Annotated in this window: 190 protein-coding genes, 11 tRNA genes, 1 other RNA gene, 3 pseudogenes and 1 riboswitch (1 of these 206 running past the window's edge); of the genes and pseudogenes, 116 read left to right on the forward strand and 89 right to left on the reverse strand. The window is 73.0% G+C overall.

Annotated elements, in window-relative coordinates; genetic code table 11:
• Positions 1-6 precede the first annotated feature (6 nt).
• On the forward strand, positions 7-171 hold the full coding sequence (locus tag ACIP4O_RS26495; protein WP_401578494.1) for a hypothetical protein: 165 nt from the start codon (positions 7-9) through the stop codon (positions 169-171).
• A gap of 85 nt (positions 172-256) precedes the next feature.
• Complete coding sequence (locus ACIP4O_RS26500; protein ID WP_401578182.1) at positions 257-1,624, forward strand: MFS transporter; 1,368 nt, start codon at positions 257-259, stop codon at positions 1,622-1,624.
• Positions 1,625-1,701: 77 nt separating this feature from the next.
• On the opposite strand, the gene ACIP4O_RS26505 is transcribed toward ACIP4O_RS26500, so the two are convergent.
• A complete protein-coding gene (locus ACIP4O_RS26505) occupies positions 1,702-2,304 on the reverse strand; it encodes a DUF2087 domain-containing protein (RefSeq protein WP_401578184.1) in 603 nt (200 codons plus the stop codon).
• Between the two features lie 220 nt (positions 2,305-2,524).
• Between ACIP4O_RS26505 and ACIP4O_RS26510 the strand changes: the two genes are divergently transcribed.
• Positions 2,525-3,523 carry a fatty acid desaturase family protein gene (locus ACIP4O_RS26510; protein WP_401578186.1) on the forward strand — a complete coding sequence of 333 codons (999 nt, stop codon included), beginning with the start codon at positions 2,525-2,527 and terminating at the stop codon, positions 3,521-3,523.
• Between the two features lie 49 nt (positions 3,524-3,572).
• Positions 3,573-11,222 (forward strand): amino acid adenylation domain-containing protein, encoded by a 7,650-nt coding sequence (locus tag ACIP4O_RS26515; RefSeq protein ID WP_401578188.1) that lies wholly within the window; start codon positions 3,573-3,575, stop codon positions 11,220-11,222.
• 185 nt (positions 11,223-11,407) lie between these two features.
• Here ACIP4O_RS26515 and ACIP4O_RS26520 read toward each other — a convergent pair whose 3' ends face one another.
• The gene (locus tag ACIP4O_RS26520; RefSeq protein WP_401578190.1) at positions 11,408-12,412 is read right to left on the reverse strand and encodes a LuxR family transcriptional regulator; all 1,005 of its coding nucleotides are present in this window, start codon (positions 12,410-12,412) and stop codon (positions 11,408-11,410) included.
• Between the two features lie 142 nt (positions 12,413-12,554).
• Between ACIP4O_RS26520 and ACIP4O_RS26525 the strand changes: the two genes are divergently transcribed.
• Both ACIP4O_RS26525 and ACIP4O_RS26530 read left to right on the forward strand, forming a co-directional pair.
• Positions 12,555-12,854: a hypothetical protein gene (locus ACIP4O_RS26525; protein WP_401578192.1), complete on the forward strand. Its 300-nt coding sequence runs from the start codon at positions 12,555-12,557 to the stop codon at positions 12,852-12,854.
• Positions 12,855-12,901: 47 nt separating this feature from the next.
• On the forward strand, positions 12,902-14,284 hold the full coding sequence (locus ACIP4O_RS26530) for a helix-turn-helix domain-containing protein (protein WP_401578194.1): 1,383 nt from the start codon (positions 12,902-12,904) through the stop codon (positions 14,282-14,284).
• Positions 14,285-14,458: 174 nt separating this feature from the next.
• Here ACIP4O_RS26530 and ACIP4O_RS26535 read toward each other — a convergent pair whose 3' ends face one another.
• Entirely contained in the window at positions 14,459-15,148 is a 690-nt protein-coding gene (locus ACIP4O_RS26535; protein ID WP_361332708.1) for a DUF5324 family protein, read from the reverse strand.
• 255 nt (positions 15,149-15,403) lie between these two features.
• Between ACIP4O_RS26535 and ACIP4O_RS26540 the strand changes: the two genes are divergently transcribed.
• Positions 15,404-15,931, forward strand: a complete 528-nt coding sequence (locus ACIP4O_RS26540) for a peptidylprolyl isomerase (RefSeq protein WP_401578196.1) — start codon at positions 15,404-15,406, stop codon at positions 15,929-15,931.
• A 224-nt stretch (positions 15,932-16,155) separates the two neighbouring features.
• Complete coding sequence (locus ACIP4O_RS26545) at positions 16,156-17,190, forward strand: rhomboid family intramembrane serine protease (protein ID WP_401578198.1); 1,035 nt, start codon at positions 16,156-16,158, stop codon at positions 17,188-17,190.
• A 423-nt stretch (positions 17,191-17,613) separates the two neighbouring features.
• Here the strand turns inward: ACIP4O_RS26545 and crgA are convergent, their stop codons facing one another.
• Positions 17,614-17,874: a cell division protein CrgA gene (gene crgA, locus ACIP4O_RS26550; RefSeq protein WP_030996046.1), complete on the reverse strand. Its 261-nt coding sequence runs from the start codon at positions 17,872-17,874 to the stop codon at positions 17,614-17,616.
• A 159-nt stretch (positions 17,875-18,033) separates the two neighbouring features.
• On the opposite strand from crgA, the gene ACIP4O_RS26555 reads away from it, so the two are divergent.
• The 5 genes from ACIP4O_RS26555 to ACIP4O_RS26575 all read left to right on the forward strand — a co-directional run bounded on the left by ACIP4O_RS26555 (position 18,034) and on the right by ACIP4O_RS26575 (position 21,786).
• Complete coding sequence (locus ACIP4O_RS26555) at positions 18,034-18,816, forward strand: DUF881 domain-containing protein (protein WP_401578200.1); 783 nt, start codon at positions 18,034-18,036, stop codon at positions 18,814-18,816.
• Between the two features lie 280 nt (positions 18,817-19,096).
• Entirely contained in the window at positions 19,097-19,273 is a 177-nt protein-coding gene (locus ACIP4O_RS26560; RefSeq protein ID WP_361332699.1) for a hypothetical protein, read from the forward strand.
• On the forward strand, positions 19,270-19,935 hold the full coding sequence (locus tag ACIP4O_RS26565; RefSeq protein WP_401578202.1) for an aminodeoxychorismate/anthranilate synthase component II: 666 nt from the start codon (positions 19,270-19,272) through the stop codon (positions 19,933-19,935). Before ACIP4O_RS26560 ends, ACIP4O_RS26565 begins: the two co-directional genes overlap by 4 nt.
• Positions 19,932-20,999, forward strand: a complete 1,068-nt coding sequence (locus ACIP4O_RS26570; RefSeq protein ID WP_401578204.1) for a class E sortase — start codon at positions 19,932-19,934, stop codon at positions 20,997-20,999. Before ACIP4O_RS26565 ends, ACIP4O_RS26570 begins: the two co-directional genes overlap by 4 nt.
• Positions 21,000-21,033: 34 nt before the next feature.
• The gene (locus ACIP4O_RS26575; RefSeq protein WP_401578205.1) at positions 21,034-21,786 is read left to right on the forward strand and encodes a class E sortase; all 753 of its coding nucleotides are present in this window, start codon (positions 21,034-21,036) and stop codon (positions 21,784-21,786) included.
• Between the two features lie 121 nt (positions 21,787-21,907).
• On the opposite strand, the gene pknB is transcribed toward ACIP4O_RS26575, so the two are convergent.
• The 6 genes from pknB to ACIP4O_RS26605 all read right to left on the reverse strand — a co-directional run bounded on the left by pknB (position 21,908) and on the right by ACIP4O_RS26605 (position 30,086).
• The gene (pknB, locus tag ACIP4O_RS26580) at positions 21,908-23,860 is read right to left on the reverse strand and encodes a Stk1 family PASTA domain-containing Ser/Thr kinase (RefSeq protein WP_401578207.1); all 1,953 of its coding nucleotides are present in this window, start codon (positions 23,858-23,860) and stop codon (positions 21,908-21,910) included.
• A gap of 236 nt (positions 23,861-24,096) precedes the next feature.
• Positions 24,097-25,548: a peptidoglycan D,D-transpeptidase FtsI family protein gene (locus ACIP4O_RS26585; RefSeq protein WP_401578209.1), complete on the reverse strand. Its 1,452-nt coding sequence runs from the start codon at positions 25,546-25,548 to the stop codon at positions 24,097-24,099.
• Positions 25,545-26,972 carry an FtsW/RodA/SpoVE family cell cycle protein gene (locus ACIP4O_RS26590; RefSeq protein ID WP_401578211.1) on the reverse strand — a complete coding sequence of 476 codons (1,428 nt, stop codon included), beginning with the start codon at positions 26,970-26,972 and terminating at the stop codon, positions 25,545-25,547. The genes ACIP4O_RS26585 and ACIP4O_RS26590 overlap by 4 nt, the downstream gene beginning before the upstream one ends.
• 25 nt (positions 26,973-26,997) lie before the next feature.
• Complete coding sequence (locus ACIP4O_RS26595) at positions 26,998-28,542, reverse strand: PP2C family protein-serine/threonine phosphatase (protein ID WP_401578213.1); 1,545 nt, start codon at positions 28,540-28,542, stop codon at positions 26,998-27,000.
• 160 nt (positions 28,543-28,702) lie between these two features.
• The gene (locus ACIP4O_RS26600) at positions 28,703-29,224 is read right to left on the reverse strand and encodes an FHA domain-containing protein (protein WP_361332684.1); all 522 of its coding nucleotides are present in this window, start codon (positions 29,222-29,224) and stop codon (positions 28,703-28,705) included.
• Positions 29,225-29,234: 10 nt separating this feature from the next.
• Positions 29,235-30,086 carry an FhaA domain-containing protein gene (locus ACIP4O_RS26605; RefSeq protein ID WP_401578215.1) on the reverse strand — a complete coding sequence of 284 codons (852 nt, stop codon included), beginning with the start codon at positions 30,084-30,086 and terminating at the stop codon, positions 29,235-29,237.
• A 647-nt stretch (positions 30,087-30,733) separates the two neighbouring features.
• On the opposite strand from ACIP4O_RS26605, the gene ACIP4O_RS26610 reads away from it, so the two are divergent.
• Positions 30,734-30,817, forward strand: a tRNA-Leu gene (locus tag ACIP4O_RS26610).
• A gap of 187 nt (positions 30,818-31,004) precedes the next feature.
• Here ACIP4O_RS26610 and ACIP4O_RS26615 read toward each other — a convergent pair.
• A complete protein-coding gene (locus ACIP4O_RS26615; protein WP_401578217.1) occupies positions 31,005-31,652 on the reverse strand; it encodes an FMN-dependent NADH-azoreductase in 648 nt (215 codons plus the stop codon).
• A 163-nt stretch (positions 31,653-31,815) separates the two neighbouring features.
• On the opposite strand from ACIP4O_RS26615, the gene ACIP4O_RS26620 reads away from it, so the two are divergent.
• From ACIP4O_RS26620 to ACIP4O_RS26650, 7 genes and pseudogenes are all read left to right on the forward strand, one after another.
• Positions 31,816-32,226, forward strand: a complete 411-nt coding sequence (locus tag ACIP4O_RS26620; RefSeq protein WP_401578219.1) for a winged helix-turn-helix transcriptional regulator — start codon at positions 31,816-31,818, stop codon at positions 32,224-32,226.
• Between the two features lie 188 nt (positions 32,227-32,414).
• Positions 32,415-33,950 (forward strand): DUF2252 domain-containing protein, encoded by a 1,536-nt coding sequence (locus tag ACIP4O_RS26625; protein ID WP_401578221.1) that lies wholly within the window; start codon positions 32,415-32,417, stop codon positions 33,948-33,950.
• A gap of 690 nt (positions 33,951-34,640) precedes the next feature.
• Positions 34,641-35,549: pseudogene (locus ACIP4O_RS26630) on the forward strand (hypothetical protein); the annotation flags it as partial.
• Between the two features lie 238 nt (positions 35,550-35,787).
• Complete coding sequence (locus ACIP4O_RS26635; RefSeq protein ID WP_007824431.1) at positions 35,788-36,132, forward strand: rhodanese-like domain-containing protein; 345 nt, start codon at positions 35,788-35,790, stop codon at positions 36,130-36,132.
• A 22-nt stretch (positions 36,133-36,154) separates the two neighbouring features.
• On the forward strand, positions 36,155-37,033 hold the full coding sequence (locus ACIP4O_RS26640; protein ID WP_401578223.1) for a DUF5819 family protein: 879 nt from the start codon (positions 36,155-36,157) through the stop codon (positions 37,031-37,033).
• Positions 37,030-38,391 carry an HTTM domain-containing protein gene (locus ACIP4O_RS26645; RefSeq protein WP_401578225.1) on the forward strand — a complete coding sequence of 454 codons (1,362 nt, stop codon included), beginning with the start codon at positions 37,030-37,032 and terminating at the stop codon, positions 38,389-38,391. Before ACIP4O_RS26640 ends, ACIP4O_RS26645 begins: the two co-directional genes overlap by 4 nt.
• Before the next feature lies 1 nt (position 38,392).
• Entirely contained in the window at positions 38,393-39,193 is an 801-nt protein-coding gene (locus ACIP4O_RS26650) for a TrmH family RNA methyltransferase (protein WP_401578496.1), read from the forward strand.
• An 82-nt stretch (positions 39,194-39,275) separates the two neighbouring features.
• Here the strand turns inward: ACIP4O_RS26650 and ACIP4O_RS26655 are convergent, their stop codons facing one another.
• On the reverse strand, positions 39,276-39,893 hold the full coding sequence (locus ACIP4O_RS26655) for a TetR/AcrR family transcriptional regulator (RefSeq protein WP_401578227.1): 618 nt from the start codon (positions 39,891-39,893) through the stop codon (positions 39,276-39,278).
• Positions 39,894-40,024: 131 nt separating this feature from the next.
• Positions 40,025-40,645 carry an Lrp/AsnC family transcriptional regulator gene (locus ACIP4O_RS26660; RefSeq protein WP_401578497.1) on the reverse strand — a complete coding sequence of 207 codons (621 nt, stop codon included), beginning with the start codon at positions 40,643-40,645 and terminating at the stop codon, positions 40,025-40,027.
• A gap of 664 nt (positions 40,646-41,309) precedes the next feature.
• Between ACIP4O_RS26660 and pdhA (ACIP4O_RS26665) the strand changes: the two genes are divergently transcribed.
• The 9 genes from pdhA (ACIP4O_RS26665) to ACIP4O_RS26705 all read left to right on the forward strand — a co-directional run bounded on the left by pdhA (ACIP4O_RS26665) (position 41,310) and on the right by ACIP4O_RS26705 (position 53,773).
• Complete coding sequence (gene pdhA, locus ACIP4O_RS26665; protein ID WP_401578229.1) at positions 41,310-42,572, forward strand: pyruvate dehydrogenase (acetyl-transferring) E1 component subunit alpha; 1,263 nt, start codon at positions 41,310-41,312, stop codon at positions 42,570-42,572.
• Positions 42,569-43,603, forward strand: a complete 1,035-nt coding sequence (locus tag ACIP4O_RS26670) for an alpha-ketoacid dehydrogenase subunit beta (RefSeq protein WP_401578231.1) — start codon at positions 42,569-42,571, stop codon at positions 43,601-43,603. Before pdhA (ACIP4O_RS26665) ends, ACIP4O_RS26670 begins: the two co-directional genes overlap by 4 nt.
• On the forward strand, positions 43,603-45,030 hold the full coding sequence (locus ACIP4O_RS26675) for a dihydrolipoamide acetyltransferase family protein (RefSeq protein WP_401578233.1): 1,428 nt from the start codon (positions 43,603-43,605) through the stop codon (positions 45,028-45,030). The genes ACIP4O_RS26670 and ACIP4O_RS26675 overlap by 1 nt, the downstream gene beginning before the upstream one ends.
• A 344-nt stretch (positions 45,031-45,374) precedes the next feature.
• Positions 45,375-46,232, forward strand: a complete 858-nt coding sequence (locus ACIP4O_RS26680; RefSeq protein WP_401578235.1) for a DUF6457 domain-containing protein — start codon at positions 45,375-45,377, stop codon at positions 46,230-46,232.
• Complete coding sequence (locus ACIP4O_RS26685) at positions 46,229-47,989, forward strand: molybdopterin molybdotransferase MoeA (protein WP_401578237.1); 1,761 nt, start codon at positions 46,229-46,231, stop codon at positions 47,987-47,989. The genes ACIP4O_RS26680 and ACIP4O_RS26685 overlap by 4 nt, the downstream gene beginning before the upstream one ends.
• A gap of 102 nt (positions 47,990-48,091) precedes the next feature.
• Positions 48,092-49,204: a potassium channel family protein gene (locus ACIP4O_RS26690; RefSeq protein ID WP_401578239.1), complete on the forward strand. Its 1,113-nt coding sequence runs from the start codon at positions 48,092-48,094 to the stop codon at positions 49,202-49,204.
• A 599-nt stretch (positions 49,205-49,803) separates the two neighbouring features.
• Positions 49,804-50,784 carry an NAD(P)H-quinone oxidoreductase gene (locus ACIP4O_RS26695; RefSeq protein ID WP_401578241.1) on the forward strand — a complete coding sequence of 327 codons (981 nt, stop codon included), beginning with the start codon at positions 49,804-49,806 and terminating at the stop codon, positions 50,782-50,784.
• A 1,975-nt stretch (positions 50,785-52,759) separates the two neighbouring features.
• Complete coding sequence (locus tag ACIP4O_RS26700; RefSeq protein WP_401578243.1) at positions 52,760-52,915, forward strand: hypothetical protein; 156 nt, start codon at positions 52,760-52,762, stop codon at positions 52,913-52,915.
• A gap of 321 nt (positions 52,916-53,236) precedes the next feature.
• On the forward strand, positions 53,237-53,773 hold the full coding sequence (locus tag ACIP4O_RS26705) for a bacterial proteasome activator family protein (RefSeq protein WP_401578245.1): 537 nt from the start codon (positions 53,237-53,239) through the stop codon (positions 53,771-53,773).
• A gap of 241 nt (positions 53,774-54,014) precedes the next feature.
• On the opposite strand, the gene ACIP4O_RS26710 is transcribed toward ACIP4O_RS26705, so the two are convergent.
• Positions 54,015-55,838, reverse strand: a complete 1,824-nt coding sequence (locus ACIP4O_RS26710) for a protein kinase (protein ID WP_401578247.1) — start codon at positions 55,836-55,838, stop codon at positions 54,015-54,017.
• Positions 55,839-56,210: 372 nt separating this feature from the next.
• Between ACIP4O_RS26710 and ACIP4O_RS26715 the strand changes: the two genes are divergently transcribed.
• The 4 genes from ACIP4O_RS26715 (at position 56,211) to ACIP4O_RS26730 (ending at position 62,201) form a co-directional block, all read left to right on the forward strand.
• Entirely contained in the window at positions 56,211-57,845 is a 1,635-nt protein-coding gene (locus tag ACIP4O_RS26715) for a protein kinase (protein WP_401578249.1), read from the forward strand.
• 526 nt (positions 57,846-58,371) lie between these two features.
• Positions 58,372-59,715 (forward strand): pyruvate dehydrogenase (acetyl-transferring) E1 component subunit alpha, encoded by a 1,344-nt coding sequence (gene pdhA / locus ACIP4O_RS26720; RefSeq protein WP_401578251.1) that lies wholly within the window; start codon positions 58,372-58,374, stop codon positions 59,713-59,715.
• A gap of 2 nt (positions 59,716-59,717) precedes the next feature.
• On the forward strand, positions 59,718-60,698 hold the full coding sequence (locus ACIP4O_RS26725; RefSeq protein ID WP_401578253.1) for an alpha-ketoacid dehydrogenase subunit beta: 981 nt from the start codon (positions 59,718-59,720) through the stop codon (positions 60,696-60,698).
• 18 nt (positions 60,699-60,716) lie between these two features.
• Positions 60,717-62,201 (forward strand): dihydrolipoamide acetyltransferase family protein, encoded by a 1,485-nt coding sequence (locus tag ACIP4O_RS26730; RefSeq protein WP_401578255.1) that lies wholly within the window; start codon positions 60,717-60,719, stop codon positions 62,199-62,201.
• Positions 62,202-62,354: 153 nt separating this feature from the next.
• On the opposite strand, the gene ACIP4O_RS26735 is transcribed toward ACIP4O_RS26730, so the two are convergent.
• On the reverse strand, positions 62,355-63,281 hold the full coding sequence (locus ACIP4O_RS26735; RefSeq protein WP_361332625.1) for a serine hydrolase: 927 nt from the start codon (positions 63,279-63,281) through the stop codon (positions 62,355-62,357).
• 244 nt (positions 63,282-63,525) lie between these two features.
• On the opposite strand from ACIP4O_RS26735, the pseudogene ACIP4O_RS26740 reads away from it, so the two are divergent.
• Positions 63,526-64,370 (forward strand): annotated as a pseudogene (locus tag ACIP4O_RS26740) (sulfite exporter TauE/SafE family protein).
• Positions 64,371-64,556: 186 nt separating this feature from the next.
• Here the strand turns inward: ACIP4O_RS26740 and ACIP4O_RS26745 are convergent.
• The 3 genes from ACIP4O_RS26745 to ACIP4O_RS26755 form a co-directional block, all read right to left on the reverse strand.
• Entirely contained in the window at positions 64,557-65,513 is a 957-nt protein-coding gene (locus ACIP4O_RS26745; RefSeq protein WP_401578257.1) for a pirin family protein, read from the reverse strand.
• Between the two features lie 256 nt (positions 65,514-65,769).
• Positions 65,770-66,960, reverse strand: coding sequence for a cytochrome P450 (locus ACIP4O_RS26750; protein ID WP_401578259.1), 1,191 nt, complete (start codon positions 66,958-66,960; stop codon positions 65,770-65,772).
• A 130-nt stretch (positions 66,961-67,090) separates the two neighbouring features.
• A complete protein-coding gene (locus tag ACIP4O_RS26755; RefSeq protein ID WP_401578261.1) occupies positions 67,091-67,792 on the reverse strand; it encodes a formylmethionine deformylase in 702 nt (233 codons plus the stop codon).
• 278 nt (positions 67,793-68,070) lie between these two features.
• On the opposite strand from ACIP4O_RS26755, the gene ACIP4O_RS26760 reads away from it, so the two are divergent.
• The 3 genes from ACIP4O_RS26760 to ACIP4O_RS26770 all read left to right on the forward strand — a co-directional run bounded on the left by ACIP4O_RS26760 (position 68,071) and on the right by ACIP4O_RS26770 (position 69,404).
• A complete protein-coding gene (locus tag ACIP4O_RS26760; RefSeq protein ID WP_401578263.1) occupies positions 68,071-68,898 on the forward strand; it encodes a helix-turn-helix transcriptional regulator in 828 nt (275 codons plus the stop codon).
• 3 nt (positions 68,899-68,901) lie between these two features.
• Positions 68,902-69,093, forward strand: a complete 192-nt coding sequence (locus ACIP4O_RS26765; protein ID WP_401578265.1) for a DUF397 domain-containing protein — start codon at positions 68,902-68,904, stop codon at positions 69,091-69,093.
• A gap of 107 nt (positions 69,094-69,200) precedes the next feature.
• On the forward strand, positions 69,201-69,404 hold the full coding sequence (locus ACIP4O_RS26770) for a DUF397 domain-containing protein (protein ID WP_401578267.1): 204 nt from the start codon (positions 69,201-69,203) through the stop codon (positions 69,402-69,404).
• Between the two features lie 178 nt (positions 69,405-69,582).
• Here ACIP4O_RS26770 and ACIP4O_RS26775 read toward each other — a convergent pair whose 3' ends face one another.
• Complete coding sequence (locus tag ACIP4O_RS26775) at positions 69,583-69,930, reverse strand: hypothetical protein (protein WP_401578269.1); 348 nt, start codon at positions 69,928-69,930, stop codon at positions 69,583-69,585.
• Positions 69,931-70,179: 249 nt separating this feature from the next.
• Here ACIP4O_RS26775 and ACIP4O_RS26780 point away from each other — a divergent pair, with 249 nt between their 5' ends.
• Complete coding sequence (locus ACIP4O_RS26780; protein WP_401578270.1) at positions 70,180-70,755, forward strand: GIY-YIG nuclease family protein; 576 nt, start codon at positions 70,180-70,182, stop codon at positions 70,753-70,755.
• An 18-nt stretch (positions 70,756-70,773) separates the two neighbouring features.
• Here the strand turns inward: ACIP4O_RS26780 and tgmC are convergent, their stop codons facing one another.
• Genes tgmC through tgmA form a run of 3 tightly spaced genes read right to left on the reverse strand, consistent with a single transcriptional unit; the run spans position 70,774 to position 73,147 of the window.
• Positions 70,774-71,916, reverse strand: coding sequence for an ATP-grasp peptide maturase system methyltransferase (gene tgmC, locus ACIP4O_RS26785; protein ID WP_401578272.1), 1,143 nt, complete (start codon positions 71,914-71,916; stop codon positions 70,774-70,776).
• Positions 71,913-72,875, reverse strand: a complete 963-nt coding sequence (gene tgmB, locus ACIP4O_RS26790; RefSeq protein ID WP_401578274.1) for an ATP-grasp ribosomal peptide maturase — start codon at positions 72,873-72,875, stop codon at positions 71,913-71,915. Before tgmB ends, tgmC begins: the two co-directional genes overlap by 4 nt.
• Complete coding sequence (tgmA, locus tag ACIP4O_RS26795; protein WP_401578276.1) at positions 72,875-73,147, reverse strand: putative ATP-grasp-modified RiPP; 273 nt, start codon at positions 73,145-73,147, stop codon at positions 72,875-72,877. The genes tgmB and tgmA overlap by 1 nt, the downstream gene beginning before the upstream one ends.
• A 122-nt stretch (positions 73,148-73,269) precedes the next feature.
• On the opposite strand from tgmA, the gene ACIP4O_RS26800 reads away from it, so the two are divergent.
• A complete protein-coding gene (locus ACIP4O_RS26800) occupies positions 73,270-74,484 on the forward strand; it encodes a helix-turn-helix transcriptional regulator (RefSeq protein WP_401578278.1) in 1,215 nt (404 codons plus the stop codon).
• 38 nt (positions 74,485-74,522) lie between these two features.
• Here ACIP4O_RS26800 and ACIP4O_RS26805 read toward each other — a convergent pair whose 3' ends face one another.
• Together ACIP4O_RS26805 and ACIP4O_RS26810 are read right to left on the reverse strand one after the other, a co-directional pair.
• On the reverse strand, positions 74,523-75,035 hold the full coding sequence (locus tag ACIP4O_RS26805) for a hypothetical protein (RefSeq protein WP_401578280.1): 513 nt from the start codon (positions 75,033-75,035) through the stop codon (positions 74,523-74,525).
• Entirely contained in the window at positions 75,025-75,636 is a 612-nt protein-coding gene (locus ACIP4O_RS26810) for a hypothetical protein (RefSeq protein ID WP_401578282.1), read from the reverse strand. The genes ACIP4O_RS26805 and ACIP4O_RS26810 overlap by 11 nt, the downstream gene beginning before the upstream one ends.
• Before the next feature lie 160 nt (positions 75,637-75,796).
• On the opposite strand from ACIP4O_RS26810, the gene ACIP4O_RS26815 reads away from it, so the two are divergent.
• Positions 75,797-76,171: a VOC family protein gene (locus ACIP4O_RS26815; protein WP_401578284.1), complete on the forward strand. Its 375-nt coding sequence runs from the start codon at positions 75,797-75,799 to the stop codon at positions 76,169-76,171.
• Between the two features lie 105 nt (positions 76,172-76,276).
• Here ACIP4O_RS26815 and ACIP4O_RS26820 read toward each other — a convergent pair whose 3' ends face one another.
• Positions 76,277-76,768, reverse strand: a complete 492-nt coding sequence (locus ACIP4O_RS26820; RefSeq protein WP_361332581.1) for an SseB family protein — start codon at positions 76,766-76,768, stop codon at positions 76,277-76,279.
• A 242-nt stretch (positions 76,769-77,010) separates the two neighbouring features.
• Here ACIP4O_RS26820 and ACIP4O_RS26825 point away from each other — a divergent pair, with 242 nt between their 5' ends.
• The 3 genes from ACIP4O_RS26825 to ACIP4O_RS26835 all read left to right on the forward strand — a co-directional run bounded on the left by ACIP4O_RS26825 (position 77,011) and on the right by ACIP4O_RS26835 (position 81,052).
• Positions 77,011-78,837 carry an acyl-CoA dehydrogenase gene (locus ACIP4O_RS26825; protein ID WP_401578286.1) on the forward strand — a complete coding sequence of 609 codons (1,827 nt, stop codon included), beginning with the start codon at positions 77,011-77,013 and terminating at the stop codon, positions 78,835-78,837.
• A gap of 498 nt (positions 78,838-79,335) precedes the next feature.
• Positions 79,336-80,643 carry a M18 family aminopeptidase gene (locus ACIP4O_RS26830; protein WP_401578288.1) on the forward strand — a complete coding sequence of 436 codons (1,308 nt, stop codon included), beginning with the start codon at positions 79,336-79,338 and terminating at the stop codon, positions 80,641-80,643.
• A 154-nt stretch (positions 80,644-80,797) separates the two neighbouring features.
• A complete protein-coding gene (locus tag ACIP4O_RS26835; RefSeq protein WP_164291843.1) occupies positions 80,798-81,052 on the forward strand; it encodes a DUF6458 family protein in 255 nt (84 codons plus the stop codon).
• Between the two features lie 222 nt (positions 81,053-81,274).
• On the opposite strand, the gene ACIP4O_RS26840 is transcribed toward ACIP4O_RS26835, so the two are convergent.
• Positions 81,275-83,110, reverse strand: coding sequence for an NHL domain-containing thioredoxin family protein (locus ACIP4O_RS26840; RefSeq protein ID WP_401578290.1), 1,836 nt, complete (start codon positions 83,108-83,110; stop codon positions 81,275-81,277).
• 174 nt (positions 83,111-83,284) lie between these two features.
• On the opposite strand from ACIP4O_RS26840, the gene ACIP4O_RS26845 reads away from it, so the two are divergent.
• Positions 83,285-83,773, forward strand: a complete 489-nt coding sequence (locus ACIP4O_RS26845) for an LURP-one-related family protein (protein WP_361332570.1) — start codon at positions 83,285-83,287, stop codon at positions 83,771-83,773.
• A gap of 6 nt (positions 83,774-83,779) precedes the next feature.
• Here the strand turns inward: ACIP4O_RS26845 and ACIP4O_RS26850 are convergent, their stop codons facing one another.
• Entirely contained in the window at positions 83,780-84,166 is a 387-nt protein-coding gene (locus tag ACIP4O_RS26850) for a VOC family protein (protein ID WP_401578292.1), read from the reverse strand.
• A gap of 403 nt (positions 84,167-84,569) precedes the next feature.
• Between ACIP4O_RS26850 and ACIP4O_RS26855 the strand changes: the two genes are divergently transcribed.
• Positions 84,570-85,394 carry a maleylpyruvate isomerase family mycothiol-dependent enzyme gene (locus ACIP4O_RS26855; protein ID WP_361332566.1) on the forward strand — a complete coding sequence of 275 codons (825 nt, stop codon included), beginning with the start codon at positions 84,570-84,572 and terminating at the stop codon, positions 85,392-85,394.
• Between the two features lie 72 nt (positions 85,395-85,466).
• On the opposite strand, the gene ACIP4O_RS26860 is transcribed toward ACIP4O_RS26855, so the two are convergent.
• Both ACIP4O_RS26860 and ACIP4O_RS26865 read right to left on the reverse strand, forming a co-directional pair.
• Positions 85,467-86,831 carry a nitrate/nitrite transporter gene (locus tag ACIP4O_RS26860; protein WP_401578294.1) on the reverse strand — a complete coding sequence of 455 codons (1,365 nt, stop codon included), beginning with the start codon at positions 86,829-86,831 and terminating at the stop codon, positions 85,467-85,469.
• Positions 86,828-87,523 (reverse strand): GntR family transcriptional regulator, encoded by a 696-nt coding sequence (locus ACIP4O_RS26865; RefSeq protein ID WP_361332560.1) that lies wholly within the window; start codon positions 87,521-87,523, stop codon positions 86,828-86,830. Before ACIP4O_RS26865 ends, ACIP4O_RS26860 begins: the two co-directional genes overlap by 4 nt.
• A gap of 143 nt (positions 87,524-87,666) precedes the next feature.
• Here ACIP4O_RS26865 and ACIP4O_RS26870 point away from each other — a divergent pair, with 143 nt between their 5' ends.
• Positions 87,667-87,867, forward strand: coding sequence for a CsbD family protein (locus ACIP4O_RS26870; protein WP_401578297.1), 201 nt, complete (start codon positions 87,667-87,669; stop codon positions 87,865-87,867).
• 415 nt (positions 87,868-88,282) lie between these two features.
• Here ACIP4O_RS26870 and ACIP4O_RS26875 read toward each other — a convergent pair whose 3' ends face one another.
• On the reverse strand, positions 88,283-89,014 hold the full coding sequence (locus tag ACIP4O_RS26875; protein ID WP_401578299.1) for an SDR family NAD(P)-dependent oxidoreductase: 732 nt from the start codon (positions 89,012-89,014) through the stop codon (positions 88,283-88,285).
• A 242-nt stretch (positions 89,015-89,256) separates the two neighbouring features.
• Between ACIP4O_RS26875 and ACIP4O_RS26880 the strand changes: the two genes are divergently transcribed.
• On the forward strand, positions 89,257-90,363 hold the full coding sequence (locus ACIP4O_RS26880) for an AI-2E family transporter (RefSeq protein WP_401578301.1): 1,107 nt from the start codon (positions 89,257-89,259) through the stop codon (positions 90,361-90,363).
• Positions 90,364-90,458: 95 nt separating this feature from the next.
• Here ACIP4O_RS26880 and ACIP4O_RS26885 read toward each other — a convergent pair whose 3' ends face one another.
• On the reverse strand, positions 90,459-92,744 hold the full coding sequence (locus tag ACIP4O_RS26885; protein ID WP_401578303.1) for a SpoIIE family protein phosphatase: 2,286 nt from the start codon (positions 92,742-92,744) through the stop codon (positions 90,459-90,461).
• Between the two features lie 146 nt (positions 92,745-92,890).
• Here ACIP4O_RS26885 and aspS point away from each other — a divergent pair, with 146 nt between their 5' ends.
• The 3 genes from aspS (at position 92,891) to ACIP4O_RS26900 (ending at position 95,549) form a co-directional block, all read left to right on the forward strand.
• Entirely contained in the window at positions 92,891-94,654 is a 1,764-nt protein-coding gene (aspS, locus tag ACIP4O_RS26890) for an aspartate--tRNA ligase (protein ID WP_401578305.1), read from the forward strand.
• Positions 94,655-94,929: 275 nt separating this feature from the next.
• Complete coding sequence (locus ACIP4O_RS26895) at positions 94,930-95,157, forward strand: FitA-like ribbon-helix-helix domain-containing protein (protein WP_401578307.1); 228 nt, start codon at positions 94,930-94,932, stop codon at positions 95,155-95,157.
• Positions 95,154-95,549 carry a type II toxin-antitoxin system VapC family toxin gene (locus ACIP4O_RS26900; RefSeq protein WP_401578309.1) on the forward strand — a complete coding sequence of 132 codons (396 nt, stop codon included), beginning with the start codon at positions 95,154-95,156 and terminating at the stop codon, positions 95,547-95,549. The genes ACIP4O_RS26895 and ACIP4O_RS26900 overlap by 4 nt, the downstream gene beginning before the upstream one ends.
• A gap of 68 nt (positions 95,550-95,617) precedes the next feature.
• Here the strand turns inward: ACIP4O_RS26900 and metG are convergent, their stop codons facing one another.
• Both metG and ACIP4O_RS26910 read right to left on the reverse strand, forming a co-directional pair.
• A complete protein-coding gene (gene metG / locus ACIP4O_RS26905) occupies positions 95,618-97,336 on the reverse strand; it encodes a methionine--tRNA ligase (protein ID WP_401578311.1) in 1,719 nt (572 codons plus the stop codon).
• Positions 97,337-97,575: 239 nt separating this feature from the next.
• Positions 97,576-99,078: a VWA domain-containing protein gene (locus tag ACIP4O_RS26910; RefSeq protein WP_401578313.1), complete on the reverse strand. Its 1,503-nt coding sequence runs from the start codon at positions 99,076-99,078 to the stop codon at positions 97,576-97,578.
• A gap of 265 nt (positions 99,079-99,343) precedes the next feature.
• Between ACIP4O_RS26910 and ACIP4O_RS26915 the strand changes: the two genes are divergently transcribed.
• Positions 99,344-101,710, forward strand: coding sequence for an LPXTG cell wall anchor domain-containing protein (locus ACIP4O_RS26915; protein WP_401578315.1), 2,367 nt, complete (start codon positions 99,344-99,346; stop codon positions 101,708-101,710).
• Between the two features lie 114 nt (positions 101,711-101,824).
• Here the strand turns inward: ACIP4O_RS26915 and ACIP4O_RS26920 are convergent, their stop codons facing one another.
• Entirely contained in the window at positions 101,825-102,658 is an 834-nt protein-coding gene (locus tag ACIP4O_RS26920; protein WP_401578317.1) for an alpha/beta fold hydrolase, read from the reverse strand.
• A 93-nt stretch (positions 102,659-102,751) separates the two neighbouring features.
• Here ACIP4O_RS26920 and ACIP4O_RS26925 point away from each other — a divergent pair, with 93 nt between their 5' ends.
• Both ACIP4O_RS26925 and ACIP4O_RS26930 read left to right on the forward strand, forming a co-directional pair.
• Positions 102,752-104,062 carry a PLP-dependent aminotransferase family protein gene (locus tag ACIP4O_RS26925; protein ID WP_401578319.1) on the forward strand — a complete coding sequence of 437 codons (1,311 nt, stop codon included), beginning with the start codon at positions 102,752-102,754 and terminating at the stop codon, positions 104,060-104,062.
• A gap of 95 nt (positions 104,063-104,157) precedes the next feature.
• Positions 104,158-105,165 carry a zinc-binding alcohol dehydrogenase family protein gene (locus ACIP4O_RS26930; protein WP_401578499.1) on the forward strand — a complete coding sequence of 336 codons (1,008 nt, stop codon included), beginning with the start codon at positions 104,158-104,160 and terminating at the stop codon, positions 105,163-105,165.
• A gap of 80 nt (positions 105,166-105,245) precedes the next feature.
• On the opposite strand, the gene ACIP4O_RS26935 is transcribed toward ACIP4O_RS26930, so the two are convergent.
• Positions 105,246-105,857 (reverse strand): TetR/AcrR family transcriptional regulator, encoded by a 612-nt coding sequence (locus tag ACIP4O_RS26935; RefSeq protein ID WP_401578321.1) that lies wholly within the window; start codon positions 105,855-105,857, stop codon positions 105,246-105,248.
• Positions 105,858-106,088: 231 nt separating this feature from the next.
• Here ACIP4O_RS26935 and ACIP4O_RS26940 point away from each other — a divergent pair, with 231 nt between their 5' ends.
• Positions 106,089-107,234 (forward strand): FAD-dependent oxidoreductase, encoded by a 1,146-nt coding sequence (locus tag ACIP4O_RS26940; RefSeq protein ID WP_401578323.1) that lies wholly within the window; start codon positions 106,089-106,091, stop codon positions 107,232-107,234.
• Positions 107,235-107,285: 51 nt separating this feature from the next.
• On the opposite strand, the gene ACIP4O_RS26945 is transcribed toward ACIP4O_RS26940, so the two are convergent.
• Entirely contained in the window at positions 107,286-108,059 is a 774-nt protein-coding gene (locus ACIP4O_RS26945; RefSeq protein WP_401578325.1) for a glycosyltransferase family 2 protein, read from the reverse strand.
• A 165-nt stretch (positions 108,060-108,224) separates the two neighbouring features.
• Between ACIP4O_RS26945 and ACIP4O_RS26950 the strand changes: the two genes are divergently transcribed.
• Complete coding sequence (locus tag ACIP4O_RS26950) at positions 108,225-109,358, forward strand: MerR family transcriptional regulator (protein ID WP_401578327.1); 1,134 nt, start codon at positions 108,225-108,227, stop codon at positions 109,356-109,358.
• Between the two features lie 209 nt (positions 109,359-109,567).
• Here the strand turns inward: ACIP4O_RS26950 and ACIP4O_RS26955 are convergent, their stop codons facing one another.
• Positions 109,568-110,209: a hypothetical protein gene (locus ACIP4O_RS26955; RefSeq protein ID WP_164291366.1), complete on the reverse strand. Its 642-nt coding sequence runs from the start codon at positions 110,207-110,209 to the stop codon at positions 109,568-109,570.
• A gap of 159 nt (positions 110,210-110,368) precedes the next feature.
• Here ACIP4O_RS26955 and ACIP4O_RS26960 point away from each other — a divergent pair, with 159 nt between their 5' ends.
• The 3 genes from ACIP4O_RS26960 to ACIP4O_RS26970 all read left to right on the forward strand — a co-directional run bounded on the left by ACIP4O_RS26960 (position 110,369) and on the right by ACIP4O_RS26970 (position 111,810).
• Complete coding sequence (locus tag ACIP4O_RS26960; protein WP_401578329.1) at positions 110,369-111,328, forward strand: helix-turn-helix transcriptional regulator; 960 nt, start codon at positions 110,369-110,371, stop codon at positions 111,326-111,328.
• Positions 111,291-111,413, forward strand: a complete 123-nt coding sequence (locus ACIP4O_RS26965; protein WP_361329686.1) for a DUF397 domain-containing protein — start codon at positions 111,291-111,293, stop codon at positions 111,411-111,413. Before ACIP4O_RS26960 ends, ACIP4O_RS26965 begins: the two co-directional genes overlap by 38 nt.
• Positions 111,414-111,498: 85 nt before the next feature.
• On the forward strand, positions 111,499-111,810 hold the full coding sequence (locus ACIP4O_RS26970; protein ID WP_401578331.1) for a DUF397 domain-containing protein: 312 nt from the start codon (positions 111,499-111,501) through the stop codon (positions 111,808-111,810).
• 75 nt (positions 111,811-111,885) lie between these two features.
• Here the strand turns inward: ACIP4O_RS26970 and ACIP4O_RS26975 are convergent, their stop codons facing one another.
• The 6 genes from ACIP4O_RS26975 to ACIP4O_RS27000 form a co-directional block, all read right to left on the reverse strand.
• A complete protein-coding gene (locus ACIP4O_RS26975; protein ID WP_401578333.1) occupies positions 111,886-112,419 on the reverse strand; it encodes a hypothetical protein in 534 nt (177 codons plus the stop codon).
• A gap of 29 nt (positions 112,420-112,448) precedes the next feature.
• Positions 112,449-113,120 (reverse strand): hypothetical protein, encoded by a 672-nt coding sequence (locus ACIP4O_RS26980; protein ID WP_401578335.1) that lies wholly within the window; start codon positions 113,118-113,120, stop codon positions 112,449-112,451.
• Positions 113,117-113,557, reverse strand: coding sequence for a hypothetical protein (locus ACIP4O_RS26985; protein WP_401578337.1), 441 nt, complete (start codon positions 113,555-113,557; stop codon positions 113,117-113,119). The genes ACIP4O_RS26980 and ACIP4O_RS26985 overlap by 4 nt, the downstream gene beginning before the upstream one ends.
• A gap of 49 nt (positions 113,558-113,606) precedes the next feature.
• Positions 113,607-116,072, reverse strand: a complete 2,466-nt coding sequence (locus ACIP4O_RS26990; protein WP_401578339.1) for a glycoside hydrolase domain-containing protein — start codon at positions 116,070-116,072, stop codon at positions 113,607-113,609.
• A 419-nt stretch (positions 116,073-116,491) separates the two neighbouring features.
• A complete protein-coding gene (locus ACIP4O_RS26995; protein ID WP_401578341.1) occupies positions 116,492-117,382 on the reverse strand; it encodes an alpha/beta hydrolase in 891 nt (296 codons plus the stop codon).
• Positions 117,383-117,506: 124 nt separating this feature from the next.
• Positions 117,507-118,220 (reverse strand): GntR family transcriptional regulator, encoded by a 714-nt coding sequence (locus tag ACIP4O_RS27000; RefSeq protein WP_401578343.1) that lies wholly within the window; start codon positions 118,218-118,220, stop codon positions 117,507-117,509.
• A gap of 45 nt (positions 118,221-118,265) precedes the next feature.
• Here ACIP4O_RS27000 and ACIP4O_RS27005 point away from each other — a divergent pair, with 45 nt between their 5' ends.
• Both ACIP4O_RS27005 and ACIP4O_RS27010 read left to right on the forward strand, forming a co-directional pair.
• Positions 118,266-118,415, forward strand: a complete 150-nt coding sequence (locus tag ACIP4O_RS27005; protein WP_401578345.1) for a hypothetical protein — start codon at positions 118,266-118,268, stop codon at positions 118,413-118,415.
• A gap of 34 nt (positions 118,416-118,449) precedes the next feature.
• On the forward strand, positions 118,450-119,325 hold the full coding sequence (locus ACIP4O_RS27010) for a hypothetical protein (RefSeq protein ID WP_401578346.1): 876 nt from the start codon (positions 118,450-118,452) through the stop codon (positions 119,323-119,325).
• Positions 119,326-119,397: 72 nt separating this feature from the next.
• Here the strand turns inward: ACIP4O_RS27010 and ACIP4O_RS27015 are convergent, their stop codons facing one another.
• The gene (locus tag ACIP4O_RS27015) at positions 119,398-120,315 is read right to left on the reverse strand and encodes a class I SAM-dependent methyltransferase (RefSeq protein ID WP_401578348.1); all 918 of its coding nucleotides are present in this window, start codon (positions 120,313-120,315) and stop codon (positions 119,398-119,400) included.
• A gap of 75 nt (positions 120,316-120,390) precedes the next feature.
• Between ACIP4O_RS27015 and ACIP4O_RS27020 the strand changes: the two genes are divergently transcribed.
• Positions 120,391-120,969, forward strand: a complete 579-nt coding sequence (locus ACIP4O_RS27020; RefSeq protein WP_401578350.1) for a TetR/AcrR family transcriptional regulator — start codon at positions 120,391-120,393, stop codon at positions 120,967-120,969.
• A 160-nt stretch (positions 120,970-121,129) separates the two neighbouring features.
• Here the strand turns inward: ACIP4O_RS27020 and ACIP4O_RS27025 are convergent, their stop codons facing one another.
• Positions 121,130-122,266 carry an SPFH domain-containing protein gene (locus tag ACIP4O_RS27025; protein ID WP_401578352.1) on the reverse strand — a complete coding sequence of 379 codons (1,137 nt, stop codon included), beginning with the start codon at positions 122,264-122,266 and terminating at the stop codon, positions 121,130-121,132.
• A gap of 27 nt (positions 122,267-122,293) precedes the next feature.
• Positions 122,294-122,536 (reverse strand): hypothetical protein, encoded by a 243-nt coding sequence (locus tag ACIP4O_RS27030; RefSeq protein ID WP_401578354.1) that lies wholly within the window; start codon positions 122,534-122,536, stop codon positions 122,294-122,296.
• Positions 122,537-122,789: 253 nt separating this feature from the next.
• On the opposite strand from ACIP4O_RS27030, the gene ACIP4O_RS27035 reads away from it, so the two are divergent.
• The 3 genes from ACIP4O_RS27035 to ACIP4O_RS27045 all read left to right on the forward strand — a co-directional run bounded on the left by ACIP4O_RS27035 (position 122,790) and on the right by ACIP4O_RS27045 (position 125,078).
• The gene (locus ACIP4O_RS27035; RefSeq protein WP_401578356.1) at positions 122,790-123,557 is read left to right on the forward strand and encodes an NPP1 family protein; all 768 of its coding nucleotides are present in this window, start codon (positions 122,790-122,792) and stop codon (positions 123,555-123,557) included.
• 175 nt (positions 123,558-123,732) lie between these two features.
• Positions 123,733-124,752, forward strand: a complete 1,020-nt coding sequence (locus ACIP4O_RS27040) for an NAD(P)/FAD-dependent oxidoreductase (protein WP_401578502.1) — start codon at positions 123,733-123,735, stop codon at positions 124,750-124,752.
• A 53-nt stretch (positions 124,753-124,805) separates the two neighbouring features.
• Complete coding sequence (locus tag ACIP4O_RS27045) at positions 124,806-125,078, forward strand: hypothetical protein (RefSeq protein ID WP_401578358.1); 273 nt, start codon at positions 124,806-124,808, stop codon at positions 125,076-125,078.
• Between the two features lie 39 nt (positions 125,079-125,117).
• Here the strand turns inward: ACIP4O_RS27045 and ACIP4O_RS27050 are convergent, their stop codons facing one another.
• Positions 125,118-125,717: a GNAT family N-acetyltransferase gene (locus ACIP4O_RS27050; RefSeq protein WP_401578360.1), complete on the reverse strand. Its 600-nt coding sequence runs from the start codon at positions 125,715-125,717 to the stop codon at positions 125,118-125,120.
• A gap of 43 nt (positions 125,718-125,760) precedes the next feature.
• Positions 125,761-126,192: a hypothetical protein gene (locus ACIP4O_RS27055; RefSeq protein WP_401578362.1), complete on the reverse strand. Its 432-nt coding sequence runs from the start codon at positions 126,190-126,192 to the stop codon at positions 125,761-125,763.
• Positions 126,193-126,369: 177 nt separating this feature from the next.
• On the opposite strand from ACIP4O_RS27055, the gene ACIP4O_RS27060 reads away from it, so the two are divergent.
• Positions 126,370-127,329 carry a GlxA family transcriptional regulator gene (locus tag ACIP4O_RS27060; protein ID WP_401578364.1) on the forward strand — a complete coding sequence of 320 codons (960 nt, stop codon included), beginning with the start codon at positions 126,370-126,372 and terminating at the stop codon, positions 127,327-127,329.
• A gap of 113 nt (positions 127,330-127,442) precedes the next feature.
• Here the strand turns inward: ACIP4O_RS27060 and ACIP4O_RS27065 are convergent, their stop codons facing one another.
• Positions 127,443-127,736: a chaplin gene (locus ACIP4O_RS27065; RefSeq protein WP_361329355.1), complete on the reverse strand. Its 294-nt coding sequence runs from the start codon at positions 127,734-127,736 to the stop codon at positions 127,443-127,445.
• Positions 127,737-127,925: 189 nt separating this feature from the next.
• Here ACIP4O_RS27065 and ACIP4O_RS27070 point away from each other — a divergent pair, with 189 nt between their 5' ends.
• Positions 127,926-128,699: a hypothetical protein gene (locus ACIP4O_RS27070; RefSeq protein ID WP_401578367.1), complete on the forward strand. Its 774-nt coding sequence runs from the start codon at positions 127,926-127,928 to the stop codon at positions 128,697-128,699.
• Positions 128,700-128,714: 15 nt separating this feature from the next.
• Here ACIP4O_RS27070 and ACIP4O_RS27075 read toward each other — a convergent pair whose 3' ends face one another.
• Positions 128,715-129,599, reverse strand: coding sequence for a hypothetical protein (locus ACIP4O_RS27075; protein WP_361329360.1), 885 nt, complete (start codon positions 129,597-129,599; stop codon positions 128,715-128,717).
• A gap of 331 nt (positions 129,600-129,930) precedes the next feature.
• On the opposite strand from ACIP4O_RS27075, the gene ACIP4O_RS27080 reads away from it, so the two are divergent.
• Positions 129,931-130,638 carry a hypothetical protein gene (locus ACIP4O_RS27080; protein ID WP_401578369.1) on the forward strand — a complete coding sequence of 236 codons (708 nt, stop codon included), beginning with the start codon at positions 129,931-129,933 and terminating at the stop codon, positions 130,636-130,638.
• Between the two features lie 816 nt (positions 130,639-131,454).
• Here ACIP4O_RS27080 and ACIP4O_RS27085 read toward each other — a convergent pair.
• Both ACIP4O_RS27085 and ACIP4O_RS27090 read right to left on the reverse strand, forming a co-directional pair.
• Entirely contained in the window at positions 131,455-132,180 is a 726-nt protein-coding gene (locus ACIP4O_RS27085; RefSeq protein ID WP_401578371.1) for an SDR family oxidoreductase, read from the reverse strand.
• A gap of 150 nt (positions 132,181-132,330) precedes the next feature.
• Positions 132,331-132,888 (reverse strand): hypothetical protein, encoded by a 558-nt coding sequence (locus tag ACIP4O_RS27090; RefSeq protein ID WP_401578373.1) that lies wholly within the window; start codon positions 132,886-132,888, stop codon positions 132,331-132,333.
• Between the two features lie 163 nt (positions 132,889-133,051).
• On the opposite strand from ACIP4O_RS27090, the gene ACIP4O_RS27095 reads away from it, so the two are divergent.
• The 9 genes from ACIP4O_RS27095 (at position 133,052) to ACIP4O_RS27135 (ending at position 141,151) form a co-directional block, all read left to right on the forward strand.
• Positions 133,052-134,383: a PP2C family protein-serine/threonine phosphatase gene (locus ACIP4O_RS27095; RefSeq protein ID WP_401578375.1), complete on the forward strand. Its 1,332-nt coding sequence runs from the start codon at positions 133,052-133,054 to the stop codon at positions 134,381-134,383.
• A gap of 55 nt (positions 134,384-134,438) precedes the next feature.
• A complete protein-coding gene (locus ACIP4O_RS27100) occupies positions 134,439-135,482 on the forward strand; it encodes an NAD(P)-dependent alcohol dehydrogenase (protein WP_401578504.1) in 1,044 nt (347 codons plus the stop codon).
• A 223-nt stretch (positions 135,483-135,705) separates the two neighbouring features.
• Positions 135,706-135,885 (forward strand): hypothetical protein, encoded by a 180-nt coding sequence (locus ACIP4O_RS27105; protein WP_401578377.1) that lies wholly within the window; start codon positions 135,706-135,708, stop codon positions 135,883-135,885.
• Positions 135,882-137,243 carry a hemolysin family protein gene (locus tag ACIP4O_RS27110; protein ID WP_401578378.1) on the forward strand — a complete coding sequence of 454 codons (1,362 nt, stop codon included), beginning with the start codon at positions 135,882-135,884 and terminating at the stop codon, positions 137,241-137,243. The genes ACIP4O_RS27105 and ACIP4O_RS27110 overlap by 4 nt, the downstream gene beginning before the upstream one ends.
• On the forward strand, positions 137,240-137,386 hold the full coding sequence (locus ACIP4O_RS27115) for a hypothetical protein (protein WP_401578380.1): 147 nt from the start codon (positions 137,240-137,242) through the stop codon (positions 137,384-137,386). The genes ACIP4O_RS27110 and ACIP4O_RS27115 overlap by 4 nt, the downstream gene beginning before the upstream one ends.
• The gene (locus ACIP4O_RS27120; protein ID WP_361329378.1) at positions 137,383-138,402 is read left to right on the forward strand and encodes a hemolysin family protein; all 1,020 of its coding nucleotides are present in this window, start codon (positions 137,383-137,385) and stop codon (positions 138,400-138,402) included. The genes ACIP4O_RS27115 and ACIP4O_RS27120 overlap by 4 nt, the downstream gene beginning before the upstream one ends.
• 297 nt (positions 138,403-138,699) lie before the next feature.
• Complete coding sequence (locus ACIP4O_RS27125; RefSeq protein ID WP_401578382.1) at positions 138,700-139,953, forward strand: acyltransferase family protein; 1,254 nt, start codon at positions 138,700-138,702, stop codon at positions 139,951-139,953.
• A 58-nt stretch (positions 139,954-140,011) separates the two neighbouring features.
• Positions 140,012-140,449 carry a nitroreductase family deazaflavin-dependent oxidoreductase gene (locus tag ACIP4O_RS27130; protein ID WP_401578384.1) on the forward strand — a complete coding sequence of 146 codons (438 nt, stop codon included), beginning with the start codon at positions 140,012-140,014 and terminating at the stop codon, positions 140,447-140,449.
• Positions 140,450-140,578: 129 nt separating this feature from the next.
• Complete coding sequence (locus ACIP4O_RS27135; RefSeq protein ID WP_401578386.1) at positions 140,579-141,151, forward strand: Uma2 family endonuclease; 573 nt, start codon at positions 140,579-140,581, stop codon at positions 141,149-141,151.
• Positions 141,152-141,164: 13 nt separating this feature from the next.
• Here the strand turns inward: ACIP4O_RS27135 and ACIP4O_RS27140 are convergent, their stop codons facing one another.
• The 3 genes from ACIP4O_RS27140 to ACIP4O_RS27150 all read right to left on the reverse strand — a co-directional run bounded on the left by ACIP4O_RS27140 (position 141,165) and on the right by ACIP4O_RS27150 (position 143,205).
• Positions 141,165-141,722 (reverse strand): Uma2 family endonuclease, encoded by a 558-nt coding sequence (locus tag ACIP4O_RS27140; protein WP_401578388.1) that lies wholly within the window; start codon positions 141,720-141,722, stop codon positions 141,165-141,167.
• 100 nt (positions 141,723-141,822) lie between these two features.
• Positions 141,823-142,125: a hypothetical protein gene (locus tag ACIP4O_RS27145; protein WP_401578390.1), complete on the reverse strand. Its 303-nt coding sequence runs from the start codon at positions 142,123-142,125 to the stop codon at positions 141,823-141,825.
• Positions 142,126-142,245: 120 nt separating this feature from the next.
• Positions 142,246-143,205, reverse strand: a complete 960-nt coding sequence (locus ACIP4O_RS27150) for an EamA family transporter (RefSeq protein ID WP_401578392.1) — start codon at positions 143,203-143,205, stop codon at positions 142,246-142,248.
• Positions 143,206-143,231: 26 nt separating this feature from the next.
• On the opposite strand from ACIP4O_RS27150, the gene ACIP4O_RS27155 reads away from it, so the two are divergent.
• Positions 143,232-143,756 carry a CGNR zinc finger domain-containing protein gene (locus tag ACIP4O_RS27155; protein ID WP_401578394.1) on the forward strand — a complete coding sequence of 175 codons (525 nt, stop codon included), beginning with the start codon at positions 143,232-143,234 and terminating at the stop codon, positions 143,754-143,756.
• Between the two features lie 42 nt (positions 143,757-143,798).
• Here the strand turns inward: ACIP4O_RS27155 and ACIP4O_RS27160 are convergent, their stop codons facing one another.
• On the reverse strand, positions 143,799-144,755 hold the full coding sequence (locus ACIP4O_RS27160) for a zinc-binding alcohol dehydrogenase family protein (RefSeq protein WP_401578396.1): 957 nt from the start codon (positions 144,753-144,755) through the stop codon (positions 143,799-143,801).
• Positions 144,756-144,788: 33 nt separating this feature from the next.
• On the opposite strand from ACIP4O_RS27160, the gene ACIP4O_RS27165 reads away from it, so the two are divergent.
• Complete coding sequence (locus ACIP4O_RS27165; protein WP_401578398.1) at positions 144,789-145,064, forward strand: MarR family winged helix-turn-helix transcriptional regulator; 276 nt, start codon at positions 144,789-144,791, stop codon at positions 145,062-145,064.
• Between the two features lie 15 nt (positions 145,065-145,079).
• Here the strand turns inward: ACIP4O_RS27165 and ACIP4O_RS27170 are convergent, their stop codons facing one another.
• Complete coding sequence (locus ACIP4O_RS27170; protein WP_401578400.1) at positions 145,080-145,676, reverse strand: RNA polymerase sigma factor; 597 nt, start codon at positions 145,674-145,676, stop codon at positions 145,080-145,082.
• Positions 145,677-145,783: 107 nt separating this feature from the next.
• On the opposite strand from ACIP4O_RS27170, the gene ACIP4O_RS27175 reads away from it, so the two are divergent.
• The 4 genes from ACIP4O_RS27175 to ACIP4O_RS27190 all read left to right on the forward strand — a co-directional run bounded on the left by ACIP4O_RS27175 (position 145,784) and on the right by ACIP4O_RS27190 (position 150,721).
• Positions 145,784-147,424 (forward strand): serine/threonine-protein kinase, encoded by a 1,641-nt coding sequence (locus ACIP4O_RS27175; RefSeq protein ID WP_401578402.1) that lies wholly within the window; start codon positions 145,784-145,786, stop codon positions 147,422-147,424.
• 82 nt (positions 147,425-147,506) lie between these two features.
• Positions 147,507-148,268: a DUF4232 domain-containing protein gene (locus ACIP4O_RS27180; RefSeq protein WP_401578404.1), complete on the forward strand. Its 762-nt coding sequence runs from the start codon at positions 147,507-147,509 to the stop codon at positions 148,266-148,268.
• A gap of 197 nt (positions 148,269-148,465) precedes the next feature.
• Positions 148,466-150,502 (forward strand): SpoIIE family protein phosphatase, encoded by a 2,037-nt coding sequence (locus ACIP4O_RS27185; RefSeq protein ID WP_401578406.1) that lies wholly within the window; start codon positions 148,466-148,468, stop codon positions 150,500-150,502.
• 15 nt (positions 150,503-150,517) lie between these two features.
• Positions 150,518-150,721 carry a hypothetical protein gene (locus ACIP4O_RS27190; RefSeq protein ID WP_401578408.1) on the forward strand — a complete coding sequence of 68 codons (204 nt, stop codon included), beginning with the start codon at positions 150,518-150,520 and terminating at the stop codon, positions 150,719-150,721.
• Between the two features lie 95 nt (positions 150,722-150,816).
• Here ACIP4O_RS27190 and ACIP4O_RS27195 read toward each other — a convergent pair.
• Positions 150,817-150,904: transfer RNA gene (locus tag ACIP4O_RS27195), tRNA-Ser, on the reverse strand.
• Between the two features lie 73 nt (positions 150,905-150,977).
• Between ACIP4O_RS27195 and ffs the strand changes: the two genes are divergently transcribed.
• From ffs to ACIP4O_RS27225, 6 genes are all read left to right on the forward strand, one after another.
• Positions 150,978-151,076: signal recognition particle sRNA small type (gene ffs / locus ACIP4O_RS27200), an RNA gene on the forward strand.
• A gap of 41 nt (positions 151,077-151,117) precedes the next feature.
• Positions 151,118-153,277, forward strand: coding sequence for a DNA polymerase III subunit gamma and tau (locus ACIP4O_RS27205; RefSeq protein WP_401578409.1), 2,160 nt, complete (start codon positions 151,118-151,120; stop codon positions 153,275-153,277).
• Between the two features lie 100 nt (positions 153,278-153,377).
• A complete protein-coding gene (purD, locus tag ACIP4O_RS27210) occupies positions 153,378-154,643 on the forward strand; it encodes a phosphoribosylamine--glycine ligase (protein WP_401578411.1) in 1,266 nt (421 codons plus the stop codon).
• Between the two features lie 446 nt (positions 154,644-155,089).
• Complete coding sequence (locus ACIP4O_RS27215; RefSeq protein WP_401578413.1) at positions 155,090-156,838, forward strand: hypothetical protein; 1,749 nt, start codon at positions 155,090-155,092, stop codon at positions 156,836-156,838.
• Positions 156,839-157,097: 259 nt separating this feature from the next.
• On the forward strand, positions 157,098-158,588 hold the full coding sequence (locus ACIP4O_RS27220; RefSeq protein ID WP_361329530.1) for a N,N-dimethylformamidase beta subunit family domain-containing protein: 1,491 nt from the start codon (positions 157,098-157,100) through the stop codon (positions 158,586-158,588).
• A gap of 117 nt (positions 158,589-158,705) precedes the next feature.
• Complete coding sequence (locus ACIP4O_RS27225) at positions 158,706-159,605, forward strand: phosphoribosylaminoimidazolesuccinocarboxamide synthase (protein ID WP_401578415.1); 900 nt, start codon at positions 158,706-158,708, stop codon at positions 159,603-159,605.
• 126 nt (positions 159,606-159,731) lie between these two features.
• Here the strand turns inward: ACIP4O_RS27225 and ACIP4O_RS27230 are convergent.
• From ACIP4O_RS27230 to ACIP4O_RS27265, 8 genes are all read right to left on the reverse strand, one after another.
• Positions 159,732-159,804 (reverse strand) — tRNA-Gly (locus ACIP4O_RS27230).
• Positions 159,805-159,849: 45 nt separating this feature from the next.
• A complete protein-coding gene (locus tag ACIP4O_RS27235; protein WP_361329536.1) occupies positions 159,850-160,494 on the reverse strand; it encodes a response regulator transcription factor in 645 nt (214 codons plus the stop codon).
• Positions 160,491-162,011: a sensor histidine kinase gene (locus ACIP4O_RS27240; RefSeq protein WP_401578417.1), complete on the reverse strand. Its 1,521-nt coding sequence runs from the start codon at positions 162,009-162,011 to the stop codon at positions 160,491-160,493. Before ACIP4O_RS27240 ends, ACIP4O_RS27235 begins: the two co-directional genes overlap by 4 nt.
• 154 nt (positions 162,012-162,165) lie before the next feature.
• A complete protein-coding gene (locus ACIP4O_RS27245; protein ID WP_401578419.1) occupies positions 162,166-162,975 on the reverse strand; it encodes an ABC transporter permease in 810 nt (269 codons plus the stop codon).
• Positions 162,972-164,030, reverse strand: coding sequence for an ABC transporter ATP-binding protein (locus ACIP4O_RS27250; RefSeq protein WP_401578421.1), 1,059 nt, complete (start codon positions 164,028-164,030; stop codon positions 162,972-162,974). Before ACIP4O_RS27250 ends, ACIP4O_RS27245 begins: the two co-directional genes overlap by 4 nt.
• Before the next feature lie 168 nt (positions 164,031-164,198).
• Positions 164,199-164,271: transfer RNA gene (locus tag ACIP4O_RS27255), tRNA-Gly, on the reverse strand.
• A 65-nt stretch (positions 164,272-164,336) separates the two neighbouring features.
• Positions 164,337-164,408: transfer RNA gene (locus ACIP4O_RS27260), tRNA-Gly, on the reverse strand.
• 188 nt (positions 164,409-164,596) lie between these two features.
• Positions 164,597-164,914: an Lsr2 family protein gene (locus tag ACIP4O_RS27265; RefSeq protein ID WP_007824243.1), complete on the reverse strand. Its 318-nt coding sequence runs from the start codon at positions 164,912-164,914 to the stop codon at positions 164,597-164,599.
• A gap of 453 nt (positions 164,915-165,367) precedes the next feature.
• Here ACIP4O_RS27265 and purS point away from each other — a divergent pair, with 453 nt between their 5' ends.
• Genes purS through purL form a run of 3 tightly spaced genes read left to right on the forward strand, consistent with a single transcriptional unit; the run spans position 165,368 to position 168,560 of the window.
• Positions 165,368-165,613 carry a phosphoribosylformylglycinamidine synthase subunit PurS gene (gene purS / locus ACIP4O_RS27270; protein WP_164284237.1) on the forward strand — a complete coding sequence of 82 codons (246 nt, stop codon included), beginning with the start codon at positions 165,368-165,370 and terminating at the stop codon, positions 165,611-165,613.
• Positions 165,610-166,290 carry a phosphoribosylformylglycinamidine synthase subunit PurQ gene (gene purQ, locus ACIP4O_RS27275; protein WP_009067540.1) on the forward strand — a complete coding sequence of 227 codons (681 nt, stop codon included), beginning with the start codon at positions 165,610-165,612 and terminating at the stop codon, positions 166,288-166,290. Before purS ends, purQ begins: the two co-directional genes overlap by 4 nt.
• The gene (gene purL, locus ACIP4O_RS27280) at positions 166,287-168,560 is read left to right on the forward strand and encodes a phosphoribosylformylglycinamidine synthase subunit PurL (RefSeq protein ID WP_401578424.1); all 2,274 of its coding nucleotides are present in this window, start codon (positions 166,287-166,289) and stop codon (positions 168,558-168,560) included. Before purQ ends, purL begins: the two co-directional genes overlap by 4 nt.
• A 104-nt stretch (positions 168,561-168,664) precedes the next feature.
• On the opposite strand, the gene ACIP4O_RS27285 is transcribed toward purL, so the two are convergent.
• Positions 168,665-170,275 carry an MFS transporter gene (locus tag ACIP4O_RS27285; protein ID WP_401578426.1) on the reverse strand — a complete coding sequence of 537 codons (1,611 nt, stop codon included), beginning with the start codon at positions 170,273-170,275 and terminating at the stop codon, positions 168,665-168,667.
• A gap of 159 nt (positions 170,276-170,434) precedes the next feature.
• Between ACIP4O_RS27285 and ACIP4O_RS27290 the strand changes: the two genes are divergently transcribed.
• From ACIP4O_RS27290 to ACIP4O_RS27305, 4 genes are all read left to right on the forward strand, one after another.
• Positions 170,435-171,106 carry a TetR/AcrR family transcriptional regulator gene (locus ACIP4O_RS27290; RefSeq protein WP_401578428.1) on the forward strand — a complete coding sequence of 224 codons (672 nt, stop codon included), beginning with the start codon at positions 170,435-170,437 and terminating at the stop codon, positions 171,104-171,106.
• A 41-nt stretch (positions 171,107-171,147) separates the two neighbouring features.
• Positions 171,148-171,813 carry an SAM-dependent methyltransferase gene (locus ACIP4O_RS27295; RefSeq protein ID WP_401578429.1) on the forward strand — a complete coding sequence of 222 codons (666 nt, stop codon included), beginning with the start codon at positions 171,148-171,150 and terminating at the stop codon, positions 171,811-171,813.
• Positions 171,814-171,900: 87 nt separating this feature from the next.
• Complete coding sequence (locus tag ACIP4O_RS27300) at positions 171,901-172,953, forward strand: methyltransferase (RefSeq protein WP_401578431.1); 1,053 nt, start codon at positions 171,901-171,903, stop codon at positions 172,951-172,953.
• A 264-nt stretch (positions 172,954-173,217) separates the two neighbouring features.
• Positions 173,218-174,021: a sterol carrier family protein gene (locus tag ACIP4O_RS27305; protein WP_401578432.1), complete on the forward strand. Its 804-nt coding sequence runs from the start codon at positions 173,218-173,220 to the stop codon at positions 174,019-174,021.
• A gap of 270 nt (positions 174,022-174,291) precedes the next feature.
• Here ACIP4O_RS27305 and ACIP4O_RS27310 read toward each other — a convergent pair whose 3' ends face one another.
• Entirely contained in the window at positions 174,292-174,597 is a 306-nt protein-coding gene (locus tag ACIP4O_RS27310; RefSeq protein ID WP_401578434.1) for a BTAD domain-containing putative transcriptional regulator, read from the reverse strand.
• Between the two features lie 19 nt (positions 174,598-174,616).
• On the opposite strand from ACIP4O_RS27310, the pseudogene ACIP4O_RS27315 reads away from it, so the two are divergent.
• The 3 genes and pseudogenes from ACIP4O_RS27315 to purM all read left to right on the forward strand — a co-directional run.
• Positions 174,617-175,219 (forward strand): annotated as a pseudogene (locus ACIP4O_RS27315) (alpha/beta fold hydrolase); the annotation flags it as partial.
• Between the two features lie 257 nt (positions 175,220-175,476).
• Entirely contained in the window at positions 175,477-177,006 is a 1,530-nt protein-coding gene (gene purF, locus ACIP4O_RS27320) for an amidophosphoribosyltransferase (protein WP_401578436.1), read from the forward strand.
• Between the two features lie 190 nt (positions 177,007-177,196).
• A complete protein-coding gene (gene purM, locus ACIP4O_RS27325; protein ID WP_361329581.1) occupies positions 177,197-178,276 on the forward strand; it encodes a phosphoribosylformylglycinamidine cyclo-ligase in 1,080 nt (359 codons plus the stop codon).
• Positions 178,277-178,495: 219 nt separating this feature from the next.
• Here purM and ACIP4O_RS27330 read toward each other — a convergent pair whose 3' ends face one another.
• Together ACIP4O_RS27330 and ACIP4O_RS27335 are read right to left on the reverse strand one after the other, a co-directional pair.
• Positions 178,496-178,753 (reverse strand): DUF3073 domain-containing protein, encoded by a 258-nt coding sequence (locus tag ACIP4O_RS27330; RefSeq protein ID WP_007824221.1) that lies wholly within the window; start codon positions 178,751-178,753, stop codon positions 178,496-178,498.
• 317 nt (positions 178,754-179,070) lie between these two features.
• Entirely contained in the window at positions 179,071-180,198 is a 1,128-nt protein-coding gene (locus ACIP4O_RS27335; protein WP_401578439.1) for a Leu/Phe/Val dehydrogenase, read from the reverse strand.
• A 233-nt stretch (positions 180,199-180,431) separates the two neighbouring features.
• On the opposite strand from ACIP4O_RS27335, the gene ACIP4O_RS27340 reads away from it, so the two are divergent.
• Positions 180,432-181,262, forward strand: coding sequence for a hypothetical protein (locus ACIP4O_RS27340; protein WP_401578441.1), 831 nt, complete (start codon positions 180,432-180,434; stop codon positions 181,260-181,262).
• Between the two features lie 596 nt (positions 181,263-181,858).
• On the forward strand, positions 181,859-182,065 hold the full coding sequence (gene bldC / locus ACIP4O_RS27345) for a developmental transcriptional regulator BldC (protein ID WP_007824215.1): 207 nt from the start codon (positions 181,859-181,861) through the stop codon (positions 182,063-182,065).
• A gap of 824 nt (positions 182,066-182,889) precedes the next feature.
• On the opposite strand, the gene ACIP4O_RS27350 is transcribed toward bldC, so the two are convergent.
• The 7 genes from ACIP4O_RS27350 to ACIP4O_RS27380 form a co-directional block, all read right to left on the reverse strand.
• Positions 182,890-182,964, reverse strand: a tRNA-Asp gene (locus tag ACIP4O_RS27350).
• Between the two features lie 100 nt (positions 182,965-183,064).
• Positions 183,065-187,063: an ATP-dependent RNA helicase HrpA gene (hrpA, locus tag ACIP4O_RS27355; RefSeq protein WP_401578443.1), complete on the reverse strand. Its 3,999-nt coding sequence runs from the start codon at positions 187,061-187,063 to the stop codon at positions 183,065-183,067.
• Between the two features lie 127 nt (positions 187,064-187,190).
• Positions 187,191-187,264: transfer RNA gene (locus tag ACIP4O_RS27360), tRNA-Phe, on the reverse strand.
• 18 nt (positions 187,265-187,282) lie between these two features.
• Positions 187,283-187,357, reverse strand: a tRNA-Asp gene (locus ACIP4O_RS27365).
• 27 nt (positions 187,358-187,384) lie between these two features.
• Positions 187,385-187,457: transfer RNA gene (locus tag ACIP4O_RS27370), tRNA-Glu, on the reverse strand.
• A gap of 144 nt (positions 187,458-187,601) precedes the next feature.
• Complete coding sequence (locus tag ACIP4O_RS27375; RefSeq protein ID WP_401578445.1) at positions 187,602-189,209, reverse strand: metallophosphoesterase; 1,608 nt, start codon at positions 189,207-189,209, stop codon at positions 187,602-187,604.
• Positions 189,210-189,539: 330 nt separating this feature from the next.
• Complete coding sequence (locus tag ACIP4O_RS27380) at positions 189,540-189,890, reverse strand: metallopeptidase family protein (RefSeq protein ID WP_361329596.1); 351 nt, start codon at positions 189,888-189,890, stop codon at positions 189,540-189,542.
• A 98-nt stretch (positions 189,891-189,988) separates the two neighbouring features.
• Here ACIP4O_RS27380 and ACIP4O_RS27385 point away from each other — a divergent pair, with 98 nt between their 5' ends.
• The 5 genes from ACIP4O_RS27385 to ACIP4O_RS27405 all read left to right on the forward strand — a co-directional run bounded on the left by ACIP4O_RS27385 (position 189,989) and on the right by ACIP4O_RS27405 (position 196,119).
• Positions 189,989-190,633 (forward strand): hypothetical protein, encoded by a 645-nt coding sequence (locus ACIP4O_RS27385; RefSeq protein WP_401578447.1) that lies wholly within the window; start codon positions 189,989-189,991, stop codon positions 190,631-190,633.
• A gap of 333 nt (positions 190,634-190,966) precedes the next feature.
• Entirely contained in the window at positions 190,967-193,198 is a 2,232-nt protein-coding gene (locus tag ACIP4O_RS27390) for a DEAD/DEAH box helicase (protein ID WP_401578449.1), read from the forward strand.
• A gap of 107 nt (positions 193,199-193,305) precedes the next feature.
• Positions 193,306-194,835 carry an amino acid permease gene (locus tag ACIP4O_RS27395; protein ID WP_401578451.1) on the forward strand — a complete coding sequence of 510 codons (1,530 nt, stop codon included), beginning with the start codon at positions 193,306-193,308 and terminating at the stop codon, positions 194,833-194,835.
• Between the two features lie 107 nt (positions 194,836-194,942).
• Positions 194,943-195,015, forward strand: a tRNA-Lys gene (locus tag ACIP4O_RS27400).
• 321 nt (positions 195,016-195,336) lie between these two features.
• A complete protein-coding gene (locus ACIP4O_RS27405; protein WP_401578453.1) occupies positions 195,337-196,119 on the forward strand; it encodes a glycoside hydrolase in 783 nt (260 codons plus the stop codon).
• A 108-nt stretch (positions 196,120-196,227) separates the two neighbouring features.
• Here ACIP4O_RS27405 and ACIP4O_RS27410 read toward each other — a convergent pair whose 3' ends face one another.
• The 8 genes from ACIP4O_RS27410 to ACIP4O_RS27445 form a co-directional block, all read right to left on the reverse strand.
• Complete coding sequence (locus tag ACIP4O_RS27410) at positions 196,228-196,593, reverse strand: hypothetical protein (RefSeq protein WP_401578455.1); 366 nt, start codon at positions 196,591-196,593, stop codon at positions 196,228-196,230.
• Between the two features lie 62 nt (positions 196,594-196,655).
• Complete coding sequence (locus tag ACIP4O_RS27415; protein WP_401578457.1) at positions 196,656-197,516, reverse strand: class I SAM-dependent methyltransferase; 861 nt, start codon at positions 197,514-197,516, stop codon at positions 196,656-196,658.
• 170 nt (positions 197,517-197,686) lie between these two features.
• Complete coding sequence (locus ACIP4O_RS27420) at positions 197,687-198,280, reverse strand: helix-turn-helix domain-containing protein (protein WP_401578459.1); 594 nt, start codon at positions 198,278-198,280, stop codon at positions 197,687-197,689.
• A 150-nt stretch (positions 198,281-198,430) separates the two neighbouring features.
• Entirely contained in the window at positions 198,431-198,718 is a 288-nt protein-coding gene (locus tag ACIP4O_RS27425; protein WP_361329698.1) for a metal-sensitive transcriptional regulator, read from the reverse strand.
• A gap of 111 nt (positions 198,719-198,829) precedes the next feature.
• Positions 198,830-199,585: a sulfite exporter TauE/SafE family protein gene (locus ACIP4O_RS27430; RefSeq protein WP_401578461.1), complete on the reverse strand. Its 756-nt coding sequence runs from the start codon at positions 199,583-199,585 to the stop codon at positions 198,830-198,832.
• A 10-nt stretch (positions 199,586-199,595) separates the two neighbouring features.
• Positions 199,596-199,937, reverse strand: a complete 342-nt coding sequence (locus ACIP4O_RS27435) for a rhodanese-like domain-containing protein (RefSeq protein ID WP_401578462.1) — start codon at positions 199,935-199,937, stop codon at positions 199,596-199,598.
• 107 nt (positions 199,938-200,044) lie between these two features.
• Entirely contained in the window at positions 200,045-201,412 is a 1,368-nt protein-coding gene (locus tag ACIP4O_RS27440; protein ID WP_401578464.1) for a rhodanese-like domain-containing protein, read from the reverse strand.
• A gap of 270 nt (positions 201,413-201,682) precedes the next feature.
• Positions 201,683-202,333: a TetR/AcrR family transcriptional regulator gene (locus ACIP4O_RS27445; protein WP_401578466.1), complete on the reverse strand. Its 651-nt coding sequence runs from the start codon at positions 202,331-202,333 to the stop codon at positions 201,683-201,685.
• 187 nt (positions 202,334-202,520) lie between these two features.
• Between ACIP4O_RS27445 and ACIP4O_RS27450 the strand changes: the two genes are divergently transcribed.
• From ACIP4O_RS27450 to ACIP4O_RS27485, 8 genes are all read left to right on the forward strand, one after another.
• Positions 202,521-203,252: an SDR family oxidoreductase gene (locus tag ACIP4O_RS27450; protein ID WP_401578468.1), complete on the forward strand. Its 732-nt coding sequence runs from the start codon at positions 202,521-202,523 to the stop codon at positions 203,250-203,252.
• Between the two features lie 962 nt (positions 203,253-204,214).
• Entirely contained in the window at positions 204,215-204,613 is a 399-nt protein-coding gene (locus ACIP4O_RS27455) for a molybdopterin-binding protein (RefSeq protein ID WP_164282745.1), read from the forward strand.
• 76 nt (positions 204,614-204,689) lie between these two features.
• On the forward strand, positions 204,690-205,526 hold the full coding sequence (gene modA, locus ACIP4O_RS27460; protein WP_401578470.1) for a molybdate ABC transporter substrate-binding protein: 837 nt from the start codon (positions 204,690-204,692) through the stop codon (positions 205,524-205,526).
• Between the two features lie 296 nt (positions 205,527-205,822).
• The gene (locus tag ACIP4O_RS27465; protein WP_401578472.1) at positions 205,823-208,198 is read left to right on the forward strand and encodes an ABC transporter permease; all 2,376 of its coding nucleotides are present in this window, start codon (positions 205,823-205,825) and stop codon (positions 208,196-208,198) included.
• A gap of 51 nt (positions 208,199-208,249) precedes the next feature.
• A tRNA-Met gene (locus ACIP4O_RS27470) sits at positions 208,250-208,323 on the forward strand.
• Positions 208,324-208,956: 633 nt separating this feature from the next.
• Positions 208,957-210,159 carry a PP2C family protein-serine/threonine phosphatase gene (locus tag ACIP4O_RS27475; RefSeq protein ID WP_401578506.1) on the forward strand — a complete coding sequence of 401 codons (1,203 nt, stop codon included), beginning with the start codon at positions 208,957-208,959 and terminating at the stop codon, positions 210,157-210,159.
• A gap of 185 nt (positions 210,160-210,344) precedes the next feature.
• A riboswitch (cyclic di-AMP (ydaO/yuaA leader) is annotated at positions 210,345-210,483 on the forward strand.
• Positions 210,484-210,495: 12 nt separating this feature from the next.
• Entirely contained in the window at positions 210,496-211,845 is a 1,350-nt protein-coding gene (locus ACIP4O_RS27480) for a M23 family metallopeptidase (protein WP_401578474.1), read from the forward strand.
• 111 nt (positions 211,846-211,956) lie between these two features.
• Entirely contained in the window at positions 211,957-212,901 is a 945-nt protein-coding gene (locus ACIP4O_RS27485; RefSeq protein WP_401578476.1) for an aldo/keto reductase, read from the forward strand.
• A gap of 37 nt (positions 212,902-212,938) precedes the next feature.
• On the opposite strand, the gene ACIP4O_RS27490 is transcribed toward ACIP4O_RS27485, so the two are convergent.
• From ACIP4O_RS27490 to ACIP4O_RS27500, 3 genes are all read right to left on the reverse strand, one after another.
• A complete protein-coding gene (locus tag ACIP4O_RS27490; protein WP_401578508.1) occupies positions 212,939-214,333 on the reverse strand; it encodes a PrsW family intramembrane metalloprotease in 1,395 nt (464 codons plus the stop codon).
• 258 nt (positions 214,334-214,591) lie between these two features.
• Positions 214,592-215,503 carry a tRNA (guanosine(46)-N7)-methyltransferase TrmB gene (gene trmB, locus ACIP4O_RS27495; RefSeq protein ID WP_401578478.1) on the reverse strand — a complete coding sequence of 304 codons (912 nt, stop codon included), beginning with the start codon at positions 215,501-215,503 and terminating at the stop codon, positions 214,592-214,594.
• 333 nt (positions 215,504-215,836) lie between these two features.
• A complete protein-coding gene (locus ACIP4O_RS27500) occupies positions 215,837-217,267 on the reverse strand; it encodes a sporulation protein (protein ID WP_401578480.1) in 1,431 nt (476 codons plus the stop codon).
• Positions 217,268-220,291: 3,024 nt separating this feature from the next.
• Here ACIP4O_RS27500 and ACIP4O_RS27505 point away from each other — a divergent pair.
• Both ACIP4O_RS27505 and ACIP4O_RS27510 read left to right on the forward strand, forming a co-directional pair.
• Positions 220,292-222,607 (forward strand): asparagine synthase-related protein, encoded by a 2,316-nt coding sequence (locus ACIP4O_RS27505; protein WP_401578483.1) that lies wholly within the window; start codon positions 220,292-220,294, stop codon positions 222,605-222,607.
• A 1,149-nt stretch (positions 222,608-223,756) separates the two neighbouring features.
• A complete protein-coding gene (locus ACIP4O_RS27510; protein ID WP_401578484.1) occupies positions 223,757-227,290 on the forward strand; it encodes a BTAD domain-containing putative transcriptional regulator in 3,534 nt (1,177 codons plus the stop codon).
• A 70-nt stretch (positions 227,291-227,360) separates the two neighbouring features.
• On the opposite strand, the gene ACIP4O_RS27515 is transcribed toward ACIP4O_RS27510, so the two are convergent.
• A protein-coding gene (locus ACIP4O_RS27515) for a sigma-70 family RNA polymerase sigma factor (RefSeq protein WP_401578486.1) crosses the window boundary here: on the reverse strand, positions 227,361-229,187 show its 3' portion. The gene runs 165 nt beyond the window's last position; 1,827 of the gene's 1,992 nt are visible here — the last part of the coding sequence; its start codon lies beyond the right edge, outside the window; the stop codon is at positions 227,361-227,363.

The raw sequence follows: 229,187 nt of genomic DNA on the forward strand, positions 1-229,187 counted from the left end.
AGCCGGATACGGGGCACCTTCGGCGCCGAACTCCCGCTGCGTGCCGTGTTCGAGGCCCCGACCATCGCCGCGCTGGCCACCCGGCTCGACACCGCCGCCGTGGCACCCGCCGCTGCGGCACGGCCCCGGCTGGTGCCGCGCGCCACCAGGCCGGCCCAGCGCACCGGCTGACACCGCTTCGCGGGGGGCGGCTCGCCACCCCGCCCCCCGCCCCACTCCCCCCATCGTCCGTACGAGGCCCCGAAGGGACCCCACCGTGACCGACACCCGCACCTCCCCACCGCCGGAAGCCGACCCGTCGACACCCGAGGCGACGGGCCCCGGGGCCGAGCTGTCCGCATCGAGTAGCCGGGCGCCGGGGCCGGCATCCCGCTCGCTGTGGCGGCACCGCGACTTCGTACTGCTGTGGAGCAGCCAGACCATCAGCGAGATGGGCACCAGGATCTCCGCGATCTCGGTACCGCTGCTCGCCGCGAGCACACTGCACGCGACCACCTTCCAGGTCTCCCTGATCACGGCGCTGACCTGGCTGCCGTACCTCTTCTTCGCCCTGCCGGCCGGTGTGATCGTGGACCGGGTGCGCAAGCGGCGTCTGATGATCTGGTGCGACCTGGTGCGCTTCGGGCTGATGGCCTCGGTGCCGGTGGCCGCGTTCGGGTGGGAGCTGACACTCGCCCACGTCTATGTGGCGGTATCGCTCTGCGGGGTACTGACGGTGTTCTTCAACGTCGCCTACCGCACGCAGTTGCCCCTGCTGGTCTCGCAGGAGCAACTGGTCGAGGGGAACGGCAAGCTGGAGACCAGCGAGTCGGTGGCCGAGCTGATCGGCCCGGCGGGGGGCGGCCTGCTGGTGGGCCTGCTCGGCGCGGTGCGGACCATCATGGCGGACGCGCTGTCGTTCGTCCTGAGCGCCCTCATGCTGTGCCTGATCCGTGGGGACCGCTCGGTGGACGGCGAGGTGGACGAGGACGAGCGGGTGCCCTTCCGGGCGGCGCTGCGCGACGGCCTCGGCTTCGTCCTCGGCCATCCCCTCCTGCGCCGGCTGCTGGCCACCTCCAGTACATCGAACTTCTTCGTGATGGGCATGACCGGCATCGAGATCCTCTACCTCGTCGATGAGCTGGAGGCGTCGCCGTTCGTCGTCGGACTGGTCTTCACCGTCGGCACCATCGGTGGCCTGGTGACCGGTCTGCTCGCCCCGCGGCTCACGGAGCGGATCGGCACCGCGCGGGTCATCTGGGTCGCGATGGCCGCTCCGGGGCCGCTGTACCTGCTGATCCCGCTGGCCACGCCGGGCTGGGGGGTCGTCCTCTACGCGATCGGGCTGACTGCCTTCTCCGCCAACACCGTGCTCTACAACGCGGCCGAGGCGTCCTACCGGCAGCGGATCACACCGCCGGAACTGATGGGCCGTGCCAACGCCTCGGTCCTGTGGGTGTGCTTCGGCGTGATCCCCCTGGGCGCGGTCTTCGGCGGTGCGCTCGCCACGTGGGCGGGGCTGCGGGTCGCGTTGCTCGTCTGCGTCCTCGGTATGTGGTCCGCGAGCCTGTTCGTGGTCTTCTCACCGCTGCGGCGGATGCGGGACTTCGCGGAGGAGCCCGGCGAGCTGGTCGCGGCGGGGTGAGGGCGGGTGGTATCGCGCGAAGGCGGTGGCCCGGCACCAGGTGCCGGGCCACCGCCGCGGGCCTCCGCCGGGACCCGTCACCCCCCGGCTTCGGGCCGGTAGTGCTTCTCGCCGTAGACGAGCTCCTCCTTGGCGAGTTCGCGCAGCCAGTACCGTCCCCGGTCGTCCCGGCCGAGCAGGCAGTAGTCCACGAGGTAGCGACGCACGGTGACATGGTCGGTCGGCGCCCCCTGGCACCACTGGCGCAACAGGGCGTTGACCTCCTTCTCGGTGTAGGTGCGATCCGCTTCGAAGGAGCCACGGACCAAGTGCTGGAGCACGATCCGGCGGCGGTCGAACTGGGCCGGCACCCCGGTGAGCCGCCCGCCGCGGACGAACGTACGCAGCAGGGACTCGATGCGCTGGTCCTCGTATCCGTGCCGTTCCGCCCCCTCGTCGGCGGGGCGCGCGCGGCGGACGATCTCGCGGAAGAGTTCGGGCCGCGTGCCGAGACCGCCGTCGGCGCTCTCCTCGACGATCCCCGCGCTGATGAGTCTGCGCACCGCCACGGCGGTCTCCTTGGCGGAGGTCCCGGCCGTGCGTGACACCGCGGGCAGTGTGCGGGCGCCCAGCGCGATCGCGGAGAACACCCGCAGCCGGACCGGCTCGGCGAACAGACCGACAACTGTCTCCGGTGTCATGGGCACGTCCTTTTTCCTCGGGTATTTTCTTTGCGCATGATAATGCTGCAATCATTCTTCCCGCCTTGTCGCTGTGGTGTCAACGGGGTATCGGCAGGCATGATGTGAGGTGTTATCGCGGCAGAACTCCGGCATATTCAGGCAGCTTTATCGAAGGCTGTTCATAAGGCTGCTGGGCGCCGACATGCTTCCTCTCGAAACAGTCTGAGAGGAGACCGTCATGCCGACGGTGGAAAAGGTCGTCCAGACGACCGGAAAGAGCGATCCCGGGCTTCCGGTGAAGCCCAGGAGAAAGAACGAGGCACGCTCCGTACGGGCCGAGTACCGGCATATCCGCAAGGAGGTCGACGGGCGGGTCTTCGCCGCCAAACTCGCCCTGCTGTGCGCGCTGGTGCTCGGCGCGGGCGCGCTCGTGTGGCACGGGGCGCTGTGGAGCCGGGTCCTGGGCGGCCTGGTGCTCGGCGTGATGTTCGCGCACGCGCTGGAGCTCCAGCACGAGGCCCTGCACGGCATCGGCTTCGCCGGCCGTCGCAAGAACGTGGTCGCGGGTGTACTGCTCGGGCTACCGATGCTCACGTCCTTCGCGGGCTACCAGGCCTCCCACATGCGGCACCACCGCGACCTGGGCACCCCGGAGAACGAGGAGTTCTTCGACTACGGCGATCAGTACGGTGACCAGGACCGCGGTCGGCTGCGGACAGCGTGTCTGTGGCTCTACAGGTTCTCGATGATCGCGCACTACGGCCAGTTCTTCGTCACCGCGGGGCGCCTGCTCACCGGTCGGCCGCTGCCGAAGGAGCGCCGTGCCACGGTCCGCAGGATGCGCCGTGACCACGTCCTCATGGTCCTCGCGATCGCCGCCGCGGTCATCGGCTCGGTCCTCACCGGGAGCACCTTCATGGTGTGGGCGTGGCTGCTGCCGCTGCTCGTCGTCGCCGGTCCCGTGCACGCCGCGATCGAGCTGCCGGAGCACTTCCGCACCGAGACCGAGACCACCGACCCGTTCCGCAATACACGGTCGATTCTCTCGAACCGGTTCATGGCGTGGCTGACCAACGGCAACAATTTCCATGTCGAGCACCACTTGATGCCGACCCTGCCCATTTCCCAGCTCGGGGAATTGCACGAGGCCATGAGCGGACGGCACGTCTACTACAACCGCACCTACGCCGAGTTCTTCCGCGGCCTGCGACAGCGGTCGCGGCGGAAGACGGCCTGACACTCCCCGGCCGAAACCCTTGCCCCTCATCACCCCAGGAGGAGAGACAGTGATCCCGTTGTCGTTCGCGCAGCAGCGGTTGTGGTTCATGAACCGGCTGGAGGGACCGAGCCCGACGTACAACGTCCCTTTGTTGCTCGATCTTTCGGGTCGGGTGGAGGCGGATGCGCTGGCGTTGGCGTGGCGCGACGTGGTGGGGCGGCACGAGAGTTTGCGGACAGTGTTCCGTGAGGCGGACGGTGTGGCGGGTCAGGTGGTGCTGGGGGCTGATGACCCTTTGGCGGCTCTGGCCGTCGTCTCCTGCGGTTCTGTCGATGAGCTGGAGGAGGGGGTGCGGTCGGAGCAGTCGCATCCTTTCGATCTTGGGTCGGAGTTGCCGGTGCGGGCGCGGTTGTTCCGGGTGGTTGGGGGTCGGCATGTGCTGGCCTTGGTGATGCATCACATCGTGTCGGATGGCTGGTCGCACGGTCCGTTGTTGCGGGATCTGTCGGAGGCGTACCGGGCGAGGCTGGCCGGACAGTCGCCGGGGTGGGGGCCGTTGCCGGTGCAGTACGCGGATTACGCGTTGTGGCAGCGGGAGCTGCTCGGTGACGAGGGCGATCCCGGTTCCCTCGTACGCCGCGAACTCCAGCACTGGAAGGAGACCCTGCACGGAGCCCCCGAGGAACTGAACCTCCCCACGGACCGGGCCCGGCCGACCGAGGCGAGCAACCGCGGCGCGCACGCGGAGTTCATCGTGCCGGCCGGAGCCCACGCGGGCCTGTTGGACCTCGCGCACCGGCGGGGGGCGACGCTCTTCATGGCGTTGCAGGCGGGCGTCGCGGGGCTCCTCTCGCGGCTCGGCGCGGGTACGGACATCCCGCTGGGGACGGTCGTCGCGGGGCGTACGGAGGAGGAGCTCGACGAACTCGTCGGTTTCTTCGTCAACACCCTCGTGCTGCGTACCGACGTCTCCGGCGACCCCACCTTCGGCGAACTCGTCGAGCGGGTCCGCGAGAGCGACCTCACCGCGTACGCGCACCAGGACCTGCCCTTCGAGAAGCTGGTCGAAGAGCTGAACCCCGCCCGCTCCCTCTCCCGCCACCCCCTCTTCCAGGTGGACCTCGTCCTCCAGAACAACACCGCGGCCGAGTTCACCGCCCCCGGGCTGAGCGCCCGGGTCGAACTGGGCACTACCGGCACCGCGAAGATGGACCTGTCCTTCGCCTTCGAGGAGCGGTACGACGCCCAAGGCGTCCCGGCGGGGATTGCCGGCACCGTCGAGTACGCGACGGACCTGTTCGACGCGGGCACCGTCGTCACCCTCACCGAGCGCCTGGCGCGGCTGCTCACCTCCGTCGCCGCCGACCCGGACCTCCCGCTGCACCGGATCGGCATCCTCTCCCCCGCCGAGGACGTCCAGCTGCGCGAGGGCTGGATGGCGAAGGATGTGCCGCTCCCCGAGCGCACCGTGGGCGCCTTCCTGGAGGACCGGGTCGCCAGTACCCCCGAGGCCACCGCCCTCGTCACCCGCGAGGACACCCTCACGTACGCAGCGCTGAACACGCGCGTGAACCGGCTGGCCCATCACCTGGTCTCCCTCGGCGTGGGCCCGGGCACCGTGGTCGCCGCCGCGCTGCCCCGTACCACCGCGGCGGTGGTCACCTGGCTGGCCATCGCCAAGTCCGGCGGCACCTACGCGCCCATCGACCTGGAGTACCCGGTCGAGCGCATCGGCTACATCCTGCGCGACGCGGCCCCTGCCGTACTGGTCACCACCGAGGCGGCCGCCGCGGAACTGACCGCCGCGCTCGGACCGCTGCCACCGCTCGTCACCGACCAGCTCTGCGCGCACGCCCCGGAACACAACCTCGGCGACGCCGACCGGACAGCGCCCCTGCGGCTCGACCACGGCGCCTACGTCATCTACACCTCCGGCTCCACCGGCCGTCCCAAGGGCGTGACGGTCCCGCACCGGGCACTCACCAACCTGTGGACGGATCACGTCGCGACGTCCTTCCCCATCCCCCGCGCCCCGGCGGAGCGACTGCGGGTCGCCCTGTCGGCCTCCCTGTCGTTCGACACCTCGTGGGAGGGGGTGCTCGCGCTGGTCGCGGGCCACGAACTGCACCTGATCGACGAGCACACCCGCCGCGACTCCGCCGCGCTCATCCGCTACGTCACCCGGCACCGCGTCACCATGCTGGACGTGACACCGAGCTTCGCGCAGGAACTCGTCGCGCAGGGCATCCTCGACGCCGAGTCCGCGCCCAGAGTGCTGCTGCTGGGCGGAGAAGCGGTCGGCGAGGTGCTGTGGACGCAACTGAGGGACGCCCCGCACACGGTCAGCTACAACTACTACGGGCCCAGCGAGTACTGCGTCGAGGCCGCGGGCTGCGCGCTCGACGAGTACCCGTCTCCCAGCGTCGGCCGCCCCATGCCCAACACCCGCATCCACGTGCTCGACGCGCACCTGAACCCGGTGCCGCCCGGCGTCGTCGGGGAGATGTATCTCTCCGGCGCCAACCTCGCCAAGGGGTACATCGGCCGCGCCGCGCTCACCGCCGAGCGTTTCGTCGCCAACCCCTTCGGGCGGCCCGGCGAGCGGATGTACCGCTCCGGGGACTTGGCACGGTGGACGGCGGACGGCTACCTGGACTTCCTCGGCCGCGCTGACGGGCAGGTCAAGATCCGAGGCTTCCGTATCGAGCTGGGCGAGGTCGAGTCCGCCGTCGCCGGCTGTCCGGGCGTCACTCAGTCCGCCGTGGTCGTCCGCGAGGACACGCCGGGTGACAAGCGCCTTGTGGCCTACGTGGTGCCCGCGCCCGGCGGCGGGGCCGACCCCGGAGCGCTGCGCAGAAGGACCGCGCGGACCCTGCCGGAATACATGATCCCCTCAGCTTTCGTCGCCCTCACGGAACTGCCCCGCACCCAGAACGGCAAGCTGGACACCCGGGCCCTCCCGGCCCCCGACTACGCGGAGCTGGCCGCGGGACGGGCCCCGCGCTCGCCCCGCGAGGAGATCGTGGCCCAGGCGTTCGCACACGTGCTGGGGCTGGAGACGGTCTCCCTCGACGCCAACTTCTTCGAGCTGGGCGGGCACTCACTTCTCGCCACCCGGCTGGCCGCCCGCCTTCGGGCCACCCTGAGCGTCGAGATCGGGCTGAAGCAGCTCTTCGACACGCCCACCGTCGCCGGACTCGCCGAATCCCTCGGCCTGGCCGCCACCGACCGGCCCCGCCTCACCGCGGCCGCCGCCGGGGAACGCCCCACGCTGATCCCGTTGTCGTTCGCGCAGCAGCGGTTGTGGTTCATGAACCGGCTGGAGGGACCGAGCCCGACGTACAACGTCCCTTTGTTGCTCGATCTTTCGGGTCGGGTGGAGGCGGATGCGCTGGCGTTGGCGTGGTGCGACGTGGTGGGGCGGCACGAGAGTTTGCGGACAGTGTTCCGTGAGGCGGACGGTGTGGCGGGTCAGGTGGTGCTGGGGGCTGATGACCCTTTGGCGGCTCTGGCCGTCGTCTCCTGCGGTTCTGTCGATGAGCTGGAGGAGGGGGTGCGGTCGGAGCAGTCGCATCCTTTCGATCTTGGGTCGGAGTTGCCGGTGCGGGCGCGGTTGTTCCGGGTGGTTGGGGGTCGGCATGTGCTGGCCTTGGTGATGCATCACATCGTGTCGGATGGCTGGTCGCACGGTCCGTTGTTGCGGGATCTGTCGGAGGCGTACCGGGCGAGGCTGGCCGGACGGTCGCCGGGGTGGGGGCCGTTGCCGGTGCAGTACGCGGATTACGCGTTGTGGCAGCGGGAGCTGCTCGGTGACGAGGGGGATCCCGGTTCCCTCGTACGCCGCGAACTCCAGCACTGGAAGGAGACCCTGCACGGAGCCCCCGAGGAGATCGAACTGCCCACCGACCGTCCGCGGCCCGCCGTCGCGGGCTACACGGGCGGCCAGGTGCGGATCGAACTGCCCGCCGACGTGTCCGCCGGGCTGCGCCGCATCGCCCGGCAGACGGGGGCGACGCTCTTCATGGTCTTGCAGGCGGGCGTCGCGGGGCTCCTCTCGCGGCTCGGCGCGGGTACGGACATCCCGCTGGGGACGGTCGTCGCGGGGCGTACGGAGGAGGAGCTCGACGAACTCGTCGGTTTCTTCGTCAACACCCTCGTGCTGCGTACCGACGTCTCCGGCGACCCCACCTTCGGCGAACTCGTCGAGCGGGTCCGCGAGAGCGACCTCACCGCGTACGCGCACCAGGACCTGCCCTTCGAGAAGCTGGTCGAAGAGCTGAACCCCGCCCGCTCCCTCTCCCGCCACCCCCTCTTCCAGGTCTCGGTCGAACTGCACAACGCCACCGGCACGAAGACCGCGGCCGACGACGTCCTCAGCCCCCGCCCGGTCGCGCTCGACGTCGCCAAACTCGACCTGACGTGGGACTTCGTGGAGGAGGGCGAGGCCGTGAGCGGGGAACTGGGCTACGCCGACGACCTCTTCGACCGGGAGACCGCCGAACGGCTCGTCACCTGGCTCCGTCGCCTGCTGACCGCCGCGGTCACCGCGCCCGAGATGCCCGTGGCGGCGCTGCCCCTGGTGAGCGCGCGGGAGCGGCAACTGCTCCTGGAGGAGCGGCACCGAACTCAGCACGCCGACCTGGAGCGTGGTGTGGTGAGGCGGATACGCGATCACGCGCTCGCCACGCCCGAGGCGGTGGCGGTCACCGGCGGCGCCGAGGGACCGGTCACCTACCGGGAACTGACCGGCCGGGCGAGCGCCCTCTCGCGCGCGCTCGTGGACGAGGGCTGTGACGGGGACCGCGGCTTCGTCGCCGTACTCGCCGACCGCGGGGCCGGTGTCATCACCGCCCTCCTCGCCGCACTCGGGGCGGGCGCCACGTACCTCCCGCTCGACACCGAGGCCCCGCTCGCGCGCAACGCCGCCCGGCTGGCCGACACAGGGGCCCGTCACCTCGTGGTCGACGCCGCCCACGCCGAGGTCGGGCGACGACTGGCCGCGGGGGCCGCCCACCCGGTCGAGGTGGTGCCGCTCGGCGACGTGGTCGCCGACCCGCCGGAGGACCTGGCGCCGATCGCCCACGGCCCCGACGACCGGGCGTACGTCATCTTCACCTCGGGCTCCACGGGCCGCCCCAAGGGGGCGATGGTCCAGCACCGCGGTCTCGTCAACAACCTCCTCGGTGAGGCGGAGGCCATGGGGATCAGCGATCACACCGACACGGTCGTCTCCAGCGCTCCGCTGACCTTCGACATCTCGGTGTGGCAGATGCTCACGGCGCTGATCTTCGGCGGGCGCGTCCACACGGTCGAAACGGCGACCGCGCGCGACCCGCGCGCGCTGTTCGCAGCCGCCACCGCCGCCGGAGCGACCGTGCTCCAGGTGGTGCCCAGTCTGCTGCGGGCCGCGCTTGAGGAGTGGGACGCGGTGGGCGGCGCCCCGAGCGGACTGCCCCTGCGGGCACTTGCGGTCACCGGCGAGGCGCTGCCGCCCGACCTGTGCCGCGGCTGGCTGCGCCGGTACCCGCGCATCCCTCTGGTGAACTGCTACGGGCCGACGGAGTGCTCCGACGACGTCACCCAGGCGGTGATCGGCGCCGACGCCGTCCCCGAGGGTGCGCGCGCCCCGATCGGCGTCGCCACGCGCGGCATCCGGCTGTACGTGCTCGACGACCGGCTCCAGCTCGCGCCGCTCGGCGTCACCGGCGAGCTGTACATCGGCGGGGTCGGGGTCGGCCTCGGGTACCTCGCCGACGCGCCGCGTACGGCGAGCGCCTTCGTCCCCGACCCGTACGCGGTGGAGCCGGGCGCCCGGATGTACCGCACTGGCGACCTCGTGCGCTACCGGCGCGACGGCCAGCTCGAATTCCTCAGCCGGCGGGACCACCAGGTGAAGATCCGGGGCCAGCGGATCGAGCCGGGCGAGGTCGAGAGCGTACTGCTGAAGCTGGACGGGGTACGGGACGCCGCCGTACTCGCCCTGCCCGGCCCGGACGGGCAGCTCCGGCTCGTCGGCTACTACGTCGGCGAGCCCTCCCCGCGCAGGGTGCGGGACGGGCTCGCCGCGCAGGTCTCGGAGGCGATGGTGCCGGGAGTGCTGGTGCCGATGGACGCCTTTCCGCTGACCGCCAACGGCAAGCTCGACCGCGCGGCCCTGCCGGAGCCGGAACCGGCCGCCCCGCGGCCCGGCAGGGCCCCGCGCACCCCGCGCGAGGCGGCGGTGTGCGAGGTATTCGCGGAAGTGCTGGGAGTGGCCGGGATCGGCGCGGACGACAGCTTCTTCGAACGGGGAGGTCACTCGCTGCTGGCGCTGCGGCTGATGCGGCGGCTCAACGAGAGGCTCGGCACCGCTCTGCCGCTCGGTTCCCTGTTCGAGCGTCCGTCCCCCGCGGGCCTCGCCGCGCTGCTGGACGAGGGACCGCCCCCGGCGCCGCACGACGCGGGTGCGGAGCTGGCCATGCGGCTCCGGCAGGACGCCGTCCTCGACCCGGCGATCGACCCGGCGGGCAGTGCGCCCTTCGCGTACGACAGCGCGCACGATCCGCGCGCGGTGCTCCTCACGGGCGCCACCGGGTTCCTCGGCTCCTTTCTGCTGCGGGAACTGCTCCGGCGCACATCGGCCACCGTGTACTGCCTGATCAGGGCGGCCGACGACGGGGCGGCGGCGGAGCGGCTGCGGCGGATGCCGGCCGGCGCCGGGCCGGGGGAGGAAGCGTTGCGGCACCGGATCGTGCCGCTCGCCGGCGACCTGGGCGCACCGATGCTCGGCCTCGGAGCCGAGCGGTACCACGCGCTGGCCCGGGTCATCGACGCCGTGCACCACAACGGGGCGAGGGTCAACCTCGCGGAGTCGTACGAGGCACTGCGCGCGGCCAATGTCGGCGGCGTCCAGGAGATCCTTCGCTTCGCGGCGCTGCACCGGGTGAAAGCCGTGCACTACGTCTCCACGATCAGCACGGTCGTCGCCCCCGAGGGGACGCCCGAGGTGCTGCCCGAGGACTGGATCAGCGACCCGGCCCTGCTGGGTTCCAGCGGGTACGTGGCGAGCAAATGGGTGGCCGAACGGCTGGTGCTCGCGGCCCAGGAACGGGGCATCCCGGTCTCGGTGCACCGCCCATCGCGCATCGGCGGGGACACGGCGACCGGCGCGGTACGCGCCGACGACGCGTTCTGGCTGTACACGCGGGCCTGCGCCGAACTCGGTGCCCGGCCCGCACGCGGGGAGACCGGGCTGTGGGAGAGCATCGTGCCGGTCGACTTCGCGGCCCGGGCGATCGTGCAGCTCGCCCTGACCACCCCGCCGGACGGCACGGTCTACAGTCTGACCGCGGCGGAGCCCGTGTCGCTGGACGAGGTACTGGATCACACCGAGCGGGCGGGATACCCGATGGTGGAGCTGCCGTACGCGCAGTGGCGGCACCGGCTCACCGAGGCGGCCATGGCGGTGCCGGACGGGGCGCTCTCCGCGCTGCCCGCGGCCGCCGTACTCGCGGGCGGAGAGGACAGCACGCGCGGGCGCGAGCCGGTGCGCTTCGACCGGCGGAACCTGCTGCGCGGCCTCGCCGCGACCGGCATGAGCTGCCCCTCGACCAGCGCGGAACTGCTCGACCGGCAGCTCGCGTACTTCGTGCGCGAGGGCCTTCTCCCGCCGTCGGGAGCGTCTCGGAGCCCCTTGGCGACCCTGTCGTCCGCACGGCTGACGCCGTCCGCACGCTGACGCGAGTCGGGGAGGCGGGGTCCCGGGCACGGTCACCGCCCGGGACGCCCGAGTCTGCCCGTGTGGACGGATCAGCGCCGGTCCGCCCGCGCGCCGAGAACGGCCGTAGCGAGACGGAACGGGCCCGGGGCCCGGCCCCCACGAAAGGCCGGGCCCGACCCGAGTACTGTTCCGCTGGACACGGCCTAAGCGCCCGGCTCCGCCGGGGGGTTGGTCTCGCCGACGCCCTGGTCCAGCTGCTCCTTCGCGAGCAGGTAGCCGAGCTGGAGCCGGGTCCCCGCGCCCAGTCCGGCGCGGATGCGCGCCAGATGGGAGTGGTAGCTGCGCTCGCTGATGCCGATGCGCCGGGCGATTGCCGAGTCGGGCAGTCCTTGCACCAGCAGCCGCTTGATCATCTGATGAATCTTCGGCATGACCTCGGTGGAGGCTTTCGCGGCGGTGGCGGGTGCGAACGGCAGCGCGCGCTGCCAGTTCCGGTCGAAGACATCCGCGAGGAACCGTACGAGTGCCTTGTCATGGACGACGACCGCCGCCGTGCGATCGGGGCCGGAGGGCAGAATGGCCACGCAACGGTCGATGACGAACAGCCGCTCGAAGAACTCCTCCAGGGTCCTGACCTCGCCGCCGGACTCGGTCACCGCCGCCACGTATTTCTTCGTCGGCTCGCTGAAGCGCGCCGAGTGCAGATAGAGCGTCTGCATCCTTACGCCGCGGCGCAGTTGCTCCACTGCCAGCGGCAGCGCATCCTTCAGTACAGCGGCCGACCGCCCGCCACCGGGCTGGGCGGTGAGGATCTCCTCGCTGGCCTCACGACTAACCCATTGCACGAATTCACGGATCTGCGCCAGCCCGTGGATGTACTCCAGCGGATCCGGGGCACGCTGCTTCCGTGCGGTGAACATCTCCACCAGGGGCGCCAGTTCGTGCTCGACCTCGGTCGCCCTCAGCTCCAGCTGCCAGGCTTTCGCCCGCCAGCCGGAGGTGAGCCGGACCTCCACCAGCCGCGGATCGACCGGGTACAGATTCCTGGAGGCACCCGAGGCTTTCAGGAGCCCTGCCCCGACCAGCTCCGCTACCCCGGTCTCCTCCTCGGCATCCGGAGGAAGCTCGCCGTCCCGCAGCGCTCTCTCATAGACAGCCTGGGCCTCGTCGGACAGTCCCAGGATTGTTTTGTCCGATTGATCTCCCATACGCCCCCCTCGGGTTACTGCAGTACAAGAACATGATCCGCTCGGTCAATGGCGAACCCCCTCGCACACTCCATAGCCTCCTTGTCAACGGAAGTCGGCAGGTTTCAGGTAATCGGGATACGTGGGAAAAACAGGGGGAAGAATGCTTAACACCGACATCACCGCACTCCAGGTCCGGGTCCACACCTGCCGCCCTCGCGGCACGGTCCTCCGTCGTGCCGGCGCCTGGGTCCTGTCCCTCGCGGCAGCCGTCACCACTGTGCTCGCGGTGTCCGCTCGTGCCGCCGCCCCGGCAGACCTCGGCTGGGACGCGCCGGCCGCTCGTGCCGCCGCCCCGGCAGACCTCGGCTGGGACGCGCCGGCCGCTCGTGCCGCCGCCCCGGCAGACCTCGGCTGGGACGCGCCGCCGCCCCTGGCGCCGACTCCGTTTACCGCCGCATAACTGTAATACCGGAGCCAGTCTGCCTGGTGAGGAAGGGGGATGAGGAGATGCAGTTCACAGCTGAGTCCGCAGGAGGTGCGCGGGCGCCGCGAGCGACGGCCCCGGCCACGACGAACGGCCCCTTCGCGGAGGCGTTGCAAGCCGCCCGTAAACGGGCTGGCCTGACACAGGAGCAGCTCGCCGGTCTCTCCCTGGTGAGCGTGCGCGCGATCCGCGACCTCGAAATCGGACGCGTGCTGCGGCCTCGCAGGGAGACGGTCCGGCTGCTGGCGGATGCCCTGGCCCTCAGCGGCTCCCCGCGCGCGCTCCTGGAGTCGGCCGCCGGCCGCCCCGCCGGGGGAAGCGCCGTGTCCCAGATGCACCAGGAAGGTGTGGCCAGGCCGCCTGTTCCGATGGGCCCGCTCTTGGGGCGGAAGCCCGAACTGGCCATGATCAACCAAGCGTTGCTCTCGCACCACGAACGGCTGATGTGCCTGGTGGGACTCGCTGGAGTGGGCAAGACGAGGCTCGCTCTCGGGGTCGCCCACGGCTACCGCGGCGAGGGACCGCATCAGGTGCTATGGATCTCCGCGCAGGGCGAGGGGCGTGTCCCGGGCTCCCCAGGGCACGCCACCCCCCGCGAGCTGTTGACGAACTGGGCGCTGGAGCGGCTGACCACCGGCCCCATCGACGAGTTCGCGGAGCTGATCGGGCAGCGTCGCACCCTTCTCGTCCTCGACGACTACGGCCCTTCCGCTGCCGACCACGCCGCCTTGCTGCACCTGTTGGGCAGGTGTCCGGGGCTCCAGGTGCTGATTACGACGCGGACGCCGTTGCCCTTCATCGGCGCCCGCACCGTGCCGCTGGCTCCGCTCGGGATATCCGCTGCGACGGAGATGCTGCTCTCGCACCTGCGCTTCAGCAGGCCCATGCTGGCGCACACCCCCGACACCATCGAGTCGGCCACACTCATCGCCCGCGCCCTTGACGGCCATCCGCTGGCTCTGGAACTGGCGGCGGCCTGGCTCCCGCTGTACTCGCCGGAGCGGATGGCACGGACGGCGGGCAGTGCGCCGCTCGACCTCGTTCAGCCGCTCCTGCCCGGCGAAGCGGAGGCGCCGGGCGCCTCAGCCGATCTGGGCAGGCTGCTCGGCTCCGCCGTCGCCGAGCTACGCCCCGCCTCGGCCCGCGTCCTGCGGGCCCTCGCCCAACACGACGGCCCGGTGCCGACGGACCAGCTGGCGCGCGGCTTCGAAGGGCCGGTCGCCGAGATCCCGCGCCTCCTGCACATGCTGCTGCTGCGTGGCCTGATCCGGGAGGAGCCCCCGACTCCGCGGGGCGCGGCGGTGTCCGCGCTCAACCTGGTGCGGCACACTGTGCGGGCTGCCTCGGCCGTCCCCGCCCCCTCCGGGCTGCCGAGGGGACCTCTCCTCACGGCAGCGGCGCGGTGAGGTGGGCGACGGCGGGGCTGGGGGTGCCCGGTCCGCTGACAGGAGAACGGCAGGGGCGCGCGATCCGCCGGGCGGCTCTTCCCGATGTTTCACGTGGAACATCGCCCGGGGTGCGCAAAGCCCCCGGGCGGGAGTGGTCTCCGTCCGGGGGCGTACGCGTGCGGGAGGTGGGGGTCAGCCCTTCTTCGGCTCGGCGCTCGACGGGGACTCGGCGTCGAGGGAGCCGTCCACCGCGCTGAGGTGGCTGCCGCTCTCCGGGACCTCGGTGGGGGCCGGGGGCTCGACGAGCCAGTCCGGGTTCGCCTGCTTGTCCCACCACTTCCAGGCGGCGTAGGCACCGCCCGCGAGCAGGGTGACGACGGCGATGCCCTTGAAGAAGCCACCGCCGCGGCGGCGCTGGTTCTTCTTGGCGAGCTTCCGCACGTCCTTCGGCGAGACCTGGCCGCGCAGTGCGGCGAGTGCCGCGGCGCTGCGCGCGCTCGCCTCCTCCGCGACCGGGGCCGCGGCGGCGCGGGCCTGCTCGATGCGCGGGCGGGAGTAGTCGGCGGCCTGGTGGGCCGCCTTACGGGTGTGCTTGGCGGCCTTGCGGGCCTGCACCGCTGCCTGCTGCGCCGCTTCGTCGAAGCGCGGCGGGATGTGGGTACGGGCCTGCTCCAGGCGCGGGGCCAGGTAGGCGTCGTACTGGACCTTGGCCTGGTCGGCGGCCTGGGCGACCTTCGGCGCGAGCCGGGCGCGGGCCTCACCGGCGTAGAGCGTCGCGCGCTCACGGGCGGTGTCGGCGTAGGGAGCAACCGCTTCCGCGGCGTGCAGCACGCTCTCCCTCGCCGAGCCCGTCGCGGCGCGCACGCTGTCGATGCGTGTCACGGGTTCCTCCTCCTCGGTGGCGTACGGTATTTCACCTTTCCACCCCAGGCGCGATCATGCCCGCTGGATCGCCGTACGGGGGGCCAAGTGGCGGGCCATCCGGGTCAGCCGGGGTCCGGGACGGCTCGGCGGCGGGGCCGGGACGGGACCGGACGGCCGCGCTCGTTGTCGTACGGAGGTTCGAGGGGGCGTGGCCTCCGGCCCCGTCCGTGCGAGGATCGGGGCGAGAGCTTCAAGGACAACGGAAGGCACATCGTGGCTGAGCAGCTTTACGCCACCCTCAAGACCACCTTCGGCGACATCCAGGTCCGGCTGCTGCCGAACCACGCCCCGAAGACGGTCGCGAACTTCGTCGAGCTGGCCAAGGGCGAGCGCGAGTGGGTCAACCCGGCGACCGGCGAGAAGACCAACGCGCCGCTCTACGACGGCACGATCTTCCACCGCGTGATCGAGAACTTCATGATCCAGGGCGGCGACCCGCTCGGCAACGGCACCGGTGGCCCCGGCTACGAGTTCGCCGACGAGTTCCACCCCGACCTGCGCTTCGACCGCGAGTACCTGCTCGCCATGGCGAACGCGGGCCCGGGCACCAACGGCTCGCAGTTCTTCATCACCGTGAGCAAGCCGGACTGGCTGAACAACAAGCACACGATCTTCGGCGCGGTCGAGGACGAGGCGAGCCAGCGGGTCGTCGACGCGATCGCCACGACCGACACCAACCCGCGCACCGACCGTCCGCTCAAGGACGCCGTCATCGAGCACGTGGTGATCGAGAGCCGCTGAGGCCGCTCTCGCGCGTCTCGGCGCGCGGGGATTCCGCGGGCCCGAGGGTTTCGGACAGGGTTTACGGAGCCGCCGGGTCCCCAAGCGGAGCTTTCCGGCTCCCCAAGCGGGAACCAAGCGCGGCGGGAACAAAACGCCCCGTCCATCCGTCAAGGGGGACGGGGCGTGCCCACGTCCTGACCCCGCCGAGCGGCGGTGGCGCACTCGGCTCAGGGAGGAGCCCCATGGACCCGAAGGACCAGCCCGGCGGCGCCGGTGGTCCGGGCGCGGAGCCGACGGGACCGGGCGGACCCCGGGCCGAGGGACCGGGCGGACCCGGGGCGAGCGCCCCGGCGTGTTACCGCCACCCGGGCCGTGAGACGGGCATCCGCTGCACCCGCTGCAAGCGACCCATCTGCACGGACTGCATGGTCAGTGCCTCCGTGGGCTTCCAGTGCCCCGACTGCGTGCGGCAGGGCGGCGGCCCGGTGCCGGCCCCCGCGGGGGCGCCCGGTGGGGCGAGCACCGCGGCGCGGGTGCCCCGGCCGTGGCAGCGGGGTGGCGGCGGGGCCGGCGTACCGCGCGGGGACGCCCGGCCGCGCACGCTCGCGGGCGGGGTGGTGCAGGGCGATCCCCGGCTGGTCACCAAGATCCTGATCGCGCTCAACCTCGCGGTGTTCGTGCTGGTGAAGGCCGCGCCCGATTCGGTGCGGCTGCTCAACGACCTCGTCATGGTCGGCCGTTTCCCGACCTACCCCGAGCCCATCGGGGTCGCCGAGGGCGAGTGGTACCGACTGCTCACCGCCACCTTCCTGCACGAGGAGGTGTGGCACATCGGGCTCAACATGCTGAGCCTGTGGATGCTCGGTGGCCCGATCGAGGCGCTGCTCGGCCGGGCTCGCTTCCTCACCCTCTACCTGCTGGCGGGAGTGGGCGGCAGCGTCGCCTCGTTCCTCTTCGCCAGTCCGCTGGCCGCCTCGCTCGGTGCCTCCGGCGCGATCTTCGGTCTCTTCGGCGCGACCGGCATCCTCGTGCTGCGTGTCCGCGCCGACTTCCGGCCGTTCCTCGCGTTGCTCGTGATCAACCTGATCATCACCTTCGGCTGGAGCAACATCGCCTGGCAGGCGCACATCGGCGGCCTCGTCGTCGGCACGCTCGTCACCGCCGGTCTCGTCTACGCGCCGCGCGGCCACCGCGCGCTCGTGCAGTGGGGGACGTGCGCCCTCGTCCTCGCCGGGCTCGTCGTCTGCGTCCTCGCCCGGACCGCGGCCCTCACCTGACACCCCCGGCCGTCCCCGCCTGGCCCCTCACCTGAGCGGCCCCCCGCTCCCCGCTTATGCACAGGTGTTCGAATGTTCGGGCGGAGTTGTCCACAGCTCGTACACGGGAGGCGGCGCGGGGTGTGGATTCGGTGCGGAGTTCACCGGGTGGCTGCTGCCGTACATACCGTGACCTGCGGTTTCGGGAGGGGTGCTCCGCATGGACCGGCATTCGAACGTGCGCGCTAGGGGGGGCTGGCGGTGCCCTCGGCAGTCATACCGGCGTCAACTCTCCGAGAGTTATCCACAGATCGTCTGAACTTTTCCCCAGTGTGGATAGCGCTGTGGATAACTCAGGGCAGGGCTTGTGTGCCGACGGGTCCGCGGGCATGCCGAAGGCCGGAGTCCCGTTGGATCAGGACCCCGGCCGCTGCGGCCCGCGCGCTACTTCCAGCGGGTCGATACGCCGAAGCCCGCGGCGATGAAGCCGAAGCCGACGAGGATGTTCCAGTTGTCGAGCGAGTCGATCGGCAGACTGCCGTCCGTCACATAGAAGACGACGATCCAGGCGAGCCCGAGGGCGAACATCGCCAGCATCAGCGGGGCGACCCAGCTTCCGTTGCTGAGCTTGACCGTCGTGGCCTGCTGCTTCGCGGCCGGCGGCGGCGTGTAGTCGGCCTTCTTGCGGATACGGGACTTCGGCACGAGGGGGCTCTCCTGTCGATGCGCTGTTCGGTGCGGAGCCGTGCGAGGCCGGCCGCAGGGAACGGGGCGGGCGCTCTTCGGGCGCTCGGGCGGACCCCGGGGCCCTCCGGGCGTCCGTTAGCGTAGTGCTTCCACGGCGCCGAAGGAGATCAGGGTACGTTGAGCAATTCTGCCGACTCCCCCCCGAAGCGATCCAGCCCCGGAGGCCACGGGTTCCGCTTCCGCCCCGCGAGAATCCTCACGCTCGCGGTCTTCGCCCTCGCCGGGCTGATCTTCTTCACGAGTTTCCACACCGCGCGCGGCACCAACATCCGTACCGACGCCTCGCTCCTCAAGCTCTCCGACCTCATCAAGGAGCGCAGCGACAAGAACGGCGACGCCGAGCGCGAGAACACCGCGCTGCGCCGTCGCGTCGAGTCGCTCGCCGCCCGCGACGACGGACGCAGCGAGGCCGAGGACGAGCGGCTGACCAGGATCGAGGACAGCGCGGGCACCCGTCCCGTACGCGGCAAGACCGTGTCCGTCACGCTCCAGGACGCGCCGCCGGACGCCGGTCCCAAGCTGCCGGGCTACCCGGAGCCGCAGCCCAATGACCTCGTCATCCACCAGCAGGACCTCCAGGCGGTCGTCAACGCGCTGTGGCAGGGCGGGGCGCGCGGCATCGAGGTCATGGGGCAGCGGCTCATCTCCACGAGCGCGGTGCGCTGCGTGGGCAACACCCTGATCCTCCAAGGCCGCGTCTACTCGCCGCCCTACAAGATCACCGCCGTCGGTGACCCCGACAAGCTGCGCACGGCCCTCTCGGAGTCCTCCGCGATCCAGAACTACATGCTCTACGTCAACGCCTACGGGCTCGGCTGGAAGGCCGAGGACGAAGGCACCAAGACCCTCCCCGGCTACACGGGCACCGTGGACCTGCACTACGCGGAGCCGGTGGACTGAGAGCCCGCGTGAGAAAGCCCTCGTGATGCGCCGTGAGGCCCCGCGAGACCCCCGTCAGGCCGCGCGAGACCCCCGTCAGGCCGCGCGAGGTCCCGCAGGGTAAAGAACAACCTCGCGCCGCACCAAGGCTTTCCGCAGCACGCCCACGCGGCGGGCCCGCCTCCCCTTAGGCTGGGGCCGCACCCCCGCGCCTTCGGGAAGGCCCGGGGGGACGGCCAGGAACGGCCGGGCGACAACAGCGACAAGAGCGACACGGACGACGGCAGGGGCGGCGCGGCACATGTACGGGTGGATCTGGCGGCACCTGCCGGGCAACGCGTGGACCAAGGCGCTCCTCTCGCTCGTCCTCGCCCTCGCCGTGGTCTTCCTCCTCTTCCAGTACGTCTTCCCGTGGGCGGAGCCGCTGCTCCCCTTCAACGACGTCACCGTCGACCAGGGAATGCGAGCAGTGCGATGACCACCGAGGCCCCCGCCCGTACCGCGAGCCGGGTGCTCGTCGTCGACAACTACGACAGCTTCGTCTTCAACATCGTCCAGTACCTCCACCAGCTCGGCGCCGTGTGCGAGGTGCTGCGCAACGACGAGGTGAGCACCGCCGACGCCGATCCCGCGCGCTACGACGGCGTCCTGCTCTCCCCGGGCCCCGGCACCCCCGAGGAGGCCGGGGTGTGCGTCGAGATGGTGCGGCACTGCGGTGCCACCCGGCTGCCGGTCTTCGGGGTCTGCCTCGGGATGCAGTCGATGGTCGTCGCGTACGGGGGCGTCGTGGGCCGGGCCCCCGAGCTGCTCCACGGACGGACCTCCGAGGTGCTCCACGAGGGCGGCGGCGTCTTCTCCGGGCTCCCCTCGCCCTTCACCGCGACGCGGTACCACTCGCTCGCCGCCGAGCCCGCCGAGCTGCCCGCCGTCCTGGAGGTCACCGCGCGCACCCGCGACGGGATCATCATGGGCGTACGCCACCGTGAACACGCGGTCGAAGGCGTGCAGTTCCACCCCGAGTCGGTGCTCACCGAGCACGGGCACCTCATGCTCGCCAACTGGCTCACCGCCTGCGGCGACCCGGGCGCGGTCGGCCGCTCGGCCGGACTCGCGCCGGTGGTGGGCAGGGCCTCGGCGTGACCGCGCTGCGGCCCGAGCACGAGACGGGACGCGAGCCGGAGGCGCCGTTAACGGACACGCCGGTCATGGGCACGCCGGTACTGCCGCAGACGCCCGTACCGTCGGAGGCGCTCGTACCGCCGGAGGCGGCGGTACGGGACGAGGCGACGATGGCGCTGCGGCTGCCCGGGGACCTCGCCGAGGCCCGTACGGCGATCCCCGCGCCCGCGCGGGCCCTGGGCGAGGGCCGTGCCGCGCGCCGCCGTGCCGCCGCGAAGGGCGGCCGTGGCCGCCGCCGGGCCGCGGGACACCGCCGCGCCGCCGCGAGTGCCACCCCCGACGCGAGCGCCGCCGCCTCGCCGGACGGGCGCCCGCTGAGCCGTGTCGAGGCGCGCAGGGCGGAGCGGGCGCGCAGGCCGAGCGCCGGGACCCGGGCGAGCGCGGCGCTCGGCGAGGGCTTCATCACGCTGGGCCTCGTGATGCTCCTCTTCGTCGCGTACCAGCTGTGGTGGACGAACGTGCGCGCGCACCACGAGGCGAACGGGGCCGCGCACCGGCTCCAGGACGACTGGGCCGACGGCAAGCGCAGCCCCGGCGTCTTCCAGCCCGGCGAGGGCTTCGCGATCCTCACGATCCCCAAGCTCGACGTCGTCGTGCCGATCGCCGAGGGCGTCAGCAAGGCGAAGGTCCTCGACAAGGGGATGGTCGGCCACTACGGGCAGGGCGCGCTCAAGACCGCGATGCCGGCCGCGAAGAGCGGCAACTTCGCGCTCGCGGGGCACCGCAACACGCACGGAGAGCCCTTCCGGTACCTCAATCGGCTCAAACCCGGTGACCCGATCGTCGTAGAAACTCGCGATACGTATTTCGTGTACAAGATGACGAGCGTCCTGCCGCAGACCTCGCCCGCGAACACCGCCGTCCTGCGCCCCGTACCGGCCGGATCGGGCTTCACGGGGCCGGGCCGCTACCTCACCCTGACGACCTGCACCCCCGAATTCACCAGTACGTACCGGATGATCGTCTGGGGCAAGATGGTCGAGGAACGACCGCGCGGCGAAGGCAAGCCCGACGCGCTGCTGTGAGCGGGCGCGCGGGCCGAGGAACGGGGCGTACACAGTGTCGGCAACCAGAAACGAGGCAGCGCCGGCGGACGGCGCGGACACGGGGCCGTCCGCGCCCGCCGGGCGACCGCGCCGGAGCAGGGCCGCCGGGTTCGTCGGCTTCCTCGGCGAGCTGCTGATCACCGCCGGGCTCGTCCTCGCCCTCTTCGTCGTCTACTCGCTGTGGTGGACGAACGTCGTCGCCGACCACGAGGCGGACCGGCAGGGCGACCGCGTGCGCGACCACTGGGCACAGCAGCCGAAGCAGGGGCCCGGGGCGCTCGACACGAAGAGCGGCATCGGCTTCCTGCACGTACCGGCGATGAAGAACGGCGAGGTGCTGGTCAAGAAGGGCACCTCGACGGACATCCTCAACGACGGAGTCGCCGGTTACTACACCGACCCGGTCAAGTCCGCGCTGCCGCAGGACGAGAAGGGGAACTTCACGCTCGCCGCGCACCGCGACGGGCACGGCGCGAAGTTCCACAACATCGACAAGCTCAAGAAGGGCGACTCGATCGTCTTCGAGTCGAAGACCCGCTGGTACGTCTACCGCGTCTTCGCGATCCTCCCGCAGACCTCGAAGTACGACGTCGAGGTGCTCGACCAGGTGCCGAGGAAGGCGGGCGTGAAGAAGCCCGGCAGGTACATCACGCTCACGACGTGCACGCCGGTCTACACGTCGAACTACCGCTACATCGTGTGGGGAAAACTGGAGCGGGTCGATCCTGTCGACGCGAAGCGGACGCCGCCGGTGGAGCTGCGGTAGCGAACGGACGAGGACGTCTGCGCGTACGAGGAAGGGGCGCCCCCGCGATGGGGGCGCCCCTTCCTCGTACGCCTGCGAGCCGTAGTACGCCCGCGAGCCGTACCGCCTGCCGGCTACCGGCTCACGGCATCGTGAAGACCGTCACCGGCGTGTTCTTGTCGACCTCCGAGCCCGGTCCCGGGTTGGAGTTGATGACCTTGGAGCCCGGGTCGCTGGGCAGGCCCGGCTGGACGTTCACCTGGAGGCCGAGGCCGCCGAGGATGCCCTGGACCTCCTGGAGGGTCTTGCCGCCGATGTCGTCCGGGATCTTGACCTTCTCGGGCTCGGCCGGCTTCTTGGCCTGCGAGAGGGTCACCACGGAGCCCGGGTCGGCCTGCGTGTTCGGCTGGAGGCTCTGCTCGAAGACGGTGCCCTCGGGGACGGTGTCGTTCTCCTTCTCGACACAGTTCGCCTTGAGACCGCTCTCCTCCAGCTGGGCCGTCGCGTCGTCGCAGCTCTGGTTGACGACACTCGGGACCGTGACCGTCTTCTTCGCGCGGGCGACGGTGAGCGTGATCGTCTTGCCGATCTGGAGGTCGGTGTCACCGTTCGGGCTCTGCTCGATGACCACGCCCTCCTTCTGCTCCGACTCCTTCGTCTCCTGCTTCACCTCGAAACCGAGCTTCTGGAGCTTGGCCTGCGCCGTCTCGTAGGTGAGCCCGGTGACGTCGGGGACGGTCTCCTTGGGGGCGCCCGTGGAGATGGTGAGCGTGATCGTGGAGCCCTTGTCGACCTCCGTGCCCGCGACCGGGTCCTGCTTGCAGACCTTCTTCGCGGGCTGGTCCTTGCAGGGCTCGCTGACCCGCTTCAGGTCGAAGTCGCCGCTGTTCTGGGCCATGAGCTTCGCCTCGGCGAAGGTCTTGCCGACGTAGCTCGGCGCGGCGACCTTGTCGTTCCCCTTGTCGTCGCCCCCGATGAACTTGCTGCCGATGAGGATCGCGCCGACGAGGACGAGGACACCGGCGACGACGAGGAGGATCGTCGAGGTGTGGTTCTTCTTCGGCGGGGCCTGCCGGCGCCGTCCGCGCGGCTCCTCGCCGTAGCCGTAGCCGCCGTCGTCCGGGTTGACCGGGGGCAGCATCGAGGTGGGCCCCGCGCCGTTCTGCGCGTTGAACGCCTGCGTCGGCTGGTCGCCGCCGTAGCCGTAGCCGCCGCCCGCGCCCGCCATGCCCATCGCGGCGCTCGCGGCGACGGGGCGGCCTTCGAGGAGCGCCTCGATGTCGGCGCGCATGTCGTCGGCGGACTGGTAGCGGTAGTTGGGGTCCTTCACGAGCGCCTTGAGCACGATCGCGTCCATGTCGGGCGTGATCTCGGGGTCGAAGACGCTCGGCGGCTGCGGCTCCTCCCTCACGTGCTGGTAGGCGACCGCGACGGGCGAGTCCCCGATGAACGGGGGCCGTACGGTGAGCAGTTCGTAGAGCAGACAGCCCGTCGAGTACAGGTCGGAGCGCGCGTCGACCGTCTCGCCCTGGGCCTGCTCGGGGGAGAGGTACTGCGCGGTGCCGATGACGGCGGCGGTCTGCGTCATCGTCATACCGGAGTCGCCCATCGCGCGGGCGATGCCGAAGTCCATGACCTTGACCTGTCCGGTGCGCGTCAGCATGACGTTCGCGGGCTTGATGTCGCGGTGCACGATCCCGGCGCGGTGCGAGTACTCCAGCGCCTGGAGGATGCCGATGGTCATCTCCATCGAGCGCTCGGGCAGCAGCTTGCGCCCGGAGTGCAGCAGCTCGCGCAGCGTCGAGCCGTCCACGTACTCCATGACGATGTACGGGATCGAGACGCCGTCGACGTAGTCCTCGCCGGTGTCGTAGACCGCGACGATCGCCGGGTGGTTGAGCGAGGCGGCGGACTGGGCCTCACGCCGGAACCGGGCCTGGAACGAGGGATCACGGGCGAGATCGACGCGCAGGGTCTTGACCGCTACGGTGCGGCCGAGACGGGTGTCGTGGGCGAGGTACACCTCGGCCATGCCACCGCGGCCGAGCACGTGGCCCAGCTCGTACCGGCCGCCGAGGCGACGCGGCTCTTCCATAACTGATCCAGCCCTCTCCGTCGATCCCGACCGCACCCGTGTGTGGTCCGGCGGTGTGCTGTCCGGCTTACCGTACCCGTCCCGTACCACGCCTCCCGGCCCGGACCGGGAAGCTGATACCGGACCGGTACCGCCACGTGCGCGGATGCGGCCGGCCCGTGACCGGCTTCACCCGTGAGGGGCGATTTCGGTCACTGCCTCCACGGCGGGGTCCCTGCCCCCGGGGCACGCGGGGGTCACTTCTTGATGACCGCCTCCATGACCGACTTCGCGATCGGCGCGGCGAGGCCGCCGCCGGAGATGTCGTCGTGGTTGGCGGAGCCGTCCTCGACCACGACGGCGACGGCGACCGGGGACCCCTGGTCGGTCTTGGCGTAGCTGACGAACCAGGCGTAGGGCAGCTCGCTGTTGGCGACACCGTGCTGCGCCGTACCCGTCTTGCCGCCCACGGTGACGCCGGGGATCTTCGCGTTGGTTCCCGTGCCCTCGTTGACGACGGTCTCCATCATCGACTGGAGCTTCTGCGCGTTCTCCGCCGACAGCGGGCGGCTCATCTCCTTCGGCTCGGTCTTCTCGATCGTGTCGAGGCTCGGCGACTGGAGCTCGCTCACCATGTACGGCTTCATGAGCTTGCCGTCATTGGCGACCGCCGAGGCGACCATGGCCATCTGGAGCGGGGTCGCCGCCGTGTTGAACTGGCCGATGGAGGACTGCGCGACGCCGTCGGGCGTCATGTCCTTGGAGAAGTTCGAGGCGGCGGAGCGCACCGGGACGTCGTGCTTGGCGTTGAAGCCGAACTTCTCGGCCTCCTCCAGCATCGCGTCCTGGCCGAGGTCGGCGCCGATCTTGCCGAAGACGGTGTTGCACGAGTACTTGAGCGCGTTGCGCAGCGTCGCGTCCTTGCAGGGGATGCTCCCCTCGTTGGGCAGCGGCGTGTTCGTGCCGGGCATGATCCACGGCAGCGGCGTGTCCGTCTTCTGGTCCGGCTGGTACTTGCCGCTCTCCAGCGCCGCCGCCGCCGTCACCACCTTGAAGGTCGAGCCCGGCGGGTACGTCTCGCGCAGCGCGCGGTTCATGAGCGGCTTGTCCTTGTCCTTCTCCAGCTTCGAGAAGGTCTCGCCGTCCTTGGTGGAGATCCCGGCGAAGGACGAGGGATCGTACGAGGGCGTCGAGGCCAGCGCCAGGATCGCGCCCGTCGAGGGGTCGATCGCGGCGACCGCGCCCTTCTTGGAGCCGAGCCCGTCGAACGCGGCCTTCTGCGCGGCGGTGTTGATCGTCGTGACGACGTTGCCGCCCTGCTTCTTCTTGCCGGTGATCATGTCGAGCGTGCGGCGGAAGAAGAGCCGGTCGTCGTTGCCGGTGAGGATGTCGTCGTTGAGGCTCTCCAGCTGCGTGGCCCCGATGAGCTGCGAGGAGTAGCCGGTCACCGGCGCCCACATGGGGCCGTTCTTCCAGGTCCGCTTGTACTTGTAGCTGATCCCGTTGGTGTTCTTCGAGCCGGTCACCGGCTTGCCGTCGGCGATGATGTCGCCGCGCGGTTGGGCGTAGCGCTCGATGGTGACGCGGGGATTGGCCTCGTCGCTCTGGAGGCTGTCGGCCTTGACGTACTGGATCCAGTTGTCGCGCAGCAGCAGGGCCAGGACGAGCAGCCCGCAGAAGATCGCGATACGGCGGAGCGGCTTGTTCACGGGCGGACCACCTGCGTCATCTCGGCATCGGAGTTGGGAGCGGGCGCTGGGGCCGGTCTGCGGGCGGTGTCGCTGATGCGGAGCAGGATGGCGAAGAGCGCCCAGTTGGCGATGATCGAGGAACCGCCCGAGGCGAGGAAGGGCATCGTCATACCCGTGAGCGGGATGAGGCCCATGACGCCGCCCGCGACGACGAAGACCTGGATCGCGAAGGCGCCGGAGAGTCCCGCGGCGAGGAGCTTGCCGAAGGGGTCGCGGGCGGCGAGCGCGGTGCGCATGCCTCGTTCGACGACCAGCGCGTAGATGATCAGGAGGGCCATGATGCCGGTGAGCCCGAGTTCCTCGCCGAAGGTCGCGAGGATGAAGTCGGAGTTCGCCGCGAAGCCGATGAGGTCGGAATTGCCCTGACCGAGGCCGGTGCCGAGGGTGCCGCCCGAGCCGAAGGACCACAGCGCCTGCATGGACTGCTCGGTGTGGCCGAGGACACCCTTCTGACTGAGCCGGAACTCGTTCATCGGGTCGAGCCACGCCTGGACGCGCTGGTGCACGTGCGGTTCGAAGGAGGCGACGCCGACCGCGCCGACCGCCGACATCAGCAGACCGAAGATGATCCAGCTCGTGCGCTCGGTCGCCACGTACAGCATGACGACGAACATCCCGAAGAAGAGCAGCGAGGTACCGAGGTCGGTCTCGAAGATCAGGATGAGGATCGACACGACCCATACGACGATGATCGGGCCGAGGTCGCGCCCGCGCGGCAGGTAGACGCCGAGGACGCGGCGGCTCGCGAGGGCGAGCGCGTCCCGCTTCACCATGAGGTAGCCGGAGAAGAAGACCGCGATGACGATCTTGCCGAACTCGGCGGGCTGGATCGAGAAACTGCCGACGTGGATCCAGATCTTCGCGCCGAACGTCGAGGGCGCCCCGAGCCCCGGCACGAGCGGCAGGAGCAGCAGGACGAGCGCGCCGACCATCGAGATGTACGTGTACCGCTGAAGGATGCGGTGGTCCTTGAGGACCAGGAGCACCCCGGCGAAGAGCGCGATGCCGATCGCCGAGTACATGAGCTGCTTGGGCGCGGCGGGTGCGAAGGTCCTCGCCTGCTGGAGCCGCTCGGACTGGTCCAGCCGCCAGATGATCACGAGCCCCAGCCCGTTGAGGAGCGTCGCGAGCGGCAGGAGCAGCGGATCGGCGTACGGGGCGAAGCGGCGCACCGCGAGGTGGGCGACGCCCGCGAGGAGGCCGAGGCCGATCCCGTAGCCGAGCAGGCCCGCGGGGAGGGAGCCGTCGATCGCGAGCCCGACGTTCGCGTAGGCGAAGACGGGGATGACGACGGCGAAGACGAGAAGGGCGAGTTCGGTGTTGCGGCGGCTGGGCGCGCCGATGGAACCGATGGTCGAGGTCTGTGTCGTACTGCTGCTCATGGTGTGATCCGGCCCCCTGTGGCGCTTACTGCTTTCCGCACAGCGGGACCAGCTTCTGCTCTTCCTCCGAGAGGCTGGGGCCGGGCGACGGGCTTGCTGCGGTCGTGGTGGCGTGCCAGGCGACGGGGTTCGCGGTGCTCGTGCCACCGGGCGTGGCGCCCGGGGTGGCGCCCTGCGGGGTGCCCGCGCTGCCCTGCTGCTCCTTCTCCCGCTGCTCCTTCGCGCGCTTGTCCCTGGCCTCCTTCTCGGCCTGGGCCTTCGCGGCGGCCTTGCGGCGCTCGGCGTCCTTCTTGCACGCCCCGGCCTGGGTGTCCAGCTCGTCGATCTTCTTCTGGGCCTCGGCGCGCGAGGACTCCGTGATCGTGCTCTCGACCTGCTTCTGCTGGTAGGGCGGCAGGTACTTGAGTTCGATCTCGGGGTGGGAGCGGTCGACCTTCGAGAGGTCGATCCAGGCCAGGTCCTGGCTGATGCCCTGGTAGAGGGCGACGTGGTCGTCCTCGACGCCCACGTAGTACTGGTTCTGGGTCCAGCGGTAGCCGCCGTAGAGGCCGCCGCCGATCACGGCGAGCGCGACGACGGTCCACAGGCTCCGCTTGAGCCAGCGCCTGCCGCCGCGCGGTTTGCCGTACTCGCCTTCGTCATCCCAGTCCTCGGGGGCGTACGAGGGCGCGGCGCCGGAGCCCGCGGAGCCGTAGCCGCCGGGGCCCTGGGCCTGGCGGCCGAGGCCCGAGGCGCGACCGGCCGGGGTCTGCATCGCGCCGTCGTCGTGGGACTGGTGCTGGTTCTCCGCCACGGCGCCGACGACGACGGGGGTGTCGTTGAGGGCGACGGACATGGTGTCGGCGTGGTCGACGTCGAGGACGTCGGCGACGATGACCGTCACGTTGTCGGGGCCGCCGCCGCGCAGCGCGAGCTGGATCAGGTCCTGGACCGTCTCCTGCGGGCCCTGGTAGCTGGCGAGCGTCTCCTCCATCGTCTGGTGGCTGACGACGCCGGAGAGACCGTCGGAGCAGAGCAGGTAGCGGTCGCCGGGCCGTACCTCGCGGATCGAGAGGTCGGGTTCGACCTGGTCGGCGCTGCCGAGGTTGCGCATGAGCAGCGAGCGCTGCGGGTGCGTCGTGGCCTCTTCCTCGGTGATCCGGCCCTCGTCGACGAGGCGCGCGACCCAGGTGTGGTCCTGGGTGATCTGGGTGAGGACGCCGTCGCGCAGCAGGTACGCGCGCGAGTCCCCGACGTGGACGAGGCCGAGGCGCTGACCGGTCCACAGCAGCGCGGTGAGCGTCGTGCCCATGCCGTCGAGCTGGGGGTCCTCCTCGACCATGAGGCGCAGCCGCTCGTTGGCGCGCTGCACGGCGACGCCGAGCGAGGTGAGGATGTCGGAGCCGGGGATCTCGTCGTCGAGATCGACGAGCGAGGAGATCACCTCGGAGCTGGCCACCTCGCCCGCCGCCGCGCCGCCCATGCCGTCGGCGATGGCGAGCAGCCGGGGACCGGCGTAGCCGGAGTCCTCGTTGCCCTGACGGATCATGCCCTTGTGCGAGCCGGCGGCGAAACGCAGGGAAAGACTCATGCGTACCTCGCCTCTCGGCTGGTCCGGGGACAACCGGTCCTGTCGAGCCACACTGCCCACCCTCCGGTCGGGAGCACGGTCGGTTCCGCGTCGGGGACCGCCGCGGCGGACGCCTTCGTGACCGCCGGGGTTCGCTCGCTCCGCTCGCTCATCTGTCGTACTACTTCCGCAGCTCGATCACGGTCTTGCCGATGCGGATCGGCGCGCCCAGCGGGACGGGGACCGGCGTGGTGAGCCGGTTGCGGTCCAGGTAGGTGCCGTTGGTGGAACCGAGGTCCTCGACGATCCACTGCCCGTCGCGATCGGGGTAGATCCTGGCATGGCGGCTGGAGGCGTAGTCGTCGTCGAGGACGATCGTGGAGTCGTGCGCGCGGCCGAGCGTGATGGTCTGCCCCTGGAGGGCGACCGTCGTGCCCGTGAGACTGCCCTCGCTGATGATCAGCTTGGTGGGCGCGCCCCTGCGCTGCCTGCCGCCCTGCTGCTGGCGCTGCGGCGGGGGGCTGCTCGCGGCGCGTGCCCGGCCCCCGTCGCCACCCCCGCGCTGGGCCCGGCGCTGCGAACCGCGCTGGGTGACGCGCGTACCGAACAGGTCGCTGCGGATGACCTGGACGGCCACGATGACGAACAGCCACAGAACAGCCAGGAAACCCAGCCGCATGACCGTCAGGGTCAGCTCTGACATTGCCCCCGCTTCACCCTTCGGCTTGCCGGAAAATAATGGTCGTGTTGCCCACGACGATCCGTGAGCCGTCGCGGAGCGTAGCGCGGGTGGTGTGCTGCCCGTCCACCACGATGCCGTTGGTGGACCCGAGATCCTGGATCGTCGAGGGCGTTCCGGTCCGGATCTCGCAGTGCCGGCGCGAGACGCCGGGGTCGTCGATCCGCACATCGGCTTCGGTGCTGCGGCCGAGCACCAGCGTCGAGCGGGTGATCTGGTGGCGGTTGTTGTTGATCTCCACCCAGCGTCTGGTCCGGTCCTGCCCGCCGAAGCCGCCGCCGGGCACGGGCGCGGGGCGCACGGGCTGGGCGTGGGGCTGGCCGGGGGGCGGGCCCTGGGGCATCGGCGGCGCGCTCGCGGGGCGGGGCGGGTAGCCGTAGCCGGGCGGTGCGGCCTGGGGCGGCTGCGGGTGCGACTGCTGGTACGGCTGCTGCGGGGCCTCGGCGCTGGTGCTGGAGGCGAGCGTGCGGCTGCGGACGCGGTAGAGGCCGGTGTCGAGGTCCTCGGCGCGCTCCAGATGGACCTTGATGGTGCCCATGAAGGTGTACCGCTGCTGCTGCGCGTAGTCGCGCACCATGCCCGCCAGCTCGTCGCCGAGCTGTCCGGAGTACGGGCTGAGGCGCTCGAAGTCGGGGGCGCTCAGCTCGACGATGAAGTCGTTGGGCACGACGGTCCGGTCACGGTTCCAGATCGTCGCGTTGTTGTCGCACTCGCGCTGAAGCGCTCCGGCGATCTCGACGGGCTGCACCTCGGACTTGAAGACCTTCGCGAAGGTGCCGTTGACCAGACCTTCGAGGCGCTGCTCGAACCGTTTCATGACTCCCATGAGGGCACCTCCCAAGCCGTGCTCGTCGCTGTACTACGTCTGTACCGCGTCTTGTACTTCGTCCGTGCTGCTGCGGTTCTGTCGCTGTCCTGCTCCGGGTCCGCCCCGGTCCTGCTACTGGTACTGCTTACTGATCGTATCCACGCGCGGGGAAAACGGGTGGTTCCCCCTGTCGCCCCCGGTCACGAGTGTCGCCCCTCACAAGACGTACCCGCCGACAGCGCCGCGAGTGCGCCGAATCCGGTACAGATACGCGGCGTTGGACCGTGGGCCGCTTCCGTCCCCGCCCTCTCGAACAGGGATCGTAAAGCCGCTCACCGCCCAGTGTCCCCCACCTCGGCCACGAGCTGCGCGGGGGCGGGGTCGGGGGGCGGGAGCGAAGGGGGCGGGTGGGGGCGCTTCGGGTGGGGGCGGGGGGCCGCGTACGGGGGGCGGGGGCGCGTACGAGGGCGGGGCGGCTCCTTGTCGCGTTGGTGCGGCGGGGGCGGGGGCGCCGCGTACGGGGGCGGGCTTCGTGGGCGGGTGGCGGGGTGTTTCGGCGGCGGTCGGCGGGGTGGTGGGGGTCACCGGAAGCGAGATGAATCCGACCCGGTCAGCGTGCTAATCTTCTGATGTCGCCAGGGCAACACGGCGGCAACACCCAATTTGCGCGGGTGGCGGAATAGGCAGACGCGCTGGATTCAGGTTCCAGTGCCCGAAAGGGCGTGGGGGTTCAACTCCCCCCTCGCGCACACAGTAAGAGGCGGCACCGTGAAAACGGTGCCGCCTCTTTTCGTACGGCCGCTGTGAGTTCAGCCACTGCTGACGCCGCTGAGCCGGTGGGTGCGGGGTCCGGGACGGGCCCCGGACCCCGCGCCGCCGGAGCGTGAGCTCTCACACAGCCAGCTCTCCCACGCCCAGCTTTCACACAGCCAGCTTTCACACAGCCAGTCGCGCGGCCAGCGCCTTCGCCTTGACGTCCGCTTCCTCGAAGGCCTTCTCCCGGCTCGCCCGCGCCAGCGGCCGCAGCTCCGCCAGCTCCTCCTTCACCGGTGCCAGCGTCAGCTCGGGCACGATGAAGTCGACCTCGGCACCCAGCATCCCGGTGAGCACCTTCTCGACGTAGTTCGTCACGAACTCGAAGCTCTCGCGCGGCGTCCCGGGCGCGTACGAACCGCCACGGCTCGCGATCACGGTGAACGGCAGCCCCTTGACGGTGCCCTCGGCGCCACCGGTGCGCCCGACCACGATGACCTGGTCCAGCCACGCCTTGAGCGTCGAGGGGATCGAGAAGTTGTACATGGGCGCGGCGAGCAGCACCGCGTCGGCGGCCTCCAGCTCGGCGACCAGCTCCTCGCGCGCCGCGACGGCCGCGCGCTGCTCCTCGGTGTGCCGCTCGGCGGGCACGAGGCCGGCGGAGAGGGCGTCCCAGTCGAGGTGCGGCACGGGGTGGGCGGCGAGGTCGCGGTGGACGACGGTGCCGCCCGGGTGCGCCTCCAGCCAGTTCTTGACGAAGGCCGCGCCGACCTCGCGCGAGGAGGACTGCTGAGGGGCGAGGGCCGAGTCGATGTGCAGCAGGGTTGCCATGGGGACTCCAGGTGTGAGGTGCGTCGTACTCCGGGCGGTACGGCGAGGCATGCCGGGGGCATGCCGGGGGCATGCCGATGCGTGAACTTTTCTCTGGAACTAGTAATAACACAGGTGCTTACTTTTCCGCAGTAGTCAGCTGGCGGGCGGTACCCTGGGAGGCATGGCGGAGAAGGCGGCGGAGAGCGACGCGGCGTGCACCGAGGTCGGCAGAGGGATGACCCTCGTCTTCAACCTGCTGGGCAAACGCTGGACCGGGCTGATCGTCGCCGTGCTGATCCCGGGTCCCGCGCACTTCGCCGATCTGCGCCGGGCCGTTCCCGGCATCAGCGAGCGGATGCTCTCCGACCGCCTCACCGAACTCGCGGGCGCGCGCCTCGTCGTACGCGAGGTGGACGAGGGCCCACCGCTGCGCGTCAGCTACCGCCTCACCGAGGCCGGCGAAGCGCTCGGCCCCTCGCTCGCCTCGCTCGGCGACTGGGCGGAGCACTACCTGGAGGACGTGGGCTCCCCCTGCACGGCGGCCCGCGCGGCGGCCCGCCGGGCGACGGGGGACGCGGACGCGGGGTGCTGAGGCACGGGGCCTGCCGCCGCTGAGGCGCGTGGGCCGGCGACGGCGGCGGTGGAATCCGCGTCGTAGGGTGCCTGCCACGCGTACGTCGTAGGGTGCCTGCCACACGTACAGCGCCCGGAACCCGTACCCCGTGGGAACGGGAACCCCGTGGGAACGGGAGGGCGCGCGGACGAGGGGGCGGTCGGCGCATGACGGAGACGGTGGCGACGGACACGGCGGCGGAGAACCGCGCGGGAGGGGCGCCCCGAACGGGGGTGGGCGCCGCGATTCGTACGGCGGTGGGCGCCGCGTCCCGTACGGAGGCGGGCGCCGCGACGAGTACCGAGGGCCCGGCGGTGATACCTGTCGCAGCGGGCGCCGAGGCGGGGCCGGGGCGGATACCCGAGGTGGCCGGTTTCGCGCGGCGCAGTGGCGCCGGGGGTGGGAAGGCGTACGGGAAGTCGCTGCGCGAGCGGGTGCCGCGCGCCGCGCACGCGGAGTTCGTGCGCGATCCGGCGCGGCCCGATCCGGTCGATGTCGTGGCGGAGTCGAACCGGGGGCGGTTGCCCGCGCTCACGCCGCTGCGGGCGGAGCGGATGGCCGCGAGCCCCTTCGCCTTCCTGCGGGGAGCGGCCGGGCTGATGGCGTACGACCTCGCGCGCACGCCCGTCACCGGCGTGGGTGCCCAGCTGTGCGGCGACGCGCACGCGGCGAACTTCGGGCTCTACGGGGACGCGCGCGGCGAACTCGTCATCGACCTGAACGACTTCGACGAGACCGCGTACGGGCCCTGGGAATGGGACGTGAAGCGGCTCGCGACCTCGCTCGTGCTCGCGGGGCGCGAGGCGGGGGCGAGCGAGGAGGTGTGCGCGGACGCGGCGCGCGACGCGGCCGGCGCGTACCGGCACACGATGCGGTTGCTCGCGAAGCTACCGGCGCTCGACGCCTGGCACGCCGTCGCCGACGAAAGCCTGGTCTCGCACGCCGACGCGAAGGACCTCGCGGGCACGCTCGCGCGCGTCGCGGCGAAGGCGCGGCGCAATACGAGCGCGCGCTTCGCGGCGCGTTCGACCGAGGCGACGCCGGACGGCGGGCGGCGCTTCGTGGACGCGCCGCCCGTGCTGCGCCGCGTCGGGGACGCGGAGGCGCCGGCCGTCGTGCGGGCGCTCGGCGACTGGCTCGGGACGATCGCCGAGGACCGGCTGCCGCTCCTCGCGCGTTACGCGGTGCACGATGTCGCCTTCCGCGTCGTCGGCACGGGCAGCGTCGGCACACGCTCGTACGTGGCGCTGCTCCTCGACCACCGGGGCGAGGCGCTCGTCCTCCAGGTGAAGGAGGCGCGCCCCTCGGTGCTCCTGCCGCACCTCGGGACGGCCGGTTTCCCCGCGCCGGAACCCGTGACGCACGAGGGGCGGCGCGTGGTGCTCGGGCAGCGGCGGATGCAGGTCGTCAGCGATCACTTGCTGGGCTGGACGACGATCGGGGAACGTCCGTACCAGGTGCGGCAGTTCAGGAACCGGAAGGGCAGTGTCGATCCGGTGTCACTGGCTCCGGCGGAGCTGGACGACTACGCGCGGATGACGGGAGCGCTGCTGGCGCGGGCCCATGCGCACACGGCTGACCCCCGGGTGATCGCTGGATATTGCGGAAAGGGCGGGGAGTTCGAGGAGGCGGTGGGGGGATTCGCCCGCGCGTACGCGGATGTGACGGAGGGGGATCACGCGCGGTTTGTGGCGGGGCGGTGAGGTGGAGGGGGGAGTGCTAGCGCGCGCTGGGTGCGGGGCGGGGCGCGATGGGGGCTGGGGTGTGGGGGGTGTGGGGCGGGGCCCGATGGGGGCTGGGGTGTGGTGGGTTGGGTGCGGGGCGTCGTGGTGGGTTGGGCGGGGCGCTGTGCTCGCACGCAGGGAGGCTGCTGTGCTGGCCTGCGGGCGGGCCGCTGTGCTGGCCCGGAGGCAGGTCTCCGCTGGCCTGTGGGCAACCCGTCGGCGCCCCACGCCCCCGCCGCGGACAGCCGCACGCCCCCGCTGCGGACAGCCGCACGCCCCCGCTGCGGACAGCCGCACGCCCCCGCTGCGGACAGCCGCACGCCCCCGCTGCGGACAGCCGCACGCCCCCGCCGCGGACAGCCGCACGTCCCCGCCGCGGACAGCCGCACGCCCCCGCCGCGGACAGCCCCACGCCCCCGCCGCGGACAGCCCCACGCCCCCGCCGCGGACAGCCCCCACCCACCCGGGGGGCTCCCCTGAGACCATTCTTTCAGCCCCCACCACCCCCACCCCACCCCTCCGCCCCCATCTGTGGACAACTTCGGCGAACCCGTGAAACCTCTCACCCGTGAGGCTGAACGCGGCTGGAAAATCAGCGGAGTTATTCACAGATTTCGGCCCGGAAACCCAAACCCTCATATCATCCGCCGCGTGACCTAGGCTGGCCTGGTGACGACCCCGGAAGACGAGTCCCCGCAGCCCGCCCCGCCGACGCCGCAGGGCGGCGCCTCCCCCGCCCCGGACCCCGCCTCACCCTCCGCACCGGCTGCCGGATCGCCCGACGGGACATCCCCCGCCGGAGAAGCACCCGCCGACGGAACCCCCCGCCCCGAGGCGCGCCTGGAGCGGGCCGTCCGCGCCGCCGAACAGGCGCTCATCGAGTACGAGATCGCCGTCGAGACCTTCCGTATCGAGGTCGAGAACTTCTCCCGTCTCCACCACCAGCGCCTCGGCCCCGTCTACGCCCGTCTCGACGAACTGGACGCGCTCATCGCCGAGGCCCGCGCGGCACGCACCGGCAGTGACGAGGACCGGCTCACCGCCGCGCGGCTGCGTGCGGAGGCCATGCCGATGCCCGCCGTCGAGGAGCTGTTCCACGGCTGGATGGGCGCGGAGGGCCTGTGGCCCGAGGCCGCCGCGATGCTCACCGAGCAGCCCGTGCGCCCCCCGGAGCGCGTCCGGCCGAGCGAGGAGGCCCGCGCGCTCTACCGCGAACTCGTCCGCAAGGCCCACCCCGACCTCGTACAGGACGAGAAGGAACGCGCGCGGCGGGACGAGTTCATCAGCCGCGTCACCACGGCGTACGGGCGCGGCGACGAGGCCGCGCTGCGCGCGCTCGCCACCGAGTGGGAGTCGGGCCCGGCGCCCCAGCCGGTTTTCCCGAGCCGCAGCGAGGAGCTGTACGCGCGCCTGGAGTGGCTGGCGCAGCGCAAGGACATGATCGCGGCGGTGGCGCACGAGCTGGAGGAGAGCGCGATCGGCTCGATGCTCCGCCTCGCGCCCGACGACCCGGACCGCCTCATCGAGGAGGTCGCCGAGCAACTCCTCGCCCAGGTCGCCGAGAAGGAGCACGAACTGCTCCGCTGGACCTCGGGAGAGGCACCGGGCGCCGGCGGTACGGGGGAGGGCGCGGCGGACACGGGTACGAGCACGACGACGGACGCCGGTATGAGTACGGGTACGGCTACGGGCACGGAGCAGGCCGGGCCCGCCCCGAACCCCGCGAACCCCGCGGACGTCGCCGACGCGGCGGACGCGGGCAGCTCGGGGGACGACCCCGCGTCCGGCGGCGGCCGGGTCGGGTAGCGTCTCAGCCATGCATTTCGGATCTCTGCCCAGTGTCGGTGTCGGCGAGCTGAAGGCCGACGACTTCCTCCTCGACGTCCGTGAGGACGACGAATGGCAGGCGGGTCACATCGAGGGCGCCCTGCACATCCCGATGAGCGACTTCGTCGCGCGCTACGGCGAAGTCACCGAGGCCGCCCCGCAGGACGGCACGGTCAACGTCATCTGCCGCTCCGGCGGCCGTTCGGCCCAGGTCACGATGTACCTCGCCCAGCAAGGCATCGACGCCGTCAACGTCGAGGGCGGCATGCAGGCGTGGGAAGCCGCGGGCAAGCCCGTCGTCGACGACAAGGGCGCCGCCGGCTTCGTCATGTGAGCGGGCGGTGGGGCGGGAAGGGATGAGTGCGGACGACGGCACGGCGGACGACGCCCTAGGCGACGACGGCGCGGCGGCCGATGGCGCACCGGCCGCGGACGCACAGGACTCCCGCGATACGGACCGGGCGCGCGCCCCCGCGCCGTACGCCGCCTCCACGCCGGGCACTCCCCCCGCGCCGTACACCGCCTCCACGCCGGGCACTCCCCCCGCGCCGGGCACCGCCCCCGCCCCGAGCGCCGTACCGCAGACGGCCCCCGCCGCGGACCCCGCCCCCTCCGCCGGGCTCGCCGCGCTCTCCCTCCCCTTCCGCCTCCTCGGCGCGCTCGCGCTCGCCGTCGTGCTCGTCCTCACCGGGCTGCATCTCTCGTTCCTCTTCCTCCACGTCGCCCCGGCGAACACGGTCGGCACACAGCGGGCGAAGGCCGTGAACGCCTGGATCTACCCGGAGTTCGAACAGAACTGGAAGCTGTTCGCGCCCAACCCGATCCAGCAGAACACCGCCGTGCAGGCGCGCGCGAGCGGCCTGCGGGCGGACGGCACCAGCTTCGTGACCGGCTGGTACGACCTGTCCGCGCGCGACGGCGCCGCGCTGCACGGTGCGCTGCTGCCGAGCCACACCCGGCAGAACGTCCTGCGCCGCGCCTGGGACCTCTACGCCTCCTCGCACGACAACGACGGGACCCCCCTCGGCAACCGGGGCGAACTGTCGGCCGCGTACCTCACCCGCCTCGCGACCCAGCGCCTGGAACGCGCGGGCGCGGGCGGCCCCGGCGCCGAGCTGACCCGGATACGGGTACGGGCCCGGATCACCCCCGTACCGCCCCCGCCCTGGAGCGGCGAGAAGCTCGGCACCCGCCCCGCCTACCGCACCCTCGACTGGTCGGAGGCCCACCGATGACCCGGCCCACGCCGGAGGGCACACCGAAGACCGAGCCCACCCGGCCGGAGGGCACACCGGAGACCCAGCCCACCCCGCGGGCGACACCGAGGCCCGCCGCCGTCCCCCGGCCCCGCGCCCCCGCCACCGACGCGGGACGACGCCCGTCCCGCTTCGCCGCCGCCCGCGCGGCACTCGGCACCGCCGTCGCGCGGGTCACCGGCTCGACGCTCGGCGCCCGGCAACTGGCCGCCGTACGCATCGGGGCCGCCGGGACGTGGGGCGTCTACCTGCTGCGGGAGTGGCCGCACCGCGCGGAGCTGTACGGGCCCGGCAGCGCGTGGGGCTGGGACCTCGCGCGGCGGCTCGTCTCCGGCAACGGGGCCTTCACCGCCCTGCTGTGGTCACGGAGCGAGGCGTGGTTCACCTGCGTGTACGTGCTCGCCCTGCTCGTCTCCTTTCTGCTCGTGCTCGGCTGGCGCACGCGGACGATGTCCGTGCTCTTCGCGCTGACCGTGCTCTCGCTCCAGAACCGTTCGGTCTTCGTCGGCGACGGCGGTGACAACCTCCTCCACCTGCTCGCCCTCTATCTGTGCCTGACCCGTTGCGGGCAGGCGTGGTCGCTCGACGCCCGCCGCCGCGCCCTCGGCCGCCCCGACCGCGCGGGCCCCTGGCTGTGGGGCCTGCTCGGTGCCGGGCTGCTCGCCGCCTGGCTGAGCGACCGCCTCACCCCCGGCTGGACGCTCGCCCTCACGGTCACCTGGGCGGCCCTCGGCACCTGGTGGTTCCTCGAACGCCACCCGCTCGGCGAGACTCGCGCGCTCGCCGACGTCCTCGGCAACCTCCTGCACCACGCCGGGCTGCTGATCATCATGGCGGAGACCTGCCTCGTCTACGCCACCGCCGGTTGGTACAAGATCCAGGGGAGCCGCTGGCAGGACGGCACCGCTGTCTACTACCCCCTCGAACTCGACTCCTTCTCGCCCTGGCCGGCGCTCTCCCACGCCCTCGCCGCCCACGGCACCCTGATCGCCCTCCTGACCTACGGAACGGTCTTCGCGCAGGTCGCGTTCCCGTTCTCGCTCCTGAATCGCCGGGCCAAGAATGTTCTGATCATCGTGCTGGCCGCCGAGCACCTCGGGATCGCCTTCCTCCTCGGGCTCCCCTTCTTCTCCCTCGCGATGCTCGCCGCCGACGCGGTCTTCCTGCCGACCGGCTTCCTGCGCGCGGTGGAGCGCGGGGCACGCCGGGCGAGGCGCGGGGCGCGCCGGGTGACACGTCGCGGAGGCCGCCGCCGGGCCCGTACGGCCACGAGACGCACGGCCGATCGCGAGGCTCCCGTACGGCCGGAAACGGGGAGTGTCAGTGCCGCCCCGTAGGGTGCACGGCATGCGTGAGTACGAGGCGGCCGACGAGGCCGCGAGGGAGGCCGCCGCCCGGGAGGCGGCCGGGCGCTGGCACGCGCTCACGGCCGGTCTGGAAGGGATCGCCGTCGTGCTCCTCGACGGCTTCCACGCGCTGAAGCACGCCCTGCGCTTCGGCGCGGACGTGCCGCTCGCGATCGCCGAGGACCGTGCGGCGGCGCTCGCCCTCGCCGAGGAGCTGGCCCCCGACCTCGTGCCACGCCTCGCCGAACTGCTCGTCCCCGTCCCCGCGGCCCTCTACCGCTCGCTCGTGCCACGTCCGCACCCCACCGGCGTCGCCGCGCTCGCGGGGCGACCACCCGTGCCCGCGTTCGCCGGGCCCCGTACGAGCCCGCTCCTGGTCCTCGACGAGCCCCGCAACCTCGGCAACGCGGGCGCGGTGATCCGGCTCGCGGCCGGTTTCGGCGCGAGCGGCGTCGTGACGACGGGCGACCTCGATCCCTGGCACCCCGCCGTGGTCCGCGCGGGGGCCGGACTCCACTTCGCGACGCCTGTCGCGCGCCGTACGGTGCCCGAGCTGCCACCGGGGCCGCTGTGGGCCTTCGACGCGGAGGGCGAGGACCTGCGCGGCCTGCGGGTCCCCGACGACGCGCTGCTCGCCTTCGGCTCCGAGCGGCACGGGCTGACGGCGGCGGTACGGGAGCGAGCCGACCGCCTCGTCGCGCTTCCCATGCGCCCGCAGGTCTCCAGCTACAACCTCGCGACGAGCGTGGGCATGACCCTCTACCACTGGTCACTCGGCGCGGGACGACCATGAAGCGGGGCCCGGCCGAGGCGGAACCGGGGCTGAGCGGCTCGGGCCGAACGGCTCCGGGCTGAGCGGCTCCAGAGCCCCGGTCTCAGCGGGGCCGCAGACCGTCGAAGGCCAGGTGGAGTACGGCGTCCGCGAGGTCCTGCGCGCGCTCCCGTTCCTGCTCGCGGGCGTCCGCGTCCCCGCCGTTCGCCGGGCGGTACCACTCGACGATGGAGTTGATCATGCCGTAGAGGAGGCGCGTCGCGAGCCGCGGGCTGAGGTCCGCGCGCAGTCCGCCCTCCGCGACGGCGGCCTGCACGAGGTCGGCGAGGCGGTGGTCGAAGTCGCGGCGGCGTTCCATCGCCCAGCGCTCCGCGTCCGTGTTGCCGCGCACCCGCAGGAGCAGCGTCACGTACGGAAGCTCGGCGACCAGGAGCGCGACCGTGCCCCGGACGACGTACTCCAGGCGCTCCGTCGCCGTGCCCGAGCGCGCGCCCTCCTCGTCGAGCACCCCGAAGAGGCCGTCGAGGGCGCGGCTCACGGCCCTGCGCAGCAGCTCCTCCTTGCTGGAGACGTGGTGGTAGATCGAGGATTTCGAGATCCCGGCGGCCCGCGCCAGGTGCTCCATCGAGGTGCCGTCGTACCCGCGGTCGTTGAAGACGCCCACGGCGACGGAGAGGAGGGATTCCGGCGTGTAGGCATCGCGCTTGACCGCAGCCGTCATGATCAGGACCACCGTTCAGGGGAGGGCTCAGCGGCTCTCCTTCGTGCCGACCGATCGTTCGGTCACTCTAACGCCGCCGCGCCGCGTTGCCCAGGCCGGAAGTCCCCGCCGGACGCCCCCGCCGGGAGCGGTCAGCGGGCCGGGTGGTCCGCCGGGTGCTCCGGCGCCGCCGAGGATTCGGGACCCTGGCCCACTTCTTCCTCCTCGAAGACCAGCAGCGTACGGGTACTGAGGATCTCGGGGATCGCCTGGAGACGGGTGAGGACGAGCTCGCGCAGGGCCCGGTTGTCCGGCGAGTGCACGAGGACCAGGACGTCGAAGTCGCCCGAGACGAGCGCGATGTGCGAGACCCCCGGCAGCGCGCGCAGCTGGCGGTGCACGGTGCGCCAGGAGTTCTGCACGATGCGCAGCGTCAAGTAGGCGGAAGCGCCCTGGCCCGCGCGTTCGTGGTGGACGCGGGCGCCGAAGCCGAGGATCACGCCGTCCTCGACGAGGCGGTTGATGCGCGCGTACGCGTTCGCGCGCGAGACGTGCACCTGCTCGGCGACCGAGCGGATCGAGGCGCGCCCGTCCGCCTGGAGGATGCGCAGGATGTCGTGGTCCACCGCGTCGAGCGGACGCGGCTCGCGGGGGCGCGCGGCAGGCGGGGGAGCGGAGCCGCGCTCGGCCGTACCGGCCGCGGCCGCCGTACCGGATGCGCCCGCCGCGCCCGCCGCGCCGCCCGCGGCTGTGCGGGACGCCGAGGGACGCAGCCGGGGCGGTGGGACCTCGCGCGGGCGCGCCTCGGCCTGCGGTGCCGCCTCGTGGCGCGGGCGGGCGTGCCCGGCCGCGCGGCCCTGCTCGCCGGGCCTGCTGTCGTCGGTTCGTTCCCGTCGTGTCATGTCCCGCCCCGTGCCCTGTCGTCCTGCCGCTGTCGTCGCTGCCGTGCCCACGTGCCACCGCGTACGGCGCCGGGCCGGCTCGTGGCCGTGGCGCCCCGGGTACGCGTCGGCCCGCACGCGTACCGCTGTGCCGTGGGCCGTTCCGCTGTGCGGGACCCGTACCGCCGCGCGCGAACCGGCCACCGCGCCCGTGCCGCGGGCTCCGCCCCGGCGCTCAGGGCCGCCCGGCTCGTACGTGGTTCTCGCTTACTTGTTCCTACCCTCCCGCACTCGCCTGTCGATCCGTGCCCCCCGCGCTGCCGTGGGACGGGTGGGAGTGGCGCGGCCATTCGTTCAGGCGGGGCCGGTGGCGAACGGCGCGTCATGGACGCCTGGTCATCATCAGACGCCGTATGGCGCAGATTGTCCACAGGCCCGGGTCGCCTGTGGCCAAAATGCGCTGATCCTCGCACCATCAGGAGGTGAAGCGGGTCACAGGCCGACCCGCCCCGCCCTGCTTTCCCACGAGTGGTGTTCTCACAAGGAGGTGCCGGACATGACGGTCGTCGAGCGTCAGGGGCAGAGAGACGCGCCCCACCCCGCCCCGCCCCCGCACTGGCGGCCCCGCACCGACCCGGCCCCCCTGCTTCCCGATGCCGAGCCCTACCGGCTCCTCGGCGTGGCCGCCGCGCCCGCCAAGCCCGGGGTCCGGCGCTCCAAGGCGGCACCGAAGAAGTCCCCGGCCGCCGCGGCCGACCCCGCGCTGCTGCGCCGCCTGTACGCCGAGCTGGTGCGCGGCCGCCGCTACAACGCGCAGGCCACGGCCCTCACCCGGCAGGGGCGGCTCGCCGTCTACCCCTCGACCACGGGGCAGGAGGCCGCCGAGATCGCTGCGGCGCTCGTGCTCCAGGACCAGGACTGGCTCTTCCCGAGCTACCGCGACACCCTCGCGGTCGTCGCGCGCGGCGTCGACCCGCTGGAGACCCTGACGCTCCTGCGTGGCGACAAGCACACCGGCTACGACCCGCACGCGACCCGCGTCGCGCCCCTGTCCACGCCGCTCGCCACGCACCTGCCGCACGCGGTGGGCCTCGCGCACGCCGCCCGGCTGCGCGGCGACGACGTCGTGGCGCTCGCGATGTGCGGCGACGGTGGCACGAGCGAGGGCGACTTCCACGAGGCGCTCAACTTCGCCGCCGTCTGGCAGGCGCCCGTCGTCTTCCTCGTGCAGAACAACGGCTACGCGATCTCCGTGCCCCTCGACAAGCAGACCGCCGCGCCCTCGCTCGCCCACAAGGCCGTGGGTTACGGAATGCCGGGCCGGCTCGTCGACGGCAACGACGTGCTCGCCCTCCACGAGGTGCTCGGCGAGGCCGTGCGGCGGGCTCGTACGGGGGGCGGGCCCACGCTCGTCGAGGCCGTCACGTACCGCCTCGACGCGCACACCAACGCCGACGACGCGACCCGCTACCGCGAGCCGGAGGAGGTCGAGGCCTGGCGCGCGCACGATCCGGTGCGGCTCCTGGAGCGCGAGCTGCTCGCGCTCGGCATCCTCGACGAGGACGCGATCGACGCGGAGCGCGAGCGCGCCGAGGAGTTCGCCGCCGGGCTCCGTGCCCGCCTCAACGCGGACGCGGACCTGCGTCCCGGGGAACTCTTCGCCCACGTCTACGCCACGCCGACCACGCACCTCGCCGAGCAGGCGGAACAACTGCGCGCGGAACGCGAGGCGGAGGCGGAGGCCCAGGGCACGGGCGCCGCCCACGACGCGGGTCGCACGGGCACCGCGCACGACGAAGGACGGGAGAGCGGCCGATGACGACCGCCACGACGGTCACCAGCACGCCCACGACGGTGGCGCCCAAGCCCACCACGATGGCCGCCGCGCTCAACCGCGCCTTGCGCGACGCGATGACCGAGGACCCCGCGGTGCACGTGCTCGGTGAGGACGTCGGCACGCTGGGCGGCGTCTTCCGCATCACCGACGGCCTGGCGGCCGAGTTCGGCGATCAGCGCTGCCTCGACACACCGCTCGCCGAGGCCGGCATCCTCGGCGCGGCGGTCGGCATGGCGATGTACGGGCTGCGGCCCGTCGTCGAGATGCAGTTCGACGCCTTCGCCTACCCGGCCTTCGAGCAGGTCGTCAGCCACGTAGCGAAGATGCGCAACCGCACCGGCGGTCGTCTCCCGCTCCCGCTCACGATCCGCATCCCGTACGGCGGCGGCATCGGCGGTGTCGAGCACCACAGCGACTCCTCCGAGATCTACTACATGGCGACCCCCGGCCTGCACGTCGTCACGCCCGCGACCGTCGCCGACGCCTACGGTCTGCTTCGCGCCGCGATCGCGTCGGACGACCCGGTCGTCGTCATGGAGCCGAAGCGCCTCTACTGGTCGAAGGCCGACTGGTCGCCCGAGAGCCCCGAGCCGGTCGAACCCATCGGGCGCGCCGTCGTGCGCCGCCCCGGCCGCAGCGCGACGCTGCTCACGTACGGTCCCTCGCTGCCCGTCTGCCTGGAGGCCGCCGAGGCCGCCGTCGCAGAGGGCTGGGACCTGGAGGTCGTCGACCTGCGCTCGCTCGTGCCTTTCGACGACGAGACCGTCACCGCCTCCGTGCGCCGCACGGGCCGCGCCGTCGTCGTCCACGAGGCGCAGGGCTTCGCGGGGCCCGGCGGCGAGATCGCCGCGCGCGTCACCGAGCGCTGCTTCCACCACCTGGAGGCGCCCGTACTGCGCGTCACGGGTTTCGACATCCCCTTCCCGCCCCCCATGCTGGAGCGGCACCATCTTCCTGGTGTGGACCGCATTCTCGACGCCGTCGCGCGCTTGCAGTGGGAGGCTGAACGCTGATGCCGCAGGTCCTGGAGTTCGCCCTGCCGGATCTCGGTGAGGGGCTGACGGAAGCACAGATCGTCACGTGGCTCGTGGAGATCGGAGACACCGTCGCGATCGACCAGCCCGTTGTGGAGGTCGAGACCGCCAAGGCGATGGTCGAGGTCCCCTGCCCGCACGGCGGCGTCGTCACCGCGCGCCACGGCGACGAGGGCCAGTCCCTGCCGGTCGGCGCGCCGCTCGTGAGCATTGCCGTGGAGGGGGAAGGCGGCACGGGGCCCGGTCTCGCCGCCGGTACGGGGGCGGGCGCCGCGTCCGCCGGTTCCGCGTCCTCCGCAGCATCCTCCGAGGCGCCCGACACCGCTGCCGCCGACACCGCCTCCGCCGACGACGGCGGCTCCGGGAACGTACTCGTCGGCTACGGCACCGGCACGGCGACCGCGGTGCGGCGTCGCAGGGTCCGTACGAGTGCGACGACCGCGCCGACGGTACGGGTCCGCGAGGCCGAGGCCCCCGCCCCGGCGGCGCCCGAGCCCGCCGCGGCCGTGCCGGCCGTCGCCGTGCCGGCCGATGTGGCCGAGGGCCCCGTGCCCGTCATCTCGCCGCTCGTGCGCAAACTCGCCAGGGACAACGGCATCGACCTGCGCGCCCTCAGTGGCAGCGGCCCCGAGGGCCTCATCGTGCGGGCCGACATCGAGCGCGCGGTCGCCGATTCGGCCCGTACTCCCGCCTCGGCGGAGCCCGTGCCGGACGCCGCCGGGGAACGCGTGCCCCTGCGCGGGATGCGCGGTGCGGCGGCGGAGAAGCTCTCGCGCAGCCGCACCGAGATCCCCGACGCGACGTGCTGGGTCGACGCCGACGCCACCGGACTCCTCGCCGCCCGTGCGGCGATGAACGCGGCAGGCGGTGAGAAGATCTCCGTCCTCGCGCTCTTCGCCCGCATCACGAGCGCCGCGCTCGCCCGTTTCCCCGAGCTGAACTCGCGCGTGGACACGGTCAACCAGGAGATCGTGCGGCTGAAGTCCGTCCACCTCGGCTTCGCGGCGCAGACCGAACGCGGCCTCGTCGTACCGGTGCTGCGCGAGGTCCAGGGCCAGAACGCCGAACAGCTCTCGGCCGGGCTCGCCGCCCTGACCCGCACCGCGCGCGACGGACGGCTGACCCCGGCGCAGCTCACCGGCGGGACCTTCACGCTCAACAATTACGGCGTCTTCGGCGTGGACGGATCGACCCCGATCATCAACCACCCGGAGGCCGCGATGCTCGGCATCGGCCGCATCACGCCGAAGCCGTGGGTCCACGAGGGCGAACTCGCAGTCCGCCAGGTCGTCCAGCTCTCGCTCACCTTCGATCACCGCGTGTGCGACGGCGGCGTCGCGGGCGGCTTCCTCCGCTATGTCGCCGACTGCGTCGAACACCCCGCCCTCCTTCTGCGCACTCTCTGACCCATCGAGGTCTCGTGCCGTGATGTTTCACGTGAAACATCACGGCACGCCCGCTCCCCGTCCCGTCCACCGTGCCCGCGCATACTGCGGGCATGGGGATGGCGGCGGGGCGCTGGAACAGGAGCGGTGGCGAAGTGGCGACGGCACGGGAAGACCGGACGGGCGCCGGGACGAGCCGGGACGGGGTCCGCGCTCCAGGCGTGCGGCCGCGTGGTCCCGGTACGGGCTCGGGTGGAGCGTCGGCGGAGGCGCGCGGGCCACGTGAGGGCGCGGCGGGGGACGCTTCCTCGCGCGGGCCACGTGAGGGCGCGGCGGGGGACGCTTCCGGGGCGTACGACGCCGTCGTGCTCGCCGGAGGCGGGGCGCGGCGCCTCGGGGGCGCGGACAAGCCGGGGCTGCGGCTCGGCGGCCGGACGCTCATCGACCGGGTGCTCGCGGCGTGCGCGGGAGCCCGTACGACCGTCGTCGTCGCGGCACCGCGTCCCGTCGCGCGGCCTGTCGTGTGGGCGCGCGAGGAGCCGCCGGGCGGCGGGCCGCTCGCCGCGCTCGACGCGGGGGTGGCCCACGTCACCACCGCGCGCCTGAGCCTGCTCTCCGCGGACCTTCCCTTCCTCACCCCCGCCGCCCTCGCCCGCCTGCACGCCGCGCTCGACGCGGACCCCGCGAAGGACGGCGCCCTCTACGTCGACACCGACGGCCGCGAGCAGTACCTCACCGCCGTCTACCGCACCGCTCCGCTGCGCGAGGGACTGGAACGCCTGCGGAGCGGACCGGAAAGTGCTGCCGGTGGACTGGCGAACGGGGACGGCGGGCAGGTGAGAACCGGTGGGCTGCCCCTGCGGCGGCTGCTCGGCCCGCTGGACCTCGTCCGGGTGCCCGATGAGGAGCGCGTCTCCTTCGACTGCGACACCTGGGAGGACCTCGCCGCCGCCCAGGACCGGATCAGGGAGCATGGCCACGTGCTGGATGAATGGATTACCGCGGTCAAGGCCGAACTCGGCATCACCCTCGACGTGGACGTACGTCTGCTGCTCGACCTCGCACGCGAAGCGGCGCATGGCGTCGACCGCCCGGCGGCGCCACTCACGACCTTCCTCGTCGGCTACGCGGCGGGCAAGGCCGAGGGCGGTCCCGAGGCCGTCGCCGAAGCGGCGCGCAAGGCGGAGGCTCTCGCCCAGCGGTGGGCGGCTGAGGCGAAGTGAGCGCCCCAGGCGGTACGAACCCGCGGCCCCCGCGGCCGGACCCGCAGCCGGACTCGCGCCCCGACCCGCAGCCGGACCCGGGAGCGGCCGAGGAGGCAGGGGTCGCCCCCGCCGGTTCCACCGCCTCCCCGGCGAACGCCGCCGACGCGATCGAGGCCGCCTACGACGCCGAGTTCGACCAGGCACTCGCCCTCGCCCGCGCCCACGCGTCGACACCCCACCCGCGCCCGGCTCCCGCCGGGAACGCCGGTCCCGCCACCGAGGAGGGCGACCCGGAGAAGCCCCGCGAGGCGTACGACTGGGCCGCCGCCTACGACGCGGAGGACGGAACCAGCGGGGCGGGAGCCGGGACCGGCGTCGCATGGACCGCGATCGAGGACGCGTGGACCGTGGACGGACCGGCGGCCGAGGCGGGGACGGACGACACCCCGACAAGGGGCGCGCGGCGCGAGGCCGGACCCGTACCGCCGCACGAGGCCGGCGCGTCTTGCGACGACACCTCGCGCCACCGTCCCGCTTCCTCCTCCCGCGCGCCGTCCGCCGCCGTGCGGACCTGGGAGGAGGCGCGCGAGGTGGCGCTCCGGGCGGCACGCGAGACGGTGGCGCGCACGGCTGCCCGACCCGTACCGCTCCTGCCGCTGGAGCAGGCACGCGGCCTCGCCCTCGCGGAACCGCTCACCGCCCTCACCGACCTCCCTTCCTTCGACACCTCCGCCATGGACGGATGGGCCGTCGCGGGACCGGGACCCTGGCGCCTGCTCCCCGGAGCGCGGGCGCTGGCGGGGCACCAGCTCACGGGCGCCTGGGAGCGTCTCGATGACGGGGCCGCCGTGCCCGTGGCGACAGGCGCACGGGTCCCCGCCGGGGCGACCGCCGTGCTCCGCAGCGAGCACGGTGAAATGGCGGCGGACGGCACGCGTCTGCACGCTCTCCGCCCGCTCGCGCAGGGCGAGGACATCCGCCCGCGCGGACAGGAGTGCCGCACGGGCGACGTCCTTGTCGATCAGGGCACGGTGGTGACCGCCCCGGTACTCGGACTCGCCGCCGCCGCCGGTTACGACGCCGTACGCGCCCACCCCCGCCCCACCGCGGAAGTCTTCGTCCTCGGCGACGAACTCCTCGGCCGGGGTATCCCCGCCGACGGCCTGATCCGTGACGCACTCGGCCCGATGCTCCCCGCCTGGCTCGAAGCGCTCGGCACCCGCGTCCTCGGCGTGCACCGCCTGCGCGACGAGGAGGACCGTCTCGCCGCAGCACTCGCAGCCTCGGAAGCGGACCTCGTCCTCACGACGGGCGGTACGGCGGCGGGCCCCGTCGACCATGTCCGCCCCGTCCTCTCCCGGCTCGGCGCCGACCTCCTCGTCGACGGCGTCGCGGTCCGGCCGGGGCACCCGATGTTGCTCGCGGCGACCGCGCCGGGCCAGCATCTCGTGGGCCTGCCGGGCAATCCGCTCGCGGCCGTCGCCGGACTGCTGACGCTCGCCGCCCCGCTGCTCGCCGTCCTCGCGGGCCGTGACGCACTTCCCCGTACCGTCCTGCCACTCGCCGAGAGAGCGGAGGGCCACCCTCGGGACACCCGGCTCCTGCCGGTCCGCGTTCATGGGGGGAAGCTGTGTCTCCTGCGCTACAACGGGCCCGCGATGTTGCGCGGAATCGCGAATGCCGACAGTCTCGCGGTCGTCCCTCCGGGCGGGGCCGAGGCCGGAACCACCGTGGAGGTGCTCGACCTACCACGAGTGGGCGGATGTTTCACGTGAAACATGGCCCAGATGGACGAGCGCGATGTTTCACGTGAAACATCGCGGTGCGGTGTGAAGGGTGATGTTTCACGTGAAACATCACCAGGGCCTTGATGGAGGATGCACGTGAAACTGCCCGGACAGGACGCGATCGCGCGTCAGGCGGGTGAGCAACTGGTCGCCACGCGCATCAAACTGCCGCGCCGCGTCGTCGAGCAGCCGTTCCGTCAGGTCGCCAAGCGCATCGCCATGGCGCTCGCGGTGCTCGTGGGCACCGCACTCCTGGTGTACGCGGGTCGCGACGGCTACGGGGACAACTCCGACCACAGGGTCGATCTGCTCGACGCCTTCTACTACGCCACCGTGACGCTCTCCACGACCGGGTACGGCGACATCGTGCCGGTGAGCGACACGGCGCGGCTGATCAATATCCTCGTCGTCACGCCCCTGCGCGTGCTCTTCCTGATCATCCTGGTCGGGACCACCTTGGAGGTCCTCACGGAAAGAACCCGTGAGGAATGGCGGCTGCACCGCTGGAGGAATGCCTTGAGGGACCACACCGTCGTCGTCGGCTTCGGCACGAAGGGACGCTCGGCGATCAAGACCGTCCTGACCGCGGGGTCTCTGACCCCGCAACAGGTCGTCGTCGTCGATCCCAGCGAGAAGGTGATCGAACTCGCCACGGCCGAGGGCTTCGCGGGTGTCGTGGGCGACGCCACGCGCAGCGACGTCCTGGCGCGCGCGGAGGTGAACAAGGCGCGGCAGATCATCATCGCCACCCAGCGCGATGACACCGCCGTCCTCGTGGCTCTGACGGCACGCCAGCTCAATCGGGGCGCGCACATCGTCGCGGCCGTGCGCGAGGAGGAGAACGCGCCGCTGCTGCGGCAGTCCGGCGCCGACGCGGTCATCACGAGCGCCAGCGCGGCGGGCCGCCTTCTCGGACTCTCGGTCCTCAGCCCGAGTGCCGGCACGGTGATGGAGGACCTCATCCAGCAGGGCACGGGCCTCGATCTTGTCGAACGACCGGTCATAAAGGCCGAGATCGGGCGCGGCCCGCGCGAGACGGACGACCTCGTGGTCAGCGTCGTGCGCGGCCACCGGGTCCTCGGCTACGACGACCCCGCGGTCGGCACCCTCCAGGCCACGGACCGCCTCATCACCATCGTCCGCGCAGGCCCGGACCCCCGTTCCGTCCGCGACACCCGACCGCTGCGAGGACACCCGGCCTGAGCGGGATGGACGGGCGGGAACCCAGCCGACGACCGGGGAGCGCTCGGCCGGGGCCGCCACCCGACCACGGGTCGCGGCGGCACGGACGGTCGCCTGCGGCGCGCTCGACAGGCAGCCGGACTGGTCGGCGGAGGAGGGACGGCCGGCTCCCTGCGGGACGCCCGACAGGCGGGCCGCCTGACCGGCGGGAGGCAAGGACGGGCGGGCACTGCGCGGGCGGGGGGCGGGGCAGCGGTGACGGTCGTGGGCTTCCGTTCGGCTTGACTGGTGCGGACGGGGGATCGGCTGCTCGGGGTCAGGGGCGTACGTGCTCGACCACCGGGCATGGCGCGGCCGTCGTCCGGTAGGGACTCCGGCCGCGCCCGGCCGGTGGTGCGGCGCTGGGCTGGTGGGCCGCGCGGTCCCGTCCGGGCGGACGTCGGCCCCGGCGTACGGAACGCCGGTGTACGGAACGCCGACGTACGGAAGGCCGACGTTCGGACGGGCCGCAGGCTCGGCGCGCGCGGGGGAGAGGCGTAGGCCCTGCGGAGACGGGTCGTCGCGGGGAGCGGTCGGCGGGTCCTCGGGGTGGGCCGGGACCGGCGAGTAGCCTCGCGAGCATGCATGCGATCACGATTTCCGAACCCGGTGGACCGGACGTGCTCCTCTGGTCCGAGGTCGAAGATCCCCGTCCGGCGCCCGGCGAGGTGTTGGTCGAGGTGGCGGCGAGCGCGGTGAACCGCGCCGACCTCCTCCAGCGCCAGGGCTTCTACGACCCGCCGCCCGGCGCGTCCCCGTACCCCGGCCTGGAGGTCTCCGGCCGGATCACCGAACTCGGCTCGGGCGTATCCGGCTGGGGCGTGGGCGACGAGGTCTGCGCGCTTCTCGGCGGCGGTGGCTACGCAGAGAAGGTCGCCGTACCGGCAGGCCAGCTCCTCCCGGTGCCCGCCGGTGTCGATCTGGTCGAGGCGGCGGCGCTGCCGGAGGTGGTGTGCACGGTCTGGTCGAACGTGTTCATGGTCGCCGGGCTGCGACCCGGGGAAACCCTTCTGGTGCACGGCGGTTCGAGCGGCATCGGGACGATGGCGATCCAGCTCGCCAAGGCGGTGGACGCGCGCGTCGCGGTGACGGCGGGCACGGCCGCGAAGCTGGAGCGCTGCCGCGAACTCGGGGCCGACATCCTCATCAACTACCGCGAGCAGGACTTCGTCGCCGAGTTGGGGAAGGCGACGGAGGGGCACGGCGCCGACGTGATCCTGGACAACATGGGCGCGAAGTACCTGGACCGCAACATCCAGGCACTGGCCACGAGCGGCCGCCTCGCGATCATCGGTATGCAGGGCGGGGTAAAGGGCGAACTGAACCTCGCCGCACTGATGAACAAGCGCGCCGCGGTCACCGCGACGTCTCTGCGCGCCCGTCCGGCGGCGGAGAAGGCCGCGGTGGTGGCGGCGGTACGCGAACACGTGTGGCCTCTCCTTTCCTCCGGTGCGGTCAAGCCGATCGTCGACCGCCGCGTTCCCATGAGCGAAGCGGCGACCGGACACCGTGTCCTCGACGAGAGCACCCATATCGGCAAGGTCCTGCTGACGACGGGCTGAACCCCGCGGGCGCGCGACCGTGGTGGGCCGGCCGGCACCCGCGAACCCCCGCGCGCCGGGAACTCGGTGTGCTCACAAGTCTGCTCCGCGATTCCGGCGCTTTGGGTGCGAAGAAGCTCAAAGCGCCGAATCTGTGGATAAGTTCGGTGAATTCGTTACGCCGCTCACTCTTCGGAGTGAGCGGCGTCGCGGGTTTCACGGAGTTATCCACAGATTTGGGGGGATGGGGGTGGGGGTGCTTGTGGGCCTGAAAGGATGGTTACAGGGGAGCCCCCCGGGTGGGTGGGGGTCTGTGTTGGGCCAGGCGCGCCGCCCGTGCGCCGTCGGCCCCCTGCCGTCCTGCTCCACGCCGATCTGGCACGAGGCCGATGTGCACGACGCCGCTTTGGCGCGCCGATCTGGCACGAGGCCGATCCGGCGCGGGACGGCTGGTGGACGGATGCCTGGTGCCTCGCGGGCGGAGTCCGGCTCTCCGAGTCCTGGTACGCGCGGAGGGCCGGCGGGCGGGCAGCACGCGCCCGGAACACCGGCGCGCGGCCGGTACACGCCCGGGCCCATCGGTGGGGGCAGTACGTGGCCGGACGACCAGTGCGGGGAAGGCCGCTCAGCATGCGCGCAGACCCACTGGCGCGTGGGCGGCACGTGCGGGCCCGCCGGTGGATGGGCGATCCGCGCCCGGCCGACTGGCGCTCGGTCAGCACGCGGGTCAACCCACTGCCGGGGGCAGTACCCACTCGGATAACCGGCGCCGGGCCAGGACAGGCGACACCAGCCCCGGCCAGCACACGCACACACCACCGACGTCCGGTCAGCACGCTCACGCCACCAGCGAGCGCGCCCACCCCAGCGGCGCCCAGTCAGCACCCTCACCCCACCGGCGCCCAGTCAGCTCGCACCGCACGCCACTCGCCCACCACCACGCCACCGGCGCTCGGCCAGCACACGTACGCGCTCACACCATCCGCCCCGGCCAGTACACGCGTCGACGACTCCAGACCAACGGTGCCCGCCCGGCACTACGCACCCGGACAGCACGCACTGCGTCCGCCCCCCCGTCACTCCCCCTCGTTCTCCATCTCCGTCCCGCCCCTGGCGCCTCCCGGTGCTCGCGCCATGCCCCCAGCTCCTCCCCCTCCCCACCCCTGCCCCTCTCCCCCTCTCACCTGTGCGCCCCCACGCTCCCGCTCGCCGGTCCGGGTGGGGCGTGTGAGGCTGGTCACGTGGAATGGGGCTTCGTGGGAGGGACGAGATGACCGCTGGGTTGCGTGCGGTGACGGCTCCCGCCGCGTTGGTGGTGTTTCTTGTGGTCCTTGTCCTGGTCCTTCTGCTGCCGGACGGGCTCGCGTATGCGACGGGGCGGGTTCCGCGTGAGGTCTCGCGTGGCAAGGCATCCCCTTCGCCCCTCCTCCCCTTCGTCCAGCTTCCCCGTCCCCTCACCGGCTACGGAGTGCCGCAGAGCCACATCTCCGCCTCCGCACCACCCCCCGAACACCCGGGCCCCTCCCGTAGCGGCACCCCTCGCTCATCCGCCCCGGCCCTCGCCCCCGACCCGAGCGGCACTGCCGGCCCGCGCGAGGCTCCCGCGCTTCCCGGCGCCGAACTCCTGGCCCCGTTCCCGGCCCTCCCCCTACCTCCCCTCCCCGCAGCCCCGGCCACCACCGCCTCCCCGCCCGGCCACCCGCCGCGTCCCGGGAGTTCCGGCCCCTCCGCTGCCACCGCCCCGCCCGGGGGCGGTGCGGCCGGACCAGGCGCGAGCGTTCCGCCCTCCCGTACGAAGGCGTCCCCCTCCCGTACGGGGCACGAAGCGCGGTCGACGGCGCCACGTCACCCCGCCGCCTCCTTCGCCGCTCCGGCTCCCCCGCCGGTACTCCCGCTCGCACCCTCGGCGGTGCCGCTATCCGGTCAGGCGCCCCTCACCCCACTCCCGAGGCCTCCCGCAGGGGCGCGTGAGACGGAGGAGGCTGCCGTCGAGGAGATGCCCCTCACCGAGGAGGTCCCCCGCACCGTGGGCCCGGGAGGTACGGGGTTCCTCACGGACGGGCGCAGCCGTCTCGTCCTGGGCGGCGGACTCATCTGCCTGGGCTGCGGTCTCGCGACCGCCCTCCTCGCCTTCCGCCTGCGCCGCGTCTGACGTTCCGCGCCGCGCTCGACGTCGCACGCCGCACGCCGCGCCTGAAGCCGTACGCCGTACGGGACGCCCGCGCTCCCCGTACGACGCCCGCACCCCCGTCCCGCCCCCGCCCGCCAGCCGCACGACGCGTCCCCCTCCGTCCCCCACCCCCCGCACGCCACGCCCCACCCCCCGTACGCCACACCGCCCCCCGCCCCCGTACGAGCACCACCCCCGCCTCCAGCCCACCGCCCCCGTACCGAAGCCCCGCCCCGCCCCCTCCCACTCCCCCCGTCCCCGACTGCCTTCAAGCAATCCCCGGCCGTGCGACAGAATGGGCGTATGGAGATCCCGAGGAACGAACGGTCGCAGGAGCAGCCGCAGGTCCTGGTCGTCGGGCAGGAGGGGATGGCGCTCGGCGGTGGGGGTGTGGATGACGAGTCGGGCGAGACCCCGATCACCGAGATGGTCGCCCAGCCCGCCAAGGTCATGCGGATCGGCAGCATGATCAAGCAGTTGCTGGAGGAGGTGCGGGCCGCGCCTCTCGACGAGGCGAGCCGGGCCCGGCTGCGGGAGATCCACGCCAGCTCGGTCAAGGAGCTGGAGGACGGGCTCGCCCCGGAGCTCGTGGAGGAGCTGGAGCGGATCTCGCTCCCCTTCACCGACGACGTCACGCCGAGCGATGCCGAGCTGCGGATCGCGCAGGCGCAGCTCGTGGGCTGGCTGGAAGGTCTCTTCCACGGCATCCAGACGACGCTCTTCGCCCAGCAGATGGCCGCCCGCGCCCAGCTGGAGCAGATGCGGCGGGCGCTGCCGCCCGGTAGCGGCGGGGACGAGAGCGACCTCGGCGGCGGCCGTACGGGCGGCCCCTACCTCTGACCAGGAGCGGGGACGCCGGGACCGTCAGTCACGACCCACCGGCGAAGCGAGGAAGGGCGGCGACCGGACGACAGACCTCCGGCGCCGCCCTTCGCCGTACGCGGCCACAACCCGTCCGCCCACCCCCGGCCAACAACCGACCGCCCCGCACCGGCACGCCCTCGCCCCGCACCGGCACGCCCTCGCCCCGCACCAACAAATCCCCCGCCCCCGAACAGCCCCCGCCTGACAGCCCCCCGCCTCAGGCCGGGTTCCCCGTCGAGACCCGCAGGGTGATCGACGGCTTGTCCTTCTTGTCGACCTCCTTGTTCGGATCGGGCTTCTGGCTGATCACCGTGCCGTCGCCGAAGGTGTTGTCGTCGACCCTCTCGACCGTCCACTTCCAGCCACCCGCGCTCAGGCACGCCTCCGCCGACTTCAGGTACTTGTACTGGACGTCCGGCACCATCACCTTGTCCGGGGCCCAGGACAGCGGCGTGCGGGTGACGCACTTGTCGGGGTCCAACGTCCGGTCCGTCTCGGGGCTGCGGTAGCCGGGCGGGTGCGCGCCGGACTCCTCGGCCACCGGCTTGCGATCGGGCTCGTCCTGCTTGTCATCGGGCCCGAACGCGATCCACAGCCCCCCGCCCACGAGGACGAGCGCGGCTACCGCGATCGTGAGGACCGTCCGCCGCCCCTTCTTCTTGGGCGTCGGGCCGCCCCCGCCCGTGCCCCCCGGCCCCGAGCCGCCCCCGTCGTGCGCGGCCCCCACCGCACCGGCCTGCGGATAGCCGTACGCGCCCGAGCCCTGCCCGTAGGAGGGCGCGCCGCCGTACGCGGCGCCCCCGTTCCCGTACGGCGGCGTCTGCCCGTACGGGTTCGGCGGCGGGCTCTGGTGGCCGCCCTGCGCCGAGCCGTACGCGGGCGGCGGCGTGCCGTACGCCTGCGGCCGCGGAGCCGGCGGAAAGCCCTGCTGCGGTACGGGCGGAAAAATCACCTGCCCCGCCTGCCCCGCCTGCCCGCTCACCCCCTGCCCAGCACCCGCACCCCCATGGCCACCCACACCCTCATGGCCATCCCCGCCCAAAGCGCCCCCCGCACCGCCCAGGCCCCCCGCACCGCCGATGCCCCCCGCACCCGCCGCCTTCCCCACACTCGGCGCCGCCCCCGCCAGCGCCCCCGCCACCCGCTCGCACTCCTCCCGCATCGCCTCCGCGTGCGGGAAGCGCTCGGCGGGGTTCTTGCGCAGGGCGCGGGCGATGAGCGCGTCGATCGCCGGGGGGAGCGCGCTGTTGAGCGTCGAGGGGACGGGCGGGGGCTCCTGGACGTGCGCGTAGGCGATCGCGAAGGGCGAGTCGGCGTCGAAGGGGAGCCGGCCGGTCAGCAGCTGGAAGAGCATGACGCCGACCGAGTAGATGTCGCTGCGCGCGTCCACGGGACGGCCCAGCGCCTGCTCGGGGGAGAGGTACTGCGGGGTGCCGACGACCATCCCGGTCTGCGTCATCGACGTGACACCGGACTGGATGGCGCGCGCGATGCCGAAGTCCATCACCTTCACGACGCCGCGCCGGTTCACCATGACGTTGCCCGGCTTGATGTCGCGGTGCACGAGCCCCATCTCGTGGCTCAGCTCCAGGGCCGCGAGCACGTCCCCGGTGATCTTCAGCGCGCGCTGCGCGGGCATCGCCCCGTGCGCCCGTACGTCCTGCTCGAAGAGCGTGCCGAGGGGCTCGCCCTCGATGTACTCCATGACGATGTACGGAGTCGTCGCACCGTCGAGCTGGTCCTCACCGGTGTCGAAGACCGAGACGATGTGCGGGTGGGCGAGCTTCGCGACCGCCTGGGCCTCGCGGCGGAAACGCTCGCGGAAGGCGGGTTCGCGGCCGAGGTCGGTGTGGAGGGTCTTGATCGCGACCCGGCGGTCGAGCGCGGAGTCGTACGCGAGGTGGACGGACGCCATGCCGCCGGCCCCGAGCAGTTCCTCCAGCCGGTACCGGCCGCCCGCCACGGTTTTCCCGGTGTACCGGTCGCGCGTCTCCTCGCCGTTCGCCGTGTCCCGGTCGCGCGCGTCGTCGTCCTGGCCCATGTCCCCCGCCATCCCCGGCCGTCCCGCCGTCCCCGCTGTCCCCGTGCCGCTCGGGGCGCGTCCCGGCCTCCCGGCCGTCCGTGTGTGCTCCGGCCGCGTGCGATGATCCTTGACCGGTCCCGGCCAAGTCTGCCCCAGGGCACGGGAAGGTCAAGCGAGGTGCCCGAGTCGTGACCGTACGCGGTACGAGGGCGGGACGGGCGTGACGCGGCGCACACCCGCGCGGCCAGGGAATATGCCCGGCCTGCCGCGTGGCGGGCCGGATGGCCGTTCCGTCCCGGACCGCGGGGCCCCCGTGAGGCTGTAGCGTGGCGATGGAGGACCGTAACAACCCCCGCACGGACCGCGGGACAGAAACGACGGCGAGGACCGATGGCACAGACGCAGCGCGCCCAGGGCCCGTCCGACCCGGAGGCGACTGGCGGCCCCCTGTCGGACGCCCCCGAGTCCTTCGGTAACGGAGGACTGGTCGGCGATGGCCGCTACCGGCTGACCCACCGGCTCGGACGGGGCGGCATGGCGGAGGTGTGGGCCGCCGAGGACGTACGCCTCGGCCGCACCGTCGCGGTCAAGCTGCTGCGCGCCGACCTCGCCGAAGACCCGGTCTCCAAGGCCCGGTTCACGCGCGAGGCGCAGTCCGTCGCCGGGCTCAACCACCACGCGGTCGTCGCGGTCTACGACTCGGGCGAGGACACGGTCGGCGGCAACGTCGTCCCGTACATCGTCATGGAGCTGGTCGAGGGCCGTACGATCCGTGAGCTGCTGCTCAGCGCGGAGGCGCCGACCGCCGACCAGGCCCTGATCATCGTCTCCGGCGTCCTCGACGCGCTCGCCTACTCGCACCAGCACGGCATCGTGCACCGCGACATCAAGCCGGCGAACGTCATCATCACGAACTCGGGCGCCGTCAAGGTCATGGACTTCGGCATCGCCCGCGCGCTGCACGGGGCGCAGTCCACGATGACGCAGACCGGCATGGTCATGGGCACCCCGCAGTACCTCTCCCCCGAGCAGGCGCTCGGCAAGGCCGTCGACCACCGCAGCGACCTCTACGCGACCGGCTGCCTCCTGTACGAACTCCTCGCCTCGCGTCCGCCGTTCACCGGCGAGACCCCGCTCTCGGTGGTCTACCAGCACGTGCAGGACCCGCCCGTGCCGCCCTCGCAGATGGCGGAGAACTGCCCGCCCGAGCTGGACGGGCTCGTCCTGCGCGCGCTCGCGAAGGAGCCGGACGACCGGTTCCAGAGCGCCGAGGAGATGAGCGGGCTCGTCCAGTACGCGCTGCAAATGCTCCACGAGCAGGGTGCGTTCACCGGCAGCTGGAACACCGGCCACGTGGACGTGGCCGCGTTCGGCACGCCCCAGGCGGGCCCCGCGACCATGCCTTTCGGCAGCGGCACGGCGCAGATCCCGCAGCAGCCGATGCTGCGTCCGCTCGGTGAGGACGACGGCGGGTACGAGGGCGGGGGCGGCCCCCGGCGCGGCGGCAGCCGGACGCGCCTCTACGTCATCGCCGCGCTCGCCGTCGTCGCGATCGTCGTCGGCGTCGCCGTCGCGATGAACAACTTCGGCAGCGGCACCTCCGGCGACACGGACAAGAAGCCGCAGCCCACCGTCTCGCAGACGGAGAAGAAGGAGAAGAAGAGCACCGAGCCCTCCGAGTCGGCCGAGGAGGACCAGGGCGGCGACACGGAGACCGGCAGCGGTACGGGCAGCGGCAACGGCTGGGGGCAGAACCAGCCGAGCGGCGGCGGGAACCAGCAGTCCCAGCCCACGCCGAGCATGACCGACGAGGCCCCCGGGGGCGGCGGCGACCCGCAGCCGAGCAATACCCAGGGCGGCGGGGGCACCGAAACCGGCGGCAGTGAGAACAGCCAGGACCCGGGCGGCGAGCAGTCCCAGCCGACCGATCCCGGCGACGACGGCGACCAGGGCGGCGGGGAGACCGGTGGTACGAACACCGGCAACCCCGGTGAGGGCGAGCCCACCACCGGGCAGCAGGGCTGAGCCGCACCCCCGACGACCGCGAGGGCCGGACCGATCCCCGATCGGACCGGCCCTTTCGCGATGTTTCACGTGAAACATCGCGAACCTCGCGCCACGGAAACACGGCCGATATGTCCGTTCCCCTCTCGCGACGGCAGTTTCACACACCTCCGCCCCCCGCGCAGCCGGTGCGCCGCCGGTCACATTGGCTCTTCCCGCGCCCCGGGTGCGCGGGTTAACGTGCCGGTGTTCCGGCCCCCTGCGAGGCTGTGACCAGGAATTGCGGGCGAAGCCCTTCCCGGCCTTCTCGATTTACTTGGAAATCCAAGCAAAATTGCAGGTCAGTGGGGGTTCGCGGAGTATTGCCGCACTGGGTAACGTGCATGTTGCAGGGGCTCACCGGGGCACTTGTCACGCCTGTTCCCGGCCGAGCCGCACCCACCCCGTGCGCGGGAGGGGAGCAGGCGCCTTCCCTCTCCGTCCCAGGAGACGGAGGGATACCCAGCTTCCGGCAGATCCCGGGAGCCGGACCGACGGAGGAACACACGTGACTGCCAAGAAGGCGCCGGCGCGAGCCGCGGCGCCCGCCCCGGCGAAGAGCGCCAGCCCGGCCAAGAGCGCCGCCAAGGCCCCCGCCCGCCGCGGCTCAGCGGCCAAGACGCCCACCTCAGCGGCCAAGACGCCCACCTCAGCGGCCAAGACGGCAGGCCCGGCGGCCAAGACGTCCGCCGCGACCCGCAAGGCCAAGGCGACCCCGGCGAAGACGGCCCCCGCCGCGGCCGCCCCCGCCACCTCTGCCGACGAGCCCGAGCTGGTCCAGCTCCTCACCCCGGAGGGCGTCCGCGTCCCCCATCCGGAGTACGACCGCTGGGTCGAGGACATCACGGCCGACGAGCTGCGCGGTTTCTACCGCGACATGGTCCTCACGCGCCGTTTCGACAGCGAGGCCACGAGCCTCCAGCGCCAGGGCGAGCTGGGCCTGTGGCCCTCGCTGCTCGGCCAGGAGGCCGCGCAGATCGGCTCGGGCCGCGCGCTGCGCCCCGACGACTACGTCTTCCCCACCTACCGCGAGCACGGCGTCGCCTGGTGCAGGGGCGTGGACCCGACCCTCCTCCTCGGCATGTTCCGCGGCGTGAACAACGGCGGCTGGGACCCCACGAGCAACAACTTCCACCTCTACACGATCGTGATCGGCTCCCAGGCCCTGCACGCGACCGGCTACGCGATGGGCATCGGCCTCGACGGGGCCGACTCGGCCGTCGTCGCGTACTTCGGTGACGGCGCCTCCAGCCAGGGCGACGTGGCCGAGGCGTTCACCTTCTCGGCCGTGTACAACGCGCCGACGCTGTTCTTCTGCCAGAACAACCAGTGGGCCATCTCCGAGCCCACCGAGCGCCAGACGCGCGTCCCGCTCTACCAGCGCGCCAGGGGCTACGGCTTCCCCGGCGTCCGCGTCGACGGCAACGACGTCCTCGCCGTCCTCGCCGTGACCCGTGCCGCGCTCGCGCACATCCGCTCCGGCCAGGGCCCGATGCTCGTCGAGGCGTTCACGTACCGCATGGGCGCCCACACGACCTCCGACGACCCCACCCGCTACCGCACGGACGACGAGCGGCAGGCGTGGGAGGCGAAGGACCCCATCGAGCGGCTGCGCGCCCACCTGCTCGCCGAGGGCCTCGCCGACGAGGCGTTCTTCGCCTCGCTCGAAGAGGAGAGCGAGGCGATGGGGCGCAACGTGCGCGAGGCGATCCGTGCCATGCCGGACCCCGACCGCCTGGCGATCTTCGAGAACGCCTACGCGGACGGAAGCTCCCTCGTGGACGAGGAGCGCGCGCAGTTCGAGGAGTACCAGGCGTCCTTCGCGGACGTCTCGGCCGGAGAGGGCGAGTGACCATGGCTGCGGAGAAACTGGCACTGGCGAAGGCGATCAACGCATCGCTGCGCACCGCCATGGAGAACGACCCCAAGGTCATCGTGATGGGGGAGGACGTCGGCAAGCTCGGCGGCGTCTTCCGCGTCACCGACGGCCTCCAGAAGGACTTCGGCGAGCGCCGCGTCATCGACACCCCGCTCGCCGAGTCCGGCATCGTCGGCACCGCGATCGGCCTCGCGCTGCGCGGCTACCGGCCCGTCGTGGAGATCCAGTTCGACGGCTTCGTCTTCCCCGCGTACGACCAGATCGTCACGCAGCTCGCGAAGATGCACGCCCGCGCGCTCGGCAAGATCAAGCTGCCCGTCGTCGTGCGCATCCCCTACGGCGGCGGCATCGGCGCGGTCGAGCACCACAGCGAGTCCCCCGAGACGCTGTTCTCGCACGTCGCGGGCCTCAAGGTCGTCTCGCCGTCGAACGCGTCGGACGCGTACTGGATGATGCAGCAGGCCATCCAGAGCGATGACCCGGTGATCTTCTTCGAGCCCAAGCGCCGCTACTGGGACCGCGCCGAGGTCGAGCGCGAGTCGATTCCGGGGCCGCTCCACAAGGCCCGCGTGGTGCGCGAGGGCACCGATGTCTCGCTCGTCGCGTACGGGCCGATGGTGAAGACGTGCCTGGAGGCCGCCGAGGCCGCCGCGACCGAGGGCAGGTCCGTCGAGGTCGTCGACCTGCGCTCGCTCTCGCCGATCGACTTCGACACCGTGCAGGCCACGACGGAGAAGACCGGGCGGCTCGTCATCGTGCACGAGGCCCCTGTCTTCCTCGGTACGGGTGCGGAGATCGCCGCGCGCATCACCGAGCGCTCCTTCTACCACCTGGAGGCCCCCGTCCTGCGGGTCGGCGGCTACCACGTGCCCTACCCGCCCGCCCGCCTGGAGGACGAGTACCTCCCGGGCCTGGACCGGGTGCTCGACGCCGTCGACCGCTCGCTCGCGTACTGAGACGGGGGGGAAGGAGCCATGACGACGATGACACGACAGACCACTGGGCTGCGCGAGTTCAAGATGCCCGACGTGGGCGAGGGGCTCACCGAGGCCGAGATCCTCGGCTGGTACGTCCAGCCCGGCGACACCGTGACCGACGGCCAGGTCGTGTGCGAGGTCGAGACGGCGAAGGCGGCCGTCGAACTGCCCATCCCGTTCGACGGCGTGGTCCGCGAACTGCGCTTCCCCGAGGGCACCACGGTTGATGTCGGCCAGGTGATCATCGTGGTGGACACGGGCGGCGGCGAAGGGGACGAAGGTACGGGGACGAGCGAGGCCGGTACGGAGCAGGCGGCCCCCGCCGAGGCGCCCGCAGCCCCCGCCGAGGCACCCGCGGCCCCCGAGGAGAAGGCGGCGGCCCGCCAGCCGGTCCTGGTCGGCTACGGCGTCGCCGAGTCCTCCACGAAGCGGCGCCCCCGCAAGGCGGCGCAGCCCGCGGAGGCGGTACGGGTCAACGGCAACGCCCGCCTCGAGCAGCCGCCCGCCGCACCCGAGCCGGCCCCCACCCCCGCGAGCGCCGAGTCCGCGGCCGCCCCGGCCCCCTCGTCCCGCCCTCTCGCCAAGCCCCCCGTCCGCAAGCTCGCGAAGGACCTCGGCGTCGACCTCGCCGCGGTCGTCCCGAGCGGCCCGGACGGCGTCATCACGCGCGAGGACGTGCACGCGGCGGCCACGCCCGTACAGGAGCCGGTGGAGCAGCCGGCACCGCAGGCCCCCGCCGACACGCCCGAAACGGCCCAGGCGGCCCAGCCCGCCCCCTCCGCGCGCGAGACCCGCGTCCCCATCAAGGGCGTCCGCAAGGCGACCGCGCAGGCCATGGTCGGCTCGGCCTTCACCGCGCCGCACGTCACCGAGTTCGTCACCGTCGACGTGACGCGCACGATGAAGCTCGTCGAGAAGCTCAAGGCCGACCCGGACATGGGCGGTCTGCGGGTCAACCCGCTGCTCCTCGTCGCCCGCGCCCTGCTCCTCGCGATCCGCCGCAACCCGGAGATCAACGCGGCGTGGGACGAGGAGAGTCAGGAGATCGTGGTCAAGCACTACGTGAACCTCGGCATCGCCGCCGCGACCCCGCGCGGCCTCGTCGTCCCGAACATCAAGGACGCGGACAGTCTCTCGCTCGCGGGGCTCTCCACCGCGCTCTCGGACCTCGTGGGCACCGCTCGCGAAGGGAAGACGAGCCCGGCGGCGATGCGCGGCGGCACGGTGACGATCACCAACGTCGGCGTCTTCGGCGTCGACACGGGCACGCCGATCCTCAACCCCGGCGAGTCCGCGATCCTCGCCGTCGGCGCCATCAAGCCGCAGCCGTGGGTGCACAAGGGCAAGGTGAGGGCGCGCCAGGTCACCACGCTCGCGCTCTCCTTCGACCACCGGCTCGTCGACGGCGAACTCGGCTCGAAGGTCCTCGCGGACATCGCGGCGGTCCTGGAGCAGCCCAAGCGGCTGCTGACCTGGGGCTGAGCGAGCACCGACCGCACGAAGCAGGGGCCCGGTCCGCACACGAGGTGCGGGCCGGGCCCCTGCGGCATTTCCCATGTTCCACGTGAAACATCAACGGGCCCACCGTCGGCGGATGTTTCACGTGAAACATCCGCTTCCCGAGGCGGCCTGCCGTCAGTCCTTCTGCGCGCCCTTGGGCAGCGTCTGAAGCTTCATCGTCTTCGCGCTGTTCGACTTGAAGGCGTAGTCCATGATCTTGGCGGCGTCCTCAAAGCGCTTGCTGTCGTTGAGGATCACGCCCGCGACGGTCTTCCCGTTGCGCGTCGCGGCGAAGACGAGGCAGGGGCCCGAGCCGCTCGCCGTGCCGGTCTTGATGCCGATCGCGCCCTTGTAGGAGCCGAGCAGCTTGTTGGTGTTGTACCAGGTGTACGTACGTGCCTTGCCGTTGCTCGCGGTCGCCTTCTGCTTCGTGCTCTTCGACTTGACCACCGTGCGGAAGGTCGAGCTCTTGAGCGCGTGCCGGGCGAGGAGCGAGGCGTCGCGCGGCGTCGTGTAGTTCTTGCTCTTCGTCGGGATGCCGTCGAAGGAGTCGTACGAGGTGTTCTTCATCTTCAGAGACTTCGCCTTGGCGTTCATCTTCGAGATGAAGTTGGCGGTACGCGCCGAGGCGGTCTTGCCGGTGCCGAAGGTGTCGGCGAGGGCGTACGCGGCATCGCAGCCGGAGGGCAGCAGCGTCGCGTAGAGCAGCTGACGCACCGTGACCTTGTCGCCGGTCCGCAGGTCGGCCGTGCTCGCGCCCTTCTTGACGACGTAGTCGCGGTACGCCTGCTTGATCGTGATCTTCTTGTCGAGATTGAGGCCCTTGGTGTCGAGGACGACGGCGGCCGTCATGACCTTCGTCGTGCTCGCCATCTGCCGCTTGGTGTCGGCGGCCTTGCTGTAGAGCGTCTTGCCCGAGGAGGTGTCGAGCAGGAAAGCGCCCTTGGCGCTCACCGAGGGCGCGGAGGCGGCCTGCGCCGTACCGACGAGCGGCGCGAGGAGGACGGCGCCGGCGGTGAGGGCGACGGTGGCGGTACGGCGCGGACTGAGACCGAGGTTCACACGATGCTCCGTAAGAGACGGGAGAAAAGAATTCGAGGGTGGCGCACAGCACACGCCTACCCCCTTCAGACACCGAGGCGACGTGTGGAGTTGCACGTACCAAAAGGGGAGTTGTGGGAGTTTCGCGTGCGACGACGAAGCGCCCGCCGCACCGAACCGTCGAACCGCCCCGCCGTACCGCCTGCCCCGCCCGCCGTACCGCCCCGCCGTATCGCCGTGACACCCGCCCTCTACTGTCGTGGGCATGATGTGGTGGGAGGGGCTGCTGATCGGGATCGCCGGGGTCTGGGCCGGGGCGATCAACACGGTGGTGGGCTCGGGGACGCTCGTGACGTTCCCGGTGCTTGTCGCGCTCGGCTATCCGCCGGTGACGGCGACGACGTCGAACGCGGTCGGCCTCATCACGGGGACGATCACGGGTGCGTACGGCTACCGTCACGAACTCGCCGGTCAGGGCCGCCGCGTGGCGCGACTCGCCGTCGCCTCCTTCTTCGGCGCGATCGGCGGCACGGTGCTGCTGCTCTCGCTCCCGAAGGACGCCTTCGAGGTCATCGTCCCGGTCCTCGTCGGCATGTCGGTCCTGCTCGTGGCCCTCCAGCCGCTCGCGACACGGCGTTTGAGGGAACGCAAGGCGGCGAAGGCGGGAGCGACGGCTACGCGACCGGCGACGGACGCCCCGGCCACCCCGACGGCCATCCCGACCGACGCCCCGGCCACCTCGACCGAGCCCCGGCAGCCCCCTTCACTCCGCTCCTCTACGTCCTGATCTTCCTCATCGGCGTCTACGGCGGCTACTTCACCGCGGCCCAGGGCATCATGCTCGTCGGCGTGATGGGTCTGCTCCTCATGGACCCGCTCCAGCGGATCAACGCCTTCAAGAACGTCCTCTCCGCCGTTGTGAACCTCGTCGCCGGGATCATCTACGCGGTCGTGGCCCCCGTGGACTGGGCGGTCATCGCGATCCTCGCGGTCGGTTCGATCCTCGGCGGCTTCCTCGGCGCGCGCATCGGCCGCCGCCTCTCTCCCACCGTCCTGCGGGCCACGGTCATCGTGATCGGCGTGGCAGCGGTGGTCCGGCTGCTCGTCTGACCCCCGAAAAGCCGGGCCGAGAAGGGTCCGGGCAGGAGGAAGGCCGGGCGCCCACGGGGGAGAGAGACACCCGGCCTTCCGTACCGGAGGGGTGCGGCGCCCGGTCCTACGGGAATCGGTGGCCTTTCGGCCGTACCGCCCCTGCCCGGCGCTTGTGCACCCGTTTGTCCACCTTAACGCGTCGGCTCACATGCCGTGCACGGCGGGGACGCTGCCGAGCCGGCCGGCCCGGAAGTCCTCGAAGGCCTGCTGGAGCTCTTCGCGGGTGTTCATGACGAACGGCCCGTACTGCGCCATCGGTTCGCGGATCGGCTGCCCGCCGAGGAGCAGTACCTCCAGGTCGGGCGTGTGGCTGTCCTGGGACTCGTCGGCCCGTACGGTCAAGGAGCCGCCCGCGCCGAAGACGGCGGCCTGGCCGGTGTGCACGGGGCGTCGCTCGGCGCCGACGGTGCCGCGACCGGCGAGCACGTACGCGAGGCCGTTGAAGTCCTCGCGCCACGGCAGCGTCGCCTCCGCACCGGGCCGCACCGTCGCGTGGACGAGGCTTATCGGCGTGTGCGTGATGCCGGGGCCGTCGTGGCCGTCCAGCTCACCGGCGATGACGCGGAGCAGCGCGCCGCCGTCCGGCGTGGTGAGGAGCTTGACCTGCCCGCCGCGGATGTCCTGGTAGCCGGGGTCCTTCATCTTGTCCTTCGCGGGCAGGTTCACCCACAGCTGGATGCCGTGGAAGATGCCGCCGCTCATGACGAGCTGCTCCGGCGGGGCCTCGATGTGCAGCAGGCCCGAACCGGCGGTCATCCACTGCGTGTCGCCGTTGGTGATCGTGCCGCCGCCACCGTTGGAGTCCTGGTGGATGAAGGTTCCGTCGATGATGTACGTGACGGTCTCGAAGCCGCGGTGCGGGTGCCACGGCGTGCCCTTGGCCTCGCCGACGCCGTACTCCACCTCGCCCATCTGGTCCATCATGATGAACGGGTCGAGGTGCCGGTAGTCGATCCCGGCGAAGGCCCGGCGCACCGGGAAGCCCTCCCCCTCGAAGCCGCTCGGCGCGGTCGTCACCCCGAGCACGGGACGGGCCTGCGCCTCGGCGGGCACGGTCACCCTCGGCAGGGTCAGCGGGTTCTCCACGGTCACGGCGGGCATGGCGGTCTCCTTCTCGTCCGCGGGGTGCACGGATCGACTCGTCCGAGCCGTTGAAACTCGAACTTTCTGAGCCGAGATTAGTTGAATCTCGAACTTCCCGCCAGGAGGAACCGCGAACGGCGACGTGACATTCCCCGCACACGGCCCCTGCCCGGCCAGATCGCCTCCGGCTGCTCACCCGCAGCCGCTCACCTCCGGCCGCTCACCCGCTCGCCCCCGCTCGGACGCTCGCCATCCAGCCCCGCCACCCCGCCGCTCACCAGCTCGCGGGCAGCCGCACAGGGCTGCGCGTGATCGAGCCGTGCCGCCACTCGACCTCCTCGGCTTCGACGGCGAGCCGCAGCCTCGGCAGCCGGACGGCGAGCCGGTGCAGGCCGAGTTGCAGCTCGGCCCGCGCGAGCCACGTACCCACGCAGTAGTGCCGCCCCGCGCCGAAGGCGAGCGTGGGCCGGGGCAGGGGGGCGAACAGCGCCTCCGGGTCGTGGAGGTCGCCGGGGAAGGCGGCCGGATCGTGGTGGGCGGCGAGGCGGTCCGTCGAGACGAGCGCGCCCGCCGGGATCGTGACCCCGCCGACACCGATGTCCGCGCCCGCGGTGACGAGGTGACCGGCCCCCTCGGCGGGATCACCGATGGGGATCAGGTGCAGCAGGCGCTCCACGAGCGCGGCGGCGGCCTCCTCGCCCGTCCGCAGCCGTTGCCAGGCGACGGGCTGCTCGGTCAGGAGGTAGAGGAGGGAGTTGCCGAGCATGGTCATGGTCGTGTCGTGACCGCCGATGATCATCGTGGAGATGAGGTTGACCAACGCGGACTCCGGAATGCCGCCTTCTCCCTGAGCGGCCACGACGACCGAGCTGACGAGATCGTCACCGGGCGCCTCCCGGCGTGCGGCGAGCAGTCCCCCGGCGAACTCGGCCAGTTCGGTGCGCGCCCGGGCGCCCTCCTCGGGAGCGGCGCTGGCGCCCGCCATGGCGTGCTGCGACCAGTGGAAGATCGTCTCGAAGGGCACGTCCTCCACGGCGAGCAGCCGGTGCATCACCAGCGAGGGCAACGGCATGGCGTAGTCCCTGACGAGGTCGCCGGGCGGCCCCTGCTTGACGAGCCCGTCGAGCAACTGCTCGATGACGTCCGCGACCCAGGGCCGCAGGTGCGCGACCGCGCGCGGCGTGAAGGCCCGCCCGACGGCGCGCCGCAGCCTCAGGTGGGCGCCGCCGTCCTGCCGCCCGATCGCCTCCCGGCTCTTGAGCACACTGGGGCTGTCACCGACGGGCGGTGCCCCGGGCGCCTGGACGGGCGCGCGCCCGAAGCGCTGATCGTTGAGGACCTGGTGCACGTCGTCGTACCGCGTGACGAGCCACACCGGGGTCCCGTCCGGCAGTTCGACGAGCCGGGGCGGACCGGTCTCCTGCCCGGTGATCCTGTGCAAGGGGACGGTGCGGAGAGTGGACACGGCGTTCCTCCTGGATACGGCAGTCCTGTCGGCCCGGATCACCCCGGGCGGACCCTGCCCGGACCAACGACGTGACGTCTGCCCAGGTCACCGCACCTTCGCGCCGAGCCGCCCCGGCCCCGCCACCGCCTCAGGCCGGCTGTTCGCTCGGCCGTGCGGGTACGCACGCGCCCGGGTGGTCCTCGTACAGCCCGCACCGCAGCGCGCCCGCCCAGTGCGGGCACGGCGGCGCGACCCGTACGCGCCACACCGGCACGGCCGCCCCGAACGTCCCCCATACGTGCCCCGCCTCCCCGCTCAGCTCGCGCACGATCCCCTGGTGCTCGTACGTGAGGTGCGGGGCGAGCGCGCACCGGACCCGGGCGCGGGGCGCGCTGCCCGGCCTGCGCGTCACGTCCATGGCCAACTCGGCCACGATCTGCGTCACTTGCCCGGCCGCCTCACAGCGCGGCACGTCCGGCGATGGCTGGTTCATGGGGATACCTGCGTTCTCTGCGGGGGCGGCGGTCAGTTCGTACCAGGAGCCGCCCTGGTCCTGGAATCTGCGCGTGTACGGGTGCCCCTGGGCCAGCAACAGCCGCACGGACCGCGCCTGTTCGGCGCACTCGGCCCACTCCCGCATCGCGGTCGGTGCGTCCCACGCCTGTGCGTACGCGGGACGTACGAGGCCGGGCGCCGCCGCCCACCGCGTACGGGGCCCGGGGTCGAGCCGCACCGCGAGCCGCAACGCCTCCCCGCGCAGCCACGCGGCGGCGTCCTCGGGCGTCCCGACCCGCGCCCGCCCGAGCAGTACGGCGCGGTGGGCGTCGCCGCCGAGCGAGACGACGATCACCGGGCGCTCCGATGACGCGGGTGACGAGCCCTCAGTACGCGGCAGTCGACGGCCCGGGAGAAATCCCCCCGCGCCTCGGCCTCCCGCTCCTCGCGGGCGAGTTGGGTACAGACGACGCAGTGAGTGGCCCTCGGGTGAGGGGTTTCCTGAGGCATGGCAATAGCTTGCGCCCGGGGAAGCTATGCAAGTAGATATCTACCGATTCCACCTTGGCGATTGCGATTCCAGGTGGTGGGGCACTGATTCAACTCACAGCTCAGAGAGGGGTGTTAGAACGAGTGACCGATCTCGGGGAAGGCGCCGCCGAACGCACGCACGGCATTTGGGCGTTCAGGGTCGACGTGCAGAAGCTGCGCAAACGCCTGGGGCTTACTCAGCGGGCATTTGCCAAAGTGCTCCACTACTCGCAAGCGCAGGTGGCAAAGGTGGAAGCGGGCAAGGCGCCGCCTACGCTCGCGTTCGCGGCGGCCATGGACGAGGTAGCCAATACGGGTGAGGTCTACCAGGACATCCTGAGGAGGATGCTTAGGGAGGCGGCGTTGCCGGAGTGGTTCGGGCCGTACTTCGACCTGGAACAACGGGCCAAGGTAATAACCGACTACTCCGCGATTTTCTGCAAGGGCATTCTCCAGACGCCGGAGTACGCCGAAGCAGTTGTCCGAGCGGCCCAGCCACGTGAGGCGAATGAGCAGATTCGCGAGCTTGTGGAGATGCGCATGAAGCGCGCTGACGTGCTCTACCGCTCCGATCCGCCTCAACTGTGGTCGGCGATCCACGAGGGCGTGCTGCGCACGCAAGTAGGCGGTGAAGCGGTGATGCGCGGGCAGATCGAGAACCTGCTTGCCCTTGGTCGGCTTCCGCACGTGACCTTGCAGGTACTGCCCTTCTCCGCAGGTGCGTCCCCTAGTCACGTGTCTTTTACGATGCTTGCGGTAGAGGGGGCATCTCCAAACGCGGTCTACTCCGAAACCGCCTTGGGTGGACAGGTGGACTACAGCCCCGCAGCCGTAGCGTTCGCGTCCACGACTTGTGACCGTCTGCGTATGGCCGCTGCCAATGAGCAGGACTCGGCGGAAATCCTCCGCTCGATCGCAAAGGGAGCATGATTCATGACACCGGTACGGCCTCGCCAGTGGACGAAGTCCAGCTACAGCGGCGGCAACGGCGGGGACTGCGTGGAGGTGGCTGTGGGTGAGGGCGCCGTGCCGGTTCGGGACAGCAAGCGCGCCGACGATAGCCCGGTCATCAACTTCGGCCGCTCGGCCTTCGCCGCCTTCCTCGGTGCGGTCCGCGAAGGCTGATCCCGGAACCGCGAACGAGCCCGCCGCCTCGGCATCAGGGGTGGCGGGCTTCGTCGTACCGAACCGTGGGAAGCCCCGTAAAGCAACCCAGCCTGAGGAGGCCCGACATGACCCGCACATGGATCAAGTCCAACTACAGCGGCGGCAACAGCGGTAACTGCGTCGAGTTGGCCGCGTCCGAACCCACCATCCCCGTCCGCGACAGCAAAACCGCCGCCGACGATGGCCCGGTGGTCGAGTTCAGCCGTCCCGCCTTCCTCCGCTTCCTGAGGGCGGTCGGTCCGCAGGAAGCGACGCCGCGCGGGGAGTGACCGCCGGGCAGGGCACACGCGCGCAAGTCGGCGGCCCGGCACGCCCGTTCCGCGGACGCTCCGGGGGCGTCGTCCGGAAGGCGCCCCGGTCGCGCCGACACCTGACCTCGCCCCCCGTAAGCCCCCGACCTGCGGCGCCGAGCCGCCGTCGCGCGAAGCCATCCCCCTTGCGGGTGGTTCAGCGTCGTAGCGGCGGTGGCGTGTGCGCCCCCGGATAGGTGTACGGGTAGTCGAGGCCGAGGGGGGCGAGGGCGGCGGCGCGGCGGCGTTCGCGGATGGCGCGCAACTCGGCGACGGCGGCGGGCGATCCGCAGTCCTTGTGACGGGCGAAGTGCCTGACGGCATCGGCTTTGGTGGGGCCGGTCCAGGGGTTGCGCCAGGGGGAGTTCCGCAGTGCGGCACGGGCGGCGACGCGGCTCTCGGCCTGGGCGGCGGCGAGATAGGCGGCGGTGTGGCGGCCCGGACGGGGGCGGGGAAAAAGCAGACAGAGCACCCAGCAAAGGGCGCGGGCGATAGAATCGCGCACGGTCGTTCCAGTCGGTAAGAGGGCTGAAGCGGCTAGCCGACCCGCCTTTGGTAGAGGCTGAGTCGGACGCCCTGACGGGTCGCGCAAACGGCCCGTCAGGGCATTTCTGTGCGCACAGTAAGCACATAGACGCGGACTCGTCCAGCTACTTCCCGGTACGCCCGCCTACGCCCGGCTCCACCCGTCAAGTCCGTTTGACGCCCGCGCCACCACGGCATCGTGCCGACCCCAACTCGTATGCTCCGGCGCATGGATGAGGACATAGCACGCGCGGCGGCCGACGCCTTGGCCACCGGACCCCGTCTCACCCCGGCCGAAGCTTCGGACGCGGTCCCGCACGCACCGGGCCTCTACGCGGTCTACGGCGACGCGTCGGCGTGCGCCCACCTCGCGACGGGAACGCCGGACCGCCCGCTCTACGTGGGCAAGGCGGAACACAGCCTCGCGGCCCGCGACGTACGCACGCACTTCGCCACAGGCAGGACCGGCTCCTCCACCCTCCGCCGCACCCTGGCAGCCCTCCTGCGCGACCACCTCGCCCTGCACGCGATCCCGCGCAACCCCGCCCGCCCGGACGGCAGCGCGAGCTTCGCCCTGGAGCCCGGCGGCGACGCGCGGCTGACGGAGTGGATGCGCGCGCGGCTGTGCCTCGCGGTGTGGCCGGGCCCCGAGGGCGTGACCCTGAACGAGATAGAAACGGCGGTCCTGACGCGTCTGCGCCCACCCCTCAACCTCTCCAAGATGGGCCCGTCCGCCGACCCCCGCCTCAAAGCAGCCCGCTCAGCCCTGTCGGCCGAGGCGAGAGCCTGGCGCCCGGGGGGTTGAGCACGCGGGCGGTTTCCGTCAGATCGGCAGGTCCCAGGAAGGCCCGTCCTCGGTGCCGAGCCAGACCCGCTGACCGGTGCCCGAGACCGTGAGGCCGAATTCGCTCTGGTGGGGCTCGCCCGCGTCCTGCCATCGCCGTACCGCCCGCTCGACCCGGTCCCACAGGCGCACGGGCCCGCGCTGCACGACGTTCCATCCCCCGTCCGCGCGGGGCGCCGTCCGTGCCTGTGCGCCCGTGGACACGTCCCAGAGGATCTGTTCCGCGCCCGCCCCCAGGCGCTCGGCCGAGGGTACGGCGAGCTGCGCGACCCAGGCGCCGGTCCAGTCGTCCAGCGCGGCGGGGTCGATCCGGCTGGGACGCTCCTCGCCGGGCAGGAGGGCCAGCGCCGGACGGGGCGGCCGGTCGTGGGGCCGGGCGATCATGAAGCTGGTGTGGCCGGGCAGGAACCGGCCCGTGGCTTGCCCGGGGCCGGTGACGTCGAGCAGGGCCAGGGCGTTGGCGTAGCTCCACCCGGACAGGGTGACGAGGATCCTTCCCCCCGGCCTCACCTGGTGCAGCCACGGCAGCGGGACGTACCGCACCGAACAGGTCGCGATGAGCCGGTCGTACGGTCCGCCGCCGGGGTCGCCGCGCAGTCCGTCACCGATGATCAGCCGGGGCGCGAGGCCGGCCGCGCCCAGTGCGGCGGCCGCGGCGCGGCCCACCACCGGGTCGTACTCGACGCTGGTGAGCCGGGCGTCCCCGAGGCGGTGCGCGCCGAGCGCGGTCGAGTAGCCCGTGCCCGTACCGATCTCCAGTACCCGGTGACCGGCCTCGGCGCCAAGCTGGTCCCACATCCGCAGCACCAGCGACGGCAGGGTGGAGGAGGACGACGGCGAACCGGTCACCGCCGCCTCGGTCACCTCGTCCGGCCGGATGCGGCCGTCGAGTTGGGTGATCAGCGTCTGATCGGAGTACACCCCTTCCAGCCACCCCGGCTCACCCTCCCGAACAGCGCGGTACGCGGTCGGCACACTGCCGGCCACCGGCAAGAAGTAGGCCCCCGTGAACAACTCCCGGGCCACGGCCCCCGCCGCCTCGCACCACCCGGAATCCGCGAGGCCCCCGAGCGCGGCGAGCCGTTCCACAAGGGCGGCACGCAGCCGCTCCGCCGTACTCACGTATCGAAACCTTTCTCCAGCCAGTCGGCGAGGGCGTGCGCCACCGCCGTGGTCGTCCCGTCCGGCTGCCATGCCCACTGGCCGTTCGGGTTGCACTCCAGGAAGTACCAATCTCCGGAGGCGGTGACGGCGAAGTCGAAAGCGCCGTACACGAGTCGGTGTTCCGCTAGGTACGCCGCGACGGGGCGGGCGACTCGCGTCGGCACCTCGATGGGCGTGCACGTCATCAGGTCCTGACGCCGCCGCCAGTCAAGATCCGGACTGTCGATCCGCACCCCGAACAACTGATCTCCCACGGCGGTCACCCGTGCGTCGAAGACCTTGCCCACCTTGGCCTGGAACAGGTGAGGGCATACGGACACCGCGTCGGTGATCTCGTCCTCGCGCACTTCACGTCCCCAGACACTGCGGGGTCGGCCGTCGACGCGGTACGGCGAGTTCCACAGTGGTTTGTAGATCGCGCCGCCCGTGAATGAGGCGACGAACTCCCGTGCTTCGCCGGGATCGTTGGTGATGATCGTGCTGGGCACCAGGAAGCCGCAGCGCTGGGCGGTGGAGAGCTGCGACGGTTTGAACTCGGCGGCGCGGTTGTGCCACGGGTGGTTGACGTATCGCGCTCCGGGCAGGGACGCGAGGATGCCGCCCACTCCCCACAGGGCCTGTTCCGCGGCGAAGCGGCGGTCCTGCGGGCTCAGCCCGGGAGGCCCGGCGTAGGGAGAGGGCCTGCGTACCCAGACCGACCGGACGCGGGTGATGTCCAGCTCCCTGCTGCTCGTGCGCAGAGTGCCCCACTGCTCACCCGCGCGGTAGCCGGTGGTCAGGGAGGCGCCCGCGTGCAGGTCGATCCCCGGGTCGAAACGGGCGACGGGAACCCGGCGCTCGGAGAGCAGCCGCAACACGAGGTCGGCTGTCACGTCGTAGGGATTGGTCAGCACGAGGACCGGCCCGTGGTCGTCCATCAGCCGGAACCCTGGTCCTGGTCGTAGGACTCGGTGCTGTCCGCGTCGGTGGCACCGCCCGGCCCCGATCCGTCACCGGGTGTCGTCGTCGTGGGAGTCAGACCGCTCGTACTCGTGCCGTGGTTGCCCAGTTCCACCGTCCGGCCGTACTCGTCCACGATGACGGCGATCTGGGTCCTGGGGTCGATCACGGGCGTGGGCAGCGGAATCGTGGCGGCGGTCGCGTACGGCCCCATGCGCTGGGTGCCCCAGGGGGCGGGGGTCTGTGTCATCTCCTCCATGCCTCCGTTCGGAAGGTGTCCGCGTGTGCCGTCTCCGGCGAGACGATCGTCGCCCAGGGGCGTTCTTCGCGGTAGCGGCCACGCGTAGGCCACGTGTCGGCCAGACTGGCGGTATGGGGAGCAGCGTGGGGGCCGGTGTCCGGCGTGAGCGCGAGCGTCTGGGGTGGAGCCAGGCGCGGCTGGCGCGGGAGGTCTGCCGCGTCGCGGGTGTTCGGGGAGAGCCGGTCGGGCGCCAGGAGGTGAGCCGCTGGGAGACGGGCAGGCGCACGCCGCGCGAGTGGCTGCCGTTTCTCGCCGCCGCGCTCGGGGTTCCCGTCGAAGTCCTCAAGGCGCCGCAGGATCCCGCTGAGCCGCCACTTCCCTTGCTGAGCGACTTTCTGCCTGCCGAGGACCCGTTGAAACCGCTGGCCGTTCGCCCCGGGGGCCGGATCGGCGTGGGACAGGTGGCCGACATACGGCAACGGGTCCACGGTCTGCGGCTGGCCGATGACGTGCTGGCGGGTGGGGACCTTCTGCGCCCCGCGCTTCGTGAACTCCGTACGGCGGTGAGGGTGTTCCGGGAACACAGCCACAGCGAGCAGGTGACCCGGCAACTTTTGCGTCAACTGGGTGAGTTGGCGCAGATCGTCGGGTGGATCGCGAGTGACGCCGGGCAGTACGCGGAGGCCGAACGGATCTACCGGCTCGGCCTCAGCGCGGCGACGCAGGCCGATGACCGGACGCTCGCCGGGAACCTGGCGGGGTCCCTGGCCTACCAATTCAGCAATACGGGGCGCGAGGAGGAAGGGTTCGACCTGGCACGGGCTGCTGTCGAGGGGGCGGGTCCGGACGCGCCGCCCAAAGCTCGCGCGCTGTACTGGGACCGGGTGGCGTGGGCAGCGACGAAGGCCGGGGGAGCCGAACGGGCGCGATCCGCCCTGCGAGCACTGGGCGAGGCCGAGGGGGCGTTCGGTGACGACAGGCACGAAGACGAGGAACCAGCCTACGTGTATTGGGTGGACGCGGGGGAGCTGCGCGTCATGGAAGCCCGTGTCCACACGGAACTGCGGCGTCCCCTGCGCGCCGTGCCCCTGCTACGGGACGTGCTCGCGACGTACGACGCCACGCACGTACGCGAACTGGCGCTCTATCTGTCGTGGCTCGCCGTGGCGTACGCCGATGCGAACGAACCCGAGGAAGCGGCGGCCACGGCGAAGCGCGCGCTCTACCTGTCGGCGGACACCGCCAGCGAGCGAACGGCCGCGCGGCTCCGCACCGTTCTGTCCCGCCTCGCGGACTTCGCCGACGTCCCCGAGGTGGCGGCACTCCTGGCCGCCGCCGGCGGCTGAGCGCCTGGAGCCCGTCGCGGCGTACGGGAGCGGCCCGTTCAGAGGACGCCGCGCAGGTCGACCAGGGAACCGTCCTCGGAGAGGTGGTCGCGGTGGCGGCCCTCGGTGAAGAGGTCGCGGAGGTACATGGCGGGGAAGTCCAGGATTTCGATCCGTTCGGCCAGGGTGATGCGGGCGCGGTAGGGGGTGTCGCCGTCGCGGATCAGGACGTCGCACCAGCCCGGGGTGGGGGCCTCGACGCCCGTCACGGTGACGTGGTCCTCCGCCATCTGCCCGACCCAGGCCGCGAGGTCGTCCAGGAGCCAGGCCATGTTCATCCAGGCCGGCGCCCCGGCGGCCGGCTGCCAGTCGTACGTGCGGCGCGCCTCGCGGCCGGTGCCGGGAGGGGCGCCCTCGCGGTAGACGGGCGGCTGCGCTGGGCCCTCGGTCTCGGTGAACGCGACGGAGCGGGGCCGGATGCGCAGCGCGGTGAGCCGGAAGCGGTCCTCGCCGAGGTCGAAGGCGACCTCCGAGGCGTGGGTGAGGAAGGCGCTGTCCGCGTCACCGGTCATGCGGGGCGGACCGGGCCGGGGCGTTCAGGCGCTGCGCCAAGGGGGCGTACGAGCTGGCGTACTCGTCCCCGGCGGGGGCCGCGGACCGCTTGTTCTCCTTGGCCAGGGTCGTGCTGACCCAGTTCGGGCAGCGGACGACGCCCTTGCAGTACATGGTGATCACGCCCTTGTCCTGGCCGTCGCGCAGCACCTTCTGGTTGACCGAGAGGATCATCTTGTACTGCTTTTCGAGCTTGCACACGCCGTTCCGGCAGCGGTACTTACCGGCGTATCCGGTCAGGTGATAGGTCGTCGTCTTCCCCACGCGGTCGCGGTTCGGGGACTTCGCGATGAACTCCACGGCCGAGTACTTCGTGATGTTGTGCTTCTTCTTGACCTTGTTCCAGCCGAAGCCCTTGTCCCGCGCGCGGTCGTAGTACCCGGCGCGCAGCGAGGCCTTTCCGGGGCCCGAGTAGTCGAGGTGCTTGAGGATCTTGTACGCGGGGTCGCCGGCCGCCGCGCGGGCTTCCGCGCCCGCCGACGCCGTCGCCGGGGTGGTGGTCAGCGCGCTGAGCACGGCAGTGGCGGCGAGCGCGCTCGCCACGATCTTGGCCCGGTTCATCCGGTCTTCCCCTCTGCCGACGCGTGCCCCCGCCAAGGAGCGGTACAAAGAGGGACATTACTGCCGGTCGCGGTGAACGGGCCGGTGATCGGAAGGGCTTGGGGGGCGCGGTGGTGCAAAGGGGTGGTGGGACGGGGGCGGACGCGGGCAGGGTGAGGGCATGACCTCTTCCTCGCAGGGCGCGCCCGCCCGGTTCAAGGACCTCTGTCTGGACGCGCGGGATCATCAGGCGCTCGCTGATTGGTGGTGCGCCGCGATGGGGTACGTGCGGCGGGAGGGCGAGAGGCCCGACGGGGAGCCGGTGGCCATCGTCGACGCGGCGGGGGGCGGGCCCCTGATCTGGGTGTGCCCTGTGCCCGAGGGCAAGGTAGTCAAGAACCGGATGCACATCGACGTGTACGGGGACGTCGAGCGGCTGCGCGGGCTCGGGGCGCGGGTCGTCGCGGAGCCGGACGCGGAGAAGGGCGTCCCCTGGCACGTCATGGGGGACCCCGAGGGGAACGAGTTCTGCGTGTTCGCGCCGCCCGCCGTCTGAGCCCGGGTCCGCGCGCCCCCTTCGGCGACGACGCGCCCGCACCGCTTCCGGTCGGTGAGGTGGTATCCCGACCGGTTTCGCCTCACGGCGGGCGAGGCAAGGGCGTCAGCCGTACATCCTTCGCATCGCGTACTCGACCATCTCCTCGACCGCCTTCGCGTCGAAGACGATGCGGTGCTCGCCCTCCATGTCCAGGACGAAGCCGTAGCCCGTGGGGAGGAGGTCCAGGACCTCCGCGCCGGTGATCACGAAGTACTTCGAGTCCTTGCCCGCGTAGCGGCGCAGTTCCTTCAGCGAGGTGAACATCGGGATGACCGGCTGCTGGGTGTTGTGCAGGGCCAGGAAGCCGGGGGTGTCGCCGCGCGGGCAGTAGACCTTCGACGCGGCGAAGATCTGCTGGAAGTCGTCCGAGGTGAACTGGCCCGTCGTGAACGCGCGGACCGCCTCCGCGAGCGACGGCGGGGACGGCTCGGGGTAGAGCGGGGGCTGCTGCTGGCCGTACGCGTCCTGCTGCTGGCCGTAGGCACCGGGCTGGGGCTGCTGCGGCGGCTGCGCGTACTGCTGCTGGGCGCCCGCGTTCGGGTCGTAGCCGTACATGGTGGAAAGGGTAGCCGCCTGCACAACCCCCTAACGGGGCTCGCGCGGGCCGCGGAGTGACGACTTCCTCATCCGCTCGGGCCGTCAGGGCTTGCGTCTTATTACTCGCGGGTAGCATCATCGTAGCTACCAGCCGGTACAGATACGCGTGCGCGTGGGCATCCCGTACTGATATCGGCTTGTATGTCTGATACGTCCGGGTGGAGGGCAGCCTCCCCGTACCGCGTAAGGGAGCCGTCGCCGTGGGGCACTACAAGTCGAATCTCCGAGACATCGAGTTCAACCTCTTCGAGGTCCTGGGCCGCGACAAGGTCTACGGTTCCGGTCCCTTCGCCGAGATGGACGCCGAGACCGCCAAGTCGATCCTCGCCGAACTGGCCCGGCTCTCCGAGAACGAGCTGGCCGAGTCCTTCGCCGACGCGGACCGCAACCCGCCCGTCTTCGACCCGGAGACGAACACCGCGCCCGTACCCGAGACCTTCAAGAAGTCCTACAAGGCCTTCATGGACTCCGAGTACTGGCGCCTCGGCCTCCCCGAGGAGATCGGCGGCACCACCGCCCCGCGCTCCCTCATCTGGGCGTACGCCGAACTCATCCTCGGCGCCAACCCGGCCATCTGGATGTACTCCTCCGGGCCGGCCTTCGCCGGCATCCTCTTCGACGAGGGCAACGAGGCGCAGAAGAAGGTCGCGGAGATCGCCGTCGAGCGGCAGTGGGGCTCGACCATGGTCCTCACCGAGCCCGACGCCGGTTCGGACGTCGGCGCGGGCCGTACGAAGGCGATCGAGCAGGCCGACGGCAGCTGGCACATCGAGGGCGTGAAGCGCTTCATCACGTCCGGCGAGCACGACATGTCGGAGAACATCCTCCACTACGTCCTCGCGCGCCCCGAGGGCGGCAAGCCCGGCACCAAGGGCCTCTCGCTCTTCCTCGTCCCGAAGTTCGAGTTCGACTGGGAGACCGGCGAGCTGGGCGAGCGCAACGGCGTCTACGCGACGAACGTCGAGCACAAGATGGGCCTCAAGGCGTCCAACACGTGCGAGATGACCTTCGGCGACCGCCACCCCGCCAAGGGCTGGCTCATCGGCGACAAGCACGACGGCATCCGCCAGATGTTCCGCATCATCGAGTTCGCCCGCATGATGGTCGGCACGAAGGCCATCGCGACCCTCTCCACCGGCTACCTCAACGCCCTGGAGTACGCCAAGGAGCGCGTGCAGGGCCCCGACCTCGCGAACTTCACCGACAAGACCGCGCCCAAGGTCACCATCACGCACCACCCCGACGTGCGTCGCTCGCTCATGACGCAGAAGGCGTACGCGGAGGGCATGCGCGCGCTCGTCATGCACACCGCCGCCGTCCAGGACTCGATCGCCGTCAAGGAGGCCGCGGGCGAGGACGCCGCCGAGCTGCACGCCCTCAACGACCTGCTCCTCCCGATCGTCAAGGGCTACGGCTCCGAGAAGTCCTACGAGCAGCTCGCGCAGTCGCTCCAGACCTTCGGCGGCTCCGGCTACCTCCAGGAGTACCCGGTCGAGCAGTACATCCGCGACGCCAAGATCGACACCCTCTACGAGGGCACGACGGCGATCCAGGGCCAGGACTTCTTCTTCCGCAAGATCGTCCGCAACCAGGGCGCCGCGCTGAACTCCGTCGCCGAGGACATCAAGAAGTTCCTCGCGGTCGGGCCGGGCGGCGAGACGCTGTCCGCCGCGCGCGGCGAGCTGGCGAAGGCCGCCGGTGAGCTGGAGGCCCTGGTCGGCGCGATGCTCACGCAGCTCGCCGCCACCCAGGAGAACGCCCGCGAGATCTACAAGGTCGGCCTCAACACCTCGCGCCTGCTGCTCGCCGCCGGTGACGTCGTCGTCGGCTACCTGCTGCTGCGCGGCGCGGCCGTCGCCGAGGAGAAGCTCGCCTCGGCCTCCTCGAAGGACAAGCACTTCTACGAGGGCAAGATCGCGGCCGCCAAGTTCTTCGCGGCCAACATCCTGCCGCGCGTCGCGGTCGAGCGGGCGCTCGCCGAGTCGACGGACCTGGAGCTGATGGACCTGGCGGAGGAGGCGTTCTGAGCCGCCGGTTCCCCGGAGGGCGCTGAGCTTTCGGCGCGGACGGCCGCTCCCGTTTGTGGGGGGCGGCCGTTGGCGTTTGTCGGGTGTTCGTGTTTGTGGGGGCGGCTGTTCGTGGGTGCGGGGGCAGCTGTTCGTGTTTGTGGAGGGCGGCTGTTCGTGGTTGCGGGGGGCGGGCGTTCGTGGTGGCGGGGCGGCGGCGTTGGCGGTGGGCGACCGATCGCGTTTGCCGGGGGCGGCTGTCGCGTTTGCCGGGGGCGGGCGTTCGTGTGTCGCGTTCGCTCAAAGCTGCATCGCGCGGACGGTTCTCACTCGGAGGAGTGAGGCGTTTTGCGACTTCGGCGGAGTTATCCACAGATCGGGCGGGAGGGGGGCTGGGGGGTGGCGAGGTGCGAAAGAATGGTTACAGGGGAGCCCCCCGGGTGGGTGGGGGTCTGTCCTGCGGCAGTGCGCCTCAGGCGTCCCCCGCCCCGCCCCCACCCCCCTCGTTAGGCTCTCCCCATGACGACCAGCACTTCCGCCCCCGCCTCCGCGTCCTTCGACCGGACGCACACCGACGACCTCCTGACCTTCCTCGCGGCGTCCCCCACGCCGTACCACGCCGTCGCCGAGGCGGCGCGGCGCCTGGACGGGGCCGGGTTCGAGCAGGTCGCGGAGGAGGCGGCGTGGGAGGGCACGCCGGGCGGCAAGTACGTGCTGCGCGGCGGCGCGCTCGTGGCGTGGTTCGTCCCCGAGGGCGTCGAGGCGCACACGCCCTTCCGCATCGTCGGCGCGCACACCGACTCCCCGGGCCTGCGCGTCAAGCCGCAGCCCGACTTCTCCGCGCACGGCTTCCGCCAGGTCGCCGTCGAGCTGTACGGCGGCCCGCTGCTCAACTCCTGGCTCGACCGCGACCTCGGCCTCGCGGGCCGGCTCAGCCTGCGCGACGGCTCGACGAGGCTCCTCACCGTGGACCGCCCCCTGCTGCGCGTCCCCCAGCTCGCCGTCCACCTCGATCGGGGCGTCAACGACGGCCTCAAGCTCGACCGGCAGCGCCACCTCCAGCCGATCTGGGGCCTCGGCGAGGGGCACGAGGGCGAGCTGATCGCCTTCGCCGAGCGCGAGGCGGGGCTCGAAGAGGGCAGCGTCACCGGCTGGGACCTGCTCGCCTATCCCGTCGAGGCCCCCGCCTACCTCGGGCGTGAGAACGAGTTCGTCGCGGGCCCCCGCATGGACAACCTGTTCTCCGTGCACTCCGGCGTCGCCGCGCTCATCGCCGCGTCCCGCTCCGGCGAGCTGTCCTCCATCCCGGTCCTCGCCGCCTTCGACCACGAGGAGACCGGCTCGCAGTCCGACACGGGCGCGGACGGGCCGCTCCTCGGCAACGTCATCCAGCGCTCCGTCGCCTCGCGCGGCGGCTCCTACGAGGACCGCGCCCGCGCGCTCGCCTCCTCGGTGAGCCTCTCCTCGGACACGGGCCACGCCGTGCACCCCAACTACGCCGAGAAGCACGACCCGACGCACCACCCGCGCGTCAACGGCGGCCCGATCCTCAAGGTCAACGTCAACAACCGCTACGCCACGGACGGCGCGGGCCGCTCCGTCTTCGTCGCCGCCGCCGAGCGCGCCGGGACCCCGTACCAGAGCTTCGTCTCGAACAACTCGATGCCGTGCGGCACGACGATCGGTCCCATCACGGCCGCGCGCCACGGCATCAAGACGGTCGACATCGGCGTCGCGATCCTCTCCATGCACAGCGTGCGGGAGCTGTGCGGGGACAAGGACCCCTACTACCTCGCGAACACGCTGGTCGCGTTCCTGGAGGGCTGAGTCTCCCGCCGCCCGCATCCCTACGGGCTCCCGCCGCCCGCATCCGCTACGGGCTCCGCCCAAATCCGCTACGGGCTCTCACGGGGCGCACGGCCGTGTGCGGTGCGCCCCCGGGGGTACCCGTGCGGAACGGACGGCAACAAGGAGGCTCGTCATGGGACTTGGTGGGTGCATCATCCTGATCGCGGTCGGCGCGATCCTCGCTTTCGCGACCGACTGGCACGTCAGCGGGCTCGATCTGAGCCTGGTCGGCGTGATCCTCATGGTCGTCGGCATCATCGGCGTCGTGACCTTCACGAGCATCGCGCGCAAGCGGCGCATGATCACCACCACCGGTGGCGCGCCGATCATCACCTCGCAGCCGATGACCGAGGAGGAGCGCATCCGTCGTGAGCACGGCGGCTACTGACGGGGCCTTCCTCCCGCAGCTTCCGCCGCTCCCCTGACCGGCCGTCACCGCTATCGGGTGACGGCCGGTGGCGTGTGCGGGCCCACCGGGGCGGGCCGCCCCACGCCCCAGCCCCCGCGGAACGGGCCCGCCCGGCCCCCGGTCTCAGCTCCTGCGGGACGGGCCCGCCCGGCCCCCGGTCTCAGCTCCTGCGGGACGGGCCCGCCCCCCGGCCCCCGGGTCTCAGCCGTCCAGCCCCGCCAGCACCAGCGCCAGCCGCCTCTCGCCGCCCTCCGCGACGAGCTTCACAGGGACGCCCCAGTCCTGCTGGTGCACGTGGCATGCCGGGTACTGGTTGTCGTCCGCGTCGTCGCACGAGGCCGCCATCGCCGAGACGTGCAGGACGCCCTCCGGGACCTCCGGATTCAGCTCCAGGCCACGCGCCAGGTCCGTGCCCGCGCCCTCGCCCGCGAGCAGCAGCTCGGGGGGCGTGGACGAGACCAGGAGCCGCGTCGACGGACCGTAGCGGGTGTCGAGCTTCTGTCCCGTCGGCGCCTGGAAGATGACGTCCAGGGCGAACTTCCCCGCCGCCACCTCCGTCGCCGCGCGCCGCGTGCGGTGCGCGACCGCCTCGACCCGCACCGCCTCCTCGGGCAGCCGCAGCCGGGTCAGGCGGTGGCGCGCCGACTCGACCACGACGATCTCCTCGCCGTCCACGACCGCCGCGCTCGGCTCGCGCAGGTCGGCCGCGAGGGTCGTCACCTCGCCGCTCGCCGGGTCGTAGCGGCGCAGCGCGTGGTTGTACGTGTCCGCGACGGCCACCGAGCCGTCCGGGAGCGCCGTGACGCCCAGCGGGTGCTGGAGGAGCGCCTGCCCGGCCGCGCCGTCGCGGTGACCGAAGTCGAAGAGCCCGGTACCGACCGCCGTGCGGACCGTGCCCTCGCGGTCGATCCAGCGCAACGCGCTGGTCTCCGCGTCCGCGAGCCACAGCCGCTCGCCGTCGAGGCTGGCCGCGAGCCCCGAGGGCTGGGCGAACCACGCCTGATCCGCCGGGCCGTCGACGAGGCCCTCGTTCGTCGTCCCCGCCGCCGCACGGACCGTCCCGGCTTCGGGGGCGTACGTCCACAGCTGGTGCACGCCCGCCATCGCGATCCACACCTTGCCGTCGAACCACGCCACGTCCCACGGCGACGACAGCGAGACCTCGCGCGCCGCGCCCGCGACCGGCTCGCCCTGCCACCACTGCCGCCCCGTCCCCGCGAGCGTCGAGACCGCACCGCTGGCGAGATCGACGCGGCGCAGTGCGTGGTTCACCGTGTCCGCGACGACGACGGCGCCGTCCGGGAGCAGCGCGAGGCCCTGCGGCTCGTTGAAGCGCGCCTCGGCGGCGCTTCCGTCGAGGAGCCCGCGCTCCCCGCTGCCGATGCGCCGTCGCACCGTCTCGCCGTCCGCCTCCAGCTCGACGAGCGCGTGCCGCGTCGTATCGCTGACCAGGAGCGTCCCGCCGGGCAGCCGCAGCGCCTTCCCCGGGAAGCGGAGGTCGGTGGCGACGGGCTCGGGCGGTACGTACGGGCCCTCGCCGCGCCGCAGCGTGCCCTTCGCCTCGTGCTCCGCCTCCAGCTCCTCGACCAGCGTGGCGATCGCGTGCGCGTGGCCCTCGCCCGCGTGCTGGGCGACGACGTAGCCCTCGGGGTCGATCACGACGAGCGTCGGCCAAGCCCGTACCGCGTACTGCTTCCAGGTCGCCAGCTCCGGGTCGTCGAGCACCGGGTGCTCGACCCCGTACCGCTCCACGGCGTCCACGACGGCCGCGTGCTCCGCCTCGTGCACGAACTTCGGCGAGTGCACCCCGATGATCACGACCGTGTCCCGGTGCTTCTCCTCCAGCTCGCGCAGCTCGTCCAGCACGTGGAGGCAGTTGATGCAGCAGAAGGTCCAGAAGTCCAGGATCACGATCCGCCCGCGCAGATCGGCGAGCGAGTAGGAGGTGCCGCCGGTGTTGAGCCAGCCGCCCTTGCCGACCAGCTCGGGGGCGCGGACACGGGCACGGCGGGCGGGCGCGGGAGTGGCGTCGTTCATGGTCTCCAGGGTGCCACTTCACCTGCGGTGATCCATGGTCCGGATGTTTCACGTGGAACATCGCGATGTTCCACGTGAAACATCGGTGTGGTCCGTGAGGCGCACGTCATGTTTCACGTGAAACATCGCCCGGCGCTTCCGCTTTCCGGCGGGAAATCGGGTAGCCGTAGGGCCATGAGATACCTCGTGCGTGAGCGGTTGTTCTCCATCGGTGACGACTACTGGATCGAGGACGAGTCGGGCCGCAAGGTCTTCCTGGTCGACGGGAAGGCGATGCGGGTCCGGCAGACCTTCGAGCTGAAGGACGAGCAGGGGCGGGTGCTCGTCGACATCCACAAGAAGCTGATCAGCCTCATGGGCGAGATGGTCATCGAGCGGGAGGGTGAGCACCTCGCCAGGGTGAAGCGCAAGCGGCTCTCGCTCCTCCGCAACCACTTCCGCGTGGAGATGGCGGAGGGGACCGAGCTGGACGTGAGCGGCAAGATCCTCGACCGCGAGTTCGCGATCGAGTACGACGGGGAACTGCTCGCACAGATCTCGCGGCGCTGGTTCACCGTCCGGGATACGTACGGGGTCCAGGTCGTGCGGGAGGACGTGGACCCCGCGCTGCTCATCGCCGTGACCGTGTGCGTGATCGCGCTCGCGGAGGGCAAGGACGACTGAGGCCGGTCACGGGCGCCAGCGCAGGGGGTGCTTCTCCGGCACCTCGATGACCGCGATCCGGACCCCGTCCGGGTCGCGGACCCACATCTCGACGAGTCCCCAGGGCTCTTCGCGCGGCTCGCGCTCGATCTGCACCCCGGCGCGGCGCAACTCCTCGTGCGCCGCCGCCGCGTCGGGCACCTGGAGCCAGATGCCGAGCGCGGGCGACGGGGGCTCGTCGGAGCGGCCCGAGACCTCCAGGAAGCCGTTGCCGAGGAAGTAGACCGTGCCGCGCTCCTCGCCCGTACCGAACTCCCTGTGGACGGCGAGGCCGAGCTTGCGGCCGTAGAAATCGCGAGAGCGGTCGGGGTCCGTGGGGCGCAGCAGAATCCTGCTGCTGAGTACCTGCACCATGGCCACCGAGCGTACGGGAGCGGGGCCTTGGGCGCGGGGAGGCGGATCGGCGGCGGGCGGCGGCAGGGGAGCGGGTGCGGGGGCTCGGGGAGGCGTCATCCGGCGGACGGGGACGCGCGTACCGGGCATACGTGGCGCCGGCTCGGCGTGCGGCGGCGAACCGTATCACCGCCGGGTGGGGCGGGACGTCAACTCCGGCCTACCATCGTCACTCGAAAGCACTGCCAGGGCGACACCCGGCGGCGTACTGTGCTCTTCCGGGGGCTCTCTCCCCCCGGCCCCCGAGCACCCGCGCACCGACGGCGCCGCACCGCCGCCGACCTGACCGCCCGCCAGCCGTCCCTGACGACCTGATGTCCTGCCGCGGCCACCGCCGCGCCGTACCGACCGCACGAGGGGTCCCGTGAGCCTCCATCCCAGCCTTCAGACCTATGCCGACGCCTGGTCCCACTCCGTGGAAGCGATATCCGCGCTGGTGCAGCCACTCGCGGACGCGGACTGGAACCGGGCGACACCGTGCCCCGGCTGGTCGGTGCGGGACCTGATCTCGCACGTCATCGGCATGGACTGCGAGATCCTCGGTGACCCGCGCCCGATCCACACGCTGCCGCGCGACCTCTACCACGTCCGTACCGAGCACCAGCGGTACATGGAGATGCAGGTCGACGTCCGCCGCCACCACACGGCGCCCGAGATGCTCGGGGAGCTGGAGTACACGATCATCCGCCGCAACCGGCAGCTCCGGAACGAGAACCGGGGCCCGGAGGCGACGCTGCGCGGTCCGCTCGGCACCGAGCAGACCCTCGAAGTCGCCATGCGGCGGCGTGCCTTCGACGTGTGGGTGCACGAGCAGGACCTGCGCGTCGCGCTCGGGCAGCCCGGGAACCTCGACTCCCCCGGCGCCTATGTCACGCGGGACGAGCTGTTGATGGGGCTGCCGAAGGTGGTCGCGAAGCGGGCGGGGGCTCCGGCGGGCAGTGCGGTGGTCTTCGACGTGAGCGGGCCTGTCGAGTTCCTGCGGACGGTGCGGGTCGACGCGGAGGGGCGGGGGAGCGTGGACGGGGCGCCGTCGCTCGGGCCGATCGCCACGTTGGGCATGGAGTGGGAGACGTATTTCCGCCTGGCTTGTGGGCGGGTTTCCGCGGAGCGGGTGCTGGGGGAGGTCAAGGCGGAGGGGGACGAGGAGCTGGTCGCGGCGATCCTGGCCAACTTCGCCGTGACGCCCTGAGCCGTGACGTCCTGAGCCGGGGCGGGCCCCTTCGGGGGCTCCGCCTCACGCCCCGCTCCTGTGCCCCGCTCCTCAATCTGTTCCGGCCTCCGGACGGGAGGTCCCCCCGGAGGGGCTGCGTTGTTGCGGTACGTGGACCGCCTCGACCTTGCTGGTGGTCAGCCGGTCCCGTTCCCTGCGGAGGGTTCGGGCGCGGAGGCGGAGGAACTGGCTGACTCCGAGGGCTTCCACGGCGAAGATCGCGCAGAAGGCGACGCGGTAGTCGTCGTCGGTCGCGTCGAGCAGGATGCCGATGGCCAGGAGCAGGATCATGCAGGCGGTGAAGCCGCCGATGTTGACGATCCCCGAGGCCGTGCCCTGGCGTTCGGGCGGGTTGGCCGGGCGGGCGAAGTCGAAGCCGATCATCGAGGCCGGGCCGCAGGCGCCGAGCACCAGGGTCAGCAGGACGAGGAGCCACATCGGGGCCGTGTCGCCCCAGCTCAGGACGAGTGCCCAGAGCAGGGCCGTCGCGCCCACCGTGCCGAGCACGAGCGGGACCCGGGCGCCGTGGTGGCGGGCGATGAGCTGCCCGTACACGAGGCCCATGACGATGTTCGACAGGATGACGACCGTGAGCAGATCCCCCGCCGTGCCACGCGAGAGGCCCTGCTGCTCGACGAGGAACGGCATGCCCCACAGGAGCAGGAAGACCATCGCGGGGAACTGCGTCGTGAAGTGCGTCCACATCCCGAGCCTGCTGCCCGGCTCGCGCCACGTCGCGGCGATCTGCGCGCGGACGTAGGCGGCGCCGCGGTGCGCGGCCGGCAGGGGCGGTGGCTCGTGGCCCTCGGGGTGGTCCTTGAGGAGGAGGAGTGTGACGACGAGGACGACGACGCCGAGTCCCGCGCTCCCCGCGAAGGCCGCCGTCCAGCCGATGCCGTGCAGGAGCCGCGCGATCACGAGCGTCGAGACGAGGTTGCCGGCCATGCCGACGAGGCCGGCGAGCTGGCCGACGAAGGGGCCGCGCCGGGCCGGGAACCAGCGGTTGCCCAGGCGGAGCACGCTGATGAACGTCATCGCGTCGCCGCAGCCGAGCAGCGCGCGCGAGAGCAGGCCCGAGGTGTAGTTCGGCGAGAAGGCGAAGCCGAGCTGGCCGAGGGTGAAGAGGACCGCGCCGAGGCACAGCACCTTCTTCGTGCCCATCCGGTCGACCATGAGGCCGACGGGTATCTGCATCCCCGCGTAGACGAGGAGCTGGAGTATGGAGAACGTCGAGAGCGCCGAGGCGCCGACGTGGAAGCGGTCGACCGCGTCGAGTCCCGCGACGCCGAGGGACGTGCGGAAGATGATCGCGACGAAGTAGACGGAGACGCCGACGCTCCACATCGCGACGGCCGCCCGGCCGCCGGGCGGATCGCCGGGGAGCGTGGCGCGCGCGGGCACCGACTGCGCGGTCATCGCACCTCCCCGCGGGCGAGCGTGTGGAACCAGCTGACGTGCCGTTCGACGACGGCGACGGCGGCCCCGGCGTCCCCCGCGCGCAGGGCGGCGAGGATCTCGCGGTGCTCGTGCAGGTTCTTCGTGGTGCGGTCCGGGTGCGTGTACATGACCGCGACGCCCATGCGGAGCTGGCGGTCGCGGAGCTGGTCGTACAGGCGCGAGAGGATCTCGTTGCCGCCGCTGCGCACGATCTCGGCGTGGAAGCAGCGGTCGCTCGCGGCGGCGCCCTCGTAGTCCCCGGACTCGGCGCGCCGCTCGTGCTCGGCGATCAGCTCTTCGAGGCGGGTGAGCAGGACGGGTGAGGCGGGCACGGCCTTGCGCGCGGCGTGCTGCTCGACGAGGAGGCGCGTCTCGACGACGTCCTCGATCTCCTGCGCCGATACGGGCAGGACGAGCACGCCCTTCTTCGGGTAGAGCTTGAGCAGCCCCTCGACCTCCAGGCGCAGCATCGCCTCCCGTACGGGGGTGCGCGAGACACCGACCTCCTCGGCCACCTCGCCCTCGGTGAGGAGCGTGCCTCCGGCGTAGCTGCGGTCGAGGATGCGGTGCTTGACGTGCGTGTAGACGCGGTCGGCGGCGGGGGGTTGCTTGGGGGGCTTGGGCTGGGGCGTGGCGTCGGCGGAGGGGGCGGCCGTGGGGACGGAGGGCATGCGCACAGCATAGATACAAGATGCGTACGTCCTGGGAAGCGTCCGCGAAATGGACAGGGGCCGGGAGGTGTGAGGCGCGAGGGGCGGGGCACTCGGTCGGTGTCAGCGATACGGCTCACAGCCTGAAGCGAAGGAGCACGATCATGGCCGCGAAGCACGGCAAGCACGCACGACATACGGACCAGAAGTCGACCGCCCGCGCGGAGCGCATGAAGGGCACCGCGAAGGAGACGGCGGGCAGGCTCCTCGGCAACGAGCGGCTCCAGGCCGAGGGCGGCGTCGAACGCTCCCGGGGCGACATGCGGCAGGCGAAGGAGAAGACGAAGGACGCCTTCCGCCACTGACGCCTCGCGTCACTGACATCCTCAGACCTGGACCGGGGCAATCCCTGACCCGAGCGGCCCCGCGTCCACCCCAAGGACCGGGTGCCACCGGAGCCACGCCCCCCTCGGGCTCCGGTGCGCACCCGCCTCCGCGACGAGACCCCCGCCCCTTCCGGGCGGGGGTCTCGGTGCGTGCGGGGTCCCGGTGTGCGCGGGGACTGGTCGTCCGGTCAGACGGCGACGATGCTGACGTGGTCCCCGCAGAGTCTGGTCGTGTCGGCCAGGGCGCCTGTGTGTCAAACGAGCAGGAAACCGGAAAGCGGTTCGCCACGGCACGACCGGGCGGAGCTCGGGCGCGCGGGCTGCCACGCGCCCGGCGAAGCCGGCGCTCCGCCGCTCGCGCGGACGCCCGGTGTGCCCCGGCCCCCTCGCTTGCTCACGCCCCCCACCCCCCGTCCACCGTGAGCTCCGAACCCGTGACATAGCCCGCGTCCGGGCCGGCGAGGAAGGCCACCGTCGCCGCGATCTCATGCGGGGCGGCGTAACGGCCGAGGGCGGTGAGGCCTGCGATCGAGGCCGCCTGCGGTGCTGAGGCCGGGTTGGCGTCCGTGTCCGTGGGGCCGGGGTGCACGAGTGTCGCGGTGATGCCGCGCGGGCCGAGTTCGCGGGCCAGGCCCTTGGTGAGGCCGAGGAGGGCCGTCTTGCTCATCGCGTAGAGGGCGAAGCCGGGGAAGGGGGCGCGGACGGCCATGTTGCTGCCGATCGTGATGATCCGGCCGCCCTCCGGGAGGTGCGGGGCGGCGGCGCGGGCGGCTTCGTAGGGGGCGCGGACGTTGACCGCGAGAGTCCGCTCGATCTCCGCGTCCCCCAGCTCCGCGAGCGCCCCCACGTGGAACGCGCCCGCGTTGTTGACGAGGACGTCGAGCCCGCCGAAGGCCCGTACGGCCTCCTCCACCGCGCCCCGCACCGCCGCCGGGTCCGCGCTGTCGGCCCGCAGCGCGAGCGCCGTGCCGTCCAACTCCTTCACGAGCGCCGTCGCGCGCGCCTCGTCCCGTACGTACGTGAACGCGACGCGCGCGCCCTCGGCGGACAGCCGCCGCACGACAGCGGCCCCGATCCCGCGCGAACCACCGGTCACCAGAGCCGTCTTTCCCTCAAGTCCGTTCATGGGGTTCATGGTTGTGGCGGGCGCGGGCCGGTGCTGGCGGGAATCCGCCCTCGCGTTCAGGCCGTCACGTCGAGGAGCACACCGCCCCTCAGCCGCAGCGGTCCGGCCGCCGTCGTGGGGAGCGGGGAGGGGTGGCCGGCCGGAGCGACGCCGCCGGTCGCCTGGCCCCCCACACCTCCTTCCGGCCCCCCGCCCGGCATGGCACCGCGTCCCCGCACCCCGCTCCGTGGTCCGCTACCCCCATGCCCGTACCGCCCCCGTCCGCGAAGTCCGCCGCAGAGCTGCTGCCCGAGCCGATGCGCAGGCTCGGGGCCTGGTGCGTGCTCGTCCTCCTCGCCGCCGGGGTCGCCGCGGTCGGGATCTGGTTGTGCGTCGAGCTGAAGACCGCGGTCACGCCGATCCTGCTCGCCGTGCTCGGGACGGCGCTGCTGCGGCCGCTCTACTCGCTGCTCGTGGGCCGCGCGCACGTGCAGCGCTCGCTCGCGGCCGGGATCACGTGCGCGGCCGTCGTGGCGGCGGTCGGCGGGGCCGGGTACATCGTGACGAGCGCGATCGTCGACAACGGGCAGCAGATCCTCGACTCGATCCGCAGCGGCTACGAGGACGCGGCCTCCTGGGTCGGCGCCAAGGACGCCTCGCTCGACGACATCACGCACAACGCCCGTCAGCTGCTCAACAGGTTCGGCGGTACGGCGGCGACGGGCGTCATCAACGGGCTCAGCGTCGTCGGCGGTTTCGTGGCGACGGCCGTGCTCGCGCTGCTTCTGATGTTCTTCTTCCTGCGCGACGCGGGCCGCGCGCTGCACGGCCTGCGCGAGCTGTCGCCCGGCGGCAGCTCCGACCTCGTGGAGGCGATGGCGCGGCGCGCGTACCAGGCGGTCGCGGGCTTCATGCACGGCACGACGATCATCGCGCTCATCGACGCCACGTTCATCACGGTCGGGCTGCTCGTGCTGGGTGTGCCGGGCGCGCTCGGCCTGGGCGCGCTTGTCTTCCTCGGCGCGTACATCCCCTACCTCGGCGCGTTCATCTCGGGCGCCGTCGCGATCCTCGTCGCCCTCGCGGACCGGGGCTTCGTCATCGCGCTGTGGGTGCTCGGGGTCGTGCTCGCGGTACAGGTGCTCGAAGGGCACCTGCTCCAGCCGGTCGTGCAGAGCCGCACCGTGCAGATGCACCCGGCCGTCGTCATGGTGACGATCACGGCGGGCGCCTCGCTCGCGGGCATCCTCGGGATGCTCCTCGCGGTCCCGCTGACCGCCGCCGCGTTCGGGATCTTCCGGGAGCTGCGGCAGCGGTACGGGGGTGAGGGCGGCGGCGCGAGCGCCGGGGAGGCGGGCGACACTCCCTGAACGGTTCACCGTTAAATCACATAAAACAGCCTGTAACGCTCTACGGTACGGATAGGGGTCCGGGACCGCACGGGGGTCCCGGACCCCCCACTTCCTCAGGGCTCCGCGCGGCCCTCCCCCTCCTGATCGTCGTCCTCTTCCCGCAGCTCGAACCAGATCGACTTCCCCTCGCCCCGCGGCGACACCCCCCAGTCGTCCGCGAGCAGTTCCATCAGCACCAGGCCCCGCCCCGAGGAGGCCAGTTCGCCCGGGTCGCGGCGGTGCGGGAGCGTGTCGTCGTCGTCGATGACCTCGACGCGCATCCGGCGCGCACCCGGCGGGCCCGTCACGGAGGCGATGAGGAGGGCGTCGCCCTCGGTGTGCACGAGCACGTTCGTGAGCATCTCGGAGCACATCAGCACCGCCGAGTCGACCTGTTCCCGCTCCGGCCAGTCGTGCAGCAGGTCGCGCAGTTGCCGGCGCGCCCCCGCGACCCGCTCCGGCTCGGCCTGCGCGACGGAGAGGATCGCGCGGCGTCCGCGCGGGTGGCGCAGCCTGCTGGAGGAGCCGATGAGCGCGCGGCGCAGGAGGAGTACGGCGATGTCGTCCTCGTGGAGCGGTCGCAGCGGCCCCGTGTCCCGCTCCGCGCCCGGCCCGTGGACGGCGCCGAGCAGGGCGTCCGCGAGGCCCTCGACGTCGTCGCCCTCGTACGACTCGACGGCGCGCCGCAGCCGCCGCCAGCCGGTGTCGAGGTCGTGCCCGCCGGTCTCGATGAGGCCGTCCGTGCACATCAGGATCGTCTCGCCGGGTTCGAGGACGAGCCGCGTCGTCGGGTAGTCCGCGTCGGGGTCGATGCCGAGCGGGAGGCCGCCCGCCACGGAGCGGCGCAGCATCGTGCCGTCGGCCATCCGGACCGCCGGCTCGGGGTGCCCGGCGCGGGCGATCTCCAGGGTCCCGTTCGCCGGGTCGACCTCGACGTACAGGCAGGTGGCGAAGCGCGGCTCGTCGTCCAGGTCGTCCAGCGCGTCCGCGCCCTCCACCGCCGTCGAGTCCATGCCGCGCGTCTCGCTGATGCCGTGCAGGAAGCGGGCGGCGCGGGTGAGGACCGCGTCGGCGCGATGGCCCTCGGACGCGTAGGCGCGTACCGCGATCCGCAGCTGGCCCATGAGCCCGGCCGCGCGCACGTCGTGGCCCTGCACGTCGCCGATGACGAGCGCGGTGCGGCCGGAGGGGAGCGGGATCATGTCGTACCAGTCGCCGCCGACGCGCAGGCCGCCGCCGGTGGGTACGTAGCGGGCCGCGAGGCTCATGCCGGGGATGGCGGGACCGAGTCGGGGCAGCATGGAGCGCTGGAGGTCCTCGGACAGCTCGCGCTGCGAGTCGGCGATCCCGGCGCGGCTCAGCGCCTGCGCGAGCATCCGTGCGACGGTCGCGAGCACGGAACGCTCGTCGGCGGTGAAGGCGACGGGGTACGTGAACGCGGCGAGCCAGGCGCCCATCGTGCGCCCGGAGGCGACGAGCGGCAGGAACGCCCAGGACTTGCGGTTGAAGGCGGTGATGAGCGGCCACGTCTGGGGGTAGCGCTCGCGGTACGCGTCCGGCGAGGAGAGGTAGACGGCGCGCCCGGTGCGGATGACCTCGGCGGCCGGGTAGTCGGCGTCGAGGGGGATGTCGGCGAAGGGCGCGGCGGCGTCCCTGCGGTGGCCGTGGTGGCCGATGACGGTGAGGTGGTCGTTCTCGACGCCGAAGACGGCGAGGCCGTCGGGGGAGAAGCCCGGCATGGAGAGCCCGGCGGCGACGCGCAGGACCTCCGTCGTGGAGCGGGCCTCGGCGAGCGCGCGGCCCGCGTCGAGGAGGAACGCCTCGCGCGAGCGCCGCCAGTCGCCGGTGACGGGCGCCCGCGCGACGGTGCCCGGGGAGGGCTCGGTGATCTCCTGCAAGGTCCCGACGAGGATGAACCCGGGGCCGCTACGGGAGGTGCGGCCCGCTGCCGGGGCGGTGACGTCGCTGCCGAGCCAGGTCGCCGCGGTGTCGGCCACGTCGCGCTCGGTCTCGGCCTCGTCCTCCTCGGGCGCGCCGACGGGGCGGGTGGGCCGCGAGCGGGTGCGGACGACGCGGACCACGTTGCCCTGCTCGTCCATGACCCGCAGCCGGGCCTCGCCGAGGGTCTCCTCGGCGGCGGCGAGGGTGATGACGCTCTGGATCTCGTTCCAGTCGGAGGGGTGGAAACGGGCCCGGACCGCCGCCTCGGTGAGCGTCACGGGACGCGCGGGCAGCCCGAGCAACCGGGCCGCCTCGGCGTCCACGGCGATGGTCCCGGCCGCGTCGTCCCACCGCCACAGTCCCGTGCGCAGCACGGAGAGTGCCTCGGCGGGGGTGGGGGCGACGTTTTCGCTACCCATTGTCGTATTTTACGTAGATCGCGAAGGGGGTGGCCAGTCGGAAGGGTGCTTCGGGGCAGCGCCCGGGCGGCAAGCGGGGCGGCGGTAACCTGGTACGCGCACGTTTTACACGCCCACATTCTTGACACCCGAGCGACTGGATAGAGATGCACCGGTACCGGTCCCACACCTGCGGCGAGCTCCGCGCCTCCGACGTCGGCGGCGACGTCCGGCTGAGCGGCTGGCTGCACAATCGGCGCGACCTCGGCGGCATCCTCTTCATCGATCTGCGTGACCACTACGGCATCACCCAGCTCGTCGCCCGCCCCGGCACGCCCGCCTTCGAGACGCTCGACAAGCTCTCCAAGGAGACGGTCCTGCGCGTCGACGGCAAGGTCGTCTCGCGCGGCGCCGAGAACGTCAACCCGGACCTGCCCACGGGCGCGGTCGAGGTCGAGGCGGGCGAGGTGGAGGTGCTCGGCGAGGCCGGGCCGCTGCCGTTCACGATCAACGCGGAGGACGGCGTCAACGAGGAGCGGCGCCTGGAGTACCGCTTCCTCGACCTGCGCCGCGAGCGCATGCACCGCAACATCATGCTGCGCACCGCCGTGATCTCGGCCGTGCGGCAGAAGATGGTCGCGCTCGGCTTCAACGAGATGGCGACGCCGATCCTCACCGCGACCTCGCCCGAGGGCGCCCGCGACTTCGTCGTCCCCTCGCGCCTGAACCCCGGCAAGTTCTACGCGCTGCCGCAGGCCCCGCAGCAGTTCAAGCAGCTGCTCATGGTCTCGGGCTTCGACCGGTACTTCCAGATCGCGCCGTGCTTCCGCGACGAGGACGCGCGCGCCGACCGCTCGCCCGGCGAGTTCTACCAGCTCGACGTCGAGATGAGCTTCGTCGAGCAGGAGGACGTCTTCCAGCCCGTCGAGAAGCTCATGACGGAGCTGTTCACCGAGTTCGGCGGCGGCCGTGAGGTCACCTCGCCGTTCCCGCGCATCCCGTTCCGCGAGTCGATGCTGAAGTACGGCAACGACAAGCCGGACCTGCGGGCGCGGCTCGAACTGCACGACATCTCGGACGTCTTCGCCGCCTCCGAGTTCAAGGCGTTCGCGGGCAAGCACGTGCGCGCGCTCCCCGTTCCGGACACGGCCGGTCAGTCCCGCAAGTTCTTCGACCAGCTCGGTGAGTACGCGGTCGAGCAGGGCGCGAAGGGCCTCGCGTGGGTCCGCGTGGGCGAGGACGGGCAGCTCGCGGGACCGATCGCGAAGTTCCTCACGGCGGACGACGTGAAGGCGCTCACCGAGCGCCTCTCGCTGGCTCCCGGGTACGCGGTCTTCTTCGGCGCGGGCGAGTTCGACGAGGTCTCGAAGATCATGTCGGCGGTGCGCGTCGAGGCCGCCAAGCGGGCCGGGCACTTCGAGGAGGGCGTCTTCCGGTTCTGCTGGGTCGTCGACTTCCCGATGTTCGAGAAGGACGAGGAGACCGGGAAGATCGACTTCTCGCACAACCCGTTCTCGATGCCGCAGGGCGGCATGGACGCGCTGGAGCACAAGGACCCGCTGGACATCCTGGCCTGGCAGTACGACATCGTGTGCAACGGCATCGAGCTCTCCTCGGGCGCGATCCGCAACCACGAGCCCGCGATCATGCTGAAGGCGTTCGAGATCGCCGGGTACGACCGCGACACCGTCGAGCACGAGTTCGCGGGCATGCTGCGCGCCCTCCGGTTCGGCGCGCCGCCGCACGGTGGCATCGCGCCCGGCATCGACCGCATCGTGATGCTTCTCGCCGACGAGCCGAACATCCGCGAGACGATCTCCTTCCCGCTCAACGGCAACGCGCAGGACCTGATGATGGGCGCGCCGACGGAGCTGGACGAGACGAGGCTGCGGGAGCTGAACATTCAGCTCAGGAAGCCGGTTCAGAAGTAGCGGGAGGCGGGGGCGGGGCTCCGCCCCGGGCCCCCGCCCGGGGGCTTCGCCCCCGCACCCCCGGATTCGGGGGCTCCGCCCCCGGGCCCCCGCTCCTCAAGCTCCCCCAGCCTCCGGCCGGGAGGTGCCCCAGAGAGGCTGGGTGTTGACCTGGTCCGCTGGAGGGCCGGGTTTTGGCCTGGCTGGGTTCCGGGCGTTTCGCGGCCGGATGTCCGAACGGATGTCCGGCCGCTTTTGTGGCTGCTGTGGCGCTGGACCAGCGCTAGCCTGTATGCATGGCGACTGTACAGATCCGCAATCTCGACGAAGAGGCGTACGCGATACTGCGCCGGCGCGCTGCCGAGTCCGGGCGCTCGTTGCAGGAGTACCTGCGTATCGAGGTGGAAGAGCTGGCCCGGCGGCCCAGTATTGACGAGATCCTGGACGACCTGCGCGACCACGCGGTCAGCGATGTGACCATGGACGAGATCGTCGCGATGCAGCGCGAGGGTCGCGACCGGTGATCGTTCTGGACAACTCGGTCCTGGTCTCGCTCCACTACGAGGAGGGGCCGCAGGGGAAGGCCGCCAGAGAACGTTTGCGTGGCATGACCGAGGTCTACGCCCCGGCGCTGATCGACCTGGAGTTCATCAACGTGACGCGCAGTCTTCTGCGCGCCGGGAAGGTCACGGAGCACATGGCCGACAGGGCCATGCGGAAGCTGCCGTCCTTTCCGATACGCCGAGTGAAGCACGAAGGGCTGCTCTTACGCGTCTGGGAGCTGCGCCACAACTACTCGCCCTACGACGCCTCCTACATTGCCCTCGCGGAGCAGCTCGGCGCGACGCTGCTCACGGGTGATGCGCGTCTGCAACGCGGCACGGGCAAGCGTTGCGCGGTCGAGCTCATCGGCTGACCCCCGTACACGCAGCCGGGGCCGCCACCCGCGCCGGGCAGCGGCCCCGTCTCCCCGCAAGAGGGACGTCAGTCCTCCGCCCCTCCGAACCGCTCCTTGAAGACCTCCAGGTCGTCGTCCGTCAGCTTCGCGAAGAGCACGGGCGGGACGATGAACGGGGTGCCGGCCGGGACCGCCGTCAGGGTCTTCGCCTCGTCGCGGGAGATCCACGTCGCCGTGTCCCCCTCCAGCCGGAAGGCCGTCCGCATCGCCTTCGCCGTCGTCGGGACGAACGGCTCGGAGACGACCGCGTAGAGGTGGATCAGGTTCATCGCGGTCCGCAGCGTCAGGGCCGCCGCCCCCTGGTCCGTCTTGATCTCCAGCCAGGGGGCCTTCTCCTCCAGGTACGAGTTCCCCGCCGACCACAGCGCGCGCAGCGCCGCCGCGGCCTTGCGGAACTGGAGCGCCTCCATCTGCTCCTCGTACTCCGCGAGCAGCCGGGCGATCTCCTCGCCGAGCCTCGCCTCCGCCTCGCCCGGCGTCCCGCCCTCGGGCACCGCGTCGCCGAACCGCTTGCGGGAGAAGGACAGGACCCGGTTGACGAAGTTGCCGAGCGTGTCCGCGAGGTCCTTGTTGACCGTCGCCTGGAAGTGCTCCCAGGTGAAGGAGGAGTCGTCGGACTCGGGCGCGTTCGCCATCATGAAGTAGCGCCAGTAGTCGGCCGGGAGCAGTTCGAGCGCGTCGTGCGTGAAGACGCCCCGGTGCTGCGAGGTGGAGAACTTGCCGCCGTAGTAGTTGAGCCAGTTGAAGGACTTCAGGAAGTCCACGCGCTTCCACGGCTCGCGCGTCCCGATCTGCGTCGCCGGGAACATCACGGAGTGGAAGGGCACGTTGTCCTTGCCCATGAACTCCGTGTAGCGCACGTCATCGGCCTCGTACCACCACGACCTCCAGTCGCGGCCCGCGCCCTCGGGCGCCGACTCGGCCCACTCGCGCGTCGCGCCGATGTACTCGATGGGCGCGTCGAACCACACGTAGAAGACCTTGCCCTCGGCGGCCAGTTCGGGCCACACGTCGGCCGGTACGGGAACGCCCCAGTCGAGGTCACGCGTGATCGCGCGGTCGTGCAGGCCCTCCGTGAGCCACTTGCGGGCGATCGAGGAGGAGAGCTGCGGCCAGGAGTCGGCCGTCGCGTCGATCCACTTCTCGACCTCGCCCTGGAGCTTGGACTGGAGCAGGAAGAGGTGCTTGGTCTCGCGGACCTCCAGCTCCGTCGAACCGCTGATCGCCGAGCGCGGGTTGATCAGGTCCGTCGGGTCCAGGACGCGCGTGCAGTTCTCGCACTGGTCGCCGCGCGCCTTGTCGTAGCCGCAGTGCGGGCACGTGCCCTCGACGTAGCGGTCGGGCAGGAAACGGCCGTCGACCGGCGAGTACACCTGCCGGATCGCGCGCTCCTCGATGAAACCGTTCTCCTGGAGCCTTCGCGCGTAGTGCTGGGTCAGCTCGCGGTTCTGGGCGGACGAGGAGCGGCCGAAGTGGTCGAAGGCGAGCGAGAAGCCGTCGTAGACGGCCTTCTGCGCGTCGTGCGCGGCGGCGCAGAACTCCGCGACGGGCACGCCCTGCGCGGCGGCGGCCAGCTCGGCGGGGGTGCCGTGCTCGTCGGTCGCGCAGATGTAGAGCACCTCGTGCCCGCGCTGGCGCAGGTACCGCGCGTAGACGTCGGCCGGGAGCATGGACCCCACCATGTTGCCCAGGTGCTTGATCCCGTTGATGTACGGAAGGGCGCTGGTGATGAGGTGTCGAGCCATCGGGGGCTGCTCCCAAGCTGCTACGAGTCGCTACGGAAGGTGAGGGGCGGAGGACGGGTGGTGTGTCCGCCGGTCACCTGTTATCCCGGAAATCGTAGCCGAACGGGCGAGACGGGCTCCGGGGGTTTCTCTCCGTGGACAGCGGGCGCGGAATGGCGGTACGGCTGGGGACCGGACGGTCACGCAACGTGAGACGGCCGGGTCCCGGTCCCGGGACCCGGCCGCGCTCGCCGCCTCGCTCAGCCCTGTGGCCGCCAGTTCGCGAGCAGCCCGCCGAGCACCTCGGCGTCGGTCAGTTCCTTCGGTACGGGGCCCGCAGGGAACCAGCCCGCGTTGGCCGCCCTGAGCCGCCGCAGGTAGTCGAAGTTCTTCGACTCCGTCTCGCCGAAGGAAACGAACTGCCAGCGCATCTCGGGCTGTTCGGCCTCGGCCTCCTTGAGTGCCTGCGTCGCGACGGTCCGCACGTCCGGCGGCCCGTCCGTCTGGAAGACGACGAGCGCCGGGGTCCCGGCGTCCTCCTTCGCGTGGAGGGTGCGGACCTCTTCGATCGCCAGCGCGAAGTTGGTGCGGCCCATCCGGCCCGCGCCCTCGTGGAGCGCGTCGACGACGCCCTCGTAGGCGTCGAGCGCGAGCGTGCCCGTCGCGTCGATCGCGGTCGAGAAGAAGACGAGCCGCACGATCGCCTCGGTGTCGAGGTGCGCCGCGAGCGCGAGCACCTGCTCGCCGAGCGCCTGCGCGCTGCCGTCCTTGTAGTACGGGCGCATCGAACCCGAGCGGTCGAGCACGAGGTACACGCGGGCCCGCGTCCCGGTGAGCCCGGCCTTGCGCAGGGCGGCACCGGCGCTCTTGTGGGCGGGGACCAGTCCGGGGGCGAGGCGCTTGACGCGGGTGGCGGGGGTGGCGGGGGCGGCCTTGGGAGGAGCGGGCGCGGGGGTGGCCTCGGCGGCCGGTGCCGGGCCGGGCGCGGGGGTGGGCTCGGCGGCGGCCGCGGGCGCGGCCTCCGGCTCCGTGGTGGCCTCCGGCTCGGGTACGGCCTCCGGGTCCGGTACGGTCTCCGGCTCCGGGGTCGCGACGGCGGCCGGCTCGGGCTGCGGCTCGGGGGCGGGTTCCGGGGTGGTCTCGGGGGTCTGGGCGGGCTCGTCGGCCTGGGCGGGCTCGTCGGCCGCTTCGGGCTCGACGGCTGCCTCGGGCTCGGGCGCGATGGCCTGGGCGGGCTCCGACTCCGGTACGGGCTCCGGCTCGACGACCGGCGCGGCCTCGGGCTGGGACTCGCTCGCGGTGGGCGTCGCGGCCTCGGGCTCCGCGTCGGCCGCCCCCCGTACCGCCTCGGGCTCCGCGTCCACGGCCTCCGGCTCCCGTACCGCCTCCGGTTCCACCGGCTCCCGTACCGCCTCCGGCTCCACCGGCTCCGCCGGGTGCGGGATCGTGGGGCGGTCCTGGGTGCGGTCGAAGGCCGCCGCCACGAGGTCGTCGGCGAGCGTGGCGTCGGTGGAGCGGCGCTGCTCGGGGAGCGGTTCGGGCTGGGGCTCGGGTCGCGGCTCGGGGTCGGTTTCACCCGTACGGGCGGCCGGGACGGTGGGGGCCGCGGCTTCCGCGTCCTGCGCGGGGGCCTCCTCGCGGGGCGCGGCCCCGGCCGCCTCCCCCGCCCGCGGTGACTCCTGCCCCTGTGCCTCCGCCTCCGCCTGTGTCGGCTCCGCCTTCCGGCGTCCGAAAGCGTTCCGCAGCAGATCCAGAATGCCCATGCGCGCACCCCTTCGCGTCAGTTGGTTCACGGCTTGGTTCCCGGCGATCCGTGGCCAGGGCGGATACGTAAGGTTAGCCGCCCTCCGAGGCGGTCGGCGGAAGGGTCGCGGGCCTCGCGGCGGCCGTCACTCCGGTACCGGCATGCCCGCATCTGTGTGATTTTCGGACGGTCTGTCGGTGTGCTTGGTGTAGCGCCTCCCGTTTCTCCTGTCGCATACCGGCACGGCTGTGTCCGAAGTGACGACGTGCGGTGGTGAGGTACGGATGACGAGGGACGTGCGAGAAGGGCGCCTGCTGCGGCTGTGGGCCCTGTGGTGCGGGGTGCTGCTGGTGGCGGCGGGAGCGGGCGTCCCCGCGTACGGGGCGCAGCCGCGCGCGGTGGCGGCGGAGAACCCGCTGTCCGTCACCTACGTGGCGCGGGACTGCCCCGAGTACAGCGACATCATGGCCAACAAGGCGCGCAACAACATCCAGGAGTCGCTGCGCGACCTCGGCCCGAACTCGAACTACAACAGCTCCGAGGCGGTCTCGGCGGCGAAGGAGGCGGCGGGCACCCCGCTGCCGCCCTGCGAACCGCTCACCGGCTGGACGTTCTCCACCGGCCGGGGCATCACCGGCCCCACGGCGGCCACCCAGAACCTGAGCACCGTCACCGGCCCCATCCGGCAGAACATCACGACCACCGCGAGCACCCCCGAGCTGGACGCGGCGGGCAACCCGACGGGCCGCAGCCTCCAGGGCGCCGTCACCGTCCGCCTCACCGACGCCGAGAGGGCCGCGCTCAACGCCAACGCCCTGTGGACGCAGGGCGGTACGCCCGCGCAGCCGCTCAACGGCAAGCAGGAGCAGTACGGTTTCGGCGCGCTGCGCTGCGCGCAGGACGCCCTCAACGGCGACAACGTCGAGCAGGTGTCGTTCCCCTCCGGCGCCCGCCACGTCTTCTGCTACTACTACGCGGTGACGCCGCCACCGGGTGCGGGCACGATCAAGGTCGTCAAACACATCGACGGCGCGGGTCAGGGTGATTTCCGTGTGAACGGGAACATCTCCTACGCCGACACCAACAACGACGGCGTCAACGACTTCGTGCTCTCCGCGTCGACCGGCAAGGACGCCTCGCAGACCTTCGTGCGCGGCGAGTCGGACATCGACAGCAACCCGTGGACGTTCCAGGAGGCCCTGGAACCCGGCAGCGGCTGGGAGCTGGTCGGCAGCCCCGACTGCGTCGTCACGGCGCCGGGCGGCGGCTCCGGCCGGAGCGAGGTCAGGACGGATTCGGCGGGCAAGGTGGAGATCGGGCTCGTCGAGGGCGAGACGGTGACGTGCACGGTCACCAACAGTCGCAGCGGCGGCGAGGGCCTGTTGCAGAAGGAGACCCTCGGCGGGACGGGCACCTTCGACATCGACCTGGACGTCCCGCCGGGGGCACCGCCCGTCGACGTGAACCCGGTGACGACGACGCGACCGGGCGTGCCCGAGACGGTCGCCGGCTCGCAGGACGTCGTCACCGGCACGTACACGGCGATCGAGCGCAAGCCCGCCCCGGACGGGCGCGGTACGTGGGAGCTGACGAGCGCGGTCTGCGACGGCGAGGAGGTGCCGATCACGGACACCGGTGACGCCTGGCGGGTCGAGCACGAGGTCACGGCGGGCGAGAACCCGCACTGCCTGCTCACCAACACCTTCACGCCCGGCGGCGCGATCGCGATCGAGAAGGTCACCCGGGGCGGTACGGGCACCTTCGGCTACGGCGTGACCCCGCACCCGGCCGTCACGGGTCCCGCGGACGGCTCCGCGCTGTACAAGGGCGAGGCGACGACGGAGGCGGAGGACACGGTCACCCCGGCGGTGCGCCAGGACGGCGGGCCCGGTCCGGTCGCGAGCGAACTGCGGGTGGACGACCGGCTGCGGTACACGGTCCAGGAGTCCCTGCCCCCGGCGACGGAGGCGGGCCGCTGGGTCCTGGAGTCGGTGGACTGCGGGGAGGCGCAGGACGGCGAGTTGCGGCCGGGCAGCTCCAGCGTCGAGGTGCGTCTGACGCCCGAGGACCCCAAGCCCACCTGCCGTTTCACCAACCGGTTCGAGGCGGCGGGGACGCTCGACGTCATCAAGACGACGAGCGACGACGAGGAACTGCGCCCGGACACCGCGCGCCTCGAACTGAACTGCGCGGACGGCGCGGGGGACGGCCTCGACATCGCGCCGGGCGCGAGCGGCGGCAGCCTCCCGCAGTACACCTTCAACACGGCCACGACCTGCACGGTGACCGAGCCGCGTACAGGCGCGGCGCCGGACGCGGAGGTCGAGACGACCGCGAGCCTGATGGTCGACGACGGGGAGCAGCGGCCGGTGGAGCTGGGCGAACCGTTCGAGGTGCGGCCGGGGGAGAGCACGGTGTTCCGCGTGGCGAACGCCTTCACGGGCCCGTCCCCCTCCCCGTCCCCCTCGCCCTCCCCGGGCCCCAGCACCTCGCCGCACCCGTCCCCCTCGCCGTCGTCCCCGGGCGTGCTTCCGCACACGGGCGACGACAGGTCCTGGCTCGCGCCGACCGCCGGCGTCGCCTTCGCGCTGCTGCTCGGCGGCGGGGTCCTGCTGCGGATGGCGTGGGTGCGGCGGCGGAGGTACCAGTGAGGCGGCGGGTGTGACGTCCCCCGACGGGGTGTGCGACGTGCCCCGGCGGTGAGGCGGACCGGTGACGCCCGCGCGAGGTGAGCCCCCTCATCTCGCGGGGGCGCCCGCGCACGCTCAGCCCGCCCGGCCCGCACGCGGGGCGGCCCCCGTGCCGAGCCAGTCCGACACCAACCGCCCGAACTCCTCCGGCGCCTCCAGCGGCGGCAGGTGGGCGGCGCCCGGGACGATCTCCAGGCGGGCGTCCGGGAGGAGGGCGGCCAGGGCGCGGGCGGTGGGGACCGGGGTGTACGTGTCCCGTTCGCCCACCACGACCAGCGCGGGCCCAGTGAACCGGCTCAGCACCTGGCGGTAGTCGGGGCGCACGGCCCGGCCGCGCAGCGCGGCGGCGGCTCCGGCGGGGGGCGTGCCGTGCATCATGCGGCGCACGTGCGCGGTGACGGGGGAACCGGGCGGCGTCGCGGTCATCCGGGGGAGCACCTCGTCCGCGTACGGTGCCATGCCCTCCCGTTCGAGCCGCGCCGCGAGCTCCACGCGGGCCCGTACGCCCTCCGGCGACTCCGCCTCCGCAGTCGTCCCCACGAGCAGCAAGCCCCTTACCCGCGCGCCGAATCGCCCTACGCACTCCATCGCGATCTGGCCTCCCATCGACAGCCCGCCGAGCACGAAGTCCCCGACCCCGCGCGCGTCGAGCAGCCGGGCGATATCGGCCGCGAAGGTGGCGAACTCGACCGTGCCCGGGGTGACTTCGCTCTCGCCGTAGCCGCGCAGGTCGGGTACGAGGACGCGTCGGCGCGGCGCGAGGCGCTCGCGCAGCGGGGTCCAGAGGGTGCGGTCGAAGGGGGTGCCGTGGAGGAGGACGAGGGGGAACGGGGCGCCGGGCGCGGGGGCGGGACCGTCGTCGTCGTGGGCGAGGGCGATCGGGGGCGGCGTGAGCTGCGGGGACGTCATGCGGGGGACGGTAGGGAGCGGCCGGGGCGCGGTGCAATCATGGCGATTGCTCTCGGTGCGATCCCGCGCCCGGGGCGATGAGGGAGGCCGGTCATGGACGAGTACCTTCGCCACGCCCACGTCCTCGCGCACCGCATCCTCTCCGGCCGTCTCCGCCCCGGCGACCGCCTCCCGCCGCAACGCGCCTACGCGCGCGAGCAGGGCATCGCGGCCTCGACCGCCGCCCGCGTCTACGGGGAGTTGAGGCGGCGCGGGCTCGTCGTCGGGGAGGTCGGGCGCGGTACGTACGTACGGGCCGCGCCGCCCGTCGCCGGAGCCGCCGCGCTCACCGCCGCGCCGCCCGGGGCCGCCCCCGCCGACCTCGAACTCACCTACCCCACAACCCCCGGTCAGCCCGCGGCACTTGCCGCCTCGCTCGCCCCGCTCCTGCGCCCCGACGTGCTCGCCCGCGCGACCGCGCCCCTCTCCCCGCGCGGGACCCGGGCCGCGCGCGAGGCGGCCGCCCGCCTCTTCGGCCCGGCGGGTGACCCGGAGCGCGTGCTCTTCGCGGGGAACGGGCGGCAGGCGCTCGCCGCCGCGTTCACGTGCGCCGTGCCGCGCGGCGGCAGGATCGGCGTCGAGTCGCTCACGTATCCGCTGGTCAAGGAGATGGCGGAGCGGCTCGGGCGGGTCCTCGTGCCGTTGCCGCTCGACGAGCACGGGATCGTGCCCGCCGCCCTCGCCGCCGAACGCCCCGCGGCGCTCTACTTCCAGCCGACGCTGCACAACCCCACGGGCCGCACCACGCCACCGGAGCGGCGCGCCGAACTCGCGGACGTGGCAAGGCGGTTGCGTATCCCCGTCGTCGAGGACCGGGTGTGGTCCTTCCTCGCCGATCCGGAAGCGGAGCGGGTGTTCGCGGCGCTCGCGCCGGAACGCACGTACGTCGTGGAGAGCCTGTCGAAGCGGGTCGCGCCGGGGCTCATGGCGGGCATGCTCCTCGTCCCGGAAGGTCGCGTCGAGTGGGCCGAGACCGCGTTGCGCGAGGGGAGTTGGACGGCGGGCGGCTTCGCGGTGGAGGCGGCGGCGCGGGTCCTGGCGGACGGCACGGCGGCCCGGCTCGTGGCGAACAAGCGGGCGGACGCGGCCCGCCGACAACTCATCGCGGCCGAGGAACTGCCGAACACCAAGTCACACCCCGCCAGTTACTTCACCTGGTGGCACCTCCCCGCCCCCTGGCGCGCCGAGCCCTTCACCGCTGCGGCCCGCGCCGCCGGAATCGCCGTCACCCCCGGCCCCACCTTCGCGGTCCCCCCGTACACCGCCCCCCACACCCTCCGCCTCGGCCTCGCCGCCCTCCCCCTCCCCACCCTCCGCACGACCCTCCGCACCCTGGCGACCCTGGCCATGACACTCCCCGCCTGAGCCCGGGCCGTGGCCGGGTGGCGGGGCCGGGGCTCGCCGCGCATCCTGAGAAGGGCCGTCCGTTCCCAGCATCCCGGGGGAACCCCATGCCCACCATGCGCGCCTGGTCCCTCACCGCCCCCGCCCCCGCCGAGTCCCGCCCCCTGCGCCTCGTCGAGAAACCCGTCCCGGTCCCCGGTCCCGCCGAGCTGCTCGTCCACGTGCGCACCTGCGGTGTCTGCCGCACCGATCTGCACGTCACCGAGGGCGACCTCCCGCCGCACAAGGAGCACGTCACCCCTGGTCATGAGGTCGTCGGTGAGGTCGCCGCGCTCGGCTCGGAGGTCTCGGGCTTCGCCGTGGGGGACCGGGTCGGTATCGCCTGGCTCCGTTCCACGGACGGTACGTGCCGCTACTGCCGCCGCCAGGCGGAAAACCTGTGCCCGGCGTCCCGTTACACCGGCTGGGACGCGGACGGCGGTTACGCCGAGTACACGACCGTGCCCGCCCCCTACGCCTACCGCCTCCCGGCCGCCGTCGAGGACACGGCCCTCTCGCCGCTCCTGTGCGCCGGCATCATCGGCTACCGCGCGCTGCTGCGCACGGACCTGCCCGAGGGCGGGCGCCTCGGGCTCTACGGGTACGGGGGCAGCGCCCACCTGTGCGGCCAGCTCGCCCGCGCCCAGGGCGCCCGCGTCCACGTCCTCACGCGCGGCGAGGCGGCCCGCGCGCTCGCGCGGGAACTCGGCGCGGTGTCGGTCGGCAACGCCTACGACGCCCCGGCCGAACCCCTGGACGCAGCGATCCTCTTCGCCCCGGTCGGCGACCTCGTACCGACCGCGCTGCGCGCCCTGGACCGGGGCGGCGTCCTCGCGGTCGCGGGCATCCACCTCAGCGACACCCCGCCGCTCGACTACGAGCACGAGCTCTTCTACGAGAAGGAGTTGCGCAGCGTCACCTCCAACACCCGAGCCAACGGGCGGGAGTTCCTGGACCTCGCCGAGCGGCACGGCGTGCGCTCGACCGTCCACCCGTACCCGATGTCCCGCGCCCCCGAAGCCCTCGCCGACCTCAAGGCGGGCCGCTTCGACGGCGCGGCGGTCCTCGTCAACGACCTTTCCTGACCCGTGACACGGGAATTAGGCACCTCCCACAGGCCTACAGGCCCGCACGCCCCCGGTGCGGCTCGCCTCGGCGCGGCCCGCTACCGGCCCCCCTCAGGCGCCCGCCATCCCTCCCGCAGCATTGCGAACAGCGCGTCCACCGCCGCGCCTTGATCCGCCCGGCCGCGTGCGAGGGCCGGTACCTCCAGGACGAAGCGTGCCAGCGCGTCGCACGCCAGGTTTCCGGCCGGGACGCCGAACTCCGCCGCGAGCGCCGCGCTCAGCGTGTCCGTGTGCCGGACCCACATCCGCTCCGAGTAGGCGCGCAACGCGGGCGTGGAGTCGATGAGTCCGTGGAACTCGGCGTGCTGCGGGTGGGCCGCGTGCGGGAGCCAGGTCCCGCGTACGTAGCGGTGCAGCGCGTCCACCACGCCCTCGCCCTCGCCCCGCTCCCGCACGGCCGCCGCGAGTGAGGCGTCCGTGTGCTCCTCCTGGTCGAAGACGAGCGCTTCCTTGCCGCCGGGGAAGTGCTTGAAGACGGTCGTCGGCGAGACGTCCGCCTCCTCGGCGACCTCGCGGACGCTCACGTGCTCGTACCCGCGCGCCAGGAAGAGGCGCAGCGCGGCATCGGCGATGGACTGCCGCGTCGCGGCCTTCTTCCGCTCGCGGCGGCCGGGCGCGGGAGGGGTGGAACGGGCGGTGTTCTCGGTCATGCCTCCAGGTTACCCGCAGGGTGGTACGGGAAAATTAGTGGTACTGGCTCAAAAGTTTGCGCGTACCACTTTTAGTGGCTACGGTGGGGGGCACGGGCCGGGTCGAGCACGAAGCCGCGGCAGCGCCACGCGCAGTCCCGTGCCGCTCGCCGCACGCAGTCCCGTGCCGAGCGCACGCGCAGCTCCCCGCCCCGCCACACCCACACCCACCCCGCCTCAAGGAGGCCCCCCATGCCCACACCCGACCCCACCGCCCCCCGCATCGCCGTCATCGGCGCCGGCCCCGGCGGCCTCACCTGCGCCCGCGTCCTCCAGCGCCACGGCATCCCCGTCACGGTGTACGACCGCGACGCGGGCCGCGAGGCCCGTGACCAGGGCGGCACCCTCGACCTCCACGCCGACAACGGCCAGGTCGCGCTGGAGGCGGCGGGCCTGCTGGACGCGTTCTTCGCGAAGGCGCGCCCCGAGGGCCAGGAGATGCGCGTCTACGAGGCGCGCACCGCCGCGCTCAAGGGGCGGCACGTCCCCGAGCCCGATGAGTTGTTCAAGCCGGAGATCGACCGGGGCGTCCTGCGCGACCTGCTCCTCGACTCCCTCGCTCTCGGCACGGTCCGCTGGGGCCACGCGCTCGCGGCCGTCGAGGGCCCGGCCGAAGGCCCCCGTACGCTGCGCTTCGCGGACGGCACGACGGTCGGCGCGGACCTCGTGATCGGCGCGGACGGCGCCTGGTCGAAGGTGCGCCGCGCGCTCTCGGGCGCGCTGCCCGCGTACAGCGGCGTGACGTTCCTGGAGGCGTGGTTCGACGACGTCGAGACGCGCCACCCGGAACTCGCCGCGCTCGTCGGGCAGGGCGGCGCGCACGCGGCGGACGGCGAGCGCGCGATGTTCGCGCAGCGCAACGGCGGCGACCACATCCGCGTCTACCTGATCCGCCGGGTACCGGCCGACTGGCTCGCGGCACGCGGCCTGACCCGCGCCGACACGGAGGCCATCCGCGCCCTGCTCCTGGAGGAGTACGCCGACTGGAGCCCGGCCCTGCGCCGCGTCCTCACGGAGAACGACGGCCCGTACGTGGACCGCCCGATCCACGCCCTCCCGGTCCCGCACTCCTGGGACCCGCAGCCCACCGCGACCCTCCTCGGCGACGCGGCCCACCTGATGCCGCCGCTGGGAGTGGGCGTCAACCTGGCCATGCTCGACGCGGCCGAACTGGCCCTGGCGATCGCCGAGTCGGAGACGCTGCCGGAGGCGATCACGCGCTACGAGTCACAGATGCGCCCCCGCTCCGAGGAGATCGCCGCCCACGTGGAAGGCGCGGCGGCGGGCCTCCTGGAAGCCGGCGAAGGACTCGACGCCCACCACCAGCACCACGACTGACGGACATGAGGCCCACCGCCGAGCGCGACCGCCCGCGCGCGCCGCCCCCCCTCAGATCCGCGACTTCCGGACCGAGTTCCACGCCGCCCCCGCCAGCGCCCGGGCCGACCGGGGGACCGAGAGGTGTTCGTGTTCGCGGTACAGGGCCCAGTTGAAGGGGATCAGGGCGAGCTTGTTGGAGGAGAGGGAGCCGGCCTGGTGGGCGCGGTAGACCGCCAGGGGTTCGCGGAGGGCGCGGGCGTCGTGGCCGTCGCGCATGATCGAGAGCCACAGCCCGTAGTCCTGGCGCTTGGGCATGTCCGGCATGAGGCGGGTGCCGAGCGCGTTGCGGTCGTACATGGCGGTCAGGGCGCCGATGTGGTCCTGGACGAGCATGTCGCGGTAGTCCACGTGCTCCGGCGCCCACACCACGCGCCCGTTGGGCTCGAAGTCGGCGGCCTCGCCCGCGTGCTCCGCCTCCATCTTGTAGTACGAGGTGAACGTGAGCGGTGTTCCGGCCGTCGCCGCGAAGGCGAGCTGCTTCTCCAGCTTCGTCGGCAGCCACATGTCGTCGCTGTCGAGGAACGCCACGTAGTCGCCCTTGGCCCGCGCGATCGCCAGGTTGCGGGCCTTCGCCGCGCCCCCCTGCCGCGGCGCCGCCTCCGGCAGCACCCGCTCGTCCTGCCGGGCCAGCTCCCGCAGCAGCTCCATGGAGCCGTCCGAGGAGGCGTCGTCGGTGATCAGCAACTCGACATCGGCGTGCGTCTGCCCCAGCACCGACCGCACGGCGGGCCCGAGCGTGGCCGCCGCGTTGTGTACCGGCATGATCACGGAAACCAGGGGCACGGCCGTGCTCCTCACTCAGAGCGGAATGGTCATGGACGTAGTCGTCTCCGGCCAAGGCTACGTGCCCCCGCCGCACTCCGGACGCCCGCCCTTCGCGAGCCCGGCCCCCCGCCCCGTTCCTGTCCGCTTGACCCTTCCCCCGCGTCACCCCCCACTCTCGTTTCCGTGACAGAAGCGAGCGGGCAACTACTCAGCGTGGGACGGGTCGCGGAGCTGACGGGCGTGACGGTCCGGGCGCTGCGGTACTACGACGGCATCGGGCTCGTACGGCCCACCGCGCGGACCGGGGCGGGGTATCGCGCCTACGCGCCCGCCGACATCGAGCGACTGCGCTCCGTGCTCGCCTACCGGCGGCTCGGGTTCGGGCTGCGGGAGATCGGGGAACTGGTCGACGCCCCGGACGCCGACGCCGACGCCGACGCCGTCGCGCGGTTGCGGCGGCTGCGCGAGTTGCTGTGCGAGCGGCGGGACCGGACGGCCGCCGCGGTGCGCGCCGTCGACGGGGAGTTGGAGGCGCGGCTCCACGGCACGCACCGTGGGCAGACCGCCGCCTCCGGAGCCCGGTTGTACGAGCGGATCGGTGCCGACTACGTCGCCGACGCGCGCCGCACCGAACCCCGTATCGCCGAACAGGTCTGGGCCGCGCTCGGCGACGCGCGCACCGTGCTCAACGTCGGTGCCGGTACGGGGTCGTACGAGCCGCCCGACCGCGAGGTCACCGCCGTCGAGCCCTCCGCCGTGATGCGCGCCCTGCGGCCCGCGGGGGCGGCCCGGTGCGTCGCGGCCACCGCCGAGCAACTGCCCTTTCCCGACCGCAGTTTCGATGCCGCCATGGCCTTCAGCACCGTCCACCACTGGCGTGATCCCCTCGCCGGGCTGCGCGAGTTGCGGCGCGTCGCCCGCCGCGTCGTCGTCTTCACGCACGACGCGAGCGACGCCGCCTGGCGCCATCGCTTCTGGCTCAGCCGCGACTACCTTCCGGAGGTCGCGGGGCTCGTCACCGGACGCCCTCCGGTCGACGCCCTCGCCCGTGCCCTCGGCGCCCGCGTCGAACCCGTCCTCATCCCCTGGGACTGCGCCGACGGCTTCTTCGAGGCCCACTGGCGCCGCCCCGAGGCGTACCTCGACGCGCGCGTCCGCCGCGCCGTCTCGGTCTGGACCCGTGTCGGCCCGGCTGCCGAGCTACGGGCCGTGACCGCTCTCCGCGACGACCTCGCCTCCGGCCGCTGGGCCGCCCGCAACCCCGAGATCACCACGCTCCAGTCCGCCGAACTCGGCCTCCGCCTCCTCGTCGCGTAGCGGGAGGGAGGGAGGGCGGGGCGGGGCTCCGGAGGGTTACGCCCTCCGGAGCGGCGTCCCGTGCGTCGCCGCGCGGTGCCGCGCCAGCAGGACGCGGCAGTCCGTCGCCGCGCTGTAGTCGAACACCGCCTCCGCCCTCCGCTCCCGCTCCGCCAACTCCGCGCACCTACCGCACACTTCAGCCTCCCGTACCGCCACCGTCGCCGTCCTCACAGCCGGTCCCCCTTGCTCCGCGCGTTCGCCCGCGCCGTCCCGCCCCGCAACTTCTCCTCCGGGTCCGCCGGCCGTACGTCCCCGGGCGCCACGCTCCACTCGCACCCGCCCCGCACCGGCCGCAGCCACCACCTCCCGCCCATCGCCCCCTGGAACTCCGCCACTTGCCCCCGCACCACGTCCACCACGAGCGCCCCGCGCTCCGGTGCCCCCACGTGCTGCGCCGCCACGTCCCGCTGCCGCGCCTGTGCGCCCCTGCTCACCACCGACGCGAGCCGCAATGCCTCGTGCGCCCCCAGTGCCTCCACCCGCACTCCGGGCGTCTCCGCCCGCGAGGCCGCACGCGTCACCTCCGTCTCCACCCCCGCCAGCCACAGCGCCCTCCGCAGCAGGCCCGCCGCCCTTTCCGCCTCCTCCCACGGCTCACCGAACGTCGTCACCGGAGCGGGCGGCTCCAGCAGCAGCGCCAGGTACGCCGCCACCTCCGGCCGCAACGGTCCGCAGAAGACGACTTCCCGCCCGTCCTCTTCCGCCAGACTGACGGGCACGTCGAACCCCCGGGCCAGCAGCGCGAGATGGAGCGAGGAGGCGCACTCCGTCGCGTCGGGCGGGGCGGGCGTTTCGGGTGTTGCCGTCATTACCGTGAATCCCTTGTGCGGTGGTACATCCGGATAAGAGAATTTCCTCAGCTACTGAGGGTGAGTACAGCGTCTCTGTGGGGTAGGTAGCGGTGCAATGGGTGACACGTGACATCGGCGCGGCGTCACTGATCATCAGGGCAGCGAGAAAGGGCCCGCATGGCAAAGGTGAAGCGGCTCAGGAACGGCGAAGGAGCCGGTACGGGGCGCTCGGGACCGGCGGTCTGGGGCCGCATGGCGGCCCACTTCCGGACACAGGCCGGTGTGACACAGGCCGACCTGGCACGAGCGCTGAGCGTGGAACGCTCACTCGTGTCCAAGTTCGAATCGGGCGACCGCGTCCCGGACTTGAAGCACGCGGAGGACGCGGACGCGTTTCTCGGGGCGGGCGGGGTGCTGGTCGAGCTGTGGAAGGAGACGGACTGGTATCCGCAGGTCGAGCACCCGGACTGGTTCGAGCGCAGGGCGAGGATGGACGCGGAGGCGACGGCGGTCTACGAGTACCAGACGCAGACGATTCCCGGCCTGCTCCAGACCTACGACTACGCCCTCGCGTTGTTCGGGCAGGTCGAAGTGGACGAGGTCGCCGAGGAACGAGTGCGGGCCAGGCTCAGCCGTCAGGTGCGGTTCCAGAAGAGCGATGGGCCCACGCTCGTCGTGATACTGGACGAAAGCTGTCTCCGGAACGTCATGGGCAGCCCGGCGATCATGCGCGCTCAATGCGAGCACCTGCTGAACGAGGCCAGCCGGATGCACGTGCACCTTCACGTCGTCCCGGCCGCGTCGCCGCATCTGGTTCCGCCGAAGACGTCAATGACCTTGCTGACGTTGCCGGATGGCGAGCGTTGGGTCTACTCCGAGTCGCTCGACAGCGGCCATTTCATCGGTGATCCGAAAGCCGTCGCGAGGCATCAGCAGACCTATGATGTGCTGCGAGCCGACTGCCTGTCGGTTTCGGACTCCGCAGCCCTCGTCGGGGACGCGATCGAAAGGTACGACCGGGATGCCCAAGCAGAACCTCAGCTCGCTCACATGGGTCAAGAGCAGCTACAGCGGGAACGACGGCGGCAACTGCATCGAAATCGCGTCCGGGTTCCCCGGCCTCGTCCCCGTTCGTGACAGCAAGGTCGTGGACGGCCCCATCGTGACCGTGGGCGCTGCGCAGTTTTCGGCGTTCCTTGAGGGCGTCGTCAAGTCCGCGTAAGCGGATGGGCGTTGTTTGAAGGCCACTTCAAGGCGGGTAGATCCGCGCCGAGGTGGCCTTCTTCGTGTCCGAGGGGAGTTCAGGCGTGGCGATGACCTGGAAGCGGAGCAGCTACAGCGGCGACGACGGCGGGAACTGCGTCGAAGTCGGCTTCGACTGGCGGAAGTCGAGCTACAGCGAGAACGACGGCGGCAACTGCGTGGAGATCGGCGCCCACTGGCAGAAGTCGTCCCACAGCGGCAACGACGGCGGCGACTGCGTCGAGATCGGCACCGTCCCCGCCTCGCCCCACCTCCTCATCCGCGACAGCAAACGCGCCACCGAGCCCGCGACCCCGGTCCTCCACCTCAGCCCCGCCGCCTTCACCGCGTTCCTGACGGCCGTGTCGTCAACGTGACGCCCGGCGTGGGGTCCCTCCTTCGGGCGGGAAGCGGGGCGCCGACGGGGGACCGCCGCCGCCCCGCCCCGGGGATCAGTCGCAGGCGCCGATCCCCATGTAGTTGTCCACGACGACCGTGCTGCCGATCTTCATGTACGAGTACGTCTGACCGCAGTAGCCCTTGTTCTGGTACAGCGGGCCCGCGTACTGGCTGAACGTGCCGGAGTCCTCGACGTCCGGGGTCGCGGTGTAGTTGTCGGAGAGCTTGAGGCGCATGGAGTGCGCCGTCCCCGTGTCGTTGAAGAAGACGGCGCAGATCGGGCGGTCGTAGTAACTGCTGCCCGTCGTCTTGCCGTTGGTCCACGTGTACGTCGTGCCGTACGTGCCGTAGCGGGCGGCGCTCACCGAGGTCGTGTAGCCCGCGCCGCAGACGTTCGCCGCCGCAGCCGCGACGCCCGCGTCGGCGGCGATGATCCGCTTGGTCTCGGCCGAGGCCTGCGTGTCGACCGCGACGCCCTGGATCGAGACGGTGGCGGTCGGGGTCTCGGCGGCCGAGGCGGCCGGGACGGCGAGCGTGAGGGCGAGGAGGGCGGCGGCGACGCCGCCCAGACGAGTGGCGGCTCTCATGGGGAACTCCTTCGGGTGGGTTCGTTCGGTCAGTGCGCGCGCTGGGTGAACTTGCGGGCGGCCTCGCGGCGCGCCGGGGTGAAGACGTCGACCGTGCCCGCGCCCCGGCCGGGGGTGTCCCGCCAGGTGGTGAGCTTGCGGGCCACGCCCCGGACCTTCGGGTGGTCCGGGGCGAGCGCGACCTCGAAGTGGGACTCCTGCGGGACGTCGAAGTCCCCGCCCCAGGCCACGGCGCCGTCCAGCTCGGCGAGGATGTCCCGGACCACGAGCAGCTCGTGCGCGTACAGGCCGCCCCGCACCCCCTGCGGGTACGCGTGCGGACGGATCGCGAGCGCCGTGCCGGAGAGGTGGTTCGACTCGTACGGCTGCCGGACCGCGCGGTCCGTGCGGTGGCCGGTGACGTCCCCGGTGCGCAGGGCGTCGATCTCGTAGTGGAAGCGGCGGGCGACGTGGAGGAGCAGTGTCGCGGCCTCGCCGTCCGCGAGCCGGACCGTGCGCCCGCTGCCCTCGATGGTGTGCTCCTCGGCCTTCGCGAGGATCTTCCAGCCGTTCGCGGAGGTGGAGCCGCGCCAGCGGGACTCCCCCGCCGCCGCCTCGGTGCGGGGCGCGGCGGCGGCCACCGAGGGGGTCAGGCCGAGGAGCGCGGTTCCGGCCGCCGCTCCGGCGACGCCGAGTACGCGGCGTCTGCTCAGCTCGTTCATGAGGTGCCCTTCTCGTGCATGAGAGTCCCCTGCTTCCGGGATCGGCGCCGGGCGAGGGTCAGCCGCGCGGCCCAGGCCAGCGCGAGGAGCGCCAGCACGGGGAGCGCGACGAGGACCGGGTTGACCCAGGCGGGGACGAGGTCGTAGCCCGCGTGGCACTTGTCGTGGAGCGGGAACCAGCGGGTGTATTCGGTGAAGTGCGCCCTGCGGTAGGCGCGGTCGTACTCCTGACCCGCCCGGTGGCACGCCTCCTCCGGGTCGAGCGAGGCACCCGCGAGGGAACCGGCCAGGTAGACCGGGACGGCGCAGAGCAGGAGCAGCAGCGCGGTCCAGACGAACCAGCCGGGCCGTGAGCGCCACGTACCGGAGAGGAGGGGGAGTGCCCAGAACCACAGGGCGGCGAGCAGGAGGAGGAGCGGGAGGAGGAGGACGGCCATCGGACGATTCTGGGCTCTCGGTGACTGCCGGGCTGCCGCTACCCCGCCGCTACCGTGCCGCAGCCCGTCGCGCGGCGGCCTTGCGGAAGGTGTTCAGGTTCGCCTTGTACTTCGCGGCGAGACTGTTCTCCAGGCCGATCAGGGCGAGTTGGCGGTCGGAGAAGCCCTGGCAGAACAGCGCGAGCTTCTCCGTGTTGCCGGGCAGCAGGACGTAGTCGGCGGGCAGGGCGGCGCCGGCGCCGGTGATGAGCGCGAGCCGGGCCAGATTGACCTTGGTGTCGGTGGGGCCCGCCAGGATGTCCCAGCAACAGGCCCGCGCGTTGGTCGCGTTGACCCAACGGCGCTCGAAGTGGTCGCGGAAGCGGTTGAGTCCGCCCCCGTCGACGTAGTGCTCCGTCATCCACTGCGTGATGGTGCCGCCGTCCGCGACGTGCTTCGCGAGCAGGTAGCCGTCGACGTCCTCGACCATGTCCGTGTAGCCGAAGCTGGAGACGGTGCCTGGGATGGCGAGCTTCGCCTCGCAGAAGGTCGTGGGCGAGGCGTACTCGTCCACGGCGTTCCGCCAGTCCGCCCAGAAGGTCATGATGTCGCCGCCCCACCCGGCTATGTCGCCGCCGGTGGACTCGCCCTTGTCCGAGGGGTCGGCGTTCGTCAGGAAGCCGTTGGCGGTGGCCATGAGGTGCGCGGCGTCGAGCTGGTAGCCGGTCACGGTGTCGGTGAAGGTGTCCTCGACCTTCACGCCGCGGTCCTCGCAGTACGCCACGAAGTCCCCGTCGTAACTGTCGGCCAGGTACCACCACTTGACCCCGCGGTACTTCTCGTGCCGGATGTACTCCATCACGAGCTGGCTCGCGTTGGTGCCGGAGCCCGAGGACGACTTGTAGGCGGTGGCGAGGTCGTAGAGGCGCTGCACGTAGGCGATGTACGTGTCCGCCGGACCGCCCGTGTCGTTCACCGAGCCCACGCCCGGCTCGCCGCCGCTGCGCCAGACGTCCCGGTCCAGGTCGAAGGTGTCCGAGCCGTTGGTGACGGCGAACTCCTTGATCTGGTTGATCGCCCAGTTGGACGGCAGCGGATAGCCGAGGTTCCCGGAGAAGCCCCAGGACATACCGGAGACGAAGGAGTACCGCGCGCCGGTCTTCTCCGTCACGTTGGTACACACGTTGCGGGAGCCGTAGACGCCGTGGAAGTACTTCTTCCCGCGGCTCGCGAGCCCGGCGACGACGCCGTTGAAGTACGGGACGACGCCGCCGTCGGGGGTGCCGTCGATCTCCCACTGCTGGGCGTCGTAGTCGACCGCGAAGTAGATCGTCGTGCCCCGGTTGAACCCGTAACCGGTCGCGAGATCATGGGCGTTCAGCGCGTGCTGGAAGCCGTGCGTGTAGGTGAAGTCGGAGAGCTGGCGGGCGTTGTCCTGGTAGATCGGGAAGACCCGCAGCCCCGCGTCGAAGATGCGCTGCAGTTCGCCCGGCTTGATCTCCTTGTCGAGCGTCGAGCCCGGCGGGTCGTAGAGGTAGCGGCCCACCAGCCGGAAATCGTTGTCGTGGAGCCAGCGGGCGCGCGAGGCGGTGATCTCGAACCGCGTGTCCGAACCGGTCGCCGCGCGGTCCGCGTTGCCCATCGAGACCAGGAGCTGCGACCAGGTGTCGTACTCGCCGACGCCGTAGTTCGCGTCGTTCTTCCCGTAGAGCTGCGAGAACTCCTGGAAGATCCCGACGAATTCGGCCGTCTTCGCGTCGAAGGAGTCCTTGAAGGTGGTCCGCACCTCGGAGTCGTCCTGACCGTGCAGGATCACCGGCTCGTTGAAGACGCAGGCGGCGGTGAAGAGCTGCACGAAGATGCCCGAGTCGCCCTGGCGCACGGTGTGCGTGCGCAGGCCCGCCTGGGTGCCGGGGCCGAAGTTGCCGTTGGGGCTGAGCCCCAGTTCGTACTGGATCGCGATGACGAGCGACTTCTGCACGTCCCGCGAGTAGATGCCGTCGCACGGGCCGATGGAGTAGGCGTCCCGCTGCCAGTAACGGCCGTTGAGCCACTGCTGGATGGCCCGGATCTTCTCCGTGCCCCCGGCGACGACGACGTAGGCGTCCATGTTCAGGATGCACTTGAGGATCTGCGGCGTGACGGTGCCGCCCTCCGTGCCGGTGCCGCCGTCCGGGAGGCCCATGTTGACGCGGAGGGATTTCACCGCCTCCGTCGTGACCGCGCCGAACTCCCCGAACCCGTTCGCGCCCCAGTAGCCCTTGCAGAACAGGCCGTGCTGGATGATCCGCACGATGTTCTCGTTGCCGCTCCAGCCGAAGCCGATCTCGCCGAGCGCCTGCACCTTGGCCATCGTGGTGGGGCCGAAACTCGCGACCACCGGGGAGATGCCCAGTTCGTGCTGAAGGCCCATGATCAGGGCGTACATGGTGGACCAGCCGGTCTTGCCGTCCTCCGGACACGGCTGGTAGCCGGCCACGCCGCCGTATGTCGCGTTGACCCATTTCTGGGCGTCGAGCACCTTCTCGTCCGCCACGGAAGTCCCCCCGGGGTATGTGGAGCTCACGCCTGGTGGTGGGGCGTGAGGGTGCCGTGCGCAGGGTGGTACCCGGCCGGCGACCGCGCTCACTCAAGCCCATGCGGGGCGGGGTTGAGAAGAGGAGGAACCGTGACCCCGGGATGAGGGATCACGGAGTGTGGCGTGGAGATCCGAGGTCTCGGTCTATATGCGGATTCCCGGGTTTTTCCCGGCTTCGACGGCCTACGACCGGTGGGCGACAGACCGAAAACCGGTCAGGTGGCGGGCGGTGGGGTGGCGGAAGGCTTGCAGGTGGGGGGCTCGGGGGTGTTGCGGTCTGTTGTTTTCGGCCACGGGGGCGGGAGGTGTGACCTGACGGAGGGTGAGTGTGAGTCGGGTCACAAACGGGGGGTGCGGGTCACGACGGGGGGTGCGGGTCACGACGGGGGGCGCGGGGAGGTGTGGCGGGCCAGGGCCGTGATCAGGGTCGGCCAGAGTTCGCGGGGGCGGTCGTGGCCCATGTCGGGGACGAGGAGGAGGCGGGCGCCGGGGACGAGCCGGGCGGTGCGGCGGCCGCCGCTGGGGTCGATCAGCGTGTCGTCGAGACCGTGGATCACCAGGGTGCGGACGGTGAGGGCGCGCAGGCCCGCCGCGCGGTCGCCGCTGAGGATCATCGCGCCGAGCTGCCGTGCCGTACCGGCCGGGCAGTGCCCCCGGTCGTAGGAGCGGGCCGCCAGTTCGCGCAGCGCCGCGAGGTCCCCGTACCGCCGTGAGGCCCACACCAGTTCCCGGTCCGCCGAGGCGATGTAGCCCTCGCGGTCGGCCGGCCTCGGCGCGAAGAGCGCGGCCTGAGCCCGCGGTGTCGAGTCCCCGTAACCCGGCTCACCCGTCGAAGACATCATCGAAGTGAGGCTCAGCACGCGGTCCGGGTGCTCGATCGCCATCGTCTGCGCGATCATGCCGCCCATCGAGGCGCCGACGACGTGCGCCCGCTCGATGCCGAGCGCCGTGAGCAGCCGCATCCCGTCCCCGGCCATGTCGCCGAGCCGGTACGGCACCATCGCCTTCGCCGCCTCGATGTCGCGCGCGTTGACCGCCGCGACGAACGCGCCGAGCTCCACCGGGTACGCGTCGAACTTCGTCGAGCGCCCGCAGTCCCGGTTGTCGTACCGGATCACGTACCGGCCCTGAGCGGCCAGTTCGCGGCAGAAGTCCTCGTGCCAGGAGATCATCTGCGCACCGAAACCGGCGACGAGGAGGACGGCCGGGTCGGCGGGATCGCCGAAGGTGTCGTGGGCGAGGGTGACGGGGCGGGTGGTGGCGCTCATGGGGACAGCTTTTCAGGGGGGAGGGGGTGGGGGCATCCGGGTTGGGGAGGTTGGGGGTGGGGAGGGGCGTGGTGGCGCTTCGTTCCGGCTCCGGGCGGGGAGTCGTCGCAAGTGGGGCCCGGGGTCAGGTCGTTCGGCTCGGATCGTCGGTCAGGACGGCCGCGGTCATGGTGAGGTGCCGGACCAGGACCGCCGTCGCGGTGTCGGCGTCGCGGGCCAGTACCGCCTCCTCCAGCTCGCGGTGTTCCCTGGGGCCGTCCCGGTCCGGGTTGCGGTGGGCCGACCAGCGGCGGGCCAGCTCGCTCGCGGTCCACAAGCGGTCGAAGGTCTCCAGCAGGGCCTGGTTGCCGCACCCCTCCAGCAGGCTGCGGTGGAAGGCCCGGTGCGCCTCGGCCCACGCGGCGGTGTAGTACTCGCTCTCCTCGGGCGCGTACGCCGGGGTACGCACCAGGCGGTGGTGGGCGGCCCGTACCCGCGCCTCCCAGTCCAGGTCGCCGCGCTCGATGGACATGCGCAGGATGACGGGTTCGACGGACCGGCGGGCTTCCGCGATCTCCTGCCAGCGGTGGTCGGAGAAGGACGGGACCGCGAAACCGCGGTTGGGCAGCCGGTCCGCGAGCCCCTCGCCGACCACCCGCACCAGAGCCTCGCGCACCACGGCCAGGCTCACGCCCTGCTCCTTGGCCAGATCCTGTGGCTTGAGGGAAGCGCCGGGGGCGTGCTCCCCGCGCATGATCGCGTCCCGCAGGTGGGCGTAGACCCGCTCGGAGAGCATCTGCTTTCCGGGCGGGGATGTCTGCTTCCCCGGCGGGGACGAAGGCGGCGGCGTCGGAGGCATGCGGGCCACTCTAGACGATGAGGTTGATAATCGATTATCGGTGTTATGGTCGATTCACTGCGCCGATGGGTGCCTTCGACAGCCGATGAGGACGCCTTCGTCGAGCCGCTTGCGGGCGCCTTCACCGAGCCGCTTGCGGGCGTGTTCACCGAGCCGCTTGCGGGCGCCTTCGTCGCAGCTGACACACCCGCCTGACAGCACCACCCGAATCCCCGGAGACACCAGCACCATGCACCTCGACGCTCTTCCCGACTCCTCCCGCACCCACGAAAGCCCGATCGACCTCGACGCCGTACGGGACGTCAGCCGCGCGGTCAGCGCCGCCCACCTGTTCATCTACCTCGCCCCCGAGAGCGCCGAGGAGGCGGCCGGGCTCGGTGTGACCGACCGGGGGGCGGCGTATCTGGCCTTCCGGTCCGCCGCCATGGGCGCGGTTCCGTGGCAGATCACGCTCGCGGCGTTCTACAACTTCAGCCCCCGGGCCGTACGGGCCATGGCGGGCGTGTGGGAGGCGGCGCCGCCCGAGCGGTGGCAGGCCGCCCGCTTCCGGGCCGCCGCACGGGCGATGCGGCGCGTCGGCGTACGTCTCCCGGACGACCACCTGGCCGAGGCGCGCGCGCTGATCGACCCGGTCGTCGCCGCTGCCGACCACGCGGGCAAGGTGCTGGCCGCCGCGAACGCGTCCGTCCCGCTTCCTGCCGACCCGCTCGTCGCGCTCTGGCAGCAGATCACGGTGGTACGCGAGTGGCGCGGGGACGCCCATCTCGTCGTACTCGCCGACAACGGCCTCGGGCCGTGCGACTGCCTCGTCCTGCACACCGCGAGCGGCGGCCTCCCGACGGCCCTCGCGCGCGCCACCCGCCAGTGGGACGACGAGGAGTGGCGCGCGGCGACGGCACGCCTCGCCGCGCGCGGCTGGCTCGACGCGCACGGCGCGATCACCGAACTCGGCGGCGCGGCACGCGAGCGTATGGAAGTGGAGACGGACGCGCACTGCGCCGCGCTGTGGCAGCCGATCGGAGACGCGGGCGCCCGCCGCCTCGCCTCGCTCATCACGCCGATCACGGAGGCGTTCGGGGCGGCGGGGGTGGGGCGGGCGGGGTGAGGGGCTTCAGGAGATGGGTGGTTGCGGGCCGCTGGGTGAGAGGAGCGAGCCCCACCGGCGTCGGCCCGGAGTTCATGGCGTCGGGTGTCCACCGGCGGACGTGCGGATCGCCGTGGTGGCCAGTGTCGTCCACGGCATCGTGAACCGGCCGCCGAGGCCGTCGATCGCGGTGCCGACCTCGCGCAGGACCTCGGAGAGCTGAGCGGGGGCGAGGCGGGTGAGGCCGCCCGTGGTGGGCAGGAGGTCGAGCCATTCCTCGCGCGTGCAGGACTGTTCCCAGTCGAAGCGCCACTGTTCTGGGGCCGCGAAGTGACCGGTCGCGCGGAGGGTGGCGGCGTACTTCTCGTATCCCGCCTCGTAGAGGCTGAGCGGGCGGCGGGCGGGCTGCCCGCTCAGCGGGGAGCCGGGGGCCACGCGGCGCAGCGCGGCGGCGAGCGGTTCGGCGAGCGCGGCCGGTGGCTCGTAGACGTGCCCGAAGATCGCGAACCGTCCGCCGGGACGCAGCAGTTCCGCCACCTTCTCCGCCCCCGCGACCGGGTCGACCCAGTGCCAGGACTGGGCGGCGACCACCAGGTCGAAGGTCCTGCCCACCGGCTCCCAGGTCTCGAACGTCGCGATCTCCACCGGCAGGCCGCGCGAGCGGGCGAGACCGGCCATACGGGCATCGGGCTCGACGCCGAGGACGGAGCAGCCGGCCGCCTGGAACTGGCGGGCGGCGATGCCGGTGCCGGTGCCGATGTCGAGGACGGAGAGGGGGGTGGGGGAGGGCGCGGGTGCGGGGGGTCCGGGGGGTGCGGGGGGTGCCGGGGGTGCGGCGGTGGGGTCGGTTGCGGTGAGGCGGGTGAGGAGGGCGGCGGGGTAGGCGGGGCGGGCCCGGTCGTAGCGGTGCGCGTCCGTGCCGAAGGACTCGGCGACGCTCCGGGCCTGGTGGGGGGCTTGGGCGGCTGCGGGGCGGGGGCCGTCCGCCGGGTCGCGCGGTAGAGTGGGCATGCGCCCACATTAGTGGGCGTCCGCCCACTTGCCTAGGGGGCGGGGGGAGCGCGGGGACGAGGAGAGGGGCGGGGCGTGCCGACCGGGGTGCATCTGCGAGACGCACGAGGGCAGTTGTTCGACGCCGCCGAACGCGTACTGCTGCGAGACGGCCCGAACGCGCTGACGAGCCGGGCCGTGACCGACGAGGCGGGCTGCGCCAAGGGCGTCCTGCACCGCTACTTCCCCGACTTCGACGCCTTCCTCGCCGCGCTCGTGCGCGACCGGGCGGCGGCCCTCGAAGAGGAGACGCGGGCGCTGGGCGCATCCGTGGGGACGGGGACGGTGGCGGGCAATCTCACCCGGGCGCTGCTCAGCCTCTTCGGCCCGGTGCCCGTGGCGATCATCCCGCTCATCACCTTCCGCGACGCCCTCCGCGCCCGGCTGCGGGAGTCCGACCCCCGGGGCGGCATCGCGATCCTCGCGCAGGCCACCACCGCGATCTCGGCCTACCTGACCGCCGAACGCGCCCGTGGCCGCCTCCCGGCCGATACCGACATCGACGCGCTGACCCTGTCGCTCGTCGGCGGCGGCCACCTCCTCTTCGCAGACCGCGACGCGGACCCACCGACCGAGGCGACGGTAGGGAGGTTCGTGGCGGGGGTGGTGGGGTGAGCGGGGGACCGCGCGTCGGCGGGCGGGGCGTACGGTGCGGGCCGGGGGACCGGGGGGCCGGATGCCGGGGAGCTGCGGACGCGCGGGGCCGGTAGGCCGGGGGCCGGGGGCGGCCGGGTGTGGTGTTCGGCGCTGCGGCCCCGCCCCCTACCCTCTCCCGTCAGCTGATGTCGATCGCCGCACCGGGGCGGGACGGGCCCGCCTCGGGGCGGTCCTCGGTGGTGGCGAGGTTGCCGCGTACCGAGTCCAGGATGGTCAGGCCCTGGCTCACCAGCCCTGCGGCGATCTCGCCGAGGCCGTCCGCGCCGTTGAGGACGTTGACGTTGGCGCCCGAGAGGCCGCCCGCCGCCTCCTTCACGATCATCGGGAGCTGGTCGATGAGCATCCGGTCCAGGGCGACGCGGTCGTTCGACGCCGCCGCCTCGGCCTGGACGCGCATCCGCTCCGCCTCGGCCTGCGCGACGAGCCTGATCCGCTCGGCCTCGGCCTGCGCGGGCTTGACCACCTCGGCGACGAGCTGCTCCTCACGCAACTTCGCCTGCCGCTGGGCCAGTTCCGTCTGCGCGGCGAGCACCTCCTGTTGCGCGTGGGCGAGCGCGAGCGGCCCGGCCTGCTCGGCCGCCGCCCGGGCCTGATCGACCTCCGCGTTGTACTTGGCCTGCACGATCGCGGTCTCGCGCGCGTACTCGGCCTGCTTGCGGGTCGCCTCCTGCTGCGCCTCGGACGCCGCCTGCGTGGCCTGGGCCTGCGCGATCTGCGCGGCGCGCTGGATGTTCGCCTTGTGCGGCGCGGACATCGCCTCGATGTACCCGGTGTCGCCGTCGTCGATGGACTGGATCTGGAGCGAGTCGACGTGCAGGCCGATCGAGGCCATCTCCGCCTTCGAGGTGTCGAGCACCTCGGTCGCGAGCTTCTGGCGCTCGGTGACGATCTCCTCGACGGTCATCGAACCGATGATGCTGCGCAGGTGACCGGCGAAGATCCGGCCCGTGAGGATGGACATCTGGTCCTGGTCGGAGAGGAAGCGCTGACCGGCGTTGACGATCGACTCGACGTCGTTGCCGACCTTGAAGGCGATGACCGCGCGCACGGTGAGGGCGATGCCCTGGCGCGTCACGCACTTCTCGACGACCTCGGACTCGGCCATCGCGAGCGAGAGGAAGCGGGACTTGCGGATGATGGGCAGCACGAGCTTTCCGTGCCCGGTCACGACCCGGAAGGGCGCGCCGCCCAGGCCGCGCTTGCCGCCCGAGATGAGCATTGCCTGATCGGGCGCGGGTACGCGGTAGCCGAACATACGGTGATTCCCCCCGAGTTGAATGGTTCAGGTGAGCGGGCCGAGGAGCCCGTCGAGCGGATCGTCCCAGGGCACCACATCGATCTGTCGCGTACCGCGCGAGCCGACGACGAGCACGCGGGTGCCGCGCGCGATCGGCGCCTCGGACCAGGCGAGGAACAACTCCCGCCCGCCACGCACCTCCACGAGCACCTCCCCGGGCCCCACGGAACCCCGGGTGGCCACGACGACCTCCCCCGTACACCCGAGCACCGCGTCATCCGACGCCAACGAACCGTCCCCCGGACCGTTCCGATACGAACGCGTGCAGGGTAAGGCGCCCGGCGCGCGGTATCCATCCCGATCGCGTCATGGATGGCCCATGAACGGACCATGATTTCGCGGGCGGTACGGGACGTGCCCGCCTGCCCCGTTCGGACGGACAGCCGTCACGTGCTCGTACCCGCGCGGTGGTCGTAACGCCTTGTCCGGATGGGTAACTCCCTTTGCAGACGCGCCACTTCCACCCCCAAGGGAGTCCCCCGTGCCCCACCTCGCGAGACGCCTCGCCACCCTCGCCGCGCTCAGCGCCGTCACCGTCCTCGCCACCGCGGGGACCGCCCTCGCCGGTCCGCCCGGTGCCCTGCCCGAGAACGCGAGCGCCATGGAGAAGACGTACGAACCGGACTACGACTACGACAAGGACGGGTGCTACGCGAGCACCGCGATCGGCCCGGACGGCACGCTCAACGGCGGGCTGAAGATCGGCGGGGACGTCAACGGGCAGTGCAGGGACGCCTCCGACCTCGACAACGTCAACGTCTACTCCCGGACGAAGTGCGACCACGACTGGTGCGCCATCGTCTACGCCTCGTACTTCGAGAAGGACCAGGCCGCGCTCGGCGGCGGCAGCGCGGGGCACCGGCACGACTGGGAGCACAACGTGGTGTGGGTGCGCGCGGGCCGCGTCGAGTACGTGTCCACCTCGCAGCACGGCGGGTTCGTCGTCCACGCTGCCAACTCCCTGCCCTTCGAGGGGAATCACGCCAAGGTCGTCTACCACAAGGACGGCATCAGCACGCACTGCTTCCGCTCCGCCAAGAACAACGGCGGCGACGAGCCCCCCGAGAACCACAAGGGCACCTGGCAGCGTCCGCCGGTCGTCGGCTGGGACGGCTACCCGCCCGGCATCCGCGAGAAGTTGACCTCCGCCGACTTCGGCTCCGCCACGCTCGGCATCCGCGACGACACCTTCGGCAGCCACCTGGAGAAGGCGAAACCGGCGGGGATCGCCTTCGACCCGTACGCGTAGGGGGGACGGGCGGGGGGCCGGTCCACCCGGCGCCCCCCCCGCCGCCTCCCGGACGGCAGGCTGGTCGCCCGCGCTCTCGTGGATGACGCGGGCGACGCAGCTTTGCCGGAGCGGCAAACGTGGTTGCCTCTCGCGCCGGGGTTGCCGCACGGTGGCGGCACCGGAACGAGAGGTGGTGGTCGTGATGACCGAGATACGAGAGCGGTACGACGTCGTGGTCGTGGGCGGCGGGCCCGCCGGCCTCGGCGGAGCGCTCACGCTGGCACGGGCGCGGCGCTCCGTGCTCGTCGTGGACGCGGGCGAGCCGCGCAACGCGCCCGCCGAAGGGGCGCACGGCGTGCTCGGCCTGGAGGGCATCAAGCCCACCGAACTGCTGCGGCGCGGGCGCGCCGAGGTGCGCGGATACGGGGGCGAGGTCGTCGCGGGCGAAGTGCTCGACGTGACGCGGGACCGCGAGGGGTTCGTGGTGGCGAACGCGGACGGGACGACCGTACGGGCGCGCGCGGTGCTCGTCGCGAGCGGGCTCGTCGACGGGCTGCCGCAGGTGCCGGGGCTGCGGGAGCACTGGGGCGGGGACGTCGTGCACTGCCCGTACTGCCACGGCTGGGAGGTGCGCGAGCGGGCGATCGGCGTGCTCGGCACCGGGCCCATGTCGCTGCACCAGGTGAAGCTGTTCCGGCAGTGGACCGACGACCTCGTGTACTTCCCCGACCGCCAGCCGGTGCCCGAGGACGAGTGGATCGCCGCGCGCGGCATCCGCGTCGTGCCGGGCGAGGTGGCGGGCGTCGAGAGCGACGCGGAGGGGCGGCTCAGCGGCGTGCGGATGGCGGACGGCACGTTCGTCCCGCGCCAGGCGCTCGCGGTCGCGACCCGGATGGAGGCCCGCGCCGGCTTCCTCACCGGCCTCGGCCTGACCCCCGTACCGCACCCCTCCGGCATGGGCACCCACATCCCGGCCGAGCCCACCGGCCGCACCACGGTCCCGGGCCTGTGGATCGCGGGCAACGCCACGGACCTCTCCGCCCAGGTCGGAGCCTCGGCGGCGGCCGGAGTCATGGCGGCGGCCCAGCTGAACATGGAACTGGTGGAGGCCGACACGGACCTGGCGGTCGCGGCCCACCGCGCCCGGGAGGTCTTCTCGCCCGCGTCGGAGGCGCGGGTGAGCGCGGCGGTGGTGCGGGGGAGCGAGGGGTGAGGTCGTCCGGGCGCGAGTGAACCGGGGAGGGATGCTCTCGCGTCCGTTCCGGCATGGGACAGCGCGGGGAAGCGATGCTCGGTTGCCTCGGGCCGGTGGTGGGCGCGGCCTTGGGAACCGGGGTGTGGTGGTGGCGGGCACAGGGACGGGTGCGGCGCTTCGAGGCCGCGGCCGATCCCTGGGTACTGGCGGAACTGCCGTTGTGCCTCCTGGGGGGCGCGGTGCTCGGGGTGTTCGGCTGGGCGGTGGTGCGTGCGGTGGGTGCGGTCGGACGGGGACGGCGCGGCGAAGGGCGGCGCGGCGAGGGGCGCGAGTACGGGGCGTGAGCGGGGCGGTTGCCTGGGCCTGGGCCGACCTCTCGGGCGTCAGGCCTGGTGCCGCACTCGTTCCGTGACGGGGTTGAGCAAGACGTGGGCGTGCATGTCGTGCCAGCCGTCCGTGTGGCGGGCCGCGGCGGCGCGGGTGGCTTCGAGGGGGTAGCCCGCCTTCGTCGCGACGCGGCACGAGGCGGTGTTGCCGGTGGAGTGCTGGAGGACGAGGCGGGCGAAGCCGCTCGCGAAAGCCCACTCCGTCAGGGTGCGTACGGCGCGCGGGGCGAGGCCCTTGCCGCGCGCGGCAGGGGTGGTCCAGTACGCCACCTCGCCCTCGCCGTCGAGCGCTTCGATCCGGTTGAGGGCGCAGCGGCCCAGCAGGGTCCCGCCGGTGGCGATCGCCCACTCCGCCCTGGTCTCCGCGCGCCACGCGTCCCGCCACCCGGCGATCCACTCCGCCGCCTCCGCCGTCGAGGCGGCCCGGCGCGCGTGCCAGTACTGGATCGCCGGATCGTCGTACGCCTCCCGTACCGCCTCCGCGTCCCCCTCCTCCCACGGCCGGAGGACCGCTTCCGTCCCGGGGAGGGGGAGGACCGGCTGCGGGTGGCCGGAGAAGGTGCCGGGGGGCAGGGTCAGGGGCATGAGGTGAGGCATGGGCGCATGGTGTCGCACGACGCGCGGTCCCCGCACCCGCCTTTCAGGCGCTCGAACCCGGGCGCGCGATCATCAGGACCGTCACCGCGACCCACAGCAGGTTGAAGACGCCGGTCAGCATGCCGAGGCGCGGCGCCGCCCAGGCTCCTGTCGCGGGGCCCTCGCCGGTCAGCGCGTGTTCCTGGCCCGGCAGGATCGCCAGGACGAGGACGACGGCCGCCAGCGCCGTCAGCGCGATCGACGCGCCCACCCACGGGTCCCCGAGCACCCCCATCGTCGCGCCGGTCGCGAAGCCGAGGACCGGTACCGCGAGGGCCGCGGCGGCGTAGACGCGGCAGACGCGGTGCAGGAGCGCGGGGCCCGAGGAGGCCGCCTCGCGGCGGTGGTACGCGGGGAACATGCTCGCCGCGACCGCCACCGGGCCCACCGCCAGGATCGCCGCGACGACGTGCAGGGAGAGGAAAAAGGTCTTCACGGGACGTGGACGCTACGGGGGGACACCGCTCGTCCCCAGTGGCAAAAGTGCCAGCCTGCGCCGACTTTCCGCCACACGCCGCGAAAGGCGGCCTTTGCCGCTTTGACCTGCGGGAATCCTCGGCCGCGAAACGTGGGCGAGGGGAACTGACCGCCCGCGCCGCAGTACGTTCGTGCCATGCACATCGTCGCCGTCCTCGCCCTCGACCAGGTGATCCCCTTCGACCTCTCGGTCCCCATCGAGACCTTCGGGCGGACGCGGCTGCCGGACGGCCGCGACGGGTACCGGGTCGTGGTGTGCGCCGAGACGCCCGGCGAGGAGGTGGCCACCGGGGCCTTCGCGCTGCGCGCCCCGTACGGCCTCGAAGCGCTCCGTACCGCCGACACCGTCATCGTGCCGGGGACCGCGACGCCGCTCGCCCCGCTGCCCGGCTCGGTACGGGACGCGCTGCGCGCGGTGGCCGCGCGCGGGACGCGGATCGCCTCGATCTGCACCGGCGCCTTCCCGCTCGCGGCGACCGGGCTGCTCGACGGGCTGCGCGCCACGACGCACTGGAGCGCGGCGGCGCTGCTCGCCGAGACGTACCCGGCCGTCGAGGTCGATCCCGACGTCCTCCACGTCGACAACGGGCAGTTCCTGACCTCGGCCGGAGCCGCCGCCGGGCTCGACCTCTGCCTGCACCTGGTCCGGCGGGACTACGGCTCCGCCGTCGCGGCCGACGCGGCGCGGCTCTCCGTCATGCCGCTCGAACGGGAGGGCGGGCAGGCGCAGTTCATTGTGGCGCCGCTGTCGGCGACGCCGAGGGGCGCCGAGCTGGAGCCCTTGCTCACGTGGCTCGAAGCGCACCTCGACGAGGAGGTCACCGTGGAGCGGATGGCGCGGCGGGCGGGGACGAGCACGCGCACCCTGATCCGGCACTTCAAGGAGCAGACGGGAACGACGCCGTTGCGCTGGCTGCACCGGGCGCGGGTGCGTAGGGGCCAGCACCTGCTGGAGACGACCGCGTACTCGGTGGAGCGGATCGCGAGACAGGTCGGCTTCGGCTCCGCCGGGGCGTTCCGCGAGCGGTTCAAGCGGACGACAGGGGTCAGCCCGCAGCACTACCGGCGGGCGTTCGGGGGAGGCGCGGCGGCGTGAGGCGCGGCGGCGTGAGGGGGCGAGGGCGAGGGCGGGGGCTCGCTCGCGAGGCGGCTCGCGCGGGTGGGGGACCCGCGAGGTGAGTGAGCACGCACTCACCTCGCGGGCGGGGGTCACCAGCCCTGGTGGTTCCAGCCGCCGTGGTTGCCGTGGTGCCAGTTCGGGGCATCGGCGTTCACGCACGTGTTGCCGAAGGCCGGGTTGAGGAGACCGATGACGTTGACCGTGTTGCCGCAGGCGTTCACGGGGACGTGGACCGGCACCTGGACGAGGTTGCCCGAGAGGACGCCGGGCGAACCGGCCGCGAGGCCCTGCGCCCCGGCGTCGGCCGAGGCGGCCCCGGCGGCTCCGACAATGGCCGCGCCGGCGGCGAGGGCGAGGCTCGCGGTCCTGATCACGCTTCGCATGGGGATGCTCCGTTCCTGACCCGCGCGGGCCGCGCCGATCGCGGCGCCGTCACGAGGCGAGGCCGCCTGGGGGGACGGCCTCGTGAAGGGTCCGGAGCGGGGCGGTGGGGGGATGGGTGGAGTCACCCGTACGGGTGCACGTGTAAACGCGTGGCCCCCGGCCCGTACCGCTGCCTAGGCTCCCGGCCCATGGACAGTGAGCTGAGCGCCGTCGTCTTCGCCGAGCGGCCCGATCTGCATGAGGAGTCCCGGACCGTACTGCACCAGGTGTGGCCCGAGTTCATCTTCCACGACGCCGCCTCGGAGTGTTGCGTCCCGCTCGTCGAGCGGTACTTCCCCGAGTTCGACCTGCTGCTCGTCGAGGGCGAGGGCGAGGGCGAGGGCGAGGGTGCGGGCAACGTGCTTGTGGTCGCCGGTGGTTGGGGGGTGCCGGTGCGGTGGGACGGCTCGTACGAGGACCTCCCGGCCGGGTACGACGGCGCGCTCGCACGGTCCGTCGCGCAGCACGAGGACGGCGTCGCGCCCGACACGCTCGTCGTCATGGCCGCCGCCGTCGACCCGGCGCTCAGGGCGCGGGGGCTCGCCGGGGCGCTGCTCACCGCCCTGCGCGGGAAGGCCCTCGCCGCCGGGCTCTCGCGGGTCGTCGTGCCCGTGCGGCCGACGCTCAAGGCGCGCTACCCGCTCACGCCCATGGCCGAGTTCGCGGGCTGGACGCGGGACGACGGGCTGCACCTCGACCCGTGGGTGCGGACGCATCAGCGGCTCGGGGCGCGCGTGCTCGGGGTCGCCGAGGACTCGATGGTCATCGAGGGGACGGTGGCGGAGTGGGAGAAGTGGACCGGTATGGCGCTGCCGGGGAGCGGCGGTTACGTGGTGCCCGGGGCGCTTGACGTGCTGAAGGTCGACCGGGCGGCGGACCGGGCCGTGTACCGGGAGGCCAACTTGTGGATGCGGCACGTGTGAGGACGGGGCCCGCCGTCAGGCGTGGCGGCGGGCCCGTACCACCGAGGCCACCGCGCCCGCCACGCCCGTCGCGCAGCCGATCCCCACCAGCCACCAGGAGGCAGTCGTCAGGGCGTGGGTGAGGGCGTCGTAGCCCGCCCCCGCCGCCGGGCGGGAGAAGCCGGAGGGGATGCTGCCCAGGGTCTGGTCGCGGCCCACCATCAGCGTCAGGCGCAGGACGACGCCCGCGAGAGCGACGCCGAAGGCGAGGAACGAGAGGGCGCGGAGCCTGCGGTGGGCGAGCGCGACCGAGACCCCGCCGAGGACGAACGCGGCGATCGCGGGCCACGGCCCCGCCGTCTCGAAGGCGTGGAACACCTTCCGCGCCGTGCCCAGTTCGCGGGACTCGACGAACGTGATCGACGTGTCCGTGTCCGGGATGCGGTCCGCGTACGGGACGTGGTTGTCGATCAGCTGCTGCTTGACCTGCTTGGTGACCGGGCCCAGGTCGATACGGATGTCGCCGCCCGAGCCACGGTCGCTCAGCGCGTCGAGCACCGCCGTGTGCGCGCCGCGCGCCGCCGCGTCCCACGCGTCGCGGAACGCGGGCGAACCCGTGAAGGAGACCGCCGCCTCCCGTACGAACTCCCGCCCCTGGTCCTGGAGCGGCCCGAGATCGATCTGTCGCATGACCCCGTCCGTCACCGCGTCCGCGACCGCCTCGCGCACGTCCCGGTTCGACGCGAGCGGCGAGACGGCGTCCACGAAGGTGTCCGTGTCCCCGATCTCGTACTTCGCCCACACGGAGAGCGCCCCGGCCGGTACGCACACACAGGCCACCACGGCGAGCACCACCGCGAGCACGGCCCGCACCACGTACCCCGCACCGCGCCCCCGCACCCGCGCCTCGCCCTCCGCCACCGCGCCGCCTCCCGCAAGCCCTCGTGAATCCGTACGCCTGAATCCGTACGCCAGATGAATCCGTACGCCTGAATCCGTACGTCGTGCACTTCCCGCACCTACCCAGGCAACGCGCACCCGCACGCGCGCGCCAGTCCCATGGGCGTACGGGTGAGGAGCGGGGACGGGGCGGGGACGCGGCCGGGACACGCCCCCGACCGGGGTAATGAACATATCGGGCGATTGCCGCATGATCTGCTGCCGGAGCCGTCCGCCGCCCCTGAACCGACCCTGACGGGATGCCCCTATGCGCCACCGTCTTGCCGGGACGAGTACGAGTACGAGTCCGACCGTGCGCGCGAGCGGGGCGGTGCGAGTCGCCGTCCCGCCACGCACGAGCGCTCTCGTCGTTCTCGCCGTGCTGTGGCTCGCGGCGCCCACCGCCACGGCCGCCTCCCTGCCACCCGCCCCCTCGCCCGTCCCCGGCACCGGTTCCCTCACGCTCGTCGAACGCGTCGTCGGGGGGCCGGACGGTACGGCGCGGGCGGAGGAGTGGACGGTGGCCGCGCGGGGACCCGTGGAGATCGAGGGCGCCCACGGCTCGCGGGCGGTGACCGGGGCGCGCGTCCCGGCGGGGGACTACCGGCTCACCGAGTACGGCGGTCACCCCGGCTACGCGTCCACGCTGTGGCACTGCGCGGGCCGCGCGGGTCCGCTGCCGACCGGCGACGGGAAGGTCACGGTGGCGGCGGGGGACGCGGTGCGGTGCGCGGTGACGAACAGGCCGGTGGTGGGGGGCGCGGCGGGGAGAACGGCGGGTGCGGGGGGCGCGGAGGGGGCGGGGGCAGGGCTGCCGGGACCCGGCGGGAGCCGCGCACCCGACGCCACGTCCGAGCGCACGGGGGTCTCCGCCTCCGGGCCTGCCTCCGCCTCCGGTCGGCTCGCGGACGCCGGGGACGGGGAGGCGCCCGGGGCCGGGCTCTTCCTCGGTGTCGTGTCCGGGGCGCTGTGCACGGTCGGACTCGGGTTCCTCCTCGTGCGGAGGCGGCTGCGGGGGTGAGGGTGGGGGTGGGGGATGTTCCCTAGGGGTGTCCCTTACATGCGGCTTGTCCCCCCTGGGGCCCTCAACGCGCGACGCGGCGCGGGTGTTCCCGGCTGCTGGCGCACGGTTCGGTAGACCGAAGTGCGGTGCGCGGAGGTGCGGTGCGCGGAAGCGGGGTCCGCCACAGTGCTCGCCGAGCGGCTCCCCACCCAGCGGCACCCCGCCGCCGTGCTCCCTGTCGAGCGGCACCCCGCCGCCGTGCTCCCTGTCAAGTGGCTCCCGCCGAGCGCTCCCCGCCGCCCCGCTCCCCGCCCAGCGGCTCCCGCCGCCCCGTACCCCGGCCAGCGGATCCTTGCCGAGTGGCTCCCCGCCCAGCGGCTCCTTGCCGAGCGCCTCCCCCGCCGAGCGGCTCCCCCGCCGAGCGGCTCCCAGTACATCCGGCCGCACCCCCGTCGCACCCCCTCCCTCCGCGACGCGGACGCCACCCGGGGCTGCCCGAGGCGGCTACCGCCCCGCCGACCCGGCGTCGCCCCTGGGCGACTTCGCCACCCCGGTGCGGCGACCTGACACTCCATCCGCAACCACGCCCGTCAGCACCCTTCCCCCGCGGACCGGAAGGCCGCCGGACGCCCGGCCTCCTCGCGCTGCCTGTCACCGGCGCTTGAGCCGGTGCGCGGCCTGAAGCCCCGTTGGCCCCGCCCGTACGTGTCGCCGCGACCACTCGCCGGCCGGGTTCACCGCTCACGCCGGCGAACCCGGCCTGAAGCCCCGTTGGCCCCGCCCGCACGTACCGCCGCGACCACTCGCCGGCCGGGGCCGGATCGGTACCGGTGGTCACCACGGGACGACCTGTCCCCGGTAGTCGAGGAACCGCAGGCCGGGCTCGCCGGTGTGGGCGGTGAGGGTGTCCACCACGCCGGGGACGGATTCATCGATGCTCAGCAGGGCGCCCGGTCCACCGAGTTCGGTGCGCACCCAGCCGGGGTTGATCAGCAGGAGGGTGTGCCCGTCCCCCGCGTGGCGGGCGGCGTAGCTGCGCATGAGCTGGTTGAGCGCCGCCTTGCTGGCCCGGTACACCTCATGGCCGCCGTTGGTGTTCAGCGCGAGGCTGCCCTGCTTGGAGGACATGACGCCGATCGTTCCGGTCGGTGCCACGAGCGGACGCAAGGTCTCGATCACCCGCAACGGGCTGAGCGCGTTGGTGATCATGACCTCGGCGAAGGAATCCGTGGTGACCTCGTGCACCGGGATGTCGGCGTGGGCGATGCCGGCGTTGACGAACAGGAGATCCAGGGAACCGCCCGCGGTACGCCGGCCCAGCCGGTCGCGGAGGGCGGTGATCTGCTCCGGTTCCGTCATGTCCAGCGTCTCGATCGTGAGCCGCCCGCCCGACGACGCGGCGAGTTCGTGCAGTCCCGTGCGGGCTTCACCGCGCACGGTACCGATGACGTCCCATCCGCGGCGCAGGAGTTCGGCGGCCACCCCCAGTCCCAGCGTTCGGGACGCCCCGATGACAAGCGCGGTCCCAGCGGCGGGGACGGAGACGGTCGGGTCGTCCATGAGCAGATCCCTTCAACGGGAACACCCCCTTTCGAGGCATCCTGTATCGAAAGGGTAGGGATATCGATGCGCGGTGTCTAGTTGTTCTGGTGGTGTGACGAATGGCGGCGGCACCGCCCCCTGAGCCCGCCCAGCGGCTCCCCCGCCCGCCTAACGGCTCCCCGCGTGCCCCGCCGCCGCGCTCCCCGCGTGCCCCGCGGTGCTCCCCGCGTGCCCTGCCGCGCTCCCCGCCTGCCCCGTCGTCGCGCTCCCCGCCCCCGCGCCCGGCCGTGTCTCCCGGAGGTGGGCGTCCGTCGGGACCTCGCGTGTGTAGAAGTGGTAGAAGGCCATCAAGTACGCGCTGGCCGCGAGGATCAGGCCGAGGATCACCGACCAGTAGAGGGTCTGGTGCGACAGGCTGTGCAGGTACCCGATCGAGCCGCCCCAGAAGACGGCCCACACGAGCGCGCGGCGCACGCGCGGGATCGCCGGGGTGATCTGCCGCAAAACGAGGTACAGCAGGCCGAAGACGATGCCCGCGACGCACCCGTAGAGGACGTTCCAGCCCGTCATCCTGTGCTCGTGGCGCGTCGTCACCGCGGCCCACACCCCGTAGCCGACCGCGAGCCAGAACACGTTGCTCGCCGTGATCGCCGTGATCTTGCGGGCCGGGCGGTGGTGCCGGGCCGGAGGCTTCGGAGCGGTGGCGGGGGCGGAGGCGTGGGCCATGGCTGTCTCCTTTGCGGTGCTTTGTTACCAGAGTCCTCCTCTGCTACCGAGCGGCAACCGGAACCGACGAACCGACGCCCTCCCAGGACCACACCCCGCCGCCCCCCGCCCCCGCGTACCCGCTCCCGTGGCGCCCCCCTGCCCCCCGTGTTTGCCTGGACGGGTGAGTTCTCGCCCGGCGATGCGTCCCGTCACGTCCCGCATGTGGGGCGGGGAGCCGCTGCGGCTGCGGGGGCACCGGGTCGCCTGGTTCGTGCCCGCCGCGCTCTTCGTGCTCATCGTCGCCCTCGACTGGAACACCGAGGGCGACTTCCGGATGATCACGTGGATCATCGTCGTGCCCGGCATCGCGGCGGCGCTCTGCGGCGTGTGGGCGACGGCCGGGTTCGCGCTGCTCTCCTGCGTCGCGTACCTCCTCATGAACCTCGCCTGGTCGGAGCAGTACCGCACCGGCTGGCCGAACTTCATCCTCGTCGTGGGCGGCGGCGCCGTCGCCGTCGCCTCCTGCGCGCTGCGGCTGCGCGCCGGGCGGTACGTGGGCCACCTCCAGGACGTCGCGGAGACGACCCGCTCCACCGTGCTGCGCCCGCTGCCCCCGCACTGGGCGGGCATGGAACAGGCCGCGATCTACCTCCCCGCCGACACCACCGCGCGCGTCGGCGGCGACTTCTACGACATCCAGCCGTCCCGGTACGGCACCCGGGTGATCCTCGGTGACGTCCAGGGCAAGGGCCTCCAGGCCGTCACCGCCGCCTCCGCGATCCTCGGCTCCTTCCGCGAATGGGGTTACCACGCCCCCGACCTCGCGGTGGTCGCCGAACGGCTGGAGACCCGGATGCGCCGCCACCAGGCGTACAGCGCCGTCATGGGCATCGCCGCCGAGGAGGACCGGTTCGCGACCGCCGCCCTGCTCGGCTTCCCGCCGATGTCCGGCCACGACGCCGACCCGCTCGACGAGGCGGCCCAAGCCGACCCGGCGAAGTTCCCGCGCCCCACCCCCTACGAGATGGAGATGGTCGACTTCGGGCACGAGACGCCGCTCGCCGTGAGCCCGCGCGGGGTGCGCGAGATCGAGACCGTCCCCGTGCTCCCGCTCGGCCTCAGCGGGCTCGTCACCACCGTCTTCGCCGTGCAGCGCTTCCGCGTCGCCGCCGACGAGACGCTGCTGCTCGTCACCGACGGCGTGACCGAGGCCCGCGACCGCACCGGCGAGTTCTTCCCGCTCGTGGAGCGGCTCGGCACCCGCGTCGCCGCCGACGCGCGGTGCGCCGAACCGGCACGGCTCGTCGCCCTCGTCCGGGACGAAGTGCTGCGGTACACCGGCGGGCGGCTCACCGACGACACCACGATCCTCGCGGTACGCCGGGCGGGCGGGCCGGACTGGCCGCGCGAACCGCCGGAGCGGGCGCGGGCCCGCAGCGGCGCGACCGGCGGGGCACCCCCGCCCGCGCCCACGAGCCCGGCGGGAGATATACCAGCAAAAGATATTACGTAGTAATGCCGTACTTGTACGACGTTCGCGAAGTGGAGGAGTCCTCATGGCAGCCACGATGAAGGCAGTCCAGTACCGCACCGTGGGCGCGGCCCCCGAGGTCGTCGAGATCGAGAAGCCCGAACCGGGGCCCGGCGAGATCCGGCTCAAGGTCACTGCGGCGGGTGTCTGCCACTCCGACATCGCCGTCATGAGCTGGCCGGCCGAGGCGCTGACCTTCCCGCTGCCGCTCACCCTCGGCCACGAAGGCGTGGGCGTCGTGGACAAGCTCGGCGAGGGGGTGCGCAACGTCGCGCTCGGCGAGTCCGTCGCCGTGTACGGGCCGTGGGGCTGCGGGCGCTGCACCAAGTGCCAGCAGGGCAAGGAGAACTACTGCCTCAACGCGGCCCGCCTCGGCATCAACCCGCCCGGACTCGGCAACCCCGGCGCGATCGCCGAGTACATGATCGTGGACGACCCGCGCCACCTCCTGCCGCTCGGCGACCTCGACCCCGTCAAGACGGTGCCGCTCACGGACGCGGGGCTCACCCCGTACCACGCCATCAAGCGCTCGCTGCCCAAGCTCGTGCCCGGCTCGACCGCCGTCGTCTTCGGTACGGGCGGCCTCGGCCACGTCGGCATCCAGCTCCTGCGCGCCCTGACCTCCGCCCGCGTCATCGCGCTCGACGTCAACGACGAGAAGCTGCGCCTGGCCAAGGAGGTCGGCGCGCACGAGGCCGTGCTCTCCGACGAGAACGCCGTCGAGAACGTCCGCAAGCTCACCCCCGGCGGCCGGGGCGCCGAGGCCGTCTTCGACTTCGTCGGCGTCCCGCCGACCGTCAAGGCCTCCGGCGCCTGCGCCATGATCGAGGGCGACGTCACGATCGTCGGCATCGGCGGCGGCAGCCTGGAGGTCGGCTTCGGGCTCCAGGCGTACGAGACCGTCGTGACCTCCCCGTACTGGGGCAGCCGCTCCGAGATGGGTGAGGTCTTCGACCTCGCGCGCCTCGGAGCCGTGGACGTCCACGTCGAGACGTACTCGATCGACGAGGCCCCCAAGGCGTACGAGCGGCTGCACGACGGGAAGGTCCAGGGCCGCGCGGTCATCCTGCCGAACGGCTGAGGGCGCGCCCGGTCCTCCGAGGGAGCCCCCGGTCGTCCGCCGAGGGACGAGGGAGCCTCCGGTCGTCCGCCGAACGGCCGAGCGGGCGCGCGGCCGCTACGACACCCGTGTAGAGCGCGCGTCGCGGGACAGTCGTAGAGTCGCGGAAACCCCGTGGGGCCCGGCAGCACGCCGGGCCCCACACCCCGCTCCGTGTGCCCCGAGGAAAGGAACCCGAGGACCGATGGGTGAACCCCCGCGAGCCACCCGCGCCCGGCGAGAGACCCGCGCCCGGCGCCCCGCCCGCGCCCCGCGCGCCGCCCTGCGCCCCGCCCGCGACTCGCGCCCCGCCCGTGTCAGCGCCCGCGCCCAAGCCCCCGCCCCGCGCGCCCGGCTCTCCCGGCACCCGGTGGTGACCGCGTGATCGCCGTCGTCCAGCTCCTCGTCGCCGCCCTCCTCACCCTCGCCTGCGCGCTCTTCGTCGCCGCCGAGTTCTCGCTCACCACCGTCGAACGCTCCGACCTGGAGCGGGCCGTGGACGCCGGCGAGCGCGGCGCCGAGGGCGCCCTCGCCGCCGTCCGCACCCTCACCTTCCAGCTCTCCGGGGCCCAGCTCGGCATCACCGTCACCTCGCTCGTCATCGGGATGCTCGCCGAACCCGCCGTCACCGAACTCCTGCACGGCCCGCTCTCCGCGATCGGCCTGCCGCGCGGGGTCACGTCCACGATCGGCTCGATCCTCGGCGTCGGCGTCTCCACCGTCGTCCTCATGGTCATCGGCGAACTCGTCCCGAAGAACTGGGCGATCTCCCGGCCCGTGCCCGTCGCGCGCGCCGTCGCCGGCCCGCACCGCCGCTTCTCGGCCTTCTTCGGCTTCTTCATCCACAGCCTCAACGCGACGGCGAACTTCTTCGTACGGCGCCTCGGCCTCGAACCGACCGAGGAACTCGCCTCCGTGCGCGGCCCCGAGGAACTCGTCGCGCTCGCCCGGCACTCGGCCGCCGAAGGCGCGCTCGAACCGGACTCCGCCGAGCTGTTCATCCGTACGCTGCACCTCAACGACCTCACCGCGCAGAACGTCATGACCCCGCGCGTCGAGGTCCAGGCCCTCGCCGAGGACGCGAGCGCGCTCGACGCCGCGAACCTCGCGCACGCCACCGGCCTCTCCCGCTTCCCCGTCTACCGCGAGCACCTGGACGACGTCACGGGCACCGTCCACATCCGCGACGTCCTCGCCCTCGAACCTGCCGCGCGCTCCCGCACCCGCGTCACCGACCTCGCCACGCCGCCCCTCCTCGTCCCCGACTCGCTCCCCGCCGACACCCTCCTCGTCCGCATGCGCGCCGCGCGCACGATGGCCGTCGTCATCGACGAGTACGGGGGCACGGCGGGCGTCGTCACGGTCGAGGACATCGTCGAGGAGGTCGTCGGCGAGGTGCGCGACGAGCACGACCCGGAGGAGACCGAGGACCTCGTCCCCGGCGCCCCGGCCGCCGACGGCCGCGAGACGTGGGAGGCGGACGGCTCCCTGCGCCTCGACCAGCTCCGCCTCATCGGCCTGCACGCCCCCGAGGGCCCCTACGAGACGGTCGCCGGCCTCCTCGCGACCCGCCTCGGCCGCATCCCGGAGGCGGGGGACGTCGTGGAACTGGACGCGAGCGACGCGGGGGCCACGGGCTGGGAGTTCACGGTCCTGTCGGTCGAGCACCACCGGGCCGAGCGCGTACGGGTCGTGAAACCGGCCGAGGACGACGCGCCGCACGTCGAGGAGCCGGGCCGATGAGCACGCCCGACATCCGCAGCCTCGCGCATGCCCGCGCCCGCGCCCGTACCCACACCCCCGCCCGTACCCGCACTCGTACCGACACCCGCACTCGTACCGACACCCGCACCCGCGCCCGCGCCCGCCAGGAGAACGCCCGATGACCGCCGTCCAGTTGCTCGTCGGGCTGCTCACGCTCTTCACCAACGCCTTCTTCGTCGGCGGGGAGTTCTCGCTCATCTCCGTGCGCCGCAGCCAGATCGAGCCGCTCGCGCAGGCCGGCGACAAGCGGGCGGCCAGCACCATCAAGGCACTTGAGCACATCTCCGCGATGCTCGCGACCGCGCAGCTCGGCATCACCGTCTCCTCGCTCGTCCTCGGTGCCGTCGCCGAACCCGCGATCGCGCACCTCCTGGAGCCGGTCTTCGAGGCGGTCAGCATCCCGCACGGCCTCGTGCACCCGCTCTCCTTCGTCATCGCGCTGACGCTCGCCACGTACCTGCACATGCTCATCGGCGAGATGGTCCCGAAGAACATCGCGCTCGCCGAGCCCGTCCGCACCGCGCTGCTCCTCGGGCCGCCGCTCGTCGCGCTCACCCGCGTCCTCAAGCCCCTCGTGTTCGGCATCAACAGCCTCGCCAACCACCTCCTGCGGCTCCTGCGCGTCGAGCCGAAGGACGAGGTCGAGTCGGTCTTCACCGATGACCAGCTCGCCCGGATGGTCGAGGACTCCAGCGAGGCCGGACTGCTCAGCGAGGCCGACCGCGACCGGCTGCGCGACGCCCTCGAACTCGGCACCCGCCCCGTCGGCGAGATCATCAAGCCGGGCGCGACGCTCGTCACGGTCGACAGCACGGTGACCCCGGCCCGGCTCGAACGCGTCGCCGCCGAATCCGGCTTCTCGCGCCTCCCGGTGACCGGCGAGGGCGGCACGCTCCTCGGCTACCTCCACATCAAGGACACCCTCGGCGTCACCGAACGGGACAAGCCGTTTCCGCGCGCCGCCTACCACCCGCTCACGCGCGTCCGCATCGACACCCCGCTCGACGACACCCTCACCGCGCTGCGCACCGACGACAGCCACCTCGCCGCCGTGACGGGCGAGGAAGGCCGGGTACGCGGCTTCGTGACCATGGAGGACGTGCTCACCGAGCTGGTGGGCCCCGCGGCGGAGGGCTGAGGCGCGGGGGCGGACGGCGGCGGGGCGCGACGGAGGGCCGAGGGGCGCGATACGTGCCCGTACCGGTGGCCGGCGAGGGTCCCGTACCGACTTTGTGAGGGCCCTGAGGAAGCCCTGAGAGAAGTACCCGGCCGAAAACGGACGCATCGCCTCCAGGGTGGGACAAGCCACATCCGGCGGCCTTGTGCCCGGTGCGGTGGGGGTGACTACGCTGCCGCTGATGCCTTCCACCGACATGTTTCCCGCATTTCTGGTTAGACGCGTACCGACCCGTCGGCGTTCCATCGGGGAGGGATTGTGAGCGAGTCCGCGCGCGGACACGGACCAGGGGACGGTACGGAGCCGTCGTCCGAGGGGCGCGTACCGCTGCCGCCGGAGAGCGGTACGAGAGGTGCCCTGGCGACGGGCACGGGCAGCGACACCCTCGTACTGAAGCGGGTGCCGGCGCCCGGGGAAGCGGCGGCGAAGAGCGCAGGTGCCACCGGGAAGCCGGGCGCCAAGGCCGCCGACGCCGCCGGAAAGGCCGCCGCCAAGCGCCGCGACCCCTTCTTCGACAACGCGAAGTACCTCGCGATCCTGCTCGTCGCGATGGGTCACGCCTGGGAGCCGCTGCGCGGGGACAGCCGGGCCGCCTCCGCGCTCTACATCTTCGTCTACACCTTCCACATGCCGGCGTTCATCATCATCTCCGGCTACATGTCCCGCAGCTTCGACATGCGCCCGGACCGGCTGCGCCGCCTCATCACCGGGGTCGCGGTCCCGTACGTGATCTTCGAGGTCGCGTACACGCTCCTGAAGCGCACGGCGGGCGGCGACCCGGACTACCCCTTCAGCCTGCTCGACCCCTGGTACCTGACCTGGTTCCTCGTCGCGCTGTTCGTATGGCGCCTGACGACCCCGATCTGGAAGCTCGTGCGCTGGCCGGTGCCGATCGCGCTCGCCATCGCGATCCTCGCCGCGATCTCGCCGGACATCGGCGACGACCTCGACATGCAGCGGGTCCTGCAGTTCCTGCCGTTCTTCGTCGTCGGCCTCAAGCTCAAGCCCGAACACTTCCAGCTCGTGCGCCGCCGCGAGGCCCGCGTCCTGTCCCTCCCGGTCCTCGTGGGCGGCGCGCTCTTCGCCTACTGGGCGGCGCCGCGCATGAACTCCGCCTGGTTCTACCACCGCGACAGCGCGCAGGAACTCGGCGCGCCCGGCTGGACCGGTGTCGTCATGACGCTCGCGCTCTTCGGCTGCTCGCTCGTGCTCACCGCGTGCTTCCTCGCGTGGGTGCCGCGCCGGCACATGTGGTTCACGGCGCTCGGCGCGGGCACGCTGTACGGCTACCTGCTGCACGGCTTCCTCGCGAAGGGCTCGCGCTTCGGCGACTGGTACGCGGCCGACTGGCTGCACAGCCCGCTCGGCGAGATAGCGGTGACGCTCATCGCCGCGAGCGTCATCACGGTGCTCTGCACACCGCTCGTGCAACGGCTGTTCAGGTTCGCGATGGAACCGGAGATGCGGTGGGCGTTCCGCCGGGACGTCGAGGAACTCGCCAAGCGACGATGACCGGGCGGCGCGAGCCGCGGTGAGAGATTGTCGGCACCGACACGGAAGGGTGGACGCGATGCCTCTGCACGGTGAGTACGAACCGAGCCCGGAGAAGTGGGTGCGGGAGCAGGTCGAGGAGTACGAGGGCAGCGGCGGGACGCGCGGCACGGAGATGCGCGGTATGCCCGTCATCGTCCTGACGACGCTCGGCGCGAAGAGCGGCAAGATCCGCAAGACCCCGCTGATGCGGGTCGAGCACAACGGCGAGTACGCGGTCGTCGCCTCCAAGGGCGGCGCCCCCCAGCACCCCGTCTGGTACCACAACATCAAGGGCCACCCCGAGGTGGAACTCCAGGACGGCCCCGTCCGCAAGGACTACACGGCCCGCGAGGCCACGGGAGCCGAGAAGGCCGAGTGGTGGGACCGCGCGGTGGAGGCGTTCCCCGACTACGCCGACTACCAGACGAAGACGGACCGCCCCATCCCGGTGTTCATCCTGACGCCGAAGGACTGAGCGCCACCGCAACCGGAAACCGCCCGCGCCCTTGAGAGGGTGTGCGGGCGGTTTCTCGCGTACGTGATGTGTGCCGTTGCGTCCCGCTACTGTGGCATGAGACGACCGTGAACCAGGAGGTGCGTACGCGTGAGCAGCCCGATGCCGCAGCCCCACCCCGGCAACCTTCGCGAGGTCGCCCAGCAGATCGAGGCCACGACCGGACTGCGGGTCGAGATCATTGGAGGCAGCCTCGTGATGTCCCCGACGCCGCGCGGCAAGCACGCGGGCACCATCCGGCGGCTCCGCGTGCAGCTCGATCCGCATCTGCCAGAGAACCTCGCGCTGTATGAGGTCTCGTCCGTCTCCATGCCGGGCGACGCGGACGACTACGCGACGCCGGACCTCGCGGTGCTCCCGGTCGAATGGGATCTGGACGACGACTGGCTCCTCGACGCCGCCGACGTAGCGCTCGCGGTCGAGGTCATCTCCCGGTCCGAGAAGGCGAAGGCGATCACCGACAAGAACGGCTGGTACGCCTGCGCGGGTGTCCCGGTGCTCCTCGTCCTCGACCCCCGCACCGGCCGCTGGACCCTCCACACGCACCCCGAGAACGGTGAATACCGGGGAGTCCTCCACGGCGTCTACGGCGACCCGATCGAACTCCCCGCCCCCCTGCCGCCCCGCGTCGCCACGGATCTTTTGCCGCTCTACGGGGCCTGAGAGACCGGCGCCTTCACAACTCGCCGGTCTCCAGCACCAGATCGAAGGGCTCAGGGAGCCGGAGCGGGGTGCCGAAGGGGTGGGGGCCCTCGACGCGGGTGTAGCCGAGGGGGCCCGGTTCGGAGAAGAGCGTGACGCTGCGCTCTTGGCGGTCCACGAGGAGGTAAAGAGGGGCGCCGTACTCGGCGTAGCGGCGGCGCTTGACCACGCGGTCGGTCTCGGCGTTGGAGGGGGAGGTCACTTCGACGACGAGGAGGGTCTGGTCGGGGAGGAGGGCGTCGGCGGTCTTGGCGACGTCCCGTGGTACGACCGCGAGATCGGGGATGTACCAGTTGGCGGAGCCCGGCAGATCGAGGTCTCCCGAGCCGACGCGGCAGTCGAGCTCCCGCACCTTGGCGTAGATCTGGTCGCGAATCTCGTCAGCGGCTGACTCGTGGGACCAAGTCGGTGACACCGGCGTGATGAACCCTTCGACGATCTCGGCGCGTTCCCCCGCCACATGCTGGATGGCGTACTTGAGCGCCTGCTCCGCGTCGATGCCCCGACCGTAGCCGGACGCTGCCTCGCTCATGCCGCACCTTTCACCGAAGTCCTATCAGGATGCGTCAAAAGAGTACAAGATGGTTTAATTAATGGTTGTTGATGGAGATGGGGTAAGCGGAGCCAAGCTATTAAGCCTCCATCCCCCGTTCCACCTGCCCCGGCACGTCCGCCAGCAGGTACAGCGACTCGTCGAAGACGGTCAGGACGACGACGACCATCACCGCGTGGGCGACCACGTACTCGATGAGGACTCCCGGGGCCACCTGCGCCTTCCGGTTGTCCTCATGGGTGCCGATGGGGGCCGTGGCCGGGTGGTACGGGTTGCGGGCGAGGACCGAGAGGCCCCGTTCGAGGGTCACCCTGCGGTCCGGTGAGAGCAACGCCGCCGACTCGGCGCACTCCACCGTGTAGGTGACGCGGAATCCGTCCATGGCGGGAGGGTAGCCGCTGCGGGACTCCCGGCCGGACCAGGTCGCGGGTCCCGGCGGTGGGTTCCTGGCTCTGGCGCCCACCACCGGGAAGCTGCTCGCGATCCGTTCGCTTAGGTTAGCCTAACCTTGGTTGTCGGTGTTCTTCAATCCCCCGCGCCGATTTCGCCGCGCACCCCCGCCCCCCGCCCGCGCGGACCACCCCGCCGCCACCACCACGAGCCCGATCGCGACCACCTCGCGGACGCCGAGCGGCTCCCCGAGGAAGGCGAGGCCCACCAGCGCGCCCACCGCCGGGGTGAGCGCGAGCAGGACGCCGAAGGCGCGCGAGTCGATGCGGCGCAGAACGGTCATGTCGAGCGCGTACGGGACGAGCGAGGAGAGCAGCGCGACCGCGCACCCGGGCAGCAAGGCCCCCGGATCGGCGCGCACTTGGCCGCCGCCGTGCACGGCCGCGAGCGGCACGAGCACACACGCCCCGGCGAGCAGCGCGAGCGAGAGCCCGCCGAAGTCCGGGAAGAGCCGCCCGACCCGCTTGCTCAGGAGTACGTACGCGGTCCTGCACCCCGCCGCCGCGAGCCCGAACCCCAGTCCCGCGAGAGGCAGTTCACCGCCCGGCGCCCCGAGCAGCAGGACCCCGCAGAGCCCGAGCAACCCCGCCGCGAGGTGGGCGGGACGGCGGGAGAGCGCGACGGCGAGGAGGAGCGGGCCGAGGAGTTCGACGGTCGCGGCGACACCGAGCGGGAGCCGGTCGAGCGCGAGGAAGAACGTCAGGTTGTTGCCCGCGAAGACGAGCCCGAGCGCGCACGCCCCGAGCCACTGCGCGCGGCTGTACGTGGTGAGGCGGGGCCGTACGAGCAGCGCGAGCAGCACCGCCGCGAAGCCGAGCCGCATCCCCGCCACCACCACCGGATCGACGCGCCCGTAAAGGGACTTGGCGATGGCGGCCCCGAGCTGGAGGCTGCACATCTGTCCGAGCACGAGGACGGGGGCGAGGCGGGCGAGGGAGCCGGGCGCCTTCGTGCCGCCGGGCGCGGAGGGCGGGCCCGTGCGGGGCGGGTCGCTTCGTATGCCTGTACGCATGACCGCCAGCGTGGTGTCATGCCCTTGTGCAGTTCAACCATTACGGCGGCGAGGCGGCCCGGCTGGCGGCGGCCCTGGTCAACGCGGCCCCCACCGACGACCTGACCCCGCTCCTGCGCGCCCACGGCATCCACCGCCCGCCCCCGACCCCGCGCGGAGTACGGGAGTTGAGGGCCTGGGCGACCGCGTCCCTCGCCCCGTGCTTCGCCTCTTCGGGCGGCCGCCCCCTGGACCCCGAGGCACTGGCGGCGCGCTGCGCCCACGCCAACTCCGCGCTGGAGCAGGCGGCTTCGCTGCCCCGTATCTCGCTCCACGACGGCACCCCACACCTGCACTACGGCCCGGAGGACCAGGCGACGGTGGGGCACGTGAAGGCGTCGACGGCGGCGGCGCTCGCGTACGTCATCTGCACGTCGAGCGCGCACCGCCTGGGCCGCTGCGCCCGCTGCGAGGCGGCGTACGTCGACACCTCGCGCGCGGGTCGCCGCACGTACTGCACCGTGCGCTGCGCGAACAACGACGCGGTGGCCCGCCACCGCGGGCGCGGCTGAGCGGCGGGGCGCACCGGTCCGTGTCCCGGCCCGGACCGCTCGCTACGGGACGAGCACGATCCGTTCCCCGGCCGCCACCTCCTCACCCCACACCTCGTGGACGCGCTCCAACGGCCGCGCGACGGCCCGCACGTCGAGCCTTCCGTTCACGATCTCCTCGGCCAGCGCGGGGAGTTCCGCGACGATCCCCGCAGTCGTGACGGAACCCTGCCCGCTCCCGACGAAGGACAGCGCTCCCGCGCGCAACCAGGCCGAAGGGAGAGTGAGTTCGGGTCCGGCGACGGAGCCGAGCTGGATCCAGGTGAGGGGGCGGGAGCGGTCGCGGCGGGCGGTGAGCAGGGCGGGCACGGCACGCTCGGTCGGGGCGCCCCACAGGTAGTCGAGCACGACATCGACGTCCGCCGCGGCGGCACCGAGCCGCTCGGCCACCCCGCCCTCCTCGCCGCGCAGGTCGAGCGGTTCGGCGCCGAGCGCGTCGAGGAGGCCGAGGCGCTGCGGGTCGCGCCCGGCGCCGACGACGCGCGCGGCCCCGAGCCCGCGCGCGACCTGGACGGCGAGCCGCCCGGCGTTCCCCGTGGCGCCGAGGACGAGGACGGAGGAGCCGGGGGCGAAGGCGACGCGGCGGCGCAGCGCGACCCAGGAGGACATGGCCGGGTTCATCCCGGCGGCGACGGCGAGCGGGTCCGTACCGGCGGGGAGCGGGACGGCGCGGCGGCGGTCGACGAGGGCGCGCTCGGCCATGGTGCCGAGGACGGTGTCGGGGGCGACGAAGTAGAGGAGTCCACCGTCCTCCGTGCGGCCCACGCCGTCGATGCCGGGGACGAGCGGCAGGGTGCCGCGCGAGGTGTAGTGGCTGCCGACGGCGGCGGAACGGACGCGGGGGTGCAGACCGGCGGCGAGGACGTCGACGAGGACCTCGCCGGGGCCGGGGTCGCGCGGCGGCTCGACCTCCTCGCAGCGGGGCGGGGTGCCGAAGGTGCGGACGAGGGCTGCGCGCATGAGGGGGCTCCTCGGGAGGGCGGGCGGGCGGGGATGCTCGAACTCGGCCGTCACCTGGGCCTGGACAAGTCCTCGATGACGGGCCTCGTCGGCCGCGCCGAGAAACGCGGCCTGGTCCGCCGCTCCCCGTCCCCGCACGACGGACGCGCGGTCCTGGTCACCCTGACCGAGGAGGGGCACCGCCTCGCGGAGGAGGGGGCCGAGGAGATCACGCGGCGGCTGGCGGAGGCGACGGCTCACCTCGGGGCGGAAGGGCGGGCGGAGCTGACCCGGCTCGTGGGGACGGTGCTCCGGGGCGTGGGGGACTGAGAAGGCGCCCGGGGGTCACTTGCTCCCCGTGTCCCCCCGTACCGGCGCGGGCGCGTCCCCCACCACCAGCCACGGCCGCACCTGCCGCCGCGCGTGGTGCAGCCGCGACTTCACCGTTCCCAGCGGAATCCCGGTCCGCTCCGAGATCTCCGTGTAGTCCATCTCGCAGATGTCCCGGTAGACCAGCGGCGCGACCAGGTGCGGGCTGTCGCGTTCGAGCCGGTCGAGCGCTTCGAGGAGGTCGAGCCGCGAGCCGGCGATCACGCTCGTCGTGCGCGGGTCGGGCCGCTGGTGCTCGTCGGCGGGAAGCGGCTGCTCGGCGGCCCGCCGCTTCAGCTCGCGGTACTTCTGCCGCGCGCAGTTCGCCACGATCGTGTACAGCCACGTACTGAACTTGCTGCGCCCCTCGAACCGCCCGATGTTCCGCGCCACTTGGAGCAGCACATCCTGCGCCGCCTCCTCCGCGTCCTCGCGGTGGAGCAGGAAGCGCCCGCACCGCCGCACCACCTCGGGCTCCACCGCCCGCAACAGCGCGTCCAATGCCCCCGCGTCGCCACCGGCCGCCGCCGCGGCGAGCGCCTCGGTGTCCGGGACGTCCCCGTACGCGTTCATCGCCTCACCCCCGTACCAGTCTGCCCCGGCGAGGGAAAACAACCGCCGCGGCGAAAAGAAGGGAGGGGGCGCGGAGCCACGATGAGCATCTGGGCATCATAAAAGGCATGCCCCCACCTCAGCGGATCGGCCGGTACCTGGTGCAGCGCAGGCTCGGCTCCGGCGCCTTCGCCGTCGTCTGGCTCGCCCAGGACGAACGGCTGCAAGCCCCTGTCGCCGTCAAGGTCCTCGCCGACAACTGGGCGGGCCGCCTCGACATCAGGGAACGCTTCCTGAGCGAGGCCCGGCTGCTGCGCCAGGCCGGTTCCGGCGGGGTCGTGCAGGTCTACGACATCGGGGAACTGGAGGACGACCGGCCCTACTTCGTCATGGAGTACGCCGACGCCGGCACGGTCGAGGACCTCCTCATGGCCGGACCGCCCCCGCTCGCCGAAGCCCTCCGCCTCGTGGCGGGCGCCGCGACCGGCGTCGCGGCCCTGCACGCGGCGGGCATCGTGCACCGCGACATCAAGCCGTCGAACGTCCTGCTCAAGAGCCCCGGCGGCGCCCCCGGCCCCGTCCGGGCCGGGACCGAACGCGTCCTCGTCGCCGACCTCGGCCTCGCCAAGAACCTCGCCGCCTCCTCGGGCCTGACCGTCGTCGCCGGCTCCGCCGGGTACATGGCCCCCGAGCAGTCCGACCCCCCGCCCGAAGGCATCGACGCGCGCGTCGACGTCTACGGCCTCGGCGCCCTCCTCTACCACCTCGTCACCGGTACGGTCCCCGGCCCGCCGGGGCGCGTCCTGCCCCCCACCGAACTCCGCCCCGGCCTCCCCGCCCCCGTCTCCGCCCTCGCCCTGCGCGCCCTCGCCCCGGCCCCCGACGACCGCCCGCCCCACGCCGCGGACTTCGCCCGCGAGCTGGAGACGGTACGGGCGCAGCTCGCGGACGCGCCGCCGCGGGAAGGGGTACGGGAGCGGGAGCGGGAGGACGAGCCGGTACGAGAGGCACGCGCCGCGCCGACCCCCGCCCCACAGGCGGCCCCCACCCCCGTCCCGGCGGCCCCGACCCCCGTACGGACAGCCGCACCCGATCCCGCTCCCACCCCACCGGACCCCGCCCCCACCCGCCGCCGCCTCCGCCCCCGCCACCTCCTCGCCACCCTCACCGTCCTCGCCCTCGCCGCCGCCGGCACCGTGCTCGCGCTCCGCGAGACGGGCGGCGGCGACTCCGCCGCCGGCAAGGGCACCACCGCCCGCCGCATCGCGGACGCCACCGGCGCCCTCCACCTCACCGTCCCCGCCACCTGGGCGCGCGAGTACGCCGACGGCGGCTGGGACCCCGCCGCGATCGGCCTGCCCACCGCGAAGGAGCCGGGCCTCACGGTCGCCACGAAGGTCTCGGACTGGTCCGACCCGGACAGCGGCGTCGACGGGGTCTTCGCGGGCGCCGTCGACCTCGGCACGAAGGACGCCGCGCCGCTGACGGCCGCCGTCGAGTCCCTGCGCCACAGCGGCTGCCGAGAGCCGAAGGAGGAGGAATGGGACGAGGGCGAGTGGAAAGGAGTCCTACGCACCTGGACGGGCTGCGCGGGCCACCGCCTCTCCGAAGCCGCCCTGGCCCCGAGGGACGCGAAGGACGGAGGCACGCGCGGCGCCTACGTGCAGATCCGCTGCGCGGAGGACGGGGACGCCTGCGAAGGAGCGACGAGGAAGGTACTGAAGGGGCTCGAACTGGCCCCCGCGGGAAAAAGCACCGAACGGCCGTGAACTTTCCCCGGTGACCACGCATCGAAGAAGGACGTAAGCGTTCCGTACGCGGCGAAGCCCCCCACAAGACGCGGAGACCCCCATGCGCACGACCACCGGGAAGATCACGAAAGCCCGCCGGGCCGGCACGACGGCCGCGGCACTCGCCGCCGCGGCCCTGCTCCTCACCGCCTGCGGAGGCGGCGACGGGGGCGGCACGGACGCCGCGCAGAAGGTCGACAGCCAGGCGGGCCCGCTCCCCGGCGACCAGGCCGACCCCAGCGCGAGCGACGGGAGCGGCGAGGACCCGAGCACCCCCGCGACCCCCGGCCACGACGCCTCCGCGCCCAGCGGGAACGAGAGCACGAGCGGCGGCGGTACGAAGACCGGCGGCGGCACGAGCACGAGCGACCCCGGCTCCGGTTCCGACGCGAAGCCCGCCGCGAGCACCCAGTGCCACACCTCGGAACTCTCCGTGCGCGTCGGCGACAACCACCCCGGCGCCGGTCAGGAGGGCTTCGCGCTCGTCCTCACCAACACCTCCTCCCGCACCTGCACCGTCTACGGCTACCCGGGCCTCGCCTTCGTCAACGACGCGGGCGAGCAGGTCACCGTCGACCCGGAACGCGCCCCCGGCACCAAGGAACGCGTCTCCCTCACCCCCGGCAAGAGCGCCTGGTCCCCGCTCACCTTCACCAACCCCCGCGCCACCGGCGTCACGACCATCACCCCGGCCGCGATCCGCCTCACCCCGCCCGACGAGCGCGACTACCTCAAGGCCGCGTGGAAGGGCGGCCCGGTGAGCAACACGGGCAAGGCGAGCGTCCCGCGCGTGGGCCCGTTCACGGCCGGTACGGGGGAATGAGCGGGCAGGAGGCGTAGCGCCGACCCGAGGAGCGGCAGGACCCGCAGCGCCCGGCCGCCCCGCCTCCCCGTACCCCGATCAGCCCCCTCCCGCACTGCGCCCGGCCCGCATCCCCCCGACGATGGGGAGAACGGGCCGGTACGTCCCCCAGGCGATGGCCGCCCGGACCCGGAGCGGGACGGCGAGAGGCGGGCACGGTGACCGGAAGCGGAGGCGGAGCGACACCGCCCGGCGGCCAGGCCCCGGGCCGCGACCCGAACGGCGGCCGGGCTCCAGACGGCGGCCGGGCTCCGAACGGCGCCCGTACCCGGAGCGGCGACCCGGACCCGGACAACGGCCACAGCGCCGCCGAACGCGCCCAGATCGACCACCTCAACGCACTCGAACCGCCCCGCCGCTCCCCCGCCGGCAAGGAGAAGGGCGCACCCGACCCCACCTGGGCCAAGAACGACAGCACGCACGTCCTGGACCCGGAGCGCCCCCTCGAAGAGCCCTTCCCGCAGCCCCCGCCCCCGCCGCACCCCATTCCCTCCCGCGCCGGCGCCCTCCTCGCCACGGGCCACGAACTCGCCGAGACCGTCACGATGGACGAGGCCCTGCGCGTCACGGCCCGGCTGCGCGACGAACAGGGCTTCGACCTCAACGGCCAGGTCGTCTTCGGCGTCGGCGAGAACTTCCTGCACGCCGAGGGCCAGTCCGGCTACCGCGCCCCCGGCCAGACGGACACCGGCGGACTGCGCATGCCGCTGAGCACCCGCCACCCGGCCACGGAGGTCGCGCACACCGGCCGCGCCGTCTGGCTCGAATCCCCCGAGGCGTACGCGCGCGGCTACCCCGCGATATGGCGCCTCACCCCCCGTCGCGGCCGCGAGGCCTGGGCGTTCCTGCCGCTCGTGACGGGCGGCAAGGTCCAGGGCGTGTGGCTCGCCGCCTTCGGCGCCCCCCGCGTCTTCACCGCCGCCGACCGCGCCCTGCTCCGTACCGCCGCGGCCCTCCTCACCAGCGCGCTGGAACGCTCCCGCACGGGCGCCGCCGAACTCGCCCTCTCGCGCGGACTGCGCTCCAGCATGGGCGCGGCGGCGGGCGGCGTCCGCAAGGGCGTGAGCGTCGCGAACCGCTACGTACCGACCGGCGGCGGCCTCATGGTCGGCGGCGACTGGTACGACGTGATCCAGCTGCCCGGCGGCAAGATCGCCTGCGTCGTCGGCGACGTGCAGGGCCACGACGTGCACGCCGCCGGCCTCATGTCGCAACTGCGCACGGCGGTCCACGCGTACGCGGCCGAGGGCCACGGCCCCGACGCGATCCTCGCCCGCACCTCGCGCTTCCTCGCCGCCCTCGACGAGGACCGCTTCGCGACCTGCCTGTACGTGGAGGCGGACCCCGCCACCGGCGTCCTCATGCTCGCCCGCGCGGGCCACCCGCACCCCGTCCTGCGCCTGCCGGACGGCACCTGCCTGATCAAGCACGTACGGGGCGGACTCCCCCTCGGCCTGCTCGGCGGCGCCAACGACTACCCCGTCGACCTGGTCGAACTCGACCCCGGCGAGATCCTGATGCTCTGCACCGACGGGCTCATCGAGAACGGCGGCGACGACATGTTCACCGGCTGGGTCCGGCTGCGCGACGCGCTGGCCGAGGCCGACCCGGGCGACCTGGAGGGCATGGCCGACCGCCTCCTCGACACGGTCGAGACCCCCGACCCGGAGTCCGCCCCCGCCCACGGCGGCGACGACATCGCCCTCCTCCTGCTCCGCCGCGACGCCCACCCCGAACAGGGCACGGGCGCGGTCCCCGAACGCCGCCTCGTCCTCACCCTGCGCCAGGACCGCCCCGAGGGCCTCGCCGAGGCCCGCGAGGAACTCCGCCTCCTCCTCCACGACTGGGCCCGCCAGGACCAGGTCGACACGGCGGTCCTCCTCACCTCCGAACTCCTCGGCAACGTCCTCGTCCACACCGACCAGTCCGCCGCCCTCGCCGCCCGCCTCCTCGGCCACGCCGGCACCCGCCACCTCCGCGTCGAGGTCACCGACCAGGGCGACGAACTCCCCCACCAACAAGCCCCCGGCGAACTCGCCTCCTCCGGCCGCGGCCTCATCCTCCTCGACCTCCTCGCCTCCGCCTGGGGCGTCCGCCCCGAACCCGAGGGCAAGACGGTCTGGTTCGAACTGAACGAGTCGGAGGACGAAGCCCCACAGGAGAAGACCGAGGAGGAACTGCTGGAGGGGTGGTGAGGGGACGGCGGCGCCTTGGCCGTCCCCGCCGCACCCGCTCTCGCCTCACACTGTGGTGCCCGTCCCCGCCCTCTACGCGGCAGTGATCTACGGCACGGCCGCCTGGGCGACACCATCGGCAACCGCGGCAACTGGACGGGCGGCGTCCTCGTCATCGCCCTGATCACCGCGGCGGTCCACGCCGCGACCCTGGACACGGACTGGAAAACGGGCCGCTGACCCACACTTCAACGTTGAGGGGTGCGATGACCCCAACGCCGAAGGACCCCACCGTTCCCGGTGGGGCCCTTCAACGTATTGCCCGGTGAGAGCAATGGCGGAGGATACGAGATTCGAACTCGTGAGGGGTTGCCCCCAACACGCTTTCCAAGCGTGCGCCCTAGGCCTCTAGGCGAATCCTCCGCAGGAGACATTACATGAGCGGGGGGAGTGCTCGCGAACTCGATCCCCGGGCCCGGGATCGGGTAGGGTGGCGGGCAGCCCCTCACGTGGCGCTATCTGACTGAACTCCCCCAGGGCCGGAAGGCAGCAAGGGTAGGTCGGCTCTGGCGGGTGCGTGGGGGGCGTTGTCGTGTGCGGGGTCGTTTGTCGGTGGGCGCCTATAACCTCGTAGGTGTGTCGTCCCTCGCGTTGTACCGCCGCTACCGACCCGAGACCTTCGCCGAGGTCATCGGGCAGGAGCATGTCACCGACCCCCTGTCGCAGGCCCTGCGCAACAACAGGGTCAATCACGCGTATCTGTTCAGCGGGCCGCGCGGGTGCGGCAAGACGACCAGCGCCCGCATCCTCGCCCGCTGCCTGAACTGCGAGCAGGGGCCCACGCCCACGCCCTGCGGGGAGTGCCAGTCCTGCCAGGACCTGGCCAGGAACGGCCCCGGGTCCATCGACGTCATCGAGATCGACGCCGCCTCCCACGGTGGTGTGGACGACGCCCGTGACCTGCGCGAGAAGGCGTTCTTCGGGCCCGCGTCGAGCCGGTACAAGATCTACATCATCGACGAGGCCCACATGGTCACGTCGGCCGGCTTCAACGCCCTGCTCAAGGTCGTCGAGGAGCCGCCCGAGCACCTCAAGTTCATCTTCGCGACGACCGAGCCCGAGAAGGTCATCGGGACGATCCGCTCGCGTACGCACCACTACCCCTTCCGGCTCGTGCCGCCCGGGACCCTGCGCGAGTACCTCGGCGCGGTCTGCGGGCAGGAGCAGGTGGCGATCGAGGACGGGGTGCTGCCGCTCGTCGTCCGGGCCGGGGCGGGGTCCGTGCGTGACTCCATGTCCGTCATGGACCAGCTCCTCGCCGGTGCGGGCGAGGACGGGGTGACGTACGCCATGGCGACGTCCCTCCTCGGGTACACCGACGGTTCGTTGCTCGACTCGGTCGTCGACGCCTTCGCCGCCGGGGACGGGGCCGCCGCCTTCGAGGTCGTGGACCGTGTCATCGAGGGCGGCAACGACCCGCGCCGCTTCGTCGCCGACCTCCTGGAGCGGCTGCGCGACCTCGTGATCCTCGCCGCCGTGCCCGACGCCGGTGAGAAGGGCCTCATCGACGCGCCCGCCGACGTCGTCGAGCGGATGCAGGCGCAGGCGTCCGTCTTCGGGGCCGCCGAGCTGAGCCGCGCCGCCGACCTCGTCAACGAGGGCCTCACCGAGATGCGCGGCGCCACCTCGCCGCGTCTCCAGCTCGAACTCATCTGTGCGCGGGTCCTCCTTCCCGCCGCGTACGACGACCAGCGCGCCGTCCTGGCCAGGCTCGACCGCCTGGAGCGGTCCGGGCCACCGGCCGGCGTGGCGGCGGGGGCGGCCGCGGGGGCGGCCTTCCCGCAGTCCGCCGCGCCCGCTCCCGTCCAGGCACCGGGCCCGGCACCGGCTCCGGCGCAACCGCAGGCGCCCGCCCCCGCGCAGGCCCCCGCTCCCCAGGCCCCCGCCCCCGGCGGCTGGCCCGCCGCCACCGGGCCCGGCTCCGGGGCGCCCGCGCGTCGGCCCGGCGGCTGGCCGACCGGCTCGGGCGGCGGTGGCGGTACGCGGACGAGCGCGCCCAGCGCCCCGACGCCTGGCCCGGGCCAGGCCGCCCAGGCCCACGCCCAGCCGCAGGCCCAGGCCCCCGCCGCTCCCCAGCCCGCCGCCCCGCCCCCCGGCAGCGGCCTCGATCCGCGCGCGATGTGGCCCGAGATCCTGGAGACGGTGAAGAACACGCGCCGCTTCACCTGGATGCTGCTGAGCCAGAACGCGCAGGTCGCGGGCTTCGACGGGACCACCTTGCAGGTCGGCTTCGTCAATGCCGGGGCCAGGGACAACTTCCTCAACGGCAACAACGAGGACGTGCTCAAGCAGGCGCTCCAGAGCCGCTTCCAGGTGAACTGGAAGATCGAGGCCGTCGTCGACTCGCCGGGCGGAGGCGGCGGAGCGCCCCCGTCGCCACCACCCCCCGGGGGCGGCTACGGGGGGTACGGCGGCGCACCCGCGGCGCCCGCCCCGGCGCCTTCCCCCGCCCCCGTACCGCAGAGCGGCGGAGCCCCCGCGACGGCCCCCGGCGGTCACCCCGCCCCGCCGCAGGCCCAGTCGCGGCCCGCGCCCGCACCCTCCGTACCGGCCCCGGCCCCCGAGCCGCGCCCCGCCGCCGCTCCCGCGCGCCCGCCCGTGGCGCCCGAGGACGACATGCCGGCCGCCGACGACCCGGACCTCGTCGAGAGCGCGCTGAGCGGGTACGAGCTGATCGTGCGCGAGCTGGGGGCGACCGTGCTCGACGAGTACGACAACGACGCGGCGCCGCACTGAGCCGGGGACGGGGAAGTCCGAGCGGCCACCGGCCCCGCGCGGAACGGGGTCGCCGACCGGTCCGGGACCGCGGGCCCACCCGCCCGTTAGGGTGAGCCGTGTGAAGGTCCTCGTCATCGGAAACGGCGCCCGCGAACACGCCCTGTGCCGCTCTCTCTCGCTCGACCCAGTCGTCGAAGCCCTGTACTGCGCCCCCGGCAACGCCGGGATCGCCGAGGTCGCCGAAGTGCGGCCCGTCGACGCCCTGGACGGGGCCGATGTCGTGCGCCTGGCCCGGGAGACGGAGGCGGATCTCGTCGTCGTGGGGCCCGAGGCGCCGCTCGTCGCCGGGGTCGCGGACGCCGTGCGCGAGGCGGGCATCGCCTGCTTCGGGCCCGGGCGCGAGGCCGCGCGGCTGGAGGGCTCGAAGGCGTTCGCCAAGGACGTCATGGCCGCCGCCCAGGTGCCCACCGCGCGCGCCTACGTGTGCACGACCCCGGCGGAGATCGACGCCGCGCTCGACGCCTTCGGCGCCCCGTACGTCGTGAAGGACGACGGGCTCGCGGCCGGCAAGGGCGTCGTCGTCACGGACGACCGCGCGCAGGCGCGCGCGCACGCGCTCGCCTGCGGGCGGGTCGTCATCGAGGAGTTCCTCGACGGCCCCGAGGTCTCGCTCTTCGCGGTCACGGACGGCACGACGGTCGTCCCGCTCCAGCCCGCGCAGGACTTCAAGCGCGCGCTCGACGGCGACGAGGGCCCCAACACGGGCGGTATGGGCGCGTACTCGCCGCTGCCCTGGGCCGGGACCGGCCTCGTCGACGAGGTCCTGCGCACGGTGCTCCAGCCGACCGTGGACGAACTGCGGCGGCGCGGCGCGCTGTTCAGCGGGCTGCTGTACGCGGGTCTCGCCCTCACCTCGCGCGGCGTGCGCGTCATCGAGTTCAACGCGCGCTTCGGTGACCCCGAGACGCAGGTCGTCCTCGCGCGCCTGCGCACCCCGCTCTCCGGGCTCCTGGCCGCCTCGGCGCGCGGCGAGCTGGCGACGCTGGAGCCGCTGCGGTGGAGCGAGGACGCGGCCGTCACGGTCGTGGTCGCCTCCGCGAACTACCCGGCCGCGCCCCGTACGGGCGACGTGATCACCGGGCTCGACGAGGTCGCCGCGAAGGACGCCCCGGACGCGTACGTGCTGCACGCGGGGACGCGCCGCGAGGGCGAGGACGTCGTGAGCGCCGGGGGGCGGGTGCTCTCCGTGACGGCGACGGGCACCGATCTGACGGTGGCGCGCGAGCGCGCGTACGCGGCGGTGGCGCGGATCGGGCTCAAGGACTCGCAGCACCGCACGGACATCGCGGAGCGGGCCGCGCGCGACGCGGTGTCGACGGGCTGAGGCCCGCGGGAACACGTATCGGCCGCCCCGGGGTCCGTCCGCGTACACGTACTCGTGCGCAGGTACGGACCCCGGGGCGCCCGCTTGTCAGCACCTTTGCCCAGAGCCATTCCATCGAGTGATCGAAGCCGCATACGGCTGACGGCGGCGCGCGCCCCCACTAGGGTGCGGCACGTGCTCCATCGCCGGTCGGCCCGTGCAGAGCGGGCCGCGCGGGCGGGCTGCGGCACTTGGCCCACCGGCATTGCGATGTCAGGGGCCGGTGTCACAGTGGGGGATGTGAGCGACGCCGGAAAGCGCGACGGACCGCGGTCCGCCGCGGATCAGCGCGGGAAGCAAGCGACGAGGCAGAAACGGACCGGGCACCAGCACGGGTGCGCGGCCCGTCGGTGCAGGCCGGGCCCGCGGGGGTCCGGCGGGCGCCAGGGGTAGGGGGTCGGCAGGTCGTGTCGTCGGGTACGGGTGTGGAGGTGGGCGCGCTCGCCGCGCGCTCCAGGGCCGCCGCGGTGCTGCGGGTCAAGTCCGCGGCGACCGCGCTCGCGGTGCTGCCCGCGGCGTGCGCCGCCGTGCTGTGGGCGGGCGCGGCGGGCGGCCGGCTGGACGGTACGGGGTGGGACGCGGCGAGACTGTGGGTCGCGGTGCTCGCCGTGCTCGCGCTCGCCCTCGCCGGGGCGACCGCGCTGCTCATCGCGCGCGCCGCGCCCGCCGAGTCCCCGGCCGTGCCGGTGGAGGAGCGCGCCGCGCCCGCCCTCTACCACCTGGTGCGGGAGCTGGCGGAGCGGCTCGGGGTCCCGGCCCCCGCGGCGATAGCGCTCACCCCCGACTGCGACAGCTGGCTGGAGGAGCGCGGTGCCGCGCCCGGGGTACGGGCGCAGGTCCTCGTGATCGGCTCGCCCTTCCTGTGGTGGCTGCGCGTCGCCGAACTGCGCGCGCTGCTCGCCCCCGTCGTGGCGGGTACGGAGCCGGCGGCGGAGCCGACGACGGCGCAGGCGCGCAGGTTCGTACGGGGCCTGGACGCGGCGCTCGCGACGGCGGGACCGCGCGCGCCACTCGCCCACCGGGTACTGCTCGCGGTGCCCGCGCGCCTCGCGCGGCTGCTGCTCGTACGGTGCCGGAGTGCCGCGGCCGACATGGAGCGGTACGTGGCGGCGGCGTGTGCCGAGCGGGCCAGGAAGGTGGACTACGGGCGGCGGATCACCGCGCAGGAGCAGGTGGGACTCGCGTACGCGGGCTGGGACCGGCTGCTCGGCCGGGTCGCGGTGCCCGCCTGGCGGCTCGGGCGCTGGCCCGCGCGCCTCGACGCGGGACTCGCGGCGGCGCTCGCCGAGCTGTCCCGCAGGGACCGGCTCGCGGCGGACGAGCAGGCGATGCGGCTCACCGAGCCGCCCGCGAGTGAACTCCTGGAGGAGTCCGAGCTCGCCGACGAGGCGGCCTCCTTGCTCGCCGCGCGGCTCTTCCACGGGGAGCGGGGCGGCCAGTGGCGGCCGGTGAGCTGGCGCGATTACCCGCGGGAGGTCGTGGAGCGGCTGTGGCGCGCGGACGCCGCCCGGCTCGGCGAGGTGCTGGGCGAGGAGGGAAGGGCGCACACGGTGGCGCACGTCCTGGACGAGGAGGGACGCTCGCGCGCGGTGGCGCACGTCCTGGAGCACCTGACGGTGAGCGACAGCCCGCCCGAGCGGGTCGGGGTGCTCGCGGGGCTCCCGGTGCGCGGGGGCGGGGTGCGCAGCGCGCCCCGTACGGCCGAGTACCCGGCGCGGACCGAGCCGGAGACCGAAGCGGAGATCTTCCCCGAGACGCCCGAGGAGGAGGCCGACCGCTTCGCGCACCCGCGCGCGGCGGCGCTCGCCGCCGGACTCGCGGCGCGCCTCGCGCGCGAGGAGACGGGCGAGGCGGGCGGCGCCGCGCGGACCTCGGAGGGGGTCTACGACGGGGACGGCGGGCTGCCGCTCTTCGCGCCGCCGCCGGTACGGAGCGGGGCGGAGGTCCTCGCGGACCACGTGACCTCGCTCGTGTGCTGCGCGGCGGTGGACGCCGGCGGCGCGGTGCCGGGGCTCGACTGGCTCGACGGCCCGGTGCTCCTGGTGGACGGGGAGCGGGTGCGGGACCTGGGGGCGCGGGTGCGGAGCCTGGTGGAGGACGGCGACTCGATCCCGCTGCGGAGGTGGCTGGCACGGGTGGGGGTACGGCTCGGGTAGCGGCGCGGCACCACGAGGCGCTCCCCGGGGGAAACGGGCGGGCGTGTGTGCGGCCTCACCCGAACGAGGAACTCCGTTTCCGCCCGCCCGCCCCGCCGTCACCAGGCAGAAGCGGTTCTGCACGGCTTCGGCCGCAGGGCCGTCGGCGGGGATTCGGGAGGAACGGTGACGATGCGCGTGCTGAGTGTGATGTGCTGGCTTCCGCCCCGGGGACTCAGGGGCGCGGCACCGGGATTCGGGGGACGAGGGAGGGGCGGCGATGGGGGCGGAACGTGGGAAGGGCGGTCGGTGGGAATCGGGGGCGGTCGCGCACGCGGCCACGGACCCTTTCGGGCAGGGGCCGCTGCCGTGGCTGCGCGCGAGTGAGACGTACTTCGACGACGGCAGAGTCGTCCCCTGGTACGTCGAGCACGCCCCGGCGCCCGGCGCCGAGTTGCGGATGCCGAGGCCGCGCCGCGCGGAGGGCTCGCCCCGTTCGTCCGACGACGTGCACCAGCAGATCAAGGGCTTCACCTCGACGGGCGCCGTCGCCCCCGGCGAGTCGATCGACTTCCACGTCACGGTCAACCCGCCGCAGCCCTACTCCATGGACTTCTACCGCATCGGTCACTACGCCGGGGCCGGTGCCAGCAAGATCGCCTCGACGCCCCGGCTGCAAGGGCTCATCCAGCCGGAGCCGCTCCTCGCCGACCGCACGGTCTCGTGCCACCACTGGTGGCGCACGTGGCGGCAGCAGATCCCCTCGTACTGGAAGCCCGGCGCGTACGTCGCGGTCCTGACGACGCACGACGGGCACCGCTCGCACATCCCGTTCACCGTCCGCGACAGCGAGCCCGCCGATCTGCTCCTCCTGCTCCCCGACGTGACCTGGCAGGCCTACAACCTCTACCCGGAGGACGGCAGGACGGGCGCGAGCCTCTACCACGCCTGGGACGAGGGCGGGAAGCTGCTCAACGAGGAGGACGCGGCGACCACGGTGTCCTTCGACCGCCCCTTCGCGGGCGCGGGTCTGCCGCTGCACGTCGGCCACGCCTACGACTTCATTCGCTGGGCCGAGCGCTACGGCTACGACCTCGCCTACGCCGACGCCCGCGACCTCCACGCGGGCCGCGTCGACCCGACCCGCTATCGGGGCCTCGTCTTCCCCGGGCACGACGAGTACTGGTCGGTCCCGATGCGCCGTACGACCGAGCGCGCGAAGGAGGCCGGGACCTCGCTCGTCTTCCTCTCCGCGAACACGATGTACTGGCAGGTCGAGCTGAGCGCCTCCCCCTCGGGCGTCCCCGACCGGCTCCTGAGCTGCCGCAAGCGGCGCGGGCCCGGGCGCGCGACGCTGTGGCGCGAGGTGGACAGGCCGGAGCAGGAACTCATGGGCATCCAGTACGCGGGCCGCGTCCCCGCCCCGGCCCCGCTCGTCGTCCGGCACGCGAAGCACTGGCTGTGGGAGGCGACCGGGGCGCACGAGGGCGACGAACTCCCCGGGCTCGTCGCAGGCGAGGCCGACCGCTACTTCCCGCGCACGCAGTTGCCGCCGTACGAGGACCGGATGCTCCTCGCGCACTCGCCGTACGAGGACCAGGGCACCGTCCGCCACCAGGAGACCTCCCTCTACCGCGCCCCCAGCGGCGCCCTCGTCTTCGCCTCCGGCACCTTCGCCTGGTCCCCCGCGCTCGACCGCCCGGGCCACGTCGACACCCGTATCCAGCGCGCCACGGCGAACCTCCTCGACCGCATCTGCAAACGCGACTGAGCGCCGTTCGCCCGGTCCGCCGCCCCGCTTCCCCCGCCCACCCGGCACCCTGCGGCGTCGTTCGCCCCGCCCGTACGGGACAATCGGGGGCATTGGACGGAAGCACGTGGAGGAACCGTGTCCGGATTCGTCGAAAAGCCCGAGCCCGTACAGGTGCCGGGGCTGGTGCATCTGCACACCGGCAAGGTGCGCGACCTCTACCAGAACGAGGCCGGCGAGCTCGTGATGGTCGCGAGCGACCGCATGTCCGCCTACGACTGGGTCCTGCCCAGCGAGATCCCCGACAAGGGGCGGGTGCTCACGCAGCTCTCGCTGTGGTGGTTCGACCAGCTCGCCGACCTCGTCCCGAACCACGTCCTGTCGACGAAGCTGCCCGAGGGCGCCCCCGCCTCCTGGGCCGGGCGCACGCTGGTGTGCCGCTCGCTGAACATGATCCCGGTCGAGGCCGTCGCGCGCGGCTACCTCACCGGCTCGGGGCTCGTCGAGTACAACGAGTCCCGCACGGTGTGCGGGCTCGCGCTCCCCGAGGGCCTTCAGGACGGCTCGGAGCTGCCGGGAGCGATCTTCACCCCGGCGACGAAGGCCGAGGTCGGCGAGCACGACGAGAACGTGAGCTACGAGGAGGTGGCCCGGCGCATCGGCGCCGAGACCGCCGCCCAGCTCCGGCAGGCGACCCTGGCGGTCTACGCCCGGGGCCGGGACATCGCCCGCGAGCGCGGGATCATCCTCGCCGACACGAAGTTCGAGTTCGGCTTCGACGGCGACGCGCTCGTCCTCGCCGACGAGGTCCTCACCCCCGACTCCTCGCGCTTCTGGCCGGCGGATTCCTGGGAGCCGGGCCACGCCCAGCCCTCCTTCGACAAGCAGTTCGTCCGCGACTGGCTCACCTCCCCCGCCTCCGGCTGGGACCGCAAGAGCGAGCAGCCGCCGCCGGAGCTGCCCGCCGAGATCGTCGAGCGGACGCGGGCGAAGTACGTCGAGGCGTACGAGAAGCTGACGGGCGTGCGGTGGGGCTGACGCCCGCAGGGGGCTGAGCGGTGCACCGTGCGGGGCGATGTTTCACGTGAAACATCGCCCCCCACCCGTACACCCGCCCGTTCCGGGACACGAAAAAGGCCCCCCGTTCCGGGGGGCCTTTCGCTGAGCGGACGACCAGGTTCGAACTGGCGACCTCAACCTTGGCAAGGTTGCGCTCTACCAACTGAGCTACGTCCGCACCGCGCTTCTTCGCCGCTCTCGCGGTGTTCAGCGCGTGCGACCACTATACCCAACCCCGGGAGCGGGCCGTGCGCACGGCGGCGTGACGGTTCTCGGCCCCGAGCTTGGTCACGGCGGAGGAGAGGTAGTTGCGGACGGTGCCGGGGGAGAGGCCCGCGCGCTGGGCGATCTCGGCGACGGGGGCGCCGTCGGCGGCGTACTCCAGGACCTCGGCCTCGCGGGCGCTGAGCGGGGAATCCCCGGCCGCGATCGCGTCGGCGGCCAACTCCGGGTCGACGTAACGGCTTCCCGCGTGGACGGTACGGATGATCTCGGCGAGCCGCCGCGCGCTCACGGTCTTCGGCACGAAGCCGCGTACGCCCACCTCCAGGGCCCGCTTGAGGTGCCCGGGACGGCCGTGGCTCGTCACGATGAGGCAGCGGCAGCCGGGCAGTTCGCTCCGCAGGCTTGTGGCCACGCTCACACCGTCGCCGTCCGGCATCTGGAGGTCGAGCACGGCGACATCGGGCGTACGGGCCCGGGCCATCGCGAGGGCCTCGGCGCCCGAGGCGGCCTCCGCGACGACTTCGAGATCGTCCTCCAGGGCGAGGAGGGCCGCGAGGGCACCCCGGATGAGGTGCTCGTCGTCGGCGAGCAGCACGCGGACCCGGGGGGTGGCGGGACGCGCGGGCACGGGCTCGGTGGTCACGGGCGGTTTCCTCCGGAGGCGGGATCGGGGGCGGGTGCGGTGGCGGGACCGGTGGCAGGCGGGTGCGGTACGTGGGCGGTGAGGCGGAAGCGGCCGGGGGCCGTGGGGCCGGCTTCGAGTGCGCCGCCCACGGGAGCGAGGCGTTCGCGGAGGCCGGCGAGTCCGGAACCGCCCCGGGTGGGGCTCGGCGACTCGGGGGCGCCGTCGTTCTCGACGGTGAGGCTCGTGCCGGTGCGGCTGGTGGCGAGCGTGATGGAGCAGTGGCGGGCGTCGCCGTGGCGCAGGACGTTCGTCGCGGCCTCGCGGACGACCCAGGCGAGGGCGGCCTGCACGGGCGGGGCGAGGGGGTCGATGTCCCCCGCCGCGGTCGCGCAGTCGATCCCGGCGGCCTCCAGGACGCTGCGCGCGCCGAGGAGCTCCGCGCCGAGGTCGATGCCCCGGTAGCCCCGTACGACCTCGCGGACCTCGCGCTGCGAGCGCTGGGCGATCTCCTGAACCTCGGCCATCTGCGCCACGGCGTCCCCGGTGCGCTCGCGGCGGGCGAGCTGGACCGCGAGTTCGCTCTTGAGCGCGATGGTGGCGAGGTTGCGGCCGAGCACGTCGTGGAGGTCGCGGCCGAAGCGGAGGCGTTCCTCGGCGACGGCGAGCCGCGATTCGGTCTCCTTGGCGCGCTCGACCTTGTCCTTCGCCTTCTCGATCTCCTGGCGCGCGTACTCGATGTCCCAGGTGCGGGCGAGGGACCAGCCGGAGGGACGGCAGATGAGGAGGGCGAGCAGGGCGGAGACCGGGACGAGGACGGCGAGGACACCGCTCGGGGTGCCCTCGGGGTCGGCGAGGACGGCGGCCGCGGAGAGCAGGGCGGTCCCGAGGACGAGCGTGAGGAGGAAGCGGGGGACGGTGACGCGGAGGGCGAGGACGGCGAAGACGGGGTTGACGAAGAACATGACGGCGGTGGCGAGCGCCTGGGTGTCGATCGTGCCCCGGCCGAGGCTCACGAGGTAGAGCGCCGAGGTGAGCGCGGTGAGGGCGAGGAGCCGCCACGCGGCCGCCGGCTTGAGCGCCTCCGTCCTGCCGAGGTAGCGGTCGAGCGCGTCGAGGAGGGCGGGGCGGGTGGCGACGCAGAGCGCGAGCGAGGCGAGGAGCAGCGCCGAGCGGAGCGCGAGGTCGGTGCGGTCGCCCCGGCCGAAGTGCTGGAGGAGACCGGGCAGGACCCAGCCCGCGAAGAACGCCCAGACGTAGCGGCTCAGCGTGGCGCGCGTGTAGGAGTCCAGCTGCTGGACGGGACGGTGGCCCTTGTTCACCGCGCCGGGCAGCAGGGAGAAGCACGCGAGGCGCGGGAAACGGGGCGCTCGGGCGCGCTCCTCGGCGGGCACCGGGCGTGCGAGCGCCGCGGCCTCCGGCTTCCCGGCCGCGACCGCCTCCGTGCCGGGCCTCGGCTCCCCGTCGGGCTTCGGCTCCCCGCCCGGCGCGGGCACCACGGCCGTGGCCGTCGTGGTCTGCTCGTGGCTGCCGCTCAACGGTCGCCCCTTCCTGTGGCCGATGGGTCTCTCCATGGTGCGGGGTCGGCCCGCGGTGGCGGTACGGGCACGGGGCGCCGCCCGCGTGGGCCGCCCCGTACCGCCGCTCGGCGAAGACCGCCCCCGCCCCGTACCGTCACCCGCCCCGTATCGCTCAGCGCCTCGGTTCCCAGCGGAACCAGCGGCGGACGCCGTAGGCGGCGAAGGCGGCCCAGGCGAGGCCGGTGACGACGGCCAGGAGGATGTCGCCGCCGTCGAGGTTGCCCGCCCAGCCGCCGCGCAGGAGCGAGAGCGTCGGGGTGAAGGGCAGGGCGTGGGCGATGGCCGCGAGGGTGTCGGGCATGACGTCGAGGGGGACGCCGACGCCCGAGCCGATCATGGTGAGGAGGATGACCGGCATCGCCATGACGGCGGCCGTTTCGGCGGTGCGGCTGAGGGTCGCGGTGAGGGCGGCGAGGCCGATGGCCACGACGAGGCCGAGGAGCGCGCCGAGCACGGCGAGCGCCGGGTTCGCGGGCGCTCCCGGGTGCACGACCACGGTGAACCCCGCGATGACCACGACCCACTGCACGAGGCAGGTCACGACAGCGGGCAGCGCCGAGCCGATGAGGATCTCGTGGTCGCGCACCTCGCCCGTGCGCAGCCGCTTGAGCACCAGTTCCTCGCGCCGGGTCACGTAGGTGCTCACGAGCGTCGAGTAGACGGCGAAGAGGAGCGAGAGGCCGAGCGCGGTCGGCAGGAGGACGGTGCCGAGATCGAGCCCGGTGCCGCTCAGGTCCATCGAGTCGACGGCGTTCTTGAAGCTGAACGGCAGGACGAGCGGCACGACGAGGGCGGCGAAGAGCGTGCCCTTGCCGCGCAGGAGCAGTGTCGTCTCGGCGCGCGCGAGGGCACCCATGCGGCTGCGCGCGGTCGAGGCGGGGCCGATGGGTGCGGCGGGACCGGTGGGGGCGGTGGTGCTCATCGGGTGGTCTCCTCTGCGAGCGCGGGGGCGGGAATCGGGGCGGAAGGAGTGCCGGTCCGGGAGCCGGCCTGTGCCGCGATCCGCAGGAACGCCTCTTCGAGCGAGGCCGCGCGGATGTCGAGCCCGTCCAGCTCGATGTTCTCGGCGCGCGCCCACAGCAGCAGCTCGGTCGCCGCGTGCTGGAGCCGGTGGGTACGAAGGCGGACGGTCCTGCCGTCCGCGTCGAGGAGCGCGGCGCGCAGCGCGGCGGCGTCCTCGGGCGGCGCGAGCCGGTCGGCGCGTGCCCCGGCGGGCTCGGCCCACAGGCGGGCGAGCGGGGGCAGGTCCTCGGGGCGGTGGCTCGCCGGGAGGCGGAAGGAGATCCGCGCGGGCTGGCTCGCGAGGACCTCCTCGACGGTTCCCGTGACGTTGATGCGGCCCGCGTGGAGGATCGCGAGCCGGTCGGCCAGCTCCTCGGCCTCCTCCAGGTAGTGCGTGGTGAGGAGCACGGTGGTGCCCTCGGCGCGCAGCGCGCGGACGAGGTCCCAGGTGGCGCGGCGGCCCTCGGCGTCGAGCCCGGTCGTCGGCTCGTCGAGGAAGAGGATCTCGGGGCGGCCGAGGAGGGCGCTCGCGAGGTCGAGGCGGCGCCGTTCGCCGCCGGAGAGCTGCTTGACGCGGACGCCGCGCCGCTTGCCGAGGCCGACCAGGTCGAGCGCCTCGCCGAGCGGGCGGGAGCCGCTCGTGCAGGCCGCCCACATCCGTACCGTCTCCTCGACGGTCAGTTCGGAGGGGAAGCCGCCCTCCTGGAGCATGACGCCGGTGCGGGGGCGGATCGCGGCCCGTTCGCGGAAGGGGTCGTGGCCGAAGATCCGGACCGTGCCGCTGGTGGGCCTGGCCAGTCCTTCGAGAAGTTCGACGGTGGACGTCTTGCCCGCGCCGTTCGTCCCGAGCAGGGCGAAGAGTTCGCCTCGGTCCACGTGGAAGGTGATCCCGCCGACCGCTTCGAACCCGCCCCCGTAGACCCGGCGCAGGTCAGTCACATCGATGACTCGCGTGGTGTCTTTCGCGCTGTTCATGTCTTCGAGTCTTCCCGGGGCGAGAACCCCGGGGCAGTGCGCGGTGTCACCAAGGCGGATGACAGATGTCATCGGGGCCCCGCGCGCGGACACCGGCGGCGCGGACACGAAGGCCCCCGATTCCGGGGACACGAAGAAGGCCCCCCGTTTCCGGGGGGCCTTTCGCTGAGCGGACGACCAGGTTCGAACTGGCGACCTCAACCTTGGCAAGGTTGCGCTCTACCAACTGAGCTACGTCCGCGGATGCGCCCACGACTCGCGTCGTGCGGTGCGGTGACCACCCTACCTCACGGTAGAGCGGTGCAGAGCGGGTGACAGGGATCGCACACTGCGCCTCCCCCTTGGAAAGGGGGTGTTCTACTACTGAACTACACCCGCGCGGCTCCGGGTTCCGGCCTTTCGGCCCGTTCCCTTCGGCGTGCTCCAGACTTTAGCCGATCACCCGGGGTGGAGCGCAAATCGAGGGCGACGGGCCGTCAGGAGGGGGGTACGGGGGCGGGCGGGACGTGAGGGGCCGGCGCCCCGCCCATCCCCGTACCACCGGGGCTCACGCCCCGGCGCCCGCCTCAGTTGGCCGCTTCGAACTCCTCAAGGACCTTCTTCGGGATGCGCCCGCGCTGCGGCACGTCCATCTGGTGCGACCTGGCCCAGGCGCGGACGGCGGCGGGGTCGGCCGCCACGGAGGTGCGCCGGTAGGCGCGGCCCGAGGAGGAGCGTTTGCGGCCTGCGGCCACGAAGGGCTCCAGCGCCTTGCGCAGTTTCTCCGCGTTGGCCTGGCTCAGGTCGATCTCGTACGACTTGCCGTCGAGCCCGAAAGTGACGGTTTCCGCCGCTTCCTTGCCGTCGGTGTCGTCGTAAAGAGTGACCACGACACGCTGCGCCACGAATATCGGTCCTTTCGTCGGCGGCTCCCGCCGCCCGACCTGTACACGGCCGGAGTTCCGCGCTCCCGGTCGGGGCGCGGCCCTGCGCACGCGGTGGGGCGTACGGGATCATGCGTGCCCGTACGCACTTTTACCGAATGTCTTTTCCGGCCGATTCCTTTTTACAGGCCGGGGTGCGGAGTGGGGAAGTCCTTAAGGAGTTCTGCCGCGTGTTCCCGTGGGTGTTCCGGTGGCGGTCGCGGGCATTGCCACCCTGTATATGCGCACGGATTTTCCGGGGCGGGCGACTTCTCGTGTGAGTACCGCCACAGGCGCATGGGTGCGCGCCTGCCGGGCGGTGGCGGAGGTCGCTACTCCCCGTAAGTGATCCACTTCCGCTCTACCCGCGTAGAAATTCCGGCCCGGTACGCTGAACGGACAAGCTCAACGAAGCACCACACACCGGGAGTGCCCGTGGCACGCGTCGTAGTCGACGTCATGCTCAAGCCGGAGATCCTCGACCCCCAGGGACAGGCGGTGCAGCGTGCGCTGCCGCGCCTCGGCTTCGAGGGGATCGCCGACGTGCGTCAGGGAAAGCGATTCGAACTCGAAGTGGACGGCGAGGTGGACGACGCCGTGCTCGCGCGGGTCCACGAGATGGCCGAGACCTTCCTCGCCAACACGGTGATCGAGGACTTCGTGGTAAAGGTGGAATCGTGACGGCACGTATTGGGGTCGTTACTTTTCCCGGCACCCTCGATGACCGTGACACGCAGCGCGCGGTGCGGATCGCGGGCGCGGAAGCCGTTCCGCTGTGGCACCGCGACAAGGACCTGAAGCAGGTCGACGCGGTGGTCCTGCCCGGGGGATTCAGCTACGGCGACTATCTGCGCGCGGGCGCGATCTCGCGCTTCTCGCCGGTCATGGAATCCGTGATCGCCGAGGCGAAGTCCGGAATGCCTGTCCTCGGTATCTGCAACGGATTCCAGGTCCTCACCGAGGCGCACCTGTTGCCCGGCGCGATGCTCCAGAACGACCGTATGCGTTTCGTGTGCCGCGAGCAGAAGCTCCGCGTGGAGAACGCGGGCACCGCGTGGACCACCGAGTTCACGGCGGGTCAGGAGATCCGCATTCCGCTCAAGAACATGGACGGCCGCTACACGGCCGACGAGCGCACCCTCGACGCCCTGGAGGCCGAGGGGCGGGTCGTCTTCCGCTACGTGGACACGAACCCGAACGGCTCGCTGCGCGACATCGCGGGCGTGACCAACGAGGCCGGCAACGTCGTGGGCCTCATGCCGCATCCCGAGCACGCCGTGGAACCGCTCATCGGCAGCGGTGGCACGGACGGCCTCGGGTTCTTCACCTCGATCCTGAGGAAGCTGGTCTCCGCATGAGCCTGGACACGGTCGAGAACGCGGCCGCGACCCCGGAAACGCCGCTGCCGTGGAAGGAGCTCGGCCTCAAGGAGGACGAGTACCTGCGGGTCCGCGAGATCCTGGGCCGCAGGCCCACGGGCGCCGAGCTGGCGATGTACTCGGTGATGTGGTCGGAGCACTGCTCGTACAAGAGCAGCAAGGTGCACCTCAAGCAGTTCGGCGAGAAGGCCCCGCAGTCCGACGCGATGCTCGTCGGCATCGGCGAGAACGCGGGCGTCGTCGACGTCGGCCAGGGGTACGCGGTGACCTTCAAGGTCGAGTCGCACAACCACCCCTCCTACGTCGAGCCCTACCAGGGCGCCGCGACCGGTGTCGGCGGCATCGTCCGCGACATCATCGCGATGGGCGCGCGCCCGGTCGCCGTCGTGGACCCGCTGCGCTTCGGCGCGGCCGACCACCCCGACACCAAGCGCGTGCTGCCCGGCGTCGTCGCCGGGATCGGCGGCTACGGCAACTGCCTCGGCCTGCCGAACATCGGTGGCGAGGTCGTCTTCGACGCCTGCTACCAGGGCAACCCGCTCGTCAACGCGGGCGCCGTCGGCGTCATGCGCCACGAGGACATCCACCTCGCGAAGGCGTCGGGCGCGGGCAACAAGGTCATCCTGTACGGGGCCCGCACGGGCGGCGACGGCATCGGCGGCGCCTCGATCCTCGCGAGCGAGACCTTCACGGATACATCAGCGGCTGACGCCGCGGGGACGAAGCCGAGCAAGCGCCCGGCCGTGCAGGTCGGGGACCCCTTCCAGGAGAAGCTGCTCATCGAGTGCACGCTCGAAGCCTTCGCCGAGAAGCTCGTCGTCGGCATCCAGGACCTCGGCGCGGCCGGGCTCTCCTGCGCGACCTCCGAGCTGGCCTCCAACGGCTCCGGCGGCATGACGGTCGTCCTCGACGACGTCCCGCTGCGCGACTCCACGCTCTCGCCCGAGGAGATCCTCATGAGCGAGTCGCAGGAGCGCATGTGCGCCGTCGTGGAGCCGGAGAAGGTCGAGCGCTTCCTCGCGATCTGCGAGAAGTGGGACGTCATCGCGACGGTCGTCGGCGAGGTCACCGACGGGGACCGGCTGGAGATCTTCTGGCACGGAGAGAAGATCGTCGACGTCGACCCGCGCACGGTCGCGCACGACGGCCCGGTCTACGAGCGCCCCCTCGCGCGCCCCGAGTGGCAGGACGCGCTCCAGGCGGACGACGCGAACAAGCTCCCGCGCCCGGCCTCGTCCGCCGAGCTGAAGGAGCAGGTCAAGCGGGTCCTCGGCTCGCCGAACCAGGCGTCGAAGGCGTGGATCACGGACCAGTACGACCGGTACGTGCAGGGCAACACCGTCCTCGCGCAGCCGGAGGACTCCGGCATGATCCGCGTGGACGACGAGAGCGGCCTCGGGGTCGCCCTCGCGACGGACGGCAACGGCCGGTACGCGAAGCTCGACCCGTACACGGGCGCGCAGCTCGCGCTCGCGGAGGCGTACCGCAACGTGGCGACGACCGGCGCGCGTCCGCTCGCCGTCTCGGACTGCCTCAACTTCGGTTCGCCCGAGGACCCAGCGGTCATGTGGCAGTTCTCGGAGGCCGTGCGCGGGCTCGCGGACGGCTGCCTCCAGCTCGGCACCCCGGTGACCGGCGGGAACGTCTCGCTCTACAACCAGACCGGTGACGTGGCGATCCACCCGACGCCCGTCGTCGCCGTTCTCGGCGTCATCGACGACGTGGCCCGGCGCACCCCGGTCGCCTTCGCGGAGCAGGGGCAGCTCCTGTACCTCCTCGGGGACACCAAGGAGGAGTTCGGCGGCTCGGCGTGGTCCGAGGTGATCCACGAGCACCTGGGCGGGCTGCCCCCGGCGGTCGACCTGGAGCGCGAGCGGCTGCTCGGCGACATCCTGATCTCGGCCTCGCGCGACGGCATGATCGACGCGGCGCACGACCTCTCGGACGGCGGCCTGATCACCTCCGTCGTCGAGTCGGCGCTGCTCGGCGGCAACGGGGCGCGGCTCGTCGTGCCCGAGGGCCTGGACGCCTTCACGTTCCTCTTCTCGGAGTCGGCCGGCCGCGCGGTCGTCGCCGTGCCGAGGAGCGAGGAGCTGCGCTTCACGGACATGTGCGGTGCGCGCGGCCTGCCCGCGACCCGGATCGGCGTCGTGGACGGCGAAGCGGTCGAGGTGCAGGGCGAGTTCGCGCTCTCGCTGGCCGAGCTGCGCGAGATCCACGAGGGTACGGTGCCGGGCCTGCTGGCCTGAGTCCCTCACGTACGGGGGCGGTCGCGCGCTGGTGGCGCGACCGCCCCGCCCCCGTACGCGCGTCGCTTGCCCCCGTACCGGCTTGGACGGCCGCCGTACGCGCGTCAGTCGACGCTCTCCCGAGCCCCTGCCCGGTCCCCGCGACCGGGCAGGGGCTCCGGTGTTCCCGGGACCGCCTCCGGGCGCCGGGGGGCCGGGAGGCGCAGCACGAGTGCCGTCGCGAGGAGCATGAGGGCCGCGAGGCACGCGAAGACGGTGTCGACGCCGCCCGTGAAGGAGAGCGCCGCTCCCGGGACGGCGGTCGAGGGGTCGTGGCCGCGCGCCGCCGCCCCGTCGAGCCCGGTGAGACGGGTGAGGAGCACGCCGCTGAGGGCCGCGCCCGCCGCGCCGCCGAGGGTCTGGAAGAAGCGCGCCGCCGTCGTCGTGACGCCGAGGAGGCCGGCGGGCGCCGTGTCCTGCGCGTACTGGATGAGCTGACCGACGAGGAGCCCGAAACCGCAGCCCAGGACGGAGAGCGCGCCCCGCGTGGCCCACGCGGACGTGTGCGCGGTCGAGGTGGCGAGCAGAGCGAGACCGAGGGCGGCGCCGGAGGTGCCGAGGGCGAGCGGGAGCCGGGTGCGCCCGGTCGCGTACCGCTGCGAGAGCAGGCCCGAGACCGTCATGCCGGCCGCCATGGGGAGCAGGAAGAGCCCGGCGCTCGCGGAGTCGAGGCCGCGCGCGACCTGGAGGTAGAGCATGACCTGCACGATCGCCGAGGTGAGCCCGATGCCGAGGAGCAACTGCACGGCGAAGCCGAGGCGCAGGGCGCGCGGCCGGAACAGGGTCAGCGGGAGCACCGGTTCGGGCGCGGTCGCCTGCCGCCACAGGAAGAGCGCGAGGAGGACGAGGGTCGCCGCCGCGAGCGCGAGGGTCTGCGGGGCGAGCCAGGGCCAGCGCCCCCCGCCCCATTCGAGCGTGAGCAGGAGCGCCGAGGTGAAGGCGGCGGCGAGCGCGGCGCCCGCGTAGTCGACGCGGCGGCGCTCGGGACGGTCCGGCAGACGCAGGACGGCGGCGGCGGTGAGCAGGACGGCGAGGCCGAGGGGCAGGTTGACCCAGAAGATCCACCGCCACGAGAGGTGCTCGGTCAGCGCCCCGCCGACCCACGGGCCGAGCGCCATCCCCGCCCCGGCGACCAGGCCACCTGCTCCGGCACCGCGCGGGGAGGGCGGGGCGGGGGTGGTTCCGGCGGGGGCGGCTGAGGCAGGGGTGGCCGCGGTGGGGGCGGGCGCGGTGGGGGTGGCCGCGGTGGGGGCGGGTGCCGGCTCCGTGCGGGCGAGTGCCGAGAGCCGGAGCACGACGAGCGTGATGCTCATGAGCCCGCCGCCGCCGATCCCCTGGAGGGCGCGGAACGCGAGGAGCTGGGGCATCGACTGGGCGAAGCCGCACAGCGCGGAGCCGAGCAGGAAGACGCCGAGCGCTCCGAGGAAGACCCGCTTGGCGCCGAGGGTGTCGCAGAGCTTCCCGTAGAGGGGGAGCGCGGCGGTGGCGGCGAGCTGGAAGGCGGTGACGAGCCAGGGGACCTTGGCGAGGCCGCCCTCGGGGTCGAGATCGCGGACGAGCGGGACGGCGGCGGCCGAGACGATGTTCGAGTCCAGGACGGCCAGGACGATCGTGACGAGGCAGAGCACCGGGACGAGGCGGAACCGGGACGGAGGGGAGGGCGGCGGGGCTGGCACGGGGACTCCTCGGGGGTGGACGGACGCCGACGAGCCGAGGATGGCGCATTTACGTATACCGAGTCAATGTTTTATCTGAGTCAATGCTGACTGTGGGGTGCCCGTGGCCGGGAAACAGCAGGTCCGTTCGCCGTGCGGGCCGCTGGTACCGTGCGCGGCATGAGCAGCCTGCGGGAGCGGAAGAAGGCGGAGACGCGGCGGAAGCTGCGCGAGGTGGCGCTCGATCTCTTCGCCGCGCGCGGTTTCGACGCGGTGTCGGTCGCGGAGATCGCGGAGGCGGCCGGGTTCTCCAAGATGACCGTCTTCAACCACTTCGGCAGCAAGGAGGACCTGGTCCTCCAGCCGCTCCAGGAGCACGTCGAGGACGCCGCGCGCGCGGTACGGGAGCGGGCGCCCGGCGAGTCGGCGGTGGCCGCGCTGCGCCGCACGTACCTCGCGGCGCTCGCCTCCGGCGACGCCTCGCTCGGCGGCAGCGCTCTGCCCGTCGTGCTGCGCCTTCAAGGGCTCATCGCCTCGACGCCGCCGCTCCTGGCCCGGGTGCTCGTGCTGCGCGGGCTCTCCGAGCGGGCGCTCGCGGCGGAGCTGACGGAGGCGACGGGGGACGAGGCGGGCTCCTCGCTCGCCGCCGCGCAGATCCTCGCGGTGTGGCACACGCTCGTGGGCCGCAACTTCCGCGGCCTGCTCGCGGGGACCGAGGTGAAGCGCGTCATCGCGGACGGGCTCGCGCTCGCCGAGCGGGCCTTCGGCCAACTGGAGGCGGGGCTCGGGGACTTCGGGCGGTGCGTGGACACGCGGCGTACGGACACGCAGGGCGACGTGCCGCGTACGTAAAGCGCGGGACAGCGGCCGCCCCGGCGTTCTACCGTCCGCGCATGGACTGGCATGACTGGCACCGTGTGTACGACGACCCGGACTCCGTGCTCGCGCTGCGCCTGCGGACCGTGCGCGCGCGGATCGCGGAGGTGCTCGACGTGGCGCCGCCCGGCGAGATCAAGGCCGTGAGCGTGTGCGCGGGGCAGGGCCACGACCTGCTCGGCGTCCTCGCGGACCACCCCCGCCGCGCCGACGTCCGCGCGCGCCTCGTCGAACGCGACCCGCGCAACACGGCGGCGGCACGGGCGGCGGCGGAGGGGCTCGGGCTCGGCGGGCAGGTCGAGGTGGTGACGGGGGACGCGGCGCTCGTACGGAACTACGCGGACGTGGTCCCTGCCGCGCTCGTCCTGCTGTGCGGGGTGCTCGGCAACGTGGCGGACGAGGGCATGGAGGACGCCGTGGACCGGGTCTCGCGCCTGTGCGCGCCCGGCGGCACGCTCGTGTGGACCCGTAACCGCAAGGCTCCCGACCGCGTCCCGCGCGTCTGCGCCTGGCTCGAAGCCCGCGGCTTCACGCGCGAGCGCCTCTCGACCCCCGACGTCCGCCAGGCGGTAGCTGCCCACCGCCGCACCGGTCCCGCGGTCCCGCCGCCGCCACCGGACGCGCCGATGTTCCGCTTCGTCGGGTACGACGTGCTGGCGGAGCGTGAGGAGCGGGCCGGCTGACGGAAGGCGGAGGAGAAGTCGCAGCCGTACGGGGCGAGTTGGGGGGCACCCGCTCTCAAAGAGTCCGTCCCCGTCAGAGGAGTACGCGTGACCCTCTACCAACGCCCACTGACTCCGGCGGGCTCGCCGGAGGCCGCCCCGGACGAGACCGGGCGCATGTTCCAGATGATCACCGGCTACTGGGCGACGCAGCTCGCCCGCACGGCGGCCGAGCTGCGGCTCGCCGAACACCTCGGCCAGGGCCCGCGCACGGCGGCGGAACTGGCCCGTACCGCGGCCCTCGACCCCGCGGCGACCAGGCGTTTCCTGCGCGGCTGCGACGCCCTCGGCCTCGTCACCACCGAGGACGGCGAGCGGTACGCCGCGACGCCCCTCCTCGACACCCTGCGGGCCGACCGGCCCGGCTCGCTGCGCGACCTGGCCCTGTGGGGCGGCATGACCTCGCACTGGCAGCCGTGGGGCCTGCTCCCGGAAGCCGTGCGGACCGGGCGGGCGCAGTCCGAAGCCGTCTTCGGCGAGGACCTGTTCACCTACTTCGCCGCGCACGAGGAGGAGGGGACGCGCTTCGCGGCGGCCATGTCGGCGATGACCCGGGGCGTCGCCGACGACCTCGCGGACGTCATCACGCTCCGGGGGGACGAGACCGTCATGGACGTCGGCGGGGCGGCCGGCGCCTTCGTCCAGACCCTCATGTCCCGGCACCCCGCCCTGCGCGGAGCCGTGCTGGAGCTGCCGCACCTGGCCAAGGCGGCGGAGGAGTCGGCGGCGGCGGCCGGGCTCTCCGAGCGCTTCACGTTCGTCGCCGGGGACTTCCTCGACGTCGTGCCGCCCGCCGACGTCTACCTGCTCAAGTACGTGCTGCACGACTGGGACGACGAGACCGCCGTCCGGATTCTGCGCAACTGCCGCGCGGGACTGCGGCCCGGCGGCCGTGTCCTCGTCACCGAACTCGTCATCGATCCGCAGGAGTCGCGCGGGCTTCCGCCGCTCATGGACCTCAACATGCTGACCCTCTCCAACGGCGGACGTGAACGCGAACGCGCCGAGTTCGCCGAGCTGTTCGAGGCAGCGGGCCTGCGGCTCGTGGGCGTGACGCCCTCGGCCTCGCTCGTCTCGGTCGTCGAGGGAGTGGCGGCGTGAACGCCCGGACCGGGTAGAACCCCCGGCCGACGACGATGGACCAACTCGGCGGTCCCCGGGGGGGCCGCTGTACACCGGGCTGCCCGTCATCGCCTTCGCCGGGGAGCGACCCCCGCACCCGAGAACGGCCCGAGGGCTCCGGCCGACGCGAGAAGGGCGGCCGGAGCCCAGCCGTGCCGCGCCCGCACACCCTCCCGGCCCGGCCGCCCGGCCTCCTGCGGCCGCACGGCGCGGCAGGTGCCACGGACCGCCTACGCTCGTCCCATGCCACCCGCCAAGCGCCGCCCCCGCACCTATGACTTCCGGAAGACGAGCACCGCGCTCTTCGCTCAGTACGGGCTCGCCCGAGCGGCTGTGCGCGGGCTCGGCGAGAAGGAGCTCGCGCTGCCCTCGGGCCTCGGGGAATGGACCGTCGCGGAACTTGTCACGCACCTCGGGCTCACCCTGGAGTCGGTGACCCGCGCGGTCGAGGCGGAGCCGCCGACAGAACCCCAAGTAGCCCTCACCGACTGGCCGTTCACCACCATCACGCGGGCCGCGCTCAACGAGGAGCGGGTACGGGAGCGGGCCGCCGGGCTCGCGGGCCGCGCCGCGCTCGACGACTGGCTCGCCGAGATCGCGACGCGCGCCGACCGGGTGCTCGACGGAGCGCTCCCCGGGCGGCTCGTCGCCGCCCCGGCCGGGCCCATGGCCCTCGGTGACTTCCTCGTCACCCGTTGCGTCGAACTCGTCGTGCACAGCGATGACTTGGCGCGCGCGACCGGGCGCGAGGTGCCCCTCGACCGGCAGGCGCTCGCCGCCTGCACGCGCCTGCTCGCCGACGCGCTCGCCGCCCACGTGCCCGGAGCGTCGACGGAGGTACGCGTGCCGCCGTACGCCGTCGTCCAGTGCGTCGAGGGCCCCCGCCACACGCGCGGCACCCCGCCCAACGTCGTCGAGACCGACCCGCTCAGCTGGGTCCGCCTCGCCACGGGCCGCACCGACTGGGCGAGCGAACGCGCCGCCGCCCGCGTCAGCGCGAGCGGCGAACGGGCCGACCTCTCCCCGTACTTGCCCCTGCTGGGCTGAGCGCCCCCGCACCCCGCCCCGCACCGGCGTCCACCTCGTGGTGGGCGCCGGTTCCGTCTTTCGGGCGACAGCCGCCCGCCTGCTGGGGCTCCACAGGGATGGGCCAACTCGCCTGCGGGATTCCGCGTTTCGGCCCCCGGGTCGTCCGGCGCGCACTTCTACGGTGGCCCCAGCGCGACCACCCCGCTGCCCGCCCCCACGAGCCCTCCGACCCCGGGGCCCACCCCAGGACCCGCCCCGCCTCCGCCACCATGCCCCGCAACACCCCCGTCAGGTGATCCCCCGGTGGTTCCGGCACGCCCGCCAGCGCCCGCCGCGCCGCCTCCCGTTCGCCCGCGCCCACACCTGCCCGCCGCCCACCGGGGCCGGGTCGAGGTAGGCCGCCTGGCGGAGCATGTCCTCCTCCAGGCGGGACAGCCGCGCCCCCGGCTCCGTCCCCAGCCGGGCGTCGAGCGTCCGCCGCGCCCGGCGCACGGCGGACAGGGCCTCCGCCTGACGGTCCGAGCGGTACAGCGCCAGAGCGAGCAGCCGCCAGCCCTCCTCCCGCTTCGGATGCGACTCCCCCAGGTCCGGCACGGCCCGTGCCGCCCCCCACCTCGCGCACGCCCTCGGCGACGAGCGCTTCGCCCTCGCGGGCCACGACAGGGGCGCCCTCGTCGCCTACCGTGCCGGTCTCGACCACCCGGAGGCCGTGAGCCACCTGCTCTGCCTCGACGTCCTGCCGATCCTCGACTCCTAAGAGGCGATGCGCGGCACGAGCGCGGCCGTCGGCTTCCACCTCTACCTCATGGCGCAGCCCCCCGGCCTGCCCGAGGCCATGATCGCCGCGAGCGCCGACGCCTTCTTCGGGTACTTCCTCGACGCCTGGGCCAAGAGCCCCTTCGCCGCCGAGATCCGCGCCGAGTACCTCGCCGCGAGCCGCGCCGCCGTGCCCTCGATCGTCGCCGGCTACCGCGCGTCCGCCGGCATCGACACGGAGCACGACCGCGCCGACCGCGCGGCGCGCAACCGCCTCACGATGCCCGTCACCGTCCTCCAGCAGGACTGGGGCGCGGCGCTCGGCTACGACGCGGACGCCGTGTGGCGGGCCTGGGCCCCCGACCTCGTCCACCGCACGACGGACGCGGGGCACTTCATGGCGGAGGAGGCCCCGCACGAGGTGGCGAAGGCGCTGCGGGAACTGCTCGCCCGCGGCTGAGGGCGCGGGGGCGACGTGAGACACCGCACACCCGCGCGCTCCCGTCCGCCCCCCGCCCCCCACCGCGCGCCGCCACCCCCGTACCCCCGCGCGTAGACCCCCTCCCACCTGCGGGATCACCGGCCCGCCAAGCCCCGCCGACGGGCCGCCGCCGCCCCCGGTGAAGCACCGTCTTCGCAGGTCGAACCACCCGCGCCCGGCGGAGTGACCCCGTCCCCAATTCGGACCAGTGCACGACCTCCCCTACACTCGAAGGCGTGCCAGTACGTGGTGACGGACTCCTTAATCACGATCTCCTCCCGGGCGAGAAGGGCCCCCAGGACGCTTGCGGCGTCTTCGGTGTCTGGGCTCCGGGCGAAGAGGTCGCCAAGCTCACCTACTTCGGGCTGTACGCCCTCCAACACCGGGGCCAGGAATCCGCGGGTATCGCGGTCAGCAACGGCTCCCAGATCCTCGTCTTCAAGGACATGGGCCTCGTCTCCCAGGTCTTCGACGAGACCTCCCTCAGCTCGCTCCAGGGCCACATCGCCGTGGGGCACGCGCGCTACTCGACCACCGGTGCCTCCGTGTGGGAGAACGCGCAGCCCACCTTCCGCGCGACCGCGCACGGCTCGATCGCCCTGGGCCACAACGGCAACCTCGTGAACACCGCGCGGCTCGCCGAGCTCGTCGCGGCCCTCCCCAAGGAGAACGGCCGCGCGACCCAGGTCGCCGCGACCAACGACACCGACCTCGTCACCGCGCTCCTCGCCGGGCAGACGGACCAGGACGGCACCCCGCTCACCGTGGAAGAGGCCGCCCCGCGCGTCCTCCCGCACGTCAAGGGCGCCTTCTCGCTCGTCTTCATGGACGAGAACACGCTCTACGCGGCCCGCGACCCGCAGGGCATCCGCCCGCTCGTCCTCGGCCGCCTGGAGCGCGGCTGGGTCGTCGCGAGCGAGTCCGCCGCGCTCGACATCTGCGGCGCGAGCTTCGTCCGCGAGATCGAGCCGGGCGAAATGGTCGCGATCGACGAGAACGGCCTGCGCACGAGCCGCTTCGCCGAGGCCAGGCCCAAGGGCTGCGTCTTCGAGTACGTCTACCTGGCACGCCCCGACACCGACATCGCCGGGCGCAACGTCTACCTCAGCCGCGTCGAGATGGGCCGCCGCCTCGCGCGCGAGGCCCCCGTCGAGGCCGACCTGGTGATAGCGACACCGGAGTCCGGCACGCCCGCCGCGATCGGCTACGCCGAGGAGAGCGGCATCCCCTTCGGCAACGGCCTGGTGAAGAACGCCTACGTGGGCCGCACCTTCATCCAGCCCTCGCAGACCATCCGCCAGCTCGGCATCCGCCTCAAGCTCAACCCGCTCAAGGAAGTCATCCGGGGCAAGCGCCTGATCGTCGTGGACGACTCGATCGTGCGCGGCAACACGCAGCGCGCCCTCGTCCGGATGCTCCGCGAGGCCGGGGCCGCCGAGGTGCACGTGCGGATCTCCTCGCCGCCCGTGAAGTGGCCGTGCTTCTTCGGCATCGACTTCGCGACCCGCGCCGAGCTGATCGCCAACGGGATGACCCCCGACGAGATCGGCGCCTCGCTCGGCGCCGACTCGCTCTCGTACATCTCGACGGACGCGATGATCGAGGCGACGACGATCCCGAAGGACCGGCTCTGCCGCGCCTGCTTCGACGGCGAGTACCCGATGGAGCTGCCGGACCCCGAGCTGCTCGGCAAGCAGCTCCTGGAGACCGAACTGGCCGCCGGGGTCGCCGAGCCCGCCGCCACCGAGGCCCTGCGCCGGCCCTGAGCCGGGCGAGGTGGCGGGGTACGGGTCCGAGAGGCCCGTGTCCCGCCACCGAGGGCGCGGGCCCGCCCACCCCCGTACGCCCGCACCCGCCCGTACCCCGGCGGCCCCGCGCCGCGCGTACGCGTGACCCGTGACCACAGCCCCGCGCGGAGAACCGCCGCCGCCCCGCAGACGAAAGACCTGAACACACATGTCTCCCACCCCCGCCCAGCCCACCGGCGCCTCGTACAAGTCGGCGGGTGTCGACATCGAGGCCGGTGACCTCGCCGTCGAGCTCATGAAGAAGTGGGTCGCCAAGGCCACCCGCCCCGAGGCCGTCGGCGGTCTCGGCGGCTTCGCCGGGCTCTTCGACGCCTCCGCGCTCAAGCGCTTCGAGCGCCCCCTGCTCGCTTCGGCGACCGACGGCGTCGGCACCAAGGTCGACCTCGCCCGGCAGCTCGGCGTCTACGACACCATCGGCCACGACCTCGTCGCGATGGTCATGGACGACATCGTCGTCTGCGGGGCCGAGCCGCTCTTCATGACCGACTACATCTGCGTCGGCAAGGTCCACCCCGAGCGCGTCGCCGCCATCGTCAAGGGCATCGCCGAGGGCTGCGTCCTCGCGGGCTGCGCCCTCGTCGGCGGCGAGACCGCCGAGCACCCGGGGCTGCTCGGCGCGGACGACTTCGACGTCGCCGGTGCCGGTACGGGAGCGGTCGAGGCCGATCGCGTCCTCGGCGCGGACCGCGTCCGCGAGGGCGACGTCCTGATCGCCATGGCCTCCTCGGGCCTGCACTCCAACGGCTACTCGCTCGTCCGGCACGTCCTCCTGGACCGGGGCGGCCTCTCGCTCGACCGCCGCTTCGAGGACTTCGGGCGCACGCTCGGCGAAGAGCTCCTGGAGCCGACGAAGATCTACTCGCTCGACTGCCTCGCCCTGCTCCGTACGAGTGAGGTCCACGCCTTCTCGCACATCACGGGCGGCGGGCTCGCGGCGAACCTCGCCCGCGTCATCCCGGACCACCTGCACGCGCGACTCGACCGCACCACCTGGGCGCCCGCACCCGTCTTCGACCTCGTGGGCCGGACGGGCGACGTGGCCCGCGAGGAGCTGGAGAAGACCCTCAACATGGGCGTCGGCATGATCGCCGCGGTACCCGCCGAGGCCGTCGAACCCGCGCTCGCGACCCTCGCCGACCGGGGCCTGGACGCCTGGGTCGCCGGAGAGGTCCTCGCGCGCGGCGAGCACAGCGAGGGCGCGGCCCTCGTCGGGGAGTACGCGAAGTGACACACGGGCGCGACGGTCGCACGACGGCACACCCGGAGACCCGGGTGCCGTCGCGCGCCGCCGCGCCCACGGTGCTGCTCTCGGTGTTGTTCCACCACCACGACGTACGGGACGACCGTGCCGTTACCGCCGGCTACGAAGCGTCGCCGCTACCGCTCGGGGACAGCAGTAAACCCGGTCCGGGTCGTAGCCCGGACCGGGTACCGCGAGACCGCGAGGTCAAGCGTCGTGGTGGCGGGAGGAGGACGGAGACTGCCCGTCCGCTTCATCCTCGTCGTCGTCGGCGTCGTAACGATCCGCGTACTGCGCGTACGGGTCGTCTTCCTCGTCGTCCTCGAACGGCTTGCCGTTCGGAGGCTGACTCGACGTCGAAGCGCCCAGCTCGTTGGCCAGACGCGAGAGGTCAGTCCCGCCGCTGTTGTACTTCAGCTGGCGGGCGACCTTCGTCTGCTTGGCCTTGGCCCGGCCGCGCCCCATGGCTCGACCCCCTCGGTGACGGGGCTCGACGGCCCCAGAGTCTTGACACGCGTTCATGTATCAGGGACGGCACTCCGTGATGAGAGGCCGTGCCCGTAGTGGTTCCACGGTACCTGCTTCGACGGGCATCCGGTACGCCGCCCGTGACGGCGGGGCCGTCGAGAGGGCGGTACGGGTGACCGTCATCGCTGGTCAACGCCGATTTTAGCCTTATCTGGACGGGCGACCCGCCGTACGGGGTGAGTTCCGTCTCGACGCGAGTACTGGTAGCTCCTCCGGCGTTTGAGGAGCGGGGTCCGGGGCGGAGCCCCGCGAGGTCACCCCGCTGACGAGGGCGCCGGCACCATCGCCGCCCCCACCCGCATCCGCTCCTCCGCGATGCGATCGGCCGCCACCGCCGGCGGCACGCCGTCCGCCTTCGCGGTCGCGAACACTTCCCGCACCGTTTCGAAGATGTTCGCCGTCTTGGCCTTGCACTGCTCGAAGTCGAAGCCGCCGCCCTGCTCCGCCGCCACCTGGATGACACCCCCCGCGTTCACCACGTAGTCGGGGGCGTACAGGATTCCCCGGTCCGCGAGGTCCTTCTCGACGCCTGGGTGGGCGAGCTGGTTGTTCGCGGCTCCGCAGACGAGGCGAGCGGTCAGGGCGGGGACGCTCTCGTCGTTCAGCGCGCCGCCGAGCGCGCACGGCGCGTAGACGTCGAGCCCCTCCGTACGGATCAGCGTCCCCGTGTCCGCGACGACCCGGACCCGCCCCGCGTGCCGCGCGGCCACGTCCCGTACCGCCGCCTCGCGCACGTCCGTCACGACGACCTCGGCCCCGTCCTCGACGAGGTGGTCCACGAGGTAGCGGCCGACCTTGCCGATCCCCGCGATCCCGACCGTCCGCCCGGCCAGCGTGGGCGCGCCCCACAGTTCGGCGGCCCCGGCCCGCATCCCCTGGAAGACGCCGTAGGCGGTGAGTACCGAGGAGTCGCCCGCGCCACCGTTCTCGGGGGAGCGGCCCGTCGTCCACGGGTTGGTGCGGGCGACGACGTCCATGTCGGCGACGTACGTGCCGACGTCGCAGGCGGTCACGTAGCGGCCACCGAGCGAGGCGACCGCGCGGCCGTAGGCGAGGAGGAGGTCCTCCGTCTTGTCGCGCGCGGGGTCGCCGATGATGACGGCCTTGCCGCCGCCCTGCCGCAGCCCCGCCATCGCGTTCTTGTACGACATGCCGCGCGAGAGCCGCAGCGCGTCGGCGAGCGCGTCGGCCTCGTTCGCGTAGGCGTGGAAACGGGTGCCGCCGAGCGCGGGCCCGAGCGCGGTGGAGTGGACGGCGATGATCGCCTTGAGACCGCTCGCGCGGTCCTGCCAGAGCACGACCTGCTCGTGCCCGCCGGCGTCGCCCGAGGTGGTCTCGGGGTGGAAGAGGCCGTGCAGAACGCCGTTGTCCGTATCGGTCACTGTGGTGACTCCTCGATCGTGAAGTCGCTTGCGCCGCCGCGCGTGTGCGGTGGCGAACGTCCCGCCCCGCGAGGGTGGTGGGGACGGTCCGGCATGAGCGTAGGACGTACGGGGCCGCCCCGGGCGGGACGTGGCGGGGATCACCCGGGAGGGTGAGAGGCGTGCGTGGCACGATGGGCGGGACGGTGACGTCGCGCGGGTTTTCCCCGCTCGGGACCGGGGAGGGAGGAAGCGTGCCCAAGGTGTCCTCGCTGAGCGTCCCGTACGCCGCCTACCTCCGTGTCTACGAGCCGCTCGCCGCTTTCCCCGGGGCCGAGCGCGAATACTGGGAGCGGTACGCACAGAGCGCCGAACTCCCTTCGTGCCAGGACGAGTTGCGCCGCTCGCTCGCCGACCTGCTGCCCACTCCGCCGATCCCCGTGCCGGTCCACGAGAGCGGCGACGCCTTCGTCGCCGAGGTGGACGGGGTCGTGTGCGTGTGCCCCTGGCGGACCCGCCTGCGGGGCTGGCAGGCGCTGGGCAACCTGGCGGAGGAGCTGCCGGCCCCGGTGCTGGACGCCGCGCTGCCGGAGGTCGTGCGCAAGCAGGCGATGGCTGATTTTGATCGGTGGCTCACCCGGAATCCGGACGCGCGGCCCTGGATTCGCACGGGCCGCTGGCAGGTCCCGTTGAGCTGGTTCGCGCTCGTCGCCGACGCCGAGCGCGAGTGGCGGCCCGAACCGCCCCGGCTCCGCTACCGCACCCCCATGGTCGAGGCCCGCCGCCGCGTCGCGCGCGGGCTCAAGGCGCTGCGGGACACGGTCGAGGAGGGCGCGCTCGTCGACGGGCTCATCGACGTGGGCAGCTGGCTGGAGGACTTCCACCCGCGCTCGCTCGTCGAACTCGACTACGGCGGGCTCGTCCACGCGCTGACGGCGGAAGGGCTGGACGAGGACCACTCGGCCGCCGACATGGCGGCGGCGCTCGGGGGGCTGCGGGACGACGAGCCGGAGGCGGCAGGGGAGGCGTACGGGCGGCTCGTGGAGCGGTGGCGCGCGGTGCGCGAGCGGCAGTTCGCGAACTGAGGGCCAAAGGGCTCCGGGCCCGCCGGCCTGGGCGCGGGCTCGCGCCGGTTCCCGCTCGGCCGCTGCGTGCCCTTCGCTCCGGCGTACGCCGTGAACCCTTCCGAGTCCATCCGCGTGCAGGGGAGTTGACGGGTTCGTCCGGCTCGGCGCCAGATCGGGGCAAGCGGTGTGATCCGTGACGGATCGCACGTAGGGGTCCCCTTGCGGCCTTCCCCCCTCCTCGTGCCAAAATAGGACAAGGAGCCCTGCGCGGGCTCCTTCCGTTCGCTTGTGGGCGGTTTGTCGTGCCTTGTCCGGGAAAGTACTTTCGTGGGGGGTGTGGTGGTCGGCGATCTTGCTGTGACTGATCGTTACGGAGGAGTAACTGTCCGCTATGGCACGGTCCATCGGCTTCCGTCGCTGATGGCCGTCTGAGAGGGCAATTCCATCGGTTTGGCCGACGCGGCTGGACGGATGGTGTAGTTGTAGTGCCGAGGACAAGCCGTTCGTCCTATAACCGACTCGACCTTCGTCCGCCCATTTCGGGCAACGTGGGTCAAGGTGCAGAATTTAGAGGAATGAACCGAGAAGGTTCGGTTCTCCCGAGGAGGCCGCTCATGACCGCTCGCACCCCTGATGCCGAGGCCCTGCTGACCCCGGCTGAGGTCGCCACGATGTTCCGCGTCGACCCCAAGACGGTCACGCGCTGGGCGAAGGCCGGCAAGCTCACGTCGATCCGCACGCTCGGCGGGCACCGCCGTTACCGCGAGGCCGAGGTTCGCGCCCTGCTGGCGGGTATCCCCCAGCAGCGCAGCGAGTCCTGATCGCGCGGCGAAACGGGCTCTACCGGGCGTTTCGGGTCCCCAAACCCGTTCCGCCCCGCTTCACAGCTTCATATTCGACGTCGGCCGCCTGCCCCAACAGGCGTCCCTGCCGCAAGTCTTGGGTACGTCATTGGCCGCGCTGGACTCCGCCGGGTCCAGCGCGGTTTTTTGTTGCCCGGACGCCCGCACGCCCCGCCTGCCCCGTGCGCCTGCCCCGTACGCCTGCCCCGTGCGCCCGCCTCCGTGCGCGGCCGCCGGTAGTCCCCGCTCCCGTGCGGGTGTGCGGAAGTGTGCGGATCGCGCTCCGGGGCCGGTGGTCCGCGGGGGTTGGCGTGGCAAAGTGTGCGGTCATGCCGGGGGAGTATTCACCTCCCCGTATGACGGTGCAATTGCACATATTAAATTGACCCCATGTAGGCGCGGGTTAAGTCCGACCTGTCCGCAAAGAAATTCCGTGACACCCGTCACACATCGAACTTCTTGTCGCGTCCGCACACTGTGCGTTAGTGGGGTGGGGCCTCCCTCCGCCCGCTGTCCGCCCATGCGACGGCGTGGGAGAACACCTATCAGCTCTCACCCGCTGTGGGGCCTTCTCGCGTCGCGATATCACTCGTTGGGGGGACTTTCGTGCCCGTGCGGCTCCCGGGCGCTCCCAGGGGCGCTCAGCGGCCGTCAGGGCCCGCTTACGGACTACTCGCGCGTAAGGCGACGGGTCAAGGCAAGACTTGGTCAGTCGAGGGCAAGGGGCGGTCAACTACCCGCGTCCGGCTGGGCGCACGCGAAAGGCCCGCCACCGAGGTGACGGGCCTTTCGCGTATCTACTGCGGTCCTGACGGGATTTGAACCCGCGGCCTCCACCTTGACAGGGTGGCGAGCACTCCAAACTGCTCCACAGGACCAGAAGCGGCGCCTTCGCGGTGGTCCACCGCGCTGGGCTGCGAGAAGGACTCTACAGCAGCCCCGGGGTCCTGGTCGAACTCGCTGTCCGTGAGTGCCCGATCACGGCGCCGCCGCGTCGATCGCCTTCACGATCCTCTTGTCCGAGACCGGGTACGCCGTGCCCAGCGCGTGCGCGAAGTAGCTGACCCGCAGCTCCTCGACCATCCACCGGATGTCCCGCGCCTCCCGCGGCACCGGCCGCCCCTTCGGGAACTGCTCCAGCAGCCACAGGTACTCGTCCCGCATCTCGCGGACCTTCTCCATCCGCGTCGTGTCCCGCTGCGCGTTCGCCGGCATCTGCTGCAAACGCCGGTCCACGGCCCGCAGATACCGCAGCAGATCGGAGAGCCGCATCAGGCCCGCCTCCGTCACGAAGCCCGGGTGCACGAGCCCGTCGAGCTGTTCGCGCACATCCGCCAGGTTCGCGAGCAGCGCGGGGGAACGGGTGCTTTTCAGCCGTCTTTCGCACGCCTGCCAGGCGGCGACGACCTGCTGCACGGCGGCCACCGCGTTGACGGTCGTGTCCACGATCCCGGCCCGGACGAACTCGTACAGCTTCCGGTACCCCGCCTCGTCCCACGCCGGGCCGCCCGCGCGCTCGACGAGCCGGTCCGCCGCGGCCGTCGCGCAGTCCGCGAAGAGCGCCTGCATCGAGCCGTGCGGGTTCGCGGAGAGGGCGAGCTTCTGCGGGTTGGTCAGCTTGTCCTGCGCGAACTTCGCCGGATTCACCGGGATGTTGCGCAGGATGAGCCGCCGCGTCCCGCGCCACATCGCCGCGCGCTGCTCCTCCTCGCTGTCGAAGAGCCGCACCCCCACCGTGTCGCCCTCGTCCACGAGCGCCGGGTACGCCTTCACCGGCTGCCCGCCGCGCCGCGTCTCGAAGACCTTGCTCAGCGTCCCGAGGTCCCCCCAGTCCGTGAGCCCCTTCCGCTCGACCGAGGCCTGCCCCGTACGCTCCGCGCTCGCCGCCGCCGCGCGCGAGAGCGCCTGCCGCGCCTTGGGCCGCAAGCGGTCGCGCAGCGCGTCGAGGTCCTTGTCCTCGGCGAGGTTGCGGCGCCGCTCGTCGACGATCCGGAACGTGATCTTGAGATGGTCCGGCACCTTCGCGACGTCGAAGTCCTCCGCCGTCAGCGGCACTCCGACCATCTGCTGAAGGCCCTTCGCGAGCGCCGTCGTCAGTGGCACGCTTCGCGGGCTCGCCTGCGCGAGGAAGCGCTGCGCGAAGTTGGGGGCCGGAACGTAGTTGCGGCGGATCGGCTTCGGCAGCGAGCGGATCAGCTCGGTGACCAGGTCCTCGCGCAGCCCCGGGATCTGCCAGTCGAAGCCCTCGGAGGTCACCTGGTTGAGCACCTGGAGCGGCACGTGCACCGTCACGCCGTCCGCGTCCGCGCCCGGCTCGAACTGGTACGTCACCCGGAAGTCGAGCGGCCCCTGCCGCCACCGGTCCGGGTAGTCGTCCTTCGTGATGCCCCGCGCCGCCTCCGTGAGCAGCATCGAGCGCTCGAAGTCGAGGAGTTCGGGCTCCTCCTGCCGCTTGCGCTTCCACCACGAGTCGAAGTGCGCGCCCGAGACGACGTGCGCGGGCACCCGCTCGTCGTAGAAGTCGTACAGCGCCTCGTCGTCCACGACGATGCCGCGCCTGCGCGCCCGGTGCTCCAGCTCCTCGACCTCGGTGAGCAGCCGCCTGTTGTCCGCGAAGAACTTGTGGTGCGTACGCCAGTCGCCCTCCACCAGCGCGTTGCGGATGAACAGCTCGCGCGAGACCTCCGGGTCGATCCGCCCGTAGTTCACCTTGCGCTGCGCGGCGAGCGTCACGCCGTACAGCGTCACCTTCTCGTACGCCATCACGGCCGCCTGGTCCTTCTCCCAGTGCGGTTCGCTGTACGTGCGTTTCACGAGGTGCGCGCCGAGCCGCTCGGCCCACTCCGGCTCGATCCGCGCGTTGACGCGCGCCCACAGCCGCGAGGTCTCCACCAGTTCGGCGCTCATCACGTACCGCGGCGGCTTCTTGAAGAGCGCCGAGCCGGGGAAGACCGCGAACTTCGCGCCCCGCGCGCCGAGGTACTCGTTGCCGCCGCCCCGGCGCTTCTCCTTCTGCGCCGGGTCCTTCGCCGCGGACTCCTTCACGTCCTTCATACCGATGTGCGAGAGCAGCCCCGCGAGGAGCGAGACGTGCACCTGCTCGGGCGGCGAGTCGTCCGTGTTGATGTTCAGGCCGAGCTGCTGCGCCACGGAGCGCACCTGCGCGTAGATGTCCTGCCACTCCCTGATCCGCAGGTAGTTCAGGAACTCGTTCCTGCACATCCGGCGGAAGGCGGAGGACGAGAGCGCCCGCTGCTGCTCGCGGATGTACGTCCACAGGTTGAGGAAGGCGAGGAAGTCGCTCGACTCGTCCTTGAAGCGCGCGTGGAACTGGTCGGCCTGCGCCTGCTTCTCGCTCGGCCGCTCGCGCGGGTCCTGGAGCGAGAGCGCCGCCGCGACCACCATGACCTCGCGCACGCACCCGTTGCGGTCCGCCTCCAGGACCATCCGCGCGAGGCGCGGGTCCACGGGGAGCTGCGCGAGCCTGCGGCCCGTCTGCGTGAGCCGCTTGCGCTGGTCCTTCTGCTCGGGGTGGAGCGCGCCGAGCTCCTGGAGGAGTTGCACGCCGTCGCGGATGTTGCGGTGGTCCGGCGGGTCGATGAAGGGGAACTTCTCGATCTCGCCGAGCCCGGCCGAGGTCATCTGGAGGATGACGGACGCGAGGTTCGTCCGGAGGATCTCCGCGTCCGTGAACTCGGGGCGCGCCTCGAAGTCCTCCTCCGAGTACAGCCGGACGCAGATGCCGTCCGAGGTGCGCCCGCAGCGGCCCTTGCGCTGGTTCGCGCTCGCCTGCGAGATCGCCTCGATGGGCAGCCGCTGCACCTTGGTGCGGGAGCTGTAGCGCGAGATGCGCGCCGTGCCCGGGTCGATCACGTACTTGATGCCGGGCACCGTGAGGCTCGTCTCGGCGACGTTCGTCGCGAGGACGATACGGCGCGCGCTGTCCCCGGGGGCCCGCTTGAAGACACGGTTCTGCTCCGCGTGCGAGAGCCGCGCGTAGAGCGGCAGGACCTCGGTGAACGGGAACTTCCTCTTCTCCAGCGCGTCCGCCGTGTCCCTGATCTCGCGCTCCCCGGAGAGGAACACGAGGATGTCGCCGCTCGGCTCGCGCCGCAGCTCCTCGACGGCGTCGATGATCGCCGTGGTCTGGTCGCGGTCCGGTTCCTCGCTGTCCTCCGCGAGCAGCGGCCGGTACCGCACCTCGACGGGGTACGTACGGCCCGAGACCTCGACGATCGGGGCGTCGCCGAAGTGCCGCGAGAAGCGCTCCGGGTCGATCGTCGCCGAGGTGATGATCACCTTCAGGTCGGGGCGGCGGGGGAGGAGCTGGGCGAGGTAGCCGAGGAGGAAGTCGATGTTGAGGCTGCGCTCGTGCGCCTCGTCGATGATGATCGTGTCGTACGCGCGCAGCTCGCGGTCCGTCTGGATCTCGGCGAGCAGGATGCCGTCCGTCATCAGCTTGACGTACGTCTGGCGGCTGACCTGGTCGGTGAACCGGACCTTCCAGCCGACCGCCTCGCCGAGCGGAGTGTCCAGCTCGCTCGCGACGCGCTCGGCGACCGTACGGGCCGCGAGCCGGCGCGGCTGCGTGTGGCCGATCATGCCGCGCACGCCGCGCCCCAGCTCCAGGCAGATCTTCGGGATCTGCGTCGTCTTGCCCGAGCCGGTCTCGCCCGCGACGATCACGACCTGGTGCTCGCGGATCGCGTCCGCGATGTCGTCCTTCTTCGCGCTGACCGGGAGCTGCGGCGGGTAGCTGACCTCGGGGACGTGCGCGGCACGTTCGGCCAGGCGCTCCTCGGCCTTCGTGATCTCCGTCTCGATCTCGGCGAGTACGGCGCTGCGGGCCTCCGGCTTGCGCACCCGGCGGGTGCCCTCGAGCCTGCGGCCGAGCCGCTGGGCGTCGCGCGGGGCGAGGAGTGCGAGTCGGGGCGCGAGGTCCGCGCTGGTGGGGGCGGGGGCAGGCGAAGTGGACATACGTACTCCAGGATCGCACCAGTGGCACCGACGCGGCGAGGGGATTTTCCCCGGCCCCGGTCCGCCTGGCGGGCGGCCGTACACGCCAGCGAGCCCCCCGTCCGGGAACGGGGGGCTCGTGCGGCGGTGGCTGGGGCCGGGATCGAACCGGCGACCTATCGCTTTTCAGGCGATCGCTCGTACCAACTGAGCTACCCAGCCACGACCCTCGCGGGTCAGCGGTCCTGACGGGATTTGAACCCGCGGCCTCCACCTTGACAGGGTGGCGAGCACTCCAAACTGCTCCACAGGACCTCGCGTACGTTTCCGTACGGTGAAACGTGCCCCCAACGGGATTCGAACCCGTGCTACCGCCTTGAAAGGGCGGCGTCCTGGGCCACTAGACGATGAGGGCTAATTGGCCCGCCTGGGCGCTTCGCAGCGCGTCGGGGACGTGAGAAGCATATGGGATGGGGGGAGGGTTCGCCAAAACGGTTTCCCGGCGGGAGGGAACCGGGGGCGGACGGGGGCCGGAGCGAGGGTCTGACCAGGGGCGGGATCAGGGGGTCGTGGGGTCGCTGTCCGCCGGGCCCGGGCTCGCGCCCGGCTGGTTCTCCTCCGCGATGTGGCGGCTGACCTCGGCGCTGCTGAGGCCGAGGCCGCCGAGGGTGATCTCGTCCCAGGCCTGGACCCGGTGGGTGTCCTTGTCGAGGTACAGGACCGAGGTCTGGACCGGGTCCGGGTGCTCGCCCTCGACCGCGCGCAGTCCGCTGCCGCCCGTCGAGCCCTCGATCCGCAGCCGGGTGCCGCCCGGCAGGATCTCCTGCTCCCTGTGGTGCAGGTGCCCCGCGAGCGCGAGCGGCACCGCGCCGTCCGTCTCGCGCGCCGCGTTCGGGTCGTGCGCGACCGCGATGTCCACCGGCTCCTGCCGCTGGCGGATCTCGTAGGCGAGCTTGATGCCGGCCGCCCTCTCGGCCGCCTTGCCGCCGCGCTCCGCCGTGCGGTCGGGCGTGTACTGCGGGTCGCCCGTGCCCGCGATGCGCAGCCCGGCGACTGTCACCACGCGCCCCTCGTCGAGCACGCGGACGTTCTTGAAGCGCTTCGTGTCGCCGAGGTACTTCTGCGTCGTCGCCGAGTCGTGGTTGCCGCGCACCCACACGTACGGGGCGCCGAGGTCGGCGACCGGGTCGAGGAAGCCGTTCTCGGCGGCGCTGCCGTGGTCCATCGTGTCGCCCGAGTCGATGATCACGTCGATGTCGTACTGCTTCACGAGCGAGGCCACGATGGTCCAGGCCGCCGGATTGAGGTGGATGTCCGAGACGTGCAGGACGCGGACGGTGGAGGGGTCGGGCTGGTACGCGGGGAGCGTCGACGTCACGTCGTACAGCTTGGTGACGTTGGTGACGAGCCGGGCCAGCTCCTGCGAGTAGACGTCGAACTCCGTGACGATGCTGCGCGCGTCCCCCACGACGGCCGGGGCGCTGCTCAACAGCCCGGAGAAGCGCGGCTCCAGGACCGATTTCGGGTTCCACGTCGCCCACGCGGTGCCGCCCGACGCGGCGAGCAGCGCGAGCGCGAGTCCGCTCGCGAGGAGCGCCGGGCGCGGTCGGCGGTAGACGACGAGGCCGAGCGCGGCGGCCCCGGTCACGACCGCGACGCACGACCGTACGCCCAGCTCGACGGCCCCGTGCCGGACGTCGCGCGCCACCTCGTCCTGGAGCCCGCTCAGCCGCTCGGGGTGCGCGACGAGCGCCTGGGCGCGGACGGGATCGAGCCGGTCGACGTCGACGTCGAGGCGGACGGGGGCGCGGTGGCTGTCGAGCGAGAGCGCGCCGAGCGGCGAGACGTCGACGCGGGTTCCGCCGGTGGTGGAGGGCGTGAGCGCCATGCGGGTGTCCATGGGGCCGACGGGGACCTTGACGGTGCCGACCACGAGGAGGCCGAGCCAGGCGCCGACCAGAGTGACGACGACGAGGGCGAGGGCGCGCAGCCAGCGGCGGGCGGGTGGCGCGGGGGCGAGGGGAGTGGCGAGCGGGGGGAGGGCGCTGGTGCGGGGACCGGTGCGGGCCCGAGCGCGGGGGACGCCGGCGCGGGGCTCGGGGGCGCGGGGCTTGCGGGAGCGCGGGGTCGGAGGTCTGCGGGCGGGCGGTATCCGGTCGGGCGCCATGGGGGTGCTCTGCCCACGGGGGGCGGCCGGGATACGTGGGAGCGGCGGCGGGAAAGGGGGTCTCGCAGGTGGGTGAGTACTCACTCACCCCGGCCCGATAAGCGGACCGCCGTCAGCCGAGGGGCGGGGAATTCAGCGGGAAGGGTGTGTGGGGGGAGGGTTTGAAAGGAGTTATCCACAGATTCGCTGGATTGGTCAGGGGGGCGGTTGCGGATGCGGAAGACTTGTTATTGGGGTCGCCCCCCTGGGAGGGCGGGGGTGTGTCCCCCTCCTCCCGCGCCCGGAACGGAACCCCGCCTCCCCCCGCCCGAACGCAACCGCCTCCCCCCGTCACCCCCACCCCAGCTCATGCAAGCGCTCATCATCAATCCCGAAGTGGTGCGCCACCTCGTGCACCACCGTCACCGCGACCTCCTCCACGACCTCCTCCTCGGAGGCGCAGTACCGCAGCGTCGGCCCCCGGTAGACGGAGATCCGGTCGGGGAGCACACCCGCGTACCACTCGCCGCGCTCGGTCAGCGGCGTGCCCTCGTAGAGGCCGAGCAGCTCGGGATCGTCGGCGGGCGGCTCGTCCTCGACGAAGACGGCGACGTTGTCCATCACCCGGGTCAGCTCGGGCGGGATCGTGTCGAGCGCCTCGGCGACCAGTTCCTCGAAGCGGTCCTCGCTCATCTCCAGCACGCCGCCATTGTGCGGGACGCGCGCCCGCCGTGTCCTGTGCGGCCCCGGGGGAGTTGGGCACGGCGTACCCGCCGTCCCGCGCCACCGGAGGTCCTTCCGTGCGCCACTTCCCCGTCCCCCTGCGGCTCGCCGCCGTGCTCGCCGCGACCCTCGCCGGGACCGGCTGCATGAACGTCGGTGAGGACCCGGCCGGCTCGGCGAGCTCCGGCGCCACCGCGGGCGTCGCCCACGAGTCGCCGGACGGCGGCGGTACGGGCACGCTGCGCGCCGTACCGCAGAGCGGCGCGGTGCCCGGCGCCGCCGAGCCGGACGGCGCGCGGCCGGGAGCCTCCGGCAGCCCCTCCACGACCTCCGCCCACCCCGGCGCCAAGGACCGGACGAGGCCCCACGAGGACCGCCCCGGCCACCACCCGTCGAAGCCCGCCGCCTCCCGCCCCGAGCACCCGGAGCACCCCGACCGCCCCGGCCGCCCCACCCCGCCCACGCGCCCCGCCCCCACCGGCCGCCCGAGCACCCCCGCCGACCCCACCCCCACCAGGACCAGGCCCCCCGCACCCCCCACGTCCGCCCCCACCACCCCCGAGCCGACCGACACGCCCGAAGAACCACCCGCGAGCGACCCCGGCGAGGACGGGGACGCGGCCCGGACCCACCAGCGCGAGCAGCGCGCGCCGGATCAGTCCGCCGCGCGGGAACAAGACGGCGGCACCGCGCGTTCGGACCAGCAGACGCCCGCGTCCTAGGCGATCCTCAGTCCCGTACGACGTGCCCGGCGAGACCCGCCGCGGTCCTTCGCCCCCTACCCGTACGAGCCGAGGACTCAGGCGTTCCGCAAAGCTCATGGCCTTGCCCTCGTACCCCGTTGACCGGCTGGTTTGCCAGTGGGTGAGCGTGGTGCGTATGGTGGCAGATCGTTCATCCGCTGTTCGTTTTTCATCCCTGTGCCCGGCGCCGATCTAAGAGCGCCGCGTGTGGCGCGTACCTTCCTTGCCGTAGCTGGATCGCACTGAGGCGGTCGTCTGCGCGTACACGGAGCTGGGGCACGTGCCGAGACTCCGGAAGGTTTCGCGTTTCACATGTCTGTTTCCACGTCCGATCACTCCGTCGTGCCCGCGTCCGAGCAGGCGCCCGCCGACACCACCCCCGAGCTGACCGCTCCCGCGCAGCCGACCGCCGAGACCATTGACGCGGTGGACGCCGCCGGGACCGACGCCGTCGCCGAGAGCGCGCCGGCCGCCGAGGCGGACGAGGCCCCCGAGGCCCCCGCCGAGAAGGTCCCCGGCTTCGCCGACCTGGGCCTGCCCGAGAACATCGTCCGCAAGCTCGCGCAGAACGGTGTGACCAGCCCGTTCCCGATCCAGGCCGCGACGATCCCCGACGCGCTCGCCGGCAAGGACATCCTCGGCCGCGGCCGCACCGGCTCCGGCAAGACCCTCTCCTTCGGTCTGCCGCTCCTCGCGTCCCTCGCGGGCGGCTTCACCGACAAGAAGAAGCCGCGCGGCATCATCCTCACGCCGACCCGCGAGCTGGCGATGCAGGTCGCCGACGCACTCCAGCCCTACGGCGACGTCCTCGACCTGCGCATGAAGGTCGTCTGCGGCGGTACGTCCATGGGCAACCAGATCTACGCCCTGGAGCGCGGCGTCGACATCCTCGTCGCCACCCCGGGCCGCCTGCGCGACCTCATCAACCGCGGCGCCTGCTCCCTGGAGAAGGTGCGGATCGCGATCCTCGACGAGGCCGACCAGATGGCCGACCTCGGCTTCATGCCCGAGGTCACCGAGCTGCTCGACCAGGTCCCGGCCGGCGGCCAGCGGATGCTCTTCTCCGCGACGCTGGAGAACGAGATCGACGCGCTCGTCAAGCGCTACCTCGTCAACCCGGTCGCCCACGAGGTCGACGCCGCCCAGGGCGCCGTCACCACCATGAGTCACCACATCCTCATCGTGAAGCCGCGCGACAAGGCCCCCGTCACCGCCGCGATCGCCTCCCGCAAGGGCCGCACGATCATCTTCGTCCGCACCCAGCTCGGCGCCGACCGCGTCGCCGAGCAGCTGCGCGACGCGGGCGTGAAGGCCGACGCGCTGCACGGCGGCATGACCCAGGGCGCGCGCACCCGCGTCCTCGCCGACTTCAAGGACGGCTACGTCAACGCCCTCGTCGCCACCGACGTCGCCGCGCGCGGCATCCACGTCGACGGCATCGACCTCGTCCTCAACGTCGACCCGGCGGGCGACCACAAGGACTACCTGCACCGCTCGGGCCGCACCGCCCGCGCCGGTCGGTCCGGCACCGTCGTCTCGCTCTCGCTGCCGCACCAGCGCCGCCAGATCTTCCGCCTCATGGAGGACGCGGGCGTCGACGCCGCGCGCCACCAGATCGGCAGCGCCGTCTTCGACGCCGAGCTGGCCGAGATCACCGGGGCCCGCTCGATGACCGAGGTCCAGGCCGAGTCGGCGGGCCAGTCCGCCAAGCAGGCCGAGCGCGAGGTCGAGGACCTCAGCCGCGAGCTGGAGCGCGCCAAGCGCCGCGCCAGCGAGTACCGCGCCGAGGCCGACCGCCTCGTGGCCCGCGCCGCCCGCGAACGCGGCGAGGAGCCCCCGGCCCCGACCGCCGAAGGCACCGAGTCCGTCGCGGAGCAGACGGCCGCAGGTACGGAGCCGGCCCCCGTGGCCGCCGCCGAGCCCGCGCCCGTCGCCGAGCGCCGCCCGTACGACCGCGACCGCGACGAGCGGCCCTCGTACCGGGGCAACGACCGGCGCGACGACCGCCGCGACCGGGACGACCGTCCCTCCTTCCGCCGCGACAACGACCGTCGTGACGACCGCGGCGGGCGCGGCTTCGAGCGTCGCGAGGACCGGGGCGGCTTCGGCGGCCGTGGCGGCGAGCGCGAGCACCGCTCGTACGACCGTCGTGACGACCGCGGCGGCCGGGGCTTCGAGCGCCGTGACGACCGGGGTGGCCGCGGCTTCGACCGCGACCGCCGCGACGACCGCCGCGACGGCGACCGTCCCGCGTTCCGCCGCGACGACCGCCCCGGTTTCCGCCGGGACAACGACCGTCGTGACGACCGCGGCGGGCGTGGCTTCGAGCGCCGTGACGACCGCGGCGGGCGCGGCTTCGACCGCGAGCGCGGCGGCCAGCGCGACGCGGGCCGCCCGCAGCACCGCGGCGGCGGCGACCGCCCGTACAACCGCGACCACCGCGGCACCGGCGACCGCCCCTACGGCCGTCGTGACGACCGGGGCGCGGGCAGCTCGTTCGCCCCGCGCCGCGACGACAAGCCGCGCTGGAAGCGCAACGGCTGAGTAAGGCCATGACCGAGGGCCCGTACGGAACTTCCGTACGGGCCCTCGGCGATTCCCGCTCCCCGCAAGGGGGTTGACCGGCCCGCGTGCGGGGCATCGCTGCGCACATGACAAATACAGCAGCGAGTGGCGAGAAACCGCCCCCACAATCCGGGACCGCGGCCGACGCGTCCTCCGACGAGGCGCGCCTCGCCGAACTCGGCTACCCGCAGGTCCTCGCCCGCCGCATGTCCGCGTTCTCGAACTACGCGGTGTCCTTCACGATCATCTCGGTCCTCTCCGGCTGCCTGACCCTCTACCTCTTCGGCATGAACACGGGCGGCCCCGCGCTCATCACGTGGGGCTGGGTCGCGGTCGGCGCGATGACGCTGCTCGTGGGGCTCGCGATGGCGGAGATCTGTTCGGCGTACCCGACCTCGGCGGGGCTGTACTTCTGGGCGCACCGGCTCGCCCCCGAGCGCTCGGCCGCCGCCTGGGCGTGGTTCACCGGCTGGTTCAACGTGCTCGGGCAGGTGGCCGTGACGGCGGGCATCGACTTCGGCGCGGCGAACTTCCTCGCCGCGTACCTGAACCTGGAGTTCGGCTTCGGGGTCACCCCCGGTCGCACGATCCTCCTCTTCGCGGCGATCCTCGTCCTGCACGGCCTCCTCAACACCTTCGGCGTCCGCATCGTCGGCCTGCTCAACAACGTCAGCGTGTGGTGGCACGTCGCGGGCGTCGCCGTCATCGTCGGGGCGCTCGCGCTCGTCCCCGATCACCATCAGTCGACTTCGTACGTCTTCACGCACTTCGAGAACCACACGGGCTTCGGGAGCGGCGCGTACGTCGTCCTGATCGGGCTGCTCATGGCGCAGTACACCTTCACCGGCTACGACGCCTCCGCGCACATGACCGAGGAGACGCACGACGCGGCGACGGCGGGCCCGAAGGGCATCGTGCGGTCGATCTGGACCTCGTGGATCGCCGGTTTCGTGCTGCTGCTCGGCTTCACGTACGCGATCCAGTCGTACGAGAGCGCCAGGAACTCGCCCACCGGCGCGCCGCCCGCGCAGATCCTCCTGGACGCGGTCGGCGCGACGGGCGGCAAGCTCCTGCTCCTCGTCGTGATCGGCGCGCAACTCTTCTGCGGCATGGCCTCGGTGACCGCCAACAGCCGCATGATCTACGCCTTCTCGCGCGACAACGCCCTCCCGTTCTCGCGCCTGTGGCGCACGGTGAGCCCCCGTACCCGCACCCCCGTCGCGGCGGTCTGGCTCGCGGCGCTCGGCGCGCTCGTCCTCGGACTCCCGTACCTGATCAACGAGACGGCGTACGCGGCCGTGACCTCGATCGCCGTGATCGGCCTCTACATCGCCTACGTCGTCCCGACCCTCCTGCGCCTGCGCCGCGGCGACGACTTCGCGCGCGGCCCCTGGCACCTGGGCCGCTGGTCCCGCCCGATCGGCGTCGCGGCGGTGACGTGGGTCGTGGTGATCACGATCCTGTTCATGCTCCCGCAGGTGTCCCCGGTGACGGTAGAGACCTTCAACTACGCCCCGGTCGCCGTCCTGGTGGTCCTGGGCTTCGCGGCGACGTGGTGGTTCGCCTCGGCACGGAAGTGGTTCCTGCGGACGAGGGGACCGACGGCGGAGGACTGAGACGTACGTACGGAAGCGGGGCGCCCCCACGCCCCGCCACCACCCCAGGACCGCCTACCGAATCGGCCTCGCGCGGTCGGGGGGCTATGCTCGGGGGAGCACCACTGGGACCGTTAGCTCAATTGGCAGAGCAGTGGACTTTTAATCCATTGGTTGTGGGTTCGAGTCCCACACGGTCTACGCGCATACGCCCCAGGTCAGGGACTCCCGGCCTGGGGCGTTCGGCGTTTCGGAGGGGGTGTGGGAGGGCGGCCCGTGCCGGGGTGCCTCGGGGCGCGGACGGGGGCCGTGCCGGGGCGTCTCGGGGCGGGCGGGCCGCGGGATGGGCTGGGGGGTGGGTGGGTTTTGGCCAATGGTGTGGGGTGGGTTGCCGGGGTGGGGTGGGGTTCGTACGGTTCCGGACTGAGGTGGTCGGGAGCGCTCCCAGTGAGCCCCGGCCTCGCCTCGCACGACGGGCCCCCACGGCCCTCCCCCCACGTTGTCCGAGGGAAGGAACCCTCCATGCACATCACTCTTCGTCCCCGTCCGGCCGGGAAGGGGCGGGCCTTGGCCGCCGCGCTCGTGCTCGCCGCCGGGTCGCTCACCGCCGTCGCGGCCGCGGGCGGGTCCGCCGTCGCCGACGCGCAGACCTGCGAGCAGTTCGGCAGTGTGCCCACTCCCGGCGGGTACATCGTGCAGAACAACGCCTGGGGCACGACCGCCCCCCAGTGCGTCGACCAGTCGGGCAACGGCTTCACGCTGAGCCGCGCCGACGGCTCCGTCCCGACGAACGGCGCCCCGAAGTCGTACCCGTCGATCTACGCGGGCTGCCACTACACCAACTGCTCGCCCGGCACCGTACTGCCCAAGCAGGTGAACGCGATCGGCAGCGCGCCGAGCCGGATCGCGTACCGCTACACGGACGGCGCGGTCTACGACGCCGCGTACGACATCTGGCTCGACCCGGAGCCGAGGACGGACGGTGTGAACCGCACCGAGATCATGATCTGGCTCAACAAGGTCGGGCCGGTCCAGCCCATCGGTTCCAAGACCGGCAACACGACGATCGCCGGGCAGAACTGGGACGTGTGGAAGGGTAACAACGGCTCCAACGACGTCGTTTCGTACGTCGCGCCCGGCGCGCTCGGGAGTCTCGACTTCGATGTGAAGGACTTCGTGAACGGCGCCATCGCGGAGGGGCTGGCCACACCGGACTGGTATCTCACCAGCGTCCAGGCCGGGTTCGAGCCGTGGGAGAACGGCGCGGGCCTCGCGGTGACGGACTTCTCGTTCAGCGTGGGGTGAGAGGCGGCCCGCCGGGGGTGCACGGCTGAGGTGACGGCTACGGCCGGTCCGGGGTGGCCGGTTGCCCGGATCGGGCGTCGCCCTGTCAGGAACCGGGCGGGCCTCGCGTCACACGGCGCGGACGAAGGTCCTCGCGCCGTTGTGATAGTCGATGGTCAGGCCGGCGGTGGTGGGCCAGGAGGTGACCGTGGCGATCTCGGGATGTGCCGCCGCGGTGAGGGTGGCGGCGAGCCATGCGGCGGCGGGGGCCGTGTCGGGCGGGGGAGGGCCCTCGGTGAGGGCGCCGGTGGTCGCCGGGGCGGGGGTGTCGTGTTTCTCGGCGGGGGAGAGCTGGCCGATCAGGTGCCAGCGGTCCTCGCCATTGGCGCGCGGGATCACCACGCCGAAGGGGTACTTCTTCTCGCCCGTCTCCTCGAAGGTCCGGGCGGTGGGCAGCAGTTCCTTCAGGAATATCTGGAGTTGTTCCGGTCGCATGCGCAAGTCCCCTGTCTCGGTGGCCCCTCGGGGTCAACGAGGCAGGAGGTCGCGCGTTGCGGTCAGGGACGGGCGGCCCAGATCTGGCGGGTCGTGCGGACGGTCAAGTCCCGTCGTGGGATGAGGATTTCGGGGGCGATGAGGGCGTCCAGGGCCTTCAGGTCCTCGGGGGGCAGGCCCTCGGCGACCGTCGTGCGCAGGCGGGTCAGGCCGGCCAGGGCGTAGCGGGCGATCGCCGGGTTCCCGGGGTCCTCGATCCGTACGTCCAGGGTGCGTTCGCCCGCGATCGTGAAGCCCGCCGCCGTCAGTTTCGGTCCCCACTCGGCGCCCCGGTGCGGGACGTGCTCGGCGTGGAAGCGGTCGCTCGCGGTGTGCGCGCGCTCTTCGAGGGCCGCTTCCTCCCCGGCGGGCAGGAAGCGGGGGAAGCCGGAGAGTTCGAGCAGGGCGAACAGGCCGGTGGGGGAGAGGAGTTCGCGGACGTGGCGAAGGGCCTGGTCCGGGTCGGCCATGTGGTGCATGGAGGCGGAGGCCCAGACCAGGTCGGGGGTGCCGAGCTCGGGCCAGGTGGCCGCGTCCAGGTCGGCCTGGACCGTGCGTACGCGCCCCTCCAGGCCCGCCGCGCACGCCTTCTCGCGCAGCCGCTGGAGGTGCGGCGCGGAGGTGTCGACGGCCGTGACGTGCGCCTCGGGGAAACGGTCGAGGAGCGCGAAGGTCCCCGCGCCCGTGCCGGAGCCGAGGTCCACGATGTGGCGCGGAGCGGCGGTCAGCGGCAGCCAGTCCGTGAGCGAGGCGATGTGCGAGGCGAGGACCTCGGCGTCGAGGTCGAGGACCTCGGCCTGGAGGGCGGAGAGGTCGGGGGAGGTGTGGTGGTGGGGTTCGTGGGTGCGGTGGTCGGGCTCGTGGGTGTGGTGTGCGTGGGACATGCCCTCCACGGTACGGAAGATATGCGTGCGAGGCCCGGGCTCTGGCCTCTCGCGCAAGAGCGTGGCCCGTTCCGGTGCCGAAGGCGCAAGGCGGGAGGGGCGGCGGGGTGGGGCGCGCGTGCGCGGGGTCGCGTGTGAGCGGTACGGGCCGGGGCGCGCGGGGTCGCGCGTCAGCGCTCCGTACGGGCGGTGCCCCCGGTCCCGTCCCCCCGCTGGTGTCCCCGCCGCGCGTCCCTGTCGAAGATGCCGAGGATCTCGCAGGGACCCGACTCCGTGCCGATCGCGTGCGGGAGCATCGTGGGGAACTCGGCCGACTGGTTGGTCTCGACGCGGAAGCGCCGGTGGCCGAGAAGCAGCGTCGCCGTGCCCGAGAGGACGACGAGCCACTCGCGGCCCGGGTGCGCGCGCAGCTTCGACGGCTTCTCCGGCGGCGGCTCCGTGATGCGCTGCCGTACGACCGTCAGTCCCGGGTCGGCCTTCACCGGCCAGCGCAGCTGGCCGCGCGCGCCGTCGATCACCGGGTTGGTCACGACGTCGTCGGACGCCGTCTCGACAAGCTGGTCGAGGCTCGTGTCGAGAGCGCGGGCGAGGGTCACGAGGCTGTCGAGCGCCAGGCGTCGTTGACCGTTCTCGATCCGGCTCAGCGTGGACTGGCTGAGGTTCGCGCGGCGGGCCAGCTCTTCGAGCGACCAGCCCTGGGCCACCCGCAGGGCACGGACGCGTCTGCGTACGAGGCTGTCCAGGTCGTCATCGCTTTGCGTCATGGGCGAGAGGGTATGCGTCGCGGGCATCAGTGGCCGTCGCGCGCCCCTCGCGCCCCGCACACCCGACGCGCCCTTCACACTCGTCGCGCGCCCCGCACACCCGACGCGCCCCGCACACCCGACGCGCGCCCGTCGCGCCCGTTCCGCGCGTCACGCCAGCGAGAGGAAGAGCTTCTCCAGCCGGCCGCGCAGCGCGTCCCTGTCCTCCGGGGTGCGCTTGCCCTCCTCGACCTCCGTCATGCACTGCTGGAGCCCCGTCGCGATGATGGCGAAACCTGCGCGGTCGAGCGCGCGGGAGGCGGCGGCGAGCTGGGTGACGACCTCCTCGCAGTCACGTCCCTCCTCGATCATGCGGATGACGCCCGCCAGCTGCCCCTGCGCCCGCCGCAGCCGGTTGAGCACCGACTTCAGCTCCTCGGCGGCCAGTTCGAGTTCCACCATCACGACTTCCTCTCCGTACCGGGGGACGAACTCCCGGCGATACCCCCGGGGGTAAGACTACTGCGCGGACCGCGCCCGCCCGCGGCCCTGAGACTCGTGGCGTCGCCCTCAGGCTCGTAGCGCCACCGCGTCGACCAGCATGAATGCCGCGACCACGAGGAGTACGTACGCGAAGACCCGCCGCAGGAGGGGGCCCGAGAGGCGTGCGGCGAGCCGCTTGCCGTCCCGGGCGCCGAGGATCGCGGCGCCGGTGAAGGGGGCGACGACGGCCCAGTCGAGCGCGTCCGCCGTGCCGGTGCGCGCGGTGAGGGCCGTGAGCGAGTTGACGGTGATGACGAGCAGGCTCGTGCCGATCGCGCGGCGCATCGGCAGGCGCAGTACGCCCGTCAGGGCGGGTACGGCGAGGAAGCCGCCGCCCACGCCGAGCAGCCCCGTCACCGCGCCGAGGCCCGCGCCCGCGCCCGCCGCAGCGCCCGGATGCGTGCGCGTGCGCCTCGGCGTACCGGGGGCGGGGCGCAGCATCCGTACCGCCGCGAGTGCGGCGATGGCCGAGAAAGCGCAGGTCAGGGCCGGTTGTGGGAGGTGGTCCGCGAGCGTGCCCGCCGCGAAGGCGGGGGCGATGCCCGCGAGCGCGAAGAGCGCGCCCGTGCGCCACGCGACCGCCCCCTCGCGCGCGTGCCCGTAGAGCGCGGTCGCCGTCGTCGCCGTCACGATGAGGAGGCTCGCCGTCGTCGCCGCCGAGGGCGAGAAGCCGAGCAGGTAGATCAGCGCCGGTACGGCGAGGACGCTGCCGCCGCCACCGAGGCCGCCGAGCGCGAGCCCCACCACAGCGCCCGCGACGAGCGCGAGGACCGTCGTGATCACGAGACGCGGATCACGGGGAGCCGGCCGCCGCCCACGCGGTCATCCCGCCGTCGACGTCCACCGCGTCGATCCCGCGCGCGGCGAGCAGCCGCACGGCCTGTCGCGAACGGTGCCCGCCGCGGCAGATCACGACGAGCTCCTTGTCCCTCGCGGCGGGCGGGAGCGGGGCCCCGGCGGCGAGGGCGCCGAGCGGGGCGAGCACGGCGCCGGGGGCGTGTGCGGCGCGGTACTCGGGCTGCTCGCGAACATCGAGGAGGACGGTTCCGCCTTCGGTGCGAGGGGAGGTGGTGAGGGCGTGGGCCTCCGCCGGGGTGAGCCGGGGGGCGCGGGGAGTGCGGCGGAAGAGGGGCATGGTGGGGCCTTGGGGGGTGCGGGGTGCGGGGGTTGTTGGCTGAGGGGAGGTGCGAGGGGGGCGTACGAGGGTGGCGCGCCGATAGCGAGTCGGCCCGGGAGGGTCGCTCAGCCCTGTACGACCTCCAGGCCCGCCGCCGGGGCCGACGTGAAGGCGTCGTCGACCGCGACCACTTCGCGGCCCGCCGCGTCCAGGAAGGAGGCGGCGATCGCGGCACGCGTCCCGCCCGCGCAGTGCACCCACACCTCGCCCTCGGGCAATTCGGCCAGCCGGAGGGGGAGTTCGTGGACCGGGATGTGGACGGAACCCGTGATCCAGCCGTTCGCGCGCTCGGCGTCGCGGCGTACGTCGAGCACGGTGGCGCCCGGTTGCGCGGACAGCTCCGCGAAGGTGGCGCGCCGGAAGGAGCGGGGAGTCTCGCCCTCGGGGAGCCAGTCGGCGGGCCCGCCCGTCGCCGCCGCTGCCGGGCGGTCGATGCCGACCCGTACCAACTCGCGCTGCGCCGAAGCCAGTTGCTCGGGAGTCTCGGCGAGGAGCGTGACGGGCTTGCCCCAGGGGATCAACCAGGCCAGATAGGTGGCGAGTTGACCCTCGGCCTCGAAGTTCAGCGAGCCGGCGACGTGCCCGGCGGCGAAGGCGAGGCGGTGGCGCAGGTCCACGATCCACTCCCCGGCCGCGAGCCGCGCCGCGATGTCGTGCGGCGTCGCGGGAGCGGGCGGGGTGAGGTCGAGGGGGGCGGGGCCCGCCGCGTTCGCCGGGCCCATGTGCGCGTAGTAGGCGGGCACGTCGTCGAGCCCCGCGATCAGTTCGGCGACGAAGGTGTCCGCGTCGGTCGTGAGCGCGGGGTTCGCCTTCTTCTCGGCGCCGATCGTGCTCGTATCCGCACCATCCGTGCTGCCGGACGAACAGAAACTTCCGAAACCGTGCGTCGGGAGGACCGTCGTCTCGTCGGGGAGCGTGGCGGCGAGGCGGTGCGCCGAGGCGTGCTGGGCGCGGGCGAGATCCTCGGTCAGGCGCGGCTCGACGAGGTCGGGACGGCCGACCGCGCCGATCAGCAGCGAACCGCCGGTGAACGCGGCGACGGGACGCTCGCCCTCGCGCAGCACGTACGAGGTGTGGTGCGGGGTGTGCCCCGGGGTCGCCACGGCGGTCAGGCGCAGGGCCTCGGGCCCCGCCTCGTCCACCGTCACCGTGTCGCCGTCCGCGACGGGGGTACGCGCGAAGGCGACGCGGGCGGCCGCCGGGACGAGATAGCGCGCGCCGGTCGTACGCGCCAGCTCCAGGCCCCCGGAGACGTAGTCGTTGTGCACGTGCGTCTCGACGACGTACGCGATCCGCACCCCGCGCCGCGCGGCGGCCTCGATGACCTGCGCGAAGTCGCGCGGCGGGTCGATCGCGACGGCGGTGCGGGAGCCGCCGGCGAGGTAGCCGCGGTTCCCGAGGCCGGGGAGGTCGAGGGTGTCGACGAAGAACACGGGTGCTCCTTTCGGGGGCATGAATTACCCCGGGGGGTATTCATTTCACCGTAACACCTGTACCCCGGGGGGTATCCGGGTGCGGGTGCGGGTGCGGGTGCGGGTGCGGGTGCGGGTGCGGGTGCGGGTGCGGGTGCGGGGGGCCTGGCGCGGGCGCGCGTCCGTACCGCCGCGATGTGCCGCCGGGGGAGGGCGGGGGCGGGGTGGTGTGGTGGCGGTGCGCGGGTGGTGGTGTGCGGGGGTGGTGGCGGCGCTTGGCCCTGGCGCGGGTTACGGGCGCGTACGCAGTCCGTTCAGGAGCACGTCCAGGAGGTGGCGCGCCCGCGTCGGCCACTCCGACTCCTCCAGCCGCGCGAGATACGCGATGAGGACGATCACGTCGCGCGCGTCCACGTCCGCGCGGATGCTCCCGTCCGCCCGTCCCGCCGCGAGCAGGCGCTCGATCGCCTCGGTCAGGGTGCCGTGACTGCGTGCCGCGAGCGCGTTCCACGCGCGGGGCTCCAGCGCCGCGAGCACCCCCCGCTTGACCCGCGCGTACGCGGTGAGCCGGTCGAACCACCGGCCCAGCGCCTCCACCGGCGGGTACGCGGCGAGCAAGGCGTCCGCCTCGTCGACCAGTTCGGCGACATCCTGCCGGTGCACCTCGGCGAGCAACTCCTCGCGCGTCGCGAAGTGCCGGTACAGCGTGCCCTGGCCGACCCCCGCCGCCTTGGCCACCGCGTTGAGCCGCAACTCCTCCCCAGGCGCCGCCCCCGCCAGCGCGTCCCGCGCCGCCGCCACGATCCGGGCGCGGTTGCGCACCGCGTCGGAGCGGCGGCGGTCGGCGGGGAGGTGGCCGGCGGGGAGGTGGCCGGCGGCCGCCGTCTCGGGGTGCGCGGGCGGCTCGGGCTGGGGTCCGGGGTGGCCGGGGTCGGTCGGCATGGTGCTCCTGTCGGTGGCGCGCGGTGGCGCGCGGTGGGCACGGTGGCGCCTGGTGGCGCACTCACCCTCGTACGCGCGGACGAGCCCGCTCGTGGACAAGCGGACACGTGTCCAGTACGGTCCGAAGGTAAGCGGACACGTGTCCGCATCTGCTTCCGTTTCCCACCGTACGAGAGTGAGTACTCCCATGTCAGGCATCGCGGGGAAAGTCGTCGCCCTCACCGGCGCGAGCAGCGGCATCGGCGAGGCCACGGCCCGGCTCCTCGCGGCACGCGGCGCCGCCGTCGTCCTCGGTGCCCGCCGCACCGACCGCCTCGACGCACTCGCCGCCGAGATCCGAGCCGAGGGGGGCCGGGCGCTCGCGCTGCCGTCCGACGTCACCGTGCCGGCCGACCAGGAAGCGATGGTGGCGCGCGCGGTCGAGGAGTACGGGCGACTCGACGTGCTCGTCGCCAACGCCGGAGTCGCCACCGTCGGCCCCGTGGCCGGACTCGACCTCGCCGCCTGGACCGCGATGGTCGACGTCAACCTGCGTGGCGTCCTGCACGGCGTCGCCGCCGCCCTCCCCGTCTTCCGCGCCCAGGGCGAAGGCCACGTCGTCGCGACCGTCTCCACCGCCGGCCTCAAGATCGTCCCGGGCCAGGCGGTCTACGCCGCCACCAAGAACGCCGTCCGCACCTTCATGGAGGCCCTCCGCCAAGAATCCACGGACGGCACCCTGCGCACCACCACGATCTCCCCCGGCTACGTCCGCACCGAACTCAGCGACCCCCCGGGGGTCGCCGAGAACCCGCACGCGGCGATGCTCCCCTTCGCGCTCGCCCCCGAAGCGGTAGCGCGCGCCATCGCCTTCGCCATCGAACAGCCCCAGGACGTCGAGATCGGCGCCATCACGCTCCGCCCGACCGTCCAGGGCTGAAACGACCGACGGCTCGGCGGCTTCGGGGGGCGCCGCAGGGTCGCTGGGTGGCGCAGGGGCGCTGGGCCGCTTGGGGCTGTCCTGGCTGGCTGGGGCGTGGGGGCGCTCGGGCTGGGGGCTGCTCGGGCTATGGGGTCGCTTGGGTTGGTGGGTCGGTCGGGTTGTGGGGTGGGCCGGTCGGCCGGTCTGGCCGTGGGGTCGCTTGCGCTCGGGTCTTCGGGTCGCTTGCGCTCGGGTCTTCGGGCCGTTCGGGCAGTTCGGAGCCGCTCTGGCCGGTGGGGGCGCTCTGGCCGGTGGGGGCGCTCGGGCCGTGGGGGTGGCCCGGACTGTTGGTTCGCTCGCTGCTTGGGCCGCTCTGGCCGGTTGAATCGCTCTAGCCTTTGGGCCGGTCGGGCTGTTCGCCGCTTGTGGCCGCTTCGGCCGGGTGGGGGCGCTCGGGCCGGTGGGCCGGTCTGGCCGGTGGAGTCGCTTGCGATGCTCGCGCCTTCGCGCCTTCGCGCCTTCAGGCAGTTCGGGGCCGATCTGGCCGGTGGGGCCGCTTGGGCGGTGGGGGTGGCCCGGACTGTTGGTTCGCTCGCCGCTTGAGGCCGCTCTGGCCCTTGGATCGGTCGGGCCGTTCGCCCTAGTGGCCGCTTCGGCCGCGTGGGGGCGCTCGGGCCGGTGGGCCGGTCTGGCCGGTGGGGTCGCTTGCGATGCTCGGGTCGCTGGGCCGCTGGGCCGCTGGGTCGCTGGGTCGCTGGGTCGCTGGGTCGCTGGGCCGGTGGGCCGGTGGGCCGGTGGGCCGGTGGGGTCGCGTGCGAGGCTCGGGCCTTCGGGCCTTCGGGGCCGGTCTGGCCGACGGGATCGCTCGGGCCGTTGGGGCGCTCGGGCCCGCTCGGCCCCTGGCGTGGGAAACCGCAGGTGCCAGGAGAAAATCGGGCCCATCTTGCACTTGCGAGCCGATGCGCCCTAGTTTTCCGCACATGCAGTCCTACACAATTGGCCGCGCGGCGCGGCTGCTCGGGGTCAGCCCCGACACCGCACGGCGCTGGGCCGACGCCGGGCGGGTCGCCACCCACCGGGACGACTCCGGGCGCCGGCTCATCGCGGGGCGCGACCTCGCCGCGCTGTGCGTCGAGGTCGGCCAGGGCGGAGGAGGTGGGGAGGACGAGGAACCGTACACCTCCGTGCGCAACGCCTTCCCCGGCATCGTCACCGCCGTTCGCCTCGGGGACGTCGCCGCCCAGGTCGAGATCCAGGCCGGACCGCACCGGCTCGTCTCCCTGCTGACCCGCGAGGCCGTCGAGGAACTCGGCCTGGAGGTCGGCATGGAAGCCACCGCGCGCGTCAAATCCACGAACGTGCACGTGGACCGCTACTGACCCCGGTCACCGCCCGCCTTCCGTCCCCGCCTCGCCCTCCTCCTTCCTCCGCCCCCACCGTCAGGAGCCCTCCGCCATGTCCTCGCTGCCCACCGCCCGCACCCTGCGGCGCGCCACGACCGGTGTCGTCGCCTCCGCCCTCCTCGTCGGTGCTCTCACCGCTTGCGGCGACGACCACGAGACCGCCGAAAAGCGTGACCCCGGCTCCACCAGCTCCTCCAGCGCCAAGGACGTGAAGGAGTCCGAGAAGGCCGACCTCACCGTCCTCGCCGCCTCCTCGCTCACCGACGTCTTCGGCGAGGCGAAGAAGACGTACGAGAAGGAACACCCCGGTATCACCCTGAAGTTCTCCTTCGCCGGTTCCCAGGAACTCGCCGCTCAGGTCCGCCAGGGCGCCCCCGCCGACGCCATCGTCACCGCCGACACCAAGACGATGGACGGCCTCAAGGGCGAGACGGACACCCCTGCGGTCATCGCCAAGAACCGCCTTGTCATCGCGGTCGGCGACGGAAACCCGGAGAAGGTCCAGAACCTGAAGGACCTCACCGACCCCAAGCTCAAGGTCGTTCTCGCCGCGAAGGAGGTCCCGGTGGGCAACTACTCCCGCCAAGTCCTCGACAAGCAGCACCTCGAGGTCAAGGCCGTCTCCGAGGAGCCGAACGTCCGCGCCGTCCTGAGCAAGGTCCAGCTCGGCGAGGCGGACGCCGGCATCGTCTACAAGACCGACGCCGCGACCGTCCCCGACAAGGTCGACGCCATCGACATCCCCGACACGCAGAACGCCGTCGCCTCCTACCCCGCCGCAGCCCTCAAGGGCTCCAAGCACGCCGAGGCCACCGCCGACTTCCTCACCTGGCTCTCCGGCAACGAGGCCCAGAGCATCCTCCAGCACGCGGGCTTCCAGCAGCCGTGACCGACCCCGCACCCGCAAGCCCCAGCAGGCCGGACCCACCGGAGCGCTCCGGGCCGGACGCGCCGGACGTCCCGGATACCCCGGACGTCCCGGATACCCCGGATACCCCGGACGTCCCGGCCGCGCCGGATGCCCCGGCCGCGTCGGAAGCGCCGCCCGGCGCCGGTGGGGCGTCCGACGTGTCAGGCACGGACAGGGCGTCAGGCACGGACAGGGCGTCAGGCACGGAGGGCACGTCACACACGGGCGCGACGTCAGACGCGAGCGAGCCGGGACGGGCAGCGGCAGCCCCTGCGGTGCCGGAGGGGCCTGAGGCACAGGAGGGACCTGTGGTGCCGGAGGTGCCCAGCACCCTCCGTGCCCCTGTCGGCTCCGCCCGAACTCAGCCTCCCCCCTTCACCCGCGCGCCGCGCGAGGACCGTCCCGCCCCCCGCCGTCCCGCCGCGCACCCGGGCCGTCCCACCCCGCGTGACGACCGCCGCCCCCCGCACCCCGACCGTCCCACCCCGCGCGACGACCGCCACCCCCCGCACCCCCGCCGTCGCGCGCGGGGCGCCCGCCGCCGGGCCCCGCTCGTCCTCCTCGTCCCCGCTCTCCTCGGCGTAGCCCTCCTTCTGATCCCGCTCCTCGGGGTGCTGGCCCGCACCTCGTGGAGTCAGCTCGGCACCCACCTCACCAGCCCCGAGACGCTCACCGCCCTCCGTCTCTCGCTCCTCGTCTCGCTCGGTGCCCTCGGGCTCTCCCTTCTCTTCGGTGTGCCCCTCGCCTGGCTGCTCGCCCGCACCGACTTCCCCGGCAAGGCGCTCGTCCGCTCCCTCGTACTGCTGCCGATGGTGCTGCCCCCGACCGTCGGCGGCGTCGCGCTCCTGCTCGGCTTCGGGCGGCGGGGGCTGCTCGGGCCGTGGCTGGAGGACACCTTCGGGATCGTCCTGCCCTTCCACACCTCCGGCGCCGTGCTCGCCGCCGCCTTCGTCTCCATGCCCTTCCTCGTCATCAGCCTGGAAGGCACCCTCGCCGGACTCCGCCCCGGCTACGAGGAGACCGCCGCCTCGCTCGGCGCCTCCCCGTTGCGCGTCTTCCGTACCGTCACCCTCCCCCTCGTAGCCCCCGGCCTCGCCGCCGGAGCCGCCCTCACCTGGGCCCGCGCCCTCGGTGAGTTCGGCGCCACCATCACCTTCGCCGGCAATCTCCCCGGCACCACCCAGACCCTTCCGCTCCAGGTCTACCTCCTCCTCCAGGACTCCCCGGAAGCCGCCACCTCCGTCTCCTTGCTGCTCCTCGCCATCGCGATGGCCGTTCTCATCGGCCTGCGCGGACGCTGGACCGGCGCCGCCCCCAGCACCCGCACCGCCCGCTTCCGTTCCACCGCCGTCACAGAGGAAGACGTCCCGGACCCCGCCTTGGATGCCCGAAAAGCCGAACAAAGCGGCGACTTCACCCGTTGGGGTGAAGAATCGGCGGAAAGGGGTGGCGGCGATCTCATGGGGCAAGGTGCCGGCAAGCGATCTCTCGCCGCACCGCGCCCGCGTCCCCGGCTCGGCGAAGGACGCACCGCACCCGACGAGGACCTCACACCCGGTGAGGCCCGCGACACGACCGAGGAGGCCCATGACCCCCTTCCCACGTACGCGCTGCACGCGACCCTGAGCGGCTACACGAACCTCGACCTCGACGCGGACCCCGGGACCACCGTCGCCGTCGTGGGCCGCAACGGGGCGGGCAAGACGACCCTCCTGCGGGCCCTCCTCGGCCTCACCCCGCGCGCCCATGCCGAACTCCGCCTCGGCACGGACGACATCACCGCCCTGCCCCCGCACCGGCGCGGCGTCGCGTGGGTCCCACAGGACGGCGCGCTCTTTCCGCACCTCAGCGCGCTCGCCAACACCGCCTACGGCCTCCGCGCCCACGGCGTCCCGCGCGCCGAGGCCCGCCGTACCGCCCGCGTGCACCTCGACCGGCTCGGAGTCGGGCACCTCGCCCATCGTCGACCCGCCCAGCTCTCCGGCGGCCAGGCGCAACGCGTGGCCCTCGCGCGTGCCCTCGCCGTCCGCCCCCGCCTGCTCCTCCTCGACGAACCCCTCGCCGCGCTCGACCAGACCACCCGCGCCCAGGTACGGCACGCCCTGCGCCGCCACCTCGACGGCTTCGGGGGCGTCTGCCTGCTCGTCACGCACGACCCCGTCGAAGCGGTCTCGCTCGCCGACCGCGTTCTCGTGCTCGACGCGGGTCGTACGGTGCAGGACGCGCCGCCCGCCGAGGTCGCGCGCCGCCCCCGCTCCGCATGGGTCGCGCGCATGCTCGGCCGCAACGCCTGGCCGGGCACCCTGACCCCTGACGGGCTCGCCCCCGAGGCCGGGGGACACCTCGTCGTCGCACCTCCCGCCGACGCGCCCGCCCTGCCCGTCGGCACCCCCGCGCTCGCCGTCATCGCTCCCGAGTCCGTCGCACTCCACCCGAGCCGTCCGACCGGCAGCCCCCGCAACACCTACGCCTGCACCGTCACCGAGATCACCGCTCTCGGCAGCCGCCTCCGCGTCCTCCTCACCGGCCCCGACTGCCCCGACCTCGTCGCCGAGATCACCCCCGAGGCCGCCGCCGACCTCGCCCTGCGCGAAGGGACGCCCGTCTGGGCCAGTGTGAAGGCCACGGACATCACCCTCGTGGCCCTGTGAACGACGGTGGCGCGAAGCACCCCGGGAAGGGTGTACAGTTGTGTTTACCGACGCGGGGTGGAGCAGCTCGGTAGCTCGCTGGGCTCATAACCCAGAGGTCGCAGGTTCAAATCCTGTCCCCGCTACTCAGTACGAAGGCCCCGGCGCCCCTATGCGCCGGGGCCTTCGTCATGCCGGAGCGAGGCCCCGCCCGGCCGCCCTCGACTCGCGGCACCCCTCGCGCGGCGCGACCCTGGAAGAAGTACGTACGCACAAGGGGCGCGGGCGCGCGCACGGCCGGCGGGAGGCGAGCCTTGGGGCAGCGAGGAACGGGGCCGGGCGGGAGCGACAACTCTCCACGCCCCGAACACCCCACCCCCGGCCCGCCCCCCTCCGCGCCCCCCGCTCCGAAGAACCCGGATCGGGAGAGGCCCGACGGGGCTCACCCTGAACAGCCGGGCCGCCCGGGCACGGACTCCGAGCAGGTCGGCGCCGGCGAGACCGACCCCGAACCGGCGCACCAGGCCAATCACGGCTCCGGGGACTCCGGCGACCCGGCGCCCCCCAAGGCCCCCGGCACCGCCGAGTCCCCCACCTCCAGCCCCTCACCCACCTCCGGCCCCTCCTCCGCCTCCGGCCCCGCCGCCTCGCCCGCCGCCCCCACCTGGGACACCCCGCCTCGCCAGGACTACAAACCCGTTCCGCCTCCGCCGCGGCCCCACCCTCATCCGCACCCCCAGCTCACTGCCGCGTGGGCGCGGCGGGAGGTGGGGGTGCGGGTGCTGGTGCGGGTGGTGCCGTTGCTGCTGGTGGTCTGCGGGTTCGTCTTCGGGCTGTTCGCGCCCGCGACGTTCACCGGGGCGCCGTTCTTCGCCGCCGCGCCGCTCGTTGCCGCGCCCTTCGCCTCGTGGCGGATCACCGCGGGGGTCGGGGGGCTCGCGGCGGTGGGGGAGATCCTGCTCCAGGTCATTCGGGGACGGCTGCCCACCGGGCCCTTCCTCATCGAGCTGTCCACCGTGCTCACCGTCGCCGCGCTCGCCGTGCTCATCAACGCCCTCATCCGCCGCGGCGACCGCCGCCTCGCCTCCCTGCAGAACGTCGCCGCCGTCGCGCAGCGCGCCGTGCTGCCCGTGCCCGCCGAGCGGATCGGCGGGCTCGATGTCGCCGCTCAGTACGAGGCCGCCGAGGCCGATGCCTTCATCGGCGGCGACCTGTACGCGGTGCAGGACACCCCGTACGGCGTCCGGATGGTGCTCGGCGACGTGCGGGGCAAGGGTCTCGGCGCGGTCGAGGCGGTCTCCGTCGTCATCGGGGCCTTTCGCGAGGCCGCCGAGCAGGAGCCGACCGTGGAGGGTGTCGCGCAGCGCCTCGAACGCGCCCTCGCCCGCGAGGGGCTGCGCCGCCGCGCGCTCGACGCCTTCGAGGGCTTCACGACCGCCGTGCTCGCCGAGGTCCCGCGCGGCGCCGCCGAACTGCGGCTCGTCAACCGAGGCCACACCGAACCGCTGCTTCTCGAACGCGACGGCCGGCTCCACGTCCTGACCCCCGGCGAGCACGCGCTGCCGCTCGGCATGGGCGAACTCGGCGCCTGGCCCGACCGCGCCGAGATCATCGACTTCCCGCCCGGCGCGACCCTCCTCCTCTACACGGACGGCCTCTCCGAGGCCCGTGACGCGCGCGGGCGCTTCTACGACCCCGTCGCCCGCCTCAGCGGTCGCGTCTTCCCGCACCCGCGCGCCCTGCTGACGACGCTGACCGAGGAGGTCGTGCGGTACACGGGCGGCGCCACGACGGACGACATGGCCCTGCTCGCCGTACGCCGCCCCGAAGAAGCCGCGACCCCGGCGGCGGGCACGACCGGCGCGACGGCTGACGCGGCCGGAGCGGCGGACGAGGCCACCACGGTCGGCACGCCCGACGCGGTCGGCGCGGCAGACGCCACGGAGCCCGTCACCCCGCGTGAATCATTTGATAACAACTGACGCGCCATCAGTTTCACAGCCTGGACGAGAGGCCGGTCAACTCGTCCGGATCGCTCGCCACATGTCCGTTTAGCCGCTGGTGGTGGCCGTAAAGGATCATCGGGAACGGCTTGGAATCACCCCTGCGGGTCTATTAACGTTCGATAACGCAGCGCGGTCGTCCCAGTCGGCGAGAGCGTCGGCTCCGCGCGCGTGCGCCGAATCCCGCGAGGGAACCGGGGAACCACTCTTCCGGGGTGAATCGGGTGCCCGTACAGGTACCCGTAGGAGACCTTCCTGCTCCGAACCCGTCAGCTAACCCGGTAGGCGAGAAGGAAGGAAAGGAGAGTCGCCTTCGTGGCGTCCAACCCGCCTGCTCCCGGCCCCAGCGCCTTCCCCACCGGCACCCTGACCCCCGGCGGTTCGCTGCCAGCCCAGCCGCCGGCCCACATCCCCGGCGCTCCCTACGGGGCCGCCGCCCCCACCCAGTCGTACGGGTCCGCCCCCACCCAGTCGTACGGGTCCGCCCCCACCCAGTCGTACGGGTCCGTCCCCCCGCAGTCGTACGGGTCCGCCCCGGGTCTGCCCTACGGGAGCGATGCCGCGTACGCGCCGCCCGCGGGCCACCCCGCCCCGGCGGACGTCTACCCGGGCTCGGCCGGCTTCGGCGCGTACGGCGAGGGCACCAGCGAGCCCGGCGGCGAGTGGAATCCGAGCGAGGACTCGCTCGGCTCCGTGCGCGGCAGGCACCGGGTCGCCAAGCAGCGCGGCGGGCTCGCGCGCAGCTCGACCGTGCTCGGGGTCGGGGTGCTCGCCGCGGTCGGCGCGGGCGGTATCGCCTCGGCGCAGGAGAAGCCGCCGGTCAAGCTCTCGCTGCCGGAGAAGGTCACGGAGGTGACCGGGCAGCTCAAGCAGGTGCTGCCGGACGCCGAATCGCTCCCCGGTATCGGCTCGCTCGTCGCCGACGCCAAGGGCGACACGCCCGAGCAGCTCGCCGCCAACCCCGCCGCCGCGCCGCTCACCAACGCCGGGCTCACCGACACCGACCGCGAGCAGGGCACCACCGACGCGGGCGAGGCACTGCGCGCCCGTATCCTCGCGCAGGCCGAGAACCAGGCCGACAGCGCGGACCGCACCGCCCGCGACCAGGCCGAGGCGCTCGCGGCGCGGGCCGCCGCCGACCACGCCGCACAGGCGCAGAAGAAGGCCGCGGACGAGCAGGAGAAGAAGGAAGCGGCGGCGAAGGCCAAGGCGGAGGCCGAGGCGAAGGCGAAGGCCGAGGCGGAGCGCCTCGCGAAACTCGCCCGCAGTTACACCCTCCCCGTCGCCTCCTACACCCTCACCTCGCACTTCGGCGACGGCGGTTCGATGTGGTCCTCCGGGCACCACACGGGGCTGGACTTCGCCGCGCCGACCGGTACGCCGCTCAAGGCGATCCACTCGGCCACCGTTCAGGAGGCGGGCTGGTCGGGCGCGTACGGCTACCGCACCGTGCTCCTCCTCGACGACGGTACGGAGCTGTGGTACTGCCACCAGTCCTCGATCTCGGTGAGCGTGGGGCAGAAGGTGACGACCGGCGAGGTCATCGGCCGGGTCGGCGCGACCGGCAACGTGACAGGCCCTCACCTCCACCTGGAAGTCCACCCGGCGGGCGGCGCGGCGGTCGACCCCCTGCCATGGCTCCAGGACCACGGCCAGCAGCCCTGACCCGCCCGCACGGCGGAAGTGACGGCGCGGGAGAAAAGTCAGCGATCCCCCGCCGAAGTCAGCGATCCCCCGCCGGGAATTTTCCGACCGCCTCAGGAGTTGAACGCCCTCATGACTTCTCTCCGCTCACTCGGTGCCTCCGACATCGAGGTCTTCCCCCTCACCCTCGGTGGCAACGTCTTCGGCTGGTCGGCCGACCGCGACACCTCCTTCGCCGTCCTCGACGGCTACACACGGGCGGGTGGCAACTTCGTCGACACCGCCGACGCCTACAGCCAATGGGTGCCGGGCAACGAGGGCGGGGTGTCCGAGCGCATCATCGGCGAGTGGATGAAGGCGCGCGGCAACCGGTCCGACGTCGTCGTCGCGACCAAGGGCGGTGCCCTGTCCACGCGCAAGGGCCTGCGCGCCGCCACGGTCAAGGCCGCTGTCGAGGACTCCCTGCGCCGCCTCCAGAGCGACTACATCGACCTCTACTACACGCACTACGACGACGAGTCGGTCGAGGTCGGGGAGTTCCTGACGACGCTCGACGAACTGGTCAAGGCGGGCAAGATCCGGGCCATCGCCGCCTCGAACATCTCCCCGGAGCGGCTTCAGGAGGCGCTGGACTTCTCCGACCGCGAGGGCGTCGCGAAGTACGTCGCGCTCCAGCCGCAGTACAACCTCGTCTCGCGCGACACCTACGAGGGCCGGCTTCAGGACATCGCCGGACGCGGCGGGCTCGCGGCCGTCCCGTACTACGGCCTCGCGGCCGGTTTCCTGACCGGCAAGTACCGCCTCGGCACCACCGTCGACAGCGTGCGCGCCGAGGGCGCGGGCAAGCACCTCGAAACGGAAAGCGGCCGCAAGGTGCTCGCCGCGCTCGACGAGGTCGCCGAGGCGCACGGCGCCGAACTCGCCACCGTCGCGCTCGCCTGGCTCGCCGCACGGCCGACCGTCGTCGCGCCGATCGCCAGCGCCCGCAACCCCGAGCAGCTCAAGGCGCTCGTCGCTCTCGCCGACCTGACCCTGACCCAGGACGAGGTGGACAAGCTCACGGCGGCCTCCGCCTGAGCGGCCCGCGCTTGAGCGGTCACCGTTCAAGCGGACGCTAGTCCCGCGGTGGCGCCCACGGGTCGCGGTGCGCGCCCTCCCCGCTCGGCTGCCCCGTCCCCGTCGGAATCCCGGCGGGGACGGGTGCGTACGGGGGCTTCGCCGGTGCGGATGCGGCGGGGCTCGCGCCGTACGGGGCATGCGCCCGGCCGTACGGCGGCGGTGGCCCGTACCTGTGGCCGGGCGCCTGCCCGTACCCGCGCGGTGGACCGGACGGCCACCACGCCGGAGGGGCGTACCAGCCTCCGGGGGCCGCCGCGGTGGCCGGTTGGGCGGGGAGGAGGTGCGGGGCGCGGGGCCGGACGAGGCGCCAGGAGTGGGCGAAGGCGGGGCGGGCGAGCGCGCGCTCGCGCCACAGGTGGTCGAGGAGCGCGCGCTCGCGGCGGGCGAAGTCGGGGGTGCGGCGGCCGTGTTCGGCGTCGGAGCGCAGCAGCGCGAGGCGCGTCGCGGCGGCCGCGTACAGGCGCAGGCGGCGGGCGTCGGCACGTACGCCGTGGTACGAGGCGAACTCGGCGGCGACGCGGCGGGAGCGCAGCGAGCCGAGCGCGAGGGGCTCGTACGGGGAGAGCCAGCCGGCGAGCGCGTACCGGGGCAGCGTCTCGCGCACCGTGCGCAGTTCGCGCTGCCGGTGCCACAGCACGAGCCACGCGGTCAGCCCGAGCGCGGGGATCATGATCGTCACGTAGACGAGCGGGAAGCCGAGCGGGCCGAGGACCGTCGAGCCGTTCCACGCCGCGTGCATGCCCATGGCGAGGAGCAGGCCCGCGACGGGGAGCAGGACGCGGCCCACGCGGCGCCTGCTCAGCAGCGCGAGGCCCACGCCGAGGCCCGTCATGCAGGTGAAGAGCGGATGCGCGAAGGGTGAGAAGACGGCGCGCACGAAGAAGGTGGCGACGGTGATGGCGGCCCCTGTGCCCTCGTCGCGATCCGAACCGAACGCCTTGGCGAGGTAGAGGATGTTCTCGGTGAAGGCGAAGCCCGTCGCCGTGAGGCCCGTGAGGACCACCGCGTCGACGGGCCCGCGTATCAGGCGACCGTGGAAGACCAGGACGAGCAGGAGTGCCGTGGCCTTCGCGCTCTCCTCGACGACGGGCGCGACGGCGAGCGCGGCGACGGTGTTCGGGTCGACCGGGTGGGCCCAGACGTCGGCGAGCCACACGGCCGCGAAGCTGTTCGCGACGAGCGCGATGAGCGCGCCCGCGCAGGCTCCCCAGGCGAGTACGAAGGCCTGCGCGCGCCAGGGCAGGGGGTGCGCGCGGCCCAGCCAGCGGAACGCGAGCACCACGGCGGGCGCGGGCAGCACCGCGAGGCCGAGGCCCACGAGGAACGCCTCGGTCCCGGTCTCCTCCCGCACGAGCCCCGCCATCACGAGACCGCACAGCGCGAGCAGCACGGCCAGGCCGGTGAGACGCACGCCCCGGCGTCGCCACCAGCGCGGCCTTCGCGGCGTCAGGAGCCCCTGCGGTGCGGGCGGGGCAGGCGGAGAGTTCACGCCTCCGACCTTAACGACCCGCACTGACAGCCGGACCCGGAACGCGTGTTCGCCGCTTCTTCGAGGTCTCGCGGTGGGGACCGCTGGGGGACGCGCGGTGGTGGTCTCCCGGGGGCTCGTGATGCTGGTCCGGCGCGGTCTTCTCGTGGCCGTGGCCGGTCAGCCCTCCTCGGGCCGGGCCTCCACCCGCTCGGGCTCCGCGACCGCGTACCCGTTCCGCCGGAACAGCAGGTCGTGCACGACGTGCCCCTTCCGCAGGCCCTGGCCCTCGAACCGCGTCTCGGGCCGGAAGCCGGGGCGCTCGGCGAAGCCGCCCCCCGGGGCCGTGTTGTCGAACGCCGGGTGCGCGCTCAGCACCTCCAGCATGTGTTCCGCGTACGGCTCCCAGTCGGTCGCGCAGTGCAGCACCCCGCCCTCCGCCATGCGGCTCGCCGCCAGGTCGAGGAAGTGCGGCTGGATGATGCGGCGCTTGTGGTGCCGGGCCTTGGGCCAGGGGTCGGGGAAGTAGACCCGTACCCCCGCGAGCGCGGCGGCGGGGAGCATGTCGCGGAGCAGGACGACGGCGTCGCCGTTCGCGACCCGTACGTTCTCCAGGCCGCTCGCGGCGGCGAGACCGAGCAGTTGACCCTGCCCCGGCGTGTGCACGTCGACGGCGAGGATGCCCGTCGAGGGATCGGCGGCGGCCATCCTCGCGGTCGTCTCGCCCATGCCGAAGCCGATCTCCAGGACCACGGGCAGCCCGTCGAAGAGGGCCTTGAGGTCGAGGACCTCGCGCCCGTCCACGTCCAGGCCCCAGCGCGACCAGTGCTTCCGCAGGTGTTCGGCCTGCGCGGTGGTCACGCGGCTGCGGCGCGGCGTGAAGCTCTTGATACGGCGCTCGCCCAGCGCGCGCGAGGGATCGGCGGCGGGGCCCACGCCCTCGACGAACATCCGCCCCTGCGCCCGGGTACGGGGCGGCAAGGCCTCGGGGCCGGGGCGCGTGGCGGGCTCGGTGGTCGGCGTGGCGGACTCGCCGGACTCGGCGGCCGTGGGGCTCGCGGTCGGCGCGGGGGTGCGGGGGTGCTCGGACACAATGCCGTCGATTCTACGGAACCGGGGCGGAGGGTGGAGGCGGGCAGTGGCGGAGGCGGTGTGATTGTCCACAGGCTGTGGATAACGGTGCGGCTTCGGACCCTCGCGCACGCCTCGCGCACGCCTCGCGCCGCGATCGCGACATGGCGACGGGGCGGGCGGCGGCAGCGGGGGCGGGGCAGCGGTGGTGGCCGGGGGCGGAGCCCGGGGCGGTACGGGCTGAGCCGCCCGTACGCCGGGAGTCACCTCCGTACCGCCGCCCGAACCCATACCGCCTTGCCGGCCCGTACGTCGTCCCGGCCCGTACCGCCCTTCCCGGACCCGTACCGCCCCCTACGCCGGTGCCACGAGCAGCGGCTTCGCGCGCTCGCGCAGTTCCGCGACGCGCGGCTCGTCCCCGTACGGCTCCAGCTTCCGCAGCAGGTCCTTGACGTACTCCTTCGTCCGCGCCGAGGAGATCCGCCCGGCGACCTCGACCGCCCGCGAACCCTGCTCGCACGCCGCGTCGAGGTTCCCGGACTCCAGCTCGGCGACCGCCGAGACCACGAGCCGCAGGCCGTGCGAGCGCACGTACTCCTCCGTCGGCCGCGACAGCGCCTGCTCCGTGAAACGCCGCACCTGGCGCGGGTGCTTGAGGTCGCGGTAGCACTCGGCGGCGTCGGCGGCGAAACGGTCCTCGCCGTAGAAGCCGAGCCACGCCGGGTCCTCGTCCCCCGGCCGCGCCCGCTCCAGCCAGCTCTCCGCCGCCCGCAGCGCCGCCGAGGCCGCCGGGGCGTCCTTGGCCCGCGCGTGCGCACGCGCCTCGACGAGCCGGAAGAAGCTCATGGTCCGCGCGGTCGCGAGGCCCCGGTTCCGCTCGGCCGCGGCCTGGGCGAGATCGACGCCCTCGTCCCCGAAGCCCCGGTACGTGGCCTGGAGCGACATCGTCGCGAGCACGTACCCGCCCAGCGGCACGTCCGCCGCCGCGCGCGCGAGGCGCAGCGCCTGGATGTAGTAGCGCTGCGCGGCCTCCTGCTGCCCGGTGTCGAAGGCCATCCAGCCGGCGAGCCGGGTCAGCTCGGCGGTCGCGCCGAAGAGCGCGCGCCCCACGTCGTCGGAGTACGCGCCGAGCAGGAGTGGTGCCGCCTCGACCCGCAGGCACTCCGGCACCATCGACGAACGCCAGTCGCCGCCCCCGTACTTGGAGTCCCAGCGCCGCGCGTCCTCGGCGGCCTCGCGCAGCTTGCGCACATCGCTGTGGCCGACGCGGAACGTCGTGCCACCCCCTTCTCCCGGCCCCGCGGCGGCGGGCTCGCGCGCCACCGAACCGTCCGCCGGGGATATGAGCCAGCGCGAGGCCGGCGTGGCGTAGGCGCTCACCGAGAAGGACCCGGCGAGCGACTGCCAGATGCCTCCCCCGGCGCGGCGCCCGGCGAGGTCGAGCCGGTACAGCTCGGTCGCCGATTTCACGGCCCGGCCGACATCGCGCGGGAAGGTGAGGCCCACCTCCGGCGTCGGGTCGGCATCGGCGAGGCCGATCTCGTGCAGCGGGACCGGTCGGCCCAGCTTCTGCCCGATGGCCGCCGCGATGAGGTGCGGGGCGGCGCCCTGCGGCACCATCCCCTTCGACACCCAGCGCGCCACCGAGGTCTTGTCATAACGCAGGGTCAGCCCCCGCTGCTGACCGAGGTCGTTCACACGCCGCGCAAGCCCCGCGTTGCTGATGCCCGCGAGGGCGAGGACGGCACCGAGTTTCTCGTTCGGTCCGCGTTGCTCCCTGGACATGCGCCACCCCTCGACACAGACGCCCGCCGCTCCGGCATAACCGTGCGGCATTGGTAAACCCAGCGTAGTTCCCCGCATCCCAAGCGTTAAGAGCGGCGGTTCCGGATGGCGAGATTGTTGCCGCTCCCCGTGGCCGGGCGCGCCTCGCCACCGGGCCACGACGACGCCCCCGCCCCGCCCCCGGCCGAACGCTCCGGAGGGTCCCGCACGCGGCGCCGGGCAGCGCCTTTCCGACGCCCCCGACCCCCGCGCCCGGCCCCGCCGCCCGGCCCGCACCCTCCCGCGGGCCCCTCCTCCGCCGGTCACGGACTGTTGACGCCGTCCTCCTCCGCTCCCCCCGCCGCCGGACCGCCGCCCCCGCATCCGGAGGACGATCCCCCGCGCCCCCGCCGCCCCCCGCACGCCGCCTCGCCCGGGGTGGCGCGGGGTTGGCGGCCCAGCGGCCGAGTTGGTCACCAGCCGGAGGCGACGGGGGCCTGGGGCGAGGCAGGGAGGCGGCGGCGGGGGGTGCGGCGGCGGGGGGTGCGGTGGTGGGGGAGGGGGGAGGGTGAGGTGCGGGGGGAGGGTGAGGTGCGGGGGGAGGGTGACGTGCGGGGGGGGTGGGGTGGTTTTCGGGGGAGTGGGGAGTGGGGGGAGTGGATTGGGTGGGGCGGTGCTGGGGGGGTGCTGGGGAGCGGGGGTGCTTCGGTGTGGGGGCGAGTGGGCTGGGGGTTTGGTGTGGGGGCTTCGGTACGGGGCGAGCTGCCCTGGTGGGGCGGGGCTGCCTGCGCGGTGTGGGGCGGTGTGACTTCCGTGCGGCGGGGCCGGCCTCCGTAGGGGCGGGGCGCTCTCCGTACGGGGCGGGTCCTCCGTACGGGGCGGGGTTATCCGTACGGGGCGGGGTTATCCGTACGGGGTCGAGCCGCTCGCCGTGCCGGGATCGCGGGGCCGGGATCGCCGGGGCGGGATCGCCGTGCCGTACCGGGATGGCCGTGCCGTGCCGGGATGGCCGTGCCGTGCCGGGATGGCCGTGCCGTGCCGGGATCGCCGGGCCGGGGCGGGATCGCCACGTGCGGGGTGGGGGTGGAGGCCGGGGTCGGGTGCGGCCTGCGCCGGGGAAGGCTGGGCGCGGCCTGCGATCTGTGGCCAGTGGGGTCGGCGGGCGGTCGGCTGTAGCCAGTGGGGTCGGCGGGCGGTCGGCTGTGGCCAGTGGGGTCGGCGGGCGGTCGGCGGGCGCGCTCGGCTGTGGCCAGTCCTCTGTCCGCCCCTGCCCACGCCCCCTGCCCCCGCCCCTTCCCCGCACGCTCCGCGCATGGTGCCGTGCGCCCGGCCGTGCGCTCTCCACCCGGCCCGTACCAGCGGCTTTATTGGTAGGGCGTGGGTCGGCCCGCTGAGAGTGACGCAGTGGGCCGGGGGAGACCGCCGTCCTCGTCCCCGCGGACGGCGGACCGGTCCGGGGGGTGAACGGCGCCTCCCGGACCGCGCGCGTTCCAGGGCCGGCGCGAAGCCGCCGCCCGGGACTTCACGAAGCGCGGACCGGCACACGGGTGCGCACGCAGCCGGGACGGCCCGGCCCGCGCGGCCTCGTACGAGCGGGCCCGGCCCTTGAACGCCCGGCCCTTGAGCGCCCGGCCCCTGAACGAACGGGCTCACCCTTTGTACGAGCGCCCCGACCTTGGTACGAGCACGGCCCAGCCCCACGCCTGACGTGAGGCGGACCGCGCCCTCAAACAAGGGCGGCCCCTTGCCAGCCGGTCCGAGCTGGGGCAGTACCCCACGGCGCGCGAAGGCGGGGACGTAGGCGGTACGGGGCGACGCGGCCCCGGCCCCGTACGCCGTCGGCCCCGCCTCCTACCGCCTGCGCCCCGCTCCCCGCGACCGGCACATGCCGCTGGCCTGCCCGCCGCGACCGGTTCCCACCCCTCGGCGAAACGATCCGCCCACCCCGCCCGCACCCTCACCCGGCGTACCCCGCCTCGCTCCGTCGCGGTACCCCGCGCCCCCCAGTCGCCGTAACTCCCCCTCGCCCCCGGCCCCCGCCCCAGCGCGACCAACTCGCCAGTGCCGCACCAACTCCGCCCAACCCTGCCTTCCTCGCACCAACTTCACCCAGGAATCCGCCAAGCCCGCATTCCGGCCGAGTCCCTACGGGTCGAAGGCAGGCGTTCCGCTTGCTGTCCGCAACGGCCTGGTGGCCCGCACCGGAACCTCCGCACCCGGGCTGGTGACCGCTTGGTGACGGATGGGCGGCGGATGCGGAGCGCCAGGGCCGACGGGCGCCTCGGGGCGTGCGGTGGGCGCGTGCCAGGGCGTGTGGTGACGGCCGGTTCCGGTGGTCGCCCAGGTGCGGGGACCCCGCGGCCGGGCCGCGCCTGCCGGGAAGGCGGCGTGGCCCACACTGTACGCAGCGGCACGCGCGGGGAGTATGCCTCTCGCCCTGCGCCCGCCGGGGACCGCCCCCGGCCCCCGCCGGAGAGCGCCACGCCCGCCCCCGCGCCCGCTCTGCCGCGAACCGTAATTGGCCGGATTCCTTCGGTCCTCGACTCGCGCCCACCCCTCCCGATGGCCTGTCGGCCTGGGACGCGTGGGACGCACGCGCCCACCGTGGCGCGCGTTGTCCGCCAGGACGGCCCCCGCCCCGCCCCCCTCGTCCCCGGCCCGCCGCCCCATCGCCCGGCCCTCATCACTGTCGCAACGCCGCGCCGACCCGCTACCGCAACCACCGACGCGGCCCGTCACCGTGGAGAGTCGCCCCCGAGCCCTGGCCAGAACTCACCGACATCGCTCGCGGGTTCGCCCAAAGGTTCCCCCGGAGCGGGGTCGGCGTACGGCCAAGTGGCCTGTGCCGGGGGCGCATTCACCCGGCGCATGTGCCACTGCCCAGGTGTCCGCACCACCCCTGTCCGGCAGGAACAGGCACGCCGCGACGTGGCACCCGTACCCTCCGGAGTGGGGCTTCTTCGTGGCAGCATGGGCGCAAGCGGTGGGACCTTCCGGCGGAACTCCCCTGCGCGACTGGGTTGTCCACAGGCTGTGGAGGCGGCGATGCGCTGGTTGGTGGGGTGGAGCAGCACCGCGGCCCGGCGCCGCTCGCCCGGCCCTGCCGCCTACACACCACCGGGCCCGCCCACCGGCTCCGTCGCCGCCCACGACACCGCCTTCGGCGCTCCGGGACCCGAGCACGGCTACGGCGACCCCTACGGCTTCGACCAGTACGGCAGCCGCGGCGGCGCCGCCGAGCACGGCCGCGGCCGCACCCAGGACCCACCTCCCGGCCGCGGCACCTCCTACGCGCGAGACCACGCCGGCGTCGACGACTACGCCGAGGACACCATCCAGCCCGTCGGCGCCCAACTCCTGTGGGGCGACCCCGATCCCCTGTGGGCAGTCGGCGACTGGCGCCCCGACGAACTCCGCGTCGTACGCGCCGACGCCGAGACCCGTATCGCCGTCCTCGGCACCTGCGCCGCCACCGACGCCCAACTGCGCGCCGCGCTCTACTCCGCGAAAGGTGGTGCGCTGCGCCACCTCACCGCGTGGGCGGGCAGCTACACGGCGGTCGTTCAGGTCGGCCGCCGCACCATGGTCGTCGGCGACCTCGCCGGCGCCCGCCCCGTTTTCCACACCCCGTGGGCGGGCGGCACCGCTTTCGCCACCGCCGCACTCCCGCTCGCGGACCTCATCGAGGCCAACCTCGACATCGGCTACCTCGCCGCCCTCCTCGCCGCCCCCGACGTCCCCGAAGCCCTCCAGGACGCCACCCCCTACGCCGGCGTCCATCGCGTCCCCCCGGGACACGCGCTGATCATGCGCGCGGGCGTCCCCGAGATCGCCGGGTACGAGCAGATGACCTCGCTCGCCGTCTCCGCCGCGCCAGTCGCCGCCGACAGCGCCGTCGAGGCGGTGCGCGAAGCACTCGTCGAGGCAGTACGGGTCCGACTCGCCGCGCCCCGCCACGTCCCCGGCACCGAGGCCGACCAGGGCCCCGTCCCCGGCATGGGCCCCGCCGAGCGCCGCGCGGCGCGCGGGATGCCGCAGCCCGGTATCGGCGCCGACCTCTCCGGCGGCAGCGGCTCCGCGACCCTCGCCCTTCTCGCAGCAGGACTGCCGGGGATGCCCGGCACGTTGCTCGGGCAGGGCACGGGCGCGGGCGAACGCCTCGTCGCCGTAACCTTCAACGACCTCGTCGTCCCGGGCCGTGAACCCGAAACCGAACGCGCCGCCGCCCTCGCCGCCAACCCACGCCTGCACCACGTCGTCGTCGCGGGCGGTCCCGACACCCTGCCCTTCGCCGAACTCCGTGTCCCGCTCACCGACGAACCGGGCCCCGCGCTCGTCGCCGCCGGCCGCCACCGCGCCCGGCTCCTCGCGGGAAGCGCCGACCACTTCACCGGGCACGGCGCCCGCCAGGTGCTCGACGCCCATCCCGCCCGCCTCGCCGACCTCCTCATGGACCGTCGCAGACGCCACCTCGTCCGACCCGTCGCCGCACTCACCAAGGCTGAGGGCTCCGTGATGGTGCCCGGCAAGGTCTACGGAGCCGCGCGCCGCCTCGCGCGGACCCCGTACCGCGAGGGGCTGGAGGACGCCGCGGATCTCCTGCTGCGTCGCCGCTTCCCCGAGACGGCGGACGGCGCCATGGGTGCCTCGCTCGCGGCCCTGGCCTGGGCCCGCCCGGGCCCCGCCGCACGCTGGCTCACCGGCGAGGCGCTCGCCGAAGTATCGGTTCGCCTCCACGAGGCTGCGGCCCGTCCCGGCCCCGGTTCTGGTCGCCGCCCCGGCGACTTCCGCGCCCGCGCCGCCCTCGCCCGACACGCCGCCGACCTGCGCGTACTCGAACAGGCCGCCGAAATCCGCTTCCAGCGCCTCCACGCCCCCTTCCTCGACAACCAGGTCGTACGGGCGTGCCGCGCGCTGCCCGAGGCATTGCGAGTACGGCCCGGGGCGCGAGCCGGCGTGCTGCGCGCCGTACTGGAGGGCGCAGGCGTCCACGAACTGCCCCCTGGCTGGGGCACCCCGTCGACCGCTGACCCGTACGCGCCGCTCCGTATCGGTCTGCGCAACCATCTGGACGCTCTCCTCGACGTCTTTCGCACACCTCTTCTCGCCGAGGCGGGCCTCATTGAGGCCCGGGTGGTGCGCAAGGCGCTGAGGCAGGCCGCCGAGGGCGCGCCCGTACCACTCGACGGCCTCGCGGAACTCGTCGCGACCGAGCTGTGGCTGCGACGCCTCCTGGAGCGGCGGGGTACCTCTTGGACGGGCACGCCTACGCGCCAGCGGGCCGTACCGACCGGCTCGGTGGCGCCCGCACGGGGCGCGGCGGGCGCGCTGGGGGCAGGCCGGGGCGCTGTCAGCGGCTGAGAGCGCCTTGCGGGGTGTGGGTGCGCTGCGCGGGCGGCGGGCACTGGCGGCCGGCGGCGCGACGCGTGCGCACCAGAGGCGAAGGGCTGTGGAACTTACGCCGTAGTGCGGTCATTCGTGCCTTCGTCGTCGGACTCCTCACTCCCACTCCTGGCGTGGCCTGCACTGACCTGCCCGGCCCCCTGGCCTGGCCTGGCTACAGAATCCTTTGTCTCCCGTAACCGCCTGCCGTTGAGGGGTACTGCACCGGCCGAGGGCACGGTGTTCGGCATCCATACCGGCAACCTGCTGTGGGGCACGCACTGACCCTGGCTGCCTCACCGCCCTGCTGACTGCCTCCTGTCTCACCTACGACACCCTGCGCTGTGCAAGGAGTCATGTTTCTGCTGTAGCTGGCCACGTGTCTGTTTCTCGCGACCCTGCGCGCGGAGCGCGGGGATGAGGAGGCCGGTCCCGAGACGGCCCCGGCCAGGAATGAGTCCCTTGCCGCCGGCTGCTGCCAGGGCCCGCTGACCAACCTCCTCAACCCCAGGATGGGCGCGTTCTACGGCGCCATCCCCTCCCCCGGTTCACACCGGAGGTATTGCCGCATCTCGCGATGGGCGTGACCCTCGCGTGAGTGCACATCACGCTTGGACTCGTGTGACCGCCAACCTGGCCGGCTGCGCCGGTGTACTCACGGCGCCCACCTCCGTCAGCCCAGGGCACGCGCGCTCTTGGACAGGGTGACTGGAGGTCTCATCGCAGCCCTGGCGATCCGGCTGGCGATGAGCGACTGAGCTCGCCCGCGGAAGGGGCCCCGGCGTGGGGGCCCGTAACAGCGGACGGCCTCCGGGCCCACGAGCCGCCCGGGAGATCCGGAGCGGCCTCGGACGCCCCGGTGCCCGCAGCATAGGCACATGTTCGCGGCGCTCGCTGCCCGCTGCACATCTGCTCACTCGGACGAGTGGCACGATTATTTTTTGGGCCGGAGTTATCCACAGATGTGGGCGAATGGTCGGGGGTGGGTGGGCGGACGCGAAAGAATGGATGCAGGGGAGCCCCCCGGGTGGGTGGGGGTATGCCCGAACCCACCCGCAAGCCCCTCACGCCCCGCCAAGCCTCCACGAACATTCGTTCCCGCCCCCACCCCTCGTGGACAATGGTCAGGTGAAGTACCGCATCCTCGGTGCCGCAGAGGCCCAGGCCCCCGACGGCACGCCCGTGCCGCTCGGCGGTGCCAGGCTGCGCGCGCTGCTCACCGCGCTCGCCCTGCGACCCGGCCGCGAGGTGGCGGCGGGTCTGCTCGTGGACGAGGTGTGGGGCGGCGAGCCACCGCGGGACGCCGGCGCCGCGCTTCAGGCGCTCGTCGGGCGGCTGCGCAGGTCCCTCGGGCACGAGGCACTCGTCTCGGGGCCGGGCGGGTACCGGCTCGTCGCGGAGCGGGGCGATATCGACCTGTACCGGTTCGAGGACCTGCTCGGCGAGGGCTCCGCCGCGCTCGACGCGCACTCCTACGAGAAGGCCGCCGAAGTCCTGCGTACCGCGCTCGGACTGTGGCGAGGCCCCGCCTTCGCCGACCTGCCCGAGGCCGCTGCCGAGGCCCGGCACGCGGAGGATCTGCGGCACACCGCCGTACGCCGCCGAGCCGAGGCCGACCTCGGAGCGGGACGCGCCGCCGCGCTCGTACCGGAACTGCGCGGGCTGACCGCAGCCCACCCGTACGACGAACGCCTGCACGGCCTCCTGCTCCGCGCCCTGCGCGCGGACGGCAGGCCCGCGGACGCGCTCGCCGCGTACGAAGACCTCCGCCGTACCCTCGCCGAACATCTCGGCACCGACCCCGGCCCCGAACTCCGCACCCTGCACGCGGAACTCCTGCGCGAGACGACCGCCCCCGCCCCGGCGCCCGCCGCGCCCACCCCCGCCGCGCTCCCGCCCGCCGCGTCGGCTCCGCGCGCCGAGAGCCCCGCCCCCACCACCGGCATCCGGCGCCGGCTCACCTCCTTCGTCGGCCGCTCCCGAGAGATCGAGAGCATCCGAGCCGCCCTGCGCACCTCCCGCCTCGTCACGCTCACCGGCCCCGGCGGCTCGGGAAAGACCCGTCTCGCCGAAGAGGCAGCCCTCGGCTACTCATACGAAAATATGCCCGCCCCGGCCAAAGCCCCTCCCCTCACCCCAGACGACGACCCCCAGAGCGCCAAATCCCCCCACCTTGCTGGCGAGGCCCCCCACCCTGCGGCCAAAACTCGCCACCCTGCGGCCGAAGCCCCCCACCCCGCTGGCGAGCCCCCGCACCCCGCACCGGCCCAGTCCCCCCACCCCGCCCCAACCGAAATCCCCCCACGCGCCACCACCCCGCCCCCTCACCCCCACATCCGCATGGCGGAACTCGCCCCGCTCGATCGCCCCGAGGACGTCCCCGCCGCCGTCGTCAGCGCGCTCGGGGTGCGCGAGACGGCGTTGCGCACCACCCCCGAACGGCCCGTGGCCACCATCGACCCCGTCGAACTGCTCGTCGAGTACTGCGCGGGCCGCGAACTGCTGCTCGTACTCGACAACTGCGAGCACGTCATCGAGGCCGCCGCGCGCCTGGCCGAAACACTCCTCACGCGCTGCCCCGGACTCACCGTGCTCGCCACGAGTCGCGAACCGCTCGGCGTCCCCGGCGAGGCCGTTCGCCCCGTCGACCCGCTGCCCGCCGCCGAGGCGGTCCGGCTCTTCGGTGAACGCGGCGCCGCCGTGCGGCCCGGTTTTACCCTCGCCGAGGACCCGGACGCCGTCGCCGAGATCTGCCGCCGACTCGACGGGCTGCCGCTCGCGATCGAACTCGCCGCAGCGCGTCTGCGCCTCCTCGGCCCCCGCCAGCTCGCCGAGCGGCTCGACGACCGTTTCCGGCTGCTGACCGGCGGCAGCCGCACCGTGCTGCCCCGCCAGCAGACCCTGCGCGCCGTCGTCGACTGGTCATGGGACCTCCTCGACGAGGAGGAACGCGACGCCCTGCGCGAACTGTCCGTCTTCGCCGGCGGCTGGGACCTCGCCGTCGCGGAGGCCGTCTGCACAGGGCCCGCAGACCACCTCGTCGGCGCGCTCGTCGACAAGTCACTCGTCGTCGCCAGCCCGGAGCCGGACGGTACGGGGATGCGCTTCCGAATGCTGGAGACGATCCACGAGTACGCGGTCGAGCGCGCCGGCGAGGACACGGACCGCGCCGTCGCCGCCGGACGCCGCCACACCACGTACTACCGTGCGCTCGTCACCACCGCGGAACCCCTCATCCGTTCGGGTGAACAACTGCCCTGGATCGCCCGTCTGGAGACCGAACTCGACAACATCCGTGCCGCTCTCGCCCGCGCCCTCGACGCAGGCGAAGAGGAGGACGCGGTCGCGCTCGTCCTCGGCTGCGGCTGGTTCTGGTGGCTGCGCAACCACCGTATCGAGGGCGCCGAGTGGGCCGAGCACACCATGGTTCTCGCCGGAGGCGTCCCCGCCGCCGTCGCCGACCTGCATGTCCGCCACAGACGCGCCGACGGCGGTACGGGCCGGACGGCGTCGACCGGAGCGGACCCCGGCGTCCCACCGGACGACCCGCGCTACTGGCCCCGCCTCCACCTGCGCATGCTCCACCTTTTCCTGTCCTCCGAGACCGATCCGGACCACGAGAACCTGACCCCTGCCGCACGCAGGTACGTGACCGGGCTGCGCGACCTCTTCGCCGAGTCCGACGCGCCCGAGGCGACCGTCTTCCCCGGCCTCCTGGCGGCCTTCGCCCCTTTCTTCCTCGACACGGCCGAGGACGCCTACCCGCTCATCGACGGGGCCGTCGAGCGCTGCCGCCGCCTCGGCGCCGACTGGGAACTCGCCACCGCGCTCATGTTCCGCGTCCACATCACCGTCGACGCCCCGCGTGAGAACGCCGACGCCCAGGACGACCTCGGCGAACTGAGGGAACTCTGCGCCCGCACCGGCGACCGCTGGCTCGGCGCGCAGGTGGCCAGCGCCCGCGCGGAACTCGCGATGGCGCAGGGACGGTACGAGGACGCGCGCGTCGAGTGCGAAGGCGCGCTGCAACTCGCCCAAGAGGTCGGCGCCTTCGCCGAGACCCCGTTCCTCCTCGCCCGCCTCGCCGAGATCGCCCATCACTCCGGCGACCGCCCCCGGGCCGAGACGCACATGGCGCGCGCCGCCGCCGTTGCCGACGAGACCGCCTCGCTGGACGCGCACGCCTTCCTGATTCTGCTTCGCGCGCGCATGGCCCTGGAGGACGGCGCGCCTCACGAGGCCGACGCCCTGTGCGCCCAGCTCAGGGCCGTCAACGGCAGGACAGGTGGCCCACCCACCTGGATGGCCGCCTTCGCTGATACGGAGATACGGGTACGGGCCGCGCTCGAAGGCGCCGATGCCGCGCTCCCGCAGTGGCGCGAGGCCCTGGCCGCCGCCGTCTCCGCGCACCTCTCCGGCAGTATCACCGCCTCACTCCTCGAAACGGGCGCGCTCCTCCTCATGGAGACCGGCGAGCACATCGCCGCCGTCCACGCCCTCACCATCGCCACCCGCCTGCGCGGCCCCCACGCCCGCGGCCCGCACGAAGCGGACCTCGCCGCCCGCGTGACCGCGACCACCCGCGCCGCCCTCGGCCCCGGGCCCCACGCCGAAGCAGTCGCCCGAGCCGCCTCCCGCGCCCCGGCGGACCTCATCGACTGACCCGCGACAACACCCCTGACCAGCGCGGAAACCGGCCCCACGCACGCTCACTCGTAGGTGAACCGCACGCTCACTCGCAGGTGAACCGCGACCCTGCCCAGTCCGCCACACCCAGCCGCCCCAACCGTCCGAACGTCCCCCGCGCGTCACCGATACCAAGACCGTCCCCGACCCCGGGACCGTCCCCGTCGCCATCACCCACGCGGGACCCCGCGACGGAGCCCCATGGCGCAGGCGCCGACGCCGGGTCCACGGCCTCCACCACCAGCCGCACCGTCCGCCGTCCCGCGATCCCCACCCGCACGGGAACCGCCGGCTCGCCGCCCCGCAACACGCCCGAGCGCCACAGCCGAACCCCGTCGGCCCAGACAGCGAAGCGGGCCGCGCCGAGGCCCAGGGTCATGTCGTCGAGTCCCGCGTACGCCTCGTAATCCGTGCAGTCGCGGTTGAGATCGATCGTCGTCCCGGACGGAATCCGCACGCTCACCCCGTGCTGGTACCGCCTCCCCCCGATCGTCATTCCGCCCGGCCGCTGCCACACGGGGCTTCCGCTGAGCCGCATCTCCGGTCCCGTGCCGTCCCCCGTGAGCCCGTACGGCAGCGTGCTCCAGCGGTACTCGACCGGCTCGACGGGGGGCGGTGGCGGTACGGAAGTCGGCGGAGCGGACGTGGGGGTGGGCTTGGAAGGCGGTGGTGTCGGTGAGGCGGGTGCGGGGCGGGGCGCGCGTGGCGACGGGCGCGCCGGTTCAGGAGCGCGCGGCGGCACGGAAACCCGCGATGGCGCGCTCGGCGCGGCCGTGACAGGGGCCGGGCGGTACGGCGGCGTGGGGCTCGGCACGAGCGGCTGCACCGCGGGCGGCTTCGCTTCGGGGAGGGGCGGCTGCTCCGGGTGCCGCTTGTCCTGTTCCTGGGCGGCGAGTACGAGCGCGAGCGCGACGGCGGCCGTGGCGACCACGCCCGCCGCGATCCCCGCCTTCACCGGCCCCCCCACCCCCTCCGAGGCGGCGCCGCCCCCGCCCACGGCCGCCGCCGAACCCGCCGCCCCCGCACCCGCCGCGCCCCCGATGAGCGCGAGCGCCTTCCCGTACCCCGCCGCACCGAACCAGCCGATGACCGCGAGCGGCACGAGCCCGGGAATGCCACCCGCGACCTCTTTGACCTGCGAGGCCGCGAGCCGGCACTCCGCGCACTCCTTGAGGTGCTTGCGCAGTCCCCGCTCGGCCCGACTGCGCAGCCCTCCGCGCGCGTACGCGCCGAGCCGGTCCGCGTACGCCGCGCAGTCCTCGCTCGCCGTTCGTGCCGCGCTCACGTGCGCCTGGAGGTACGCCTGTTTGAGGCCCTCGCGCGCCCGGCTCGCGAGCACGCGGGTGCCATTCGCGTCGAGCCCGAAGAGCATCGCGATCTCGCTCGGCGACTCGTTCTCGACTTCGGTGTGCCACAGCACCGCCTGCCAGCGCTCGGGCAGGCTGCGGAAGGCGCGTACCGCCATCGACTGCTCGGCCTCGTGCATCGCGAGCACGTCCGCGCCGAGGTCGACGGCGTCCCCGTCCGCACTTGGGGCACGCGCCGCCTGAGCGGCGAACACCGCGAAGTCGTCGACCAGTTGCTCGCGCCTGGCGGTCTGCGCCCAGTCGGCGGCGACGCGCCGCACCGTCGTCAGCAGGTACGCGCGCATCGCGTACTCGGGCCCCGCGCCGTGCCGCAGCGCCGCGAGCGTGCGCGCGAAGACCTCGGCCGTCAGGTCCTCGGCCGTGTCCCGGTCCCGGCAGCAGGTACGGGCGTAGCGCCGCACCCCGTCCGCGTGCCGCCGGTACAGCTCCGCGTACGCGGCCTCGTCCCCGCCGCGTGCCCGGTGCAGCAGGTCGCCGTCCCCCGCCGCCGGATGCCCACCCTGTCG

This window comes from Streptomyces sp. NPDC088923, from assembly GCF_044749745.1.
Lineage (GTDB): Bacteria > Actinomycetota > Actinomycetes > Streptomycetales > Streptomycetaceae > Streptomyces.

Bases quoted from the DNA above. Each gene is read 5' to 3' on its own strand.
- ACIP4O_RS27330 (WP_007824221.1), bottom strand. From the start codon at position 178,753: ATGGGGCGCGGCCGGGCCAAGGCCAAGCAGACGAAGGTCGCCCGCCAG.
- ACIP4O_RS26620 (WP_401578219.1), top strand. From the start codon at position 31,816: ATGGCGGAGAAGGCGGCGGAGAGCGACGCGGCGTGCACCGAGGTCGGC.
- ACIP4O_RS26715 (WP_401578249.1), top strand. From the start codon at position 56,211: ATGGCACAGACGCAGCGCGCCCAGGGCCCGTCCGACCCGGAGGCGACT.
- purM (WP_361329581.1), top strand. From the start codon at position 177,197: ATGTCTCCCACCCCCGCCCAGCCCACCGGCGCCTCGTACAAGTCGGCG.
- ACIP4O_RS27445 (WP_401578466.1), bottom strand. From the start codon at position 202,333: ATGCCGACCGACCCCGGCCACCCCGGACCCCAGCCCGAGCCGCCCGCG.
- ACIP4O_RS26850 (WP_401578292.1), bottom strand. From the start codon at position 84,166: ATGGTGCAGGTACTCAGCAGCAGGATTCTGCTGCGCCCCACGGACCCC.
- ACIP4O_RS26975 (WP_401578333.1), bottom strand. From the start codon at position 112,419: ATGAGAGCCGCCACTCGTCTGGGCGGCGTCGCCGCCGCCCTCCTCGCC.
- pdhA (WP_401578229.1), top strand. From the start codon at position 41,310: ATGACGGTCGTCGAGCGTCAGGGGCAGAGAGACGCGCCCCACCCCGCC.
- ACIP4O_RS26615 (WP_401578217.1), bottom strand. From the start codon at position 31,652: ATGGCAACCCTGCTGCACATCGACTCGGCCCTCGCCCCTCAGCAGTCC.
- tgmB (WP_401578274.1), bottom strand. From the start codon at position 72,875: ATGGACGACCACGGGCCGGTCCTCGTGCTGACCAATCCCTACGACGTG.
- ACIP4O_RS27015 (WP_401578348.1), bottom strand. From the start codon at position 120,315: ATGCCCACTCTACCGCGCGACCCGGCGGACGGCCCCCGCCCCGCAGCC.
- ACIP4O_RS27245 (WP_401578419.1), bottom strand. From the start codon at position 162,975: ATGAGCACCACCGCCCCCACCGGTCCCGCCGCACCCATCGGCCCCGCC.
- ACIP4O_RS26820 (WP_361332581.1), bottom strand. From the start codon at position 76,768: ATGTACGGCTACGACCCGAACGCGGGCGCCCAGCAGCAGTACGCGCAG.
- ACIP4O_RS27115 (WP_401578380.1), top strand. From the start codon at position 137,240: ATGAGCACGCCCGACATCCGCAGCCTCGCGCATGCCCGCGCCCGCGCC.
- ACIP4O_RS26840 (WP_401578290.1), bottom strand. From the start codon at position 83,110: ATGAACGACGCCACTCCCGCGCCCGCCCGCCGTGCCCGTGTCCGCGCC.
- ACIP4O_RS27045 (WP_401578358.1), top strand. From the start codon at position 124,806: ATGGGACAGCGCGGGGAAGCGATGCTCGGTTGCCTCGGGCCGGTGGTG.
- ACIP4O_RS26545 (WP_401578198.1), top strand. From the start codon at position 16,156: ATGGACCCGAAGGACCAGCCCGGCGGCGCCGGTGGTCCGGGCGCGGAG.
- ACIP4O_RS27505 (WP_401578483.1), top strand. From the start codon at position 220,292: ATGCGCTGGTTGGTGGGGTGGAGCAGCACCGCGGCCCGGCGCCGCTCG.
- ACIP4O_RS27130 (WP_401578384.1), top strand. From the start codon at position 140,012: ATGCCTCTGCACGGTGAGTACGAACCGAGCCCGGAGAAGTGGGTGCGG.
- ACIP4O_RS27290 (WP_401578428.1), top strand. From the start codon at position 170,435: ATGAGCAGCCTGCGGGAGCGGAAGAAGGCGGAGACGCGGCGGAAGCTG.
- ACIP4O_RS26725 (WP_401578253.1), top strand. From the start codon at position 59,718: ATGGCTGCGGAGAAACTGGCACTGGCGAAGGCGATCAACGCATCGCTG.
- ACIP4O_RS27420 (WP_401578459.1), bottom strand. From the start codon at position 198,280: ATGACGCAAAGCGATGACGACCTGGACAGCCTCGTACGCAGACGCGTC.
- ACIP4O_RS26830 (WP_401578288.1), top strand. From the start codon at position 79,336: ATGACGACCAGCACTTCCGCCCCCGCCTCCGCGTCCTTCGACCGGACG.
- ACIP4O_RS27090 (WP_401578373.1), bottom strand. From the start codon at position 132,888: ATGGCCCACGCCTCCGCCCCCGCCACCGCTCCGAAGCCTCCGGCCCGG.
- ACIP4O_RS26645 (WP_401578225.1), top strand. From the start codon at position 37,030: ATGACCCGGCCCACGCCGGAGGGCACACCGAAGACCGAGCCCACCCGG.
- ACIP4O_RS26710 (WP_401578247.1), bottom strand. From the start codon at position 55,838: ATGGGCCAGGACGACGACGCGCGCGACCGGGACACGGCGAACGGCGAG.
- ACIP4O_RS26560 (WP_361332699.1), top strand. From the start codon at position 19,097: ATGTACGGGTGGATCTGGCGGCACCTGCCGGGCAACGCGTGGACCAAG.
- ACIP4O_RS27500 (WP_401578480.1), bottom strand. From the start codon at position 217,267: ATGTCCAGGGAGCAACGCGGACCGAACGAGAAACTCGGTGCCGTCCTC.
- ACIP4O_RS26865 (WP_361332560.1), bottom strand. From the start codon at position 87,523: ATGCCCTCCGTCCCCACGGCCGCCCCCTCCGCCGACGCCACGCCCCAG.
- bldC (WP_007824215.1), top strand. From the start codon at position 181,859: ATGACCGCTCGCACCCCTGATGCCGAGGCCCTGCTGACCCCGGCTGAG.
- ACIP4O_RS27010 (WP_401578346.1), top strand. From the start codon at position 118,450: ATGCACCTCGACGCTCTTCCCGACTCCTCCCGCACCCACGAAAGCCCG.
- ACIP4O_RS27070 (WP_401578367.1), top strand. From the start codon at position 127,926: ATGGACAGTGAGCTGAGCGCCGTCGTCTTCGCCGAGCGGCCCGATCTG.
- ACIP4O_RS26980 (WP_401578335.1), bottom strand. From the start codon at position 113,120: ATGAACGAGCTGAGCAGACGCCGCGTACTCGGCGTCGCCGGAGCGGCG.
- ACIP4O_RS26780 (WP_401578270.1), top strand. From the start codon at position 70,180: ATGGATGAGGACATAGCACGCGCGGCGGCCGACGCCTTGGCCACCGGA.
- ACIP4O_RS26815 (WP_401578284.1), top strand. From the start codon at position 75,797: ATGACCTCTTCCTCGCAGGGCGCGCCCGCCCGGTTCAAGGACCTCTGT.
- ACIP4O_RS26590 (WP_401578211.1), bottom strand. From the start codon at position 26,972: ATGAGCAGCAGTACGACACAGACCTCGACCATCGGTTCCATCGGCGCG.
- modA (WP_401578470.1), top strand. From the start codon at position 204,690: ATGTCCTCGCTGCCCACCGCCCGCACCCTGCGGCGCGCCACGACCGGT.
- ACIP4O_RS26810 (WP_401578282.1), bottom strand. From the start codon at position 75,636: ATGAACCGGGCCAAGATCGTGGCGAGCGCGCTCGCCGCCACTGCCGTG.
- ACIP4O_RS26690 (WP_401578239.1), top strand. From the start codon at position 48,092: ATGCACGTGAAACTGCCCGGACAGGACGCGATCGCGCGTCAGGCGGGT.
- ACIP4O_RS26940 (WP_401578323.1), top strand. From the start codon at position 106,089: ATGCCCACACCCGACCCCACCGCCCCCCGCATCGCCGTCATCGGCGCC.
- ACIP4O_RS27005 (WP_401578345.1), top strand. From the start codon at position 118,266: ATGGTCGATTCACTGCGCCGATGGGTGCCTTCGACAGCCGATGAGGAC.
- ACIP4O_RS26520 (WP_401578190.1), bottom strand. From the start codon at position 12,412: ATGGGAGATCAATCGGACAAAACAATCCTGGGACTGTCCGACGAGGCC.
- ACIP4O_RS27435 (WP_401578462.1), bottom strand. From the start codon at position 199,937: ATGCCCCTCTTCCGCCGCACTCCCCGCGCCCCCCGGCTCACCCCGGCG.
- ACIP4O_RS26675 (WP_401578233.1), top strand. From the start codon at position 43,603: ATGCCGCAGGTCCTGGAGTTCGCCCTGCCGGATCTCGGTGAGGGGCTG.
- ACIP4O_RS27170 (WP_401578400.1), bottom strand. From the start codon at position 145,676: ATGAACGCGTACGGGGACGTCCCGGACACCGAGGCGCTCGCCGCGGCG.
- ACIP4O_RS26995 (WP_401578341.1), bottom strand. From the start codon at position 117,382: ATGAGCGCCACCACCCGCCCCGTCACCCTCGCCCACGACACCTTCGGC.
- tgmA (WP_401578276.1), bottom strand. From the start codon at position 73,147: ATGACACAGACCCCCGCCCCCTGGGGCACCCAGCGCATGGGGCCGTAC.
- ACIP4O_RS26730 (WP_401578255.1), top strand. From the start codon at position 60,717: ATGACGACGATGACACGACAGACCACTGGGCTGCGCGAGTTCAAGATG.
- ACIP4O_RS27160 (WP_401578396.1), bottom strand. From the start codon at position 144,755: ATGCGCGCAGCCCTCGTCCGCACCTTCGGCACCCCGCCCCGCTGCGAG.
- ACIP4O_RS27375 (WP_401578445.1), bottom strand. From the start codon at position 189,209: ATGGCGCCCGACCGGATACCGCCCGCCCGCAGACCTCCGACCCCGCGC.
- aspS (WP_401578305.1), top strand. From the start codon at position 92,891: ATGCACCGGTACCGGTCCCACACCTGCGGCGAGCTCCGCGCCTCCGAC.
- ACIP4O_RS26845 (WP_361332570.1), top strand. From the start codon at position 83,285: ATGAGATACCTCGTGCGTGAGCGGTTGTTCTCCATCGGTGACGACTAC.
- ACIP4O_RS26745 (WP_401578257.1), bottom strand. From the start codon at position 65,513: ATGCCCGCCGTGACCGTGGAGAACCCGCTGACCCTGCCGAGGGTGACC.
- ACIP4O_RS26935 (WP_401578321.1), bottom strand. From the start codon at position 105,857: ATGACCGAGAACACCGCCCGTTCCACCCCTCCCGCGCCCGGCCGCCGC.
- ACIP4O_RS26875 (WP_401578299.1), bottom strand. From the start codon at position 89,014: ATGAACGGACTTGAGGGAAAGACGGCTCTGGTGACCGGTGGTTCGCGC.
- ACIP4O_RS27085 (WP_401578371.1), bottom strand. From the start codon at position 132,180: ATGGACGACCCGACCGTCTCCGTCCCCGCCGCTGGGACCGCGCTTGTC.
- ACIP4O_RS26505 (WP_401578184.1), bottom strand. From the start codon at position 2,304: ATGACACCGGAGACAGTTGTCGGTCTGTTCGCCGAGCCGGTCCGGCTG.
- ACIP4O_RS26605 (WP_401578215.1), bottom strand. From the start codon at position 30,086: ATGGGAGTCATGAAACGGTTCGAGCAGCGCCTCGAAGGTCTGGTCAAC.
- ACIP4O_RS26800 (WP_401578278.1), top strand. From the start codon at position 73,270: ATGGGGAGCAGCGTGGGGGCCGGTGTCCGGCGTGAGCGCGAGCGTCTG.
- purL (WP_401578424.1), top strand. From the start codon at position 166,287: ATGAGCCTGGACACGGTCGAGAACGCGGCCGCGACCCCGGAAACGCCG.
- ACIP4O_RS26640 (WP_401578223.1), top strand. From the start codon at position 36,155: ATGAGTGCGGACGACGGCACGGCGGACGACGCCCTAGGCGACGACGGC.
- ACIP4O_RS26770 (WP_401578267.1), top strand. From the start codon at position 69,201: ATGACCCGCACATGGATCAAGTCCAACTACAGCGGCGGCAACAGCGGT.
- ACIP4O_RS27450 (WP_401578468.1), top strand. From the start codon at position 202,521: ATGTCAGGCATCGCGGGGAAAGTCGTCGCCCTCACCGGCGCGAGCAGC.
- ACIP4O_RS26885 (WP_401578303.1), bottom strand. From the start codon at position 92,744: ATGGGTAGCGAAAACGTCGCCCCCACCCCCGCCGAGGCACTCTCCGTG.
- ACIP4O_RS27065 (WP_361329355.1), bottom strand. From the start codon at position 127,736: ATGCGAAGCGTGATCAGGACCGCGAGCCTCGCCCTCGCCGCCGGCGCG.
- ACIP4O_RS27220 (WP_361329530.1), top strand. From the start codon at position 157,098: ATGGGGGCGGAACGTGGGAAGGGCGGTCGGTGGGAATCGGGGGCGGTC.
- ACIP4O_RS27250 (WP_401578421.1), bottom strand. From the start codon at position 164,030: ATGAACAGCGCGAAAGACACCACGCGAGTCATCGATGTGACTGACCTG.
- ACIP4O_RS26655 (WP_401578227.1), bottom strand. From the start codon at position 39,893: ATGACGGCTGCGGTCAAGCGCGATGCCTACACGCCGGAATCCCTCCTC.
- ACIP4O_RS26525 (WP_401578192.1), top strand. From the start codon at position 12,555: ATGCTTAACACCGACATCACCGCACTCCAGGTCCGGGTCCACACCTGC.
- hrpA (WP_401578443.1), bottom strand. From the start codon at position 187,063: ATGTCCACTTCGCCTGCCCCCGCCCCCACCAGCGCGGACCTCGCGCCC.
- ACIP4O_RS27025 (WP_401578352.1), bottom strand. From the start codon at position 122,266: ATGTTCGGCTACCGCGTACCCGCGCCCGATCAGGCAATGCTCATCTCG.
- ACIP4O_RS26925 (WP_401578319.1), top strand. From the start codon at position 102,752: ATGGACGAGTACCTTCGCCACGCCCACGTCCTCGCGCACCGCATCCTC.
- ACIP4O_RS27305 (WP_401578432.1), top strand. From the start codon at position 173,218: ATGCCACCCGCCAAGCGCCGCCCCCGCACCTATGACTTCCGGAAGACG.
- ACIP4O_RS27295 (WP_401578429.1), top strand. From the start codon at position 171,148: ATGGACTGGCATGACTGGCACCGTGTGTACGACGACCCGGACTCCGTG.
- ACIP4O_RS26510 (WP_401578186.1), top strand. From the start codon at position 2,525: ATGCCGACGGTGGAAAAGGTCGTCCAGACGACCGGAAAGAGCGATCCC.
- ACIP4O_RS26895 (WP_401578307.1), top strand. From the start codon at position 94,930: ATGGCGACTGTACAGATCCGCAATCTCGACGAAGAGGCGTACGCGATA.
- ACIP4O_RS26835 (WP_164291843.1), top strand. From the start codon at position 80,798: ATGGGACTTGGTGGGTGCATCATCCTGATCGCGGTCGGCGCGATCCTC.
- ACIP4O_RS27405 (WP_401578453.1), top strand. From the start codon at position 195,337: ATGCACATCACTCTTCGTCCCCGTCCGGCCGGGAAGGGGCGGGCCTTG.
- ACIP4O_RS26635 (WP_007824431.1), top strand. From the start codon at position 35,788: ATGCATTTCGGATCTCTGCCCAGTGTCGGTGTCGGCGAGCTGAAGGCC.
- ACIP4O_RS27165 (WP_401578398.1), top strand. From the start codon at position 144,789: ATGCTCGAACTCGGCCGTCACCTGGGCCTGGACAAGTCCTCGATGACG.
- ACIP4O_RS27000 (WP_401578343.1), bottom strand. From the start codon at position 118,220: ATGCCTCCGACGCCGCCGCCTTCGTCCCCGCCGGGGAAGCAGACATCC.
- ACIP4O_RS27390 (WP_401578449.1), top strand. From the start codon at position 190,967: ATGTCTGTTTCCACGTCCGATCACTCCGTCGTGCCCGCGTCCGAGCAG.
- ACIP4O_RS26960 (WP_401578329.1), top strand. From the start codon at position 110,369: ATGGCAAAGGTGAAGCGGCTCAGGAACGGCGAAGGAGCCGGTACGGGG.
- ACIP4O_RS26625 (WP_401578221.1), top strand. From the start codon at position 32,415: ATGACGGAGACGGTGGCGACGGACACGGCGGCGGAGAACCGCGCGGGA.
- ACIP4O_RS27150 (WP_401578392.1), bottom strand. From the start codon at position 143,205: ATGCGTACAGGCATACGAAGCGACCCGCCCCGCACGGGCCCGCCCTCC.
- pknB (WP_401578207.1), bottom strand. From the start codon at position 23,860: ATGGAAGAGCCGCGTCGCCTCGGCGGCCGGTACGAGCTGGGCCACGTG.
- ACIP4O_RS27395 (WP_401578451.1), top strand. From the start codon at position 193,306: ATGACAAATACAGCAGCGAGTGGCGAGAAACCGCCCCCACAATCCGGG.
- ACIP4O_RS26910 (WP_401578313.1), bottom strand. From the start codon at position 99,078: ATGGGCATTCTGGATCTGCTGCGGAACGCTTTCGGACGCCGGAAGGCG.
- ACIP4O_RS26985 (WP_401578337.1), bottom strand. From the start codon at position 113,557: ATGGCCGTCCTCCTCCTCCCGCTCCTCCTCCTGCTCGCCGCCCTGTGG.
- ACIP4O_RS26670 (WP_401578231.1), top strand. From the start codon at position 42,569: ATGACGACCGCCACGACGGTCACCAGCACGCCCACGACGGTGGCGCCC.
- ACIP4O_RS27175 (WP_401578402.1), top strand. From the start codon at position 145,784: ATGCCCCCACCTCAGCGGATCGGCCGGTACCTGGTGCAGCGCAGGCTC.
- ACIP4O_RS27050 (WP_401578360.1), bottom strand. From the start codon at position 125,717: ATGCCTCACCTCATGCCCCTGACCCTGCCCCCCGGCACCTTCTCCGGC.
- ACIP4O_RS26930 (WP_401578499.1), top strand. From the start codon at position 104,158: ATGCGCGCCTGGTCCCTCACCGCCCCCGCCCCCGCCGAGTCCCGCCCC.
- ACIP4O_RS26765 (WP_401578265.1), top strand. From the start codon at position 68,902: ATGACACCGGTACGGCCTCGCCAGTGGACGAAGTCCAGCTACAGCGGC.
- ACIP4O_RS26870 (WP_401578297.1), top strand. From the start codon at position 87,667: ATGGCCGCGAAGCACGGCAAGCACGCACGACATACGGACCAGAAGTCG.
- ACIP4O_RS27415 (WP_401578457.1), bottom strand. From the start codon at position 197,516: ATGTCCCACGCACACCACACCCACGAGCCCGACCACCGCACCCACGAA.
- ACIP4O_RS26595 (WP_401578213.1), bottom strand. From the start codon at position 28,542: ATGAGTCTTTCCCTGCGTTTCGCCGCCGGCTCGCACAAGGGCATGATC.
- ACIP4O_RS26860 (WP_401578294.1), bottom strand. From the start codon at position 86,831: ATGACCGCGCAGTCGGTGCCCGCGCGCGCCACGCTCCCCGGCGATCCG.
- ACIP4O_RS26695 (WP_401578241.1), top strand. From the start codon at position 49,804: ATGCATGCGATCACGATTTCCGAACCCGGTGGACCGGACGTGCTCCTC.
- ACIP4O_RS26880 (WP_401578301.1), top strand. From the start codon at position 89,257: ATGCCCGTACCGCCCCCGTCCGCGAAGTCCGCCGCAGAGCTGCTGCCC.
- ACIP4O_RS27060 (WP_401578364.1), top strand. From the start codon at position 126,370: ATGCACATCGTCGCCGTCCTCGCCCTCGACCAGGTGATCCCCTTCGAC.
- ACIP4O_RS27100 (WP_401578504.1), top strand. From the start codon at position 134,439: ATGAAGGCAGTCCAGTACCGCACCGTGGGCGCGGCCCCCGAGGTCGTC.
- ACIP4O_RS26600 (WP_361332684.1), bottom strand. From the start codon at position 29,224: ATGTCAGAGCTGACCCTGACGGTCATGCGGCTGGGTTTCCTGGCTGTT.
- ACIP4O_RS26705 (WP_401578245.1), top strand. From the start codon at position 53,237: ATGGAGATCCCGAGGAACGAACGGTCGCAGGAGCAGCCGCAGGTCCTG.
- ACIP4O_RS26530 (WP_401578194.1), top strand. From the start codon at position 12,902: ATGCAGTTCACAGCTGAGTCCGCAGGAGGTGCGCGGGCGCCGCGAGCG.
- ACIP4O_RS26920 (WP_401578317.1), bottom strand. From the start codon at position 102,658: ATGACGTCCCCGCAGCTCACGCCGCCCCCGATCGCCCTCGCCCACGAC.
- ACIP4O_RS26915 (WP_401578315.1), top strand. From the start codon at position 99,344: ATGACGAGGGACGTGCGAGAAGGGCGCCTGCTGCGGCTGTGGGCCCTG.
- ACIP4O_RS27145 (WP_401578390.1), bottom strand. From the start codon at position 142,125: ATGGACGGATTCCGCGTCACCTACACGGTGGAGTGCGCCGAGTCGGCG.
- ACIP4O_RS26805 (WP_401578280.1), bottom strand. From the start codon at position 75,035: ATGACCGGTGACGCGGACAGCGCCTTCCTCACCCACGCCTCGGAGGTC.
- ACIP4O_RS27455 (WP_164282745.1), top strand. From the start codon at position 204,215: ATGCAGTCCTACACAATTGGCCGCGCGGCGCGGCTGCTCGGGGTCAGC.
- ACIP4O_RS27120 (WP_361329378.1), top strand. From the start codon at position 137,383: ATGACCGCCGTCCAGTTGCTCGTCGGGCTGCTCACGCTCTTCACCAAC.
- ACIP4O_RS26565 (WP_401578202.1), top strand. From the start codon at position 19,270: ATGACCACCGAGGCCCCCGCCCGTACCGCGAGCCGGGTGCTCGTCGTC.
- ACIP4O_RS27410 (WP_401578455.1), bottom strand. From the start codon at position 196,593: ATGCGACCGGAACAACTCCAGATATTCCTGAAGGAACTGCTGCCCACC.
- ACIP4O_RS27180 (WP_401578404.1), top strand. From the start codon at position 147,507: ATGCGCACGACCACCGGGAAGATCACGAAAGCCCGCCGGGCCGGCACG.
- ACIP4O_RS26700 (WP_401578243.1), top strand. From the start codon at position 52,760: ATGCCCCTCACCGAGGAGGTCCCCCGCACCGTGGGCCCGGGAGGTACG.
- ACIP4O_RS27485 (WP_401578476.1), top strand. From the start codon at position 211,957: ATGACTTCTCTCCGCTCACTCGGTGCCTCCGACATCGAGGTCTTCCCC.
- ACIP4O_RS26955 (WP_164291366.1), bottom strand. From the start codon at position 110,209: ATGACGGCAACACCCGAAACGCCCGCCCCGCCCGACGCGACGGAGTGC.
- ACIP4O_RS27140 (WP_401578388.1), bottom strand. From the start codon at position 141,722: ATGAGCGAGGCAGCGTCCGGCTACGGTCGGGGCATCGACGCGGAGCAG.
- metG (WP_401578311.1), bottom strand. From the start codon at position 97,336: ATGGCTCGACACCTCATCACCAGCGCCCTTCCGTACATCAACGGGATC.
- ACIP4O_RS27105 (WP_401578377.1), top strand. From the start codon at position 135,706: ATGGGTGAACCCCCGCGAGCCACCCGCGCCCGGCGAGAGACCCGCGCC.